The organism is Frondihabitans sp. 762G35, assembly GCF_002074055.1.
Lineage (GTDB): Bacteria > Actinomycetota > Actinomycetes > Actinomycetales > Microbacteriaceae > Frondihabitans.
The window spans coordinates 1-227432 of sequence record NZ_CP014619.1; the positions used below are offsets into that span (position 1 = coordinate 1).

General features: G+C 69.8%; 217 protein-coding genes, 7 tRNA genes and 1 pseudogene (1 of these 225 running past the window's edge). 118 read left to right on the forward strand and 107 right to left on the reverse strand.

Annotated elements, in window-relative coordinates; genetic code table 11:
• From dnaA to AS850_RS00050, 10 genes are all read left to right on the forward strand, one after another.
• The gene (dnaA, locus tag AS850_RS00005) at nt 1–1416 is read left to right on the forward strand and encodes a chromosomal replication initiator protein DnaA (RefSeq protein WP_119867268.1); all 1416 of its coding nucleotides are present in this window, start codon (nt 1–3) and stop codon (nt 1414–1416) included.
• 473 nt (nt 1417–1889) lie between these two features.
• Nucleotides 1890–3038, forward strand: coding sequence for a DNA polymerase III subunit beta (dnaN, locus tag AS850_RS00010; RefSeq protein WP_119867269.1), 1149 nt, complete (start codon nt 1890–1892; stop codon nt 3036–3038).
• 65 nt (nt 3039–3103) lie between these two features.
• On the forward strand, nt 3104–3994 hold the full coding sequence (gene gnd, locus AS850_RS00015; protein WP_119867270.1) for a phosphogluconate dehydrogenase (NAD(+)-dependent, decarboxylating): 891 nt from the start codon (nt 3104–3106) through the stop codon (nt 3992–3994).
• A 62-nt stretch (nt 3995–4056) separates the two neighbouring features.
• Nucleotides 4057–5232 (forward strand): DNA replication/repair protein RecF, encoded by a 1176-nt coding sequence (gene recF / locus AS850_RS00020; RefSeq protein WP_119867271.1) that lies wholly within the window; start codon nt 4057–4059, stop codon nt 5230–5232.
• On the forward strand, nt 5229–5738 hold the full coding sequence (locus AS850_RS00025; RefSeq protein WP_119867272.1) for a DUF721 domain-containing protein: 510 nt from the start codon (nt 5229–5231) through the stop codon (nt 5736–5738). The genes recF and AS850_RS00025 overlap by 4 nt, the downstream gene beginning before the upstream one ends.
• A gap of 190 nt (nt 5739–5928) precedes the next feature.
• A complete protein-coding gene (gene gyrB, locus AS850_RS00030; protein ID WP_119867273.1) occupies nt 5929–7896 on the forward strand; it encodes a DNA topoisomerase (ATP-hydrolyzing) subunit B in 1968 nt (655 codons plus the stop codon).
• Nucleotides 7897–7986: 90 nt separating this feature from the next.
• A complete protein-coding gene (gene gyrA, locus AS850_RS00035; RefSeq protein WP_119867274.1) occupies nt 7987–10686 on the forward strand; it encodes a DNA gyrase subunit A in 2700 nt (899 codons plus the stop codon).
• Complete coding sequence (locus AS850_RS00040; protein WP_119867275.1) at nt 10683–11090, forward strand: DUF3566 domain-containing protein; 408 nt, start codon at nt 10683–10685, stop codon at nt 11088–11090. Before gyrA ends, AS850_RS00040 begins: the two co-directional genes overlap by 4 nt.
• 174 nt (nt 11091–11264) lie before the next feature.
• Nucleotides 11265–11338 (forward strand) — tRNA-Ile (locus AS850_RS00045).
• Nucleotides 11339–11400: 62 nt separating this feature from the next.
• Nucleotides 11401–11473, forward strand: a tRNA-Ala gene (locus AS850_RS00050).
• 209 nt (nt 11474–11682) lie between these two features.
• On the opposite strand, the gene AS850_RS00055 is transcribed toward AS850_RS00050, so the two are convergent.
• The gene (locus AS850_RS00055) at nt 11683–12324 is read right to left on the reverse strand and encodes a hypothetical protein (RefSeq protein WP_119867276.1); all 642 of its coding nucleotides are present in this window, start codon (nt 12322–12324) and stop codon (nt 11683–11685) included.
• A 121-nt stretch (nt 12325–12445) separates the two neighbouring features.
• Here AS850_RS00055 and AS850_RS00060 point away from each other — a divergent pair, with 121 nt between their 5' ends.
• Complete coding sequence (locus AS850_RS00060; RefSeq protein ID WP_119867277.1) at nt 12446–12991, forward strand: peptidylprolyl isomerase; 546 nt, start codon at nt 12446–12448, stop codon at nt 12989–12991.
• A 7-nt stretch (nt 12992–12998) separates the two neighbouring features.
• Complete coding sequence (locus tag AS850_RS00065; RefSeq protein ID WP_119867278.1) at nt 12999–13856, forward strand: rhomboid family intramembrane serine protease; 858 nt, start codon at nt 12999–13001, stop codon at nt 13854–13856.
• Between the two features lie 217 nt (nt 13857–14073).
• Here AS850_RS00065 and AS850_RS00070 read toward each other — a convergent pair whose 3' ends face one another.
• Nucleotides 14074–14280: a cell division protein CrgA gene (locus AS850_RS00070; RefSeq protein ID WP_119867279.1), complete on the reverse strand. Its 207-nt coding sequence runs from the start codon at nt 14278–14280 to the stop codon at nt 14074–14076.
• A 72-nt stretch (nt 14281–14352) separates the two neighbouring features.
• On the opposite strand from AS850_RS00070, the gene AS850_RS00075 reads away from it, so the two are divergent.
• From AS850_RS00075 to AS850_RS00080, 3 genes are read left to right on the forward strand one after another with little or no spacing between them, the layout of a single operon-like run.
• A complete protein-coding gene (locus tag AS850_RS00075) occupies nt 14353–15111 on the forward strand; it encodes a class E sortase (protein ID WP_119867280.1) in 759 nt (252 codons plus the stop codon).
• Nucleotide 15112: 1 nt separating this feature from the next.
• Nucleotides 15113–15274 carry a DUF4175 domain-containing protein gene (locus tag AS850_RS16375; RefSeq protein ID WP_164088344.1) on the forward strand — a complete coding sequence of 54 codons (162 nt, stop codon included), beginning with the start codon at nt 15113–15115 and terminating at the stop codon, nt 15272–15274.
• Nucleotides 15271–15909 carry an anthranilate synthase component II gene (locus AS850_RS00080; RefSeq protein ID WP_119867281.1) on the forward strand — a complete coding sequence of 213 codons (639 nt, stop codon included), beginning with the start codon at nt 15271–15273 and terminating at the stop codon, nt 15907–15909. The genes AS850_RS16375 and AS850_RS00080 overlap by 4 nt, the downstream gene beginning before the upstream one ends.
• A gap of 74 nt (nt 15910–15983) precedes the next feature.
• Here the strand turns inward: AS850_RS00080 and pknB are convergent, their stop codons facing one another.
• The 7 genes from pknB to AS850_RS00115 form a co-directional block, all read right to left on the reverse strand.
• Nucleotides 15984–17687: a Stk1 family PASTA domain-containing Ser/Thr kinase gene (pknB, locus tag AS850_RS00085; protein ID WP_119867282.1), complete on the reverse strand. Its 1704-nt coding sequence runs from the start codon at nt 17685–17687 to the stop codon at nt 15984–15986.
• A 98-nt stretch (nt 17688–17785) separates the two neighbouring features.
• Entirely contained in the window at nt 17786–19552 is a 1767-nt protein-coding gene (locus tag AS850_RS00090) for a protein kinase domain-containing protein (protein WP_119867283.1), read from the reverse strand.
• The gene (locus AS850_RS00095; protein ID WP_119867284.1) at nt 19549–21003 is read right to left on the reverse strand and encodes a peptidoglycan D,D-transpeptidase FtsI family protein; all 1455 of its coding nucleotides are present in this window, start codon (nt 21001–21003) and stop codon (nt 19549–19551) included. Before AS850_RS00095 ends, AS850_RS00090 begins: the two co-directional genes overlap by 4 nt.
• On the reverse strand, nt 21003–22427 hold the full coding sequence (locus AS850_RS00100; protein ID WP_119867285.1) for an FtsW/RodA/SpoVE family cell cycle protein: 1425 nt from the start codon (nt 22425–22427) through the stop codon (nt 21003–21005). The genes AS850_RS00095 and AS850_RS00100 overlap by 1 nt, the downstream gene beginning before the upstream one ends.
• Nucleotides 22411–23658, reverse strand: coding sequence for a PP2C family protein-serine/threonine phosphatase (locus AS850_RS00105; protein WP_119867286.1), 1248 nt, complete (start codon nt 23656–23658; stop codon nt 22411–22413). Before AS850_RS00105 ends, AS850_RS00100 begins: the two co-directional genes overlap by 17 nt.
• Before the next feature lie 4 nt (nt 23659–23662).
• Complete coding sequence (locus AS850_RS00110) at nt 23663–24205, reverse strand: FHA domain-containing protein FhaB/FipA (RefSeq protein ID WP_119867287.1); 543 nt, start codon at nt 24203–24205, stop codon at nt 23663–23665.
• Nucleotides 24202–24948, reverse strand: coding sequence for an FhaA domain-containing protein (locus AS850_RS00115; protein WP_119867288.1), 747 nt, complete (start codon nt 24946–24948; stop codon nt 24202–24204). Before AS850_RS00115 ends, AS850_RS00110 begins: the two co-directional genes overlap by 4 nt.
• 143 nt (nt 24949–25091) lie before the next feature.
• Between AS850_RS00115 and AS850_RS00120 the strand changes: the two genes are divergently transcribed.
• Nucleotides 25092–25178, forward strand: a tRNA-Leu gene (locus AS850_RS00120).
• A 105-nt stretch (nt 25179–25283) separates the two neighbouring features.
• On the opposite strand, the gene AS850_RS00125 is transcribed toward AS850_RS00120, so the two are convergent.
• From AS850_RS00125 to AS850_RS00140, 4 genes are all read right to left on the reverse strand, one after another.
• A complete protein-coding gene (locus tag AS850_RS00125) occupies nt 25284–27068 on the reverse strand; it encodes a hypothetical protein (RefSeq protein ID WP_119867289.1) in 1785 nt (594 codons plus the stop codon).
• A 101-nt stretch (nt 27069–27169) separates the two neighbouring features.
• Complete coding sequence (locus AS850_RS00130) at nt 27170–27997, reverse strand: hypothetical protein (protein ID WP_216819802.1); 828 nt, start codon at nt 27995–27997, stop codon at nt 27170–27172.
• A gap of 631 nt (nt 27998–28628) precedes the next feature.
• Complete coding sequence (locus tag AS850_RS00135; protein WP_164088345.1) at nt 28629–28877, reverse strand: transposase; 249 nt, start codon at nt 28875–28877, stop codon at nt 28629–28631.
• Between the two features lie 531 nt (nt 28878–29408).
• On the reverse strand, nt 29409–30335 hold the full coding sequence (locus AS850_RS00140; protein ID WP_123955388.1) for a site-specific integrase: 927 nt from the start codon (nt 30333–30335) through the stop codon (nt 29409–29411).
• On the opposite strand from AS850_RS00140, the gene AS850_RS00145 reads away from it, so the two are divergent.
• Together AS850_RS00145 and AS850_RS16165 are read left to right on the forward strand one after the other, a co-directional pair.
• Entirely contained in the window at nt 30334–31032 is a 699-nt protein-coding gene (locus AS850_RS00145; protein WP_119867293.1) for an XRE family transcriptional regulator, read from the forward strand. The two genes, AS850_RS00140 and AS850_RS00145, sit on opposite strands and share 2 nt — an antisense overlap.
• A gap of 56 nt (nt 31033–31088) precedes the next feature.
• Complete coding sequence (locus AS850_RS16165; protein WP_123955389.1) at nt 31089–31547, forward strand: hypothetical protein; 459 nt, start codon at nt 31089–31091, stop codon at nt 31545–31547.
• Here AS850_RS16165 and AS850_RS16380 read toward each other — a convergent pair.
• The 10 genes and pseudogenes from AS850_RS16380 to AS850_RS00205 form a co-directional block, all read right to left on the reverse strand.
• Nucleotides 31505–31804 (reverse strand): helix-turn-helix domain-containing protein, encoded by a 300-nt coding sequence (locus tag AS850_RS16380; protein ID WP_164088346.1) that lies wholly within the window; start codon nt 31802–31804, stop codon nt 31505–31507. The two genes, AS850_RS16165 and AS850_RS16380, sit on opposite strands and share 43 nt — an antisense overlap.
• Nucleotides 31805–32283: 479 nt before the next feature.
• Entirely contained in the window at nt 32284–32682 is a 399-nt protein-coding gene (locus AS850_RS00155; RefSeq protein WP_236940778.1) for a recombinase family protein, read from the reverse strand.
• A gap of 128 nt (nt 32683–32810) precedes the next feature.
• Nucleotides 32811–36470: a YobI family P-loop NTPase gene (locus AS850_RS16170; RefSeq protein ID WP_123955390.1), complete on the reverse strand. Its 3660-nt coding sequence runs from the start codon at nt 36468–36470 to the stop codon at nt 32811–32813.
• Nucleotides 36471–36673: 203 nt separating this feature from the next.
• Nucleotides 36674–37183 carry a hypothetical protein gene (locus AS850_RS16175; protein ID WP_123955391.1) on the reverse strand — a complete coding sequence of 170 codons (510 nt, stop codon included), beginning with the start codon at nt 37181–37183 and terminating at the stop codon, nt 36674–36676.
• Nucleotides 37184–37792, reverse strand: a complete 609-nt coding sequence (locus AS850_RS00175; RefSeq protein WP_119867298.1) for a recombinase family protein — start codon at nt 37790–37792, stop codon at nt 37184–37186.
• Nucleotides 37793–38305: 513 nt separating this feature from the next.
• Nucleotides 38306–38527 carry a hypothetical protein gene (locus AS850_RS00180; RefSeq protein ID WP_123955392.1) on the reverse strand — a complete coding sequence of 74 codons (222 nt, stop codon included), beginning with the start codon at nt 38525–38527 and terminating at the stop codon, nt 38306–38308.
• A gap of 43 nt (nt 38528–38570) precedes the next feature.
• Complete coding sequence (locus tag AS850_RS00185; RefSeq protein WP_119867300.1) at nt 38571–39977, reverse strand: amidase; 1407 nt, start codon at nt 39975–39977, stop codon at nt 38571–38573.
• A gap of 70 nt (nt 39978–40047) precedes the next feature.
• Nucleotides 40048–40635 carry a TetR/AcrR family transcriptional regulator gene (locus AS850_RS00190; protein WP_119867301.1) on the reverse strand — a complete coding sequence of 196 codons (588 nt, stop codon included), beginning with the start codon at nt 40633–40635 and terminating at the stop codon, nt 40048–40050.
• A 956-nt stretch (nt 40636–41591) separates the two neighbouring features.
• Nucleotides 41592–42371, reverse strand: coding sequence for an oxidoreductase (locus AS850_RS00195; protein ID WP_119867302.1), 780 nt, complete (start codon nt 42369–42371; stop codon nt 41592–41594).
• A 6-nt stretch (nt 42372–42377) separates the two neighbouring features.
• Nucleotides 42378–42700, reverse strand: a pseudogene (locus AS850_RS00205) (DUF1330 domain-containing protein).
• 207 nt (nt 42701–42907) lie between these two features.
• Between AS850_RS00205 and AS850_RS00210 the strand changes: the two are divergent.
• From AS850_RS00210 to AS850_RS00220, 3 genes are all read left to right on the forward strand, one after another.
• Nucleotides 42908–43519, forward strand: coding sequence for a TetR/AcrR family transcriptional regulator (locus tag AS850_RS00210; RefSeq protein WP_119867305.1), 612 nt, complete (start codon nt 42908–42910; stop codon nt 43517–43519).
• A gap of 330 nt (nt 43520–43849) precedes the next feature.
• Nucleotides 43850–44281, forward strand: a complete 432-nt coding sequence (locus tag AS850_RS00215; RefSeq protein ID WP_119867306.1) for a Pycsar system effector family protein — start codon at nt 43850–43852, stop codon at nt 44279–44281.
• Between the two features lie 10 nt (nt 44282–44291).
• Nucleotides 44292–45026 (forward strand): adenylate/guanylate cyclase domain-containing protein, encoded by a 735-nt coding sequence (locus AS850_RS00220; protein WP_119867307.1) that lies wholly within the window; start codon nt 44292–44294, stop codon nt 45024–45026.
• A gap of 78 nt (nt 45027–45104) precedes the next feature.
• Here the strand turns inward: AS850_RS00220 and AS850_RS00225 are convergent, their stop codons facing one another.
• Genes AS850_RS00225 through AS850_RS00235 form a run of 3 tightly spaced genes read right to left on the reverse strand, consistent with a single transcriptional unit; the run spans nt 45105 to nt 47171 of the window.
• Nucleotides 45105–45719 carry a cation transporter gene (locus tag AS850_RS00225; RefSeq protein ID WP_236940779.1) on the reverse strand — a complete coding sequence of 205 codons (615 nt, stop codon included), beginning with the start codon at nt 45717–45719 and terminating at the stop codon, nt 45105–45107.
• A gap of 4 nt (nt 45720–45723) precedes the next feature.
• A complete protein-coding gene (locus AS850_RS00230; RefSeq protein WP_119867309.1) occupies nt 45724–46812 on the reverse strand; it encodes a cation diffusion facilitator family transporter in 1089 nt (362 codons plus the stop codon).
• Nucleotides 46809–47171 (reverse strand): ArsR/SmtB family transcription factor, encoded by a 363-nt coding sequence (locus AS850_RS00235; protein WP_216819874.1) that lies wholly within the window; start codon nt 47169–47171, stop codon nt 46809–46811. The genes AS850_RS00230 and AS850_RS00235 overlap by 4 nt, the downstream gene beginning before the upstream one ends.
• 188 nt (nt 47172–47359) lie before the next feature.
• On the opposite strand from AS850_RS00235, the gene AS850_RS00240 reads away from it, so the two are divergent.
• Genes AS850_RS00240 through AS850_RS00250 form a run of 3 tightly spaced genes read left to right on the forward strand, consistent with a single transcriptional unit; the run spans nt 47360 to nt 49364 of the window.
• Nucleotides 47360–47767, forward strand: a complete 408-nt coding sequence (locus AS850_RS00240; RefSeq protein WP_236940780.1) for an ArsR/SmtB family transcription factor — start codon at nt 47360–47362, stop codon at nt 47765–47767.
• A complete protein-coding gene (locus AS850_RS00245) occupies nt 47764–48696 on the forward strand; it encodes a cation diffusion facilitator family transporter (protein ID WP_119867311.1) in 933 nt (310 codons plus the stop codon). The genes AS850_RS00240 and AS850_RS00245 overlap by 4 nt, the downstream gene beginning before the upstream one ends.
• Nucleotides 48693–49364: a cation transporter gene (locus tag AS850_RS00250; RefSeq protein WP_119867312.1), complete on the forward strand. Its 672-nt coding sequence runs from the start codon at nt 48693–48695 to the stop codon at nt 49362–49364. The genes AS850_RS00245 and AS850_RS00250 overlap by 4 nt, the downstream gene beginning before the upstream one ends.
• Nucleotides 49365–49400: 36 nt before the next feature.
• On the opposite strand, the gene AS850_RS00255 is transcribed toward AS850_RS00250, so the two are convergent.
• From AS850_RS00255 to AS850_RS00270, 4 genes are read right to left on the reverse strand one after another with little or no spacing between them, the layout of a single operon-like run.
• The gene (locus tag AS850_RS00255; protein WP_119867313.1) at nt 49401–49745 is read right to left on the reverse strand and encodes a YnfA family protein; all 345 of its coding nucleotides are present in this window, start codon (nt 49743–49745) and stop codon (nt 49401–49403) included.
• 33 nt (nt 49746–49778) lie between these two features.
• On the reverse strand, nt 49779–50177 hold the full coding sequence (locus AS850_RS00260) for an arsenate-mycothiol transferase ArsC (RefSeq protein ID WP_119867314.1): 399 nt from the start codon (nt 50175–50177) through the stop codon (nt 49779–49781).
• Nucleotides 50174–51556, reverse strand: coding sequence for an FAD-dependent oxidoreductase (locus tag AS850_RS00265; protein WP_119867315.1), 1383 nt, complete (start codon nt 51554–51556; stop codon nt 50174–50176). Before AS850_RS00265 ends, AS850_RS00260 begins: the two co-directional genes overlap by 4 nt.
• A gap of 22 nt (nt 51557–51578) precedes the next feature.
• Complete coding sequence (locus tag AS850_RS00270; protein ID WP_119870046.1) at nt 51579–52328, reverse strand: aquaporin; 750 nt, start codon at nt 52326–52328, stop codon at nt 51579–51581.
• Between the two features lie 46 nt (nt 52329–52374).
• On the opposite strand from AS850_RS00270, the gene AS850_RS00275 reads away from it, so the two are divergent.
• On the forward strand, nt 52375–53049 hold the full coding sequence (locus tag AS850_RS00275; RefSeq protein WP_119867316.1) for an arsenate reductase/protein-tyrosine-phosphatase family protein: 675 nt from the start codon (nt 52375–52377) through the stop codon (nt 53047–53049).
• A gap of 13 nt (nt 53050–53062) precedes the next feature.
• On the opposite strand, the gene AS850_RS00280 is transcribed toward AS850_RS00275, so the two are convergent.
• Entirely contained in the window at nt 53063–54409 is a 1347-nt protein-coding gene (locus tag AS850_RS00280; RefSeq protein WP_119867317.1) for an NAD(P)-binding domain-containing protein, read from the reverse strand.
• A 56-nt stretch (nt 54410–54465) separates the two neighbouring features.
• On the opposite strand from AS850_RS00280, the gene AS850_RS00285 reads away from it, so the two are divergent.
• A complete protein-coding gene (locus AS850_RS00285; protein WP_173795162.1) occupies nt 54466–54816 on the forward strand; it encodes an ArsR/SmtB family transcription factor in 351 nt (116 codons plus the stop codon).
• Nucleotides 54813–55019 (forward strand): hypothetical protein, encoded by a 207-nt coding sequence (locus AS850_RS16180; protein WP_123955393.1) that lies wholly within the window; start codon nt 54813–54815, stop codon nt 55017–55019. Before AS850_RS00285 ends, AS850_RS16180 begins: the two co-directional genes overlap by 4 nt.
• On the opposite strand, the gene AS850_RS00290 is transcribed toward AS850_RS16180, so the two are convergent.
• From AS850_RS00290 to AS850_RS00320, 7 genes are all read right to left on the reverse strand, one after another.
• Entirely contained in the window at nt 55006–55320 is a 315-nt protein-coding gene (locus AS850_RS00290; RefSeq protein ID WP_119867318.1) for a hypothetical protein, read from the reverse strand. The two genes, AS850_RS16180 and AS850_RS00290, sit on opposite strands and share 14 nt — an antisense overlap.
• On the reverse strand, nt 55317–55727 hold the full coding sequence (locus AS850_RS00295) for a hypothetical protein (protein WP_216819804.1): 411 nt from the start codon (nt 55725–55727) through the stop codon (nt 55317–55319). Before AS850_RS00295 ends, AS850_RS00290 begins: the two co-directional genes overlap by 4 nt.
• Nucleotides 55728–55980: 253 nt before the next feature.
• A complete protein-coding gene (locus tag AS850_RS00300; RefSeq protein ID WP_123955394.1) occupies nt 55981–56502 on the reverse strand; it encodes a hypothetical protein in 522 nt (173 codons plus the stop codon).
• Complete coding sequence (locus tag AS850_RS00305) at nt 56495–57103, reverse strand: hypothetical protein (protein WP_119867321.1); 609 nt, start codon at nt 57101–57103, stop codon at nt 56495–56497. Before AS850_RS00305 ends, AS850_RS00300 begins: the two co-directional genes overlap by 8 nt.
• A 64-nt stretch (nt 57104–57167) precedes the next feature.
• Nucleotides 57168–58103, reverse strand: coding sequence for a hypothetical protein (locus AS850_RS00310; RefSeq protein ID WP_123955395.1), 936 nt, complete (start codon nt 58101–58103; stop codon nt 57168–57170).
• Between the two features lie 79 nt (nt 58104–58182).
• Nucleotides 58183–58464 (reverse strand): hypothetical protein, encoded by a 282-nt coding sequence (locus AS850_RS00315; RefSeq protein ID WP_123955396.1) that lies wholly within the window; start codon nt 58462–58464, stop codon nt 58183–58185.
• Between the two features lie 106 nt (nt 58465–58570).
• Nucleotides 58571–59053: a hypothetical protein gene (locus AS850_RS00320; protein ID WP_119867324.1), complete on the reverse strand. Its 483-nt coding sequence runs from the start codon at nt 59051–59053 to the stop codon at nt 58571–58573.
• Nucleotides 59054–60147: 1094 nt separating this feature from the next.
• Between AS850_RS00320 and AS850_RS00325 the strand changes: the two genes are divergently transcribed.
• The 4 genes from AS850_RS00325 to AS850_RS00340 all read left to right on the forward strand — a co-directional run bounded on the left by AS850_RS00325 (nt 60148) and on the right by AS850_RS00340 (nt 64155).
• Complete coding sequence (locus tag AS850_RS00325; RefSeq protein WP_119867325.1) at nt 60148–62493, forward strand: AAA family ATPase; 2346 nt, start codon at nt 60148–60150, stop codon at nt 62491–62493.
• A 108-nt stretch (nt 62494–62601) separates the two neighbouring features.
• Nucleotides 62602–63021: a hypothetical protein gene (locus AS850_RS00330; RefSeq protein WP_123955397.1), complete on the forward strand. Its 420-nt coding sequence runs from the start codon at nt 62602–62604 to the stop codon at nt 63019–63021.
• Nucleotides 63022–63024: 3 nt separating this feature from the next.
• Complete coding sequence (locus AS850_RS16185; protein WP_123955398.1) at nt 63025–63690, forward strand: hypothetical protein; 666 nt, start codon at nt 63025–63027, stop codon at nt 63688–63690.
• Nucleotides 63691–63789: 99 nt separating this feature from the next.
• Complete coding sequence (locus tag AS850_RS00340; protein ID WP_119867328.1) at nt 63790–64155, forward strand: hypothetical protein; 366 nt, start codon at nt 63790–63792, stop codon at nt 64153–64155.
• A gap of 1520 nt (nt 64156–65675) precedes the next feature.
• On the opposite strand, the gene AS850_RS00345 is transcribed toward AS850_RS00340, so the two are convergent.
• From AS850_RS00345 to AS850_RS16730, 5 genes are all read right to left on the reverse strand, one after another.
• On the reverse strand, nt 65676–66074 hold the full coding sequence (locus tag AS850_RS00345) for a hypothetical protein (RefSeq protein ID WP_216819806.1): 399 nt from the start codon (nt 66072–66074) through the stop codon (nt 65676–65678).
• A gap of 108 nt (nt 66075–66182) precedes the next feature.
• A complete protein-coding gene (locus AS850_RS00350; protein ID WP_119867330.1) occupies nt 66183–66761 on the reverse strand; it encodes a tetratricopeptide repeat protein in 579 nt (192 codons plus the stop codon).
• 8 nt (nt 66762–66769) lie between these two features.
• Nucleotides 66770–66958 (reverse strand): hypothetical protein, encoded by a 189-nt coding sequence (locus AS850_RS16720; RefSeq protein ID WP_236940781.1) that lies wholly within the window; start codon nt 66956–66958, stop codon nt 66770–66772.
• 45 nt (nt 66959–67003) lie between these two features.
• Nucleotides 67004–67600, reverse strand: a complete 597-nt coding sequence (locus AS850_RS16725; RefSeq protein ID WP_236940782.1) for an ATP-binding protein — start codon at nt 67598–67600, stop codon at nt 67004–67006.
• A 60-nt stretch (nt 67601–67660) separates the two neighbouring features.
• Nucleotides 67661–67984, reverse strand: a complete 324-nt coding sequence (locus AS850_RS16730) for a tetratricopeptide repeat protein (protein ID WP_442856914.1) — start codon at nt 67982–67984, stop codon at nt 67661–67663.
• A 916-nt stretch (nt 67985–68900) separates the two neighbouring features.
• Here AS850_RS16730 and AS850_RS00360 point away from each other — a divergent pair.
• Nucleotides 68901–69446 (forward strand): hypothetical protein, encoded by a 546-nt coding sequence (locus AS850_RS00360; RefSeq protein WP_123955399.1) that lies wholly within the window; start codon nt 68901–68903, stop codon nt 69444–69446.
• A gap of 84 nt (nt 69447–69530) precedes the next feature.
• Here AS850_RS00360 and AS850_RS00365 read toward each other — a convergent pair whose 3' ends face one another.
• The 4 genes from AS850_RS00365 to AS850_RS00380 form a co-directional block, all read right to left on the reverse strand.
• Nucleotides 69531–71420 carry a hypothetical protein gene (locus AS850_RS00365; RefSeq protein ID WP_119867332.1) on the reverse strand — a complete coding sequence of 630 codons (1890 nt, stop codon included), beginning with the start codon at nt 71418–71420 and terminating at the stop codon, nt 69531–69533.
• Between the two features lie 67 nt (nt 71421–71487).
• A complete protein-coding gene (locus AS850_RS00370; RefSeq protein ID WP_216819808.1) occupies nt 71488–72954 on the reverse strand; it encodes an MFS transporter in 1467 nt (488 codons plus the stop codon).
• 174 nt (nt 72955–73128) lie between these two features.
• A complete protein-coding gene (locus tag AS850_RS00375) occupies nt 73129–73410 on the reverse strand; it encodes a DUF4190 domain-containing protein (RefSeq protein WP_119867333.1) in 282 nt (93 codons plus the stop codon).
• Between the two features lie 127 nt (nt 73411–73537).
• Complete coding sequence (locus AS850_RS00380; protein ID WP_119867334.1) at nt 73538–74749, reverse strand: hypothetical protein; 1212 nt, start codon at nt 74747–74749, stop codon at nt 73538–73540.
• Nucleotides 74750–74925: 176 nt separating this feature from the next.
• On the opposite strand from AS850_RS00380, the gene AS850_RS00385 reads away from it, so the two are divergent.
• Nucleotides 74926–75801: an oxidoreductase gene (locus AS850_RS00385; protein WP_119867335.1), complete on the forward strand. Its 876-nt coding sequence runs from the start codon at nt 74926–74928 to the stop codon at nt 75799–75801.
• Between the two features lie 28 nt (nt 75802–75829).
• Here the strand turns inward: AS850_RS00385 and AS850_RS00390 are convergent, their stop codons facing one another.
• A complete protein-coding gene (locus tag AS850_RS00390; RefSeq protein WP_123955400.1) occupies nt 75830–78196 on the reverse strand; it encodes a prolyl oligopeptidase family serine peptidase in 2367 nt (788 codons plus the stop codon).
• Nucleotides 78197–78334: 138 nt separating this feature from the next.
• On the opposite strand from AS850_RS00390, the gene AS850_RS00395 reads away from it, so the two are divergent.
• Together AS850_RS00395 and AS850_RS00400 are read left to right on the forward strand one after the other, a co-directional pair.
• On the forward strand, nt 78335–79546 hold the full coding sequence (locus tag AS850_RS00395; protein ID WP_119867337.1) for an MFS transporter: 1212 nt from the start codon (nt 78335–78337) through the stop codon (nt 79544–79546).
• A 324-nt stretch (nt 79547–79870) separates the two neighbouring features.
• Nucleotides 79871–81247: a reverse transcriptase family protein gene (locus AS850_RS00400; protein WP_119867338.1), complete on the forward strand. Its 1377-nt coding sequence runs from the start codon at nt 79871–79873 to the stop codon at nt 81245–81247.
• 25 nt (nt 81248–81272) lie between these two features.
• On the opposite strand, the gene AS850_RS00405 is transcribed toward AS850_RS00400, so the two are convergent.
• From AS850_RS00405 to AS850_RS00415, 3 genes are all read right to left on the reverse strand, one after another.
• A complete protein-coding gene (locus AS850_RS00405) occupies nt 81273–81956 on the reverse strand; it encodes an SOS response-associated peptidase (RefSeq protein WP_119870049.1) in 684 nt (227 codons plus the stop codon).
• A gap of 222 nt (nt 81957–82178) precedes the next feature.
• Nucleotides 82179–82859 (reverse strand): SDR family NAD(P)-dependent oxidoreductase, encoded by a 681-nt coding sequence (locus AS850_RS00410; protein ID WP_119867339.1) that lies wholly within the window; start codon nt 82857–82859, stop codon nt 82179–82181.
• A 114-nt stretch (nt 82860–82973) separates the two neighbouring features.
• Nucleotides 82974–83897 (reverse strand): acetamidase/formamidase family protein, encoded by a 924-nt coding sequence (locus AS850_RS00415; protein WP_119867340.1) that lies wholly within the window; start codon nt 83895–83897, stop codon nt 82974–82976.
• 66 nt (nt 83898–83963) lie between these two features.
• On the opposite strand from AS850_RS00415, the gene AS850_RS00420 reads away from it, so the two are divergent.
• Complete coding sequence (locus tag AS850_RS00420; protein ID WP_119867341.1) at nt 83964–84803, forward strand: NmrA family NAD(P)-binding protein; 840 nt, start codon at nt 83964–83966, stop codon at nt 84801–84803.
• 93 nt (nt 84804–84896) lie between these two features.
• Here AS850_RS00420 and AS850_RS00425 read toward each other — a convergent pair whose 3' ends face one another.
• From AS850_RS00425 to AS850_RS00445, 5 genes are all read right to left on the reverse strand, one after another.
• The gene (locus AS850_RS00425) at nt 84897–86150 is read right to left on the reverse strand and encodes an MFS transporter (RefSeq protein WP_119867342.1); all 1254 of its coding nucleotides are present in this window, start codon (nt 86148–86150) and stop codon (nt 84897–84899) included.
• Nucleotides 86147–86848 (reverse strand): HAD hydrolase-like protein, encoded by a 702-nt coding sequence (locus AS850_RS00430; RefSeq protein ID WP_119867343.1) that lies wholly within the window; start codon nt 86846–86848, stop codon nt 86147–86149. Before AS850_RS00430 ends, AS850_RS00425 begins: the two co-directional genes overlap by 4 nt.
• A 42-nt stretch (nt 86849–86890) precedes the next feature.
• Nucleotides 86891–87364: a hypothetical protein gene (locus AS850_RS00435; RefSeq protein WP_123955401.1), complete on the reverse strand. Its 474-nt coding sequence runs from the start codon at nt 87362–87364 to the stop codon at nt 86891–86893.
• A gap of 76 nt (nt 87365–87440) precedes the next feature.
• Nucleotides 87441–88136: an endonuclease NucS gene (gene nucS, locus AS850_RS00440; RefSeq protein ID WP_119867345.1), complete on the reverse strand. Its 696-nt coding sequence runs from the start codon at nt 88134–88136 to the stop codon at nt 87441–87443.
• A gap of 451 nt (nt 88137–88587) precedes the next feature.
• Nucleotides 88588–89823: an MFS transporter gene (locus AS850_RS00445; protein WP_119867346.1), complete on the reverse strand. Its 1236-nt coding sequence runs from the start codon at nt 89821–89823 to the stop codon at nt 88588–88590.
• 144 nt (nt 89824–89967) lie between these two features.
• Between AS850_RS00445 and AS850_RS00450 the strand changes: the two genes are divergently transcribed.
• Nucleotides 89968–91032, forward strand: coding sequence for a LacI family DNA-binding transcriptional regulator (locus AS850_RS00450; RefSeq protein ID WP_119867347.1), 1065 nt, complete (start codon nt 89968–89970; stop codon nt 91030–91032).
• A 21-nt stretch (nt 91033–91053) separates the two neighbouring features.
• On the opposite strand, the gene AS850_RS00455 is transcribed toward AS850_RS00450, so the two are convergent.
• Entirely contained in the window at nt 91054–92601 is a 1548-nt protein-coding gene (locus AS850_RS00455) for a GMC family oxidoreductase (protein WP_119867348.1), read from the reverse strand.
• The gene (locus tag AS850_RS00460; protein ID WP_216819810.1) at nt 92598–93959 is read right to left on the reverse strand and encodes an alpha/beta hydrolase; all 1362 of its coding nucleotides are present in this window, start codon (nt 93957–93959) and stop codon (nt 92598–92600) included. Before AS850_RS00460 ends, AS850_RS00455 begins: the two co-directional genes overlap by 4 nt.
• Before the next feature lie 181 nt (nt 93960–94140).
• Between AS850_RS00460 and AS850_RS00465 the strand changes: the two genes are divergently transcribed.
• Complete coding sequence (locus tag AS850_RS00465; protein ID WP_119867349.1) at nt 94141–95355, forward strand: ATP-binding protein; 1215 nt, start codon at nt 94141–94143, stop codon at nt 95353–95355.
• Here AS850_RS00465 and AS850_RS00470 read toward each other — a convergent pair.
• Both AS850_RS00470 and AS850_RS00475 read right to left on the reverse strand, forming a co-directional pair.
• Nucleotides 95352–96671, reverse strand: coding sequence for an MATE family efflux transporter (locus AS850_RS00470; protein WP_119870051.1), 1320 nt, complete (start codon nt 96669–96671; stop codon nt 95352–95354). The two genes, AS850_RS00465 and AS850_RS00470, sit on opposite strands and share 4 nt — an antisense overlap.
• Complete coding sequence (locus AS850_RS00475) at nt 96668–97933, reverse strand: uracil-xanthine permease family protein (protein WP_119867350.1); 1266 nt, start codon at nt 97931–97933, stop codon at nt 96668–96670. Before AS850_RS00475 ends, AS850_RS00470 begins: the two co-directional genes overlap by 4 nt.
• 38 nt (nt 97934–97971) lie before the next feature.
• On the opposite strand from AS850_RS00475, the gene AS850_RS00480 reads away from it, so the two are divergent.
• Together AS850_RS00480 and AS850_RS00485 are read left to right on the forward strand one after the other, a co-directional pair.
• A complete protein-coding gene (locus AS850_RS00480) occupies nt 97972–99936 on the forward strand; it encodes a M13 family metallopeptidase (RefSeq protein ID WP_119867351.1) in 1965 nt (654 codons plus the stop codon).
• Between the two features lie 35 nt (nt 99937–99971).
• A complete protein-coding gene (locus tag AS850_RS00485) occupies nt 99972–100856 on the forward strand; it encodes a serine hydrolase (protein WP_119867352.1) in 885 nt (294 codons plus the stop codon).
• Between the two features lie 252 nt (nt 100857–101108).
• Here the strand turns inward: AS850_RS00485 and AS850_RS00490 are convergent, their stop codons facing one another.
• Nucleotides 101109–101687, reverse strand: coding sequence for a TetR/AcrR family transcriptional regulator (locus tag AS850_RS00490; RefSeq protein ID WP_119867353.1), 579 nt, complete (start codon nt 101685–101687; stop codon nt 101109–101111).
• 98 nt (nt 101688–101785) lie between these two features.
• Between AS850_RS00490 and AS850_RS00495 the strand changes: the two genes are divergently transcribed.
• Nucleotides 101786–102667: an NAD-dependent epimerase/dehydratase family protein gene (locus AS850_RS00495; RefSeq protein WP_119867354.1), complete on the forward strand. Its 882-nt coding sequence runs from the start codon at nt 101786–101788 to the stop codon at nt 102665–102667.
• 3 nt (nt 102668–102670) lie between these two features.
• Here the strand turns inward: AS850_RS00495 and AS850_RS00500 are convergent, their stop codons facing one another.
• Both AS850_RS00500 and AS850_RS00505 read right to left on the reverse strand, forming a co-directional pair.
• Entirely contained in the window at nt 102671–103306 is a 636-nt protein-coding gene (locus tag AS850_RS00500) for a DUF4232 domain-containing protein (RefSeq protein ID WP_119867355.1), read from the reverse strand.
• Between the two features lie 34 nt (nt 103307–103340).
• Nucleotides 103341–103739 (reverse strand): NUDIX hydrolase, encoded by a 399-nt coding sequence (locus AS850_RS00505; RefSeq protein ID WP_119867356.1) that lies wholly within the window; start codon nt 103737–103739, stop codon nt 103341–103343.
• A 118-nt stretch (nt 103740–103857) separates the two neighbouring features.
• Between AS850_RS00505 and AS850_RS16385 the strand changes: the two genes are divergently transcribed.
• On the forward strand, nt 103858–104505 hold the full coding sequence (locus tag AS850_RS16385; RefSeq protein ID WP_164088347.1) for a hypothetical protein: 648 nt from the start codon (nt 103858–103860) through the stop codon (nt 104503–104505).
• Here the strand turns inward: AS850_RS16385 and AS850_RS00515 are convergent.
• Together AS850_RS00515 and AS850_RS00520 are read right to left on the reverse strand one after the other, a co-directional pair.
• On the reverse strand, nt 104478–105089 hold the full coding sequence (locus AS850_RS00515) for a GNAT family N-acetyltransferase (protein WP_236940783.1): 612 nt from the start codon (nt 105087–105089) through the stop codon (nt 104478–104480). The two genes, AS850_RS16385 and AS850_RS00515, sit on opposite strands and share 28 nt — an antisense overlap.
• The gene (locus tag AS850_RS00520) at nt 105089–106375 is read right to left on the reverse strand and encodes a glutamyl-tRNA reductase (protein ID WP_119867357.1); all 1287 of its coding nucleotides are present in this window, start codon (nt 106373–106375) and stop codon (nt 105089–105091) included. Before AS850_RS00520 ends, AS850_RS00515 begins: the two co-directional genes overlap by 1 nt.
• Nucleotides 106376–106492: 117 nt before the next feature.
• Here AS850_RS00520 and AS850_RS00525 point away from each other — a divergent pair, with 117 nt between their 5' ends.
• From AS850_RS00525 to hemL, 14 genes are all read left to right on the forward strand, one after another.
• Nucleotides 106493–107014 carry a GNAT family N-acetyltransferase gene (locus AS850_RS00525; protein ID WP_236940784.1) on the forward strand — a complete coding sequence of 174 codons (522 nt, stop codon included), beginning with the start codon at nt 106493–106495 and terminating at the stop codon, nt 107012–107014.
• Nucleotides 107015–107048: 34 nt separating this feature from the next.
• On the forward strand, nt 107049–108062 hold the full coding sequence (locus AS850_RS00530; protein WP_119867359.1) for an NADP-dependent oxidoreductase: 1014 nt from the start codon (nt 107049–107051) through the stop codon (nt 108060–108062).
• Between the two features lie 67 nt (nt 108063–108129).
• Nucleotides 108130–109212 (forward strand): uroporphyrinogen decarboxylase, encoded by a 1083-nt coding sequence (gene hemE, locus AS850_RS00535; RefSeq protein WP_119867360.1) that lies wholly within the window; start codon nt 108130–108132, stop codon nt 109210–109212.
• Nucleotides 109209–110549 carry a protoporphyrinogen/coproporphyrinogen oxidase gene (locus AS850_RS00540; RefSeq protein WP_236940785.1) on the forward strand — a complete coding sequence of 447 codons (1341 nt, stop codon included), beginning with the start codon at nt 109209–109211 and terminating at the stop codon, nt 110547–110549. The genes hemE and AS850_RS00540 overlap by 4 nt, the downstream gene beginning before the upstream one ends.
• Before the next feature lie 83 nt (nt 110550–110632).
• Nucleotides 110633–110908 carry a hypothetical protein gene (locus tag AS850_RS00545; protein WP_119867361.1) on the forward strand — a complete coding sequence of 92 codons (276 nt, stop codon included), beginning with the start codon at nt 110633–110635 and terminating at the stop codon, nt 110906–110908.
• A 94-nt stretch (nt 110909–111002) separates the two neighbouring features.
• Nucleotides 111003–111455, forward strand: coding sequence for a phage holin family protein (locus AS850_RS00550; RefSeq protein WP_119867362.1), 453 nt, complete (start codon nt 111003–111005; stop codon nt 111453–111455).
• Nucleotides 111455–111682 (forward strand): DUF3618 domain-containing protein, encoded by a 228-nt coding sequence (locus AS850_RS00555; protein ID WP_119867363.1) that lies wholly within the window; start codon nt 111455–111457, stop codon nt 111680–111682. Before AS850_RS00550 ends, AS850_RS00555 begins: the two co-directional genes overlap by 1 nt.
• A gap of 87 nt (nt 111683–111769) precedes the next feature.
• Entirely contained in the window at nt 111770–112339 is a 570-nt protein-coding gene (locus tag AS850_RS00560) for a YbhB/YbcL family Raf kinase inhibitor-like protein (protein ID WP_216819811.1), read from the forward strand.
• Between the two features lie 110 nt (nt 112340–112449).
• Nucleotides 112450–113190 (forward strand): hydrogen peroxide-dependent heme synthase, encoded by a 741-nt coding sequence (hemQ, locus tag AS850_RS00565; protein ID WP_119867364.1) that lies wholly within the window; start codon nt 112450–112452, stop codon nt 113188–113190.
• Nucleotides 113187–114389 (forward strand): ferrochelatase, encoded by a 1203-nt coding sequence (locus AS850_RS00570; protein WP_119867365.1) that lies wholly within the window; start codon nt 113187–113189, stop codon nt 114387–114389. The genes hemQ and AS850_RS00570 overlap by 4 nt, the downstream gene beginning before the upstream one ends.
• Nucleotides 114390–114396: 7 nt before the next feature.
• Complete coding sequence (gene hemC, locus AS850_RS00575; RefSeq protein WP_119867366.1) at nt 114397–115344, forward strand: hydroxymethylbilane synthase; 948 nt, start codon at nt 114397–114399, stop codon at nt 115342–115344.
• On the forward strand, nt 115341–116171 hold the full coding sequence (locus AS850_RS00580) for a uroporphyrinogen-III synthase (protein ID WP_119867367.1): 831 nt from the start codon (nt 115341–115343) through the stop codon (nt 116169–116171). The genes hemC and AS850_RS00580 overlap by 4 nt, the downstream gene beginning before the upstream one ends.
• A complete protein-coding gene (gene hemB / locus AS850_RS00585; RefSeq protein WP_119867368.1) occupies nt 116171–117184 on the forward strand; it encodes a porphobilinogen synthase in 1014 nt (337 codons plus the stop codon). The genes AS850_RS00580 and hemB overlap by 1 nt, the downstream gene beginning before the upstream one ends.
• A gap of 9 nt (nt 117185–117193) precedes the next feature.
• Nucleotides 117194–118540 carry a glutamate-1-semialdehyde 2,1-aminomutase gene (gene hemL, locus AS850_RS00590; protein WP_119867369.1) on the forward strand — a complete coding sequence of 449 codons (1347 nt, stop codon included), beginning with the start codon at nt 117194–117196 and terminating at the stop codon, nt 118538–118540.
• Between the two features lie 371 nt (nt 118541–118911).
• On the opposite strand, the gene AS850_RS00595 is transcribed toward hemL, so the two are convergent.
• The 3 genes from AS850_RS00595 to AS850_RS00605 all read right to left on the reverse strand — a co-directional run bounded on the left by AS850_RS00595 (nt 118912) and on the right by AS850_RS00605 (nt 121848).
• Complete coding sequence (locus AS850_RS00595; RefSeq protein WP_119867370.1) at nt 118912–119604, reverse strand: GntR family transcriptional regulator; 693 nt, start codon at nt 119602–119604, stop codon at nt 118912–118914.
• Nucleotides 119605–119795: 191 nt separating this feature from the next.
• Nucleotides 119796–120776 carry an MDR family oxidoreductase gene (locus AS850_RS00600; protein ID WP_119867371.1) on the reverse strand — a complete coding sequence of 327 codons (981 nt, stop codon included), beginning with the start codon at nt 120774–120776 and terminating at the stop codon, nt 119796–119798.
• Between the two features lie 46 nt (nt 120777–120822).
• Nucleotides 120823–121848, reverse strand: a complete 1026-nt coding sequence (locus AS850_RS00605) for a 6-phosphofructokinase (RefSeq protein WP_119870055.1) — start codon at nt 121846–121848, stop codon at nt 120823–120825.
• Between the two features lie 104 nt (nt 121849–121952).
• On the opposite strand from AS850_RS00605, the gene AS850_RS00610 reads away from it, so the two are divergent.
• A complete protein-coding gene (locus tag AS850_RS00610; protein WP_123955402.1) occupies nt 121953–122555 on the forward strand; it encodes a hypothetical protein in 603 nt (200 codons plus the stop codon).
• Between the two features lie 26 nt (nt 122556–122581).
• Here the strand turns inward: AS850_RS00610 and AS850_RS00615 are convergent, their stop codons facing one another.
• Nucleotides 122582–123070 (reverse strand): pyridoxamine 5'-phosphate oxidase family protein, encoded by a 489-nt coding sequence (locus AS850_RS00615; protein ID WP_119867373.1) that lies wholly within the window; start codon nt 123068–123070, stop codon nt 122582–122584.
• A gap of 10 nt (nt 123071–123080) precedes the next feature.
• Nucleotides 123081–123956 carry an oxygen-dependent tRNA uridine(34) hydroxylase TrhO gene (trhO, locus tag AS850_RS00620; protein WP_119867374.1) on the reverse strand — a complete coding sequence of 292 codons (876 nt, stop codon included), beginning with the start codon at nt 123954–123956 and terminating at the stop codon, nt 123081–123083.
• A 79-nt stretch (nt 123957–124035) separates the two neighbouring features.
• Here trhO and AS850_RS00625 point away from each other — a divergent pair, with 79 nt between their 5' ends.
• Genes AS850_RS00625 through AS850_RS00635 form a run of 3 tightly spaced genes read left to right on the forward strand, consistent with a single transcriptional unit; the run spans nt 124036 to nt 126386 of the window.
• Entirely contained in the window at nt 124036–124710 is a 675-nt protein-coding gene (locus AS850_RS00625) for a GntR family transcriptional regulator (RefSeq protein WP_119867375.1), read from the forward strand.
• Entirely contained in the window at nt 124707–125411 is a 705-nt protein-coding gene (locus AS850_RS16645; protein ID WP_216819812.1) for a GntR family transcriptional regulator, read from the forward strand. The genes AS850_RS00625 and AS850_RS16645 overlap by 4 nt, the downstream gene beginning before the upstream one ends.
• Nucleotides 125412–125420: 9 nt before the next feature.
• Nucleotides 125421–126386, forward strand: a complete 966-nt coding sequence (locus AS850_RS00635) for a DNA-3-methyladenine glycosylase family protein (RefSeq protein ID WP_119867376.1) — start codon at nt 125421–125423, stop codon at nt 126384–126386.
• A gap of 30 nt (nt 126387–126416) precedes the next feature.
• Here AS850_RS00635 and AS850_RS00640 read toward each other — a convergent pair whose 3' ends face one another.
• The gene (locus tag AS850_RS00640) at nt 126417–126908 is read right to left on the reverse strand and encodes a MarR family winged helix-turn-helix transcriptional regulator (protein WP_119867377.1); all 492 of its coding nucleotides are present in this window, start codon (nt 126906–126908) and stop codon (nt 126417–126419) included.
• Nucleotides 126909–126949: 41 nt separating this feature from the next.
• Between AS850_RS00640 and AS850_RS00645 the strand changes: the two genes are divergently transcribed.
• The gene (locus tag AS850_RS00645; protein WP_119867378.1) at nt 126950–130576 is read left to right on the forward strand and encodes a bifunctional proline dehydrogenase/L-glutamate gamma-semialdehyde dehydrogenase; all 3627 of its coding nucleotides are present in this window, start codon (nt 126950–126952) and stop codon (nt 130574–130576) included.
• A 55-nt stretch (nt 130577–130631) separates the two neighbouring features.
• Here AS850_RS00645 and AS850_RS00650 read toward each other — a convergent pair whose 3' ends face one another.
• Nucleotides 130632–131069, reverse strand: coding sequence for an Lrp/AsnC family transcriptional regulator (locus tag AS850_RS00650; protein WP_119867379.1), 438 nt, complete (start codon nt 131067–131069; stop codon nt 130632–130634).
• A 170-nt stretch (nt 131070–131239) separates the two neighbouring features.
• Between AS850_RS00650 and ddaH the strand changes: the two genes are divergently transcribed.
• Together ddaH and rocD are read left to right on the forward strand one after the other, a co-directional pair.
• Nucleotides 131240–132031 (forward strand): dimethylargininase, encoded by a 792-nt coding sequence (ddaH, locus tag AS850_RS00655; RefSeq protein WP_236940943.1) that lies wholly within the window; start codon nt 131240–131242, stop codon nt 132029–132031.
• A complete protein-coding gene (gene rocD, locus AS850_RS00660; protein WP_119867381.1) occupies nt 132028–133260 on the forward strand; it encodes an ornithine--oxo-acid transaminase in 1233 nt (410 codons plus the stop codon). Before ddaH ends, rocD begins: the two co-directional genes overlap by 4 nt.
• Nucleotides 133261–133505: 245 nt before the next feature.
• Here rocD and AS850_RS00665 read toward each other — a convergent pair.
• From AS850_RS00665 to AS850_RS00675, 3 genes are all read right to left on the reverse strand, one after another.
• Nucleotides 133506–133581, reverse strand: a tRNA-Phe gene (locus AS850_RS00665).
• Between the two features lies 1 nt (nt 133582).
• Nucleotides 133583–133659, reverse strand: a tRNA-Asp gene (locus AS850_RS00670).
• Nucleotides 133660–133691: 32 nt separating this feature from the next.
• Nucleotides 133692–133767 (reverse strand) — tRNA-Glu (locus AS850_RS00675).
• A 359-nt stretch (nt 133768–134126) separates the two neighbouring features.
• Between AS850_RS00675 and AS850_RS00680 the strand changes: the two genes are divergently transcribed.
• The gene (locus AS850_RS00680) at nt 134127–135440 is read left to right on the forward strand and encodes a M23 family metallopeptidase (protein ID WP_164088348.1); all 1314 of its coding nucleotides are present in this window, start codon (nt 134127–134129) and stop codon (nt 135438–135440) included.
• A 58-nt stretch (nt 135441–135498) separates the two neighbouring features.
• A complete protein-coding gene (locus AS850_RS00685) occupies nt 135499–136920 on the forward strand; it encodes a C40 family peptidase (RefSeq protein ID WP_119867383.1) in 1422 nt (473 codons plus the stop codon).
• 66 nt (nt 136921–136986) lie between these two features.
• Here AS850_RS00685 and AS850_RS00690 read toward each other — a convergent pair whose 3' ends face one another.
• The gene (locus AS850_RS00690) at nt 136987–137478 is read right to left on the reverse strand and encodes an inorganic diphosphatase (RefSeq protein ID WP_119867384.1); all 492 of its coding nucleotides are present in this window, start codon (nt 137476–137478) and stop codon (nt 136987–136989) included.
• A gap of 61 nt (nt 137479–137539) precedes the next feature.
• Between AS850_RS00690 and tilS the strand changes: the two genes are divergently transcribed.
• The 13 genes from tilS to AS850_RS00755 all read left to right on the forward strand — a co-directional run bounded on the left by tilS (nt 137540) and on the right by AS850_RS00755 (nt 150703).
• Nucleotides 137540–138586: a tRNA lysidine(34) synthetase TilS gene (tilS, locus tag AS850_RS00695; protein ID WP_119867385.1), complete on the forward strand. Its 1047-nt coding sequence runs from the start codon at nt 137540–137542 to the stop codon at nt 138584–138586.
• Nucleotides 138587–138619: 33 nt separating this feature from the next.
• Nucleotides 138620–139171: a hypoxanthine phosphoribosyltransferase gene (gene hpt, locus AS850_RS00700; RefSeq protein WP_119867386.1), complete on the forward strand. Its 552-nt coding sequence runs from the start codon at nt 138620–138622 to the stop codon at nt 139169–139171.
• 143 nt (nt 139172–139314) lie between these two features.
• Nucleotides 139315–141321 (forward strand): ATP-dependent zinc metalloprotease FtsH, encoded by a 2007-nt coding sequence (gene ftsH, locus AS850_RS00705; protein WP_119867387.1) that lies wholly within the window; start codon nt 139315–139317, stop codon nt 141319–141321.
• Nucleotides 141322–142050: 729 nt separating this feature from the next.
• Nucleotides 142051–142842, forward strand: a complete 792-nt coding sequence (folP, locus tag AS850_RS17015) for a dihydropteroate synthase (RefSeq protein WP_119870056.1) — start codon at nt 142051–142053, stop codon at nt 142840–142842.
• Nucleotides 142835–143197 (forward strand): dihydroneopterin aldolase, encoded by a 363-nt coding sequence (gene folB / locus AS850_RS00715; protein WP_119867388.1) that lies wholly within the window; start codon nt 142835–142837, stop codon nt 143195–143197. Before folP ends, folB begins: the two co-directional genes overlap by 8 nt.
• Nucleotides 143194–143751, forward strand: a complete 558-nt coding sequence (gene folK / locus AS850_RS00720) for a 2-amino-4-hydroxy-6-hydroxymethyldihydropteridine diphosphokinase (RefSeq protein ID WP_119867389.1) — start codon at nt 143194–143196, stop codon at nt 143749–143751. The genes folB and folK overlap by 4 nt, the downstream gene beginning before the upstream one ends.
• A complete protein-coding gene (locus tag AS850_RS00725; protein ID WP_164088349.1) occupies nt 143748–144224 on the forward strand; it encodes a DUF3180 family protein in 477 nt (158 codons plus the stop codon). Before folK ends, AS850_RS00725 begins: the two co-directional genes overlap by 4 nt.
• A gap of 115 nt (nt 144225–144339) precedes the next feature.
• Complete coding sequence (locus AS850_RS00730) at nt 144340–144822, forward strand: PH domain-containing protein (protein ID WP_236940786.1); 483 nt, start codon at nt 144340–144342, stop codon at nt 144820–144822.
• On the forward strand, nt 144819–146606 hold the full coding sequence (locus tag AS850_RS00735; RefSeq protein ID WP_119867391.1) for a PH domain-containing protein: 1788 nt from the start codon (nt 144819–144821) through the stop codon (nt 146604–146606). The genes AS850_RS00730 and AS850_RS00735 overlap by 4 nt, the downstream gene beginning before the upstream one ends.
• Nucleotides 146603–147352 (forward strand): Rossmann-like and DUF2520 domain-containing protein, encoded by a 750-nt coding sequence (locus AS850_RS00740; protein ID WP_119867392.1) that lies wholly within the window; start codon nt 146603–146605, stop codon nt 147350–147352. Before AS850_RS00735 ends, AS850_RS00740 begins: the two co-directional genes overlap by 4 nt.
• Nucleotides 147353–147364: 12 nt before the next feature.
• Nucleotides 147365–148873, forward strand: a complete 1509-nt coding sequence (lysS, locus tag AS850_RS00745; RefSeq protein WP_119867393.1) for a lysine--tRNA ligase — start codon at nt 147365–147367, stop codon at nt 148871–148873.
• A 120-nt stretch (nt 148874–148993) separates the two neighbouring features.
• The gene (locus AS850_RS00750; protein WP_119867394.1) at nt 148994–149230 is read left to right on the forward strand and encodes a hypothetical protein; all 237 of its coding nucleotides are present in this window, start codon (nt 148994–148996) and stop codon (nt 149228–149230) included.
• Nucleotides 149231–149665: 435 nt separating this feature from the next.
• Nucleotides 149666–150703 (forward strand): sigma-70 family RNA polymerase sigma factor, encoded by a 1038-nt coding sequence (locus tag AS850_RS00755; protein ID WP_119867395.1) that lies wholly within the window; start codon nt 149666–149668, stop codon nt 150701–150703.
• 1328 nt (nt 150704–152031) lie between these two features.
• On the opposite strand, the gene AS850_RS00760 is transcribed toward AS850_RS00755, so the two are convergent.
• Nucleotides 152032–152958, reverse strand: coding sequence for an NAD(+)/NADH kinase (locus tag AS850_RS00760; protein WP_119867396.1), 927 nt, complete (start codon nt 152956–152958; stop codon nt 152032–152034).
• A gap of 181 nt (nt 152959–153139) precedes the next feature.
• Between AS850_RS00760 and AS850_RS00765 the strand changes: the two genes are divergently transcribed.
• Together AS850_RS00765 and AS850_RS00770 are read left to right on the forward strand one after the other, a co-directional pair.
• The gene (locus tag AS850_RS00765; RefSeq protein ID WP_119867397.1) at nt 153140–155629 is read left to right on the forward strand and encodes an ATP-dependent Clp protease ATP-binding subunit; all 2490 of its coding nucleotides are present in this window, start codon (nt 153140–153142) and stop codon (nt 155627–155629) included.
• Nucleotides 155630–155718: 89 nt separating this feature from the next.
• The gene (locus tag AS850_RS00770; protein WP_119867398.1) at nt 155719–156264 is read left to right on the forward strand and encodes an amino-acid N-acetyltransferase; all 546 of its coding nucleotides are present in this window, start codon (nt 155719–155721) and stop codon (nt 156262–156264) included.
• A 210-nt stretch (nt 156265–156474) separates the two neighbouring features.
• Here the strand turns inward: AS850_RS00770 and AS850_RS00775 are convergent, their stop codons facing one another.
• The gene (locus AS850_RS00775) at nt 156475–156669 is read right to left on the reverse strand and encodes a hypothetical protein (protein WP_123955404.1); all 195 of its coding nucleotides are present in this window, start codon (nt 156667–156669) and stop codon (nt 156475–156477) included.
• Nucleotides 156670–156727: 58 nt separating this feature from the next.
• Here AS850_RS00775 and AS850_RS00780 point away from each other — a divergent pair, with 58 nt between their 5' ends.
• Both AS850_RS00780 and AS850_RS00785 read left to right on the forward strand, forming a co-directional pair.
• A complete protein-coding gene (locus tag AS850_RS00780) occupies nt 156728–157045 on the forward strand; it encodes a hypothetical protein (protein WP_119867400.1) in 318 nt (105 codons plus the stop codon).
• Nucleotides 157045–157428 carry a dehydrogenase gene (locus tag AS850_RS00785; RefSeq protein ID WP_119867401.1) on the forward strand — a complete coding sequence of 128 codons (384 nt, stop codon included), beginning with the start codon at nt 157045–157047 and terminating at the stop codon, nt 157426–157428. Before AS850_RS00780 ends, AS850_RS00785 begins: the two co-directional genes overlap by 1 nt.
• Before the next feature lie 111 nt (nt 157429–157539).
• On the opposite strand, the gene radA is transcribed toward AS850_RS00785, so the two are convergent.
• Both radA and AS850_RS16970 read right to left on the reverse strand, forming a co-directional pair.
• Complete coding sequence (gene radA / locus AS850_RS00790; RefSeq protein WP_119867402.1) at nt 157540–158901, reverse strand: DNA repair protein RadA; 1362 nt, start codon at nt 158899–158901, stop codon at nt 157540–157542.
• A gap of 81 nt (nt 158902–158982) precedes the next feature.
• Nucleotides 158983–159870, reverse strand: a complete 888-nt coding sequence (locus AS850_RS16970) for an SGNH/GDSL hydrolase family protein (protein WP_119867403.1) — start codon at nt 159868–159870, stop codon at nt 158983–158985.
• 103 nt (nt 159871–159973) lie between these two features.
• Between AS850_RS16970 and AS850_RS00800 the strand changes: the two genes are divergently transcribed.
• A tRNA-Ser gene (locus AS850_RS00800) sits at nt 159974–160063 on the forward strand.
• Nucleotides 160064–160132: 69 nt separating this feature from the next.
• On the opposite strand, the gene katG is transcribed toward AS850_RS00800, so the two are convergent.
• On the reverse strand, nt 160133–162454 hold the full coding sequence (katG, locus tag AS850_RS00805; protein ID WP_119867404.1) for a catalase/peroxidase HPI: 2322 nt from the start codon (nt 162452–162454) through the stop codon (nt 160133–160135).
• A gap of 264 nt (nt 162455–162718) precedes the next feature.
• On the opposite strand from katG, the gene AS850_RS00810 reads away from it, so the two are divergent.
• On the forward strand, nt 162719–162904 hold the full coding sequence (locus AS850_RS00810; protein WP_119867405.1) for a hypothetical protein: 186 nt from the start codon (nt 162719–162721) through the stop codon (nt 162902–162904).
• Between the two features lie 101 nt (nt 162905–163005).
• The gene (locus AS850_RS00815) at nt 163006–163182 is read left to right on the forward strand and encodes a CsbD family protein (protein ID WP_119867406.1); all 177 of its coding nucleotides are present in this window, start codon (nt 163006–163008) and stop codon (nt 163180–163182) included.
• A gap of 134 nt (nt 163183–163316) precedes the next feature.
• Here AS850_RS00815 and AS850_RS00820 read toward each other — a convergent pair whose 3' ends face one another.
• Nucleotides 163317–164435 carry a Fic family protein gene (locus AS850_RS00820; protein ID WP_119867407.1) on the reverse strand — a complete coding sequence of 373 codons (1119 nt, stop codon included), beginning with the start codon at nt 164433–164435 and terminating at the stop codon, nt 163317–163319.
• A gap of 231 nt (nt 164436–164666) precedes the next feature.
• On the opposite strand from AS850_RS00820, the gene AS850_RS00825 reads away from it, so the two are divergent.
• Nucleotides 164667–165044 (forward strand): hypothetical protein, encoded by a 378-nt coding sequence (locus AS850_RS00825; protein WP_123955405.1) that lies wholly within the window; start codon nt 164667–164669, stop codon nt 165042–165044.
• Nucleotides 165045–165113: 69 nt separating this feature from the next.
• Here AS850_RS00825 and AS850_RS16190 read toward each other — a convergent pair whose 3' ends face one another.
• The 6 genes from AS850_RS16190 to AS850_RS00850 all read right to left on the reverse strand — a co-directional run bounded on the left by AS850_RS16190 (nt 165114) and on the right by AS850_RS00850 (nt 169581).
• Nucleotides 165114–165350, reverse strand: coding sequence for a hypothetical protein (locus AS850_RS16190; protein WP_123955406.1), 237 nt, complete (start codon nt 165348–165350; stop codon nt 165114–165116).
• Nucleotides 165351–165425: 75 nt separating this feature from the next.
• Complete coding sequence (locus tag AS850_RS00830) at nt 165426–166013, reverse strand: hypothetical protein (protein WP_119867409.1); 588 nt, start codon at nt 166011–166013, stop codon at nt 165426–165428.
• A gap of 33 nt (nt 166014–166046) precedes the next feature.
• On the reverse strand, nt 166047–166313 hold the full coding sequence (locus AS850_RS00835) for a CBU_0592 family membrane protein (RefSeq protein WP_119867410.1): 267 nt from the start codon (nt 166311–166313) through the stop codon (nt 166047–166049).
• 76 nt (nt 166314–166389) lie between these two features.
• Entirely contained in the window at nt 166390–167505 is a 1116-nt protein-coding gene (locus AS850_RS00840; protein WP_119867411.1) for a Brp/Blh family beta-carotene 15,15'-dioxygenase, read from the reverse strand.
• Nucleotides 167489–168604, reverse strand: coding sequence for a lycopene cyclase family protein (locus AS850_RS00845; protein WP_236940787.1), 1116 nt, complete (start codon nt 168602–168604; stop codon nt 167489–167491). The genes AS850_RS00840 and AS850_RS00845 overlap by 17 nt, the downstream gene beginning before the upstream one ends.
• A 134-nt stretch (nt 168605–168738) precedes the next feature.
• Complete coding sequence (locus AS850_RS00850; RefSeq protein ID WP_216819817.1) at nt 168739–169581, reverse strand: bacteriorhodopsin; 843 nt, start codon at nt 169579–169581, stop codon at nt 168739–168741.
• Nucleotides 169582–169754: 173 nt separating this feature from the next.
• Here AS850_RS00850 and AS850_RS00855 point away from each other — a divergent pair, with 173 nt between their 5' ends.
• Entirely contained in the window at nt 169755–170204 is a 450-nt protein-coding gene (locus AS850_RS00855) for a MarR family winged helix-turn-helix transcriptional regulator (protein ID WP_119867413.1), read from the forward strand.
• A 40-nt stretch (nt 170205–170244) separates the two neighbouring features.
• Here AS850_RS00855 and AS850_RS00860 read toward each other — a convergent pair whose 3' ends face one another.
• From AS850_RS00860 to speB, 3 genes are all read right to left on the reverse strand, one after another.
• Nucleotides 170245–171690: a purine-cytosine permease family protein gene (locus AS850_RS00860; protein WP_119867414.1), complete on the reverse strand. Its 1446-nt coding sequence runs from the start codon at nt 171688–171690 to the stop codon at nt 170245–170247.
• Nucleotides 171691–171763: 73 nt separating this feature from the next.
• A complete protein-coding gene (locus AS850_RS00865) occupies nt 171764–173179 on the reverse strand; it encodes an amidase (protein WP_164088350.1) in 1416 nt (471 codons plus the stop codon).
• A gap of 13 nt (nt 173180–173192) precedes the next feature.
• Nucleotides 173193–174128 carry an agmatinase gene (speB, locus tag AS850_RS00870; protein WP_119867416.1) on the reverse strand — a complete coding sequence of 312 codons (936 nt, stop codon included), beginning with the start codon at nt 174126–174128 and terminating at the stop codon, nt 173193–173195.
• 123 nt (nt 174129–174251) lie between these two features.
• On the opposite strand from speB, the gene AS850_RS00875 reads away from it, so the two are divergent.
• Entirely contained in the window at nt 174252–174836 is a 585-nt protein-coding gene (locus AS850_RS00875) for a helix-turn-helix domain-containing protein (RefSeq protein WP_119867417.1), read from the forward strand.
• A gap of 22 nt (nt 174837–174858) precedes the next feature.
• Here AS850_RS00875 and AS850_RS00880 read toward each other — a convergent pair whose 3' ends face one another.
• Both AS850_RS00880 and AS850_RS00885 read right to left on the reverse strand, forming a co-directional pair.
• Nucleotides 174859–180627, reverse strand: a complete 5769-nt coding sequence (locus tag AS850_RS00880) for an Ig-like domain-containing protein (protein ID WP_119867418.1) — start codon at nt 180625–180627, stop codon at nt 174859–174861.
• 185 nt (nt 180628–180812) lie between these two features.
• Complete coding sequence (locus AS850_RS00885; RefSeq protein WP_119867419.1) at nt 180813–181043, reverse strand: hypothetical protein; 231 nt, start codon at nt 181041–181043, stop codon at nt 180813–180815.
• A gap of 143 nt (nt 181044–181186) precedes the next feature.
• Here AS850_RS00885 and AS850_RS00890 point away from each other — a divergent pair, with 143 nt between their 5' ends.
• Nucleotides 181187–181423: a hypothetical protein gene (locus tag AS850_RS00890; RefSeq protein WP_123955407.1), complete on the forward strand. Its 237-nt coding sequence runs from the start codon at nt 181187–181189 to the stop codon at nt 181421–181423.
• A 176-nt stretch (nt 181424–181599) separates the two neighbouring features.
• On the opposite strand, the gene AS850_RS00895 is transcribed toward AS850_RS00890, so the two are convergent.
• The 5 genes from AS850_RS00895 to AS850_RS00915 all read right to left on the reverse strand — a co-directional run bounded on the left by AS850_RS00895 (nt 181600) and on the right by AS850_RS00915 (nt 186446).
• A complete protein-coding gene (locus AS850_RS00895) occupies nt 181600–182175 on the reverse strand; it encodes a TetR/AcrR family transcriptional regulator (protein ID WP_119867421.1) in 576 nt (191 codons plus the stop codon).
• Nucleotides 182168–183007, reverse strand: coding sequence for an alpha/beta fold hydrolase (locus AS850_RS00900; RefSeq protein ID WP_119867422.1), 840 nt, complete (start codon nt 183005–183007; stop codon nt 182168–182170). Before AS850_RS00900 ends, AS850_RS00895 begins: the two co-directional genes overlap by 8 nt.
• Nucleotides 183008–183088: 81 nt before the next feature.
• Nucleotides 183089–184039 carry an aldo/keto reductase gene (locus AS850_RS00905; RefSeq protein WP_119867423.1) on the reverse strand — a complete coding sequence of 317 codons (951 nt, stop codon included), beginning with the start codon at nt 184037–184039 and terminating at the stop codon, nt 183089–183091.
• 35 nt (nt 184040–184074) lie between these two features.
• Nucleotides 184075–184935 (reverse strand): alpha/beta fold hydrolase, encoded by an 861-nt coding sequence (locus AS850_RS00910; protein WP_216819823.1) that lies wholly within the window; start codon nt 184933–184935, stop codon nt 184075–184077.
• Nucleotides 184932–186446: a flavin-containing monooxygenase gene (locus AS850_RS00915; protein ID WP_119867424.1), complete on the reverse strand. Its 1515-nt coding sequence runs from the start codon at nt 186444–186446 to the stop codon at nt 184932–184934. Before AS850_RS00915 ends, AS850_RS00910 begins: the two co-directional genes overlap by 4 nt.
• Nucleotides 186447–186541: 95 nt before the next feature.
• Between AS850_RS00915 and AS850_RS00920 the strand changes: the two genes are divergently transcribed.
• The 3 genes from AS850_RS00920 to AS850_RS00930 are packed head-to-tail and all read left to right on the forward strand — an operon-like array spanning nt 186542 to nt 188297.
• Nucleotides 186542–187321: a TetR/AcrR family transcriptional regulator gene (locus AS850_RS00920; RefSeq protein ID WP_119867425.1), complete on the forward strand. Its 780-nt coding sequence runs from the start codon at nt 186542–186544 to the stop codon at nt 187319–187321.
• Nucleotides 187279–187404 carry a PspC domain-containing protein gene (locus AS850_RS16740; protein WP_236940944.1) on the forward strand — a complete coding sequence of 42 codons (126 nt, stop codon included), beginning with the start codon at nt 187279–187281 and terminating at the stop codon, nt 187402–187404. Before AS850_RS00920 ends, AS850_RS16740 begins: the two co-directional genes overlap by 43 nt.
• A gap of 5 nt (nt 187405–187409) precedes the next feature.
• Nucleotides 187410–188297, forward strand: a complete 888-nt coding sequence (locus tag AS850_RS00930) for a GH25 family lysozyme (RefSeq protein WP_119867427.1) — start codon at nt 187410–187412, stop codon at nt 188295–188297.
• A 7-nt stretch (nt 188298–188304) separates the two neighbouring features.
• Here AS850_RS00930 and AS850_RS00935 read toward each other — a convergent pair whose 3' ends face one another.
• A complete protein-coding gene (locus tag AS850_RS00935; RefSeq protein WP_119867428.1) occupies nt 188305–188772 on the reverse strand; it encodes an SUKH-4 family immunity protein in 468 nt (155 codons plus the stop codon).
• A gap of 122 nt (nt 188773–188894) precedes the next feature.
• Between AS850_RS00935 and AS850_RS00940 the strand changes: the two genes are divergently transcribed.
• From AS850_RS00940 to AS850_RS00950, 3 genes are all read left to right on the forward strand, one after another.
• Nucleotides 188895–189251: a PRC-barrel domain-containing protein gene (locus AS850_RS00940; protein ID WP_119867429.1), complete on the forward strand. Its 357-nt coding sequence runs from the start codon at nt 188895–188897 to the stop codon at nt 189249–189251.
• A 139-nt stretch (nt 189252–189390) separates the two neighbouring features.
• Complete coding sequence (locus AS850_RS00945) at nt 189391–190476, forward strand: alkene reductase (RefSeq protein WP_119867430.1); 1086 nt, start codon at nt 189391–189393, stop codon at nt 190474–190476.
• 164 nt (nt 190477–190640) lie between these two features.
• Entirely contained in the window at nt 190641–191369 is a 729-nt protein-coding gene (locus AS850_RS00950) for a ScbR family autoregulator-binding transcription factor (protein WP_123955408.1), read from the forward strand.
• A 354-nt stretch (nt 191370–191723) separates the two neighbouring features.
• Here the strand turns inward: AS850_RS00950 and AS850_RS00955 are convergent, their stop codons facing one another.
• Nucleotides 191724–192014 carry a hypothetical protein gene (locus AS850_RS00955; RefSeq protein ID WP_123955409.1) on the reverse strand — a complete coding sequence of 97 codons (291 nt, stop codon included), beginning with the start codon at nt 192012–192014 and terminating at the stop codon, nt 191724–191726.
• Between the two features lie 86 nt (nt 192015–192100).
• A complete protein-coding gene (locus tag AS850_RS00960; RefSeq protein WP_119867433.1) occupies nt 192101–193132 on the reverse strand; it encodes a glycosyl hydrolase family 18 protein in 1032 nt (343 codons plus the stop codon).
• A gap of 903 nt (nt 193133–194035) precedes the next feature.
• On the opposite strand from AS850_RS00960, the gene AS850_RS00965 reads away from it, so the two are divergent.
• From AS850_RS00965 to AS850_RS01015, 11 genes are all read left to right on the forward strand, one after another.
• Nucleotides 194036–194878 (forward strand): glycosyltransferase family 2 protein, encoded by an 843-nt coding sequence (locus AS850_RS00965; protein WP_119867434.1) that lies wholly within the window; start codon nt 194036–194038, stop codon nt 194876–194878.
• Nucleotides 194875–195852 carry a glycosyltransferase gene (locus AS850_RS00970; protein WP_119867435.1) on the forward strand — a complete coding sequence of 326 codons (978 nt, stop codon included), beginning with the start codon at nt 194875–194877 and terminating at the stop codon, nt 195850–195852. Before AS850_RS00965 ends, AS850_RS00970 begins: the two co-directional genes overlap by 4 nt.
• Nucleotides 195849–197192 carry a glycosyltransferase family 2 protein gene (locus AS850_RS00975; protein ID WP_236940788.1) on the forward strand — a complete coding sequence of 448 codons (1344 nt, stop codon included), beginning with the start codon at nt 195849–195851 and terminating at the stop codon, nt 197190–197192. Before AS850_RS00970 ends, AS850_RS00975 begins: the two co-directional genes overlap by 4 nt.
• A 290-nt stretch (nt 197193–197482) precedes the next feature.
• Entirely contained in the window at nt 197483–198481 is a 999-nt protein-coding gene (locus AS850_RS16650; protein WP_216819824.1) for a DUF2510 domain-containing protein, read from the forward strand.
• 62 nt (nt 198482–198543) lie between these two features.
• On the forward strand, nt 198544–198867 hold the full coding sequence (locus AS850_RS00985; protein WP_119867436.1) for a hypothetical protein: 324 nt from the start codon (nt 198544–198546) through the stop codon (nt 198865–198867).
• 124 nt (nt 198868–198991) lie between these two features.
• Entirely contained in the window at nt 198992–199279 is a 288-nt protein-coding gene (locus tag AS850_RS00990; RefSeq protein ID WP_216819825.1) for a hypothetical protein, read from the forward strand.
• A 102-nt stretch (nt 199280–199381) separates the two neighbouring features.
• Nucleotides 199382–200557: an alcohol dehydrogenase catalytic domain-containing protein gene (locus AS850_RS00995; RefSeq protein ID WP_119867438.1), complete on the forward strand. Its 1176-nt coding sequence runs from the start codon at nt 199382–199384 to the stop codon at nt 200555–200557.
• Nucleotides 200558–200607: 50 nt separating this feature from the next.
• On the forward strand, nt 200608–201498 hold the full coding sequence (locus AS850_RS01000) for a hypothetical protein (protein ID WP_119867439.1): 891 nt from the start codon (nt 200608–200610) through the stop codon (nt 201496–201498).
• 377 nt (nt 201499–201875) lie between these two features.
• Nucleotides 201876–203801, forward strand: coding sequence for a glycosyltransferase family 2 protein (locus AS850_RS01005; protein WP_236940789.1), 1926 nt, complete (start codon nt 201876–201878; stop codon nt 203799–203801).
• The gene (locus AS850_RS01010) at nt 203798–204529 is read left to right on the forward strand and encodes an HlyD family efflux transporter periplasmic adaptor subunit (RefSeq protein WP_119867440.1); all 732 of its coding nucleotides are present in this window, start codon (nt 203798–203800) and stop codon (nt 204527–204529) included. Before AS850_RS01005 ends, AS850_RS01010 begins: the two co-directional genes overlap by 4 nt.
• 110 nt (nt 204530–204639) lie before the next feature.
• The gene (locus AS850_RS01015) at nt 204640–206619 is read left to right on the forward strand and encodes a glycosyl hydrolase (protein ID WP_119867441.1); all 1980 of its coding nucleotides are present in this window, start codon (nt 204640–204642) and stop codon (nt 206617–206619) included.
• A gap of 28 nt (nt 206620–206647) precedes the next feature.
• Here AS850_RS01015 and AS850_RS01020 read toward each other — a convergent pair whose 3' ends face one another.
• From AS850_RS01020 to AS850_RS01030, 3 genes are all read right to left on the reverse strand, one after another.
• Entirely contained in the window at nt 206648–207310 is a 663-nt protein-coding gene (locus tag AS850_RS01020; RefSeq protein ID WP_119867442.1) for a peroxiredoxin-like family protein, read from the reverse strand.
• A gap of 99 nt (nt 207311–207409) precedes the next feature.
• The gene (locus tag AS850_RS01025; protein WP_119867443.1) at nt 207410–208186 is read right to left on the reverse strand and encodes a DNA-formamidopyrimidine glycosylase family protein; all 777 of its coding nucleotides are present in this window, start codon (nt 208184–208186) and stop codon (nt 207410–207412) included.
• 547 nt (nt 208187–208733) lie between these two features.
• The gene (locus AS850_RS01030) at nt 208734–213497 is read right to left on the reverse strand and encodes an Lhr family ATP-dependent helicase (RefSeq protein ID WP_119867444.1); all 4764 of its coding nucleotides are present in this window, start codon (nt 213495–213497) and stop codon (nt 208734–208736) included.
• Nucleotides 213498–213551: 54 nt separating this feature from the next.
• Between AS850_RS01030 and AS850_RS01035 the strand changes: the two genes are divergently transcribed.
• From AS850_RS01035 to AS850_RS01045, 3 genes are all read left to right on the forward strand, one after another.
• On the forward strand, nt 213552–214196 hold the full coding sequence (locus AS850_RS01035; protein ID WP_119867445.1) for an FMN-dependent NADH-azoreductase: 645 nt from the start codon (nt 213552–213554) through the stop codon (nt 214194–214196).
• A gap of 80 nt (nt 214197–214276) precedes the next feature.
• Nucleotides 214277–215260 carry an aldo/keto reductase gene (locus tag AS850_RS01040; protein ID WP_119867446.1) on the forward strand — a complete coding sequence of 328 codons (984 nt, stop codon included), beginning with the start codon at nt 214277–214279 and terminating at the stop codon, nt 215258–215260.
• A gap of 56 nt (nt 215261–215316) precedes the next feature.
• Complete coding sequence (locus AS850_RS01045; RefSeq protein WP_119867447.1) at nt 215317–216210, forward strand: SDR family oxidoreductase; 894 nt, start codon at nt 215317–215319, stop codon at nt 216208–216210.
• A gap of 15 nt (nt 216211–216225) precedes the next feature.
• Here AS850_RS01045 and AS850_RS01050 read toward each other — a convergent pair whose 3' ends face one another.
• Entirely contained in the window at nt 216226–216900 is a 675-nt protein-coding gene (locus AS850_RS01050; protein WP_164088351.1) for a FadR/GntR family transcriptional regulator, read from the reverse strand.
• A 244-nt stretch (nt 216901–217144) separates the two neighbouring features.
• Here AS850_RS01050 and AS850_RS01055 point away from each other — a divergent pair, with 244 nt between their 5' ends.
• The 3 genes from AS850_RS01055 (at nt 217145) to AS850_RS01065 (ending at nt 220427) form a co-directional block, all read left to right on the forward strand.
• Entirely contained in the window at nt 217145–218572 is a 1428-nt protein-coding gene (locus AS850_RS01055; protein ID WP_119870062.1) for a GntP family permease, read from the forward strand.
• 25 nt (nt 218573–218597) lie between these two features.
• On the forward strand, nt 218598–219080 hold the full coding sequence (locus tag AS850_RS01060; RefSeq protein ID WP_119870063.1) for a gluconokinase: 483 nt from the start codon (nt 218598–218600) through the stop codon (nt 219078–219080).
• Nucleotides 219081–219203: 123 nt separating this feature from the next.
• Complete coding sequence (locus AS850_RS01065; protein WP_164088352.1) at nt 219204–220427, forward strand: MFS transporter; 1224 nt, start codon at nt 219204–219206, stop codon at nt 220425–220427.
• A 509-nt stretch (nt 220428–220936) separates the two neighbouring features.
• Here the strand turns inward: AS850_RS01065 and AS850_RS01070 are convergent.
• Nucleotides 220937–221593, reverse strand: a complete 657-nt coding sequence (locus tag AS850_RS01070; protein ID WP_119867450.1) for an SIMPL domain-containing protein — start codon at nt 221591–221593, stop codon at nt 220937–220939.
• Between the two features lie 109 nt (nt 221594–221702).
• On the reverse strand, nt 221703–222338 hold the full coding sequence (locus AS850_RS01075) for an alpha/beta hydrolase (protein WP_236940790.1): 636 nt from the start codon (nt 222336–222338) through the stop codon (nt 221703–221705).
• An 82-nt stretch (nt 222339–222420) separates the two neighbouring features.
• Between AS850_RS01075 and AS850_RS01080 the strand changes: the two genes are divergently transcribed.
• From AS850_RS01080 to AS850_RS01105, 6 genes are all read left to right on the forward strand, one after another.
• Nucleotides 222421–222963 (forward strand): NUDIX hydrolase family protein, encoded by a 543-nt coding sequence (locus tag AS850_RS01080; protein ID WP_119867451.1) that lies wholly within the window; start codon nt 222421–222423, stop codon nt 222961–222963.
• An 88-nt stretch (nt 222964–223051) separates the two neighbouring features.
• Nucleotides 223052–224083, forward strand: coding sequence for a LacI family DNA-binding transcriptional regulator (locus tag AS850_RS01085; protein WP_119867452.1), 1032 nt, complete (start codon nt 223052–223054; stop codon nt 224081–224083).
• Between the two features lie 128 nt (nt 224084–224211).
• The gene (locus AS850_RS01090; protein ID WP_335589178.1) at nt 224212–225495 is read left to right on the forward strand and encodes an extracellular solute-binding protein; all 1284 of its coding nucleotides are present in this window, start codon (nt 224212–224214) and stop codon (nt 225493–225495) included.
• A gap of 2 nt (nt 225496–225497) precedes the next feature.
• Nucleotides 225498–226448, forward strand: a complete 951-nt coding sequence (locus AS850_RS01095; protein ID WP_119867453.1) for a carbohydrate ABC transporter permease — start codon at nt 225498–225500, stop codon at nt 226446–226448.
• Complete coding sequence (locus AS850_RS01100; RefSeq protein ID WP_216819826.1) at nt 226448–227281, forward strand: carbohydrate ABC transporter permease; 834 nt, start codon at nt 226448–226450, stop codon at nt 227279–227281. Before AS850_RS01095 ends, AS850_RS01100 begins: the two co-directional genes overlap by 1 nt.
• A gap of 69 nt (nt 227282–227350) precedes the next feature.
• Nucleotides 227351–227432, forward strand: partial view of a glycoside hydrolase family 130 protein gene (locus AS850_RS01105; RefSeq protein ID WP_119867454.1) — the beginning only. Its footprint extends 977 nt past the window's final position; only the first 82 of its 1059 coding nucleotides appear in the window; its start codon is at nt 227351–227353; the stop codon falls past the right edge of the window.

Consider the following 227432-nt stretch of genomic DNA (forward strand, 5'->3'; position numbering starts at 1 on the left):
GTGACGACAACGACCGATCCCATCCAGGGGCTCTGGCGGTCCGTCCTGGCCAGTCTCACCACCGACGACCGCATCACCCCGCAGCTGCACGGCTTCGTCAGCCTGGTCGAGCCGAAGGGCGTCCTCGGCGGCACCCTCTACCTCGAGGTGCCGAACGAGCTGACGCGCGGGATGCTGGAGCAGCGCATCCGGGAGCCCCTCCTCGAAGCGATCTCCCGTCTCGGCGACAGCACGGTCACGAGCTTCGCCATCACGGTCAACCCCGACATCACGCCGGACACCCTGAGCCAGCCCCAGGAGCCGGCCGAGTCGAACCAGTACGTCGAGGCGCCTTTCGTGCCGGCTCCGACCGAGCCCGCCCCGGGTGCCAAGCGCAACGACTCCCGCCTGAACCCCAAGTACAGCTTCGACAACTTCGTGATCGGAGCCTCGAACCGGTTCGCGCACGCCGCGGCGGTCGCCGTCTCCGAGGCTCCGGCGAAGGCGTACAACCCGCTCTTCATCTACGGGGAATCCGGCCTCGGCAAGACGCACCTCCTGCACGCGATCGGGCACTACGCGGAGAGCATGTATCCGGGCATCCGGGTCCGCTACGTCTCCAGCGAGGAGTTCACGAACGACTTCATCAACTCGATCGCGAACAACCGCTCGAACCAGTTCCAGCAGCGCTACCGCGACATCGACATCCTCCTGATCGACGACATCCAGTTCCTGCAGGGCAAGGACAGCACGCAGGAGGCGTTCTTCCACACCTTCAACACCCTCCACGACCACGACAAGCAGCTGGTCATCACGAGCGATCTCCCGCCGAAGCACCTCACCGGCTTCGAGGACAGGATGCGCTCGCGCTTCGAGTGGGGCCTCATCACCGACGTCCAGGCCCCCGACCTCGAGACGCGCATCGCGATCCTCCGGAAGAAGGCGCAGAGCGAGAAGCTCCTCGTCCGCGACGAGATCCTCGAGTACATGGCCACGAAGGTGTCGAGCAACATCCGCGAGCTGGAGGGGACGCTCATCCGCGTCACCGCCTTCGCGAGCCTGAACCGCACCGCCGTCGACCTCAGCCTCGTGCAGACCGTCCTGAAAGACCTGATCACCCTCGACGAGGACAACGTGATCGCGCCGGTCGACATCATCAACCACACGGCCGACTACTTCAAGCTCTCCGTCGACGACCTCTACGGCTCGTCCCGCTCGCAGGCGATCGCCACGGCCCGGCAGATCGCGATGTACCTCTGCCGCGAGCTGACGAACCTCTCCCTGCCCAAGATCGGCCAGCTCTTCGGCAACCGCGACCACACGACGGTGATGTACGCGAACAAGAAGATCTCGGAGCTCATGAAGGAGCGCCGCTCGATCTACAACCAGGTCACCGAGCTCACGAGCCGCATCAAGCAGGATCACCGCTACAAGTGATTCGACGCGCCTCGGCGCCTCCCCGGCTCTCCACGACGCCTTTCCGCGGCTCCGAGAGCCCTTCGGCGATCGCAGTGGGCCTTAATGCCGACAGGTTTCCCCCAGTGTGGATAACCTGTGGAAAGTCGTGGATAACCATGGGTCGGATTGTTCACTCTTCGAGGCACCCTGTGAGTGACAGGTTTCCGGAGCCGGACCGAGACCACAGGTCGACCCCCCGGATTCCACAATCCATCAACAACTCACACGCGTGTAGTTCCCAGTGCCTGAGCGGTTATTAACACGTTATCCACACTGTGCACAACGGTTAAGACTGTTAAGACCTCTTAGAAAGAATGATTGGGAGAGACAACCTTGTGGATGGCGGAGGACGTCTCGGAGCCCCGGGTCCACCTGGAGAATTGCTGTGCCAGTATTAACCGGCCGGGCTCGATCGAGCCGTCCACGGGTGTGTTTCCGATAGGGGTCAAAGCGTGAAGTTCCAGGTCAACCGCGATGTCTTCAGCGATGCCGTGTCCTTCGCCGTCAAGCTCCTGCCCCAGCGGACGACTCTCCCGATCCTGAGCGGCGTCCTCATCGAGGCCCACGAGGGCGGGCTCACGCTCTCGTCCTTCGACTACGAGGTCTCGTCGCAGACGAACATCGTGGCCGAGGTCGACGAACCGGGCACGGTCCTCGTCTCCGGCCGGCTCCTGGCCGACATCGCGAACCGCCTGCCGAACGCCCCCGTGACCTTCACCACGGAGCAGACTCGGATCAGCGTCTCCTGCGGGTCGGCCAACTTCTCGCTCCTGAGCATGCCCGTCGAGGAGTACCCGACGCTGCCCGTCGTCGGCGAGCAGTCGGGCGTCGTCCCCGGCGACGCCTTCTCGCTCGCGGTCTCGCAGGTGGCGGTCGCCGCCTCGCGCGACGACGTCACCCCCGTCATCACCGGCGTGCAGCTCGAGATCACCGAGAACGCGCTCTCGCTCGTGGCCACCGACCGCTACCGCGTCGCCGTCCGCGGCATCGACTGGGATCCCGGCACCGCCGCGAGCACCGAGACGCTCACCGCGCTCGTCCCGGCCCGCACCCTCCAGGAGGTCGGCAAGACCTTCGGCTCGGCGTCGACCCTGTCGGTCGCCATCACCGGATCGGAGGATCGCGAGCTCATCGCGTTCCAGGCCGACAACAAGATCGTGACCTCGCTGCTCATCAAGGGCAACTTCCCGCCCGTGAAGCGCCTCTTCCCGGAGTCGGTGGAGAACTACGCGGTCATGAACACCGCCGACCTCGTCGAGGCGACGAGGCGCGTGTCGCTCGTGCTCGAGCGCGAGGCGGCACTGAGATTCACGTTCACGATCGACGGCCTCACCCTCGAGGCCATCGGAAGCGAACAGGCGCAGGCGTCAGAGTCGATCGACGCGCTCTTGACCGGAGAGGACACCGTGGTCTCGCTGAAGCCGCAGTTCCTCCTGGACGGACTGGGAGCCGTGCACTCGGAGTTCGTCCGCATCTCGTTCACCAAGACCGAGAACCCCAACAAGCCGGGGCCGGTGCTGATCACGAGCCAATCCTCGAAAGACCAGCCCGGGGCGGACAGCTACAAGTACCTCCTCCAGCCCAACCTCCTCCTGCGCTGACCGCGCACCCCGGCGAACGAGCGCCTCACCCTGACGACGCACGCTCACACGAACAAAGGATCCACATGCACATCGGCCTCATCGGTCTCGGCAAAATGGGCAACAACATGCGTGCTCGCCTTCGTGCGCACGACATCGAGGTGACCGGCTACGACAACAACCCGGCCGTCTCCGACGTCGCGAGTCTCAAAGACCTCGCCGCGGCCCTCCCGGCACCCCGCATCGTCTGGGCCATGGTCCCGTCCGGTCCCATCACCGCCGGCGTGATCAAGGAGCTCTCCGAGGTCCTGTCCGAGGGCGACATGGTCATCGACGGGGGCAACTCGAAGTTCACCAGCGACTTCGACAACGAGAAGCTCCTCTCCACCAAGGGCATCAACTACGTCGACGCCGGTGTCTCCGGCGGCGTCTGGGGCCTCGAGAACGGCTACGGCCTGATGGTCGGCGGCAGCGACGAGAACATCGCGACCGCGATGCCGATCTTCGACGCGCTCCGCCCCGAGGGCCCGCAGGCCGAGGGCTTCGTGCACGTCGGCCCGACCGGCGCCGGCCACTACGCCAAGATGGTCCACAACGGCATCGAGTACGCCATCATGCAGGCGTACGGCGAGGGCTTCGAGCTCCTCGAGACCAAGAAAGACCTGATCAAAGACGTCACGGGCACCTTCAAGGCCTGGCAGCGCGGCACGGTCGTCCGCTCCTGGCTGCTCGAGCTGCTCGTGCTCGGCCTCGAACAGGACCCGTCGTTCGAAGACATCTCGGGCTACGTCGAGGACTCCGGCGAGGGTCGCTGGACCCTCGAGGAGGCCATCGACAACGCCGTGCCGATGCCGGCCATCAGCGCCTCGATCTTCGCGCGCTTCGTCTCCCGCCAGGGCGACGGGTCGCCGACGATGAAGGCCGTCGCCGCGCTCCGCAACCAGTTCGGCGGCCACGCGGTCAAGAAGGCCGACTAGCCACAGCGCCAGGGCCCACGGCTGGCAGCCATCGGGTTGCCAGCCAGGCCGGAGGGGCCCGCGTGCGAGTACTGCATCTCAGTCTGACCGACTTCCGGAACTACGCGTCCGCGGAGGTCGCGTTCGCGCGCGGGCCCAATCTTTTCGTCGGCCGGAACGGCCAGGGCAAGACCAACCTCGTCGAGTCGCTCGGCTACCTGGCCACCCTCGGGTCGCACCGGGTCTCGAGCGACGCGGCCCTCATCCGGCAGGGTGCCGACTCGGCGATCGTCCGGGCGCGGCTGGAGAGCGCCGAGCGCGATCTGCTGGCCGAGGTGCAGATCAACCGGTCGTCGCCGAACCGCGCACAGATCAACCGGGGCGCGATCAAGCCGCGCGAGCTTCCGCGCTACTTCTCCAGCGTGCTCTTCGCTCCCGAGGACCTCGCGCTCGTCCGCGGCGAGCCCGGCGGCCGACGCCGGTTCCTCGACGAACTGCTCGTGGCGCGGAACCCGAGACTCAGCGGAGTCCTCGCGGACTACGAGCGGGTCCTGCGCCAGCGCAACACGCTCCTCAAGTCGGCCCGCGCCTCCCGGGTCCCCGCCGACAAACTCTCGACCCTCGACATCTGGGACGACCGCCTCGTCGCGCTCGGCAGCGAGATCATCGCCTCGCGCGACGCCCTGGTCGCGGCGCTCGGCCCCCGGGTCGCGGAGAGCTACGCCTCGGTCGCCGGCGACGACCACCGCGCGACCCTGTCGACCGTGGTGAGCATCCGCGGCGGCCGCGACGGCGGAGTCCGCGACGACGACGACCAGATCGACGAGGGGCAGGAGCCGCTGGCCGTCCCCGAGATCGCCCCGCTCTTCCGCGAGGCCCTGGCCCGGGTGCGTCCCTCGGAGCTCGACCGCGGAGTGACGCTCGTCGGCCCGCACCGCGACGACCTGTTCCTCTCCCTCAACGGCCTGCCGGCGCGCGGCTACGCGAGCCACGGCGAATCGTGGTCGTTCGCGCTCGCCCTCAAGCTCGGATCGGCCGCCGTCCTGCGAACCGACTCCGTCACCGGGGATCCCGTGATCGTCCTCGACGACGTGTTCGCCGAGCTCGACCGATCGAGGCGCGAGCGCCTCGCCGACGCCGTGGCCGACTACGAGCAGGTGCTCATCACGGCGGCGGTCGAGGAGGACGTCCCCGAGCGCCTGGCCGCGCACACCGTGCGGATCTCCAAGGGGACCATCGTCGAGGAGCCGAACCCGTGACTCCTGCCCGCCCCCGCAACGACGACGACAACGAAGCCCAGCGCGTCTACCTCCGGTTCCGTCGCGTCTTCGGCGACGCGACGTCGCGATCGCGCGACGGCCGGCGCCGGATCGCCCGCGCAGGAGCCCCGAGCCAACCCTTCGGCAACGGCCGCGATCCCAAGGGCATCGCCGACGTGATCCTCGGGGTGACGACGGAACTCGGCTGGAACTCCACCCTCGCCCAGTCCGACCTGATGACCGCGTGGCCCGAGATGGTCGGCCAGGAGCTCGCCGAGCACTCGATCCCGGTCGGCATCGAAGACGGCACGCTCACTGTCCAGTGCGACTCGACGGCGTGGGCGACGCAGCTCCGCTTGATGCGCGCGCAGGTGACGACGAGCATCATGGCGACCTACCCCGAGGCGGGCATCCAGTCGATGCGTTTTCTGGGGCCCAACGCCCCGACCTGGAAACGCGGCCCCAGATCGGTCCCAGGGCGCGGTCCGCGCGATACTTACGGTTGACAAGGGTGATTCGGTCACTGGGGCCGGGAAAATCCCTCTGAGGGCGTATTTCGCCCCGTCGCCGAGCCTCCTGCGGTAGACTCGTAAGGTCGTCCAGGGGCTCGGAACCGCCTGCTTCGCATCATCGGCAGCGCGGTCGGCGGAGCCGTGTTCGACGTCACGAGAAGAACCGGCAGGAGCCACACAACTGATGTCACCGAATTCGCCAGACGGTACCGACCACTCCTACGAAGCAAGCGACATCCAGGTCCTCGAGGGTCTCGAAGCCGTTCGCAAGCGACCGGGCATGTACATCGGCTCCACCGGGCCCCGCGGTCTGCACCACCTCGTCCAGGAGATCGTCGACAACTCGGTCGACGAGGCGCTGGCCGGCTACTGCGACACGATCCACGTGACCATGCGCGCCGACGGCGGCATCCGCGTCACCGACAACGGCCGTGGTATCCCGGTCGACATCCACCCGATCGAGAAGAAGTCGACGGTCGAGGTCGTCATGACGGTCCTCCACGCCGGTGGCAAGTTCGGCGGCGGCGGCTACGCCGTCTCCGGCGGTCTCCACGGCGTCGGCTCGTCCGTGGTCAACGCCCTCTCGACCGAGCTCGACGTCGAGGTCCACCGTCAGGGCGCCGTCTGGCGGCAGAGCTTCACCGACGGTGTCCCGGTCGCGCCGCTCGCCAAGGGCGAGGACGCCTCCGACACCGGCACGACGACGACCTTCTGGCCCAACGCCGAGATCTTCGAGACCGTCGAGTTCGACTACGAGACCCTGCGATCGCGGTTCCAGCAGATGGCGTTCCTCAACAAGGGGCTGCGCATCACGCTCACCGACGAGCGCCCGGTCGAGGAGGGCGAGCCGCCGCACGCCGACTACCTCTACGAGAAGGGCCTCGTCGACTACGTCGAGTACCTCAACGCGTCGAAGAAGAACGAGGTCGTCCACGAGGACGTCATCGCGTTCGAGGCCGAAGACCTCGAGCGCCACATGGCCCTCGAGGTCGCGATGCAGTGGAACACCTCCTACACCGAGAGCGTCCACACTTACGCGAACGTCATCAACACGCACGAGGGCGGCACCCACGAAGAGGGCTTCCGTGCGGCGCTGACGACGGTGGTCAACAAGTACGGCCGCGACAAGGGCCTCATCAAGGAGAAAGACGACAACCTCTCCGGCGAGGACGTCCGCGAGGGCCTCACGGCGGTCATCTCGATCAAGCTCAGCGAGCCGCAGTTCGAGGGCCAGACGAAGACGAAGCTCGGCAACACCGAGGCGAAGTCGTTCACGCAGCGCGTGGCTTTCGAGCAGCTCAACGACTGGTTCGACCGCAACCCCAAGCAGGCCCAGTCGGTCATCAAGAAGGGGCTGTCCGCGCAGGCGGCCCGCCTCGCCGCCCGCAAGGCCCGCGACCAGACCCGCCGCAAGGGCGTCCTCGAGTCGAACGGCATGCCGGGCAAGCTGAAGGACTGCCAGTCCAAAGACCCCGCGCTGAGCGAGATCTTCCTCGTCGAGGGCGACTCGGCCGGCGGCTCCGCGGTCCAGGGTCGCAACCCCGAGACGCAGGCGATCCTCCCGCTCCGCGGCAAGATCCTCAACGTCGAGAAGGCGCGGCTCGACCGGGCCCTCGGCAACAACGAGGTCCAGGCGATGATCAAGGCGTTCGGCGCCGACATCGGCGACGACTTCGACCCCGACAAGGCCAGGTACCACAAGATCGTCCTGATGGCCGACGCCGACGTCGACGGCCAGCACATCACGACGCTCCTGCTGACCCTGCTGTTCCGCTACATGCGTCCGCTCATCGACCTCGGCTACGTCTACCTTGCCATGCCGCCGCTGTTCAAGCTCAAGTGGTCGAACGCGCCCCATGAGTACGTCTACAGCGACCTCGAGCGCGACGCACTGGCCGCGGCCGGCCGCGCCGAGGGCAAGCGCCTGCCGAAAGACAACGGGATCCAGCGCTACAAGGGTCTCGGCGAGATGGACTACAAGGAGCTCTGGGAGACCACGATGGACCCCGAGACCCGCACCCTCCGTCAGGTCACACTCGACGACGCGGTTGCGGCCGACGCCATCTTCAACACGCTCATGGGCGAGGACGTCGAATTGCGACGCAACTTCATCCAGCAGAACGCGAAAGACGTTCGCTTCCTCGACATCTGATCCGCGGCCCGGTCTCCTCCTGACGAGGCGGACCGGCCGCCCAGGCCGTGAGCAGGACGCTCGGGGCCGGCTACAGAAAGAACACACACGATGGCAGACGACACCGACGACACCACCGACGGCCTTCCCGAGGGTGTCGAGCCCCGAGCCGGTGCTGGCGACAAGAACTGGGCGGCGGCGCTGAAGCGCGACAGCATCGAGGCGGTCGACCTCCAGCTCGAGATGCAGCGCTCCTACCTCGACTACGCGATGAGCGTCATCGTCGGGCGCGCGCTCCCCGAGGTGCGGGATGGCCTCAAGCCGGTGCACCGCCGCGTGATCTACGCGATGTACGACGGCGGCTACCGCCCCGACCGCGCCTTCTCGAAGTGCGCGCGCGTCGTCGGCGAGGTGATGGGTAACTTCCACCCCCACGGCGACTCGGCCATCTACGACGCTCTCGTCCGGCTGGTCCAGCCCTGGAGCCTGCGCTACCCGCTCGCGCTCGGCCAGGGCAACTTCGGCTCGCCCGGCAACGACGGCGCGGCCGCCCCCCGGTACACCGAGACGAAGATGGCGCCGCTCGCCCTCGAGATGGTCCGCGACATCGACGAAGACACCGTCGACTTCCAGGACAACTACGACGGGCGCACGCAGGAGCCCGCGATCCTGCCGGCCCGCTTCCCGAACCTCCTGGTCAACGGGTCCGTCGGCATCGCCGTCGGCATGGCCACGAACATCCCGCCGCACAACCTCCGCGAGGTCGCGTCGGGTGCCCAGTGGTACCTGGAGAACCCCGAGGCGAACCGCGAGGAGCTCCTCGAGGCGCTCATGCAGCGGATCAAGGGCCCGGACTTCCCGACCGGGGCCCAGATCCTCGGCGTCCGCGGGATCCACGACGCTTACCGCACCGGCCGCGGCTCCATCACGATGCGCGCCGTCGTCAACGTCGAGGAGATCCAGGGTCGCACCTGCCTCGTCGTCACCGAGCTGCCGTACCAGGTCAACCCCGACAACCTCGCGATCAAGATCGCCGACCTCGTCAAGGAGGGGCGCGTCGCCGGCATCGCCGACATCCGCGACGAGACCTCCGGCCGCACCGGCCAGCGCCTCGTCATCGTGCTCAAGCGCGACGCCGTCGCGAAGGTCGTCCTGAACAACCTCTACAAGCACACCTCCCTCCAGGAGAATTTCGGCGCCAACATGCTGGCGATCGTGGACGGCGTGCCCCGCACCCTCCCGCTCGACGGATTCATCACCGCCTGGGTCGACCACCAGATCGAGGTCATCGTCCGCCGGACGCAGTTCCGGCTGCGGAAGGCGGAGGCGGACGCTCACATCCTGCGCGGCTACATCAAGGCCCTCGACGCCCTCGACGAGGTGATCGCCCTCATCCGTCGGTCGCCCACCGTCGACGAGGCCCGCACCGGCCTCATCGAGCTGCTCGACATCGATGAGCTCCAGGCCAACGCGGTGCTCGCGATGCAGCTGCGTCGCCTCGCGGCCCTGGAACGCCAGAAGATCCAGGACGACCACGACGAGCTCGAGCGCAAGATCCTCGACTTCCAGGACATCCTCGCCAAGCCCGAGCGTCAGCGGACCATCGTCAGCACCGAGCTCCAGGAGATCACCGACAAGTTCGGAGACGAGCGCCGCACCGAGATCATGTTCGGCTTCGACGGCGACATGAGCGTCGAAGACCTCATCCCCGAGGAGGAGATGGTCGTCACGCTCACGCGCGGCGGCTACATCAAGCGCACCCGCAGCGACAACTACCGCTCGCAGCACCGCGGCGGCAAGGGTGTCAAGGGAGCTCAGCTCCGAGCCGACGACGTGGTCGAGCACTTCTTCGTCACGACGACGCACCACTGGCTGCTCTTCCTCACCACGAAGGGCCGGGTCTACCGCGCCAAGGCCTACGAGCTGCAGGAGGCGGGCCGCGACGCCAAGGGACAGCACGTCGCGAACCTCCTCGCCATGCAGCCCGACGAGGAGATCTCGCAGGTCCTCGACATCCGCGACTACGAGGTGGCCGACTACCTCGTGCTCGCGACGCGCGGTGGCCTGATCAAGAAGACCGCTCTCACGGAGTACGACACGAACCGCACCGGCGGCATCATCGCGATCAACCTCCGCGACGACGACGAGCTCGTCTCCGCGCTCCTCGTCGACGAGCACGACGATCTCCTGCTCGTCTCGCGTCACGGCATGTCCCTGCGATTCACCGCCGACAACGAGTCGCTGCGTCCGATGGGTCGCTCGACCTCCGGCGTCAAGGGCATGAACTTCCGCGGCGACGACACCCTCCTCTCGGCCTCGGTCGTCGGCGACGAGGGCTACGTCTTCGTCGTCACGGAGGGCGGCTACGCCAAGCGCACGGCCGCGGACCAGTACCGCGTGCAGAACCGCGGCGGCCTCGGCATCAAGGTCGCCAAGCTGGCCGAAGCGCGCGGCGACCTGGCCGGCGCGATGATCGTCACGGAAGACGATGAGGTCCTGGTCGTCCTCTCGTCGGGCAAGGTTGTCCGCTCCGCGGTCGCCGAGGTCCCCGCCAAGGGTCGCGACACGATGGGCGTCGTCTTCGCCCGGTTCGCCAACGACGACCGCATCATCGCGGTCGCACGCAACAGCGAGCGCAACCTCGAGGTCGCCGACGCCGATAGTGTCTCTGAAGACACGGTCTCCGTCACCGCCGAAGATGCTTCTCCAGAGGGAAGCGCAACCACTCCCGCGGATGAGATCGTTGAGGGCACCGAGCCCGACAACGGCACCACGGGGGAGCCGGCCGGAGAGGACGAGACCGAAGAATGACAACCGTCGCGGAGAAACTGCAGAGCAAGGCCAAGAAATCGGTCGGGACGAAACAGGTCCGTCTGAAGCTCGTCTACGTCGACTTCTGGTCGGCCGTGAAGCTGTCGTTCCTGATCGCGCTCGCCATCGGCATCGTGACGGTCGTGGCGACGTTCCTGGTCTACGTGATCCTGGCCCGGCTCCAGATCTTCTCGACGGTCGACACCCTCCTGCAGGAGGTCCTCGGCGACAGCCGGTTCACCCTGCAGGACACCCTGTCGATCGGCCAGGTCATGCTCTTCGCGATGATCGTCGCCATCCTCAACGTGGTCATCGGCACGGTGCTCGGTGCCATCGCCGCGGTGCTCTACAACCTGAGCGTCCGTATCACGGGCGGCCTGCTCGTCGGCTTCACGAACAACTAGCGCGCGCGTCGCGCTCTCGCCACGCGCGCGCCACGCGCGCCTCGCCGAATGGACAGGTGTCGTCGCTTTTCGGCCGGAAAGCGTCGGCGCCCGTCCACTCGGCGAGGGCACAGGGCAGGAGCCGCGGCCGATTGGGTAGATCAGGCCGGATACGGTACTGTCTTATTCGGTCCCGGGGCTATAGCTCAGGCGGTTAGAGCGCTTCGCTGATAACGAAGAGGTCATAGGTTCAAGTCCTATTAGCCCCACTCCCGGAACACGTCGCACGCCTCTCGAGGCACACGAGAACACTGTCGGCAGACCGACGCACGGGGCCTTAGCTCAGTTGGTAGAGCGCCTGCTTTGCAAGCAGGATGTCAGGAGTTCGATTCTCCTAGGCTCCACGTGTTCGAAGGCCCCCGCGGGGGCCTTCTTTCCGTTGGGGGACGGCCTCTTCAGCGTGACGCCGACGGCGTCACGCGTGGCTCCACCGATGCGTGCGGGCTGATGCCGTGATACTCCGCGCCGTGAGGTCGGCGCGTGAGCGCGGGGGCAAGCGCAACGGCCCGCCTGCTCGGGGGAGCGGACGGGCCGTGAGCGCCGAAGGGGGGTGCTACTTCGCGGTGGTGGACTCGTCGTCGTCGGCCACCCAGAGCTCGTCGTCGGCCCGGAGCGTCTGGACGGCGGCGAAGACCAGCGCGCCGAGGCCCACGACACCGAGGACGATGAGGAAGACGCCGCCGGGACCGATGCCCGAGCGACGGCTCTTCTTGTAGGCGTGGACGGTCTTGGCGACCTTCGCCGTTGCACGGGGGTGCTTCGCAGCGGTCCGGGCGGCCTTCTTGAGCGCCTTGCGCTTGGCCTTCTTGCTGAGCTTCTTGCCGTCCTTGACGAGACCCTGGCCCTGGCTCACCAGGTTCTTGACGCGGGGGTCGTCGGCGAGATCGCCGAGGGCACTGCCGGCGATCGCCGAGCTGACGGCGGGAGCGACGTCGTTGACGAGGCGGTCCTTGGCGTGGGTCGCGGCGACGCTGGCGTTGGCGACACCGGTGGAGACGGCGGGCTTGACCTGCTTCTCGTAGGCGGCGCGCACGCGGGGGGCAACGTCGTTGACGGCGATGGAGGCCGCCTCGGATCCGGCGTTCTGCCAGAAGTCCTTGGAGTGGCTGAGGAGCTCGCGCTGCTCGCTCCAGATCCCGGCGGCTTCGCCTCGAAGCTTCTTCAACTCGCGTGTGCGCTTGCGTGACGTGCCCATGTGCTCTCCTTCGTGGATTCTGCGACGATGCACCCATCCTGGCACGGGCTCCCCTGGCAGGTCACAGGATGTCGACTGGGGGACGACTGAATCCCGGATGCGCTGTGAAAGAATCGAACACATGTCTACGCACACCGCTGTCGCTACGATCACCACGAACCTCGGCACCATCAAGGTCGATCTCTACGGCAACCACGCCCCCAAGACCGTCGCCAACTTCACCGGTCTCGCGACCGGCACCATCGAGTGGACCCACCCCGCGACGGGCAAGGTCTCCACCGACAAGCTCTACGACGGAATCGTCTTCCACCGCATCATCCCCGACTTCATGATCCAGGGCGGCGACCCGCTCGGCCAGGGCGTCGGCGGCCCCGGCTACAACTTCGACGACGAGATCCACCCGGAGCTCACCTTCCAGGAGCCCTACGTCCTCGCCATGGCGAACGCCGGCACCCGCGGCGGCAAGGGCACCAACGGCTCGCAGTTCTTCATCACGACCGTGCCCACCCCCTGGCTGCAGGGCAAGCACACCATCTTCGGCACCGTCTCCGACGCCGAGTCGAAGAAGGTCGTCGACGCGATCCAGGCCGTCCCCACCGACGGCCGCGACAAGCCCCTCGACGACGTCGTCATCGAGACCGTCGTCATCGACGAGGTCGGTGCCTGACCCTCACGTGACGACTCCACCCGTCTCCACCGATAACTACTGCTACCGCCACCCCGACCGGCAGAGCTTCGTGCTCTGCCAGCGGTGCGGGCGCACCATCTGCGGACAGTGCCAGACCCCGGCCCCGGTCGGGGTCCACTGCCCGGAGTGCGTGCGCGAGGCCCGGGGCAACGCCCCGCGCATCCGGCCGCAGTCGGTGACGGCCGTCCGCTCGATGGTCTCGTCGGGCGGGCCGGTCGTGACGTACGCGATCATCGCCGTCACGGTGGTGATCTGGCTCGCGCAGCTCTTCTCGCGCGGGTTCGTCACCAACGCGCTGCTCTTCTACACGCCGGCGGCCCTCGTGGAGCCGTGGCGGATCGTCACGGCGCTCTTCGTGCACAATACGTCGCTGCCGTCGGGCGTTCTCCACATCGGCTTCAACATGTACTCGCTGTTCATCTTCGGATCGATCCTCGAGCAGCAGTTGGGCCGGGCCCGCTTCGCCGCGCTCTACTTCCTGAGCGGGATCGGCGGCTCGCTGGCCGTGGCGCTCCTCGCCCCGGGTACGGCGGTGATCGGGGCATCCGGCGCGATCTTCGGTCTGCTCGGTGCGTTCTTCGTGATCCAGAGGCACCTGGGCGGCCAGTCCGTCCAGATCCTCGTCCTGGTGGCGCTCAACCTCGCCATCGGCTTCTTCGTCCCCGGCATCGCGTGGCAGGCGCACGTCGGCGGTGTCGTCGTGGGCGCGCTGGTCGCCCTGCTCCTCATGCGCACTCGGCACCGGTCCAAGACACCGCTCCAGGCGGCAGGCCTCGTCGGAGCCGCGGTCGTGCTCGTCGCGGCCATCCTGCTCCGGTCGGCGTCGCTCCTCGGGGTTCTCTGAGACCTCGAGCGCAGGAGCCCCGGGCCGGTCGTCGCACGACGACCGGCCTTCGTCGTCCCGCAGAAGCCCCCGATCGGCGGCCCGCCGCGACCTGACCACCGGCTTAAAAGGGTACGGAGTTATCCACAGGTGAGTCCACATTGGGGATAGTTACACCCGTGTAAGACACCCCGTTATGGGTGAGTGACACCCGGGTCTCGAGGCGCTAAGGCCTCGTTCAGCGCCACCGGGTGGTCATGATGAAACCGATGAACATGATGCCGAAGCCGATGGCGATGTTCCACGCGCCGAGGCCGGGAACGGGAAGGGCGCTCTGGCTCACGTAGTAGACGATGATCCAGGCGAGGCCCAGGAGCATCAGACCGAACATGATCGGCTTGAACCAGACGGGATTGGGCGCTGTCGTCTTCTTCTCGGTGGCCATGCCCAGAAGTGTAGCGGCTGGGGCCCTGTGGACAACCTGCTCGACCCCGCCCGACGCCCGTACAATCGACCCATGACCGACGATCCTCCCCTTCGTCCGCGCCGTCGCGGGCGCCGCACGTCGGTGGTCGGGGTCCTCGGCGAGATCCTCATCACCCTCGGCGTGATCGTGATGCTGTTCATCGGGTGGCAGCAGTGGTTCAACGACATCGTGGTCTCCGGCCAGAACCGCGACGAGGCGTCGAAGATCAGCGAGTCGTTCCACGCGTCGGCCGCTCCCACGACGAAGCCGAGCTCGAACGGCGACTACGGCACCCCGGCTGTCCTCGCCGCCCCCAAAGAAGACGAAGCGTTCGGAGTCCTCTACGTCCCGCGCTTCGGAGCCGACTACAAGGTCCCCATCGCCGAGGGCACCACGACGAGCGGCGTTCTCGATACGGGTGACGCCGGCCACTACGACACCACTCAGATGCCCGGAGCCGTCGGCAACTTCGCCATCGCGGGTCACCGCACGACGCACGGTGCCCCGTTCGGCTCCATCGCCGACCTGCGGGTCGGCGACCACCTCTACGTGCAGACCAAGGACGGCTACTACACGTACACGTTCCGCAACCTGCAGTACGTCAAGCCGACGCAGGTGCAGGTGCTCCAGCAGGTGCCCGACGCCCCCGACGTCGCGGCGTCCTCGACCGATCGCCTGATCACCCTGACGAGCTGCAACCCGAAGTTCTCGGCAGCCGAGCGCATCATCGCCTTCGGGGTCTACACCTCGTGGCAGCCGCTCTCGGCGGGCGCCCCCGCGGAGATCGCCAAGACGGTGGGGAAGGCCTGACGTGTACGCAGCCCTCTGGCGCATCCTGCCCGGCCCCTGGTGGGTGCGGGTCCTCCTTCTCGTGATCCTCGCAGCGGCGGTCCTCTACGCTCTCGTGACCTGGGTCTTTCCTCTCGCGGATTCGTTCATCAATTCGCCCAACGTGACGGTGGGTTCCTCATGACGCGCATTCTCGTCATCGACAACTACGACAGCTTCGTCTACACGCTGAACGGCTACCTGCAGCAGCTGGGCGCCGAGACCGAGGTCGTCCGCAACGACTCGTTCGACGGCCGAGACGCTGCGGCGCGGATCGCCGACTACGACGGCGTCCTTCTGTCACCCGGCCCGGGCACGCCCGCCGCGGCGGGTGTCTCCGTCGAGGTCGTGCACGCCGCCCTCGAGAACGACACGCCCCTGCTCGGAGTGTGTCTCGGGCACCAGGCGATCGCGGAGGCGCTCGGGGCGACCGTCACGCACGCGGAGGAGCTCATGCACGGCAAGACCTCGCGCATCACCCACGACGACAGCGCCTTCTACGCCGGCGTCCCTCAGCCCTTCCTCGCCACGCGCTACCACTCGCTCGCGGTCGTCACCGACACGGTTCCCGACGAGCTCGAGGTCACGTCGCAGACCGAGGGCGGCGTCATCATGGGGCTCCGCCACCGCGAGGCTCCGGTCTACGGGGTCCAGTTCCACCCCGAGTCGGTTCTGACCGAGGGCGGCTACACGATGATCGGCAACTGGCTCGGCGTCGCAGGGCTTCCCGAGGCCGCGGTGACGGCCCGAGGGTTGAGCCCGCTGCTCAACCTCGGCTGAGCGCGACCCGCGAGCCGCGACCAGCGAACCGCGACCAGCGCCCGGTGACTCGGGCCCCGCGGTCGACGTGAACCCTACGGGGCGCTGCAGACGCCGAGCGTGATCGCCGAGTGCTGCGACGTCTCGCCGACGGGGAGAGACTGCGACGACACGACGCCGCCCTGGCAGGAGAGATCCTGCGTGGCGTTGACCAGGAGCCCCAGGGTCGACAGCGTCTGCGTGGCCTCGCTGATCGACTTCGTGGTGACGTCGGGGACGTAGACCTGGCCCGTCGAGACGACCAGGTTGACCGTCGAGCCGACGGGTGCCGTGGCTCCTGACGCGGGCGACGACGAGAGGACGACTCCCGCCGGGGCGTCCTTGTCGTCGGTCTGGGTGACGGAGCCCTCCTTCAGCCCGAGGGCCCGGATCTGACTCCAGGCGGTCGCCGTGTCTTTGCCGGCGACGTCGGGCATGCTCACGGTCGGCGGCCCGCTGGAGACGTAGACGGTGATGCTGTCGTTGGGCGACACGCTCGTGCCCGCCGCCGGACTCGTCTTGACGATGGAACCCTCGCGCACGGTGGTGTTCGCCTGATCGGTCCGCTCCGGCACGAGCTTGAGGTCGGTCAGCTTCTTCTGGCCGGCAGACCACGTCTGGCTGGTCAGATCGGGCACGGCGATGCCCTGGGTCGGCAGCTTGATCGGAGTCAGATGACCGACCCAGAAGACGACCGCCACGATCACGATCGCCACGAGGACGATGCCGGCCCAGATCCACGCCACGGGGGGACGGGTCTGGGTGCGGTTCGGACGGCTGGCGGCCGTCGTGGTCAGCTCCTTGACGGTGCCCTCGGACCCGGCGGCGGCGCGCGGATCGACCCCGAAGAGCGTCGACTCGGAGACGTCGCGGTGGATCTTGCGCGCGGGGAGGTGGCCGGCTCCTGCGTCGACGACGTCGTTGCGGAACTCGGCGGCGCTCTGGAACCGATCGAAGCGGGTCTTCGCGAGGGCGTGCAGCGTGACCGCGTCGAGGGCGGGCGAGACGGCAGGATGCAGGACGCTCGGCGGCACCGGCGGCTCGCTCACGTGCTGGTACGCCACGGCCACGGGCGACTCGCCCCGGAAGGGCGGGCGCCCCGTCAGCAGCTCGAACAGCACGACGCCCGTCGAGTAGAGGTCGGAGCGCGCGTCGACGGTCTCGCCGCGGGCCTGCTCTGGGCTGAAGTACTGCGCGGTGCCGAGGATCGCCGTCGTCTGAGCGACGGTCGCGGCGGAGTCGGAGACGGCACGCGCGATCCCGAAGTCCATCACCTTCACCTGGCCCGAGTGGGTCAGCATGACGTTGCCGGGCTTGATGTCGCGGTGGACCACGCCCGCTCGATGTGAGTATTCGAGTGCGGTGAGGATGCCCTCGGTGATGCGGACCGCCTCTTTCGAGTCGACGGGGCCCTCCGCGATGATGTCCTTCAGCATCCGGCCCTCGACGTACTCCATGACGATGTAGGGCACGAGGACGGTGTTGCCGCCGGCGTCGCGGGTGGACTCCTCGCCGGCGTCGAAGACGCGGACGATGGTCGGGTGGGCCATGCGCGCAGCGGCCTGCGCCTCCTGCCGGAAGCGGGTGCGGAACGCGGGATCGGTCGCCAGCTGCGACTTCATCAGCTTGATGGCCACCTGGCGGCCCAGCCGCGAGTCGGTGCCCATGTAGACGTTGGCCATGCCGCCGTGACCGATCAGATGCCCGATCTGGTATCGGTTGGCGAGGAGGCTGATCCCCTCGGTCACGCCTTCAGCCACGAATGTCTCCCAAAATGCCACGGTCCCGCCCAGTGTACCGGGACGGGACCTGAGGGTCCCGGAGCACGCTCCGGGACCCGGCGACACGGGGTGGGTGCCTAGGGGGTGGGCGGTGGGCTGCTGGGGACTCCCACGTTCTGGACCGTCACCGTCACCGTGGGCGACGACTCCGAGGTCAGCGACCCGCACGACGCCTTGTAGGAGAAGTTGAGGTTGCCGGCGCGGCTCGACTTGACCAGGACCTGCGTGGTGTTGGCCCCCACCGAGCCCGACGTCTTGCCGCTCGTGTCCGTTCCACCCGAGACCGAGTAGTTGTACCCGGAGAGGTTGTAGCCCACGGGGCATCCGGAGTACTGCGGGAGGGAGATCGTCGCCGTGGTGGCGTCGTCGGCGGGGATCGTCGGCGGCGTGGCCGTGGGCGCTCCCGGCTGAGCGGCGCTGGGCTGGGCCGCGTAGACGAACAGCTGCACGGTCGAGCCGACGTTGACGGTGCCGGTCGGGTTCACGTTGTAGACGAGGCCGACCTGGCCCGGCGTGGGGGCCGTGCGCGGGTTGGGGGCGTCGGTGACGGTGAAGCCCTTCGGCCCGAGGAGGGCCCGCGCGTCGGCCTCGCTCTTGCCGATGTAGTCGGCGGCGTTGATCACGTAGGACGTGGGAGCCGCGGTCGAGGGCGGCGGCTGGCTCGCCGGCGTGCTGGCCGCGGGGGATGACGAGGAGGACGGCGGGGGCGACGTCGTGTTCGACTTCGGGGCCGACAGCAGCGCGATGGCGGCGATGGCCCCGCCGACCACGATCAGGATCGCGAGGACGATGACGGGCCAGAACCAGGCGCCGCGCTTCTTCGGCTCCTCGTCGGCGGCGGTCTCCGGCAGGATGCCCGTCGGCGTCCCCGCACCGAGGCGCGACGTGGCGGCGGTGGCGGCAGGTGCGGCGTCCGCGGCGGACATGAGGCGGGTCGTGGCATCCTGCGCGGCGAAGACCTGCGTGGCGGCGTCTCCGGCACCGGCCAGCCCCAGGGCGGGGACGGCGGCGGTGGCGGCGGCGACGTCACCACGGCGCAGGGCACGCGACGCCTGGGCGAGGGCCGAGGTGGTCGCGGGGCGCTCGGCGGGCTTCTTCGCGATGCAGGAGTAGACCAGCTTGCGCACGGGCTCCGGGATCGTCGACGGAAGGTCGGGCGGCGTCTCGTTGATCTGCGCCATCGCGATCGCGACCTGCGACTCGCCCGTGAAGGGCCGGCGGCCGGCGAGGGCCTCGTAGGCGACGATGCCGAGCGAGTAGATGTCGGTCGAGGGCGACGCAGGATGCCCGGAGGCCTGCTCCGGCGACAGGTACTGGACCGTGCCCATCACCTGGCCGGTCGCCGTCAGCGGCACCTGGTCGGCGATGCGTGCGATGCCGAAGTCGGTGATCTTGACGCGGCCGTCCGGCGTGATCAGCAGGTTGCCCGGCTTGATGTCGCGGTGGACGAGTCCCGCCGCGTGCGCGGCCTGGAGGGCGGACGCCGTCTGCGCGACGATGTCGAGGACCTTGTCGGTGGGCAGGACGCGGTCGCGCTCGAGGATGGTCGACAGGGCCTCGCCGGGGACGAGTTCCATGACCAGGTAGGCGCTGCCCTCCTCCTCGCCGTAGTCGAAGACGTTGGCGATGCCCTCGTGGTTCACGAGAGCGGCGTGGCGCGCCTCCGCGCGGAAACGCTCGAGGAACCCGGGGTCGCCGAGGTACTCGTCTTTCAGGATCTTGATGGCGACGGTCCGGCCGATGACGAGGTCGGTGGCCTGCCACACCTCGCCCATCCCGCCGATCGCGACGCGGGACGAGAGTTCGTATCGTCCGCCGAAGGTGAGCCCGCTGTAAGGTCTCATTTGCTCAGCACCGCCTCCATTACCTGCTTTGCTATTGGCGCGGCGACGCTGTTGCCGACCAGCTGTTGCCCGCGGCCTCCACCGTCGCCCACGACGACCGCCACGGCGACCTTGGGATCTTTCGCCGGTGCGAATCCGGTGAACCACAGCGTGTAGGGCTCACCGGTGCCGTTCTCGGCGGTCCCCGTCTTGCCCGCCACGTCGACGCCACTAATTCTTGCATTGGTTCCGGTGCCCTTGGCGACGACCTGGGTCATCAGCTCGGTCAGCTCGGAGGCCACGCCGGCGCTGATCGGGGTGCCCAGCGTCTCGGCCTTGAACGACTGCAGGGGCGAGAGATCGGGGTTGACGATGTCGTCGACGAGCGTGGGGGTCATCTCTTTGCCTCCGTTGGCGATCGCTGCGGTGATCATGGCGACCTGGAGCGGCGTCACGCGGACGCTGCCCTGGCCGAAGGACTGGAGCATGAGGGTGGCGGTGCCGTCCGTCTGCGGGAAGACGCTCGGCGCGGTCTTCTGCGGGATCGCGAGGGCGGACTCGAATCCGAACGCCTTGGCCATCTCGTTGATCGCGTCGTAGCCCAGCTTGGCGCCGAGCTCGGCGAAGGGGATGTTGCACGAATCGATCAGAGCGGTCTCGATCGTGACGGTCGAGCCGCCGCCGCACGCCCCGCCCTCGGCGTTGTTGATCCGCGAGGACGATCCGGGGAGCGTCAGGGTCGCCGGGTTGGGGAGCGTGGAGTTCTTGTTGTACTTGCCGCTCTGGAAGGCCGCGGCCGCGACGACGAGCTTGAACGTCGAGCCGGGGAAATAGAGGTCGCCCTGGATCGCCCGGTTGATGAGCGGCTGCGACGAGTCGCCGATGAGGGTGTCGTAGGCCTTCAGCACCGAGGCGCGGTCGTGGCTGGCCAGCTTGTTGGGATCGTAGGAGCCCTTGGAGACCATCGCGAGGATCTTGCCGGTCGACGGTTCGATCGCGACGACGGCGCCGGTGTTGTCGCCGAGCGCGTCGGAGGCGGCCTTCTGCACGGTCGCGTCGATCGTCGTGTTGACGGAGGCACCCTCGGGATCCTTGCCGGTGATCAACGAGTTGAGACGGTCGAGGAACTGCTCGTTGGACTTGCCGGAGAGCTGCTTGTTGAGCGCGTTCTCGATCCCGGTCGATCCCTCGCCGAGCGTGTAGTACCCGGTCACGGGGGCGTAGAGCTCGCCCTCCGAGTAGGTCCGGAGGAACTTGTACTGGTCGTCCACGGGCTTCGACTCCGCCACGGCCTTGCCGTCGACGAGGATCGCGCCGCGCTGCGCCGAGTAGCTCTGCAGGATGGCTCGGGAGTTGCGCGGGTCCGCGCGCAGCGAGTCGGCCTGCACGGCCGTGATGTACGTGCTCGACGCGAGCAGCGCCACGAACATGGCGAGCACCACGACGCTCACGCGCTTGAGCTCCTTGTTCATCAGCCGACCACCGTCCTCGGTTGATTCCTGACCCCGTCGGACAACCGCAGGATGAGCGCCACGATGATCCAGTTCGACACCAGCGACGATCCTCCCGCCGCCAGGAAGGGCATCGTGAGGCCGGTCAGCGGGATCACGCGCGTGACGCCGCCCATGACCACGAAGACCTGGAGCGCGACGGCGAAGGCGAGGCCGACCCCGAGCATCCTGCCGAAGTCGTCCTGGCCGACGAAGGCGATTCGGAACCCGCGCGACACGAGCAGCAGGTAGAGGCCGAGGATGGCCACCAGCCCGGCCAGCCCGAGCTCCTCGCCGAGCGACGCGATGATGTAGTCGCTCTGCGCCAGCGGGGTCGTCTGGGGGCTGCCCTGCCCGAGGCCGGTGCCGATCAGGCCTCCGTTGGCGAAACCGAACAGCCCGGTCACGAGCTGGTAGCTCCCGCCGTCGGCGTTGTAGGTCGACGACGCCAGCGGGTCGAGCCAGGCCTGGAAGCGCCCGTGGACGTACGAGAGGGAGAGGGCCGCGACGATCGCGCCGCCGACGAAGAGGACGAGGCCGATGATGATCCAGCTCGCCTTCCCGGTCGAGATGTAGATCATGACGAGGAAGAGACCGAAGTAGAGCAGCGAGGTGCCGAGATCGCGCTCGAAGATCAGCACGAGCATGGCGACGGCCCAGATGACCAGGATGGGGCCGAGGTCGCGCGGACGCGGGAAGCGCATCCCGAGGATCTTCGGACCCATCAGCGAGAGGCTGTCGCGGGCCTGCACGAGATACCCGGCGAAGAACACGGCGAGCGTGATCTTCGCGATCTCTCCGGGCTGGAAGGACAGCGGACCCACGTCGATCCAGACCCGCGCGTTCAGCCCGCTGCGGCCGAGGCCGGGGACGAGCGGCAGGAGCAGCAGCACGATCGACGTGAACATGAAGATGTAGCGGTAGCGGGCGAGCACCCGGTAGTTGCGGATCACGAACAGCACCGCGATCGCGATCACCATGGCGGCGATCGTCCAGACGATCTGTCGGACACCCGCTCCGCTCGACACCGCGACGCCCCGGGCCAGGTCGATCCGATAGATCTCGGCGATGCCCAGCCCGTTGAGGGTCAGGGCGATGGGCAGGACGAACGGATCGGCCTCCCGGGCGACGACGCGGAGGACGACGTGCGCCACGAGCGCGAGCCCGAGGATGCTGGCGCCGCCCCAGAGGACGGAGGGCTCGATCGTCCCGAGGGCGCCGAGCTGCACGAGGACCATCGCCATGGCGCAGATCCCGCAGGCGAGCACCAGGAGGGGCAGCTCGATGTTGCGGAGGCGCGCCGGCTGGCGCAGCCGGATGGTGATCGTCTGCGTCAGGGCCTGCGCTCGGGCCGAGGGGTTGCTCGGTCTGCCGATCGCCTCGGTCGCGTCAGTTGCCGGTGGCATCGCCGAGCCTCTCCACGATCGCGCGCGCCTGCTTCAGGCTGCCCGCGTTGATGGTGTCCTCGACGCTCTGCCGGTTGTAGTTGGAGAGGTCGTCGACGGTGACCTGGGTCTTCTCGTAGACGCTCGAGAGCCCGATCGGCCCGAGGGACTGCTGGACGCCCTTGTAGATGACCACCGTGCCGTCCTGCTCGCCGACGTAGTAATGATCCTGCGTGTACCGATAGCCGGCGAAGGCCGCGGCCGCCACGAGGAGGGCTGCGACGACGAGCGCCACCAGCCAGGTGATCCGTCGGCGCCGCGCCCGGCGGCGGTCCTCCGCGATGAGCTCCTTGAGGTACTCGTCGGACTCGGGCTCGAAGTGGCTGTCCTCCGGCGTCGTAGCGACCTTGAGGGGGTGCAGGAGGATCGTGGGGAGTCGAAGCGGACGTCGCCCCGTCTCGCCCTCGAACGTGAGGGGCACGGAGGCCGACCCGACCGTCGTCGGCACCTCGGCGGCGGACGTGGCGCTGTCGTCCACGTCGACGACGACGACCGTGACGTTGTCGGGCGCACCGTGGTCGAGCGTCTCCTTGACGAGGCGACGCCCCACGGCGTCGGCGTCGAGGCCGGACGCGAGGGCCTTCCGGATGCGGTCCTCCGCGAGGTAGCTGGAGAGACCGTCGGAGCAGATGAGCCAGCGGTCGCCCGGCTGCGTGCCGATGATCGCGGTGTCGATCTCGGGGGCGGCGTCGACGTCGCCGAGCACCCGCATCAGGACGGAGCGTCGCGGGTGGACCGCCGCCTCCTCGGGCGTGATCCGGCCGGAGTCGACGAGGCGCTGGACGAACGTGTGGTCGGCCGTGATCTGGCTGAGCTCGCCGTCGCGGTAGAGGTAGATGCGCGAGTCGCCGATGTGGGCGATCGCCATGCTGTCGTCGACGCGCACCATCGCGCTGACGGTGGTGCCCATGCCGGTGAGCTCCTGGTGCTCGAACACCGTCTCGGCCAGCAGCTGGTTGGCGGCGATCAGCGACGACTGGAGCGCGAACTCCGCGTCACCGGGCGACGGGTACGGCTTGTCGACCTCCCGGATCCTGCGGATCGCGATCGCCGAGGCGACGTCGCCGCCGGCGTGGCCACCCATGCCGTCGGCCACGACGAAGAGCTGGTTGCCCGCGTAGCCCGAGTCCTGGTTGTTGGCACGGATCTTCCCGACGTGGGACAGGGCGGCACTCTTTATCGACGACGCCATCCAGTTACCGCCGCAGCTCGAAGCTCGTCGTGCCGATGGTGACCGTGGCGTTCAGCGGGAGCGGGGTCGGGACGGAGACGCGCTCCCCGTTCACGAACGTGCCGTTCGTCGAATCGAGATCCTGGATCACCCAGCGGCCGTTCCACAGCATGAGTCGGGCGTGGTGGGTCGAGGTGTAGTCGTCGCGGATGATCAGGTTGCTCTCGTTCGAGCGGCCGATCGTGAGCGGTCCGTCGCCGAGCGGCATCTCGAGGCCGTTCTTGGCGCCCTTCGTGATGACGAGGCGCGTGGGGGGAGCGCCGTCGCTGCCGGGGACGGGGGTTCGGGGGGCCGCGGCCTGAGGGCGCTGGACCGGTGCCGCCTGCTGGCTCTGCTGACCCTGCGGCGGGGTCGGGGGGTTCTGCTGCCCGTTCTGCTGTTCGGGGAGCCGCTTCGCCCGCTGGCCGAAGAGGTCGCTGCGGAGCGCGTAGACGATGAAGAAGATGAACAGCCAGAGGATGATGATGAAGGCGAGGCGGAGGACGAGGAGCGTCAGTTCACTGGTCATCGGATCGCACCTCCCGCTCTCCCCGGCCCGTTCCGGCGGGGGTCGCCGAGAGGGTTTTCGGACGCGTTCGAGGACGCTGCGACAGGGAGCACTCGGAACACGATACGCGTACGACCGATCTCGATCACGGAGTCGGAGCCGATCACGGCCTTCGAGAGGGGCGCTCCGTCGAGTTTCGACCCGTTGGTCGAGCCGAGGTCGGTGGCCTGGGCGCGGGTGCCGTCCCAGAGGATCTCGAAGTGCTTCCGGGACGTCCCGGTGTCCTGGACGGTGATGTCCGCCTCGCTGCCGCGACCGATGACCGTGCGCCCCTTCGGCAGCGTGTGGCGCTTCCCGTCGACCTCGACGACGGCCGTCCAGGTGACGTCGTCCTCTCGCACGTTCGACGACTCGATCCGCAGGATGCCCACCGAGAGTTCGTCGTCGGGGACCAGCGCGATCCGGACCGGCCCCGCGAACGAGTAGTTCTGCGCGGCGGCGTGGTTCTTGACCAGCTGGGTCAGCTCGTCGGTGAGAGCGCCGCCCATCGCGGCCATCCTCTGGTGATCCTGCGGGGAGAGGAGGACGCGGAAGTCGTTCGGCGCGAGGATCCGCTCGCGGGAGACCACGGCCGACCGGACGTCGAGCTCGTGGCGCAGCGCGCTCGTGATCTCCAGCGGCTGCACGCCCGAACGGAACGTCTTGGAGAAGGCGCCGTTGACGGCGCGCTCCAAGCGCTGTTCGAAGTTGTCGAGCAGTCCCATTGAGGTCTCCACCGGTGTGGTCGGTCGGGCCGCGGTGCGGCGGGCGGGGCCGCGGTGCGGCGATTCTTTGGACGAGGTCGCAGGTTCGTCGATGCTAGCCGGTGCAAACCACACGGCCGCTGCATGCTATCGTTTTCAGGTTGGCGCGAGTGGCGGAATAGGCAGACGCGCACGGTTCAGGTCCGTGTGCCCGAAAGGGCGTGGGGGTTCAACTCCCCCCTCGCGCACCAGGGGTTCTTACCCGAAAACAGCTGGAATATTACCTGAAAGCAGCTGAAAAGAAGGCCGCAGCCAATTGGCTGCGGCCTTCTTTTGTTGGAGCGGAGTTGAGGCGGTCAGTCGCTCAGGTCATTGAGCTCCGTGATGAATTCCTCGTTGGTCTCGTAGCCGTCGTAGACGCCTGTCGGTTTCTTTCCTCTACCGGTGGCGGGGTCGTACCGATACGCGTTCGTCGTCTCCCGCCGACGGTCGGTCGGGTGTTTTGCCGGCTGGCCTTCTCGGTGGATGAACTGGTCCACACGGTTGAGGTTTGCGGCGCAGATGATGAGAGTGGCTAAGAGGTATTGCTTCGAGAAGCCGCGGGCACGGCGGCGCCCAGGAGTGTCGAGAGCGTGGTGGCGCTCGTCCTTTATGTAGGCGTTCACCGATTCGATGTAGTTCCGAGCGATGGGGTAGAGCCTCAACCAGATCTTGGAGCCCCAGTAGATGTCTTGGCCGAGTTTGAGGCCGGCCGTCTTGGGGAACTGAACTGTCTGCTGCTTGCAGATGCGGTCGGGGAACTGGGGGATGTTGGTTGGGACGATGCGCATGAGGATCCGGTCGCGATTTTGTTCCGCGTCACGGGCCTTGAGCGGGCATTTGACAGTCGCGCGCGTCCCAACGGCTGGACAGGAGTACCTCGTTTCGCCATGTTCATTCGGCTTGGCTTTGCGGAGCAATTGGTATGGAGCCCGGGAGTTGACTCGGGCGGCGAACGTAGCCGCGTCGATGGTCCGCTTTTTCCCCCGGAAGTCTGACGACGCGGTGATCACGTCTTCGGGCATCGCGGGGCAGTACCAGCTGCCGTCGACCTGGATGGCGCCTTCGTGCTGGGATTGCAGACCGAGCTGTGCGTCCTGGTAGTCGGTCACGATTCCCATACCCAGGCTGCGAACGGGGCCGGCGAGGTCCTCGGGTTTCGATGTGGCGAAGTACCCGCGATCTGCGACAACAAGGCCGTCCTTCATGTACCGGCCGAAGCGGTCCATCGCTTGTGTCAAGGCCTTGAGTCCGTTGCCAGCGGGGTCGAAGCTCGGCTTGCACTGGGAGATACCGATCACCGGTTTGCAGAAGGCCTGGTCGTGGCTCTCCTTCGTGTTGATGGTGGGCGCCACCAGGTGCAGTTCGTAGGCCCATTTGGCGATCCTTGCGTTCTTGGGGTCAGACGGCTCACGGTGTTTAGAATCGCGCCGGTACCACCCGGCGTCGTGCTCGATGCTGGCGAAGAGCCCATTCACTGATTGGCCGCGCTTGCTGTAGACGGCGAACGCAGTTGCGTCGATGGTGACGTTGCCTTCCCATCCGTCGAACACTTCGGGGCTGCTGGCCGCGGTGACGAAAAGCAGTTCGTTTGCGAGCCAGTCGAGGTTGGTCATCGCTTCCTCGCAGACTTCGGGGTCTCGTCCTGCCTCATTGGCCGCTCGGTCTTCCATGAGCATCTTCTTGTTGAGGGGTCCGGGCTTGGGGTCCTGGATTGCGACGAGGCGGGTGAAGCTCTTGTGGATGAGGGAGTACCAGGCCTGCTCGGACCTCTGTGCCGGAAGGTGGATCAGGGACCTGGACTCGTCGCTCAGTCGGTGGTGGAGCATGGCTGCCGCGGCCCGGAACGTGAGGGGGCTGCCTTCGATGGCGAGGATGAGGAAGATGATCAGGGTGGCGCTGAAGTCAAGGAGGCTTTCTCCTCCCTGGGGCCCCTTTCTCGCGCGATGCGCGAGGAGTAGGAGCCGGTCTGGGATGTCCGACTCGGTGATAACCCGGTAGGCGAGGACGACACGTTTGTCGACAACGATGTCGTTGCGGTCGAGGACCCCCTTTCCGTGTTCGGGGATGGGATTTGGGCGGGCCGGGTTGCGTTGGAACATGCTCAGTTTCCTTTCGTCGTGTCGCTCGGTGGTGTTCGGGTCGATCTCGAAGGGCGTACTGCTTTACTGGGCGGAGGGTGGAGCTCGGTTAGGCAGCGGCTTCATGGCAGCTCTCCCGTGCGAAGGACGCGACGGACCTCGGCGTCGCTGGGTAGTGGGAGCTGTTCGACGATGGTCTGCAGCGTGCTGGCGTGCTGGATCTTGTAGGCGTCCATCACGGCGCGAAGAGCACTGAAGTGACTGGCGCGTCGAAGGAACCAGGTGACCCGCAGCCGATTCAGCTCGGGCACGAACGAGTCGATAGGTCGAAGGGCTCGTCGCGCCGTATGCAGGAAATCGTGGATGCTTTGGTTTGAAGCCAATTGAATGAGCAGCGCGCCTGGCGACGCGGACGCGAGGACCTCCCGCACGGACGGCTCGTGGAGTTGGTCGCACCACACGGACCGGTCAGCCAAAGTCAGTAGCACGCCGGATGCTCCCCGGTCGCTGAGGTCGTCTGCTCGCACCGTCATCATGTCCGCGCCGTTGAGCCCGAAGCCCAGGCCGAGAGCGAGGATCGCGTAGGCGTTTCGCTTCACACGTCCAACACGTCGGGTCCGTGCCCACGCATGAAGCTTCGCGAGGTCGGAGACCGTGTACGCATCACTTGGATGCGAACGGTAACTGCGGGGGGACACAACCTCCGATGACCGTTCCTCGACGATGCGGCGGATGAGGTCACTCAGGTGACCACTCGCCAACGCGCGGCTTCGCGGCGCGAGTCGTGCGGTCATGTCCGCACTGTGGACGTATGCCTCGGCCAGTCCAAGGCTGAACAGGTCATCACTGAGGCGCAGCCCTTGCGCTGTCACGCACCAGTCGATGTAGCGGGCAGCCGCCATCATGTACTCCCGTGCTTTTCGGACGTTGTAGGGGTGCACGCTTTTCACGGACGTGCGGACGAAAGCGGCAATGGGGACCCACGCGCGAACATCCCGGAGAGGCTCATATGTGTCGATAGCCCGACCGACCTCGTCGGCATCGGTGCTATTAGGGTCCACAGTCACCACCCGCCCCGACTGCGGGTCCAGCGGGCGGTGAGGATGAAGGGCGAGCCGAGCCACCACCCACCAGACTCACGTCCACCGATGCGCGAGGCATCGGTAAGGGCCGTCCGAACGCAAGGATTTGCGTCAACGAGGTTTTGCGAGGGCGCCGGTTGATGGGTCCCCGGCCCCAGCGTTGTGGACCGAGATCCTCGTCAGCGGAAGGCACCCGCCGCTGGCGGCTCTCGTCACGAGCACGGGTCTTTCGGTCCCCCGATGCCAGAAGAGGGAAGCGCAGAGTAAATGCCTGGATTGATGGTCCGGTCACCCGTGAAATCGAGCCGCATTCGACGCGCCTCCGCGGGCCCGACGCTTGGTGTCTGGTCATAGGCAGAACGCTAAGAACAAGCACCGAGGCATGCCTACGACACGCCGAGAACGGATCAGAAATGGCTCGCACATTGGGGCAAAAGTCAACGGAAGTGGCGCAGGTTCAGTCAGCTGACGCTGGCGACCGAGCCGAATGTGACCGGCCCTAGTGGCTGTAAGGCAACCGATCCGCGTTGGGTCGGTTGGGGTCGCCGTCGCGTTCTTGACGCGCTAGACGGATCCAGTGGCCGAGGGTGCCGTGTGTCATGCCGAGCCGGCGGGCGATGTCGCGGCGGCTGTATCCGGCGTCGACTTGCTTCAGGACCATCTCTCGGATGCGGCGTGCCTCGTCGTAGTTGCGCCGAATGGAGTATCGGATGTCGAGGAAGGGGTCGTCGTAGTCAATGTCGGTCATGGCAGTGTCCATCTGTTCACGTCGTCAGGTGAGCGCCCCGTATCGCCGTGACCGCGGTCATGGCATCCTGGAACGGACATCCCGAGATGGGTGTGACGACAAGCTGCGGATCTCCCGGTCACCGGGGCGCAACGAACAGCGAGGCAGTCGGCCATGAGCGGACTGCGTAGGTAGCCGACCCTCAGCAGGTCACTACCGACTGTGATGGACCGGTCGAATGCCCGAATCCGTTTGGCGACGGAAAGGGTTCTGGGAACCGGTGTTTGTGTTGCCACCGCGAGTGTATCCATCTCCAGTCTGATGCCTGCCGTTCTCGGGCGGGAGCGCATGACGTGTACTCGATGACTCGATTCGCTCACGACACGCCCTCCTTCTCCACTCCGGGACTGCCCACCGCGCTCCCAAGTAGGAGACCAGCCACCGTCTTTGCCCGTATCGTGGACATTTCTCTCTAAAACGACCACGCTGATACCTGAAAAGGGGATTCTGGTCGCGCCATGGTGACAGGCACTGCGACTGAATCGATGGAGGCTAACGGTGCGTTGCGGACAGGTTCTGGTCGGCATAACGCAGAGCCCGGATGGCCGTGTCGGCGGGTATGTCGGTGATGAAGCGTTCGAACCGGGCGAGGGCATCGAGGGACTCGAGGCCGGCCGCCTTGGTGAGGACCCGGAGGGGTGTGCCGGCATCGAGATGTCGGACGATCCAGGTGGCGCGCATGCGTTGCGATTGGGGATGCAATCCCAACGTGCGGCTTCGGGCGACGAAGTTGGAGATGGCATTGACGTACGCGAGCCTTCGTCCTGGGCGGAAGGCGAAGGCGTCTGGGGTGGCCGGGTTCAGATCGGGCACGATGTCAGCGAACTCGCGAAGCATGGGGACCATGCGCTCTCGGCCCTGCCGGATGAACACATCAATGTCCCGGCCATCGCGACGGACGTCCGACGTCCGCAACTCAATGATCTCCTGAGCCGACAGGCCCGCCCCGAGGCCGAGTGCGACGAGGAGATGCGCGTTGGCCCTGCGGTCCTGTGTGGATTGCCCTCGGGCCCAGCTGACGACGGACACGAGCTGCTTCCGGTCGTAGGGCTCAGAGGGGTCGCTCGGAGGCAAGGGGGGAAGGCGCCCCGGTCCCGTGCGAACGATGACCTCCGACACGCGAAGCAGGAGGCTGCGCCGGTTGCCGCGCGCTGCCGCGGTGAGGCTGCCGCACCCGACCTGCGCGTAGTACGCGATCACCTCCCGGGTGAAGATGGCCGGCGCATCCAAGGGCAAGCCTGCGGACTGCCAACACCACAGCGCGAACCCGGCGACGGCTTTACTGATGGCGGGGACCGGGTAGGGGATGATGCCGTCCACGGTGCGGACGACCTCCTCCACGAGATCCCGGATGGCTTCCCAATGTGCTGGATCGATGAAAGGACGAAACGCGTGAGACTTCTTAGGCTCATCACTCATGACGCTGATAATAATCAGCAAGCCATCTGCCGATGGGACCGGCAGCGGCGTGTCACTAAGGCACCGTGCAGGCGTGGTCGCGATGTCTGACGAGTCAAACAGCCGCGAGAGTCGGCACGCGATCATTCATGCAGCGGTCATGGACATTGGACGCCACCTGGCCGAGTTCCGTGAAGGAGGTAGAACCGCTGCCAGCCTTGCGCGCTATGCCGGTGTCGCCGAGAAAACGGTGCGACGAATCGAGGCGGGAGAACAGACCCCGACCTTGGAGCAGGCGCTTCGTTTGTGTGATGCCATGGGGATCTCGATCACCGCTCTACTCGGTCCCATGCGTGTAACGCGTGCCAGCCGTGTGGCCGACCGTGAACCGGGCGTGAACTCAGGCGCAGTTCGACTGGATGCACTCTCATCGTCCTTCGAGCACATGGCCGAGGAGATTCTGCCTCCGGATCGTCAAGAATCGTTCATTCGGCACTCTGGTCTGGAACTGCTCTATGTCGTGCGCGGCGCTGTTCGCCTGCAACTGCATCACGACGAGGAGGGCGAAGTCCTCCCCGAACGGGACGCGGTCCAGTTTGACGCCGGGCTGACCCACCGGCTCATCAACGAAGGCGACGAGGATGCCATCATTTTGCGCATGATGAGCAGCGACGGCCTGCGGGTCCACGAGGCGAGAACGACCCATCCGGTCTGGTAGCTCGTTCACCCCGGCGCGTCGACAGCGCCGCAGTCGAAGTGCTTATACTAATCAGCATGGGGAAAGAAGGGCCTGCCGTGATTAGGGTGACCGCCGTAGGTGGTCATCCAGTACATCTGGGGTGGACGTCGAGCATCTTGGTGCCCGCGGATGTCGAGATCGAGTTCGTTGATTTCGGCTCGCGTGTGGAATGTGTGGTCACGCGTCGTGATGAGCAGGTCGGCGTGGTGTGCAATTTGGACACCGGTGAACGTGCCTTCCAGACGAACGGCCACCCGGCGTCGCTCGTCGCGCGTCTGGCCCTTGCCTGTGTCGACGCACGGCAGGCCTACGGATCGACCTCTCCTGACCGGAAACAGCAGCCATCCCCGTTCCTGCCGATAGCGGCTATCGCCGAGCTCGGAGGTGCCGAGTACGTCCAGCCAGCTTCGGCACGCTATCCCTTGCCATCCGAGCTGCGGACCCCACCTGCTCAGGTTTCTGGGGCGCCATCACGACCGGAAGACGACGAGTAGAGGTCGGCATTGAGCCCGATCTCCAGACGGGAAATCGTCGCAAGGTCAGGCCATGACTCACCATGGAGGATCCTGACGAGCGTCGCGTTATGAAGGCCTGTCTGCTCCGCGACGGAGCGGATAGAGCGGCCCGCCATCGCTACGCGAAGGTTCACGACGAACAGGCGAGCTACTTCACCGAACGGGTCCGGTGACGGAACGTCCGGCCAGGGAGCCGGCGCGAGTTCCGCCGGCGTCTGCCGGGCCGTGCGTGCCATGCGTCCAGGGTAGAGGCACCGGGTCGGTGCGTGATGTACGAGAGGCGAGTTGATGCCCGCGATCATGCCCGGACCATGACGCAACAGGTCGTAACCCTGCTGCGACCTACCAGGCGAAAGCATGCGAGCATCTTCGCCTTCTCTCGCCGGCATCAGTTCGAGCACGCCAGGCAGGTACGCCAGCTTAAAGCGCTATCGTCTGCGATCGATCACATCAGCTTGTGTGACCGCGGAGGTAGCGCGTCTACATCTGCAGAGCGCGTGTCGTCGCTATCAATTCAGGTCGGCGTCTCGAGCAAATCAGGGACGGTTCACGAGGAGGATTGGCAGCAGGCCAAGGCCGCCGGCGGTGACGACGATCGTGACCATAAAAAGCAGTCCGCCTTGGCTATGTCAAGGTACTTGGGACCCACCAGGGCAATCTAGGCCGGACCCACTTGTGGCCCTCACGGACGGTCGTGAGCTGGGAGAATCCCCGGCTAGCTGGAGCTGACGCCTTCTTTGAGGTGACGGTAGATGGTGCCGCGTGAGACGCCGAAGGTGTCGGCGATCTGCTGCACCGTGTAGGTCTTCTCGTCGCACATCGCTCGGGCCCGCTTGGCCTTCGTGGCGGTCATCTTGGAACGCCCTCCGCCGTTTCGACCGCGGGCTCGGGCGGCGGCGAGTCCGTCCTTCGTGCGTTCGACGATGAGGTCGTGCTCGAACTCGGCAATGGCAGCGAGCATGTGGAAGAACAGGCGGCCGCCGGGGGTGGTCGTATCGATGCCCTGCGATAGGGCTCTGAGGCCAACGCCGCGGCGGTCGAGTCCGTCGGCGATCTCTTTGAGGTTTCGGACGGAGCGGCCATTGGCGAGTGCGGTCGATAAGCGGAACCGCATTGCGCATGGAGAGAACGAAGGCGCTAACAGGGAACAGGCACTTCGCCTCAGTGACGCCGTCGAAGAGATAGCCAACTGGTGGTCGTCGCGCTTTAGACCTTTCTAGCTGCTCCGACGGGTCCGATCGCCTAGCCGTGGTGCAGAGTAATCCGCAGCGTTTGGCCCTTGTCAGGCTTAGACATAGAGATAATCCCGGCGCTCTTGAGTCGTTTAACAATGGTCCGATTTTCGGATGTATCGGTGATCTTCGGCCGCTGCCTGCCGGCATCTGCGATGGTTCGGTAGGGGCCGCCAATCTGCCGGAGAAGCTGACGCAACTCGTCTATAGAAATTCGATCTCCGGCGCTTGCGAGTAGGCGAAGAACGGTTTCCTTCCGGGCACCCCCTGCTTGGACCATTGAGATCGCGCTTGCACCGAGAGTAAGACGCTCCTCGAGGCCGCTCTCGGCGATGGCCTCGTAGGCGTCTGCGGGAACGTTGGCGAATGCGTTCAGGTTGTTGACGAGCCTCGCCTGGATTGTCGCCTTGATGTTCCGACTTCGGATGAGGGGGGCGATGTGCTCAACCTTGACCGTGGTGGGGAGAACCATGTCGATGAACGCGGTGGATTTTGTGATGGCGTATTCCTGGGTGGCCCAGTCGACCATAAGGCGAGCCGCGAATGCCTCTGGGTCGTCGACGAGGAGATCCTCGGCAATGAGCCGACCCATGAGCTCTCCCGCCTCTGGTTTCAGAGAAGATGCGGGCAGGACTCCCGGATCAAGATCTAGTGCCAGGTCTACTCGGTGCTCTGTAGCTAATGCGTCCGGGCCGGCATTCACGATGGCTAGGGCTACAGCCGAGCGCCGCTGTTGCTCGACTTCGCCTACGTCGGTGATGGCTGGGACGCGTGCAAGAAGAGCGCTGATGCTGCTGTCGACCTCGCCTGCCCAGTCGATGTAGGAGGCGACGTTCTGGAATGTGGGTGAGGTTCGAGGCTCGCGGACGAGGGCGGGCCATGCGGCGGAGGGAACTTCGCTTAGCTGCTCGACCGTGCAGTCGGGTGCAGCCGTCGGAATGAGGCGGTCGTAATGCGTTCTTCCCCATTGCTGCGACGCAGTGAGAATCGGGACAAATTGGTCAGGGTGTTCGATTGTGAATGCCGTTGTTGGGGAGTTCTCGAAAGCCTGGAGGTAATCGTCGAGGCTGTCCACGGCGTAGCTATACAGTTCCGGGTGACTGGTCCTCAATGCATCGAGGGCGATGTTTTCTGATCGGGATAGCTGTTGAAGGTTGGACGCCGTGATCGTGAACGCTCGGGTGCGGGCAAGCACGCGGCGGGCCGAAGAGGTGAGGGGAGTGACGTCGGGCAGGGTGCTCCCTGTGTCTACTAGGAGGGCAACTGTGGCTTCGGCAGTGAATTGTTCCTGCGTGAGGGATGGAAGGGCTTGGTAGTTGGCCTCTAGAACCGCTCGCACGGTGTCGGGGAGGTCGTAGTCCAGGTCGCCTCGGTGCTGAATTGCCGTGTCCAGCAGGCTGATCCGTTCTTCTGGGTCGAGGGGGGCTTGGTCGACAAGGTAGCTATAGATGCCCTTGGACAGGGGGGCCAGCTTCGCGATGAAGGGATCTTTAGCGGCGCCGGCGTTCATGTATAGGTCGATGAAGGCTTGATCGTCCGTGTTTCCGCTGGTGAGGCGACCGACAACGACTGTTGCGTCGCTTGGACGGTGGTGGAGGAGGTGGTCGAGGATCGAGACGTTGTGCATGCTGCGTTCGGTGAGGACGGAGCGGCCTTGGTCTCTGAGGATTGCGTCCACGTCGTCGCCATCGAGAGCGTATTCGGGGTCTGGGATGCCGCGATCAACGTTGCGCATGATGTAGGTCATGGCGTCAGGGCGGATAAGTTCGCCGTAGAAGGTCGACACGTGCAGGGCGAAGTAAGACGTCAGGTACCCGCTGATCACAAGGTCGACGACAAGGCGAGACGGTAATAGCGCCTCTGCCCATTGCTGGAAGGTCTTTTCGACCTCGCCATCGGCGGCGCTATAAGTAAAGTCGGCGCGGCCGGCTAGGCCCTGCCAATTATGCCGGCGGAGAAACTCACTGCGCGTGGCGTTTCTCCGGATTTTCTCGCGGTCGGCCTCAGCCATGTGGGCCGCTTCTGGACCGAAATCAACAGAGGCGCCAAGCAGCGTTTCGACGACATTCCGAGGGAGGGACATCTGCTGCGGTGACCCGTAGTAGCTCGCTGAATTGACCGTAACGGTGATCTCCCCTCGCCCCGCACGCAATTCGCGCCAAAAATGGGGTGTGCGTAGCGACGCGTCATCGACTGGTGAACCATCCAGTCGGATGGCCGCCTCTACGAATGGAGTACCTGAGGCCGTGGCTAGTGCGTCTATCTGAGAACGTAGTTTCTTTCCGAGTGCTTCGGCTCTTTCCGTGGCGGCATCTTCGCTGGCGATGCGCCTGCGCAGTCGAGTGCTGTCATCGCGAAGCTGTTCCAGGTTTGCTTGAACAAGGCTGCGCCATGTTCGGAAGAGCCGGTCCAGAGAGCTTTCGCCGTGGCGGACGGCTTCGAAGTCTGCCAGGTGGCTATTCTTGAAAAGGATCATGGCGAAGAGGCGGTCCGGATCGAGCTCTGGCACGGGCGTGGGCACATCGAGCAGTTGGCGTTTAAAGACCTCGTATTCGTTCACGATGTTGTGAATGAGACGCATGTCGGCGACGTGGCGGGCAGACAGGTCCACGAGATCTTTGGAGATCGCGTGACCGCGCGATGTGAGCAGCGAGAGCAAGAGATCTCGAGCGTTCTTGTGCGTGATGAACGGGACCATCGGCACGATCAATTCGAAAAATTTGGTGCGGTTCGCTCGGACGAGTTCGGCACGTGCCTCGTCGGTTGTGACAAGGGCCGCGTCCCTCCCGAGTTTCTCAAAAACACTGTCTCGGACTGCGTAGATGAACCGGACGTTTCGGGGTTCCAGCTGGGCTGCGGCATTGAGAAGGCCATTGAGGGATCGGAGGGATTCGAAAATGCCTGGGTCGTTGAAGCGATCGAGATCTTCGATGATGACGATGTCGCGTTTTGGGTTCGATTCGAAGAAGTAGATGATTTCGTCGAGGTATTCGTCAAAGTAGCTTGTCGACCGTGGTGGCAGGGTGATGGATGCTGGTCCGGCGGTGACTTTCTCAAGGCCGAAGTGGCCTTGAAGCAAGAGCCGAATTAGAAGCACGCCAGCGCCGCCTGCTACGAGCACGCCGACGGCGATGATCACCGCTCGAACAGACATAGGAAGAGTCGGCAGTGCGATGTGAAGTGCTGCAGCCAGGGGTGCCCCGGCTCCAATGGCAACCAAGATGGCGAGAACGAGGAGACCCCCAGCAACCGCGATCAGCGTCTCCCGTTTCCATCGTAGGCGCGAAATTCTGCGGAAACGAGATTGGGGCGTGTCTGAAGGGTGCTGCTGGTAGAGCAGCTGCTTGACGATCTCCTTTTGGATGCGGTTTGAGGTTGTTTGAGCCGCGGGGTTCCCTCCGGACGCGGTGTCGACGGACTCGGGCTCTACTCCCAAGGTCAGCAGGGACAGATTGATCACCCGGGCCGAATAGCTGGCCGCCAGTTGTCCAAGCACACTGCTTTTGCCCACACCGTATGAGCCCGCAAGAGCAATATTTCTAACGAGGGGTTGGTCATCAATTGCGCGTTTGAGCGCGGCCAAGTACGTCCCATGGACAGCTTGGTCGTACCGCGGAGCGAGACTCTCCAAAGCGAGAGCGGGATGAGTGTTATCGACGGGGTCAAGCATGTGGCGAACCTAACGGACTGTGCCAACATCGACGCGGAGGCCGCCGTCGGAGTCGTCGTCGTCGATGTTGACAAAGAATGGCGCATCACCGTAAGACGCCCTCGTGGCTCCGTTCTCACACGGAAAGCGGAGAGACAATGCCTACCGTTTTTGAAACTCCTCACCAAGCGCAAGCCGGACCTGCCTTGGCCTCGGACTTACCGTTACGAGAGATCCGATATCTCGACAACGCCCGCGTAGATGTGCCTTAGAAAACTGACGGCGGACACCATCGGGTACGTCACTGCGCCTCGCGGATGCCCGACCCATTTGTTCCGCAGACGCAGCATGTCTCGAAGGAACTCGTCGAGCTCGGGCCTCAAGGAGTAGCCCTTTCGAAGCGACTCGATGAGACGGCTCATGCCGGCCGTGGGCGATTGGTCAACCTTAAACCGCATGGCGAGCTCGAGGGCCTGGAGAGCTTTCTCGACCGCCAGAGCAGCGAACTCATAGTGAATGACCGAAGCCTCCAAAAGGTCTCCGCTCACGTCAAGGAGGGCGACAACATCGCTCGGTGTTGATGACGATGCCGGAAAGGTCGATATCAGTTCACGGATAGCTGGCGGTGTCGCCGGCACCGGGGGCTGCGACGAACTCGTGGGGACCAGCGACATTCGCGTGGTCCGCTCGTCTAGCTGGAATGTCCACGTCGTCGGATACCGGCTCTCGCTCAACTAGTTCCCTTCACGACTTGTGGCCCCTTCGGCAGCCGATTGCGCGAGAGCTCGGTACAGAGTCGCGCGGTTGATCCCGAGCTTTCGGGCGACGACGGTCTTGGGAATCCCGGCGTCGATCAGGCCGCAAGCTTTCCCGACCTGTTCGGGGGTCAGCTTGCGTGCGCGGCCGAGGTACCTACCAGCCTCTTTGGCGATCCGAATTCCCTCGCTTTGACGCTCACGTATTAGGGAACGTTCGAATTCAGCGAAGGCGCCGAGGAGGTTGAGCATGAGCTGACCGATCGCGTCGCCAGTATCGGCGCCGTAGGTCTGTTGCTCTTTGACGAACGTCACCGACGCCCCTTTGGCCGAGATCTCGTCGACGATGTCACGGAGGTCACGAAGAGACCGCGCGAGGCGGTCCATAGAAGAGACGCGGACGCTGTCGCCATCCCTGACGTACCGGATGCACTCGGCCAACGCCGTCCGGTCGGCGCGAGAACCACCAGAGACCTTCTCTTCGAAGACCCTATCGACGGGACCGATGGCCTCGAGCTGGCGGGCCAAGTTCTGGTCAGCGGTACTGACCCGCACGTAAGCAACGGACTGCCTCTTGTGCTGCGTCATTCCTAGACCCTTGCACAAATCTGTTGCAATGGTCGGTAATGGACCCTAAAGCGACGCCGATTTGCTCGGCAGAGCGTGTCGCGTTGGGCTGTACCTCAAAGCGACAAGGCTTGAATTGAGAATCGAACGCCTAAGACCGTCGGGCACGTCGGCCGTCCGAAAACGGTGCTCATGTGAGGCAGAAATCGGACACGAGATCCGAGAACGTCCCGTCGCGGCCTGCACGGCTCGCTGCTCGGTTATCCAAGGCGTCCGAAATAGATCGATTTTGAGAACGACGTCCGTCCCGATTAGGGCACTCCGGCCGGGCCGATTGGCGGGACAGATATCTGGGAATCAACGGCCCTGTATTTTCGCCCCTGACCGACAATGCCGTCCTTCTGCAAAGCAGTCCCGGTGACCGACCGTCTGACGGGCACGCAGAAACGATCGTTTCTGCCGGCTGTCGCTAACGCGGGCCCCGCCTTGAGTGGCGGCGAGTGGATGGTCGCCGCCACTCAAGGCGGTGAGTCGTTAGCGGACGAGGCCGTGTCCGTCGACGCGACCTGACGCGGGAGTGGGCTCGCGCAGCGAGCGGACGAACGCGACAGTCTGCTGTCGCAGGGTGCGTGTGGGCTGCTCGACGTCCACGAAGCTGCCGATGATGCGGTCGGGGGTCGTGACGCCGACGTAGCTTCCCACGTTTCGGGTGCGGTGCGGCGCGACGGTGGTGGGGATGGACTGTGTGGTGCTCATGATGTTCACGTGCTCTCTGCTGGTAGTGGGGCGGTGAGGTGTGTCAGATGTTGGGGTGGGCGTCGCGGACGGGGCTGACGGACTCGAGCAGCGATGCGACGTTGAAGACGGTGGATTCGGCGTGCCAGGGGCCGGCGATCTGGACGCCGATCGGGAGGCCGTCGGAGCTGGTGCCGAACCGCATCGACAGGGCGGGCATGCCGGTGATGTTGAACTGGACGGTGAAGGTCTGGATGTGGGTGGCGTCGACGGTCTGCCCGTCGATGACGAATTCGGTCTTGTCGTGCTCGTGTGCCGGGATCGGCAGCACGGGCAGCAGGACCGCGTCGTACTTCGTGAAGACCTCGGCGTAGGCGTCGCGGATGCGTTCGAAGCCCTGCTCCGCGGCGACGTAGTCCTCGACGGATGTGTCGGGGGTGGCGAGCATGGTCTTCGACATCGTGAACCGGAGGTCTTCGTGCCCCTTCGTGGCGTCGGCCATGGCGGGCTTGAGTTCCATGACGTGCTGCTTGTTGAACAGCGCCAGCGGGTTGTCGTGGTGCAGGGTCGGGATGTCGATCTCCTCGACGTGGACACTGGCGGCCTTGAGCGCTTCCGCTGCCTGACGAACGGTGTCGGCGACCTGCGGGTCGACCGGGCCGAGGCCGGAGTCGGTGAACCACGCCACGCGGAGATCCTGCGGGGCAGCGTCACGCTTGCCGGCGTCGACCGTGTTCGGGGTGATCGCGAAGCCGTCGTGGCCGTCCGGTCCTCGCATGATGGAGTAGCCGAGCTCGAGGTCCCGGATGGTGCGGGCCATCGGGCCGACGTGCCAGTCGCGGCGCGGCACTCGCGGCCAGACACCGGTCATGGGGATGCGGCCGTGGGTCGGCTTGATGGCGGCGATGCCGGTGTGCGATGCCGGCCCACGGACCGAGATCGCGAGGTCGGTGCCGAGACCGATCGGGCTGAGGCCCGCGGCGATCGCTGCGGACTCGCCACCGCTGGACCCGCCGGAGGTGCGGTCAAGGTTGTAGGGGTTGTTCGTGCGTCCGGTGAGCAGGTTGTTGCTCTCGGTCGAGTAGGAGAACTCCGGCAGGTTGGTCTTGGCGAGCACGATGCCGCCTGCGGCCTTCATCCGGGCCACGGCGACGGCGTCCTCGTCGGGCGTGCGGCCCTTGAAGATCGGAGAGCCACGCTGTGTGAGGATGCCGTCGGTGTCGATGGAGTCCTTGACGGTGAAGGGCACACCGTGCAGCGGCCCAACCTCCTTGCCTGCGGCGAGGGCGTCATCGGCGGCCTTCGCCTCGGTGAGGGCGTTGTCGTTGATCGTGACGATCGCGTTGATCTTCGGGTCGACCGCCCGGATGCGGTCCAGGTACGCCTGCACGACCTGCACCGAGGTCAGTTCGCCGGACTTGATCCGTGCAGCCAACTCGGTCGCGTCGAGGTAGATGATGTCGTCAGCCATGATGGCTCCTTCTGTATTAGACCAGTCGTCTATTAATGGTGGAAAGAAAACCGGGCCGGGGCCCGGTGGGTCAGATGTGCAGGCGTGTCTTCGTGAGAGCGAGGGCGCGCTGGAGGGATTCGGGGGTGCGCTGGATCTTGGCCATGGTGCTGGCTCCGAGCCAGGCGTCGTAGAGCTCGTAAGCGAGGGTGCGGGCCTCGTCGTCGGCGCCGAGGGAGCCGTCGTGCTGCCCGGTGGTGATCATGCGCTCGAGGTGGTCGATGATGCCGGCAGTACCGTCGACGAGCTGGAGCCGCATCGGCTCGGAGAGGTCCGAGACTTCCGTGGCGAGCTTGACCACCAAGCACTTGCCCTGGCAGTCGTCGTACGACTGCAGGTCGTAGAAGCGCTCCCAGTACTCCTCCAACTGCTCAGCACCCGTCTTGTCCGAGTTGCCCGCGATGCGGCTCATCGTGGCGAGGTAGTCGGAGAAGTAGAACTTCATCAGCTCCTCGCCGAAGTTCTCCTTCGAAGAGAAGTAGTAGTAGAACGACCCCTTCGGGACGCCGGCCTCCGACAGCACCTCGTTGAGACCGACCGCGGTGTAGCCCTTGCGGGCCATCAATGTCTGGGCGGTGTCGAGGATGTGCTGCCGAGTGTCGGTCTCCGTTGTGGGCATGACTCCACAATACACACCATTAGACCGGTCGTCTAGTGCCGTCGCGTTCGCATCGCTGAACAGCTACGGCGAAGGACGGCTATGTGTGATCTGGGCGGGGTGAGTCACGTTGGTTCATGACCTCAGCGTCAAGGTCGGCGTGTCCGTACGTGGCGATGGAATCCACGTTCCGTGTCGCCGAAGAGATCGTGTCTGATCGTCGGCCGAGGATAGCTCGACGGAGCCGGGATATCAGCGGGCGATGTTGCTCCGGTGAGTTCATGTGACGAACCTAATCACCATCGCGGCTTCATCACCAGGCGATTGATCGTGCTGCACGGTGACTGCACCCCCGGTCCCTCGGATCAGGTGAGGGTGGGGGGTGCAGCCGGCGCACGGTAACCAGCCGCGACGCTCGTCCACCCTAGAGAAAATTGGGCAACCCACTCCACAACCGACCCGTTCGGGTGTAGAATATCTATGTACCCCTGCACGATATGGTGCCTTTCGGCGACCGACTGGTCAAAGATCCGCCCCAATCACGATACGTACCCGCGTCATGGCCCATGCCCTCTGACGGAGGTACGAGACCCGGTCAAAGCCGGCGATGATCACATGTTCTGAGACCCCGCGGTTTCGAGCCGAAAAGATCCCGCCTGCTCGAGTCTCGTTGCATCAAAGCCGACCCATCTTCTGTTGGTGCCGTGTGCGCGGGAGCCGGTACCAGTAATGGAGATCTGGTGTCCCCGTGGCTTCTCTTCGTGACCTCGCTCTTGCAGGCGGCTCCCGCGTCAGTTCCGGTGCTCCTCTGGACGATCGCTGCGTGCGCAGCCGTTCGCACGCTCGTTTTCGTGGCGGCAAGCATCGTGGCTCTCACGTCGACGGGTGAGCGTGCTAAACGTGCGCTGGCGCTTGCGCGACTCGTAGCGTGGCGGCGGCCACGGCCGAAGTGACCCAAGGGCCGCGGGCGCCTGACGCTAGAAACTGGGCATCTCGCCGCCGTCGACGTACATGTTCACACCTGTGACCCATTGGGCGCGCGGCGAGGCGAGGTATGCCACCGCCTCGGCGACGTCACGGGGGTCGCCGAGGCGGCCGAGCGGGATCGTTGTTGTGGCGTCCTCGATGGGGGTCCCGAGTGCGTCGGCGAGATCCTGCCTCACAACGTCGGCGCCGGGCGAGACGACGTTGCCGGGGCTGATGGTTGCGACCCGGATGCCGGCCGGGGCCAGCTCTGCGGCAAGAGCTTTGCCGTAGGCGTTCAGTGCGGCCTTGGCGGCGCTGTAGTGCGCCATCGGCGGCGCCGGAACGATTGCAGCCCCGGAGGAGATGTTGACGACCGATCCTCCGGGGCCGGCCTCGTGCAGAGCGGCGAGGAAGGCGCTGGTGACTCGAACCGCCGACAGGTAGTTGAGGTTGAGCGAGTCGACCCACTCCTCGTCGGGGATCGAGGCGATGCCTTCGAGGTGGACGCGGGCGGCGCCGGCGTTGTTGATCAGGATGTCGACTCCGCCGAGGGCGTCAAGCGCAGCGGCGGCGAAGGCCTGGACCCCTTGCACCGAACTGACGTCGCCCGAGATGAAGGTGGCACCGTCGGGGGTCTCGTCTGTGCGGCTCCGCGCTGTGACGACGACGACGGCGCCGCCGTCGCGGAGCCGCTGAGCGATGGCGGCTCCGAGGCCTCGGGAGCCTCCTGTGACCACGACGCGCTTGCCGGCGAACTCGGTCGGGTCCGGTGGGTTGATGGCGGTGAACATCCGCGATCAGACCGTGGTGGGGACGCCGGGCAGGAAGATCAGGCGACGGCGCATGGCCGTCGCTGCGATCTCGCGGGACGGGGCGTAGTCGTCCGAGTTGTACCAGGCCTCGAGGGTTTCCATGTCGGGGACTCGACGACGGCGAGCACGAGGCCGGCGTCCCCTTCGGCGACGGTGGGCTGGGCGCCGAGGACGACGAAGCGCCCGCCGACCTTCTCGACCGACACCGGGGTGAGCTCGGAGTAGCGCTGGGCGCCAGCGGGGTCGATGACCTCGAGCACCTCGGTGATGCTGTAGGCGGGGGTGCGGGTGGCGGTGGTGTCGGACATGGTGTCTCCTCATGGATTTTCGGACTCGGCCGGAGCCGGTCTCGGTGGTGGTGCCGTTTGGCAACTCGTTAATGAGGTTACTCATAATTATTAGGTGTCAACCTCCTGGGAACTCTCCCAGCCAACTTTGATGTTGGGTAACATCGAAGAGTGCGAGCGAGTCCGCCCGCCCACCCGACGCGGGTACCGATCGCTCAAGGAGAACCAATGCCACGCATCACTCAGGCCCAGAAGGAGCTCAACCGCGAGAAGATCGTTCGCGCAGCGAGCGAGGGCTTCAAGCGTCGAGGCGTCGACGGTCTCGGCATCCAGGACCTGATGCACGCTGCTGGCATGACCAACGGGGGCTTCTACAACCACTTCGCATCAAAGGACGACCTGGCGCTCGAGGTCTATCAGCAGGGCTTCGCGCAGTCCCTGGCCGTCGTGTCCGAGCTTCGGGAAGCATCGCCGGACGCCCCGCAGGTCGCCCTGGACGCCATGATCGACACGTACGTCACGGCGGCACATCGCGACCACCCCGAAACGGGATGCCCCTCCGCCGCACTGCCCGTCGACGCCGGACGGCATGGTATTGACCCGCAGACTGCCTACCGCGACGGGCTTGAGGGGTACTTCCGGAACATCACGGATCTGCTTCTACAGCGCGCGCCCGACGCCGGCGCCCGGCTCACTTCTGTAGACGCGCGTGAGCAGGCCGTGGCGCTGTTCAGTCAGATGGTCGGCGCCCTGGTGGTCTCACGGGCAGTTGCCGAAGCCGACCCGTCGCTATCGGACGAGATCCTGGCGGCTAACAACCATCGGCTTCACCGCGAATAGGCCGCCTGCCTAAACTGCTAGCGGGTGCTGTACCCAGATGTTCGGCTCGATGTAGATCCCCTGGTTTGTATCGAAATCGACGCGTAGCGTCGAGAGCCCGCCGGGGATCGCCCTACGACCGACCCCGGGCACGAACGATCGTTTCTGCCGGCTGGCAGCATCTTTGACGCCCGCAGCCGATACGGTTCAGGGATGAGAAAGCGTCACAGTGCGGGCGTCCGAGGAGTCCGGCGGAGCGCGAGGGTGGCTCCCGCGCCAAATCCCGACCACGCTTGGAAGCTTCTCAGTCTGATCAACGAATGGATACGCCACTCGGACACAAAGGCCGCAGTGACTCTCGCATTCACCGGCGCCATGGCCACCCTGCTCTTCAATCTCGCCCGCGTGATTGAAAATCGGACAATCCCCGTTGACATCCTCGTCGTCGCCGCCTGCATCCTCGTCGCCACAACGGGCGCACTTTGCGGGCTCACGCTTACGCCGCGAATTAACGACAAGGATGCAGACCCCCAGGCCATCAATCGTATTTTTTACGTGAGTATCGCTGCCAACTTCCGGGGACGGCGGCCCGAATACAAGGACGTTGTGCACACGCTCTCGGCCGATCCAGCGGAACTCATACGGGATCTGGCCGATCAGATTCATGCAAACGCGACGATTGCTACGACTAAGGCTCGCTTTGCAAAGTGGGCGATACGGGCAGGGCTTGCGGCGGGTGTGGCCATAGCCGCGGCCGCCGCTGTCATCGAACTCTCAAACTGATAGGAAGTTTATGGACGGCGATTTCAAGCCATACGACGTTGCAAAGAGCGCCGATCGAATCAAAGAAATACTTGGTCGCCCATCGACGTCTTTCGAGGAGGTTGACTCGCTTCCAGACCGGGATGACCTGACCTTCACCAACGGTTTCTACGGCAAAGCATCAGCGATCTTCGTAGACATACGTGACTCGTCTGGCATGACGGACAAATACAAGCGGCCTAAGCTGGCAAAGATATACCGGACCTTCATATCTGAAATGGTCGCCGTGCTCAACTCAGTGGCGGTGGTCCGGGAAGTCAATATCGTTGGCGACTGCGTATGGGCCGTCTACAACACCCCATACAAGAGCGATGTGGATGCGGTGTTCGACGCCGCCACCCGTGCGAACACCTTGATCAAGCTGCTCAATCACTACTTCGAACTTAATTCGATCGATCCCGTGTCGGTCGGCATTGGCATGGAGTTCGGCCGAGCGCTCATGATCAAGGCGGGTTACAGCGGAAGTGGAATCAACGAGGTCGTCTACATGGGCGACGTAGTCAATCGCGCGGCCCACTTAGCCCACGAGGCAGGACGAGGGTGGTGGACGCCGCCGATGTACATCGGATCCGATTTTCACACCAACTTGAAGCCGTCAAACGCTGCTTTCTGCACTTTGGGCTCAATCGCGGGTATTGGCTCGATCTACACCGCGAACGTGGTCAACGTCTCGATGAACGACTACGTGGAAGCCTTGAAAAGCTGAGCTAGGCGAGGAGCTGCAAAGCGACACGAGTCTCTTACGTCGTTCGTGTCGCATTGGGCTGTACCTCAAAGCAACAGGCTACGAATGGTCGTCCGGCCTAAAAATGTCGGCGGCCTCTCGGATGGCGTAGTAGACGATGACCAACGCGGCGGCCGGGTCTGCCCACCACCACCCCAGGGTGAGATCGAATGCAAGCCCGAGCAGGACGGCGACGGCGAGAAGACCGTCGATGAAAGTCACGCGCCCCTCAGTCATCAGGACGGGATTCTCGAGAGCACGACCCGTCCTGGCCTTTCCGACGGCCAGGCTGAACATCACGATCGCGGTCACGGCCGTCCAGACGATCCCCTGGCCGCTCCGAGAAGCGTGATGACCGGCGAGCAGCGCCGTGGTCGACTGGATCAGGAGATAGAGAGCCAGAGCGACGAATGCTCCGCCGATGAGTGTGAGGGCACGTCTTCGGCGTTCTTCGCCGCTCCCGGACAACTCCCACAGCACGACGGTGCTCGCTCCTATCTCGATCAGGCTGTCGAGGCCGAATCCCGCCAGCGCGACCGAAGAGGTAGTGATCGCCAACAGTGCGAGAACGACCACGCCGACGACGTTCCAGCTCAGAGTGAGAATCTCCAAGGCCATGCCGCGGCGCAGCAGTGATCGTCGGCGCGAGTCGGAAAGCGGGGCTTGGTCGGACACAGCGTCAGTGCTCAGGGGTGGCGCTGCCGGTGGGCGTCACGGTGAACGAGTCGACATTTCGGAGGGCTTCGCGAACGTGCTCTGAGGCGTGCTCAGCGAGGTGCGTCGCTTCGTGCAGCTCGGCCGTGCCGACCACGACCGTCGCCGATCCGATGATGCGGTGACCAATCCACCGAAGGTGCAGGTCACGGACAGCCAGCACGCCTTCCGCGTGTTCGAGGGCGTGCTCGGCACGCTCGTAGAGGTCGGGGTCGATGGCGTCCATGAGGCGTGCGCCGATGGACTTCACGGTGCCCCACAGCAATAGCAGGATCGAGATTGCGATGAGTAGACCAATGATGGGGTCGGCGAGCGGAAAGCCGAGAAGTACGCCAACCGCACCGAGGATGACGGAAAGGGACGTGAAGCCGTCCAGACGTGCGTGGACCCCGTCTGCAACGAGTGCAGCGGAGCCGATCTTCTTTCCGACGCGGATCCTGTAGATCGCCACCAGCTCGTTGCCAGCAAAGCCGATGAGACCGGCCGCCACGAGCAGCCAGGGGTTCTCGATCGACCGGGGGTGGATGAACCTGCTGATCGCTTCCCAGCCGGCCACGACCGCGGAGAGCGCGACGACGAAGACGATGAACATGCCTGCGAGGTCTTCGGCTCGCCCGTATCCATAGGTGTAGCGGCCGGTGGCAATCCGCCGGCCGAGGACGAAAGCGATCCAGAGTGGGACTGCCGTCAGCGCGTCGGCAAAGTTGTGGATGGTGTCGGCTAAAAGGGCGACCGAGCCAGTCAGCGACACGAGCAGGGCCTGCAAGATGGTTGTGCCGAGCAGGACGAACATACTGATTTTCAGGGCCCGGACGCCGGCCGCGGAGGCCTCCATCGCGTCGTCGATCGAGTCGGCAGAGTCGTGCGTGTGTGGCACGAAGAGGTCATACAGGAACCCCTTGACCCCGCCGTGCGGGTGCGAGTGTCCGTGTCCGTGTCCGTGTCCGTGGTCATGGTCATGGCTATGGCCGTGGCCGTGCGAGTGCCCGTGATCGTCGTCATGGTCGTGGGCGTGCGTGTGGGTCGTGTCGCTGCCGCGGGTGCGCTCGCTCATGCGGTTACCTCCTCTTCACCATGATGTGGCGCGTAGCCGACGACGTGCTCGGCCTGCTTGATGGCGTCGATGACCAGCTCGGAGGCGTCCTCATCCGTCAGCCTGTAGAACACGGTCGTGCCCTCGCGGCGGGTCTGCACCATGCGAGACAGGCGCAGCTTCGCCAGATGCTGCGACACCGACGCAGCACTCTTGTCGACGACGTCGGCCAAGTGATTCACCGACATCTCCTCGGCGTTCTTCAACGCGAGAATGATGCGAATTCGAGTCGGGTCCGCGAGCATCGCGAAGACCTCCACGGCCAGTTCCACATACTCGGAATCAGGATCGAGGCCGCATACCTGCTTATTTAAGTGCACACGCAGATTATGTACCCGTGGGCGAGGATTGGAAAATTCCTCTGCGAGCGGCACCGCAGGAGCGTCATGTATCGGCGTAAGAAAACGGGCGCAAAGCGATCCTGTCCACAACCTCAAAGTGGCGCCTGGCATCCTCGTCTCATCCTTACTACCGTTTATCTGAACAGGTGATCAGATGAGGAGTCATCATGGCAAGCGACCTGGCCAGCATCGACAGTTGCGAGCTGAAGATGATCGACCCCGACAAGGTCGACCTGGTTCGGCGCAGCCTGCCCGGAGCGGAAGATGTCCTCGAGCTGGCGGACGTATTCTCTCTTCTCGGCGACCCGGGCCGGCTTCGCCTTCTGATGTCTCTTCTCGAAGGCGGTGAGATGTGTGTGTGCGATCTCGCCGCGACGACGTCGATGAGTGAAAGCTCCGTGAGTCACGCACTTCGGCTGCTTCGAGCGCACCGAGTGGTGTCGGTCGCGCGTCGTGGCCGGATGGCCTACTACCGCCTCGACGACGGCCACGTCCGAATGCTCCTCGACCTCGGCCTCACCCACACCGGTCACACGGTGGCGATCCACCCCGAGACCACCGGAGTCAACGAGTGACCGACACGCACCAGCATGACAAGGCACACAGTCATGGCGCCGCTCCCGACGCCAACTCTCGGCTGCTGAGCATCGCCTTGGCGTTGATCGTCGGGTTCCTTCTCGTGGAAGCCGTCGTCGCGATCATCTCCGGGTCTCTCGCTCTGTTGTCCGACGCAGGACACATGCTTACCGATGCCGCAGCCCTTGCCGGTTCTCTCGTCGCGATCCGCCTCGCCGCCCGCCCCAGTACCTCCAGATGGACATTCGGGCTGAAACGTGCCGAGATTCTCTCCGCCGCAGTCAACGGGGTCACCCTCGTGGTTATCAGTGCCATCGTCGCCATCGAAGCCATCCGGCGGCTTCTGGACCCGCCCAGGGTCGAAGGCGGACCGGTTCTCATCGTCGCGCTCCTCGGCGTTGCAGTGAACATCGTCGCCGTCTGGGTTCTCGCGAAAGCAAACCGGCAGAGCCTGAACGTCGAAGGGTCGTTCCAGCACATCCTCACCGACCTGTATGGGTTCATCGCCACCGTCATCGCCGGGATCGTCATCCTGGTCACCGGCTTCACGCGCGCCGACTCCATCGCCTCGCTAATCGTCGTTGTCTTGATGCTGCATGCGGCGTGGGGGCTGCTGAAAGACTCCGGCCGCATCCTCCTCGAGGGCACCCCAGAAGGTGTCGACCTCGACGCAATCCGCGGACACCTGCTCGAACCCGCCCATGTTCTCGCGGTCCACGACCTCCACGCGTGGACGGTCACCTCGGACCTCCCCGCCCTGTCAGCGCACGTGACCCTGACGGACGAGTGCTTCCAGGACGGCCACGCACCCCGCGTTCTCGACGAGCTGCAAGCGTGCCTGGTCGGGCACTTCGATGTCGAGCACAGCACCTTCCAACTCGAGCCCGCCGGCCACACCGCCCATGAACCCGGAACGGACCACGCATGACCAGCACCGAAGCGATCCCTGTCCCGCCTCGCACCAGGATCTTGCGCCGCCGGATTCGGCTGATCGTCGCAGCGACCATCACCTACAACGCCATCGAGGCGGTCGTCGCGATCACCGCCGGCACCATGGCATCCTCCGCAGCCCTCGTCGGCTTCGGCCTGGACTCCATCGTCGAGGTCCTCTCCGCCGTGGCGATCGCCTGGCAGTTCACCGCTCGCGATCCCGAGACACGGGAACGGACGGCCCTGCGCGTTATCGCGATCTCGTTCTTCGCTCTCGCGATCTACGTCACCATCGACGCCGCACTCTCGTTGACCGGCGTCCGTGAGGCCGAGCACAGCCCCGTCGGCATCGTTCTCACCGTATTCAGCTTGCTGATCATGCCCGCCCTCAGCCTCGCTGAACGGCGCACCGGCCGAGAACTCGGCTCCGCGTCCGCGATTGCCGATTCGAAGCAGACCCTCATTTGCGCCTACCTGTCGGCCGCGGTCCTCGTCGGGCTGCTACTCAACAGCCTGTTCGGGTGGACCTGGGCGGACCCGGTGGCAGCGCTTGTGGTGGTCGTGTTCGCCGTTAAAGAAGGCATCGAGGCGTGGCGAGGTGACAGTTGCACCGTCCCGGTCTCGGTCCTCACCGGGGAACGCGAACCAGAAGACGACGACCACTAATCGACGAACTCATCCAGCCGCGGGACGTGCCAGCTCTCACGATGTTGATCGCGCGTGGGGCGCAAACATGATCACGGCCACGCCGAGGAGGCAGATGATCGCCCCGGTGATGTCCCATCGGTCGGGATGGAACTTGTCGGCGACCATCGCCCAGACGAGCGAGCCGGCAACGAAGACGCCTCCGTATGCGGCCATAATCCGCCCGAACTCGGCACTGGGCTGCAGAGTGGCGATGAAGCCGTAGGCGCCGAGGGCGATGACGCCAAGCCCTGCCCACCACCACGCGCGCCCTTCGCGGACGGCTTGCCACACAAGCCATGCCCCGCCGATCTCTGCGATAGCGGCGAACACGAATAAGACGACGACTCGCGCGATGGTCATGCTCGATCATCCCAGGCCGGTTCCCTCGGAGATCTACGTGCGGTCCAGAAGGTCCGTCGCGATCTGTCGAGCGACAGCTTCCCGTAGCGGCCTCACCGACTCGACGTCCCAGTTCTGCGGGTTCGGGAACGACCACTTCAGCACACGCCCTGTTGGCGTGCTCGGCAGCACGAGGCCCGGCTTCATGAGAACCACGACGTCGGCCTGATCGAGGTCCGCACTCGTGACTGCTTGCGGTTGCCGCTGGCTGATGTCCATCCCCAGCTCCGCGATGCTCGCCGCGACCGCGGGGTTCACCTTCTCGTCGGGGGCGATTCCGGCGGAATTGACGGTGTAATCGTCTCCGGCCAGGTGCTCGAGGAGGGCCGCGCCGAGCTGGGAGCGGCCGGCATTGTGCTGGCAGATGAACAGCACGGTGGGCTTGTCGCTCATGCGGTGACCGCCTGACGGTGCTCGCGGGACCAGGACTGGGTGGCGACTTGCACGGCATCCCACGGGGAGCCGAGCGGGGGCGTGTAGGAGAGGTCGAGTTCGCTGACCTGCTCCACGGTGAGGCCGGCGTGCAGGGCGACGGCGTAGGTGTCGACGCGTTTGGCGGTCTCGGTGCCGAGGCGGCCGACGAGCTGAGCGCCGAGGAGTCGCCCGTCGCGGCTGTCGCCGGTGACACGGATCGAGATCGGTTGCGCGCCCGGGTAGTACCGCTTGTGATCGTCCGCGATCGCGGTTGTGCTGACGGGGGCGAATCCGGCAGCGAGTGCTTCGTGTTCGCGGAGGCCGGTGCGGGAGGCGACGAGGTCGAAGACCTTCACGACCTGGGTTCCGACGGACCCGGCGAACCGTGCGGTGCCGCCGAGGGCGTTTTCGCCGGCGACGCGGCCCTGCTTGTGCGCGGTCGTACCGAGGGGAAGGTACGTGGTGCCGAGGAGACGATGGTGGGTAGTGACTCCATCGCCGGCCGCGAACACATCGGGAAGACCTGTCCGCATGGTGTCGTCGACGACAACCGCGCGGCCGGCGCCGAGGGTCGCGCCGGCGCCCTCGAGGAGGTCGGTGTTCGGGCGGACGCCGACGACGACGAGGACGACGTCGGCAGTGTGAGTCACCGGTTCGCCGTGGTGGGTGGCGCTGACGGTGAGGCTGTCGCCGATCTTGTCGATTCGGTTGACGGTGGTGTCGGTGAGGACGGTGACGCCGTGGTCGGTGAGTTCCGTGTGCACGAGGGCGCCGAGTTCCGGGTCGAGGGTGGAGAGCACTTCCGGGCCGCGCTGGATCTGCGTGGTCCGGATGCCTCGGACGGTGAACGCTTCGGCCATTTCCAGGCCGACGTAGCCGGCGCCGACGATGATTGCGGTTGCGGGGTTGCGGGTTTCGAGGAACCGGTCGAGGGCGAAGGTGTCGCCCATGGAGTGGATGACGTGCACCCCGTCCTCGGGCCCCAACGCATCGAGGCCTTCGATGCCGGCATGGGAGGGGAGTGCACCGGTGCCGACCATGAGGGCGTCGTAGTCGATGGTGGACTCCGTGCCGTCGAGGGCGCGGACGGCGAGGCGGTGACCTGTCACGTCGATCGACGTCGCGAAGGTCTCCAGGCGGAGGTTCATGCCGGTGGCTTCGAGGTCGGCGTGGGTGCGGTGGGCGAGGGACTGCCAGGGCTGCACTTCGCGGGAGAAGAAGTACGGGATGCCGCAGATGGAGAAGTTCGGGTACGCGTCCGCGACGACGACGGTCACATCAACGGACGGGTCGAGTTCGCGGGCGCGGAGCGCGGCGGAGATTCCGGCGTCCGAACCGCCGATGGCAACGAGATGCATGAGAGAGCCTTTCCGGGGCGGGTCAGGCGGATGCCTGGTCGAGGTGCGGGACCACGACGTCGTCGGCGGACCGGGCGACGTCGGGATAAAGGACAAGCAGCAAAGCGCAGCCGACAGCTGCTCCGAGCAGCTGCATGCCGATGAATGCAGGGGTCGAGGTCGGGGCGATGCCGGCGAAGGTATCGGTGAAGATCCGGCCGATGGTCACGGCGGGGTTCGCGAACGAGGTGGAGCTGGTGAACCAGTACGCCGCCCCGATATACGCCCCGACCGCGGGAGCTGCCAGTGCCCCTCGATCGGTGGGGGCGAGGGCAAAGATCACCAGGATGAGCCCCGCCGTGGCGACGACCTCCCCGAGGAGGTGTCCGCTGGTGACGCGGTGCGTGGTGGAGACGGTGGTGGGGGTGTCGAACATGGTGTTCGCCAGGACCGCTCCGAGGATCGCCCCGACGACCTGCGCGACGACGTAGGGAAGGAGCAGTGCTGAGCGGAGCCCGTTTCGGGTTCGGCGGCCAAGAGCCCAGTCAGCCAGCGTGACCACCGGGTTGAAGTGTGCCCCGGAGATCGGGCCGAGCATCAGGATCAGGACCGTGAGTCCGAGGGCGGTGGTGAGGCTGTTCTCGAGCAGTTGCAGGCCGACGTCGTGCGGGCTGAGCTGCTGGGCCATGATCCCGGACCCGACGACGACCGTCACCAGCAGACCCGTCCCGAGCAGCTCCGCCAGCAGACGGCGCAGGAGATCGGCGCGTGGGATCGAGGTCGAGGAGGGCACGTCCACATCTTGACGGCAACCAGGTACCTCAGTCAAGATTGAGGTAATGAACGCTGAACTAACTGAGACGATCGAGGCTCGGGCCGCGAAGCATGCCGCCCTGGCCGATCCGGCACGCCTACGAATCGTCGACCTCCTGACCCTCGGTGACGTCTCCCCGACCGATATGGGCCAGCAGCTCGGGATGCCCTCGAATCTCGTGGCGCATCACCTCAAGGTGCTGGAAGGCGTGGGCATTCTCGTTCGGGTCCGGTCCGAGGGTGACCGCCGGCGCAGCTACCTCCACCTCGCCCCCGGCGCCCTGGCCGGGCTCACCCCGACGGCGACCATGGCTGCACACCGTGTCGTGTTCGTCTGCACCGGGAACTCCGCCCGGTCCCAGCTCGCCGCAGCCCTGTGGTCGAGTGCGAGCAGCATCCCTGCCACATCGGGGGGAACTCACCCCGCTGAGCGGGTCGAACCGGGCGCTATTCGGGCAGCGAAGCGGCACCACCTGGACGTGCATGAAGCCACCCCGCAGCTGCTCGCTGACGTTCTTGGGCCGGATGATTTCGTGGTCACGGTCTGCGACAACGCTCACGAAGAACTGACCGTCCCCTCCGGGCTGCACTGGTCGATCCCCGACCCCGTCCAGACCGGCACGGATGCGGCGTTCGAGGCCGCTTTCACGGACCTCGAACACCGCATCCAGGAACTCGCGCCCCGCCTCACCAAGGCCTAGGCTGCCCTGAGGCTCAGGCGTTGACGGGTGCGCGGCCGATCTGCAAAAGGGCCGGGGCGGGGGCGCAGCAGGCGCCGCCCTTGGCGCCGGTCGGGTCATCGAACAGCCCCGCCCCGCCACACACGCCCGTGTCCGGGAGGACGAGGTCAATGCGGGTAGCGGCCTCGTGGTCGCCGGCCAGTTCCGCGACGACGCTGCGGACCTGCTCGTACCCGGTCATGGCCAGGAACGTCGGGGCGCGTCCGTAGGACTTCGCACCGACGAGGTAGAAGTCTTCTTCCGGCTGCGCGAGATCCGCAGCTCCTGTGGCACGGACGGACCCACAGCTGTGCACGTTCGGGTCCACCTCCACCGCGATCCGCACAGGCGCCTGCAACGTGGCGTCCAGCTCGAGGCGCACCTCGGACAGGAACGACAAATCCGGGCGGAACCCCGTGAGCGCTACCACCAGGTCTGCCTCGGGCAGGGCACGCCCGTCCTCGGAGATGAGGACGGCGCCGGTGTCGGTGGTGTCGATTCGTTCCACCCGGAACCCGGTGACGAGATCCACGATCCCCGCCTCGACGGACTTCTGCGCACGCGCACCGAGAGCGCCGCGCTCGGGTAGCTCGTCGGCCGTGCCGCCGCCGAATGTGTTTCCCACGTTCCCTCGACGAAGCACCCACGTGATGCGTGTGTCCGGGTGCTGTTTGGCGACGCGGGTCAGCTCGTTGACCGAGGTCGCAGCGGAGTGCCCGCTCCCGACGACGACGGTGTGCTTCCCGGCGAACCGGGCAGCGTCGTGGAAGTCGGGGATGCGGTACGACACGAAGCCCGCCGCCGCTTTCTCGCCGAGCGCGGGAATGCCGTCGGCGCCCAGCGGGTTCGGCGTCGACCAGGTATCGGAAGCGTCGATGACGGCGCGTGCGTCGATGCGCTGCTCGGTCCCGTCGATGTCGACATGGACGGTGAACGGCTGCTCGCCGCGGCCCGCGTCCACGAGGCGGTCGCGGCCCTTCCGGCCCACCCCGGTCACGGTCGTCCTGTACTGCACCCGGCCACCAAGGGCTTCGGCGAGAGGTGCGAGGTAGCGGCTGATCCACTGCGACCCGATCGGATACCCACTCGCCGGGGCAACCCACCCCGTCCCGGCCAGGAGACGGCTGGCCGCCGCATCCACCAGCTCCGGCCAGGCGGAGAACAACCGGACGTGACCCCAACCCGCGACTGCTGCCGCCGGACCGGCGCCCGCCTCGAGGGCGAGCGGCTCGATCCCACGCTCGAGAAGGTGGGCGGCAGCGGCAAGGCCCTGGGGGCCGGCACCGATGACAACGACAGGAAGATCAGACACGGGAAAGCTCCTCGGATCGAGAACGGTCATACATCGACTGTGCTCGATACATCGACAGATGTCAATGCGACTGGCAGACTGGACCCATGACCACCAGCGCCACACTCCTTCTCCAGCCCGCCGATGCCTGCTGCGCACCAGCCGGCGACGACGCGCTCGACGCTTCCGCGGCCGAGGACGTGGCGAAGGTCTTCAAGGCCCTGGGCGACCCGACCCGGGTCCGGCTCCTGTCGCTGATTGCGGCAAGCCCCACCGGGGAGGCGTGTATCTGCGACCTCACCGCACCGGTCGGATTGTCGCAGCCGACCGTGTCCCATCACATGAAGCAACTCGTCGACGCCGGCCTCGCCACCCGCGAACAGCGCGGCAAGTGGGCGTACTACCGCGCCGACTTCGCCGCCCTCACCGTCAGCAGTCGGGCCCTCAACCCGGCATGACCGAGGTGACCATCCGCGTCATGAAGGCGGGCGACTGGCCTGCCGTCGAGTGGATCTATGCCGAGGGCATTGCGACGGGTAACGCGACCTTTCAGGACAAAGCCCCGTCCTGGAAGGAGTTCGGTGGCGGAAGAATCCGAGATCTCCAGATCATCTGCCGGTCGGCCAGGCGTCGTTTCCCTTCGACTTTCATGTTGCGGTGAGGCGTTCGATCCTGATGACAGGGGTGGTCCATCGACGAGTGGGTACCGCGTCGCCCCTGACGTCGAGGATGAGGATCATGTCGCTGCCGATGGCAATTTCGCTGATGCCGAGGAGGGGTCGTTCTTCGCCGTCTTTGCGGAGATTTTTCTCCTGGTCCTCGTCGTAGGGGTTGGGGTTGCGCGTGGCGGTCATCTTCTGGAAGTTGATGACGTAGGCCGACCCGGTGAGCGTGGTGACGAGGTAGACGCCGTCGCGTTCCGTGACGGCGAGTACGCCAAGGTCGGGGCTGTCGGTCGTCATAGGTACCAGTTCTTTCCATCGTCGTCGACGCCGTCGGGTGACGGGTCATTGGTGCTGACGGGCAGGTCGGGCCCTGCTCGTGTGAGTGCTTCGGTTTCGAGTTCGATGGCGCTGGCGTCACCGCGGACGTACCGCCACCGCACCCGTTGCCAGCCCTCATCGCCTGCGGGGTCGGGGATGCGGAACATGTCCTCGAACCGGCTGACGTGCCGGTCCCGGTCAGATGCTTCACGGGTTGTGACCGTGAGGAGGGTGTGGATGATGCGTTCCGCTTCTCGTTTGTAGTCGTCGAAGTCGTCGCGGATGGTGTCGCCGATGGGCGGTCGGACCACGAATCCGGGAGCCCTGTCGATGGGGTGGATGACGATGGGGACGATGGTGTGGGTCTCGTCGTCGTGGAGCAGCATGGTGCCGCTAATAGGCGGCTGGTCCAGGTGGACGTTCACGTCGGCAGCGCGAATTGTCACGGCGTTTCCTCTTCTTCGCTCTCGGGTCCTTGGGGCGGATCTTCGGTGTCGGCCGCTGGCCCTCCGGCTGAGTCCCTGGCTCCGTCGAGGATGCGCAGCCAGACGGTGCAGTCGGTGGTGTCATCGTGGTGAGTGGTGGTGCTGACCGTGGTGCCGGGTCGGGCGTGCGCGTTGATGGGGTAAGGGCGGAGGGTCATGTCAGTCGCTGGCTGGGTCCAATGCCGATGGCATCCAGCATCACGAGTTGCACGTCCGGGGCTGTCGCTCCTGCCCCGACCAGGGTGAGCAGGTCCAGATAGCGTTCCGCCCGACGGAGGACCGTCTCCTCGATGCGCCGCATGTCGCTGTCCAGATCCTTCTCGAGGGGCTCGCCGGTGTCGGGCTCTCCCGTTATCGCCGTAAGGCGGTTCCAGTCGGGTAACCATGGGACCCAGACGGCGACGACCCGGGTGTCGGCGTCGCGGCGGAAGAGGAACCGGCCGTTCAGACGGGTCAGCCGGGGCGCATTCATCCCGGCGGCAAGGAACGTCCACCCGGCCGGCAACGCGTCGCTCCTCGAGCATGGGAAAACGAACGTGTCCTCGAGTGCGGGAACGGGCAGCAGCATCTGGTCCGGGCGAAGAGTCGGTGTCGGCTGGCCGGGAGGACGGTCGAGCCAGCCCGGTGTGCTGCCGTCGTCGTACAGTCCGAAATCGACCTGCTCCCGGTCAGCCATCGTGGCGACCATCCCCATCGGCGCCGTCGGCTTCCTCGGCAGTGGTCCAGTTGTCCGGGTGGGGGAGGCGTGTCAGGCCGAGTCCTGCGGATTGGAGGATGACGTCCTGAGAGGCGGGGTTCGCGACGACGGAGCCGATGAAGGAGTTCAGTTCCACGAGGCGTTGCGCCCGGCGGAGGGTGGACATTTCCAAGGCGTCGGTGTCGATGCCGTCCGTGTCCTCCAACGGGAGTGCCGGGCCTCCGGTGAGTTCGGTGGAGTCGAGGCATTGCGCTTCGAGGCCGAACTGCTGTGGGTTCCACCGCACCCCCACCCGCACCCGCCGACCATCCGTTTCGCGCGTATAGAGGAGCTGCCCCCAGAGGAGGCTCTGGTGGTGCATGTCGATTTCCGCCCCGGTGAGTGTCCAGCCGGGGACTTCGCCGGTGGTGTCCCACTTCGGGACGACGAGAGCGCCGGGGTGGACCGGGATGGGCAGCAGGAGTTGGTCGTTGCGGATGACCTTAAAGACCTTCCGCGCCTGGCCGTTGCCGGGAGTGCCGCTGAATGAGGTCTCGGCCGGCTGGTCGGTCGTGTTGTCGGGGGTGGTGTTGTACGTCATTCGTGTCCTTTCGTCCTAGACGGGTGTGCGCGGACGGCTTGGGGTTTCGGGTGTTCCGGTGGCATCAGTCGCGCATGTTCCAGCGCAGGTCCTCATCGATCTCGATCTGCCACAGGATGTGGGTTCGCATCGCCTCGAACGCCGCGTTGCGTTCCGGCTGCGAGAGCCGCGGGTCTTGTGCGAGGAGGTGGGCGGTGAGGAACTCGTCCGTGCATCCCGTCGGCCCGAAGTAGTCGGCCAGGCCGAAGATGGTGCGGTCTTCCGGGATGACGAGGGTGACGGTGGCGTCATGCCAGGTCGCGGGCCGGAACCCGAGCGGGTCAAGGTCAAGCCCGGTGCAGGAGAACACGGTCACCGACACCGGTTCGATGTGGCGCAGCACCTCGCGGGCAGCCCAGGTGCCGGAGAGGTGCACGTCGGCGTAGGCGCGGATCCGTTCGGCCTGCACCTCGAGAGGAAGGTTCGCCTTCCAGAACGTCGACGCACCGCCGGGGCCCGGATAGGCCGCGAGGATCCAGTCCAGGAGGTCTGCGGAACGTTTCGCTTCCCACCGGGTCCCGGACGGGCGCAGCATGCTCTCGAGGACCTTGAAGGAGTCTTCCGCCTGCAGGCGGGTGAGGCCGGCCATATGCATGACCCGTTCGATGTCGCCGCCCTGGCGGACGAGGACTTTCGCTGCCGCAAACACCGCGTACCGGTACCGGGACGCACTCCGCCGCGGCGTCGTCCCGTTGACAAGGTCGCCGTCGTCCCACACGAGGCCGCGGCGGAGATCGACCAGCAGGATACCCTTCCGGATCGTGCGGGCCAGCTGGATGACGGGAGTGGGGATAGAAGTGTCGGCGATGAGGACCAGGTCGTGGCGAGGCGGAATCTCATCGATGGCGACCACCGGCCAGAACGGGCTGAAGGTCGTCAACAACACCACCCGGCCGTCGCCGAGAGTCAGCTGGTTGAACGAGGACACTTCCGCACCGGGCATGCCCGCCGCCGCGAGCACCCTGATGACAGCGGTCATGTCGGTCGTGCGCCCGAATCCGGGCGGGAGGTCGAGGAGATTCTGGGTTCGGCGGACCTCGTCACCCCAGCTCATGGGCAGCTCCGATCCCGTTCGGGCCGTCACACTCGGCATCGTCACGCTCTTCTAGGGCTGTGAGTAGGGCCCGTAAGAGCCGGTCCGCCTCGTCCACGTAGGCGCCGGTGTTGGGCAGGTGTGCCTGCCTGCCGGCGGGCGTCACCTCATACCCGGATTCAGTGTCGGCGTCGTCGACGTTGACCCGCCGCAGCTGGCCGCCGTCGGGATCCGCGAAAATGAATGCCCCAAGCATGTGAAGGCTGTCCCGGCCCAGATGCATCGACACGAGCCGAGGCCTCACGAGGCTTCCCCCACGTGAACTGTCCCAGCGCAGCTGTCGGCCGGGTGCCGGTTCGCAGCGGAGGTGCTTGCAGGACCGGACACCATCCTGGTCACAGTGTCCAGTCGAAGTCGGTGAGCGCTTCGATGACAGGCGCAGGGTCTCTCCCGCCGGCGAGCCACTCGACAGCAGACACGGGCTCGCAGTCCACGAGAGTTTCGTCGTGGGGTGTGGTCATCCACCCGTGCATCATCGCCCCCGAGCCACCGCTAAGTGTTGCCGGCATGGCCTTAAGCACCTCGGTCAGGTGCGGGAGACGACGATATGGCGCACTCCCGCCACTGTTCCCGGTCTTGACGAGCTGCCAGCGTGGTACTCGCTCTTCTCCGCTCTGGCTCAGCGTCCAGAGTCGCCCGGCGGCGATATCGGCCTTGACCTGATGGGCGCCGGTCCCGAGCAGGGTGGCAGCCTCGGCCACTGGGACGGTCTCCTCGAGGTGTCGCCTCCGGCCCTCTTCCTTCCACTTGGCAGCGAGTTGCGCCGCTTCCTCGTCCGACAGTTCCGGGATGTCAAACGGATCGACGTAGCTGTTCATACCGTCACCTCTCTCGGGGACAATTGGCCGCCCTCTGGTGTCGCTCGCGTCCGCTGAGCGCGATTTAGCGGCTGGGCAAGCCGTCATTCCGAAGGCGCAGGGGTGGCCACGGACACCGCCGACAAGGTCCCACTCGACGTGCGCTGACACTAATCGGCACGATGAGAAAGTTGCGACGCCTGTGGGTGGGCTCGCGGCGCGACTTTCCTTACGTGACACGCTCAGAGGTGAGCCACATGTCGCGCACTTCGAGGAACAATCGCGTAACAAGTGATTGGAGTCGAAGTGGCCACCAAGAACATGACCCGGACAGAGCGAGCCGCTCAATTCGTGCAAAGCGCTACCGCGCGGTATGGCGCCCGCTACGACTACGCGTCGGTGCCGGAGACCTACACGAATCAGAAGGCCGAAGTGCCAATCGTTTGCGGCGCCCACGGTGTCACGTTTTGGCAAAAGCCACAGGATCATCTCCGGGGCACGGGTTGCCTGTCGTGCCGAACCCGCAGAGGCTCAACCGTACGCGGCCGCGCCGAGGCCTTCGTTCGGAAAGCGCAGGCAGTTCATGGAACCGCCTACGAGTACGACTCCGACACTTTCGAAGACGCCCACGCCGACGTGAGCATCCGATGCCTTATCCCAGGCCACGGATGGTTCCGGCAGCGAGCGACAAATCATCTTCAGGGAGAGGGGTGCCCGTCCTGCGGTGAATCGAGTCGGCGTCTGACATGGAAGAGCAACCGCCTGGAGCGCGCCTAAGGCATCGAACGCTTGGTCGCCGGCGGCGAATTGCTCATGGCGTGCCGAGTGCAGTCGCACTTCAGGCGCGACGCCAGGTGCACACTACGTCTAAAACGCGTCACGAGAGAACTCTGTCCGCTCACGCCCACGTTCTGACGGCGATCTGCGAACCGGACGCCGACCAGGTCGAAATCGAAGCGCGGCTCATCGCCGAATGCGCCCACTTGGACACCGGCAGGTCGAGACAGTTTGGAGCGTAGGGACGGTCCCTCCGCTCCGCTACCCTGACATGTGTTCATGAGCATCTGTCGGAATGCCGACAAGCGGCTCACCGCCCTTAACTCCGCGACAGGCCCATGCTCACCTCTCTGCACCTTCACGGGACGCCAATTTTCGGGACCTCTCCCGGGACAGATATTGGCCCGCTGACTTCCACCACGGTCATCTTCGGTCCCAACGGATCCGGTAAATCGACAATCAGTCGCGCCCTCGCCGACCCCAGCCGCTACACGGGTACAACTCTCCAGTGGATGAATCCCGACGCTCCTCTGAATGTGCGGGTCTACAACCGCGATTCCGTCGATGCCACCCTGCGGCAGGCGGACAGCCTTCCAGGCGTGTTCCTACTCGGCACCCAAAGCGTCGAGATCGAACGAGAGCTGGCCGAACACGACGGACCCGACGGGTGCATCGCGAAAGCCAACGAAGTCCTCGCGAGACAACGGAGGAACATCGAGGCCGCTCAAGCTGAAGCCGCCGCCGCCTTCGACGTCTTGAAGAACACTGCATGGCTTGCCCGCGGTAACGTACCGGCGGTCCTCAAGCCGATGTTCGCCGGCTACAACGGAAGCGCCGAAAAACTCGCCAAGAGGCTCCTGGAAGCCCACACTGCACGCGGCGACGAGAACTCCGTCACTCTGTCCGCCCTCACGACGGAGGCAGCGGCGGTTCTGGACGATTCGGCTCAGACGATTGACCCCCTACCCACGTTTGATGTCGCCCGGACCGATGACTTCTCGGACCTCGAGCTCTTTCGAGTCGCCATCGTCGGAAGCAGTGACGTTCGCCTTGCACCATTCATCGAGAAGCACGGCAATGCCGACTGGGTCCACCAGGGGCGCCACTTCCTCCAGCCAGACGCGAAAACGTGTCCGTTCTGCCAGCAGGAGGCGCCGCAAGACCTGGTCGAGCAACTCAACGCATACTTCGACGAGACCTACACCAAGCAGCTCGCCACCCTCGCAGACATCGACAAGGAAGTTGCCATGTGGGCGCAAGAGTGGGGCGACTATCTCGAGACCCTCGCAGAGCACGCCTCCTTTTCGGCGAACGTCGACGCGGCCAAATGGGAACTAGCTAGCGTCCACCTCGTTACGGCGATAGGCGAAGTGCGTCGCGCCGCTGAGCAGAAACTCGCGACCCCATCGACCATCCTCCAGGTCACCATTCCCGAAGACGCGCAGCAACAGATAGTGGACCTCATCGACGACGCGAACCAGGCCATCGCGACACACAATGAGCTGATCCGCACGCGGGGTGGGCGACGAACGATTTTCATCGCCAACTGTTGGGCCGCATACGCCGCCCACGACATGAAGGCCGCGCTGGACGCCTACGACATGACCACAAACCCTCTGGAGAAACGTATCGACGGCGTTACGGACTCCGTTGCCATCAGTGTCGCCACCGTCAAGAAGCACGAAGATCGACGCCGGGAACTCACTGCGCAAACGAAGTCCAGCCGGCTCGTCATAGACAGGATCAACAACCTGTTGGCCGGCGCTGGATTCCATACCTTCACCGTCGAGGAATCCCCGTTGCGACAAGACGGCTACATGATCCGTCGAGAAAACGGCGAGGTGGCCGACGAGACCCTCAGTGAAGGGGAACGCACGTTCATCACCTTCCTTTACTACGCCCAGTCGCTCGAGGGCGTGGCGGCCGAAGGTGAGACGCATGACATCCTCGCCGTCATCGATGACCCCATCTCAAGCCTCGACAGCGACATCCTCTACGCCGTGTCCACCATCCTCCGGTCGACGATGGCCAAGATCGGCGAGGGGACCGGCCGTGTCCGCCAACTCATCCTGCTCACCCACAACGTCCATTTCCATAAGGAGGTCAACTACGACCCTCCTCGCGGACCGAGATACCCCCGTCAGTACGGAGTCATCCGCAAGAGGCCGCACGCACCCAGCACCATCACCTTCAGTGACAAAAACCCCGTCAAGACCGTCTATGCGTCCCTCTGGGCCGAAGTGCGCCTCATCAGCGAAGACCCCACCGCGTCCACCGTCGGACTCCAGAACGTTCTGCGGCGCATCATCGAGTCGTACTTCCAGATTCTCGGTGGTGTCGACACGGCAGACATCGTTGCCCAGTTCAGCGGACATGAGAAAGTGCTATGTCGCAGCCTTGTCTCCTGGGTCAACGCCGGTTCGCATTCAGTCTTCGACGACTTGCACTACAGCGAAACCGCCAGCACCGTCGACGCCAATCTCGCAGTCTTCGAGCAGATTTTCCGCATCATGCACCAGCACGGCCATTACCAAATGATGATGGGCGAGTCGTTCGTAGACGACCCCGTTGATCCAGAAGCAACGGCCGAGGAACGGGGCGACTCGATGGCCAACTCCAGCGGCGCCCCTGCGGCGCAGCCAACCGTACAGACCAGCCCGTCTTCGCAATCGTCCACGGGCTGAGTCCGGCGCAACCTGCGGGAGTGCCCAGCAGGAAGCCGTGAAGCAGGCCTCCAAGCACATCGCCGACGCTGCTCTCCAAGTCGGCCGCGGCAAAATCACACTCCGTCAATGGGCAAGACGAAAGGTCACAACCCGGTGAATAAAAGCGACTACCCCGAGGTCATCGAACTGGTTCGCGACTTGGCACGCGAACACGGAGGCATCGACTTCGATGACGTGCTCGAGGACATCTCAGTCGGCGGTAAAGGAGAACTCCTCGACCTTCTACGACGGCTCCGCCAAGAAGTGTTCCTCCATTCGCGGGGCGCCGTGGCCCTGGTGACCGGGAGATACGCTCGCGTTCTCGACATGCCGGTTCCTCCATACATCGACATTGTTCGAGACTCCGATCCACGAATTGCGCCCACCGGCCCAAATGGGGCGGCCGTGGAAGGTAGCGCAGCCGCCGACGTGGCCGTCGCCGAACTCGACGACCTCATTCACGCGCTCGACAACGACACCGGCGACAGTGCGGAGATGACGGTCTAGCCCATGCCAACGCCACAGAAAGCCAACGTCATCGTCACCATCCGCAAAGCGTTCGCCGCGATGGGGGCTGCGTCCGATCCTTTAAAAAAGACCGGACCGGGGAAGATCTACGAGGCGTGGACCCTCGTTAACATCCTGGAGAACCTAAAGACGCAGGAAGGTGTGACGGTTGCCGTCCACGGGGGTTCAACAATGCGCTTCAGAGCGGGTCATGGCCCCATCGACAAGCGTTTCACCTGGCTCGAATGCCAGAGCCGAACCCAGTCCTTCGAGATCTGGACAGACATCGAAGTCCTCTCACTTAGCCACAACCGACGACCAGGAGCACCGACAAGCCCTGTCGATGGTGACATGCACGAACTCGACATCGTCGCCGTCGCCTCGGGCACCACTGGACATCCCCGCCACGACCAGATCCTCTGGGGAATCGAGTGCAAGCACACGACTTTCAGCAAGGCATTTCACCGGTCGATGCTCGGCATGCGACGGGAACTGAGCTTGTTCCGGGGCAACCCCCAGCGGACCGCGTTCACCAGATACCCGGCGGCGGACGTCGAATCAGACCCGCCGTCCGTCCTCACCGCATTTTCGACCGACCGCACCGTCACTCGATTCCAACCGGCCGGCGACGCCTGGGACATCATCTACACGCACCTGCCTATGCCCTAGGTTGCTGGCGTCAAGGCCACGGACAGTTACGCAGCGCCTCGTCGACGAGGTGCGACAATCGGTACCGTTCAGGTCGCTGTCGGAGAAAGGGACTGGGGAATGTTGGAGACACAAAACGACGAGTTCGACCGTCCAGTCGGAGGGCACGGAGCCACAATTCCCGTCCCCATCGCCCTGACGGAAGGGGCGGCGAACTATCTCCGGCACACCGCCTGTCGAAACTTCTTCCGCGAGCAAAGGGACCGGTTCGACATTCTGGGCGCCGGGACTGCAGCGGACGACCCAGTTTTCGACCAAGGCACGATGATGTTCTGCGACAGCAATGCCGACGCCATCCTCCTGCACGCTTTCGAGGTCGGCAGCGGCCACACCGCGCGACTCATCTATGACAACGCGGAGGGCGACATGGGTGTCCTTAGCTCCCGGTGCTTCCTCTATAACGACCTCGACCACCTCAGGAAATAGAGACCGAAGTCCTCCTGAGCCGGGCTGGGGGGCCCGTCATCCGGCCCGTAGCGACAAGGGAAGCCGCGCTGGTACGAGGTCGACGTCGGCGAGCAGCCGAGCGTGGCGTCGGACGTTCTCGAGTAAAACCGTCGACCGAAGCGAATGATGAGCAGTTGAAGCGGTCTAACGAGATATTGAAGTCCGCCCGCGTGTTTCTCACGGACGAGCCGGGCCGTCCTGCGACAAGTGATCCGCTTCATCGATCAGCTGAGACGGTCCTCGGGTGAAGGACGTTTGTCGGGTACGACGCCCGGCATTTCGCGGGCTCCTCCCGCCCGCTACTGCTCGGCGGCGAAAGAACGCCCGGCATCAGCCTGGCGACTACGGGCTGGCCACTCCAGAAGTCGCCAGGCTTCGCATTGATGACTATGGCGTCAAAGGATGAAGAACATGCACGCTCTCGTCTGCCGTCCGGGCGGGACGGTCAGCTAGGGACCAGACCGGACAATAACCGACAGACCCCTACCAAGTGTCGTCAGCACATTGCCTGGCTCCATTTACCCGCGGGATAGCCGTTACCGGAGTGGTGTACGTGACTAATGGGGAAGGAGTGGCAACGGTTAGCCGAAAAAATCCCACGGAATAGCCTCAAAAGTAGGTTCACAAGTGCACTGTGCCGGCATGAGCCGCAAACAGGGTGGATGGGAAGTCTCACAAGCCACTCCTCAGAGACATGAAATCCGCGTGACTGTAGGGATGGGAAATCTCAGGCAAGATCGTGGGATTTGCCTCTGACACGGCTCGGCGAGATCCCAGCAATTCATTGGCCTGCCGGTCTTTCTGCCAACAACCCACCAGCTTCGAAGAGCCCCGACCTCGCGGTCGGGGCTCTTCTGTGTCTGTGCTCTCCTGTGTCTGTGCTCTTCTGTGTCTGTGCCGCTGTCGCTGCCCGCTTCGCTCCGCGCCGCGCTCCGCGAGACTCCACGACTCGCCACTCACTTTCGCCAGAACGCGCCAAACGTGGAGTCCGGCGGCGGAACGTCGCCCGCCCGCCCGGTGAGACTCCACGACTCGCCACTCACTTTCGCGAGAACGCGCAAAACGTGGAGTCATAGGCCACTTCAGCTGCCAGGGGCGATCGATCATGCCCACGTGCGCCGGGCTCCTGCTCTCGGCGTGGTGCACGGCAACCAGCAAGGATCTGTGCCTCGCGGCGCCCGCGTCGCCCTCGAATCCGGAGGTGGCCGTAGGGCTGAGGCGCCTCGTTCCGTGGACCGATAGCCTGCATGATGGCCTGCCCAACCCGACGCACCTCGTGCGATCGGGCGCTCCGACTGAAGGTGACCTCCTCTTGGTCGACTATCAGGATCGAGGTTTCGTCAACCGTGCCTGCCGGGGAAAGCGCGATGCCTCGTGGTAGATCGAGAAAACCAGACATCTTCGGCCGGAGGAGAGCAGGGGGTGCACTCGGCGACCTCGACTGAGTCGTCGGATGCTCCCGGGAACCGCGCCGGTCCGCGCGAAAGATCGGCAACGCGTCACGAGCGCGCGGCCAGAATGGTGCTCCACTCGTACCAGTGCTTCTCGGCCCTCTTCTGGAGACTCGTCAGGACGGCGACGGTGAGGAGAAGGCCCCAGATGAAGTCCAGGTGCGGACCGATGAAGGCTGAGGCCGCGATGACGACGACACTCCCGATCATGAGCCCGACGATCGTTCGGAATCCTGGAGCGTCGCGGAAGGCACCTCGGAGATACGCCCGGGCGCTCGGCCCGGCCGCTTTCCCGAAGAGAATGACATAGCCGACCAGGAGGGCGAGCGAGACGCCGCTTCCGATCGCCGACGTCAAAAAGAGGGCATTAGAGCCGATGACCGCCCCGGACAGGGCGAGGAGATTGGTGACGACGGCGACCAAGGTCCGGAGGAGCGTGGTCGCCATGGATATCTTGCGGAACGTCGTCAGAGCGCCGAGAACGCTGATGAGCAGGTTCTGCCGAAGACGCGCGGAGTTCGGAACCTCCCGGAGTAGCGCAGTGAAGGCCCGCACCTACGGAACCGCTCTTCTCCGACCGAGATCGAGCGAGGCGAGGTTGGTCCTCGCGACGATCGATTGCGGGTCGATCCGGAGGGCCTCGCCGTACGCGGCACGAGCCTCGTCGGGTCTCCCGTCGCGCCAGAGGAAGTTCCCGAGCGTGATGTGCGTGGACGGGGAGAACGGAGCCAGAGTCACCGCCATCGTCGCGGACTTGCTGACGCGAGGACCCGTGTCGCCGGCGGCCAAGCCGACGACGACTCGGGTGATGTGGGCGTCCGGATTCTGCGGCGCCCTCTCGAGAGCCAGATCGGCCGCGACGATCGCCTCGTCGTGGTCGTCGATGGCGCTGTGCGCCTTCGCTGCGAGTTGGAGCGCCGACACGTCGTCAGGGTTCACGGCAAGAAGCCGGTACGCGGCACGAAGCGCCTCAGAGGAGTCGCCGTCCCGAAGGTGCGTCGCCGCGAACAGCCGCAGGGCGTCGACATCGTCGGGCTCCATCGCGAGGACCTTCGACAGAAGGCTGAGTGCCTCGACGGGACGATTGGCGTCGATCAGAAGTCGGGCGCGGGCGAGGTCAGTATTTTCAGGCATGGGGCGACCTAGAGGCGCTTGACTTTCTTCAGGTACGCGCGCAGCTCGGCGTGCGTGCCGTCGTCCTCGCCGAACGTGACGACGTTCCGGGCGCTGTCCCGCCAGGGCCCTGTCGATGGCCGCACGTGAGACAGTGCCGAGTCGAGATCCTGCATTCCGATCATGCGGACGGTGCCGGTTCGGACGCTGTCGGTCATGGCGCTCTCCGCCGCCAGTTCGCACACGTAGGCGATGTCCGCGCCCTATAGTCCTGCGGAGTTCTTGGCGAGCCGTTCCGCGTTGATCCCCTCGATCGGACGAGCCGCGAGATGCGTGCGGAAGATCGCGGCGCGGGCTTCGACGTCGGGTGGCAGGACGAGGAGGGTCCGGTCGAAGCGCCCCGGACGTCGGAGCGCAGGCTCGACGTCCCAGGGCTGGTTCGTGGCCGCGAGGACGAAGACGTCGTCGTTGGTGGTGCTGACGCCGTCGAGTTCCGTGAGCAACTGATTCACGGTGCCGCGGAGGGCCGAACTGCGAGTCTGGCTCCGTCGCTGCCCGGGAGCGTCGATCTCGTCGATGAACAGGACGCAGGGCGACTGCCTCCGGGCGAGCTGGAAGGCCTCGTGGACGTTCTTCTCGCTATTGCCGATGTAGGCGTCGAGGATGTCGGAGAGTCCGACGGAGAGAAAAGACGCGCCCAGTTCTCCGGCGAGAGCCTTCGCGATGTACGTCTTGCCGCATCCGAGCGGTCCGTACAGCAGGAGGCCACCCCGGAGGCTCTTCCCGTGGAGCCGGCGGAGCTCCGGGTTCTTCAGTGGCTCGAGGAACGACGCCCGGAGACGCTCCTTCACCGTCGCCATTCCGCCGACGTCGTCGAGCGTGACGCTCGGTCTTTCGGTGAGGACGAGGGGCGATTCCGGTTAGGACGTATCGTCGGTCTCGACGAAGGCCGGCTGAAAAAGATTGGCGACCTGGTCTTCCGCGCTGCCCCAGTCGAACGGCGACTCCTCGATCGGAGTTTCGGGCACCGGATCGGGATCCGCCGAGGGAGCGCTCGGACGGCTCGATGGCGGGGAGAGGAGCCGGAGCATGACGGACCGCGCTCGGACGTTCTCGGGCTCGGTCGCCACCACCGCGGCGATGACGCTCACGGCCTCGTCCCGTTCGCCGGCGGCCTCGAGCAGCTCGGCGAGGTGCACTCGGAGAGCGATGTCCGCGGGCGAGGCGGCGACGGCACGCCTCAGCGCGTCGAGGAGAGGATCAGTCTTTTCCGAATGCTAACCGCGCGGTCGGGCCGCTTCACGTTCCTGTGGCTCGTGTGTCGTGTCGCGCGGTTGTCGGTCATCCGGTGCCGTCGCCCGCCAGCACCGCGAGACTCCACGACTCGCCGCTCACTTCCGCGAAAACGCCCCAAACGTGGAGTCTCGCCACACCCGCCAGCATTCGCCGTAGGCGCGTTCGCGCCGCCGCGCTTAGACGGAACGGTCGACCAGCGGCCAGCGAATTCCCTCCCGGACCGGGACCCCTCCATAACCTGTGACGTTGGACCCAGGGCCTCACGCTCGGGCGAGCGGGGAGCCGATCCGGTTTCCCCGGAGGGTGCGTGCATCCTGCCGGCCATCCCTGCCCGGCACCACGAAAGCTCGCCAACTGACCCCGGTCTCGACGACGCAGTGGTCCTTCTCTCTCGAGGAGCCCTCATCCCGATCCGCCCGACTAACGGCCGGTGACTCGGCTTCTGCTCGGCAAGCAGCTGATGCCACCAGGTTTCCAGCACTCGACGCCAACTCACGTCTGTTCCCACCAATACGCCACAGTGACATACCATGTATCCATGTTCGGAAACCTCAATGTCGTCATCGCCCTGGTCATCGTCATAGCCGTTGTGGCGCTGATCTCGTGGGGCTTGCAGTCTTTTCGAGCTCGCCGCCGCCGCTGATTTGATACCTCCCGCGGGCGGATGGCAGGCTCCCTGAATCGTCACTGGAATTTCTCCTTTGACATTTCATGAGAGGGATTGCAATGACGCATCATTCACGCGCTTCGCGCACGATCACCGCTGCCCTGGTCGGCTGCGGCCTCGTAGGGACCGCTCTACTTGGAGCTGTACCCGCTGGCGCCGCCGAGGTCCACGTGCTCAGTGCGAGCGAGGAAGCGGCCGTGCGCACCACGATGAACGACGTGAACATCACCGCGGATGTGCAGGACCGGCTCATCGCCAAGCTGAACGCGGGCCAGCCGCTCGACTCGCAGACCGATGCGGCGCCGGTCAGCACGTCCACAGACGTCGACCGTGACGGCCTCACGCGGACCGTCGAAACGTTCGCGGACGGATCCCAGCGGTGGATCGAGACGAATATATCGGCCGCCGAAGACACGCGCGGTCTCAACCCGTCGAAGACAGGCTGCAAGAGTGCCAGCGGCTGGTACACCGGCTGCAAGATCGGTATCGCCGATCTGGTGAGCAACGCTGGTTTCTCCGTGGACTACACGGCCAACAAGGTGCGCGACGTCCGCGGCAGGTACTGCAACAACTCGGTGGGCGGGGCCTCGTGCAGCGCCTCCGTCAAGCGCGCAACGGCCTCGTCTGCCGGACCTGCGTGGGCTGAGCTCACGTTCACCGCCGGTATCGGCCCGATCGGTAACGTCGCCTCCGGCGCGTTCGGGATCCGAGTGAGCGGCACCAGCGCCTCCCTGTACGGGTAAGCCACCCACTTGGCTAGAACAGCGTCGGCACACCGCACCGGGGCGCAGGAGCCGCGGACCGACGCGGGCCCGGGGCTCCTGCGCTCAGCGGCAGGAGTTGTCGTAGTCGAATCCGCCGGAGACGTACTGCGTCATCACGATGCTCCCGCGCGTCAGCGGGGCACCCGAGCAGGCCTTCTGGGCGGCGGCGAGCGTCGCCGGGCCGATCGGGATCCAGTTGGGGAGGGGGCTGAGGCTGCTCGTGGTCGGGACGGAGCCGACGATGGCCTGCCAGTCGCTCCGGAGCGCGTAGATGCCCACCCCGGCTCCGGCCTTCGTGAACGCCGCCGTCATGCCCTCGAGGTCGGCCCGGTTGGCCGCGGTGCTCGACTGCCAGGTGTTGATCGCCTCGACGTCGAGCCACCAGGTGAAGCTCGCCGGCGACGCCACGCCGCGGCTGTTGAGGTCGTCGTAGGCCCGGGCGTAGCCGTACATCCACGCGCAGGGGGTGGAGTTGGTGCCGGTGCAGGTGCCGTACGGGTTCGTGACGGGGGTACCGGACGGGTACTGGTTGCTCGTGGGCCAGCCGGAACTCGCGGGCCCGGGGTTGGCCGTGTTGACGTAGAGGGCGGCCTGGGGCTGGGCCGTGCCTCCTGCGGACCCCATCGCCCAGGCGATCTGGTCGGCGAGGCACGGGTTGGTGTTGTTGGCGAGGCCGTTGTTGACGCCGACGATGCCGAAGGCCTGGTCGGTCGGGTAGGCCTTGCCGCACTGGGGCCAGGAGATGTCGTTGCCGATCCCCGAGCCGGAGCTGCCGTCGAGGAAGTACCCCGACACGTCGAGGTAGAGCGTCGCGGATCCCGCGGAGACCCTCGCCTGAACCCCCTTGTTCGCGACCTTGGCGATCTGCAGGTTGGAGATGGTCTGGCGGGCCGAGAAGACCTGCGTGGCGACGCTCGCGTCGGTGCCGGCCGGGGTGATCCGGACGTAGCCGGCGGCCGTCGGGTTCTCGACCTCGGCGTTCGCCATCACGGCCGTGGCCGTGCCGGGGACGCCCGCGGTGCCGGCGAGGGGGATGACGCGCGACGACGTCGTGACCGCGCCGGCGTAGGAGCGGGTGGTGTCGATCGGGACGAAGACCGACCCGGTGGAGGACGGCGAGTAGTAGCCGGCGACGTCGAGGAAGACCGTGGCGGATCCGGCGGAGAGCTTCACCTGGACGGCCCCGCCGCTAAGCTTGGAGACGACCAGGTTGGAGATGGTCTGGCCGCGTCCGAACACCTGGGCGGCGACGGCCGGATCCTGACCGGCGGGCGTCACGCGGACGTAGCCGACCGACGTCGGCTTCGACACCTCGGCGTTGACGGCGACCGCCGTCGCATCGGACGGGATGCCGCCCACGCCGGCCACCGGGACGCGCACCGGCGCGGTGCCGACGGTGCTGCCGAAGAGGCGGAAGTTCGCCAGCGGCGAGTAGGTGGAGGCCGACGCGTCGTCGGAGTAGAAGCCCGCGACGTCGAGGAACACCGTGCCCGTTCCGGCGGAGAGCTTGACCTGGATCCTGCCGTTCACGAGCTTGACGGTCGCGAGGTTCGAGATCGTGCCGCCGCGGGTGAACTCCTGCGTCGCGACGGAGGCGTCGCGGCCGGCCGGAGTCACGCGGACGTAGCCGGTCGCGGTCGGCTTCGAGACCTCGACGTTGACGACCACGGCGGTCGCCTGCGCGGGGACCCCGGCCTTGCCGGCGATCGCGACGGTGACCGGCGACGTGCCGACGGTCGCGCCGAACACGCGGGCCGTGTCGACGGGGGTGTAGCGGCCGGTGGACGGCGCCACGGCGGCCGACGCCGCCGGTGCCGCGGCGGCGGCGGACGGAGGGGCAGGAGACGCGGAAGCGGCGAGAGCGGGAGCCGCCCCGACCAGGAGAGCGGCGGCCAGGGCTCCTGCGAGAGCCCGCCCGATGGTTGTCGCCCTGCGGTGCGTGAGTCGTGACATCGTCCCCCGATTCGTCTTCGGCGGTGGTGAGCGCCGACGGACGCCCCATCGCGTCGTGTTCAGCAGTCTAGGTCGACGGCGTCAACGTCCGCGAGGCCTCGGCGTCGTTCAGGGCTCTCTCGGCGTCGGCCTTGTGGGCCGCGACCTGGCTGACGGTGGGCAGCAGGAACGTGGCCAACGCGGCGAGGATCAGCGCCGCGATGGGCACCCAGATGCCCGCGAGGAAGGCGTCGCGGAGCACGGTCGGGGTGAACGCGACCCCGACGATCCCGAAGAACACGACCCCGACGACGGCGACCCCGAGGGCCGAGCCGACCTGCTGGAAGGTGCCCAGGACACCGGACGCGGCCCCCGCGTTGGCGATCGAGGTCTGGGCGAGCGCCACGTCGGTCAGGGGGACGACGAGGAGTGTCAGGCCGAGCCCCGCCAGAGTCATCGGCACGATCATGTCGGCCCCGACGAGGTCGTTCCCGCGCGCCGCGACGATCTCGCGGATCCAGAGGTAGCCGGCGACCTGGGCGAGCGCCCCGACCAGGATCAGGCTCTTCCCGAGTCGCGGGCCGAGGGGCACGGCGACACCGCTCCCGACCAGTGCGCCGATGCTGAACGGGAGCGTGGCGAGGGCCGCGTCGATGGCGGAGAACCCGAGGCCGATCTGCAGGTAGAGGACCAGGATCAGGAAGAAACCGCCGATGGAGGCGCTGAAGGAGAACTGCGTGATCACGCCGGCCGAGTAGCCCCGGCTCCGGAACAGCGACGGCGGCACGAGCGCCGAGCCCGATTTCTCGTCGCGGGCCCTCTGATAGACCGTGAAGATCACGAGGAGGATCGGACTGGCCACGATCATGATCCAGATTCCGACGGGCCAGTCGAGCGCCCGCCCCTCGATCAGGCCGTAGACGAGCAGGAACAGCGCCGCCGTGACGAGGGCGACCCCCGGGACGTCCAGCCGGACGCGCTTCTCGGCCTTCGACTCCGGGATGCACAGGCACGAGGCGACGAAGAGCAGGATGCCCACCGGAACGTTGATGATGAAGACGCTCCGCCAGCCGAGGTCGAACGCGTTCTGCGTCACGAGGACGCCTCCGATCAGGGGTCCCGCGACAGCGGCCATTCCGGAGATGCCTCCCAGCGCACCGAAGACGCCCGCCCGCTCCTTCGGAGCGAAGAGCACCTGGATGATCGAGAGCACCTGAGGGATCATGATCGCCCCGAAGCCGCCCTGGACGAGCCGCGAGACGACGAGCATGTCGCCGCTCGTCGCCGCCGCGCAGGACGCGGACGCGAGCGTGAAGCCGGCGACCCCGATGAGGAAGAGGCGCTTGCGGCCGAAGATGTCGCCGAGGCGACCGCCGGTGATCAGGACGACGGCGAACGACAGCACGTAGCCCGACACGATCCACTCGAGCTGCGCCGGCGTGGCTTCGAGGCTCTTCTCGATCGACGGCAGCGCGACGTTGACGATCGTCGTGTCGAGGAGGTCCATGAAGGAGGCGAACAGGAGGACGACGACGGCGAGCCAGCGAAGACGCACGGGGGGATCATTTCTCTCAGCGCGGCGATGGCCGGTGGCCGGATTCTACGGGGTGCGTGTTTCGGCTGCGTGTCGCGGATGCCAGGGCTGCCCGGGTGGCCCGGCGAGACTCCACGACTCGCCGCTCATGTTCACGCGGAGCAGGAAATCGTGGAGTCTCGCGTCCGACGACGGTCAGTAGGTGGTCGTCGTGCTCAACTGCGCGGCGAGGCCCACGAAGACGATCACGATGACGATGCTGAGCACGATCGAGACCGCCCCGATGATGATGCCGGCGAGGGCGAGACCGCGGCCCCGCTCCCCCGTCCGCTTGATCTGGGACAGGGCCACGATGCTCACGACGAGGCCGGCGATGTTGATGACGAACGCCAGGACGAATCCGACAATGGCCAGCGTGTTGTACTTCGACGTCGAGTAGCCGGTGCCGCCGTAGGGCTGAGGGGTGGGAGATGCCATGGTCGGATCCTTCGGGTCGTGTGATCGATGTGCGGCCACACGTTAGCGCGCGCGGAACACCGCGCGACAGCCCCCGGTCGGGGCCACCGGCGACCCGATGCGACCCCGTGCCGCGGGGCACGACGCCCTAGAAGACCACCGCGGCGCGGCCGAGGACGCGACCCGCCTGCTCCTGCGTGAGGACGACCGTGCGGCCGGAGACGAGACGCGGATCGAGGGTGCGAGTGAACAGCCCCGAGCGGCCCAGTTCGACGGTGATCGTGTTGCCGTCCGCGTCACGGAGCGGGGAGCCGGCGGAGTCGCGGAATCGCACGGTGGCACCGGGCTCGCCGCGACCCGTCAGCACGAGCTTCTTCGGCTTCGACGACTCGACGGAGGCGGTGAGCGGAACGGGGATGACGGCCTGGGTGGCGGTCGTCCCGCCCACGGCGCCCGCGAGGAGCGTGACGACGCCGATGCGGTAGAGGCGGGTGTCGCCGGCGGGGAACGGCACGACGGCCTCCCACGAGCCGGAGCCCGCGTCGACCTCGCTGGAGCCCGTCGTCGTCTCGATCGGGACGCCGTGTGCGTCGCGCAGCGCGACCCGGGTGCCGACGGGGGCTCCGCCGCGCAGCGTGATCGTCGCGGAGTCGACGTCGACCGTCGTCGAGTCGACGCGCGCCGAGCCGTCGAGCAGGTAGACCTCGTCGACGCCGCCGTTGAAGGACCCGTCGAAGTGCTGCTCGACCTCGACGTGATGCTGTCCGAACGACAGGCCCGTGAGGCGGTACGACCAGGAGGCGTCGGCGCCGGCCGTCGTCCGCCCGATCTCGTGCCCGTCGACGGAGACGATCATGCGGGCGCAGGCCCGGTTGGCGAGGCCCTCCAGTTCGATCGAGCGGCCCCAGCCGTCGACCCGCGCGAACATCGAGATGGTGGGGTAGATGAGCAGTTCGGGGGCGAGGGTGAGAGGAGCGGCGGCACCCGCAGGAGTCACGGTGACGGCGTTCACGCCCGCTCGCCCCGACACGACGGCCCGCCAGGAGCCGTCGGCCCGGACGACGACGGAGGTGGGCGCCGCGAGGGTCTCGCCGGACACGGTGACGATCGTGCCCGCGCGACCGGTGCCCGCGAGCGTGATCCGGCCGAGGGCGTGCTGCAGGGCGGCGACGCGCGCGGTGAACGGCGCCCGGACTCCGGGTGCAGCGTCCGACGCGGACTCCGCGGCCGAGGCGCTCGATGCGGGAGTCGAAGCGGTGACCGTGGCCGCCGCCGCCGAGGCGGGAGGTGTCACCAGAAGGACGGACGAGGTCAGCGTGGACAGTGCTGCGAGGGCGGTGAGGGTGGTCAGGGGACGCATGGGGCTCCGGGGGACGAGGGACGGCGGTGTCGGTCACCTCACCCTACAAACGACCAGGATGTTAAACAAGATGTGTGAAACATCTGCAGAGACGGATCGGACACGCGGGCGTTCTCGGGCGCGCCGTCGCAGAGTGGAGGGAGCGGAGCGCCTCCCCGCTCCCCGAAAGGACACCCATGGCCACCACGACCCTCCCGGGCGGCGTCTTCACGCCGACTCCGGCCCCCGACCTCCACCTCACGCGCGTCGGCTACGGCGCGATGCAGCTCGCCGGCCCCCACGTGTTCGGGCCGCCCGCCGACCGCGACGAGGCGATCGCCGTCCTCCGCGAGGTCGTCGACCTCGGGATCACGCACATCGACACGTCCGATTTCTACGGGCCGTTCGTGACGAACGAGATCATCCGCGAGGCGCTCCACCCCTACGGAGCCGACCTGCGCCTGGTCACGAAGGTCGGCTCCCTCCGCGATTCGGAGGGGAACTGGATCCCCTCGCTCGGACGCGACCAGCTGCGCAAGGCCGTCGATGACAACCTCGCCCGCCTGGGCGTCGACCGTCTCGACGGTGTGAACCTCCGTGTCGGCGGGATGGACCGTCCGACGCCCGGCTCGCTCGCCGAGCCGTTCACGGTCCTGGCCGAGCTGCAGCAGGAGGGCCTGATCGCGCACCTCGGCGTCAGCACCGTCGACGCCGCGCAGATCGCGGAGGCGCAGGCGATCGCGCCGGTCGCGTTCGTGCAGAACTTCTACAACATCGCGAACCGCGAGGACGACGCTCTCGTGGAGTCCCTCGCCGAGCAGGGCATCGCCTACGTGCCGTACTTCCCGCTCGGCGGCTTCTCCCCGCTGCAGTCGGACGTGCTGGGCTCGGTGGCCGAGCGCCTCGGGGCGTCGCCGATGTCGGTCGCGCTGGCGTGGCTCCTGCAGCGCTCGCCGAACATCCTGCTCATCCCCGGCACCTCGTCGCGCGCCCACCTCCGCGAGAACGTCGCCGGGGCCGGCCTGGAACTGCCGGCCGACGCGGTCGCCGAGCTCGACGCGATCGCCGGCTGACGGCCCGCGCCGCTCAGCCCGAGCGGCACTACCCCCGCGCCAGCGCCCGCCAGGCGAAGTCGTACATCAACGCGAACAGGCGGGCGCTGTGCGCGTTGTCGACCGCTCCGCCGTGACCGCCGTCGTCGTTCTCGTAGTAGAGGACGCCGGGGATCCCGAGCGTCTGCATCCTGGCCGCCATCTTGCGCCCCTGAACGGGCCCGACGCGATCGTCGCTCGTGGCGGCGTAGATGAGGGTGGCGGGGTAGTCGACGCCCTCCCGGAGCAGGTGGTACGGCGAGAACGTGCGGATGAACTCCCAGTCGGCGGGCACGTCGGGGTCGCCGTACTCGGCGATCCACGAGGCCCCGGCCGAGAGGTGCGTGTACCGCTGCATGTCGAGGAGGGGGACGCCGCAGACGACGGCCCCGAACAGCTCCGGATAGGTCGTGAGCATGTTGCCGACGAGGAGGCCCCCGTTGCTCCGCCCCTCGCAGGCCAGGCGCGCCGGGACGGTCACCCCGCGGGTCACGAGGTCGCGGGCGATGGCGGCGAAGTCCTCGTAGGCGCGGTGGCGGTTCTCGCGGAGCGCCGAGGTGTGCCACGCCGGTCCGAACTCGCCGCCGCCCCGGATGTTCGCCAGCACGAAGACGCCGCCGCGCTCGAGCCAGGCTCGGCCGATGACGCCGCTGTAGTCGGGGAGGCGCGACGCCTGGAATCCGCCGTAGCCGGAGAGGAGCGTCGGATGCGAGCCGTCCTCGACGAGATCGCCGCGGGCGACCTGGAAGTAGGGCACGCGCGTGCCATCGTCCGAGACCGCCCAGTGCTGCGAGACCTCGATGCCGGAGGCGTCGAAGAAGGCCGGCGACGTCTTCACGACCTCGAGCGGTTCGCTCCCGATCACCCCCCGCAGCACGGTCGCCGGGGTGGTGAACGAGGTCGCGTGCAGCCAGAGCTCGTTCGACTCGTCGGGGTCGGTGTCGAGCACGCGCACCGTGCTGAGGGGCGGGACCCCGTCGAGGGCGACCTCGTCCCAGCCGGCTTCGCCGAGGGGGAGGGCGAGCACCCGGATGCTCGACGCGACGTCCTCGAGGACGCTCAGGACGAGGTGGTCGCGGGTGAAGCTCCAGGACTCGAGGGCGCTCCGGGAGTCCGGGTGGAACAGGATGTCGTGGCTCCTGCCCCCCGCGACGAAGTCGTCGAAGCGAAAGGCGACGAGCGCACCGGTCGGGAGGGTCTCGCCGTCGACGGCCCAGTCCGAGCGGGGCTGGACGAGGAGCCACTCGCGGTGGAGGGTGACGTCGGCGTCCTCGGGGACGTCGACCCGCCGGAACGCGCCGTCGACGAGGACGAGGGTGCGACTGCGGTAGAAGTCGACGGCCTCGACGACGACGTCGCGCTCGAAGCCCTCGGTGTGGTCGTGCCAGGCGACCGCCTGCAGGTCGTCGGCCGACACCTCGTGGACGAGCTGCGACTCCTGCAGGGTCTCACCGCGCCGCAGGCGGCGCACCGTGCGCGGATAGCTGGACGAGGTCATGCTGCCGGGGCCGGTGTCGGTGCCGACGTAGAGGGTGTCCAGGTCGATCCAGGAGGCGTTGGACTTCGCGGTGGGGATCACGAAGCCGCCCTCGACGAAGGCCCGGCGGGTGACGTCGAACTCGCGGATCGTCGTGGCGTCGCCGCCGTCGGGGGAGAGGGACAGCAGCGCGCGCGTGTGGTCGTGGGGCAGGAGCCGCGCCCCGGCGAAGACCCACTCCGTGCTCTCGTCGCGGCCGAGCGCGTCGACGTCGAGCAGGATCTCCCACTCGGGTCGCTCGTTGCGGTAACCGTCCAGAGTGGTTCGGCGCCACAGCCCACGGGGATGTTCGCGGTCCCGCCAGAGGTTGTAGTAGTGATCGCCGTGCTTCGAGACGAGCGGGATGCGGTCGTCGGAATCGAGGACCTCCCGGAGCCGCCCCGCCAGCTCGTCGAACGCGGGCGACTCGAAAGCGGCCAGTGTGGCTCGCGACTGCTCGGCGGCCCAGGCGAGGGGGGCCTCGCCGTGGATGTCCTCGAGCCAGAGGTGCTCGTCGGGGGTGGCGGCAGGCTCCGTGCCGGTCGCGGTGTCGCCCGCCGACTCCGGCAGGATGCCCAGCTCCGCCGCCGCAGCCGAGACGGCGCGCGCCAGCCTCACGTCGCGGTCGCTCAGGCCGCCGACGTCGTGCGACGTGAGCCGCACGGTCACGCTCGGGTAGCGGAGATCGATGTCGGGGTGGTGGTCGGCCTCGTCGGCGAGACGGCCGATCTCGACCGCGAGCTCCACGCCCCGGGCGAAGGACCCGGTGGCGAAGGTCGCCGTCGCCGTGCCCCCCGCCGCACTCCACGCCCCGACACCGTCCGCCGCGAGGAACTCGTCCGCGCTGATCGTTCCGCTCATGTCCCCAGTCTGCCCCGCGAGCCGGGAGACGTCCCGCACGGCCGGGGAGACGTCCCGCACGGCGCGCTCCGGCCCGCTGGGTGCGGCGGGCACCCGTCGACCGCCTACCGTGGAGGGAGGCGCGACCACGGGAGAAGCATGACGACGCAGGAGGCACAGGCCACGACTCCGACCAGGGCGTGGGCGATGCTCGCGCTCGGCGTCCTCGCGCAGTCGTCCGGCACCGTCTTCGTCAGCGCGCCGGCGTTCCTCATCCCCCTCCTGCACGTGCAGCGCGGCCTTCCCCTCGCGCAGGCCGGCCTGCTCGCCGCCGCGCCGAGTGTCGGGATGGTGCTCACCCTCGTCGCCTGGGGCGCCCTGGCCGATCGGTTCGGGGAGCGGTGGGTCATCGCCGCGGGGCTCGCGCTGACGGGCGGCTTCGCGATCGCGGCGGCGCTCTCCCCGGGCTACGTCTGGCTCGCGGTCTTCCTCGTCCTCGGCGGCGCCTCGGCGGCGAGCACGAACGCGGCGAGCGGCCGCGTCGTCGTCGGCTGGTTCCCTCGTCACCGGCGGGGCCTCGCCATGGGGATCCGGCAGATGTCGCAACCGCTCGGGGTCGCCGTCGCCGCGATCGCGATCCCGCCGCTGGCATCGGGGTCGGGCATCGCCGCCGCGCTCGTCCTCCCGATCGTGCTGAATCTCGCGCTCGCCGTGCTCTGCGCCGCGTTCATCGTCAATCCGCCGCGTCCCGCCGCGACCCCGGCGACGCAGGCCGCGCTGGGCGAGAACCCCTATCGGGCGGGGTCGTTCCTCTGGCGCGTCCACGGCGTCTCGATCCTGCTCGTGCTCCCGCAGTTCACCCTCTCGACGTTCGGCCTCGTCTGGTTGATCAGCGAGTACCACTGGAACGAGGCCGCCGCCGGCCTCGTCATCGCGGCGTCCCAGTTCGTGGGTGCCCTGGGGCGCATCGTGATCGGGTCGCTCAGCGATCGCTTCGACAGCAGGATGGGGCTCCTGCGGATCGTCGGGATCGCCGGAGCCGTCGCGATGGGCCTCCTCGCAGCGCTCGCCCTCACCCCGTGGGGTGCGGCGGCCGCGGCGGTGTTCGTCGTCGCGACCACGATCAGCGTCGCCGACAACGGACTCGCGTTCACGTCGGTGGCCGAGGCCGCCGGGAACCGCTGGTCGGGCCGCGCCCTCGGGGTCCAGAACACGGGCCAGTTCGTCGCTGCGGCGGTGGTGGGCCCCGGTGTCGGCGCCCTCATCGCCCTCGTCGGCTATCCCGCGGCGTTCGCACTCGTCGCGCTGGCGCCGCTCGTCTCCGTGCCCGTGGTGCCCCCGCGCGACGTGACCCACGCCAGCGCGGCCTGACGGGCGCTGCGCCCGCCCTCGGCTCCGCCTCGCTCCGCCTCGCTCCGCCTCGCTCCGCCGAGACTCCACGACTCGCCACTCACTTTTCGCGCGAGGCGTCATTCGTGGAGTCTCGCGGCGCCTGCGCGCAGGATGCCCGACCGATGTGGCCTGTCGCGCAGCACGTGCGTGGGCTACCGTGGCGACGTGCGACGACTTCCGGACGAGGCGGACGGCGCAGGCTCTGCGCCGTCCTCTCCGGGGCTACCCCGGGGCACGGAGAACGACCAGGAACACGCACCGCAGGAGCCAGACCGCGCGGAGCGCGGTCCAGCACCCGCACCGATGGACGAGTCGTCCGGAAGTCGTCGCTCGCACCTCGTGACCCGGCCGGGTCCGCCACCGGCCCCGGACGTCGCCACCGCGCTCGCCGGAGCATTCCTCGCGGCGGAGGAGTGGTCGGCGCCGAGTCTCCGTGAGGCGGCCGCGGCGTGTCTCGGATCGCGACGACGTTTCGTCGGACCGGTGGTCACGGCGGTTCTCACGGCGCATCTTCGGGCTCCCCGCGACGCGCCCCGGGAGCTGGCCGCCCTCATCCTGCGCGTCGACGGCTTCGAGGACACCGTCCGGCGGGCGTCGCGCCGACGCCCTGTGCGGATCGCGCAGCTCTCGCCGACGACCACCGTCTCCCGCGTCGCGGACGAGCGCCGACCCCGCGTCGACACGGTGGCCGACCTCGCCCGGCTCCTGGGGACCGACGTCGGTCACCTCGACTGGTTCGCCGATACGAAGCTGTGGAATCGTCGTGCACCCGCCGGTCCGCTCCACCACTACCGCTACGAGTGGCGGCAGCGGCCGGGCCGTGTTCCCCGGCTCCTGGAGGTGCCGGGACTCCGGCTTCGTGAGATCCAGCGGACGGTCCTCGACGAGCTGCTCGCGCCCCTCCCGCTGCACGACGCCGCGCACGGGTTCGTCGCCGGGCGGGGCGCCCGCAGCGGAGCGGCCCTCCACACCGGCCGGGAGGTCGTGATCGCCCTCGACCTCGTGTCGTTCTTCGCCCGAGTGGACGGTCGTCGGATCTACTCCGTGCTGCGCCAGGCGGGCCTGCCGGAGCCGGTCGCGCACTCGGCGACGGGCCTCGTGACGCACGCCGTGCCTCCTGCTGTCCTCTCCGCGATGCCCCCGGGGGGCACGTCGGACGAGCGGTTCGCGCTTCGGCGGGCGCTGGCCGTCCCGCATCTGCCCCAGGGCGCCCCGACGTCGCCGATGCTCGCGAACCTGGCCGTCCGGAGGCTCGACTCCCGGCTCGGCGGATACGCGCGGGCCGCCGGAGCGACCTACACGCGCTACGCGGACGACCTCGCCTTCAGCGGCGACGCGGCTCTCGCCGGCCGGGTCGACGCGTTCGTGCGCGGGGTCGGTCGGATCGTCTCGGACGAGGGGCACCGGCTGAATCACGCGAAGACGCGGGTTCGTCGGCGAGGGGTCCGGCAGACCGTCACCGGCATCGTCGTCAACGAGTCGACGACCATCGGACGGCGGGAGTACGACCGGCTGCGGGCGATCCTGCACAACTGCGCGGCGTACGGACCGTCGTCGCAGAACCGGGCCGGGCACGCGGACTTCCGGGCTCACCTGCTCGGCCGCATCGGCTGGGTGGAGAGCCTCGACCCGGATCGAGGGCGGCGGCTGAGAGCGGAGTTCGCGCGGATCGCCTGGTGACGGTCGCGCGCCGAGACTCGAGCCGCTAGGGCAGCGGGTCGATCAGCTGCGGGCCGCGGTTGCGGACGCTGTTGACATCCTTCGACACCTCGAAGTGCGCCAGGCCGTGGGCCACCTCGAGCGACTCCTCGTCGAGGAGCGCGAGCGCGTCGTCGGGCACGAGGTCGCCGTCGAGCCAGGCGTCGTAGCCGGCGGGCGTCAGGCACGCGGGCATCCGGTCGTGGACCTCGCCCGGGGCGACGTGCGCGTCGCGGGTGATGATCGCGGTCGAGAGGATCCAGCGGTCGGGGTCGTCCTCCTCCTTCGCAGGATCGGGCCACGCCGTCACGATCCCGGCCATCGCCAGGGCGCCTCCGGGTTCGTGGATGAAGTGCGGCTGCTTCCCGTTCTCCGTCTCCGACCACTCGTAGTACCCCAGCGCGGGGATGACGCAGCGGCCGGAGGCGAACGCCTTCCGGAACATGCCGCTCGTCGCCACCGTCTCGATCCGGGCGTTGATGGGCTGCGGTCGTTTCTTCAGGTCGGGGTACCAGGGCGGGACGAAACCCCACCGGGGGGTGGCCAGCTCGCGCTCGCCGTGGCGCTCGCGGACGGCGGGGACGGGCGTCGTCGGGGCGACGTTGAAGTTGTCCGCGAGTTCCGGGAAGCCCTCGAGCAGGCTCGGCAGGAGATCGGACGTGGCCCGGGCAACGACGAAGCGACCGCACATGTCCCCATTGTGCTCGTCGGGCCGGGTGCGCGCGAGCGCCAGCACGGCTCGCGCGAGACTCCACGACTCGCCACTCACTTTCGTCCGGAGGCGTCATTCGTGGAGTCTCGCGCGTCGAAGGCCGCGCGGCTCGACGCGAGACTCCACGAAATGCAGGATGCCCGGAAGATGAGCGGCGTGTTGTGGAGTCTCGCCGGGGCGGGGCGGGCCGGCTACAGAGGCTCAGAGAGTTGTCGCGCCGCGGAGGCGGTGGCCCACGGCGATGGACTCGCCGGACGTCGACGCCAGCGGCGACACGAGGAACGCGACCAGGTCGGCGATCTGCGCGGGGCTCGACTCGCCGGGACGCCCGGCCGGGACCTCGACGGCCGGAGCCTCGCGGACGATCCCGGGGTTGACGGCGTTCACCGTGACTCCTGACCCCGCCAGCTCGTCGGCGAGGTTCTTCGCGATCAGGATGAGCGCCGCGTTGCGCACCGAGCCGGTGATGTTCCCCGTGATCAGCGCGTTCTGGCCGCTGATGCCGACGACGCGGCCGAAGCCGGCCTCGCGCATCGGCGCGATCGCGGCGAGAGCGACGCGCAGGAACGACAGCGCCTTCGCGTCGAACGCCTCCGCGATCTGCTCGGGGTCGGAGTTCTTCGCGGGGTCGAGCGTCTGCGCGCTGGGGGCCGCCGTCACGACGAGGCCGTCGATCCGGCCGTGCTCGTCGAGGATCCGGGCGATGCCGGCCGCGACGGACGCGTCGTCGCGCGCGTCGAGCACGAGGCCGTCGCCCTCGGCGTGGCGGGAGGCGACGATCACCGTCGCGCCCTCGTCGCGGAGGCGCGTCACGACCGCGTCGCCGATGAAGCCCGTCCCGCCGACGACGAGGACGACTCGGGTGTCGAGCTGAAGATCCATGGTGCGCCCTGGGTGTGGGGTCGAAGCGGGGTCCCGTTCGACTGTAGCGACGCCGGGTCGGACCGGTCCGGCATCCTGCAGGACCCCGCATCCTGCCCCGGCCCCGCATCCGTCTCAGAGCAGGATGCCCTCGGGCAGCACCGCGTGGACGCCCCAGGTCCGATTGGCCACCTGCGTGACGCGCAGGTCGACCACGGTCGAGGCCAGCGCCAGGGCAGTGGCCTTGTCGAGGTCGAAGAGCACCGTCATCCAGCGGACCATGGCGTCGAGAGCGTCGCCCATCGCCACGTCGAGGTCGGGGTCGAAGCCGAAGGTGATCCTGCCGGCCGGGGTCTCCGCGTGGATGGTGTCGAGCGGCCGATCGCGGACGACGTCGAGCCTGGCGGTGGTCCGCATCGGGCACTCGATCGCCGTCCCGCCGACCTCGCCGTCGCCCTGCGCCGCGTGCCCGTCACCGAGGTAGAGGAGCGCGCCCGGCACCGCGACCGGAAGGTAGAGGGTCGACCCGGCGACGAGCTCGCGGCAGTCGATGTTGCCGCCGACGCTCGCGCGCGGCGGGATCGTGGAGTGCTCGCCCTCTTCCGCAGGCGCCAGGCCCATGACGCCGAGGAACGGGGCGAGTCGCCGCGCGAAGCCACGGCTCTCGGTGGCCCGGCCGGAGTCGGTGTCGAGCTCCCAGAGGAGCCAGGAGCGCTCGCCGTCCGCGACGCCGAGCCGGGTGTTGACGTGGGTCTCGAGTCCGCCCGCGACGGTCCAGCCCCACTCGCCCGGCGTCACGTCGACGAGGTGCAGGGCCAGCATGTCGCCGACCTCCGCCCCCTCGACCCGGATCGGGCCGGTCAGCGCGTGCCCGCGCGGCTCGGCGAAGAGGGTGGGCTTCGTCTCGCCCGGCACCGTCTGGCGCTCCAGGTGCCCGGAGGCGTCGAGCGACGAGACGACGACCGTGTCGCCCGGCGCGACGACGAGCCGCGGCGGGTGCGACCGGTCGTAGACGTCGGCGGTGGTGTCGGGCGAGGGGTCGAGACGGTGGAGGGCCATGCGTTTCACGCTACCCCGGCCGCGCGGGCCCTCGCGGAGACGGCCCGCGCGTGCTTGGCTTGCCGCATGAGCGAATCACCGACCCTCGCGGTCACCGGAGCCACGGGGTACGTCGGCGGGGCGGTGGCGGCGGCGCTCGCCGAGGCCGGTCTGCCTCAGCGGCTGGTGGTGCGGTCGGCGAAGCGCGCGCCGCGTCTGCCCGGGGCCGAGGTGGCCGAGGCGTCGTACGGGGAGCGCTCGGCGTCCGTCGACGCGCTGACGGGCATCCGGACCCTCTTCATGGTCTCCGCCGCGGAGGCCCCCGACCGCCTCCGTCAGCACCTCGACTTCGTGGACGCCGCCGTCGAGGCCGGGGTCGAGCACATCGTCTACACGTCGTTCATCGGGGCCGCGCCCGACGCGATCTTCACCCTCGCGCGCGACCACCACGCCACCGAGCAGCGGATCCGCGATGCGGGCGTGCGCTTCACGCTGCTCCGCGACAGCTTCTACCTCGACTTCGTGGCCGAGCTCGTCGGGGAGGACGGCGTCATCCGCGGGCCGGCGGGCGACGGCCGGATGGCGGCGGTCGCGCGAGCGGACGTGGCCGCGGTCGCGGCGGCGGTCCTGCAGGATCCGGCGGCTCACGTCGGCGAGACCTACGAGCTCACCGGGCCCCGCGCCTTCACCCTCGCGGAGGCCGCCGCGACCGTCCAGGCGGCGACCGGCCGCACCGTGACGTTCCACGACGAGACCCTCGAGGAGGCGTACGCCTCGCGCCGGAGGTGGAACCCGGAGCCGTGGCAGGCCGACGCGTGGGTCTCCACCTACACGTCGATCGCGGCCGGGGCGCTCTCGCGCGTCTCCGACGACGTCCGCCGGGTCACGGGGCGTCAGCCGCTGTCGCTCGCCGAACTGCTGGGCTGAGCCCGGGCATCCTGCGGGGCGTCGCTGCACCGGCTCCGGCCGAGAGGCGTCGGCGCACCCGACTCAGGCGCACCGCCGCCGGCCGACCGGGCCTCAGTGCACCCGACGGGCCGACAGCACGCCGCTGATCCCGAGGGTCAGCACCGACACCAGCACGACGGCCATCGGGAGGGTCCAGGCGCCGGTGGCGTCGTGGACCGCACCGACGACGAGCGGCCCGAGCGAGGCGATCGCGTAGCCGCCGCCCTGCACGAGGGCCGACAGACGCCGGGCGTCGACGTCGCTCGTGACCATGCGGACGATCACGATGAAGATGATCGTGATGCCGCCGCCCTGCGCCGCCCCGCCGATGATCGACCAGACGAGCCAGAGCTGCGGGGCGACGAGGAGCCCGAGGGGCATCGCGATCCAGAGCAGCCCGACGAGCGCCACGATGTACACCGGTCGGAAGCGCAGCGCGAGGAATGGAACACCGAGCGCCCCCACGACCGCGAGGATCTGGAACACCGACGAACTGGCTCCCGCCCCCTCGCGGCTGAGCCCGACCTCGTCGTGCAGCAGCGTCGGCATCCACGCCGTGAGGCCGTAGTAGGCGAAGGCCTGGCCGGCGAACGCCAGCGTCAGGCCCCAGGTCGAGAGCCGGCGGAACAGCGACGGCGCAGGATGCCCGACCGGGTCCCCGCCGTGCGTCGGGATGCTCGCCGTGATGACCTCCACCGGCCCGGTCACGAGCTCCCCGAAGCCGGTGCTGTCGTCCGCGACGAACGCCTTGCGGAGGCCGACCGCGAGGATCCAGACCGCGCCGGCGATCACGGCGAACGCGCTCCAGGCGATGAGCGCGAGCGGCCACCCCGTGGCGGACGCGATCGGGGCGGTTCCGAGCGAGGTGATCATCGACCCGACGTTGAGCGCTGACGTGTAGATGCCGGTGACGAACGGGGTCCGCTGGGCCGAGAAGTCGCGGCGGATGACGACCGGCACGACGACGTTGCCGATCGTGATGGACACGCCGATGATGACGGTCCCGACGATGAGCAGGGCCTGCGTCCCGCCGGAGCGGACGAGCGTGCCGGTGAGGACGCCCAGCAGGCTGAGGGTCACGGCGCGCTCGGGCCCGAGGCGGCCGATGAGGCCGGACGCGAGAGGGCTGGCGACCGCGAAGCAGAGCACCGGGATGCTCGTGAGGAGCCCCGCCAGGACGGCGCCGATCCCCAGGTCGGACTTCACGATGTCGAGGACCGGAGCCGTGGCGACGATCGGCCCGCGGAGATTCAGCGCGACGAGGACGATGGCGACGGTCAGGAGCCACGCGGCGGGGGAGCGCGCGATGGTTGCGGCGCGGTTCATGTGGTCGCCGCGCGGGCGCCGCTCTCGGCGGGGAGGCCGAGCAGGTCGAGGAGGCCGTCGGTGTCGCGCGCGACAGCCACTGCTCCGGCCTGCTCCTCGACGCCGCCGTAGCCCCACTCGACGAAGATCGTCGGGACCCCGTGCGCCGTGGCGCCGTCGACGTCGTGGTGGCGATCGCCGACGAGGACCGGACGGGAGAGGTCCACCCCGCGGGCCGCGAGGCGGATCAGCGCCTCCTCCACGACGTCCTTCTTCGCACTCCGCACCTCGTCGTCGCTGGCGCCGGTGATGACGTCGAGATAGCGGGACAGTCCGAAGTGGTCGAGCATGTAGGTCGCCGGTCGCTCCGGCTTGGAGGTGGCGAGCGACGTCGGGATGCCCGCCTCGTGCACCAGGCGGAGCACCTCCTCCATCCCCGGGAAGACGCGGCTGTCGAGAGCTCCCCGCTCGAGGTAGCGGGCGCGATACACCTGCATCGCCTCGTCGAGGGCGGGCCCCGTGAGGCCGAGTTTCTCGGTGAAGCTCTCGGGGAGCGGCGGCCCGACCCATTCGAGGAGCCTCGCCGGTGCGGGCACCGGCAGGCCGAGCGTCTCGAGCGTGTAGGCGAGCGTCGACGTGATGCCCGGCGCGGAATCCGCGATCGTGCCGTCGAGGTCGAACAGAACGGCCGAGTAGGGGAGGGGGGCGTCGGAAATCATCGCCTCCAGACTATCGACGCGGCGCTGTGGCGCGGTCGCGCCCTAGCGACGCGACGCGGCCCTGCCGTCGTCGTCGAGCATCTGCAGGATGAGGCGGGCCACCGTGCCGCCCATCTCGGCGACGATCTCGCGCTCGCTGTCGGTGAGACCGTCGGTGGACAGAGGGTTGCCGACGAGGCGCTCGATCGAGATCGCCTCGGTGGGCGGCTTGACGGGGGCAGGAGCCGGGGCGGCCGGGACGGGACGGGCCGTCGAGGCGCCCGGACGGTCGCGCCGCCCACCCGGCGGGGTGCTCACGGACGGAGCCGTGGCACGGGACGGGGTCGACGTGCGGGACGTGGTCGACGTGCGGGACGTGGCGGTGGCGCGGTCGATCCAGCGGGTGGCGGTGGTGATCGGGGTGAGCGGACGACCGGTCGACGGACGGATGGCGGCCACGAGCTGGTCGAAGAGGGGGTTGGCCGATCGGGCGTGCTGCGACTGGATCGGCATGGACGGGACGGGTCGTGTGTTCACGGGAGAACCTTTCGGATTGGTTATTTCACATCCTACGGAGATTCTCGGTCGAATCAATATGTATTTCAGATTGGATCTAGAAGAGGCGGGAGTGCCCGTCGTCCATCCCGCGCATCGCGTCGTAGTCGAGGACGACGCAGCGGATCCCGCGATCCTCGGCCAGCGTGCGGGCCTGCGGCTTGATCTCCTGCGCGGCGAAGACCCCGGCCACCGGTTTGAGGTGCGGGTCGCGGTTCATGAGCTCGAGGTAGCGGGTGAGCTGCTCGACCCCGTCGATGTCGCCGCGCCTCTTGATCTCGACCGCCACCGCGGCTCCTGCGGAATCCCGGGCCAGGATGTCGACGGGACCGATCGCCGTCATGTACTCGCGTCGGACCAGGGTGTGACCCTCGCCGAGCACCTCGATCTGCTCCGCCATGAGCTTCTGCAGGTGGGCCTCCACGCCGTCTTTCACGAGCCCCGGATCGACACCCAGCTCGTGGGCGGAATCGTGCAGGATCTCGTGGATCGACACCACGAGGATGTCGGCCGTCTTCGCCTGGGTCACCTTCCAGAGCTCCACCACGCCGGCCTCGCGCTGGTCGTCGTCCGGCTCGAGGGTCGAGAGGGTGCACGGGGGGCTCATCCAGTTGAGCGGCTTGTAGCTGCCGCCGTCGGAGTGGACGAGGAGGCTGCCGTCGCTCTTGACCATCAGCAGACGGGTCGCGAGCGGGAGGTGGGCGGAGAGGCGGCCGGCGTAGTCCACCGAACAGCGAGCAATGACGAGACGCACCCCCCAACGGTACCCGGCGGGTGGCTCGACCCGGGCGCGCCGGCTGCGGCGTTGTCGTCGTCGGCGATGGCGCCGCCATCGCTCTCCTCCTCCGCCTTGCATCCGACGTCCCCGGGCCGCGCCTTCCCCGGCCCTGCCCGGGCGCGCCGGCTGCGGCGTTGTCGTCGTCGGCGATGGCGCCGCCATCGCTCTCCTCCTCCGCCTTGCATCCGACGTCCCCGTGCCGCGCCTTCCTCTCTGACCGAGACTCCACGTGTGGCCACGTTCGGGGAAAGTGAGCGGCGTGTTGTGGAGTCTGGCGGGGTGGGAGTGCGGCGGGGCGGGGGTCGGCTGGGTGAGACTCCACGTTTGGCCACGTTCGGGGAAAGTGAGCGGCGAGTTGTGGAGTCTCGGCGAAGCCGAGGCGGGGGGAGTGCGGCGGGGGAGCGGGCGGGAGCGGGGGCGGGGCGTGCTAGCGCCGCGACGGCTCGCGCGCGGCACCGGAGGCGAGGCCCGCGGCCACGATGAGCACGAACACGGCGAAGAGCGCGTTGAGCAGGCCGAAGCGCTCGCCGAGGAAGCCGATCAGCGGCGGGATCGCGAGGAACGCGACGTAGCCGATCGTGGCCACGGCGCTGACGCGGGCCGCGGCGTTGCGGGAGTCGTCCGCCGCCGCCGAGAGTCCGACGGGGAAGCCCAGCGCGGCACCGAAGCCCCAGAAGACGACGCCGACGACGGCGAGCCAGACGACCGGTGACAGGATCACGAGCAGCAGGCCCACGATCGCGGCGACGGCCGAGGCGCGGAGCATGAACACGCGGCCGTAACGGTCGATGAGCGGGGTCCCGGCGACGCGGGCGATGGTCATCGCGGTGACGAAGACGAAGAAGATCGAGGTGCCGGCGGCGTTCGAGACGCCGTGCCCGTCGACCATGGCCAGGGCGAGCCAGTCGTTGGCCGAGCCCTCGGTGGTCGCCATGCCGAGCACGACGAGGCCGATCAGCAGGGTGCCGGGCGTGGTCCAGATCGCGAGACGCGAGCGCCAGGAGCTCTCGCGGGGAGCCTCGTCGTCCGTGGCTCCGGCGTGTCCGAGCTCCTCCGACTGGAAGCGTCGCGTGAAGACGACGGCGGACACGGCGACGATGACGGCGAGCAGGGCGACGTGGGTCGCGACGGGGACGCGCAGGAGCTCGGCTCCTGCGCTGACGAGGGCCCCCACCATGGTGCCGAGGCTGAACGACGCATGGAACAGCGGCATGACCGTCCGCCCGAGAACCCGCTCGGCAGCCGCCCCGGAGACGTTCATCGCGACGTCGAGCGTGCCGTTGCCGAAGCCGAAGACGGCCATGCCGATGAGGATCGCCCAGAATCCGGCGCCCAGCGAGGCGCTCAGGCCGGCGACGACGAGGCCCACCGAGAGGACGCCGAGCATCGTCAGAGCCGTGCGGCGCGCGCCGACCGAGGCGATGATGTGGCTCGACAGGGTGATGCCGATGATCGAGCCCACGCTTATCCCGCCCGCGAGGAATCCCATCTCGAGCGTCGTGGCGTGCAGGATGTCGCGGATCGACGGCAGCCGGCCGAGCCACGTCGAGACGGCGAGCCCCGAGAGGCCGAAGACCACGAAGAGGGCGTTGCGCCACCGGACCACGTCTCGTCGGGTGAGCCCGCCGTCGTAGGTGCGGGTGTCGAGAGAGGAGGTCGCCATCGGTCTTCTTCTGCTGGGAGTGCGGGAGGGGAGTCGGCGAAGCAGGATCGAATCGATTCGACCGGCGCCGTCCGACCACCGTAGCAAGCCCTCCGGCACCCGGACAAGGGCATCGTCGAATCGATTCGACTAGGCTCCGGTGGCATGGCAGGATCCGAGCAGACGACGCCCGTGCGTCCGACCCTCGCCGCGGTGGCGCGCCTGGCCGGCGTCTCCCCGTCCACGGCGTCGCTGGCCCTCAACGACTCCGGCCCCGTGGCCGACGCCACGCGCGAGCGGGTCCTGCGGGCGGCGGCCGACCTCGGCTACGCCGGCCCCGACCCGCGGGCCCGGTCGCTGCGTCGCGGCCGCTCCGGCATCGTCGGCGTCGTGCTCGAGGACACTCTCCGCGACGCCTTCCGCGACCCGATGAACGTGCTCATGCTCGACGGGATCGCCGACGTGACGGGGGCGGCCGGATCCTCGCTCCTGCTGCTCACCGAGACGCTCGGCCGGCCGTCCGCCCTCGTCGACGCGCCCGTCGACGCCGTGGTGCTCTTCGGCTGCAGCACGCGCGTCGACGAGTCGGTCGCGATCGTGCGGCGGCGCGGGATCCCCGTGGTGGCGATCGAGGGACGCCCCGTGCCCGGCGTGCTCGACATCGCCCTCGACAACCGGGAGGCGACCGCCACCCTGGCGAGGCACCTGCGCGACCTGGGGCACTCCCGGGTGGCGCTCGTGACGCTCGAGCTCGACCGGGAGCCCGTCGCCGGACCGCTGACCGAGGCCCGGATCGAGGCGGCCGCGTCGTTCACGGCCCTGGAGCGGATCCGCGGCGCGCAGGACGTCTTCCCCGGGGTCGGCGGCCGCTCGACCCTCGGCAGCAGCATCGAGGAGGGGCGCCTCGCGGGGCTCGAGCTCCTCGCCGACCCCGAAGGCAGGCCGACCGCCGTCATCGCGCAGAGCGACCTCCTCGCGGCGGGCGTCGTCCGGGCCGCGACCGAACTCGGGCTCGGCGTTCCGGGTGATCTCAGCGTGGTCGGCTTCGACGGCGTCCGCATCGACGACCCGGTGGCCGACGATCTCACGACGATGGTCCAGCCCGCCATCGCCAAGGGCCAGGCGGCAGGCCGCGGCGTCCTCGCTCTGCTCACAGGAGCCGCGCCCGAGCGGGTCGCATTCGTCTCGCAGTTCCGGCGCGGCTCCACGACGGCGCCCCCGCCGGCCTGACCGGACGGGGGCCGCGGTCTCTCAGGCGCTCGCGGCGATCCGCTCGGCGGTGCGCAGCGAAAGCGCCATGATCGTGAGCGCCGGGTTCGCGATGACGGAGCTCGGGAACGTCGAGTTGTCGCTGACCCAGAGGTTCGGCACGTCGTGGCTCCGACCGTCGGGGTCGACGACGGCCCGGGCGGGGTCCGTCCCCATGCGGGCGGTGCCGATGGTGTGAGCGGTGCGGTTGAGGACCATCGTCTCCGTGGCTCCTGCCGCTTCGACGATGCCGGTCATCGTGCGGATGGCGTGCTGCTCCAGCCGCTGCTCGTTCTCACCGGCCGTGTACGCGATGTGCGCCTTGGGCATCCCGTGGGCGTCGAGCTCGTCGGAGAGCGTGAGCCGGTTCCGTTCGTCGGGCAGGCACTCGGCGTTGATGCCGACGCCGGCGAGGTGGCGGTACGACAGCAGGGCGGACACGAGCTCCTGCCCCCAGAGGCCGGCGCTCCGCGCCATCGTCGTCGCGAGGGTGAGCGGCATCGCCCCGAGGCTCTGGATGAGGTAGCCGCCCACGAAGTCGGCGTCGTCGGGGCGGACGAAATCCTCCGTGATGATCGACGACGGGTAGCCGCGGTAGCTCCGCATCTCCTCCTCGAAGCGACCCCAGACCTGCGTCGCGCCGTGGACCATGAAGTTCCGGCCGACCTGGTCGCTGCTGTTGGCGATCCCGGCGTGCAGCAGGAGTCGGGGCGTCTCGATGCCGCCCGCGGACAGGACGACGGTCCGGCAGCGCTGACGTCGCTCGACCCCGTCGCGGAGGTAGAGGACCGCGGTGACGCGACCCGACGCGTCCTGCTCGAAGCCGTGCACGCGCGAGCCGGGGCGGATCTCCGCACCCGAGGCGATGGCCAGGGGCAGGTAGGTGGTGTCCATGCTGACCTTGGCGCCGCTCCGGCAGCCCTGGTGGCAGCTGCCGCAGTTGGCGCAGGCGGGGCGGGTGCCGACGTGGTCCTGGTGCCGGTCGCGCGTGAGCACCGCGGCTGGTGCGTCGGTCGCGCGGATGCCCCGGGCTTCGCAGCCGCGGATCATCATGTCGGACGACGCGTTGCGGGCGGGCGGAGGCATCTCGTAGGAGCGCGCGGGATCCCAGGGGTAGTCGGCCGGCCCCGAGACCCCGACGAACCGCTCGACGCGCTCGAGGTAGCGGGTCAGCTCGTCGTGCTCGATCGGCCAGTCCTCGCCCGCGCCCTGCGTGGAGCGGAGGCGGAGGTCACGCGGATCGGGCCTCGGGGTGAAGGCGCCCCAGTGCAGCATCGAGCCGCCGACGCCCTGCCCGCTGTTGTTCGCACCGAACGCCGTCGGGTCGGCGCCGTCGCTGAGGCGCTCCTCCAGCCAGATGATCTCGGTGGCTTCGGTCTCGTCCTGCGTGAACGCCTGGGGATCGAAGTTCCGGCCCGCCTCCAGCGCCACGACGCGGAAGCCGCGCCCGGCGAGGTCGGCCAGGAGCGGTGCGCCACCGGCTCCGGTGCCGATCACGACGACGTCGACGACGTCGTCGTCTCCGAAGGACCGCATCGAGTCGAGGTTCATCGTGTGCTTCCCATCCGCGGTTCCCAGCTCTCTTTCTCGTCGGCGCCCAGCCTCAGGAAGCCCTGGATCCGCACGAGGTCCCCGCCGTTCGCGAAGCCGTCGAAGCCGATCAGGGCCTGGGTCGCAGGATGCGCGAGCCAGAGCCGCACGAGATCGACCCGGCAGTCCTCGAACCACAGGGCGAGCTGGGCCGCGGTGAGCGTGGCGGTCGGCGGCTCGAACGTCTCGTCGACGACGGCCGCGAGCCGGGCATCCTGCGCGTCGGGGTCGAGGCTCGGGAAGTCGGCGAGGGCGTCGAGGGCGAGTCGGTAGGCCTCGACGTCGGTCGGCAGGGCTACGTTCCGCCAGCCGTCGGTCGCGCCGTCGGCCAGTCCGGTGTCGAGGCGGGCGGCGAGATCGATCGATTCGCCCGGCTGAGGCACGGTGCGGTCGGCGACGGCGCGGAGCGTCGCGAGCTGAACGTCGTCGAGGACGCGCGGCCGGTACGCCGGGTCGTCGGCGAGAGCTCGTCCGGCCAGGATGCCGCGGGTCCGCGAGGAGGTGCGGCCGGAGGCCATCGTGCGCGCGACGTCGGCGGGGACGACCGGGCCGGTGCCCGCGGTGTCGTGCCAGAACCGGCGGATGGCCTCGGCGACCTCGTCGGTCCGTTCCAGCATGAGGAGGTGCCCCGCTCCGTCGAGGGTGAGGAACTCCGCCCGCGGATAGACCGGGCCGTTGAGCGAGCGCTGCGCCTCCAGGCCGAGGTCGCCGTCGGAGCCGCCCGCGACGATCAACGCGGGCACGGGCAGGATGCCGACGTCACCGGAGCGGTCCTCGCGGCTGCCGCGCTCGAGCCACGCGGTCCAGGCCTCGGGGGAGGAGCGGCGGACGTCGGCGACGACGAGCGCGTCGGCCTCGGCGTCGAGGGGAGCGCCGACGTTGCCGTCGACGAACGTCCGAGCGGCCTCTGCGTCGAGCGGCCCGTCGGCGGCCCAGGAGATCATCTCGGCGCGGCGGTCGTCGTCCATGGGCTCGGGGGTCGGAGGCGATCCCGCGAGCAGGACGACGCCCGCGAGGCCGAACACGCCGCGCTCGCCGGCCAGCGCACGCGCCGCCACGAGGGTGGCCATCTTCCCGCCCATGCTGTGCCCGACGAGGATCCAGTGGGTCGGAGCGTGGCGACGGATGGCCCGGATCACGTGCCCGACCATGTCGTCGACGGAGGTGCCCGACGATGCCGGGGCGTCGCCGAAGCCGGGCAGGTCGAGCGCGACCGTGTCGAAGGTGTCGCCGAGGGCGTCTCCGAGTCGGTCGAAGGCCCGGGCGCTCAGGCCGAGGCCGGGCAGGAGGAACACCGCGGGGCGTTCGGAATCGGTCACCAGGGTGTTCACACAGCTCCTCCGTCGCGGGACCTCCCCGACAGTACGCGTGCATCCTCCGGGGGGAAACGCTCGGCCGACCAGCGATGTACCCCGTCGAAGGTTCTGACGTATCGTCTGCGATCGACCATTCGGGATTCACGAGTAAATAAAAGAAATACCGATCCGCTGCTCTCGGATCATGACGACGCGAGCCCTCACCGAACCTAGTCCGTTCAGCCCCGGCTACGGTCGACGGCCGCTCGTCTTCGGAGGTCACGACGACGAGTTGTCGGAGCTGTCGGAGGTCTTCGCGTCGCTCGATTTCGGCGAGAGCCAGTCGGTTCTCATCTCGGGACTCCGTGGCTCGGGCAAGACCTCGATGCTCGCGCGTCTCCAGGACGCCGCGCGAGACGAAGGCTGGCTCGTGATCAGCGACGATGCGAGTGCGGGCCTGATGGAGCGCGTGATGGAGACGACGATTCCGGCTCTGCTCGGCGGGCTCTCGCCGGACTCGCGGGCGCGCCTGACGGGTCTCGGCATCTGGAAACTCGATGCACAGTGGGAGTACGTCGACCGCCATCGGGAGATCAGGCCGCTCCTGCGTAGAGATCTCGTCGCGCTGTCCGAGATCCTGGCCGAGGAACGTCGACCCGCGGGAATCCTGATCACCATCGACGAGGTGTCCTCGGGCAAGGTCCGCCTCCGCGAGCTGTCTCGATTCGCCCTCGAGATCTCACACGCGATCGGCGAAGGAGCGAACATCATGGTGGCCTTCGCCGGTATCAAGATCGACCTCGACGCCCTGGTCGAGCAGGAGCACACCACGTTCCTCCGGCGCTCGCGCGAGCTGGACTTCCGTCGGCTCAGCCCGACCCAGACCCGGCACGTCCTGTCGGAGTCGATCCGGATCGGGGGCAAGACCATCGACGAGGCCGCCCTCGATCTTCTCGTCTCGGTGTCGCAGGGTTATCCGTATCTCGTCCAGCTCGCCGGCGACTATGCCTGGCGCAGCAGCGGGACCAATGCGGTGATCTCCGTCCACGATGCGGAGAGCGCGCACATCCGAGCCGTCGCCGCCGTCGAGCGGAGAGTCATCAGTCGCGTCTACCAGGATCTTTCGGAGAAGGATCAGGAATTCGTCGCCGCGATGGCCGTCGACGAGGGCCGGAGTCGGATCGCCGACATCGTGGATCGAATGGGCGTGTCTGCGCAGTACGTCCAGGTCTACAAGAAGCGCCTGATCGGAAGCGGATACGTCCAGTCGGACGGTCACGGTCACGTGATCTTCTCCCTGCCTTATCTCCGCGACTACATCCGATCGATGTCTCGCGAACGTGTCGACAGCCCCGTTTCCGACGACTTGGAGAACTACCCCCCGCGCCCTGTCACTGCCGACGACGGTCGCGAGGCCTAGCGCGCGCCCGTCACGACCCAGCGCGATCCCGCGGCCCGCAGACCGAGCGTCACCGCCCGCGCGCCGATGTAGCCCAGGCCGAAGGCGAACCAGAGTGCGACCGGGGCGCCGTCGCCCCTCGCGCCGAGCGACCACGCGAGCAGCGGCAGGTAGACCGCCACGTTGACGAGGCCGGTGAGCCCGAGATACCGGGCATCCCCGGCCCCGAGCAGCACCCCGTCGAGCACGAACACGAAGCCGGCCACGGGGATCCCGGCGCTCATCGCCAGGAGCAGCCCGGGCAGGAGCCGCGCCACCTCGGCGTCGGTCGTGAAGACGGGCGCGAGCACCCCCGAGACGGCGGCCAGCAGGAGGCCCAGCACCGCGCCTCCCGCGACCCCCCAGAGCAGCAGCCGGCGTGTCACGCGCCGCACGCGCTCGCGGTCGCCCGCCCCCAGCGCGTGCCCGACGAGCGCCTGACCCGCGATGGCCAGGGCGTCCAGGGCGAAGGCGAGCGCCGAGAAGAGCGTCAACGCGATCTGCACGGCGGCGAGGCCGCGGACGCCGAGGGTCGCCGCGGCCGAGACGGTCGCGAGCATGGCCGCCCGGAGGCAGGCGTTCCGCAGCAGGAGCCACGCGCCCGACGAGGCCGTGCGTCCGACGCCGTCGAGCCCCGGCCGGAGGGGGACGCCCGCCGCCCGGGCGGCGCGCACCGCGATGACCGCGTAGACCGCGGCCATGCCGGCCTGCGCGGTGACGGTGCCCCACGCGGATCCTGCGATGCCCCAGCCGAAGCCGTAGAGGAACACCGCGTTGAGCAGCGCGTTCGCCGCGAAGCCGACGGTCGCGACGACGAGCGGCGTCCGGGTGTCCTGGAGGCCGCGCAGGAGCCCCGTCGCCGCGATGACGACGAGCATGGCGGGAAGGCCGAGCACCGAGATCGTCAGGTACGTCGTGGCGGCGTCGGCGACTCTTCGGGACGTGTCGAAGGCGTCGACGAGCGGCCGCGCCGTCGCGAGGCCGACGCCCGCCAGGACGACGCCGACGCCGAGCGCGAACCAGAGGCCGTCGATGCCGGCCCGCAGCGCGCCCGGCCGGTCGCCCGCTCCGAGCCGCCGCGCGACCGTCGGTGTCGTCGCGTAGGCCAGGAAGATCAGGAGCCCCACGGCCGTCTGCAGGATGACGCTCGCCACGCCCAGCCCCGCGAGGGGAGCGGCCCCGAGGTGGCCGACGAGGGCGGTGTCGGTGAGGAGGAAGAGCGGCTCGGCGATCAGCGCGCCGAGCGCCGGTACGGCGAGGCGAGCGATGTCGCGATCGAGCGCTCGCGTGGCGCTCAGGCGGTTCCCCGGGCGCGGCCGATGACGTTCATCGCGTGGTAGACGACGATGGCGGCCACCGTGCCGAGGATGATGCCGCTGAAGGTCGCCCCGCCCAGCACGACGGTGAAGTTCGCGATGCCGAAGACGAGCGCGACCGCGGCCGTGAGCTGGTTCTTGGGCTTGGAGAAGTCGACGCGGTTCTCGACCCAGATCCGGACCCCGATGATGCCGATCAGGCCGTAGAGCGCCGTCGTCACGCCGCCGAGCACGCCCGGCGGGACGGTGAAGATGATCGCCCCGATCTTGGGCGACAGGCCCAGCAGGATCGCCAGGATCCCCGCGACCCAGTACGCAGCGGTCGAGAAGACCCGGGTGGCCGCCATCACGCCGATGTTCTCGCCGTACGTCGTCGTCGCGGAGCCGCCGCCGAGGCCCGCGAGGAGGGTGCTGAGCCCGTCGGCCAGGAGCGCGCGACCCGTCAGCGGGTCGAGGTTGCGGTCGGTGAGCTGGCCGACGCCCTTGACGTGGCCGACGTTCTCCGCGATCAGGGCGAGGACGACCGGGAGGAAGCCCAGGTAGATCGCCAGGTACGAGGCATCGAAGGCCGGGGCCGTGAAGGTCGGCCAGCCCAGCCACGAGGCCTTCCCCACCGCTGCGAAGTCGACCTGGCCGAACAGGACCGCCGCCACGTAGCCGACGACGACGCCGACGAAGATCGACAGGCGCCCGAGCATCCCGCGGAAGACCACCGCGCTCAGGATCACGGCGGCCAGCGTGATCAGGGCGACCACGGGCCCCTTCGCGAAGTTGTCGCGGGCCGACGGCGCGAGGTTGAAGCCGATCAGCGCGACGATCGCGCCGCTGACGACGGGCGGTAGCAGGGCGTCGATCCACCGGGTGCCGACCACGATCACGAGCAGCCCGACCAGGGCGAGCATCGCGCCGACGACGATGATGCCGCTGAGCGCGAGCGGGATGCCGCCGACCTTCGTGGCCGCCCCGATCGGCGCCAGGAAGGCGAACGACGAACCCAGGTAGCTGGGCAGGCGGTTCCTCGTGATCAGGAGGAAGAGGAGAGTGCCGACGCCGGAGAAGAACAGCGTGGTCGACGGCGGGAATCCGGTGATGAGCGGCACGAGGAACGTCGCGCCGAACATCGCGACGACGTGCTGAGCGCCGAAGCCGATCGTGCGGAGCCACGAGAGCCGCTCCTCCGGCAGGACGATCGAGGAGGCGTCGACCGAGCGTCCGTCGCCGTGAAGCTTCCAGGGGAGGGCCATGCGTCGACTCTACTGAGAGGCGCGCCTAGGCTTGATCCATGACCGACACTGCCGCTGACTCCGGAATCCTCACCGACGAGCTCGACGAGGCGGTGCGACCGCAGGACGACCTCTTCCGCCACGTCAACGGTTCGTGGATGGCCCGCACCGAGATCCCCGATGACAAGGCCCGCTGGGGCTCCTTCTACGTGCTGGCCGAGGCCGCCGAGACCGCCGTCCGGGAGATCATCGACGAGTCGCGGGAGGCCGAAGAGGGCACCGAGGCCCGCAAGGTCGGCGACCTCTTCGCCAGCTTCCTCGACGAGGAGCGCGTCGAGGAGCTCGGCGCCGAGCCGATCCGCGAACTGCTCGGCACCGTCGACGACGTCTCCGACGTCGACGCCCTCCTCCGGGCCGTGGGCCGGTTCGAGCTCCAGGGCGTCTCCGGGTTCCTGCAGCTCTTCGTCGACAACGACCCGGGCCAGCCCGAGCGCTACGTCGTCTTCGTCGAGCAGGCCGGCCTCGGCCTCCCCGACGAGTCGTACTACCGCGACGAGAAGTTCGCCCCCGTCAAGGCCGCCTACGAGACCTTCGTCGGCACCATGCTGGGCCTCGCAGGAGCCGACGACGCGGCCGGGCGTGCCGCTCGCGTCGTGGCCCTCGAGACCGCGATCGCCGCCCAGCACTGGGACAACGTGGCGACGCGCGAGAGCGAGAAGACCTACAACCTCCTGCCCTGGGCCGAGGCGAAGGCGCTCGCGGAGGGCGTCGATCTCGACGTGTGGCGCGACGCCGTCGGAGCTCCGGCCGGAGTCTTCGACGAGGTCGTCGTGCGCCAGCCCTCCTTCGTCTCCGGCCTCGCGACGCTCCTCGTCGACGACCGCCTCGACGCCTGGCGCGACTGGCTGCGCTGGCAGATCGTCCGCTCGTTCGCGGCCTACCTCTCGAGCGACTTCGTGAAGGCGAACTTCGACTTCTACGGCAAGACCCTCACCGGGACCCCGGTCCAGCGCGCCCGGTGGAAGCGCGGCGTCTCCCTCGTCGAGGGCGCAATGGGCGAGGCCGTCGGCCGCATCTACGTCGAGCGCCACTTCGCCCCCGAGGCGAAGGAGACGATGGACGTCCTCGTCGCGAACCTCGTCGAGGCCTACCGCCAGAGCATCACCGCCCTCGACTGGATGACCGACGCCACGCGCGGCCGCGCCCTCGAGAAGCTCGACAGGTTCACCCCGAAGATCGGCTACCCGGTGAAGTGGCGCGACTACTCCCCGCTCCGGATCGACGCGGGCGACCTCGTCGGCAACGTCCGGGCCACCGCGGTCTTCGGCTTCGACCGCGAACTCGGCAAGATCGGCAAGCCGATCGATCGCGACGAGTGGTTCATGACCCCGCAGACGATCAACGCGTACTACAACCCCGGTTTCAACGAGATCGTCTTCCCCGCCGCCATCCTGCAGTTCCCGTTCTTCGACGCCTCCCGCGACGCCGCCGCCAACTACGGCGCCATCGGGGCGGTCATCGGCCACGAGATCGGCCACGGCTTCGACGACCAGGGCTCGAAGTACGACGGCGACGGCCGCCTCACCGACTGGTGGACCGCCGCCGACAGGGAGGCGTTCGAGAAGCTCACCTCGTCGCTCATCGCCCAGTACGACGCCCTCGAGCCCGCGCAGACGCCGGGTCACCACGTCAACGGCGCCCTCACGATCGGCGAGAACATCGGCGACCTCGGCGGGCTCTCCATCGCCTGGAAGGCCTACCTGATCTCGCTCGACGGCGCCGAGCCCCCGGTGATCGACGGCCTCACGGGCGTGCAGCGCTTCTTCCTCAGCTGGGCGCAGGCGTGGCAGATGAAGCTGCGCGACGAGGAGGCCGTCCGCCTCCTCTCCATCGACCCGCACTCGCCGAACGAGTTCCGCTGCAACCAGATCGTGCGCAACATCGACGAGTTCTACGCCGCCTTCGGCGTGACACCCGACGACGCCCTGTGGCTTCCCGAGGAGGAGCGCGTCACGATTTGGTAGCGGAACCGGCGGCGGAGACACGACGCGAGCGCAGGATGCGCGACCACGGTCGCCACCTGGGCCCGCGCGTCGACGAGCCGTTCGAGCGCAGCTTCCGGGCGCTCGGCTCCCTCGCCTACGAGAACGCGCGCGTCTCGGCCTCGGCCGCCGACCTCGACACCGGCGACGTCGTCCTCGCCATCGACGAGAGCGTGTCGCTCCCCACCGCCGAGGTCGGATCCCTGCTGCTCCTCATCGAGGTGGCGGTGCGGCTCGGCGACGGACGCCTGTCGCCCGTCGCCGACGTCGCGCGCGAGGCGCCCGACGACGACGGCACGCGGGTGGACGACCCGCGCGTCGGAGGGCTGTGGCCGTCGCTCCTGCTGCCCAAGCTCTGCGTGCTCGACGCCGCCACCCTCGTCGGTGCCGTCCGCGACCCCGTCGCGACCAACGCGCTCGCCCGGACGGTCGGGCTCGACGCCATCCACGCCCGCGGGGAGTCCCTCGGCCTGACCCGCACGGCGCTGCTCGACTTCGCCCGCGCCAGCCGCGGCCCGGACGACGCCCCGCAGGTCTCCGTGGGGTCCGCCCTCGAACTGCAGCGACTCCTCGGCGACCTCGTCGCCGGACGCACCCTCGACACGCCGGTGAGCAACCGGGTCCTGGGTTGGCTGTCGACCGGAACCGACCTCTCGCTGGTCGCGTCCGCCTTCGGCCTCGACCCGGTGGCCCACCGGGCCCGCGACCACGACCTCCAACTCGTCAACCTCACCGGGGCGACGGCCGGGGTGCGGTCCGAGGTGGGAGCGCTCCGCGGTCCGCGCCGCGGAATCGCCTACGCGGTCACCGTCGCATTCGACGACGTCGACCTGGCGGCGCGGTTGCGGGTGCTCGACGTGATGCACACCGTAGGCCTAGACCTCCTCGAATTCTGCTCCTGAGCGCGGCTCGGACGGGGCGCCTGCGGCGTTGTCGCCCGACCCGATAGCTCCCGCCATCGGGACGGCCTCCGCCTTGCATCCGCCCTGCCCGAGCCGCGCTCCGCGGCGGTCGGACGGGGCGGCTGCGGCGTTGTCGTCGTCGGCGATAGCGCCGCTATCGCTCTCCTCCGCCTTGCATCCGCCCTGCCCGACCGCCGCTCCGCGCCGCTAGCAGCGAGTGGCTGCGGCGTCGTCGTGACGGAGTCCGCCGGGTCAGCCGAGCGTGGCCGCCGCGCGACGGAGTTCTTCGAGCGTCGCCACCGCGTGCGGAGCCAGTCCGTCGTCGTCGGATCGATCGCCCTCGGACCATCTCGCGTAGCCCTGTTTGAACGCGAGCACGCCCATCTCGCTGGCGAGACGCGCCCCGATCGCGGGGACCCCGCGCGCCTCGAGCGCGGCGGTCATCGCCGCCGCCATCCCGACGCTCTTCAGGGCGTCCCGCTCCTGGAGCTCGTTGCTGGCGGCCACGGCGGCGCGGATCCGGGGGCCCAGGTCGCGATTGCGGGGACCCATCGCGGACGACGCGCGCTCGAGCCCGGCGGCGACCGCCTCGAGCGGCGAGGCTCCGGCAGGAGCAGACGCGATCCCCTCCGCGAGAAGAGAGCTGAGGGTCTCCTGGCCGGCCACCAGCAGCTCGCGCTTGTCGGGGAAGTGCCGGAAGAAGGTGCTCTTCGTGACTCCGGCACGCTCGCTGATCTGGGCCACGGTGGTGTCGTCGTAGCCCTGGTCGACGAAGAGATCGACGGCGGCGACGACGAGCCGCTCGCGTGCCCCGGGTTCCCATCTCGCCATGGGGCCATCCTAGCGACGGGACAAGTGTCCCATCGCGGTGATACGGTGATGGGACAGTGGTCCCATCAGTGGACCACCCCCAGATCAGAGGAGTACTCATGCACGTCTTCGTCACGGGAGGGACAGGAACCATCGGCGGTCCCGTCATCGCGGAGCTCTTGGCCCACGGCCACACCGTCCTCGGGCTGGCCCGCTCGGCCGGGTCGGCGTCGTCCCTGCGTGACGCGGGGGCGACCGTCATCGAGGGTGGGCTCGCCGACCTCGACATCCTCCGCGCGGGGTCCGAGCAGGCCGACGGCGTGATCAGCCTGGCCTTCGGCAGCGACTACAGCACGGCCGAGGCGCTGACCGCCAGCATCGCGGAGGAGAGCGCCGCCATGAGGACCCTCGGTGAGACCCTCGTCGGGACCGGCAAGCCGTTCGTCGTCGTCTCGGGCACACCGTGGACGGCCGGCCGACCGTCCACGGAATCGGACCCTCTCCCGAAGGACGGCCCGGTCGCCGGCCGGGCGCTCTCGGTCGAGGCCGCGCTCGCGCTGTCGTCTCGAGGCGTGCGTGCCTCAGCGGTGCGGATGCCCCGCACGGTCCATGAGAACGGCGACGGCGGGTTCGCGGGTCTCCTCGCCCAGGCGGCTCGTCGGTCAGGCGTCGCCGGCTATCCGGGGGACGGTACTCAGCGCTGGCCGGCCGTCCACGCGCGCGACGCCGCCTCGCTGTTCCGGCTGGCACTCGAGAAGGCACCCGCCGGGAGCGCGTGGCACGCCGTCGCCGACGAGGGCGACGCGGTGATCGACATCGCCGCGGTCGTGGGCCGTCGCCTGGGGCTGCCGGTGGCGTCCGTTCCCGACGTCACCTTCGGACCGTTCGGGCCGATCTTCGCGACCGACCAGCCATCGTCGAGCGCGTTCACGCGCAAGACGTTGGGATGGGAGCCCCGGCACCCGAGCCTGCTCGCCGACCTCGAGAACATCCGCCCCTGAGGGCTACTGGAGGGCGCCGACGGTCAGAAGGGAAACCGACGATGAAGCGCAGGCGGCGACGCCGGCGTCCTTGACGAAGAGGGACGCCGTCTGCCCGGGGGGATACACCCGGAAGCCGTCGGCCGTGGTCGGCTTGCACTCGGTGGCGTCGTAGACGCCGGCCTGGACGATGCGGAGCTGAGCGCTCGCCGTCTTGCCCGGTGCGAGCGTGACGGTGGGGTGGGCGGACGTCCGGTCGAACGCCGCCGCCTTGCCGATCTGCGACCCGTTGCCGTTGCCGACGAAGGAGACGCCCGGCCAGCCCTGGAGCGTGCAGGAGGCGCTCCCGGCGTTCGTGAGGACGATCTTGACGTACACGCTTCCGGCCGCGCCGTCGTTGGGGCCGGCCGTCGCCCGGAGGTTCGTCGTGGTGCAGGCGGCGGTGGAACCGCTCGTCCCCGTGCCGGTTCCCGTCCCCGTGCTCGTGGTCGGCATCGGGGAGGTTCCGTCCGTCGCCGGCGTGCTGGGCGCCGTGGAGGCGGGCGCGCTGGCGGTGACGGGCGTCTCCGCCGGCGCGGTGGAGGTGCCCGAGCATCCTGCGAGCCCGAGACCCGCGAGGGAGACGAGCGCGACGACGGCGAAGCGGGTGCGTGTACTCATGTGTCCACCCTGCCACGCGGGCGGGGGAGCGGGGTCAATCGATGAGATCGCGCGCGTACATCTCTCGGAGGGTTTTCACGCCGGCCGGCGGGCAGCGGTGGGCGTCGCGCGTCGTCACCCAGGTCAGGGATCCGACCTCGGCGGCCGGCTGCGGCTCGTCGGGAGAGCTCGCGGCGAAGAGCGTCATGGCGACCAGGCGTCCCTCGGGTTCACCGTGGGCCTGCTCGGTCACGGTGAAGAGCTCGTGGACGCTCCCCGGATCGAGGCGCAGCGACACCTCCTCCAGGGCCTCGCGGACCATGGCGTCGCGCGCCGACTCCCCGGGCTCCACCTTGCCGCCCGGCAGGTAGAGGACGTCTCGGCCGCGCGCCGTGACCATCAGCAGACACCGGTCGCGGACGAGGGCGAGAGCGCTGACGACGATCGGGTCCATGCCTCCATGCTCGCGCATCCGGAGCGTCGAGTCCGCCTCTTGACACGAACATATCTCTGTGAAATATTCAATCTCAGATGCGCGACGACCCGGTCGCCCCGACAGATTGCAGGATCCCATGCTCGCCGAGACCAGCGCTCCCCTCCGCACCACCCTCGTCGTCGACCCGGTCGACTACCTCCTCGCCGACGTCGCCCTCGGTCGGCACCTGCCCGGCGAACCCGTCCACGCCGCCCAACTGGCCGAGGAGCACGGGATCACCGGGGCCGAGGCCGTCGAGGCCGTCGAGACGGCGTGGTTCCTCGGGGTGCTCACCCGGGGCCACTCGATCGCCGAGGGCCGTGTCGCCTGGACTCCCGCGGGCACCGAGGCGCAGGTGCACCGCCTGGCGCGCGCCATGGTGGCGATGGTCCGCCGTCCGGTCTCGACGCGCGAGACGGCGTGTTCCGTCATCGACGGCGAAGACCTCCGCCAGGGCGCCGCGGAGCTGTTCGACCTGCGGACCCCGGCCGACCTCGTCGTCTTCCTGGAGCTGGCCCGCGCCCTCCTCGGCCGCTCGGACCGCCTGCTGGTCGACGACCTCGTCGCTCCGGTCGCCATCCTCTTCTCCGAGGTCTCGCAGGAGACGCACGGCATCGAGTTCGCCGCCCCGGCCGCCGTGCGCGACGACCTGGTCCGCGCGCTGGTGCGCGCCCTCATCGACGGACGCGTCGACGACTTCGCCGACCTGGTCGACGACTACCTGCTGGCGCTGTCCGTGGGCTGACCGGCGGCTCCGTGCGCGTCGCCGAGGCGGGCCCGCCATTCCGCCTCGAGGATCGCGTACACGCCCGTGTCGGCCCACTCCCCCTTGAAGAAGAGGTCCTCCACGAAGTGCGCCTCCTCGCGCATCCCGAGCCGGCGGCAGAGCGCCACCGACGCGGCGTTGCGAGGATCGAGCCGCGCGTGGACCCGGTGGCTCCCCAGGTCCTCGAAGCAGAGCTGCAGGATCCGGGAGGCCGCCTCGAAGGCGTAGCCACGGCCCTGGAACTCGGGCGCGACGATCCAGCCCACCTCCGCCTGCCTGTCGGCGACGCTCGTCAGGCTCACGTTGACCTCGCCGATGACGCAACCCGGCGACTCCTGCGTCTCGACGGCCAGGACGAGCCCGTCGCCGTCGTGCGCCAGGCGCACCAGGTCGACGCGCCGCTCCAGGTGCTCGCGCGCCGCCGCGCGATCGCGGGCGGGCCAGAGCATGTAGCGCAGAACCTCGGGGTCGGACTGGTAGACGAGGACGTCGTCGAGGTCGTCGATCGTCAGCGGGCGCAGCAGGAGGCGCTCCGTAAGGATCGCGGACGCCTCGACGAGCATCAGACGGCTTCGGCCTCGTCGCCGCGTGCGGCGGGACGGAGCGGCGTCGCAGCCCGGGCGGCGCGCGTGTCGGTCAGGCCGAAGAGCGCCTCGAGGCCGTCGCGGAACTCCTCGCCGCGGCCCTCGCGAGCGAGCTCGCGGGCCCGGACCGAGGGGGTGTGGAGGAGGACTCCGGCGAGGTGCCGGAGCGCCTGCTCCGTCTTCTCGGAGGAGTCGCCGCGCGAGCGGGCGCGTTCGATCTCCGCGTCGAGGAGATCGAAGACGTGTCGGCGCAGCGCGACGACGGCGGGCGTGAGCGACTGCTCCGCGGCGACGGCGTGGAACTCCGCGGCGGCCTCGCCCACCAGGGCCCGGGCGTCGTCGGCGGCGTTCAGCTCGGAGAGCGGCGCGTGGAGGCTGATGGTCTCGAGGTCGAGGAGTTCGACACCGTCGACGTCGACGACGAGCGGGTCGACGTTGCGCGGGAGACCGAGGTCGATGATGAGGCGGCGCTGGCCGCTTGTCACGGTCGCCGGGGTGACGACGGGTGTCGGAGACGACGTGCAGGTGATGACGACGTCGCTCCAGGCGACGGCCTCGGCGAGGTCGCTCCAGGCGGTGAGCTCGTGCTTGCCGGCGAAGCGCTCGGCGCGGCCCGAGCCCGAGTAGACGCCGATGTCGGCGGCCCCGCGGTCGCGGAGCGCGACGACGGTGGTGGCCGCGTACTGGCCGGTGCCGACGAGCAGGATGCGGGCCTGACCCCAGTCGGTCACGCGGCTCTGGGCCAGCTCGAGGGCGAGGCGCACGAGCGAGCGGCCCGCGCCGCCGAGGGCGGTGCGGTTCTTGACGCCGCGCGAGGTGTGCGAGGCCTTCTGGAAGAGGCGCTCGAGGTCGGAGGACGTGGTGCCGTCGGTGCGGGCCCGCTCGAGCGCGCGCCGGACCTGCCCGGAGATCTCGTCCTCGCCGACGACGACCGACTCGAGGCCGGCGCTGACGGCGAAGAGGTGCTCGACGACACCGTCGCCCGTGATCACGGTGACGCTGTCGCGGAGGTCGTCCGCGTCGACGTGGCTCGCCTCGCTCATCGTGGCGATGGTCGCCTCGACGGCGACGGCACCCGCCGCGGTCAGGGGCTCCTCGATGTCGAGGTACGCCTCGAACCGGTTGCACGTCGCGAGCACGACGGCTCCCGACACGAAATCGCTGGATTCGATGAGGGTGGTGGCTGCCGTGGGTGCGCCGACGCTCAACTTCTCGAGGAGGTCGAAACTGGCGTTCTGATGAGACGCCGTCAGGCAGATAAGCACGTCCAGTATGGTAACCCCGCCCACCTGGAGCCGCTCCGAGTGTTCTCGACACCGAGAGAGTGCTTTCGCGTGAGTCCTCGATCATCCCGACGATCATCCCGTCGCTATCGTCGGAGCGTGCTCTTCTTCCGACCCGCCGGCCTGTCCGACTCCGACGCGATCGTGGCGCTCGTCACCTCGGCCTATCGGGGCGACGCCAGCCGCGCCGGCTGGACGACCGAGGCGGACCTGCTCGACGGGCCGCGGATCGACGCGGGCCTCCTCGCCGACGACCTCGCGAATCCTGCGGGCCGGGTCGTCGTGGGGCTCGACGGCGACGAGATCGTCGCCTGCTGCAACGTGGTGCGGCGGGCCGACGGCCTCGCCTACTTCGGCATGTTCGCCGTCTCGCCGTCGCGTCAGGGGGCGGGGCTCGGCAAGGAGGTGCTGGCCGAGGCGGAGCGCATCGCCGCCGAGGAGTGGGAGCTCCCCGCGATCGAGATGACGGTGCTGGAGCAACGGCCGGAACTCCTGGCCTTTTACGAGCGGCGCGGCTACGAGCGGACCGGTGCTTTCGCTCCGTTCCCCTACGGCGAGGAGCGCTTCGGGCTGCCGCGCCGGGACGACCTCCGGATGGTCGTGCTGCGCAAGCGGTTCTGAGGGTCCGCTCACCGGGCGGCCCTAGGGTCGGAGGATGAGCACCGACAGCACCAGCATCCAGTGGCACCTCGTGAAGCGCCCCCACGGAGAGCCCACGACCGACGACGTGGCGCGCCGTGAGGTCGCCCTCCCCGACCTGGCCGCGGGCGAGGTCCGCGTCCGCAACGAGTTCCTCTCCGTCGACCCGTACATGCGCGGTCGGATGAACGACGTCCCCTCCTACATCCCGCCGTTCGGGCTCGACGAGGCGATGACCGGCGGCGCCGTCGGCCGTGTCGTCGAGTCCCGCGCGGACGACCTCCCCGTGGGTTCCGCGGTCACGCACAACTTCGGCTGGCGTGACGTCGCGCAGGGCCCCGCCGCGCAGTTCCAGCGCATCGACGAGACACCCGGCGTCTCGCTCGCGTCGCACCTCGGCGCCCTGGGCCTCACCGGCCTGACCGCCTACACGGGCCTCGTCCGCATCGCCGCGATGAAGGAGGGCGACACGGTCTTCGTGTCGGCCGCCGCCGGAGCGGTGGGCTCGATGGTCGGTCAGATCGCCCGCCTCAAGGGTGCCGCGCGAGTCATCGGCAGCGCAGGATCCGACGAGAAGGTCACGCTCCTCACCGAGAAGTACGGCTTCGACGCGGCGTTCAACTACAAGGACGGCGACGTCCTCACCCAGCTGCGCGGTGCTGCCCCCGACGGCATCGACGTCTACTTCGACAACGTCGGCGGCGACCACCTCTCCGCCGCGCTCGCCACGCTGAACCGCTTCGGCCGGGTCGCCGTCTGCGGCGCGATCGGTGCCTACAACACCACGGGCGCCGACCGCGGCGTCACCGGCATGACCAACATCGTGACCCGCAGCCTCCGGCTCGAGGGCTTCACCATGGGCGATCACTGGGACCTCGCCGGCCCGTTCCGCGAGGAGCTCACCCCGTGGCTGGCCGCCGGCGAGATCGTCTTCGACGAGACCGTGGTGGACGGCGTCGACGCGACCTTCGACGCCTTCCTGGGGCTCCTGCGCGGCGAGAACGTCGGCAAGATGGTCGTCCGCGTCTAGCGCCCTCGGCCGGCCGCCGTCCTTCCGACGGGGCCGGCCGGGGCACCCCCAGGCGCGGAGTGCGAGAATGCCCGACGTGAACACGCCGACCGCGACCGCCCTGCCCCCCGCGCACCCTCTCGCCTCGGGCCTCACCTCGGGGTCGCCGCTGGTGCGCGCGCTGCGCGGCGACCGGCCCGAGCGCCTGCCGGTCTGGTTCATGCGCCAGGCCGGGCGCTCGCTCCCGGAGTACCGCGAGCTCCGCGTGGGCACGAAGATGCTCGACGCCTGCCTCACCCCCGAGCTGTCGAGCGAGATCACGCTCCAGCCGGTGCGCCGGCACGGCGTGGACGCCGGAATCTTCTTCAGCGACATCGTCGTTCCGATCAAGCTGGCGGGGGTCGCCGTCGACATCGTGCCCGGCCGTGGTCCGGTGCTCGAGTCGCCCATCCGCACGGCCGACGACGTCGCTCGGCTCGAGCCCCTCGATCCTGCGAGCCTCGCCCCCATCTCCGAGGGGGTGGCGCGCACGGTCGCCGAACTGGGTGAGACGCCCCTGATCGGTTTCGCCGGCGCGCCGTTCACGCTCGCGGCGTATCTCGTCGAGGGCGGCCCGTCGAAGGACCACATCCGCGCCCGCACGCTGATGCACTCGGACCCCGAGACGTGGGAGGCGCTGCTCACCTGGGCGGCCGACGTCACGGGGGCGTTCCTGCGCGCGCAGGTGCTCGCCGGCGCGAGTGCCGCACAGCTGTTCGACTCCTGGGTCGGCTCCCTCTCCCTCGCCGACTACACGTCGCGCGTCGCCCCGTTCTCGGCGCGGGCGCTGGCCCACGTGGCCGATCTCGGCGTCCCGCGCATCCACTTCGGAGTCGGATCCGGCGAGGTCCTCGCCGCCATGCGCGACGTCGGGACCGACGCCGTGGGCGTCGACTGGCGCATCCCGCTCGACGAGGCGTCGCGGCGGCTCGGCGGGGCCACGCCGGTGCAAGGCAACATCGATCCTGCGCTCCTGCAGGCGCCCTGGCCCGTCCTCGAGGCGCACGTCCGCGACGTCGCTCGGCGCGGTCGGACCGCACCGGCCCACGTCCTGAACCTGGGCCACGGCGTCAACCCCGACACCGACCCGGCCGTTCTGACCCGCATCGTCGACCTGGCGCACTCGCTGTGACCACGTCGCCCGCACCCGCCTTCGACGCCGTCGTGATCGGCGGCGGGATCGCCGGTCTCGTCGTGGCGCGCGACCTCGGCAGGGCGGGGAGGCGCGTCGTCCTCCTGGAAGCGGGCGACCGTCTCGGCGGCGAGGTCAGCCGCCACACCGTCGCGGGCGTCGACCTGGACGCCGGAGCCGAGAGCTTCGCCACCCGCGGCGACATCGTCGCGACGCTCGCGACGCAGCTCGGCCTCGGCAACGAGCTCGTGGCACCCGATCCGCGCGGGGCGTGGGTGATCGAATCCGACGGCGGGGCGTTCCCGCTCCCGGCCACGGGCATCCTGGGCATCCCCGGCACCGCGATGGCGCGGGACGTCATCGACGTCATCGGCACCAGGGCCGCCCTCCGCGCCGAGATGGACAGCCTCCTGCCCGGGCCCGTCGGCGCCAAGGAGCAGAAGCTCGGGCCCCTCGTGCGGCGCCGGATGGGCAGCGCCGTCCTCGACCGACTCGTCACCCCGGTCGTCATGGGTGTCCACTCGGCACACCCCGACGACCTCGACGTCGACCGCGTGGCGCCGGGGCTCCGCCAGCAGCTCCTGCACCAGAACTCCCTCGCCCGCGCCGTGCGCGAGCTCCGCTCGCTCTCGAAGGCAGGATCCGCGGTGGGCGGGATCCGCGGCGGCATCGTCCGCCTCGTCGACGAGCTCGCCGCCGACCTCGAGACCTTCGGGGTCGACGTCCGGCTCGGCTCGCGCGCCCGCTCCTACGACTCGTCGTCCGTGACGACCGACTCGGGGGAGCGCCTGACGGCGTCGCACGTCGTGGTGGCGCTCGGCGCCCGCGACGCGGCGGCTCTCGACGGCCGGGCGGCTCCGGCGACCGGCCTCATCACGCTCGCGACGCTCGTGGTCCGCGCCCCCGAGCTCGACGCGGCGCCGCGCGGGACGGGCGTCCTCGTCGCTCCCGGGCAGCCGAGCATCCGAGCCAAGGCGCTCACCCACGCCAGCGTGAAATGGGCCTGGGTCGCCGAGCGCGCCGAGGGCCGGCACGTGCTCCGCCTCAGCTACGACGCGCCCGTCGTCACCCGAGCGACCGCGGACGTCGAGCTGCGGGCCCTGGCGCTCGCCGACGCGCAGGCCATCCTCGGGACCCCCCTCGACGACTCCCGGGTCGACGGCGTCGGCCGGATCGAGTGGACCCCGCCGCTCCGGGCCCCGTCGGGCGGCTCGGTCGTCGAAGAACGGGGCGACGTCCTCCGCGTGGGCGGTGCGGTCGCGGGTCGGGGCCTCGCGGGCGTGATCGCCGGTGCGCGCACGGCCGCCGCCGGGATCGTCGACGAGCCCGTCGACTGAGGCGGTTGGGAAAAGGGGGCCGCGACCGGACTACCCTGGGTGAGACCGGCCGTTCGGTCGAGTGAAACGTCTGTGGAGGCTTCATGCAGGGCAAACTGATCTTCGTCGCGGGAGCAGCCATCGGGTACGTGCTCGGGTCGCGCGCCGGCCACCAGCGCTACAAGCAGATCTCGGCCGGAGCCTCGAAGTTCTGGCACTCGCGCCCGATCCAGAAGCAGGTCGACAAGGCCTCGGCCGCCGCGGGCGACATCGTCCCCGGCATCGTCGTCGGGCTCTTCAACCTCACGGTCTGGCTCGTCAAGAAGATCCTCGGCATCCAGACGAAGCCGCGCTCGACGACGGCTCGCGCCGGTCGCTGACCGCGCGACGTACCCCGACCCATCCCGCCCACCGCGAGCCCGGCATCGCCCGCCCACCTCGTTCGTCCACCACGTTCGCCCTGAGAGGGAGTCCATGACCCAGTCGACACAAGCCGACAGCATCCACCACGCGCGGAAACCGCGCTCGCTCTTCGGGCTGCTCGGCGACATCCCCACGCTGGTCACCGACCTCGTCAAGGGCGAGATCGCACTCCTCAAGCAGGAGCTGCTGGCCAAGGCGAAGGTGTTCGGCATCGGGGCGGGTCTCGTCGTCGGTGCGCTGCTGTTCCTGTTCCTCATGCTGCTGTGCCTCATCGGCGCCGGCATCGCGGCCCTGTCGCTCGTGATGCCGCTGTGGCTCGCGGCGCTCCTCGTCGCGGCCCTGTTCCTCGTGATCGCGGCGCTGCTCGGGTTCGTGGGCTACCTGCAGATCAAGAAGGGTCTGCCGCCGCTGCCGAAGAAGACCATCGACAGCGTCAAGAACGACATCAAGGCGGTCAAGGGCGTGGGCCGGATCCCGCGCTCCGACGTGGGAGGACGATTCTGATGAGCAGCGCCGACGAGATCCAGGCACGGGTCGACCGCACGAGGGCCGACCTCGCCGCGACGCTGAACGAGCTGGAGGACAAGCTCAACATCCCCAAGCAGCTCGGCATCCAGGGCCACCGCGCCAAGGCGTCTTTCGACCGCGACCCGAAGCCGTGGCTGGTCGCCGCCGTCTCGGTGGCCGCCGTCGTCGGCGGCATCGCGCTGGTGGCGCTGCGTCGTCGCTGAGCCATCTCGAATGGACCGGGGCGGCCCGGCCCGTCCCGCCCGATCGGTCCGCGGCTCCTGCCAGGGCCGACTCACTAGTCTGACCCCATGGCCTCGACCCTCCCGCTGACCCTCCTCGGCGGCGCCCTGCGCTGGCGCCGCGCCGGGGAGCGCTGGAGCGTCGCCAACACCCGTCAGCTCCAGGCGCCCGAGACCCTCCGCGTGACGAGTCCCTCGTTCGGCCCGGGCGACACCATCCCCCTGGCGCACGCGGGCGACGGCGTGGGCGCGAACACCTCCCCGGCCCTCGAGGTGACGGGGCTCCCCGCGGCGACGGCGCAGCTCCTGCTGGTCGTCGAGGACATCGACGTGCCGCTGCCGCGTCCCCTGATCCACACGATCGCCCTGCTCGACACGGCGTTGGCGATCCTCGGCGAGGGCAAGCTGGACGCCCGCACGCCCGGTGTCCGCTTCGTCCCCGCCGCTTTCGGGCGGAGCGGCTATCAGGGTCCGCGCGCTCTCCCCGGCCACGGCGCCCACCGCTACGGGTTCCACGTGTACGCGCTCGACCGGGCCATCCCGCGCGACGCCGCGCTGACGGACTTCGTCGGGCTGCTGCCCTGGGTCGACGGCCAGATCCTCGCCCGGGGCGTCCTCGTCGGGACGCAGCGCCGGTAGCCGACCCCGCGGTCCACCCCGTCGGGGCCGGACGAGGGATTCGTTCGAGATGAAGCGAACCTGGAAGCACCCGACGGACGCACTCAGCCGGACAAGGGATGATAGGGGCTATGAATTCCAGCGCCGATGCGCACCCGCACGCCACTGACGCCCCCGCATCCGCCCCGCACGACTTCTCGCCGGAGGGGGAGACCCTCGGGTACACCCTCTGGGCGGTCCTCCGCCGCGACCCGGGTCGGCCCTACGTCGCCGAGGCCCTCGACGTCGACGAGATCGACGGGGTGGTCGAAGCGGCCGCCGAGGCAGGAGTCACGGTGCGCGGCTTCTACGACGTGAGCGGTCTCAAGGCCGACAGCGACCTGATGATCTGGCTGCACGGCACCGCGCCGGAAGGCCTCCAGTCGGTGTACCGCAAGCTCCTCCGAAGCAACCTCCTGCGCGGGCTCCTGCCCACCTGGAACGCCATGGGGATGCACCGCGAGGCGGAGTTCTCGAAAGACCACAGCCCCGCCTTCATGCGCGGCAAGGAGCCGGAGACCTGGCTGACCGTCTACCCCTTCGTCCGCAGCTACGAGTGGTACCTCCTGCCCGACGCCGAGCGTCGCGAGATGCTGCGCGACCACGGCATCAAGGGGTCGGTGCACCGCGAGGTGCTCACCAACACGGTGGCGAGCTTCAGCCTGGGCGACTACGAATGGATCCTGGCGCTCGAGGCCCCCGAGCTGGTCCAGCTCGTCGACCTCATGCGCGACCTGCGCTACACCGAGGCACGGCGGCACGTCCGCGAAGAGGTCCCGTTCTACACGGGCCGGAGAATTCCCACGAACGAGATCGGCGAGGTCCTCTCATGAGCAACATCACCAACGGTCAGCTCGTCCGCAACGCCACCCCGGCCGCGGCTCAGGGTCCCGAGTGGGTCAGCGAGCCCACCGATTACGACGCCATCCTCCTCGCGGGCTTCGGCGGGCCGGAGGGGCAGGACGACGTCATCCCCTTCCTCCGCAACGTCACGCGCGGGCGCGGCATCCCCGAGGAGCGCCTCGAAGAGGTCGCCCACCACTACCGCCACTTCGGCGGCGTCAGCCCGATCAACCAGCACAACCGCGAGCTCAAGGCCGCGCTCGAGGAGGAGCTCGCCCGGCGCGAGATCGACCTCCCCGTGCTCTGGGGCAACCGCAACTGGGACCCCTACCTCACCGACGCCGTCCGCGAGGCCGCCGACCGCGGTTTCACGAAGCTGATCGCCATCGCGACCAGCGCCTACAGCTCGTACTCCTCGTGCCGCCAGTACCGCGAGGACTTCGCGATGGCCCTCGACGACACCGAGCTCGCCGACCGCGTCCAGATCGACAAGGTCCGGCAGTTCTTCGACCACCCCGGCTTCGTGCAGCCGTTCATCGACGGCGTGCGCGACGGGCTCCTCAAGGCCCGCGCCGAGATCGACTCGCTCGACCTCGGTACCGAGGTCCAGGTGCTCTTCTCGACGCACTCGATCCCGTCCTCCGACGCCTCGAAGAGCGGCCCGGAGGCCCGCGGCTTCGACGACGAGGGCGCCTACGCGGCACAGCACCGCGCCGTCGCCGAGGTCGTCATGGCCGCCGCCGAGGCCGCGCTCGAACTGGACTCCGAGACGAGCGTCCCTTGGCAGCTCGTCTTCCAGTCGCGCTCCGGCCCGCCGTCCATGCCGTGGCTCGAACCCGACATCAACGACGCGATCCACGCCCTGGCCGGAACACCGACCAAGGCCGTCGTCATCGTGCCGCTCGGCTTCGTGAGCGACCACATGGAGGTCATGTGGGATCTCGACAACGAGGCCCTCGAGTCCGCGGCGGAGGAGGGCTTCTGGGCGACGCGCACGCCGACCCCCGGCATCGACCCCGTCTACGTGACCGGTCTCGTCGACCTGGTCCTGGAGCGCCGCGACGGCGTCCCGGCCGCCGACCGCCCGCACCTGACCGACCTCGGCCCCTGGTACGACGTGTGTCGCCCCGGGTGCTGCGAGAATGTCCGTCTCGGCTTCAAAACGGCCGTCTCCGGCTTGATCCCCTAAGGCATCTGTGACAGCACTTCGCATCGGAACCCGCGGCTCCGCCCTGGCGGTCGCTCAGTCGACCCTCGTGAAGGATCGCCTCGCCCAGGCCACCGGCCAGGAGGTCGAGCTGGTGACGGTCACGAGCGAGGGCGATCGCTCGACCGAGTCGTTGGCGACCCTCGGGGGCACGGGCGTCTTCGCCAGTGCGCTCCGCGAGGCGCTGCTCCGCGACGAGTGCGACCTCCTCGTCCACTCGCTGAAAGACCTTCCGACCGCCGCCCACCCGGGGTTGGAGCTCGGGGCGATCCCCGCCCGAGCCGACGCCCGCGACGCGATCTGCGCGCGTGACGGCCTGACTCTCGACCAGCTCCCCGACGGGGCGCGAGTGGGCACGGGATCACCGCGACGTGTCGCGCAGCTCCGGGCCCGACGGCAGGATCTCGACGTGGTCGACATCCGAGGCAACGTCGACACGCGGCTCCGGCGCGTCGGAGACGACCTCGACGCGGTCCTGCTCTCGGCCGCCGGTCTCGGCCGCCTGGGTCGCCTCGACGCGGCCACCGAACTCCTCGGCCTCGGCTTCTGGCCGAGCGCGCCGGGCCAGGGCGCCCTCGCTCTCGAGACGCGGGAGGACGCCTCCGACCCCGCTCTCCTCAGGGGCCTGCGCGCCCTCGACCACCGCGAGACGCGCCTCGTCGTGACGGCCGAGCGCGAGGTCCTCGCCGGCCTCGAGGCAGGATGCGCGGCTCCCATCGGTGCCACCGCCGTCGTCGACGCGGGCCTCCTGCTCCTCAGCGCGACCGTCTACAGCCCCGACGGCACGGCGCGGCTCACGGCCTCGCACGGTGTCACCCTCGAGCAGGGTTCCCTCGCCTCCCAGCTCTCCGACGTCCACGACGTCGCGTCGCGCGTCGTCGCCGAGCTCCTGGCCACCGGGGCGGCCGAGTTGGCGCCGCTGGGCGGCACGGAGTGAGCGACGTCCGCGCGACCTCGGAGAAGCCGCTCAAGGGCGTCGGCGTCCTCGTGCCGCGCGGCGGCAAGTGGGGCGACTCGGTCGCGGCCACCCTTCGCGGCTACGGCGCGCAGCCGGTCATCGCTCCGCTCATCAACTTCGCGCCGAGCGAGAACGCCCACGACCTCATGGTGGCGCTGCTCCGTCTCGAGGCGGGCGACTACGACTGGCTCGTCGTGACGAGCGCCACGACCGTCGACGTCCTCATGGGCAACAGCATCCGGCCCGCCCCCACGACGCGCGTCGCGGCCGTCGGCGAGACCACGGCGGCGGCCCTCGGCCTGGCCGGGATCCGCGTCGACTTCGTCCCCGAGAACGACAACTCGGCGAGGGGTCTGCTCAAGGAGTGGCCGCTCGACCAGGTGCAGGGCCGCATCCTGGTGCCCCAGTCCGACATCGCCGAGCCGACCCTCGTAGCGGGGCTCGCCGAGCGCGGACTCGACGCCGAGTTCGTCGCCGCCTACCGGACCGTGGGCGTCGCCGTCGACGACCGGGTCAGGAGCGACCTCCAGGACGGCTCCATCGGCGTCGTCCTGATCACCTCCGGCAGCGTCGCACGGCAGATCGCCGCGCAGCTCGCCCCCCTGCCCGACGGCGTCGTCGTCGCCTGCATCGGTCCGCGAACCGCCTTCGACGCCCGCGCGGCCGGACTCCCCGTCCACCTGATCGCCGAGACGCGGTCCGCGGCCGGCCTGGTCGCCGCCGTGGTCGAGCACGCCTCGAGCATCGGATCCCCCCTGACAGACCCGACGCGCGACGCCGGGTCGACGTCCCCCGAGAGCCTGTGATGTCCTCCTTCCCCGCCGTCCGCGGCCGGCGCCTGCGCGCCACCCCCGCCCTCCGCCGCCTCGTGGCCGAGACCCGTCTGCATCCGGCCGACCTCATCCTGCCGATGTTCGTGCGCGAGGGGATCACCGAGCCCCAGGCCATCTCCTCGATGCCCGGGGTCGTCCACCACTCGCTCGAGAGCCTCCGACCGGCCCTCGCCGAGGCGGCCGAGGCCGGCATCGGCGGCGTCATGCTCTTCGGAGTGCCCCTCGACGAGAAGAAGGACGCGGAGGGCTCGGGCGCGACCGACCCCGACGGCATCCTCAACGTGGCGACGCGCGTGGCAGCGCAGGAGGCGGGCGACGCCCTCGTCGTCCAGACGGACCTCTGCCTCGACGAGTTCACCGACCACGGCCACTGCGGGGTCCTCGACGCCGACGGCGTGGTCGACAACGACGCGACGCTCGAGCGGTACCGCGACATGGCCGTGATGCAGGCCGAGGCCGGCTCCCGCATCATCGCCCCGAGCGGCATGATGGACGGCCAGGTCGCCGCCATCCGCGACGCGCTCGACAGCCACGGCTACGCCGACCGGGCGATCCTCGCCTACGCCGCGAAGTACGCCAGCGCGTTCTACGGCCCGTTCCGCGAGGCCGTCCAGTCGTCGCTCTCCGGCGACCGCCGCACCTACCAGATGGACAACGGCAACCGTCGCGAGGGCGCCCGCGAGGTCGGTCTCGACCTCGACGAGGGTGCCGACATCGTGATGGTGAAGCCGGCCATGAGCTACCTCGACGTCCTCGCGGACACCGCCGCAACCAGCGACGTCCCCGTCTGGGCGTACCAGATCTCGGGCGAGTACTCGATGATGCAGGCCGCCGCCGAGCGCGGTTGGATCGACCTCGACGCCGCCAGCTACGAGAGCGTCCTCGGCATCAAGCGCGCCGGAGCCGACGCGATCCTCACCTACTGGGCCGTCGACCTGGCCCAGCGACTTCGAGGCCTGGGCGATCCCGCCCGGGCGATCCGCTAGGAGCGACACGTGACCGTCACCCAGACCGCGAACGACCGGGCCTTCGCGCGCGCGAAGGTCTCCATCCCCGGCGGCGTGAACTCGCCCGTCCGCGCCTACGGATCCGTCGGGGGCACTCCCCGCTTCCTCGTGGGGGCCAAGGGCGCCTACGTGACCGATGCCGAGGGGCGCGAGTACGTCGACCTGGTGGCGTCGTGGGGGCCCGCGATCCTCGGGCACGCGCATCCTGCGGTCGTCCAGGCCGTTCAGGAGGCGGCGGCGCGCGGGCTGACGTTCGGCGCGTCGACCCCCGGCGAGACCGAGCTGGCCGAGCTCGTGCGCGAGCGCGTCAGCCACGGAGACCAGCGCCCGCTCGGCAAGATCCGTATGGTGTCGACGGGCACCGAGGCGACCATGACCGCGATCCGCCTGGCACGCGGGTACACCGGGCGCGACCTGCTCGTGAAGTTCGCCGGGCACTACCACGGGCACTCCGACTCCCTGCTCGCCGAGGCCGGGTCAGGTCTCGCGACGCTCTCGCTGCCCGGCTCGGCCGGCATCACCGCGGAGACCGCCGCGCAGACCATCGTCCTGCCCTACAACGACCTCGAGGCGGTCCGCCGTGTCTTCGACGAGAACTCCGAGCGCATCGCCGCCGTGATCGTCGAGGCGGCGGCCGCGAACATGGGCGTCCTCGCGCCGTCGCGGGGCTTCAACCGCTCGCTGTCCGAGATCACGCGCCGCAACGGAGCCCTGCTCATCGTCGACGAGGTGCTCACGGGGTTCCGCGTCGGCCGCGCCGGCTGGTGGGGCCTCGAGGCGTCGCGGGTCGTGCCCGACGGTGCGGGCTGGGAGCCCGACCTCATCACGTTCGGCAAGGTCATCGGCGGGGGCATGCCCCTGGCCGCCCTCGGCGGGCGGGCCGAGGTCATGGACTACCTCGCGCCCCTCGGCCCCGTCTACCAGGCCGGAACGCTCAGCGGCAACCCCGTCGCCGTGGCCGCGGGGATCGCGACCCTCCGCCTCGCGGAGCCGTGGGTCTACGAGAAGATCGACGAGGTCGCCGACCTCGTCGCGCGGGAGACGAGCGCCGCCCTCTCCCGCGAGGGTGTCGCCCACACCGTCCAGCGCGCCGGATCGCTCTTCTCGTTCGCGTTCCTCGACACGCCGCCCACGAACTACGACGACGTCCGGGCGCAGGAGGCGTGGCGATACCCGCCGTTCTTCCACGCGATGCTCGACGCGGGCGTGAACCTGCCGCCGTCGGTGTTCGAGGCGTGGTTCCTGACGGCCGCGCACGACGACCGCGCGCTGTCGCGCATCGTGGAGGCGCTGCCCCGGGCGGCCAAGGCCGCTGCGGCTGCGGTCGCGCCCTAGGCGCTCGCGCGCGGCGCGTTCGCCCCCCGTGCGGCGCGGCGCCGCGCACGACTCCACGTTTGGCCACGTTTCCCGAAGGTGAGCGGCGTGTCGTGGAGTCTCGGCGGAGCCGGAGCCGGAGCCCGAGCCGGGGTGGACCGGGCGTCCTCGGGCGCGCGAGACTCCACGTTTGGCCACGTTTTCCGAAGGTGAGCGGCGTGTTGTGGAGTCTCGGCGGAGCCGGAGCCGGAGCCGGAGCCGGGGCGGACCGGGCGATCGCGCGCGCGAGACTCCGCGTTTGGCCACGTTTCCCGAAGGTGAGCGGCGTGTTGTGGAGTCTCGGCGGCGGCGGCGGCGGACGGACGGACGGACGCGCAGCGGCGGCGACGGACCTACTGCGGCGGGTAGATGCCCAGCGCGCGGACCTCGTCGTAGTAGGCGTCGAAGCGGTCGGGCTGCGTGTCGACGAGGCGCCACGCCTCGTCGGCGTCGTTCTTCTTGACGGCCTCGGCCAGCTTGGCCGAGAACTCCGCGCCCGGTTCGTACGGGAAGACGCCGTTGGCGCCGGCGCGCCGAAAGACGAACAGCGTCATCGGCCCGGTGGAGCCCCAGATCCGGGTGAGGGTCGGGCTGGCCGCGGCCTCGAGGAGGCGGTCGTTCACGGCGACGAGATTCGCCAGGTCCTCCGGGCGCTTGGCCGCGAAGTCGGCGGCGCGCTTCTCGAGCCCCTTGACGACGAAGGCTCGGTCGGAGTCGGAGAGGAGGGGCACGCCGCGCTTCACGAAGAGGGCCCAGACTGAGTAACCGCTCCGGACGGTGTCGAGGAAGTTCTCGAACGACGGCTTGACGATGCGGGTGTACCGGTTCGCCTCGATGTCGACGAGACCCTGCTCGCCGAGCTTGGCGATGGCTTCGCGCACGGGGGTCCGGGAGACGCCGAGCCAGCGGACGAGTTCGTCGTCGTTGAGGCGTTCGCCGAGCTCGAGAGTCCCGTCGAGGATGGCCTCGTACATCTTGTCGTAGACGACGTCGCGCAGGAGCCGCCGGGGTGCGGGGGCTTCGTCGGAGGGGCGGGGTACTGGCATGGGAACTCCCTGTGTTCTGTGCCTATCGGGCGGGAAGCCGGGCGACTTCCGCGTCTCCCTCGGATGCTGACGGCGGAGGAACCGACGCGGCACGCCCTACGACGGGGCCGCGAATGCCTCACCTTCCATGCGGGAGAATGTATCGGGTATGCAGACTTTAGAATACCTCGACCCGGTTTGTCGAGGCCGAGTCACGCGCTGACGTCGACGACCGTCCGCCCGCGGATCCTGCCCGCCAGGATCTCGTCGCCGAGCCCGATCACGTCGGTGAGCGTCGTCTCCGTGGTCAGCGAGTCGAGCAGCTCGAGGTCGAGGTCGGTGGCCAGCCGCGCCCAGGCCTCCTCACGGAGGGCGAGCGGCGCGTCGACCGAGTTCACCCCGGCCAGGGTGACGTTCCGCAGGATGAACGGCAGCACCGTCGTGGGGAGATCGCTGCCCTGCGCCAGACCGCACGCCGTGACGGTTCCGCCCCAGCGGGTCTGCGCGAGGACGTTCGCCAGGGTGTGGCTGCCGACGGAGTCGACGGCTCCTGCCCACCGCGTCTTCTGCATCGGGCGCCCGGCCTCCGAGAGCGTCGCGCGATCGATCACGTCGGCCGCGCCGAGCGAGCGCAGGTAGTCGGTCTGCTCGGGCCGACCGGTCGAGGCCGTGACCTCGTAGCCGAGACCCGCGAGGAGGGCGATGGCGATGGATCCGACGCCGCCCGCCGAGCCGGTGACGAGCACGGGTCCGTCGCCGGGGGCGACGTCGCGCTCGAGGCGCAGGATGCTCAGCATCGCGGTGAACCCGGCGGTCCCGATCGCGGCCGCCCGCCTCGCGTCGATGCCGGCCGGGAGCGCGACGAGGCTGCCCTCCGGCACGAAGGCGCGCTCGGCGAAACCGCCGTGGCGCGTCTCGCCGATGCCCGATCCGTTCAGGACGACGGCGGTGCCGGGCGCGAAGCGCGATCCCGTCGCCACGGTGCCGACGAGGTCGATGCCGGGGACGAGCGGGCTGACGCGCGCGACGCCGGGGTCGTGCGCCAGCGCCATGCCGTCCTTGAAGTTCAGCCCGGAGTGCGTGACCTCGACCCGCACGTCGGCGGCGTCGGGGGACGCGCCCCGGAGGAACTCGTCGTCGACCTCCCGGAGAGCGGCGGGCGTGTTCTCGGTGACGACGATGGCGCGAGGCATGCCCCGACGCTACGCCCGACCACCGAGCGTCGCGTCCACCGTCGTCTCAGCCGAACAGGATCGCGGCCTCGTCGTAGCGATCCTGGGGGACCACCTTGAGCGACCCGAGGGCCTCCTCGAACGAGACGTGGACGATGTCGGTCCCGCGCAGCGCGACCATCCGGCCCCAGCGCCCCTCGTCCACGGCATCGCTCGCCGCCATGCCGAGGCGCGTCGCGAGCACGCGGTCGTAGGCGGACGGGGTCCCGCCGCGCTGGATGTGACCGAGGGTCGTGGCGCGCGTCTCGATGCCGGTCATCTCCTCGATCATCGGGGCGAGCCGCTCGCCGATCCCGCCGAGGCGGGGTCGGCCGAAGGCGTCGAGGCCGCGCTCCGAGTGCGCGTCGTTCTCGTGGTCGGGTACGAAGCCCTCCGCCACGACGACGAGCGGGGCACGCCCGCGGTCGTAGGCGGACTGCACCCACTCGGCGAGCTGCTCGACGCTCGTCTTCTGCTCGGGGATCAGGATCGCGTGCGCCCCCGCGGCCATGCCGGAGTGGAGGGCGATCCAGCCGACGTGGCGCCCCATGACCTCGGCGACCATGCAGCGGCTGTGCGAGTCGCCGGTCGTGCGGAGGCGGTCCATCGCGTCGACGGCGATCTGGACGGCCGTGTCGAAACCGAAGGTGTAGTCGGTCGCGCCGAGGTCGTTGTCGACCGTCTTGGGCACGCCGACGATCTTCAGACCCGCGTCGGTCAGGCGCTTGGCGGCGGCCAGCGTGCCCTCGCCGCCGATCGCGATGATGGCGTCGATGCCGCGGCGCGCGAGGTTCTCGCTGATGCGGTCGACACCGCCGTTGCCCTCGAACGGGTTCGTGCGGCTCGTGCCGAGGATCGTGCCGCCCTGCTTCGAGATGCCCTGGATGTCTTTCCGGGCGAGCGTGACGACGTCGTCCTCGACGACACCGCGCCAGCCGTCGCGGAACCCGACGAACTCCTGCCCGTGGATCTGGATGCCCTTCAGCACCGCTCCGCGGATGACCGCGTTCAGGCCGGGGCAGTCGCCGCCACTGGTGAGGATTCCGATTCGCATGCTGAGGTTCTCCAAGGGGTACTTCGTCGTAGCGCAGGGGAGACCGCTCGGGACGGGGCGGCCATTCGACCATCATGGCTCACGGACGTATTAGGGTCGAGTCGATGTCGAGCCCTGTGGAGAACGATCCGACGCTCGCCCGCTTCCGGCGCGGCGCGCGGCCTCCCGCGGGTCCGCCCGGCCCGCCGCCCGTGGTGCCGGAGTACGCCGCCGCCGCTCCGGAGCCGCTTCCTTCCGCACCGCTTCCGCCCGCACCGCTCCCGCTGGCCGGCGAGCCGTCGCCCTGGGCGCCGCGCGACGTCGGCGTGGCCGGAACGCCGGTCGAGGGGCGCGGCTGGGCCGAGGATCCTGCGCGCCCGCTTTTCGGCGAACTCGTCGCCGACCGCGACGACGAGTTCGATCCGCCCTGGACCGCCGTCGACGACGATCCGGGGCGCTCCCTCGGCATCACGGCCGTGGCCATCGGCCTCTTCGTCGGCGTGGTCGGCGTCTTCGTCGGCATCGCCTCGGTGCGTCGCTCCCGCCTCGCCGGGCTCGCAGGAGTCACGGGGTACGTCGGGATCGCCGTCTCCGTGCTCAGCATCGTCGTCTTCTCGGCGATCGGGCTCTCGTGGCTCCGCTACGAGATCTCCCTGGCGCAGCAGTGCAGCCTCGTCGGCCCGGGGCAGTACCTCACCCAGGCGGGCCAGCAGGTCAGCTGCGGCTGACCCGCCGGCGCCGCCGGGGAGTGGTGTCAGAGCGAGATCGTCTGGTTGTCGCCGACGTTCGTCGGGTGACCGCCGGTCACGGCGGCCTTGGCGTACTTCAGGAGCGTCACGGCCTTCGGCTCGGTGCTCGTCCACGACTCGATCGAGTGCGCGTCGACCTCGAGCAGGGCGACGGCCGGGTCGTCTCTGCCCTGGTCGAACCAGGCCTCGGCACCGGTGTTCCAGAGCGCGTCGATCTTCGCCGCGTCCGTCGTGATCGAGGCGGTCCCGGAGATCGACAGCCAGCCCTTGCCGGTGTCGACCCCGACGTTGACCTCGGGGTTGGCGTCGATGTCGTGCACCTTGTGGCTGTCCTTGTCCACGAAGAAGTAGACGGAGCCGTCGAAGTCGCGGTCGACGAGGGCGAGCGGGCGGCAGACCAGGCGTCCGTGCTCGTCGAGGGTGGTCAGGAGGCCGATGCGCGCCTTGTCGAGCACGTCGGCGACGGTGGAGATCTCTTCTGCTGTCGCGTTCATGCCCGGGACGCTACGCCGCGGCGCGGTGCTCCGCGCACAGGGGAGCCGCAGGGGCGCACTCCGGGCAGACCACGAGCTGCTCGCGGCACTGGACGTCCGCGCAGTTCCGCATGGCGCTCGTGGCCGCGGAGCAGCGCACGCAGGAGCCGAGGACGGCTGCGTGATCGCTGAAGGTCACCGAGCCGCGCCGGTCGAAGACGTAGAGCGATCCGTCCCAGAGGCCGTCGTCGCCGAAGCGCTCGCCGTAGCGGACGATGCCGCCGTCGAGCTGGTACACCTCCTGGAACCCGCGGTCGATCATCAGCGAGGTGAGGACCTCGCAGCGGATCCCGCCCGTGCAGTACGTCACGACCGGCTGGTCCTTGAGATGGTCGTAGCGCCCGGAGTCGAGCTCGGCGACGAAGTCGCGCGTGGTGGCGACGTCGGGGACGACGGCGTCGCGGAAGCGGCCGATGCGGGCCTCGAACTCGTTCCGACCGTCGAAAAAGGTGAGGTCGCGCTCCGCCGCGAGGGCGTGCAGCTGATCGGGGTCGAGCTTCGTGCCCCCACCCACGACGCCGGATCCGTCGACCCGGAGCTCGCCGGGCGCACCGAAGCTCACGAGTTCGTCCCGCACCTTCACGCTCCACCGCGGGAAGTCGTCGCCCGTGCCGTCGCTCCACTTCACGTCGAGGTCGTGGAACGGCGCGTACTCGCGCGTCTTGCGGAGGTAGCGCTTCACGTCGTCCAGCTCGCCCCCGACGGTGGCGTTGATCCCCTGGTGCGACAGCCGGATGCGACCCCGCAGCCCGAGCGACTCGCCGAGGTCGCGCTGCCACAGCCGCAGCGCCTCGGGGTCGGCGAGCGGTGTGAAGACGTAGAACAGCAGGATCTTGGGGACGGCCACCCGCAGATTCTAAGCGGCGCCTTGTCATTCTCACGATATGCGATATGTTTATATTCGACAACGACGACGAGGGGGAGAGATGCCGATTCCGGTAGCGAGAGAGTCCGGCCTGAGACGTCGTCTCCGCAAGGAGGAGGTGTTCGAGCGGATGCTGGAGGCCATCCTCGACGGCACCCTCGCCCCGGGCGAGCGGCTCCGCGACACCGACCTGCAGGAGTGGCTGGGCGTGTCCCGCACGCCGATCCGGCTCGCCATCGTCCGGCTCGAGCAGATGAGGCTCATCGAGTCCTCGCCGAACCGGTTCACCCGGGTGTCCCGCTCGACGCCGGAGCGGATCCCGCAGCTCCTCGACGTCCTCTCGGCCATCTGGGCGCTCGCCGCCCGGGAGGCCGCGGTGCGCATGAGCGCCTCCGAGCACGTCGAGCTCCTCGGTCGCCTCGCCGTCGCGGCGTCGGCCTGTCGCCGCGCAGACGGGGGCGCGTCGTCGGCTGCGGCGATCGAGGCGACGCGCGTCGCCCTCTTCCACCTGAGTCGGCTCTCGGGCAACACCCTCCTGGCCGATCTCGTGGTCGCCTTCGGCACGTCGCTCGGCTACCAGCTGACGCTGCAGGGAGCGCGAGTCGACCTCGTCCTCCTGGCGCGGCTCCTGACGGCCCTCGAGGTCGCCCTGCACGGCCGCGACGGCGAGGCGGCGGCCGAGGTCCTCGACCGGCTCCGCGGGTGCTCCCTCGTGCGCGCCGAGGTCGCGGCGTGAGCCCTGTCCCCCGCGGGGCCCGGACGACTCAGGACCGCGGTCTGCTCAGCGAGAGCGTCCGGCGGCACCTCCTCGAGTCGATCCTTGACGGCACCCTCGTGGCGGGGGAGCGGCTCCACGACGACCAGCTGACCGAGTGGCTCGGAGTCTCGCGCACCCCGATCCGCACGGCCCTGGAGAGGCTCGCCGACGCGGGCCTCGTCGAGATGGAGCCGAATCGCTTCACCCGCGTCGTCCGGCCCGACCCGTCGCTCCTGCGGGAGGCGCTCGCCGTCTACGGCGCGCTCCACGCGGCGGCGGCGGAGGCCGTCGTCCCCGACCTCGACGACGCCGAGGTCGACGAGCTCCGGTGCGTCGCCGCGACCGCCCTCGACGGGGTCGCCCGCGCGGCCGAGACCCGCGACCATGCCGCGGCCCTCGAGGCGCTCGGCCCCGTCTTCGACTTCGTCGTCGGCCGAACGCGCAATCCCGTGCTCGTCGCGGCCCTCGGCGGGCTGGAGACCCGGCTGCTCTTCTTCGTCCGGAGTCTCCGCGTGGTCGTCACGGAGGCGGAGGCGGCGGCGTTCGCCGGAGAGGTCGTGCGGGCCGCGGAGGCCCGCGACGGCCGCGCCGCCGCCGCCGCGATGGCGGCGTTCCTCGCCCGGCAGGCGGGAGGCGCCCGAGGCGGCCGCTCAGGCGGCGGGGTCGGAGGCGCGGCTTAGCATGGCTGCATGTCTCCGGGTCCGGTCGTCGCCTCCGCGCACGACGGCGCTGCGCCGGAGGCGCCTCCCCTCACGACGGTCTACCGGCCGAGCGAGCCGGTCGACCTGCGACAGACGCTCCGTCCCCTGCAGCGCGGCGGCGGGGATCCTGCGTTCCGCTCCGTCGGGAGCGAGATCTGGCGCGCCGTCCGCACGCCCCTCGGCCCGGGCACCCTGCGGCTCCGGCCGGTCGCGGGCGGCGTCGATGCCACCGCGTGGGGCGCGGGAGCCGAGTGGCTCATCGAGGGCGTGCCGGAGCTCCTGGGCCGCGGCGACGACTGGTCGACCCTCGACGTCTCGGGCAACGCCTTCCTCAGCGACGCACGTCGCCGTCAGCCGGGGCTCCGCCTGACCCGCACCAACGAGGTCGTCCAGATGCTCGTCCCCGCCGTGCTCGAGCAGAAGGTCACCAGCGTCGAGGCCTGGCGCGGCTTCCGCCAACTGGTGCGCGCGCACGGCGAGAAGGCTCCGGGTCCGGCCCCCGAGGGGCTCACCGTGCCGCCCGACGCATCGACCTGGAAGCGGATCCCCAGCTGGGAGTGGCACCGCGCCGGCGTCGGGCCGCAGCGGTCCGCGACCGTGATGCGCGTCTGCGCCGTCGCGGCGGGCCTCGAGCGCACGCTGGACCTCGGGCGCGGCGGTGACGAGATCCAGCGGCGCCTGCGGTCGGTCGTGGGCGTCGGCGTCTGGACCGCCGCCGAGACGAGCCAGCGCGCGCACGGCGATGCGGACTCCCCGAGCGTCGGCGACTACCACCTGCCCGCGCTCGTCGGGTGGGCGCTCATCGGCAAGCCGGTCGACGACGACGGGATGCTCGAGCTCCTCGAACCGTGGCGGGGGAACCGCGAGCGGGTCATGCGCCTGATCGGCGGGAGTGGATTCTCGAAGCCCCGGTTCGGCCCGCGGATGACGATCCAGGATCACCGGTCGCACTGAGCCGGCCGGTCGGCAGGAGCCGCGACCCGGTCAGGCCTCGGGCGTCTCCGGCGGCTCGGCACGGGCCCCGCGGCCGTCGTTCCGGATGGCGTCGAGCACCCGCAGCGAGAAGTCGTGCAGGGCGGGTGCCTGGTCGCCCAGCGCGTCCACGAAATAGCGCTTGATCGCCTCGTTGTGGCCGCGACTCGACTCGAGCATCGCCCGGCGGCCCGCCGGGGTCAGCTCGACCCAGGTGCCGCGGGCGTCGAGGTCGCAGTCGGTGCGCCGCACCAGGCCGCGCTTCTCCATCCGGGTCACCTGGTGGCTGACGCGGCTCTTCTCCCAGCCGATCTGCTCGGCGATGTCGCGCACGCGGAGGCGCCGGTCGGAGACGCGGCCGAGCCCGACGAGGATCTCGTACTCGGGAGCGGACACGCCCGAGTTCTCGTGGAGCTGCAGCTCGAGAGCCCGGTCGAGACGCCGGCGCATGGCGTAGAAGGCGTCCCAGACGGCCCAGTCCTGATCGGTGAGCTGCTCGGCCATTCGCCCAGTGTAGAGACGGGGGTGCGCCGTATCCTCGAAGCATGTCCGACGTGCTGCCCTCCGATCTCGCCCAGGAGACCGTCGAGACGGTCAGGCGCTGGCTCCGGGCGTCGTCGGAGACGCGGGTCGACCCGTCGGCGCAGCGCCTCGCGGGCGTGCTCCGCGACCCGGAGGGGCTCGACTTCACCCTCGGCTTCGTCGACCGTGTCGTGCGTCCCGAAGACCTGCGCGTCGCCGCCCGCAGCCTGGAGGAGCTGAGCCGCTCCATCCCGAAGTTCCTGCCCTGGTACCTCCGCGCGGCGATCGCCACCGGGGGCGGCCTCGCGACCGGGGCGCCCTGGCCGACCGTGCCGGTGGCCCGCCGGGCGCTGCGCTCGATGGTCGACCACCTGGTCGTCGACGCGACGCCCGCGAAGCTGGGGCCCACCCTGGCGAAGCTCCGGGGCCCGGGCATCCGGCTCAACCTCAACCTCCTCGGCGAGGCCGTCCTCGGCGACTCCGAGTCCGATCGTCGGCTGGAGGGCACGAGGGCCCTCCTCGAGCGCGACGACGTCGACTACGTCTCGATCAAGGTCAGCGCGGTCGCCAGCCAGCTCTCGATGTGGGCCTTCGAGGAGACGAGCGACCGGATCGTCGAGCGGCTCCTGCCCCTCTTTGAGCTCGCCCTCGCCTCGGCCAGGCCGACCTTCATCAACCTCGACATGGAGGAGTACCGCGACCTCGACCTGACGATCGACGTCTTCACGCGCCTCCTCGACCGCGACGAGCTCCTCGGCCTCGAGGCGGGGATCGTGCTCCAGGCCTACCTGCCCGACTCCCTCGGCGCCCTGCAGCTCCTCACCGACTGGTCGCGCTCACGGGTCTCCCGGGGCGGTGCCCCCATCAAGGTGCGAATCGTCAAGGGCGCCAACCTCGCCCAGGAGCGCGTCGACGCGGCCATCCACGGCTGGCCGCTCGCGACCTGGTCGACGAAGCAGGAGACCGACACCCACTACAAGCGGCTCCTCCGCTGGGCGCTCACGCAGGACAACGCGTCGGTCGTGAAGGTGGGCGTGGCCGGGCACAACCTGTTCGACCTCGCCTACGCGTGGAACCTGGCGAAGAAGAACATGGTCACCAGCCGGATGGACGTCGAGATGCTCCTCGGCATGGCCAGCGCGCAGGCGCAGGCGGTCCGGGCCGACGTGGGCGATCTGCTCCTGTACACGCCGGTCGTGCATCCCTCGGAGTTCGACTCGGCCATCGGCTACCTCGTGCGCCGCCTGGAGGAGGGCGCGAGCCCGGAGAACTTCCTGTCGTCGGCGTTCGACCTCGAAAGCGACCCCGAGGCGTTCGATCGCGAGGAGGCGCGCTTCCTGGCGTCCCTCCGCGAGCTCGACGACGACGTCCCGCGCCCGCGGCGGACGCAGGATCGCACCGCGCCCGTCGACCTGACGAGCCCGACGGGCGACTTCGCCAACGAACCCGACACCGATCCCGCGCTCGAGGTCAACCGGACCTGGGCCCGCCGCATCCTGCGCCGATCCGCGGTCTCCGAGCTCGGCGTCGCCGGGATCGAGAGCGCCTGGGTCGACGACGACGCCCGCCTCGAGGAGATCGTGGCGGGTGTCGCCGAGGCCGGTGTCCGCTGGGGTCAGCAGGAGGCGTCGACCCGCGCCGAGCTCCTCGACCTCGTCGGTCGCTCGCTCGCCGCCCGCCGCGCCGACCTGCTGGAGGTCATGGCGAGCGAGACGGGCAAGACCATCGCCGAGGGCGACCCGGAGGTCAGCGAGGCGATCGACTTCGCGCACTACTACGCCGAGCTGGCCCGCGAGCTCGACCGGGTCGAGGGGGCCGTCGCCGTCCCGCCCCGGCTCACCGTCGTCGCCCCGCCGTGGAACTTCCCCGTGTCGATCGCCGTCGGCGGGGTGCTCGCCGCGCTCGCGGTCGGGAGCGGCGTCATCCTCAAGCCCGCGCCGCAGGCCCACCGCACCGCCGCCGTCGTGGCCGAGGTGCTCTGGGAGGCGGGCGTGCCCCGGTCGCTGCTGGCGCTCGTCGACCTCGACGAGGAGGTGCTGGGCCGGAGCCTCGTGACGCACCCCGCCGTCGACCGCGTCCTCCTGACCGGGTCGTTCGAGACGGCCGCCCTCTTCCGCTCCTGGCGTCCCGACCTCGCCCTGCACGCCGAGACGAGCGGCAAGAACGCGATCGTCGTGACCCCGTCGGCCGACTTCGACCTGGCCGTGGCCGATGTCGTCGCCAGCGCCTTCGGGCACGCGGGGCAGAAGTGCTCCGCGGCCTCGCTCGTGATCCTCGTGGGGTCGGCGGGCGAGAGCGAGCGGTTCCGCCGCCAGCTCGTCGACGCGGTCCGGAGCATCCGGGTCGGCTACCCCGACGTCGCGACCACGCGCATGGGGCCGCTGATCGACCCCCCGGGCGGCACGCTGGAGCGCGGCCTGCGCACGCTGGCCGAGGGAGAGTCCTGGCTGGTCAAGCCCGCCCCGCTCGACGAGACCGACGTGCTCTGGAGCCCGGGCGTCCGCGACGGCGTCCGACCGGGCAGCGAATTCCACCGCACCGAGTTCTTCGGGCCGGTCCTCGGCATCATGCACGCCGACACGCTGGAGCAGGCGATCGCCTGGCAGAACGACGTCGACTACGGGCTCACGGCCGGCCTCCACTCGCTCGACGAGTCGGAGATCGCGCTCTGGTCGTCCACCGTCACGGCGGGCAACCTCTACGTCAACCGCTCGACGACCGGCGCGATCGTCCGGCGGCAGCCGTTCGGCGGCTGGAAGCGGTCGAGGGTCGGGACGGGTGCCAAGGCCGGCGGCCCCGACCACCTCGCCGCCCTCACGTCCTGGCGCCGCGTCGAGCACGAGCCGGCGTCGTCGCTCCAGCTCGACGGCGTGCCGGAGCTCGCCGTGCGCATCATCGAGGCCACGCGCTCGGTGCTCACCTTCGGCGAGTTCGACTTCGTCCGCTCGGGCAGCCGGAGCGATCAGCGCGCCTGGGAGGAGCGCTTCGGGTCGTCGCGCGACGAGTCGGGGCTGGGGGTCGAACGGAACGTCCTGCGCCACCGCCCGCATCCTGCCGTCGTCCGTCTGGCGACGGGCGGCCGCATGGCCGACCTCGTGCGCGTCGTCGCCGCGGCCGCGCGGGCCGGTGCGCCCCTCACCATCAGCAGCGCCGAGCCGCTGCCCGCGCAGCTCGTGCAGCTGGTGCGCTCCTCGACGAGCCCGGTGCGCGTCGACGACATCACCGTCGAGAACGAGGGCCTCTGGCTCGCGCGGGCGGAGGCCGGCCTCCTCCAGGGGCAGGTCGCCGTGCCCGCGCAGGATCCCCTGTCCCTGCTCGAGCGCGCCACTCAAGATTCCGGCGTCCTCCAGCTCGGTCTCCAGAACACCGTCGCCCTCGACCGCGCGGCGCTGCTCGCGGCCGACCCGGAGACGCGCCTCGACGGCCCGGGGGCCGCGACGTACCGCGACCTGCGGATCCGGCTCATCGGAGGCGACGCGTCGGCACTCGCCCGGGCCGTCGGCGGGAGCCCCGACGTGGCCGTGTATGCCGACGAGGTCACCGAGGCGGGGCGCATCGAGCTCCTGCCGTTCCTCTTGGAGCAGGCCGTGTCGCTGACGGCGCACCGATTCGGGAACCCCGTTCCCGAGCTCGTCCGGCTGCCGCTCTGACGCCGCGGAGGCCCCGAGGCAGGAGAGCCGTGTCGCAGGAGCCGCCTCGCAACGGCTAGGCGGGCTGCCGGTTGATGAGCTTCGAGAGGACGATCGCGCTGCGCGTGTGGTCGACGTTGGGGGCGTTCCGAACCCGCTCGAGCGCGCCCTCGAGCGAGGGGATGTCGCGGGAGCGCATGTGGACGATCGCGTCCGCGCTGCCGGTCACCGTCCCGGCGTCGACGACCTCGGGCACGGTGCTGAGGATCCGCTGCAGCTCGGCCGGCGACACGGTGCCGCGGCAGAAGAGCTCCACGTACGCCTCCGTCGCCAGTCCGTCGACGGCCGGGTCGACCTGGACGGTGAAGCCGCGGATCACGCCGTCGGCCACCATGCGGTCGACGCGGCGCTTCACGGCGGAGGCGCTGAGACCCACCACGGAGCCGATGTCGCCGTAGCCGGCACGGGCGTTCTGGCGGAGGAGGTCGATGATGCTGAAGTCCAGATTGTCCACGCCAGCACTGTATGGCATAAATGTGCGCGAGATCGGGTTCTCTGCACGGAAAATGCGTTCGGAGCAGTCGAGATGCGGCTTTTTCGTGTGAAACTGATCGGGTGAGCATCTCGACCGAAACCACGACCGCCGCCTCGATCACGCGTCAGGCCACCCACCGCACGATCCTGATGTGCCGCCCGGAGCATTTCACGGTGAGCTACCGGATCAACCCGTGGATGCACCCCGAGGACCCCACCGACACCTCGCGCGCCGTCGCCCAGTGGCAGACCCTCTACGACACCTACGTCGGCCTCGGCTTCGACGTGCACCTGATCGACCCGATCCCCGGCCTGCCCGACATGGTCTACTCGGCGAACGGCGGCTTCGTCCTCGACGGCAAGGCCTACGGTGCGAGCTTCACCTACCCCGAGCGTCAGCCCGAGGGCCCGGCCTACATGGACTGGTTCCGCGACAACGGCTTCGACGTCAGGGTCCCCGAGCAGATCAACGAGGGCGAGGGCGACTTCCTCCTCGTCGGCGACGTCATCCTCGCCGGCACGGGCTTCCGCAGCGACTCCACCTCGCACGAAGAGCTCGCGAGCATCTTCGGCCGCCCGGTCATCACCCTCAACCTCGTCAACCCGAGCTTCTACCACCTCGACACCGCCATCGCCGTCCTCGACCCGGAGCCGGTCGACGGGCACTCCAACATCGCCTACCTCGAGAGCGCCTTCGACGAGCCGAGCCTCCGCATCCTGCGCGAGCGCTACCCCGACGCGATCATCGTGAGCGAGGAGGACGCCGCCATCCTGGGCCTCAACTCCTACTCCGACGGCTACAACGTCGTGATCGCCGCGCGGGCGACCGGCTTCGAGCGCCAGCTGCGCGAGCGCGGCTACAACCCCATCGGCGTCGACCTGTCCGAGCTGCTGCTCGGCGGCGGCGGAGTGAAGTGCTGCACCCTCGAGCTGCGACGATGACCACCTCCACGGACACCTCGACCGACCGCGCCATCGCGGTCGAGGACGCCTCGCTCGCGCACAACTACCACCCGCTCCCGATCGTCGTGGCGACGGCGGAGGGCGCGTGGGTGACCGACGTCGAGGGGCACCGCTACCTCGACTGCCTCGCGGCGTACTCGGCCGTCAACTTCGGCCACGGCCACCCGCGTCTCGTCGAGGCTGCCAAGGCGCAGCTGGACCGCGTCACGCTGACCAGCCGGGCGTTCCACAACGACCAGCTCGGGCCCTTCGCGCAGGAGCTCGCGGCCCTCCTCGGCAAGCAGATGGTCCTCCCGATGAACACGGGTGCCGAGGCCGTCGAGTCCGCCATCAAGGTGGCGCGCGCCTGGGGCTACCGCGTCAAGGGCGTCGCCCAGAACGCCGCGAAGATCATCGTCATGGACGGCAACTTCCACGGCCGCACCACCACGATCATCAGCTTCTCGAACGATCCCGAGGCGCGGGCCGACTTCGGGCCGTACACCCCCGGCTTCGTCTCCGTGCCCTACGGCGACGTCGACGCTCTCGCCCGCGCCATCGACGACGACACCGTCGCGGTCCTGCTGGAGCCCATCCAGGGCGAGGCCGGAGTCGTCGTGCCCGACCCGTCGTTCCTCCCCGCGGTCCGCGCCCTGACGACCGAGCGCACCGTGCTCATGATCGCCGACGAGATCCAGGCCGGCCTCGGCCGGACGGGCGCCACCGTGTCGTCCGACCTCGTCGGGGTCGTGCCCGACCTCTATCTGCTCGGCAAGGCACTCGGCGGCGGGATCGTCCCCGTGAGCGCCGTCGTGGGCGACCGCGACGTCCTGGGCGTCCTGCGCCCCGGCGAGCACGGCTCGACGTTCGGCGGCAACCCGCTGGCGGCAGCGGTCGGCCTCGAGGTGGTCAGGATGCTCGCCACGGGCGAGTTCCAGAAGCGCGCCTCGGTCCTCGGCGCCCGACTCCGCTCGGGCCTCGACGCCCTGGAGGCCGAGGCGATCGGCGTCGTCGCCGTCCGGGGTGCCGGGCTCTGGGTCGGGATCGACATCGACCCGGCGCTCGCCAGCGGCCGGGAGGTCTGCGAGCGCCTCATGCGGCGCGGGATCCTCGCCAAGGACACCCACGGGTCGACCATCCGCCTCGCGCCGCCGCTCGTGGTGACCGAGGACGAGCTGGACTGGGTCGTGAGCGAGCTCCGGGCGGTCCTGCAGGAGCTGCGCGGCTGAGGCTGCCGCTGACGTTGCTGCGGCGGAGGACCGGCCGTACCCGGCCCTCCGCCTGACCCGGCGAACCCTCGACCGAGCCGCGCATCCTGCTGCGCTCATCCAGTATATCTATGCACGAGGTATAAAACACCCCACGATCGCCGAATGTCTGGACAACGAAGAAGGGCACCGACTGAGTCGGTGCCCTTAATACTGTGTCGCCCGTGTCGCTGAAGCTGTTCTGAAGCTCCTGCGCGACATGATTCTGGTGGCTGGACGCGGCATCGATCCGCGGACCTTTCGATTTTCAGTCGAACGCTCTACCAACTGAGCTACCCAGCCATGGCGACCCTGACCGGACTTGAACCGGCGACCTCCGCCGTGACAGGGCGGCGCGCTAACCAACTGCGCTACAGGGCCATACGTTGTTGCAGTACTTCTCAAACTATATCTGGTGACCCCAACGGGATTCGAACCCGTGCTGCCGCCGTGAAAGGGCGGTGTCCTAGGCCACTAAACGATGGGGCCGTGAACGCTTGAGGGGCATCACAGCAACCGAGGGACAAGCATACGGATCGGCGGCCGAAAGTCAAAACCGGGCTCTCGGGGCGGGCATCCTGCGGTTCCCCGGGGCCACCACTCCTCCCCAGTTGGAGGGTCAGGCGCGTTGTCCACAGTCCGGTCTCGCGGCGAGGCTTCCCGGAGGAATCCCCTGTCAGAGTTAGTTTCAAGCTGTTCTTGAGACTTTCCTCCGGGGGTCTCGGGCCGGAGCCGTGTCCCTCCGGGGGTCGATGCCCCTTGGAGAGACCCGGGCGCGTTGCTACTGTGACCTGAGTTATCAGTGTGACCAGCCATCCGGCCGCACCGTGACGACGATTCGGGATCGAATGACACTCCACCTCCGCACCGGCCTGGCCACGCCCTCGACTGACGGCGCCGTCGCCCCCTCGTCGCGCCCGCGGGCCGGCAGGAGCCGCCGGGCCACGATCGCGCTCGTCGTCGCCGTCGCCGTGGTCGCCTCCGGCTTCGCCCTCGGGTCTCCGCGCAGCGCGAGCGCCGCGACGAGCTACCCGTCGTGGTCGGACGTCCAGAAGGCCACCGACAACCAGCAGCGCAAGCAGTCGGAGATCGCGAAGATCCAGAAGCTGCTGAAGCAGCTCAACGCCGACGTCGTCACGAAGCAGGCCGTCGCCGTGAAGCGCGGCGAGGAGCTCCAGCAGGCCCAGACGGCCTACGACGAGCAGGAGGCGACGAAGCAGAAGCTGCAGGCCAAGGCCGATGCCGCCGATCGCGTGTCCAAGGCCAGCGAGGTGCGGGCGGGGCAGCTCGCGGCGCAGCTCGGCCGCACGGGCACCAACAACCTCAGCACCGACCTCATCGCCAATCCGGGCAAGGCCAGCAACCTGCTCTACAAGCTCGGCGCGATGAGCAAGCTCACCGAGCAGGCCAACGGCATCTATGCCCAGGCCGTCCAGGACCGCAACACCGCCCAGTCGCTGACCGACCAGGCGCGCGTCGCGGCGCAGGCCCTCAGCGACCTCGCGGCGAAGGCGCAGGTCGCCCTGGTCGCCGCCAACACCGCCGCAGCCGAGGCGCAGACCGCCGTCGAGGCTCAGAAGTCGAACGCCGACCGTCTCAAGTACCAGCTCGCGGCCCTCACGCAGAAGCGCACCGCGACGCAGGAGGCCTACAACGCCGGCGTCGTCGTCCGGCGCGTGGCGGCCGCCAAGGCCGAGGCCAAGGCCAGAGCCGAGGCCGCGCGGCTCAGCGGTGCGACCGGCATCCCCAACTCCCAGGGCTGGACAAAGCCGGCGGGCGGCTACATCACGAGCGGCTTCGGCTACCGGCTCGACCCGGCCACGCACGTGTACCAGCTCCACGCGGGCACCGACCTCGGCGCATCCTGCGGGTCGAACATCTACGCCGCCGCCGCCGGCACGGTCATCTACGCCGGGCCCTTCGGCGGCTACGGCAACTTCGTGCTCATCGACAACGGCAACGGGATCAACACCGGGTACGGCCACGTCGTCGACGGCGGCATCCACGTCGCCACCGGCCAGCACGTGAACGCCGGTCAGGTCATCGCCCAGGTCGGCTCCACCGGCTGGTCGACCGGTTGCCACCTCCACTTCGAGACCCGCGTCGGCGGCGTCGCCACCGACGCCGTGCCCTTCATGTCCGCCCGAGGAGTGACCCTGTAGTGAACGTCCGCACACCCCGCGAGTCCTCTCTGTGACGCCCCGGCGTCGCACACTGGGTGTGCTCCTCGTTCTCGCGACCGGTGTCTCGGTCGTCGCCTCGTCGACCGTCGGCCTGGCGTCGGCCAGCGCCTCGCCGTATCCCTCGTGGTCCGACGTGCAGGCCGCCAAGACCGATCAGGCGAAGGCGCAGCGCGAGATCGACGCGCTCGACCGCGCCATCACGACCCTGCAGAACCGCGCCTCCTCGTCGGCCGACGCCGCCTCCGGAGCCGGCGAGCGGTACCAGATCGCCGTCATCGCCGAGCAGCAGGCGAAGAGCGACCTCGACGTCCTGACGTCGCGTCAGAGGGCGGCCGAGAAGACGGCGGCCGACTCGCGCCGCCGCGTCGGCCAGCTGGTGGCGCAGCTCGCCCACACGGGCGGCGGGCAGCTCACCGTGACCCTGCTCACGGAGTCCGACAGGGCCTCCGACCTGCTCTACCAGCTCGGCACGATGGCCAACCTCACCGACCGGACCACCAGCTTCCTGCAGGAGGCCCGGCGCGACGCCACCCTCGCCTCCTCCCTCACGGCTCAGGCCCGGGGGGCCGACGTGGCCCTGGCCGCTCGCACGACCGCCGCGGCCGCCGCCCTGCAGCACGCCCACGACGTCGCGGGGTCGGCGCGGACCGCGCTCCAGGCCCAGCAGGCGAACGAGTCGAAGCTGATCTCGCAGGTCGCCTACCTCCGCGGCACGACCGCGGCCGTCGAGCAGCGCTACTACGCCGGCCTCGCCGCGGGGACGGCCGCCGACACCATCCCGGCACCGCCGGCGACGTCCGACGGCGGCTCGGGAGGCGGCTCCGGCGCGGGCTCGACGGGCGGTGGCGGCGGCAGCGGTGGCGGCTCCGGGTCGACGAGCGGCTCCGGCAGCAGCGCGGGCGGCAGCGGCAGCACGGGCGGCTCGGGCTCCGGCGGCGGCACCACGACGCCGGTGACGAAGCCGAACCCCGCACCGGCTCCCGCACCTGCTCCCGCCCCGGCACCGGCCCCCAAGCCGAGCCCGACGCCCGTCACCCCGCGCCCGCCGACCCCCACCCCGCCGTCCTCGGGGACGCCCGCGGCCGTGTCGACCGCGATCGCCTACGCGCGCGCCCAGGTCGGCAAGCCCTACGTCTTCGGCGCCGCCGGGCCCAACGCGTTCGACTGCTCCGGCCTCATGATGGCCTCCTACGGCGCTGCCGGAGTCGGCATCGGCGGCCACTCGGTCCGCTGGCAGTACAACTACCTGGCCGGCCAGGGTCGCCTGGTCTCGCAGGGCTCCTGGCGCCCCGGCGACATCATCTTCTACCTCGACAGGTCGGCGAACAACATGTACCACGACGCCATGTACCTCGGCGGCGGGATGATGGTCGAGGCGCCCAACCCCAACGCCCCTGTGCGCATCGTGGGGGTCCGCTACTTCCAGATGCTCGACGTCGTCGGCCGCCCCGTCGGCTGACGCTCACGAACGCCGAAGGGCGGGCGCCTCTCGGCACCCGCCCTCCGGCGTTCGTGAGCAGGGGGGTCAGTGACCCTCCTCCTCCAGCTTCTTGAAGCCGGCCTCGACGATGGCCGTGGCCTCCGCCGCGTCGCCCCAGCCGTCGGCCTTGACCCACTTGTTGGGCTCGAGGTCTTTGTAGCGCTCGAAGAAGTGGGCGATCTCGGCCTTGGTCTGCTCCGGGACGTCGTCGATGTCCTGGATGTGGGCCCAGCGGGGGTCCTTCGCGGGGACGACGAGGACCTTGGCGTCGGAGCCGGCCTCGTCGCTCATGTTGAAGACGCCGACGGGGCGGACGGAGACGCCCACGCCGGGGAACACGGGGTACTCGAGGAGCACGAGCGCGTCGACGGGGTCGCCGTCGAGGCCGAGCGTGTTCTCGAAGTAGCCGTAGTCGGTCGGGTAGACGAACGACGTGAAGAGCACTCGGTCGAGGTAGACGCGGCCCGTCTCGTGGTCGACCTCGTACTTGTTGCGGCTTCCCTTGGGGATTTCGACGACGACGTCGTACGCGGGCATGTGTGCTCCTTGATCGATGGGTGACGCAGGATCCGCGCCACGGCTGGATTAACGTTACAAGATGCCGTCCCGACCCCGCCTGACCCCCGCCATCGCCGACGTGCGCCGAGCCGTCCGGGGGGTGCTCGCCGAGGTCGAGGCGGGCGGTGCCCGGGACGGCGGGACGCAGGATCCTGCCGGTCACCCGGTCGCGGACCTCCTGGTCGCCCTCAGCGGCGGCGCCGACTCGCTCGCGCTCGCGGCCGCCGTGGCGTTCGAGGCGCCGCGCGCCGCGCGAGGTCTCCGCGCGGGGGCGGTCGTCGTCGATCACGGCCTGCAGCCCGGGTCGGACGTCGTCGCGCGCCGCGCCGCAGAGCAGGCCGAGTCGCTCGGCCTCGCCCCCGTGCTCGTGAAGCGCGTCGAGGTCGGCGCGGACGGCGGCCCCGAGGCAGCGGCGCGCACGGCCCGCTACGCGGCGCTCGCGGCGGCGGCGCAGGAGACGGGGGCGAGCGCGGTCCTCCTCGCCCACACGATGGACGACCAGGCGGAGACGGTGCTGCTCGGCCTGGCCCGCGGCAGCGGACCGACGAGCCTCCAGGGGATGGAGGTGCGGGCGGGGCTGTTCGTGCGGCCGCTGCTGGGCATCCGGCGGTCCACCACCCGGGCGAGCTGCACCGACCAGGGTCTCGAGCCCTGGGACGATCCGCAAAACGACGATCCGGCGTTCACCCGCGTGCGCGTGCGGCACACCGTGCTGCCCGTTCTGGAGCGGGAGCTCGGCCCCGGCGTCGTGGAGGCGCTGGCCCGGACGGCGGAGCAGCTCCGGGAGGACACGAGCGCCCTCGACCACTTCGCCGAGGAGCAGGCCGAGGAGCTCGCCGATCACGCGGAGGCCGGCATCTCGCTCGACGTGCGCGGGCTCGCCGCCAACCCGCCGGCGCTGCGGCAGCGCCTGATCCGGCTCGCCGTCGCCAGCGAGTTCGCCGTGACGCTCTCGCGCGCTCAGACCTTGGAGGTCTCGCGCCTCGTCGACGACTGGCACGGCCAGGGTCCCGTCTCGCTGCCGGGCGTTACAGTGGTCAGGCGCGGGGGAGTGCTCCATTTCGAGGCCGCCCTGCGCGCCGACTGACGACCGACGCGACCGCGAGGAGCCTTCCCGCCCATGGACACCAGCGACATCGAGGGCGACCTCGCCTCCGTCCTCTATACGGAGGAGCAGATCCACCAGAAGATCGCGGAGGTCGCCCGCCAGGTCGAGATCGACTACGCCGACGAGCCGCCGCTGCTGGTCGGGGTGCTCAAGGGGGCCGTCATGGTCATGGCCGACTTCGCCCGGGAGCTCCGGATCCAGGCGCCGATGGACTGGATGGCCGTTTCGTCGTACGGCTCGGGGACGAAATCATCCGGCGTCGTGCGCATCCTGAAGGACCTCGACAGCGACCTGCACGGTCGCCACGTCCTCATCGTCGAGGACATCATCGATTCCGGGCTCACGCTCTCCTGGTTGCTCGCCAACCTCAAGGGCCGCGGAGCCGCGTCCGTCGAGATCTTCGCCCTGCTCCGCAAGCCGGAGGCCGCGACGGTCGTCGTCGACGTCAAATACGCCGGTTTCGAGATCCCCAACGAGTTCGTCGTCGGCTACGGTCTCGACTTCGACGAGCGGTACCGGAACCTCCGCGCGATCGGCGTCCTGGCGCCGCACGTCTACTCCTAGACGGGCCCCGTCGCTCGGTTCCGAGACACCCAGGAAGCCGCGGTTCTTCCCACGGCGAACACCCACTTGCCTGCAAGGCGCGGGGAGGTAACCTTCAACTCACGTTCTTCCTGCAGAAAGGTGTCGGGCGTCGCCCGGATCCCATGGACTTCAAGCGCATTCTCCGCGGCCCCTGGCTGTACGTGCTCCTCGCCGTGATCGGCATCGGCCTCGCCTTCTCGCTGATCTCGGGCTCGGGCACCAACAAGGTCACCACCCAGGAGGGGCTCCAGGCCCTGAAGGACGGCAAGGTCGCCTCCGCCAAGATCTACAGTAACGAGCAGCGCGTCGACCTCGTCCTGAGCGACGGCGGCAAGCAGGAGCAGTTCTACTACTCCACTCCGCGCGGCGAGGAGGTCGTGACCGCGGTCTCGAACGCCAACCTCGCGACGTCCGCGAACGGCGGCTACGACGACGTGGTCAGCCAGACGAACCCGCTCTGGTCGATCCTCGGTCTGCTCCTGCCCTTCATCGTCATCGCGGCGCTGTTCTGGTTCCTCATGTCGAGCATGCAGGGCGGCGGCAGCAAGGTCATGCAGTTCGGCAAATCGCGCGCCAAGCTCAACAACAAGGAGACCCCGCAGGTCTCGTTCTCCGACGTGGCCGGTGCCGACGAGGCGATCGAGGAGCTCGAGGAGATCAAGGACTTCCTCAAGGAGCCCGCGAAGTTCCAGGCCGTCGGCGCCCGGATCCCGAAGGGCGTGCTGCTCTACGGCCCTCCCGGAACCGGCAAGACCCTTCTCGCGCGCGCCGTCGCCGGTGAGGCCGGAGTGCCCTTCTTCTCCATCTCGGGCTCCGACTTCGTCGAGATGTTCGTCGGCGTCGGTGCGAGCCGCGTCCGCGACCTCTTCGAGCAGGCCAAGCAGAACAGCCCCGCCATCATCTTCATCGACGAGATCGACGCCGTCGGTCGCCACCGCGGAGCCGGCATCGGCGGCGGCAACGACGAGCGCGAGCAGACCCTCAACCAGCTCCTGGTCGAGATGGACGGCTTCGACGTCAAGACGAACGTCATCCTGATCGCCGCGACCAACCGTCCCGACGTCCTCGACCCGGCGCTCCTCCGTCCCGGCCGCTTCGACCGCCAGATCGGCGTCGACGCACCGGGGCTCGAGGGCCGCAAGCAGATCCTCGAGGTGCACGGCAAGGGCAAGCCGCTCTCGGCGAACGTCAACCTCGAGGTCCTCGCCCGCAAGACGCCCGGCTTCACCGGCGCCGACCTGGCGAACGTCCTCAACGAGGCGGCGCTCCTCACCGCCCGCAGCAACGCGCAGCTGATCGACAACCGCGCCCTCGACGAGGCCGTCGACCGCGTCATGGCCGGTCCGCAGCGTCGGAGCCGCGTCATGAAGGACAGCGAGAAGATCATCACCGCCTACCACGAGGGTGGACACGCCCTCGCCGCCGCCGCGATGCGCCACACCGACCCGGTCACGAAGATCACGATCCTCCCGCGCGGACGGGCCCTCGGCTACACGATGGTCCTGCCCCTGGAGGACAAGTACTCCGTCACCCGCAACGAGCTGCTCGACCAGCTCGCCTACGCCATGGGCGGCCGCGTCGCCGAGGAGATCGTCTTCCACGACCCGACCACCGGTGCGTCGAACGACATCGAGAAGGCCACGTCCACGGCCCGCAAGATGGTGACCGAGTACGGCATGTCGTCGAAGGTCGGCTCCGTCAAGCTCGGCCAGGGCTCGGGCGAGCCCTTCATGGGCCGCGACATGGGCGAGCGCGACTACTCGGAGAAGATCGCCGAGACGGTCGACGGCGAGGTGCGCGTCCTGCTGGAGCAGGCGCACGACGAGGCGTGGCAGGTCATCAACGACAACCGCGACATCCTCGACCGACTCGCGAGCCTCCTCCTCGAGAAGGAGACGCTCGACCACGACGAGCTGGCCGACATCTTCAAGGACGTCAAGAAGCTCCCCGAGCGCCCCGAGTGGCTGTCCAGCTCCAAGCGCCCCTCGTCCGACCTGCCGGCGGTCCAGATCCCCACGCGGATCCCCGTCGACGCGGGTTCGACCGACGGCGGAGTCGACTCCGAGCCGACCGCGAAGCCCTCGCGCAAGCGTCCTCCGCGCACCACCCCCGGCATCGCTCCCGCCTGAGGCATGCCCGCGATTTTCCGATCGACCGTCCCGAGATAGGCTCCGGGCATGAGCGACGAGACCCGAGGCGAGACGGCCCGCGGCGCGCATCGCGCGACCGCGGGTTCCGTCGTGCCCGGCCTCGACCCCGAGGTGGAGCAGACGTGGCTGCGACCCCGGGGTCGCGACCGCTACCCGCGGGTCGAGCGCTCCGTCGAGCACCGTGACGGACAGCCGGAGGGTCAGCCCGTCGGCGAGGTCCCCGGGGCCCCGACCCCCCGCCCCAGCGGACGCCGGGCGAGCTCCGTGCTGCACCCCGAGGCGGCGGCGGCCGAGCGCCTCGCCGCCGACCGGGCCGCCGTCGCCGCCCAGGGCGAGGCCCTGCGGCAGGCCGCCCAGCGCCGTCGCGACGCCGACGCCGTGCGCCCCCGCCCGTCGGTCGAGGGCGGGCTCCGGCAGTCCGTCCCGCCGCGTCATCAGCCGCGGGCCGACCCCGCCGAGCGCCGGCTGATCGCCGGGGGAGTGTTCGACGCGGTGAAGGGCGCGACCCCGCACACGGTCGTCCCCGACGAGACGGCCGCCGAGGCCGCGTCGCGACCCGCCCCGACCACCGGCGCGCAGGATCCTGCGGCTCGCCCCTCCGAACTCGTCGACGTCGCGACCCGGGCCATCGCCGTCGTGCGGCAGGCCGGCCCCGGCCCGGCCGCCACCCTCGCCGCGACCCCCTACCGACCCCGCCGGACGCTCGTGATGGGCATCCTCAACGTCACGCTCGACTCGTTCAGCGACGGCGGTCGTTTCGCCCGCTTCGACGACGCGATCGCCCACGCGCGGGCGCTCGTCGCGGAGGGCGCCGACATCATCGACGTCGGCGGCGAGTCGACCCGGCCCGGTGCGCCGCGCGTCGAGGTGCACGAGGAGCAGCGCCGCGTCGTCCCGATCATCCGCGAGCTCGTCGCCCTCGGCCTCCGCGTGAGCATCGACACCATGAACGCGGCCACCGCGTTCGCCGCCGTCGAGGCGGGCGCGAGCATCATCAACGACGTCTCGGGCGGGCTGGCCGACGACAACATGGCGCAGGTCGTCGCCGACACCGACAGCACCTACATCGCGATGCACTGGCGCGGTCACAGCGCGACCATGGCCGAGAAGGCGACGTACACGGACACCGTCGCGGAGGTCAAGGCGGAGCTGTTCCAGCGCGTCGCGGAGCTCGTCGTCCAGGGTGTCGACCCCGACCGGATCGTGATCGACCCGGGCCTCGGCTTCGCGAAGCTCACCGAGCACAACTGGCAGCTGCTGGGCCACCTCCACGAGCTCGGCGAGATCGGTCTGCCGATCCTCGTGGCCGCGTCGCGGAAGCGCTTCCTGGGTGCTCTCCTCCCCGACGAGGCGGGCGTGCGCGAGCGCGATCCCGCCACCGCCGTCATCAGCGCCCTCGGCGCACAGGTGGGTGCGTGGGCCGTCCGGGTCCACGACGTCGCCTCCACCCGCGCCGCCCTCGACGTCTGGGAAGCGTGGCAGAAAGGATCCCGTGGTTGATCAGCTGAGACTCATCGGAGTGCGCGCGACGGGGAACCACGGGGTCTTCGACTTCGAACGCGAGCAGGGGCAGGAGTTCGTCGTCGACGTCGTCGTCGACATCGACGCCCGCGCGTCCGCGTCGTCGAGCGACCTCGACCAGACCGTGCACTACGGCGTCCTCGCCGAGGAGATCGTCCGCGACATCGAGAACGATCCCGTCGACCTGATCGAGACGCTGGCGGAGCGGATCGCGGCGACGGTGCTCTCGCACCCTGCGGCCCTCCGCACCAGCGTCACGGTGCACAAGCCGCAGGCGCCCATCACCGTGCCGTTCGCCGACGTGTCGATCACGATCGACCGGGGGCGCTCGTGAGCCCGACCGTCCGCGCCGTGATCGCTCTGGGCTCGAACCTCGGCGACCGCGACGCCACCCTCCGCGGGGCCGTCGCCGACATCGCGGCGATCGAGGGCGTCGTGGTCGTCGGAGCGTCCGTGCCCATCGAGTCGGTCGCCGTGACCCTCGCGGGGCTCGACGACTCCAAGCCGAACTACCTCAACGGAGTCGTCGTCGTCGACACGACCCTCGAGCCGGAGCCGCTGCTCCGGGAGCTCAACCGCATCGAGTCGGAGCACGGCCGTGTCCGCCTCGAACGCTGGGGCGACCGCACCCTCGATCTGGATCTGATCGTGCACGGCGACGACGTCCGAGACACGGGGGTCCTGACCCTCCCGCACCCGCGCGCCGCCGAGCGCTCGTTCGTTCTCGAGCCGTGGCTCCAGGTGGAGCCCGACGCGTCGCTGCCCGGCGGGGAGCGCGTGGCCGACCTGCTCGGCGCGCTGGGCGACCCCGTGGCGCACGTCCCGGGGGCGGAACCGCTCGACGTGGCTCCTGCGGGCCGCCGCGCGACGACCGGGGGCGCCGCGTGACACGCACCCGCCCGTCCACCATCGTGGCGCTGCTGATCGTCGCCGTCGTGGCCGGCTTCGCCTTCGACGCCGTGCTCGCGGCGACGCTCCGACCGGTCGCCGTGCCCCCGCTGTCCCTCGGGCTCGTCCTCCTGGCCATCGCCGCCATCGTCGTCTCGCTCGCGGTGCCGGTGTTCCGCGTGGCCCGCGGTCGCACCAGGGAGCCCATCGACGCCTACTACGCGACGCGCGTCGTGCTGATGGCCAAGGCGTCGAGCCTCTCCGGGTCGCTCTTCGGCGGGTTCGTGGGAGGGATGCTGATCTACATGCTGACCCGCGGGGTCCCGGTCGCGGCCTCCTCCGCCCTCCCGACGATCGTCTCGGTCGTGGGCGGCCTCGTGCTGCTCGCGGGAGGCCTCGTGGCCGAGTTCATGTGCACCGTCCCGCCGAGCGACGACGACGACGGCGACGGCGGCAAGCCCCAGCGGATCTGACCCGCTCGTCGCGGCGTGCCGCGCGAACCCGGACGCGCGTCCACGGCGGCAGGGCATACTGCCAGGCAGACCACGACGGCCCGCGCCGTCCGCGCAGCGACCAAGGAGCATCCCCGTGACCGACCGACTCGATCTGCCGGAGGCCACCTGGACCCGTGTCTCCCCGCTCTACAAGTGGCCGCAGATGGGCAGCTACGCCCTGTCGGGTCTCGTCGTCGCCGCCCTCAGCGCCTTCACCTGGTTCAGCGGCGCGTGGTGGGCCTACGCCCTGACGGCCGTCATCCTCGTGATCACGATCGTCGTGGTCGCCTTCGTGCCCCGGCGGGTGCGCGCGATCGGCTACCAGCTCCGGGAGGACGACCTCCTCGTCCGCCGCGGCATCCTCTTCCTCCGCTTCGTCGCCGTCCCCTACGGCAGGATGCAGCTCATCGACGTCAACCGCGGCCCCGTCGTCCGCGCTCTCGGCCTCAGCGACCTGAAGTTCGTCACCGCCGCGGCCTCGTCCGCCGTCACCATCCCCGGCGTCCCGGCCGAGGAGGCCGAGCGCCTGCGCGACCGCCTCGTCGAACTGGCCGAGACCCGGCGGGCGGGGCTGTGAGTCAGGAGCCGCAGCCCGGCCCGGCTCGTCACGGCGGCTGGCAGCCCGGCGCCCCCGACGAGCGACCGGCCCCGGCCGGTCCGCCTCCCGCCGTCGCTCAGCTCACCGACGGCGAGTGGCACCGGCTGCACCCGGCCACGCCCCTCCTCAAGGGCGGCATCGTCTTCGTCGTCATCGTCGGCTACCTCGTCAACAGCTTCCGAGACCGCATCCTGCAGGTCTTCGTGCCCGACCCGGGCGGAGCCTCGTCGGCCGACGGCGACCCCGTGCAGTACGTGGTCGGCCACGGCCTGGTCGGGATCGTCGTGCTCTCGATCATCGCCCTCCTCCTCGTCATCATCGGCATCTTCTACCTGTCGTGGCGCATGAGCACCTTCCGGGTGACCGAGGAGTTCGTCGAGGTCCGCAGCGGCATCGTCTTCCGGACGAACCGTCGCGCGCGCCTCGACCGCATCCAGGGCATCAACATCGAGCGGAAGCTCCTGCCCCGACTCGTCGGCGCCGCGAAGCTCGAGATCGACCAGGCGGGTCACGACGCGAACGTGCCGCTCGCCTACCTGCGGAGCGCCTCCGCGGACGACCTGCGCCGCGAGATCCTGCGGCGCGCCAGCGGTACCAAGGCCTCCGAGGCGCAGGATGCCCGGCGCGGCCCCTCCGGCGAGGGCGTCATCGAGCAGCGGCTCAACGAGTTCCTGGCGGCACCGCTGGGCGAGGACGGCGCCGCGCCCCACTCCGTCGTGACCATGCGCCTCGGCCGACTGGTCGGCTCGGCCGTGCTCAGCGGCTTCACGCTGTTCATCCTCGCGATCGTGGCCGCGGTCGTCGTGAGCATCGCGACGACGGGCCAGTACTTCCTGCTCTTCGCGTTCTTCCCGACGCTGCTCGGCTCGTTCTCGTACTACTCGCGGCGGATCGTGAAGTCGCTCCGCTACTCGATCGCCTCGACCCGCGACGGCATCCGCATCGGCTGGGGCCTGATCTCGACCACCAACGAGACGCTCCCGCCCGGGCGCATCCACTCCATCCGCCTGAGCCAGCCGCTGCTGTGGCGCCCGTTCGGCTGGTGGGAGGTCAAGATCAACCGCGCCTCGCACTCGCGCACCCGAGGTGCCGACAACCAGGCCAACACGACGATCCTGCCGGTCGGCAGCAAGGACGACGTCTCCCGCGTGCTGCAGCTGATCCTGCCGCAGCTCGTCGGGCTGACGGCGGCCGATCTCGACGCCGCCGACGACGTGCGCGACGGAGCTCTCGACCCCGCGGACGCCGCGGCCGTCGCCGCGAGGCAGCCGGAGCTCGCCGTCGAGCAATCCGGCCGGGCCCTGTCGCTCATCGAGGCGGGCATGACCTCGACGGGAGCCGAGGGCGGGTTCACCACGTCGCCGCCCCGTGGCCGGATACTGCGCTGGTTCTCCTGGCGTCGGAACGGGTTCCGCACGGCACCGGGCGCGCTTCTGCTCCGCAAGGGCGCGATCTGGCGCGAGCTCGTGGTCGTGCCGCTGCCGCGCCTGCAGAGCGTCGGCCTCCGGCAGGGGCCGCTCCTGCGTCGGCTCCGCCTGGCCGAGGTCGACCTGCACACCGTCCACGGGCCGATCGTGGCGTCCATCGGGGCCCTCGACGAGCAGGATGCGCGGGCCTTCTTCGCGACCGCCTCCCGCGACGCCGTGGTCGCGGCGCGCGCCGACCGGACGCATCGCTGGCTCGAGGGGGCCGCCGGTCACGCGGCGGCTCCGACCTGGGCACCCCCGAGCGCCGAGGAGCGCCGGCCGGGAGGCGACGCGTGACCGCGTCGCGCCCGAGCGGGCGGCTCGGCGTGGGCATCGTCGGCGCCGGCCACGTCGGCCCGGTCCTCGGTGCCGCCCTGGCCGCCGCCGGACACGCGATCGTCGGCATCTCGGCCGTCTCCGAGCGGAGCCGAGACCGGGCGGACGCGATCCTGCCCGGCGTCCCCGTCCTGACCGTCCAGCAGGTCGTCGAACGGAGCGAGCTCGTGCTCCTGGCCGTGCCGGACGACCAGCTCGAGGCGCTGGTCGAGGGGCTCGCGGCGACACGGGCCTGGCAGGCGGGGCAGCTGGTCGTGCACACGTCGCCCGTCCACGGACTCGCGGTCCTGGCTCCTGCCCGCGCCGCGGGGGCGATCCCGCTCGCCATCCACCCCGCCCTCCAGTTCACCGGCACGACCGTCGACCTCGTGCGCCTGCGCGACGCCTACTGCGCGGTCACGGCACCCGGGCCCGTGCTGCCGATCGGGCAGGCGCTCGTCGTCGAGATGGGCGCGGAGCCGGTGGTCGTCGAGGAGGAGGACCGCCCGAAGTACGCGGAGGCCGTCGAGACGGCGACGACCTTCTCCGCCGCGATCGTGTCGCAGTCGGTGGGGCTCCTGCGCGAACTCGGGATGCCCGAGCCGGGGCGCGTCATCGCCCCCCTCGTGCGGTCGGCGATGGACCGCGCGCTGGGCGTCGCGGACACCTCCGTCGGCCCCGGTACCATCGAGATGGCCTCGTTCGACGACGACGCCACCGCCACCTGATCTGGAGTTCCCGTGACTGACGCCTCTGCCGTAGCCTCCGACCTCGGTCCCAGCGAAGCCGAGGTCTCCGAGCAGAAGGCCGTCCGCCTCGCCAAGCGGGAGCGGCTCATCGAGTCGGGCGTCGGAGCGTACCCGGTCGGCGTCCCGATCACCACGACGATCCCCGAGGTGCGCGAGCGCTTCGCCGAGCTCGAGACCGACACCGCCACCGGCGAGATCGTCGGCCTCGCCGGCCGCGTCGTCCACGCCCGCAACACGGGCAAGCTCTGCTTCGCGGCTCTGCAGTCGGGCGACGGCGCGCGGATCCAGGCGATGGTGTCTCTGGCTGAGGTGGGCGACGAGTCGCTCGCCCTCTGGAAGGAGCTCGTCGACCTCGGAGACCACGTCTTCGTCTCCGGCGAGGTCATCTCGTCGAGGCGGGGCGAGCTGAGCGTCCTCGTGAAGGAGTGGGCGATCGCGTCGAAGGCGATCCTGCCGCTGCCGAACCTCCACACCGAGCTGAGCGAGGAGAGCCGCGTCCGCACGCGCTACCTCGACCTGATCGTCCGCGAGCAGGCGCGCACGACGGTCCGCACCCGGGCCCGGGTCATGCAGTCGCTCCGGAGCACTTTCGACTCGCACGGCTACCTCGAGGTCGAGACGCCGATGCTGCAGACCATCCACGGAGGGGCCGCCGCCCGCCCCTTCTCGACGCACTCGAACGCGTTCGACACCGAGCTCTTCCTCCGCATCGCGCCGGAGCTGTTCCTCAAGCGGGCCGTCGTCGGAGGAATCGACCGCGTCTTCGAGATCAACCGCAACTTCCGCAACGAGGGCGCCGACTCGACGCACTCGCCCGAGTTCGCGATGGTCGAGGCGTACCAGGCCTACGGCGACTACAACCAGATGGCCGATCTCACGCAGGAGATGATCCAGAAGGCGGCGATCGCCGTCTCCGGGTCCACCACCGTCACGTGGGCCGACGGCACGCTCTACGACCTCGGCGGCGACTGGGACCGCCTGCCGATGTACGAGTCGCTGTCCGAGGCGAGCGGCACGCGCATCACGCCCGACTCCGAGCTGCCGGTCCTCCAGGCGATGGCCTCCGACCTCGGCATCACGGTCGCGCAGGAGACCCACGGCAAGCTCGTCGAGGAGCTCTGGGAGCACTTCGTCAAGGGCGGTCTCACCCGGCCGACCTTCGTCACCGACTTCCCCGTCGACACCTCGCCGCTCGTCCGGGCGCACCGCTCCAAGCCCGGCGTCGTCGAGAAGTGGGACCTCTACGTCCGCGGGTTCGAGCTCGCCACGGCCTATTCGGAGCTCGTCGACCCCGTCGTCCAGCGCGAGCGCTTCGTGGAGCAGGCCACCCTGGCCGCCCGCGGCGACGTCGAGGCGATGCGTCTCGACGAGGACTTCCTCCGCGCGCTCGAGCACGGTATGCCGCCGTCGGGGGGCATGGGCATGGGGATCGACCGCCTGCTCATGGCGCTCACCGGGCTCGGCATCCGCGAGACGATCCTCTTCCCGCTCGTCAAGTAGGCTCCCCGCTCGTCGAGGAGGGCGCAGGCTCGGTCGGGCAGGGGTGGGATCGCGCCGTCCACCTGTCGACGCCGAAAGACCCGGGTTCCGAAGCGCGCAGGATGCCCGTACCCTTGTGCCGTGCCTCAATCCGTCCTCGGCGGCCTCGTCTACGCCGTCACCCCGACCATCCTCGTCGGCCTGATCTTCTGGTTCGCCATGCGCGCCATCGTCCGCGCCGACCGGACCGAGCGCACCGCCTACGCCGCCATCGAGGCGGAGGAGCGGGCGAAGGCCGAGGCCGAGGAGCGCGCTGCGGCGCCGGTCGGACAGACCACGGGGCCCTCGGCGACCGGGCCGGCGTCGGGCGCCGCCTGACCGCATCCTGCGTCGTCACCACCCTCGAGCCCCCGGGCTCGGGGGTTTTTCTTCGCCCGCCGATGTCCCCCGAAACGACGACTCGGGGTCGCTTTCGGAAAGGTGCCGGAAACCTGCCGTTCACGCAGGTCGTCCCCCTCCGGGTGACAGGTCATGGGAAAAGCCCTGCAAATATCAGTGTTTCGGTCGAGAATCCGTACCCCTTCGGGCCGGGGGGATGCATACACCCGAATGCAACCGCTGTCAAAGAATCGGTCTCGTCGTACCCCAACGGGGGACTTTTCCTGTGAGCGGTCTCCGAGAATACTTGCGAATGACCTGAACGGTTTGAGTGCACCTTGTAACCCCCGCTTGACTCGTACTGCGGCGAAAGACCCCCGAGACCATCTGGGGTCGTCGCCGGAGAACTCGCTCGCGAGGGACAGGGAGAAGAAGATGTCGATCGCAGTTGATCATCACGTCCGCGAGAACACCACCGGTGCCACGAGCACCCCGCAGTCCGCTGTCAGCGCCGACGAAGAGGTCGAAGTCGAGGTCCTCGGCGCGGTCCGCGGTGCGAGCACCGACCAGGTCGGCGACTACCTCCGCCACATCGGCCGCATGCCGCTGCTCGACGCCGCCGAGGAGACCGAGATCGCCCGCCGGATCGAGGTGGGCCTGTTCGCCGAGGAGAAGCTCGCCTCGCTCGAGGCCGCCGGCACCGTCTCGGCCGACGACCGCCGCGACTACAAGTGGCTCATCCACGACGGCGAGCGTGCCAAGGACCGCATGATCACCGCGAACCTCCGCCTCGTCGTGTCGATCGCCAAGCGCTACACGCAGCGCGGGCTCCCCTTCATGGACGTCATCCAGGAGGGCAACCTCGGTCTCGTCCGCGCCGTCGAGAAGTTCGACTACACGCAGGGCTACAAGTTCTCGACCTACGCCACCTGGTGGATCCGTCAGGCCATCGCCCGCGGCCTCGCCGACAAGGCGCGCGCCATCCGCATCCCGGTGCACACCGTCGAGCGCATCAACCGCATCTCGCGCGCCGAGCGCGACCTCACCGTCGACCTGGGCCGTGCGCCGACCGTCGACGAGGTGGCCGCCGAGGTCGCCATGGAGGTCTCCGACCTCGTCGATCTCAAGTCGCGCTCGCACGAGCCGGTCTCGATCCACACGGTCGTCGGCGATGCCGAGGACAGCGAGCTCGGGGACTTCATCGAGGACGAGGAGACCCCGTCGCCCGGCGAGGCCACCGAGTCGTCGATGCTCAACCGCGACATCCACCAGCTCGTCGAGGCGCTGCCGGAGGACGAGGCGCGTGTGATCCGCATGCGCTTCGGCCTGGACGACGACCAGCCGATGACCCTCGACGAGATCTCGAAGCGCGTCCACTCGTCGCGCCAGGCCGTGTCGCGCGTCGAGAGCCGTGCCCGCCTCCGCATGTTCGCCAAGGCCGTGTCGCAGGATCTCCACCTCTACCTCCAGTAGCCCGCCCCGCTACCGTCGGCGCTGAGCCCCGTACCCGTTCCGGGTGCGGGGCTCTCTGCGTCGCCCCTGCCTGGTGCCCCGCTCCTGCTGCCCCATCTTCCCCGTCCCTCCCCGAGTGGACAGGTGCCGACGCTTTCCCGCCCGAAAACGTCGACACCCGTCCACTCGCGGGAGGTACGCGCGTCATTCCCCGTTCCGCGTGCCCTCGAGTGGACAGGTGCCGACGCTTTTCTGCCCCGGGGCGTCGGGCGCCGTCCACTCGCGACGGGGGACGGGAGGCGGGGGGGCGGGGGACGGGAGAAACACGGGCACCTGCTGCGGCGGGGGTGTGGATAAGTGGGGCGGGCGAACGGAGGCTGTGGACAACGGGGATCGCGGGGCTGCCGGGCGCCACGATTGCAGGCATGACATCCGATCTCCCACCGCACCTCCGAGGCGCACCGTTCCACGTGGCCGACGCCCGGGCTGCCGGCGTCTCCGAGCGGCGGCTGCAGCACCGCGATCTGGCACGTCCGCACCGGGGCGTCCGGAGCCCCCGCGACGCGTCCGACCTGCACGACCGGTGCGCGCGGCTCCTGCCGGTGCTCCCCGACGGGGTGCTCTTCAGCCACGCCACAGCCGCAGGCCTCTGGGGCCTGCCGGTGCCGTTCCCCGTGCTGCGCGGCCCCCTGCACGTGGCCAGCGGCGCCGGGCACCATCCCCGGCGACCGGGAGTCGTCGCGCACCGCGTCGGCGGCTGCGCGGCAGCGACCGTGCGGGGGCTCCCGGTCGTGGAACCGACACGGGCGTGGGGGCAGTGCTCGGAGCTGCTCCAGCTCGACGAGCTCGTCGCGCTGGGCGACGCGCTCGCCGGGCGGTGGTCCGGGGAGCCGGCGGCGCGGGGCAGGAGCCTCGGCGAACTCGACCACGAGGTCGGGGAGCGGGGGAGCCGACGCGGCGCCCGACGCCTGAGGGAGGCGCGCGGCCTCGTGCGACCGAACGTGTGGTCGCCCAAGGAGACCGAGCTGCGGCTCCTGCTGGTCCGCGCCGGGCTGCCGGAGCCGCCCGCCCTGAACGTGGAGTTCCGCACGGCCGGAGGCGCGTGGCTCGGCACGGTCGATCTCGCCTATCCCGAGGCGCTTCTCGCCCTCGAGTACGAGGGCGACCACCACCGCACCGACCGTGCGCAGTGGCGACGAGACATCGTCCGCCGGGAGCGGTTCGCCGACGCCGGGTGGCGCACGGTCCGTGTCACCGACGACGACCTCGACGACCGCAGGAGCCTCGTGGCCAGGGTCACCCGCCACCTCGGCCGTGCCCCGCCGGCCCCGATGCGCGCGCAGCACCGCTCAGTGCTGCCGGGCGAAGCGCGCCCGCACCTCCGGCGGAACGAGCTCGAGCAGCTGGTCGTTGCGGAGCGGGAGGTCCATCAGGCTGAGCTTGAGTCGGCCCTTGCGGCCGTGCCGGCCGGCATCGAGCCGCACGACGGAGCCGGCGTCCTTCCGCAGGCGGACGCTCACGACGCTGCCCTCGCCGATGTCGGAGACGACGCGTCCGTCGAGCTCCAGCGCCGCCGACCGGGTGCCCTCGCCGATCGTGAAGCGGAGGCGCTCCTTCGGGCCGAGCACGACGGAGCGGTCGATACCCGCCATCGGCGCGACGGCGGTCACGATGACGGCGGCGACGGCCGGGCTGACGATCGGGCCGCCGGCGGCGTAGTTGTAGGCCGTGGATCCGGCCGGGGTGGAGGCGACGACCGAGTCGGCCTTGAAGTAGCCGTAGGGGGTGCCGTCGACGGAGAGGTCGGCCGTCACGACGCCCTGGCCGGGGCGACGCGTCATGGCGAGGTCGTTGAACGCGAGGAAGGAGCTCTCGAAGCCGGTCGAGGCGACGGTGACCTCGATGGCGTGATGCGGCTCCAGCGAGAACTCGCCCGTGGTCAGGCTGCCGAGCGCCTCGGCCAGCTCCGACGGCTCGATCTCGACCAGGAAGCCGACGTTGCCGTAGTTGACGCCGAGCACAGGCACCGGTCGAGGCGCCACGAGTCGCATCGCCCCGAGCATGGTGCCGTCGCCGCCGAGCGAGACGACGGCGTCGACCCGGCGGACGAACGCGGCCTCGTCGACCAGCTCCACGCCCGGTCCGACGCGGGTGGCGTCGTCGGCGAGGGCCACGAGCTGGGCGTCGGCGCCCTTCCTCCACGACAGCAGGACCTCGACGGACGAGAGGACCGGTTTGGTGGGGTGCGGCACGAGACCGACGGTGAACTTCGCCATGGTCGCGAGGCTACCGGGCGGTGCCGGGAGAGCCCGGGGATCCTGCGTCACGCCGTAGGCGAACAGGGGCAGACGGATGCCCGGGCCGTGGTTAGTCTCTGTGTAAACCGACGCCGCGGCCCTGCCAAGCGTCGTCAGTCACAGCGGTGACGTTCCAGCCCGTCACCTAGGGAGTTAGAAGATGTTCGAGAGATTCACCGACCGTGCCCGTCGCGTTGTCGTCCTCGCTCAAGAAGAAGCGAAGATGCTCAACCACAACTACATCGGTACCGAGCACATCCTGCTCGGTCTCATCCACGAGGGCGAGGGCGTCGCCGCCAAGGCGCTCGAGTCTCTGGGCATCTCGCTCGACGCCGTGCGCGAGCAGGTCCAGGACATCATCGGACAGGGTCAGCAGCAGCCGACCGGTCACATCCCCTTCACGCCGCGGGCGAAGAAGGTTCTCGAGCTGTCCCTGCGCGAGGCGCTGCAGCTCGGCCACAACTACATCGGTACCGAGCACATCCTGCTCGGCCTCATTCGCGAAGGCGAAGGTGTGGCCGCCCAGGTCCTCGTCAAGCTCGGCGCAGACCTCAACCGAGTGCGTCAGCAGGTCATCCAGCTGCTCTCGGGCTACCAGGGCAAGGAGGCGGTTGCAGTGGGCGGTGAACAGCAGGCAGGCCCGCAGGGTGGGTCGCAGGTGCTCGACCAGTTCGGTCGGAACCTCACCCAGGCTGCGCGCGACAACAAGCTCGACCCGGTGATCGGGCGCGAGAAGGAGATGGAGCGCGTCATGCAGATCCTCTCCCGCCGCTCCAAGAACAACCCCGTCCTGATCGGTGAGCCCGGCGTCGGCAAGACCGCCGTCGTCGAGGGCCTCGCCCAGGCGATCGTGAAGGGCGACGTCCCCGAGACGCTGAAAGACAAGCAGCTCTACTCGCTCGACCTCGGCTCGCTCATCGCCGGGAGCCGCTACCGCGGTGACTTCGAGGAGCGCCTCAAGAAGGTCACCAAGGAGATCCGCACCCGCGGCGACATCATCGTCTTCATCGACGAGATCCACACCCTCGTCGGTGCGGGTGCCGCCGAGGGCGCGATCGACGCCGCGAGCATCCTGAAGCCGCTGCTGGCCCGCGGCGAGCTCCAGACCATCGGCGCCACGACGCTCGACGAGTACCGCAAGCACTTCGAGAAGGACGCCGCTCTCGAGCGCCGCTTCCAGCCCGTCCAGGTGCACGAGCCCTCGCTGCCCCACGCGATCAACATCCTCAAGGGCCTCCGCGACAAGTACGAGGCCTTCCACAAGGTCTCGATCACCGACGGCGCCATCGTCGCGGCGGCGAACCTGGCCGACCGCTACGTGGCCGACCGCTTCCTCCCCGACAAGGCCATCGACCTGATCGACGAGGCCGGAGCCCGCCTCCGCCTCTCGATCCTCTCGGCCCCGCCGGAGCTGCGCGAGTTCGACGAGAAGATCGCCGTCGTCCGGGGGCAGAAGGAGGCCGCGATCGAGGATCAGGACTTCGAGAAGGCCGCCTCGCTCCGCGACGAGGAGAAGAAGCTCCTCGGCGAGCGTCTGCGCCTCGAGAAGCAGTGGCGCTCGGGCGACGTCGGAGCCTCGGGCACCGTCGACGAGGGCGTCATCGCCGAGGTCCTGGCTCAGGCCACGGGCATCCCGGTGTTCAAGCTCACCGAGGAGGAGACCTCGCGTCTCGTCTTCATGGAGAAGGCCCTGCACCAGCGCGTCATCGGGCAGGAGCAGGCCATCTCGGCCCTGTCGAAGACCATCCGTCGTACGCGCGCCGGTCTGAAGGACCCCAAGCGTCCCTCGGGCTCGTTCATCTTCGCCGGCCCCACGGGTGTCGGCAAGACCGAGCTGGCCAAGGCGCTCGCCGAGTTCCTCTTCGACGACGAGAACGCGCTGATCAGCCTCGACATGTCGGAGTACGGCGAGAAGCACACCGTCTCCCGCCTCTTCGGCGCCCCTCCCGGGTTCGTCGGGTTCGAGGAGGGCGGCCAGCTGACCGAGAAGGTCCGCCGCAAGCCGTTCTCCGTGGTCCTCTTCGACGAGATCGAGAAGGCTCACCCCGACATCTTCAACTCGCTGCTGCAGGTGCTGGAGGAGGGTCGTCTGACCGACGGTCAGGGTCGCGTCGTCGACTTCAAGAACACCGTCATCATCATGACCACCAACCTCGGCACGAAGGACATCACGGGCGGCCCGGTCGGATTCCAGATCGAGGGCGACACCGCCACCTCCTACGACCGCATGCGGTCCAAGGTGACGGAGGAGCTCAAGAAGCACTTCAAGCCGGAGTTCCTCAACCGCGTCGACGAGACCATCGTCTTCCCGCAGCTGAACCAGGAGGAGCTGCTGCAGATCGTCGATCTGTTCATCAAGCGCCTCTCCGACCGCCTGCTCGACCGCGACATGACCGCGGAGCTCTCGCTCCCGGCCAAGGAGCAGCTCATCAAGATCGGCTTCGACCCGTCGCTCGGTGCCCGGCCCCTGCGCCGCGCCGTGCAGCACGAGATCGAAGACAAGCTGTCGGAGCACATCCTGCAGGGCGAACTCAACGCCGGCGACCACGTGAAGGTCGACTACGTCGACGGCGAATTCACCTTCGAGACCGGGCGTCAGCCGGGTCGCGAAGAGGTCCTGGTCGGCGAAGCGCCCGAGCTGGAGGCCTAAGGCTTCACCGCACCACCGCCACGGGCGGCTCTCCTCGGAGGGCCGCCCGTCGGCGTTTCCCCCAGCCGCGCCTCGCTAGGCTTGACGCCATGACTTCCCGGGCCGACGACTCCTCCGGCCGCAGCGACGGCTCCGGCATCAGCGTCCGCAAGGCGCTCGCGTCCGACGTGCCGCACATCCAGCGCCTGATCGAGCCCTACGTCGGCCGTCGCATCCTGCTCGGCAAAGACAACGTCACGCTCTACGGCAGCATCCAGCAGTTCCAGATCGCCACGGGCCCCGACGGCACGCCGATCGGCTGCGGCGCCCTCAATGTCTTCTGGGACGACCTGGCCGAGGTCCGCACCCTCGCGCTCGATCCGACCTGGATCCGCCACGGCGTCGGCCACCGGCTCCTCGAGGGGCTCGAGAACGACGCCAGGAGCCTCGGCATCGGCCGCATCTTCTGCCTCACCTTCGAGGTCGACTTCTTCACGAAGCACGGCTACCTCGAGATCGGCGAGTCCGTCGTGTCGCCGGAGGTCTACGCCGAGCTCGTCCGCTCCAGCGACGAGGGCGTAGCCGAGTTCCTCGACCTGGCGCGCGTCAAGCCGAACACGCTCGGCAACACACGGATGCTCAAGGTCCTGCCCTGACGGGTGGCATCGGGCCGGGCATCCTGCGAGCAGGCCCCCGTCTCGTCTGACGCGCCGCGGGCAAGCCGCTGATCTTCGCCGGCGCCGCTTAGCCTGGGCGCATGTCGTCGCTCAAGCACCCCGTCGGCCCGCAGCCGTCGCGCGTGTACTGGCGCCGCCGAGTGGTGGCGCTGGTGGCTCTGCTCGTCATCGTTCTGGTCATCGTGCTGATCACGACCGGGCGGGGCGCAGGATCCGCGGCTCCCGCCCCCGGCTCGTCGACCTCCCGGGCCGCCGCCCCGCGGCCTCCGCCGCCGCACCCGCTCCCGTCGTCTCGCCCTCGTCGACGCCGCGCGCCACCACGCCGGCTTCCACGGCTCCGTCGGCGTCGGCCGCGGACGGATCCTGCCCGGCCGACGCCATCACCCTGAAGCCCCGCGCCGACAAGAACAGCTACACCTCGCTCCAGCAGCCCCAGATCTCGATGTCGATCACGAACACCTCGACCTCGGACTGCACCATCGACCTCGGCTCGAGTCAGCAGGTGCTGACCATCACGAGCGGGGCCGAGACCTACTGGTCGTCGAAGGACTGCCAGGTGAACGGAACCCACCAGAACGTGAAGATCGCCGCCGGTCAGACCCTGACCACCCCCGCCATCGCCTGGGACCGCACCCGCTCGTCGGCCGCCACCTGCGACAAGACGCGCAGCTCGGTGCCGGCCGGCGGAGCGAGCTACCACCTGGAGGTCTCGGTCGGGTCGATCACCTCGTCCACGAGCGCGTTGATGGTGCTGAACTGATGGCCGCGTCGCAGCCGGTCTTCCGCTCCGAGCAGCTCGAAGAGGCCCTGGCCAAGCAGGACGTCGCGGCCGTCGCGTTCGCGCTCCGGCACGACGTCGTCGTGGTGCCTCGTCTCGTCACGGGCAAGAAGGACGACGAGCAGGTGCGGGTCTTCGGGCGGGAGAACACCGAGAAGCGCATCCTGCTGCTGTTCTCGTCGGCGGACGCCTACGCGCTCATGGTGCCGAACGAGAAGACGCGGCTCGTGATGCTCTACGACTCCTACAAGCTGCGCACGTTCATCGAGGCGCACCTGGACGTACTCGAGCAGGTGTTCTTCGATATCGCGGGGCCGCACACCATGGCCGCGAACCCGGAGGACCTGCTCAAGGCGCTGCGGTAGCTGCGGGGGCCCGGGGCTGCGTGGGCGTGGGAAACCGCGGTCTTCTGGGCATGCCCGGGCCGCTCCGCCCCCGATCCGACCGGAACGATCGCGTTCTCCGACGCGTCCCGCTCAGAACGCGGCGTCGAGCTCGCGGTCGCGGTCGGAGGTCGACGCGGCGAAGGCCCGCCGCAGGGCTTCGCGCAGGTGGCCGGACTCGGCGTCGACGAGCTGCGTGAACCCGAGCCTCCGGGCCTCCGACACGCGCTGCTTCGCGGAGGCGACGGGCCGGATCTCGCCCGCGAGGCTGATCTCGCCGACGGCCGCGAACGTGTGCGGGAACGACTTCTCGCGGCTGGCGGACGCGAGTGCGAGTGCGATGGCGAGGTCGGCGCCCGGCTCGGTGATCTTGATGCCGCCGACGGTGGAGACGTAGACGTCGGCGTCGCCGAGCCGGATGCCCGCCCGACGTTCGAGGACGGCGAGCAGCATCGCGACCCGGGAGGAGTCGACCCCGTTGACGACCCGCCGCGGCTGCGGTGCCGAGCTGGCCACGATGAGCGCCTGGATCTCGACCGGGAGCGCGCGGCGGCCCTCCATGGCGATCGTGATGCAGGTGCCGCTAACGGGCGCGCCCGAGCGGGACATGAAGAGGCCGGAGGGGTCGCTGACCTCGGCGATGCCGTCGCCCGTCATCTCGAAGCAGCCCACCTCGTCGGTCGGTCCGAAGCGGTTCTTGTGCGCGCGGACGAACCGGAGGGCGGTCTGCCGGTCGCCTTCGAACTGGCACACCACGTCGACCAGGTGCTCGAGCAGGCGCGGCCCGGCGATGCTGCCGTCTTTCGTCACGTGGCCGACGAGCAGGATGGGGAGGTTGCGGTTCTTGGACACGCGCACCAGGGTGGACGCCACCTCGCGCACCTGCGATGGCCCGCCTGCCATGCCGTCGCTGAGCGACGAGGAGACGGTCTGGACCGAGTCGACGATGACGAGCTGGGGGTTCGTCTGCTCGATCTGGCCGAGGATGACGGCGAGGTCGACCTCGGCCGCGAGGTAGAGGTTGGAGTGCATGGCGCCGGTGCGCTGGGCGCGGAGGCGCACCTGCGACGCGGACTCCTCGGCGGTGACGTAGAGCACTCGGGCGCCGGACTTCGCCGCCCGCGAGGCCACCTCGAGCAGCAGTGTCGACTTGCCGACGCCGGGCTCGCCGGAGAGCAGGATCGCGGCCCCCGGCACGATGCCGCCACCGAGCACGCGGTCGAATTCGTCGATACCGCTCGGCCAGTGCGCGACGCTGTCGGCCTCGATCTCGGTGATGGGCCGAGCGGCCCGGTCAGCGCTGACGGCGATCGGAGCCACGCCCCGCCCGCTCGCGGTGACCTCGGCGGCGTCGACGACGGTGCCCCAGCTCTGGCATTCCGCGCAGCGGCCGACCCACTTGATGGAGGTCCAGCCGCACTCGGTGCAGCGGTAGGAGGAGGTGACGCGTGCCATGGGCTCAGCCTAGGCGGGGCCACCGACAGAGGGCCTCGGCCGGGGGTCAGCGCCGACGGTTCCGCGGGGAAGCGCCGGCGGTCAGCGCCGGCGGTCGGGCAGTGGGATGGAGTCGGTGTCCTGGCGGGACAGGGCGGAGGCGGCGGTGTGGGCGCGATCCGCGACTCCTGCGGCCACCGAGGTCTCCCGCCGCGAGGCGGTGACGTCGGAGGCGGCACGCTCGGCCGCGATGCGGGCGAGTCGGGCCTCGACGGCCGGGTAGAAGGCCGACGCCCAGACCCGGTAACCGCGGTCGTTGGGGTGGAAGAGGTCTTTGGCGGTGTTCCGGTAGGTGCCGATGTAGCCCTGCCGCCGCGTCGTCGCGTAGAGCGGGGCGACGGCGAGGCCGAGCTCGTCGGCGACCCGGCGCACGATGGCGTTGGCCGAGGCGACCTTCTTCTCGGACTCCGGCAGCAGCATGAACGGCAGGTCCGCCACGATGGCGTGCTTCGGCAGGGCCCCGTAGATGGAGCGGATGTTCTTCTCGAAGCCGACGGGGTCGAAGTCGCCGATGTCGTTGGCGCCGATGGCGACGGTCATCACGTCGGCCTCGTGGCTTCCGAGCTTCGGGACCTGGTCTACCTTGCACCGGTACGTCGTGGAGCCGCTGATGCTCAGGTTGACGGTGCCGACCGTGCCGTGGGTGGAGCGCCGGATGTGGGCGGCGATCCGCCCCACGTAGCTGCCACCCGGGCTGCTGGCGCCGATGCCCTGCGCGGCCGAGTCGCCGAGGGCGACGTAGGTGAGGGAGCCGTCCTGGCCGAACCGGTCGCGCCACCACTTCGAATGCACCGGCAGGAGGCTGTTCAGCGCGTCGGCCGCCGCCTCCCGCTTCGCCATGAAGCGCCGCCAGAAGGCGTAGCCGCCCGCTGCGGCGGCGGCGGTCCCGCCCAGCCCGGCGAGGATCCCGAAGGCCGATCTCGTACTCATCCCCGCACGATACGCCGGCTGTTTTCGATTTCGATGAGCGCAGGATCGGGTCCCGCCGTGAGCGCGTTCCGTCGCGGCTCCGAGATGTACTAAACTCTCTCCCGGTACCGTGTCCGAGCGGCCGAAGGATCATGTCTCGAAAACATGTGTGGGGGAGACTCCACCGTGGGTTCAAATCCCACCGGTACCGCCACAGAAAACCCCCGCCGAAGCGGGGGTTTTCTTCATTGCGTGGTCGGTCGCCCAAGGCGCGACCTCCGGGTCAGGCGGCCATCGCTCCGTAGCGCTTGTGGCCCTTGACGTCGTAGCGGTCGAGCATCATGACCTTCGACCAGACCTGGATGAAGTCACGCACGAACCGCTCCTGCCCGTCGCTGCCCGCGTAGGCGTCCGCGATCGATCGGAGTTGTGCGTTCGAGCCGAAGACGAGGTCGTTGCGGGAGGCGTGCCAGCGCGCCTCGCCGGTGGCCTGGATCCTGCCGGTGAAGGTCGACGCGGTCTCGTCGTCCTTCGTCCACACCAGGTCGGTGTCGGTCAGGTTCACGAAGAAGTCCGTCGTCAGGACCCCGACGCGATCCGTGAGCACGCCCACGTCGGACCCGTCCCAGTTGGCGCCGAGCACGCGCAGCCCGGCGGTCAGCACGGTCCACTCCGGGGCGGTGAGCGTGAACAGGTTGGCCTTGTCGAGGAACGCCGCCTCGGGCGCGACGCCCGGAGCGAACTGGTCGAAGCGCTCGGACACGAAGTTGCGGAAGCCGTCGGCGACGGGGCGCAGCCACTCGAACATCTCGATGTCGGTGAGTTCCTGCGTGGTGTCGACGCGGCCCGGCGTGAACGGGACGTCGGCGTCGGATCCTGCAGCCTGCGCCGCCTGCGCCGCCTGCTCCACCGCGGCGGTGCCGGCGAGGACGATCAGGTCGGCGAGAGAGACCTGTCGCCCGCCCGACGACGCCGCGAAAGTCGCCTGCACGTTCCGCAGCGCGTCGATCACCGGGACCGTGCGTCGGTTGACGGCCCAGTCCTTCTGTGGCGACAGGGCGAGGCGGCCACCGTTCGCGCCGCCGCGCTTGTCGCTGTCACGGTAGGTGGACGCGGCCGAGAACGCCGTGAACACGAGGTCGGAGACGGACAGCCCTGTCTCGAGGACGGCCTTCTTGAGGCTCGCGACGTCGGCCTCGTCGAGCGTGGCTCCTGCGGACTCCGGGAGCGGATCCTGCCAGAGCAGGTCGTCGGCGATGGTGACCTCCGGGCCGAGGTACCGGTGCTTCGGCCCCATGTCGCGGTGCGTGAGCTTGTACCAGGCCTTCGAGAACGCGAGGGTGAACAGGTCGAAGTCGGCCAGGAACCGCTCGCACACGGCCCGGTACTCCGGGTCGACCTTGAGGGCGATGTCCGAGGTCATCATCATGAGCGGGTTCATCTGACCGGGCACGTGGGCGTCCGGGGTCTTCGGCGCGTTCGGGTCGGTGGGGGTCCACTGGAGAGCGCCGGCCGGGCTTTTCGTCTGCTCGTAGTCGTAGGCGAACAGGTTCTCGAGGTAGGTGTTGTCCCACTGCGTCGGGTTCGGCGTCCAGCTGCCCTCGATGCCGTTCGTCGAGGTGTTCTCTGCGTTGCCGCTGCCGACGGGGTTGTGCCAGCCGAGGCCCATCGATTCGATCGGGGCCAGCTCGGGCGAGGGTCCGATGTCGGAGGCGGGCACCTGGCCGTGGCTCTTGCCGAACGCGTGGCCACCGGCGATCAGCGCCACCGTCTCCTCGTCGTTCATCGCCATCCGCGTGAACGTGATGCGGATGTCGCGGGCCGAACCCATCGGGTCGCCGTTGGCGTAGGGCCCCTCGGGGTTGACGTAGATGAGTGCCTGGTGCGAGGCGGCCAGCGGGCTCTGCAGGTCGTAGTCCGCGTCGCCGTTCTGGCCGTGCCAGCGCTCGTCGCGGCTCACCATCTCGTCGGGGCTCTCGACGGCGTGGGGGTTCCAGACCTCGGGGCCCCACCACGTGCCGTCGTCGGGCTCCCACGCGTCGAGTCGTCCGCCGCCGAAGCCGTACGTCGGCAGGCCCATCAGTTCGAGGGAGCAGTTGCCGGTGAGGACCATCAGGTCGGCCCAGGACAGCGCGTTGCCGTACTTGTGCTTGATCGGCTGCAGGAGCCGGCGTGACTTGTCGGTGTTGCCGTTGTCCCACCAGCTGCCGATCGGTGCGAACCGCTGCATCGCGGTCCCCGCTCCACCGCGGCCGTCGGCGATGCGGTACGTGCCGGCCGCGTGCCAGGCCATACGGATCATCTGCGGGCCGTAGTTGCCGTAGTCGGCCGGCCACCAGTCGACGGAGGTGGTCAGCAGGGCCTTGATGTCTGCCTTGAGGGCTTCGAGGTCGATCGTGGCGAAGGCCGCCGCGTAGTCGAAGTCCGCGCCGAGCGGATCGGCGCCGACGCCGTTCCGGTGCAGGAGCTCGACCTTCAGCCGCTGCGGGTACCAGCTGTCGAGGCTCGGCGCCTGACCGAAGGTTCCGCCGAGGTGGTCACCACCGGCCGGCAGGTCGCCGGCCATGTGGAAGCTGCAGGTGTTCGTCTGGTCGTCCGTGCTCATCGATGCTCCTTGCGTGGTCGAGCTGGAAGGAAAAGCGACGGCGGAGTCCGACGGTGGTGTGGTGTGGTGCGGTTCGGCTCCGGCGCTCCCCTTAAGTACTACGCCCCAGCATCGTCGGGTCGACGGGGAGCAACATAGGAAGACCGTGATGAAGCGGGGAGAACGGGGGACGGCGTTCCCAGGATCGGCGTCACCGTCGCGACGGATCATGCTGCTTCGGCGTCGGACGCCCACCGGGCCGAGGAAGCGCGTACGCTCCGCGGCATGACCTACAGCCAGCCCGACCCAGCCGAAGAGACCACCGCCGACATCGAGCCTCAGCAGCCCGACACCGACCCGAACGAGAACGCCTCGAAGGGCGATGCCGAGACCCAGACCGACGTCCAGAGCGAGGACGTGCCCACCGGTCGCGACACGACCGACGACACCGAGGGCGGCGGAACGGCGTAGTCGACTTCTCCCTCGTTCCTGGCAGGGCGCCCATCCGCCCGCGCCTACCATCGTCCGAAAGCCGGGAGCAGTCGGCATCCGCTTTCGAGAAAGGAGCGACCATGTCGCTTGGAGACAAGGCAAAGGACGTCACCCAGAAGGTCGCCGGAAAGGCCGAGGAGTTCGTCGGGAAGAAGACCGACGACGCCGAGCTCACCGAGCAGGGCCGGTTCGACCAGGCCAAGAGCGAGGACCGTCTCGCGACGGAGCACGCCAAGGACGCCGCCGAGGGCAAGTAGCCTCGGCGCCCCCAGGATCACGGAAGGCCCCCTTCACCCGCGCGGGTGGCGGGGGTCTTCTCGTTCGATCGGCCCCGCGCCCGACGGCGCGGTTCGCGGCGCATCCGCTCCGGGCAAGGGGTTCGTGGCGAGGCTCAGGCTTCGCGGAGCCTCGTGATGCGCTCTCGGATCCTGCCGTCGAGATCCTCGAACTCATCGAGGATGTCCATCGCCGCGTAGGTCCGGCCCCGGACACGCTCGGTGACTGCCTCGACCACGTGATGCTCGGTGAGCGTCTCGACGGCACGGTAGGCGCTGCGCTCCGCGATGCCCGTCGCCGCGGCGAGCTGCTCGACCGTGAACACGGGCAGTGCCAGCAGCGCCGGCAGGATCCGGTCGGCCGCGCTCTCGGCGCGAGGTCTCAGCTGGTGGCGCCAGGCGTCCTCGTAGGCGCCGAAGGCGCGGGCGGTGCCTCGTGCCTCACGGGCGGCGACTTCGACGCTGAGAGCGAGGTCGGTGATGATGGGCAGAGCATCGCCCGAGCGGTACGAGGTCAGCAGGGAGAAGTAGTGCCCGGTGTCTGCGGCCAGGGCGCTGGCGACCGGAAGCACGGTGTGCGGCGTCACGCCTCGACGCCGGAGGATCGCACCGATCAGAGCGCGTCCGATGCGACCGTTGCCGTCCGTGAAAGGGTGGATGCTCTCGAAGTGAGCGTGCGCGATCGCCGCCTGCGTGATCGGCTCGACATCGTCACGGTTCGCGAAGGTGATGAGGTCGTCGAGGGAGCCGGCGACCGTCTCCGGCGGTGGCGGAACGTAGATCGCGTTCCTCGGCGAATGCGCGGAGCCGCCGATCCAGTTCTGCATGTCGCGCAGCCGGCCGGCGTAGCGCCGCTCCGCAGGATCGGGGTCGGTCCGCATCAGCGCCTCGTGCGCGGCCAGGATCTCCTCCATCCTGATCGAGTCGCTCGACGCGTCGATCAGCCGCGTGATCGCTGCTCCGGCTGCCACCATCGACGTGGCGGAGGTGTTCTCCTTCAGACCGCCGATCGCCCGGGCGAATGCGAGGGGTGTCGCCTCGACATGTTCGATCCGGCTCGACGCGACCGACTCCATCCTGATCAGGAATCCCGCCAGCGGGCTCAGGACACCGTCGGCCACACTCTCGAGATCGGTCGCCTCGAAGCGCGCTCGGGCGAGGTCGCGTTCCGATGCGGTGGGAGGAATGAGGGTCGCGATCATCGGCGGCAGGGACACCCGGACCTGGGTCAGCATCCGATCATCTCGGTTACCGCGACGCCCTGTGCTGACCCAGGGCACGATTCGCGTGTCGTGGGGTGGCCAGGTCAGCACGTCGTCTCCTCATGTCACTAGTGATGCCAATGTTGACACTTGGTGTCGATAAGTGTCAACACACGAACCATTTTCGCCATCGCCCACGCGGACGGCGGGAAGTCGTAGAGTTCGACCATGATCACGCGGGGGCGAAAATCGAGGCTGGCGAGGGTGGCAGTGGCCGCAGCCGCTCTGGCCGCAGCGCTGAGCGGCTGCACCGGCGACCAGAATCCGGGACTCCCGTCGGGCTTCCCCGCGACCGTGCCGTTGCACGAGGGCGCCGTCTCGAACGCGAAGACCCAGGGGGCCGGTGCGCAGCGGACGTGGTCGTTCGACGTGAAGGTGCCCGGGACGGCCCTCCAGGACATCGAGCACCAGCTCGACCAGGACCACTGGGAGTTCGAGATTACGCAGGCCGACGGTCTGGTCGACGCTCACCTGACCGCCGACGACGGCACCTACGTGATGGACCTCGCTGTCTCCGGCTCCGCCGGGCGTGCCCACTACGACGTCCGACGCGGCACGCAGCGGCTGGCGCCGCCCAAGTAGGCGTCGTCGGTCGTCGCTCTCCCGGCTGAGAGTATTCGGATCCAGGGTGTCGCCCGCGGTGCCCGACGGCTACATCGGCTCGGCCTCACGCAGGATCGAGACCGGCACCACCTCCGAGCACGGGTCCGCCTGCCGCTCTTCGTGCTCGATCTCGAAGAGGCATTCGCCGCAGGAGGCAGGGTCCGGACTCTCCGCCCAGCCCGGATGCTCGAGCCAGGGATGGTTGCAGGCGTCGCAGCCCCGCCGGAGAACCGCGCGTTGCCGCCGTCCCTCGGATCGAGTTCGTCCCACGACGTGCCTGTTCATCCAGTGGAGTGTACGTCGCGACACTCCTGCGGCGACTCTAGTCGCCGCTTCCACGGCCGTTTCCGGGAAGAATAGTCAGCTCCGTCGCCATGGCGAGATCGCCTCGAACGCCGTCGCGACGAACGTGGCCCGCAAGTCGTCTGCGTTTTCCGCCTCCAGGGTGATCGGAAGCGGGATTAAACCCGCGGTGTCGAGTTCCACAGGAAGGGCCACCTGCTCCGCATCGGCCGCGGCCGGTCCGGTCCCCGGCCGGTCGCTCCACCGCACGACGGTCTCCGCCCAGGACCGCTCGAGGAACGGCGCGGCCGCCGCCATCACCTGCGCCAGCGTGCAGAGGTAGAACTCCATGTCCTGCTCGAGGTTGAGAATGTCGTCCGGCGACCAGTCCCCCGTCGTGGCCGAAGAACGGCGCACGGAGCCCTCGAATCGAGAGCGGGTCTTCTCCGGATCGTCGTCGCCCTCGCTCAGCGGCCGGGCAGGATCGACGACCTCGGCCCACGCGCGGGCAGCCCCGTCGACGCTGCTGAGTTCGAGGCGTCCCGTGAAGGTGCCGTCGTGACGGAAGACCATCCGCTCGCGCACCCGGTCCAGCTGGTGATACGTCTCGAGCGAGACGAGCGGCGGCCACGGGAGGACGAAGACGTACGACTCGACGGCGGCCATGCCCCAGTGTGACGGATCGCACCGGCCGCGCGGTCAGCGCTCGCCGGGCATCCTGCCCCGAGCCGCAGCGCGCCGCCGCAGCACCGCGACCAGCCCGATCGCCGAGACGATCGCCCACACACCCTCGAGGAGCAGGAATCCCCACTGCTGCTCGAACACGGCATCGACCGCCAGGATGCCCGACCCCACCGTGTTCAGCACGAGGTACTTCACCGACCTGAGGTCGAGGACGCCCCACTGGGCCAGCGCGAAGCCGGCGAGAACGAGAAGCGAACCGATGATCTGCACGGCGATGCCCATGACGAACCTCCTGAAGCACCGTCGTCGCACCGGGTACGCTGCCGCTCGTCCGGAGGCCACCGGGTCCGCTGGCCGCTCACGACGTTAGCGATCCGGACTGCGCGGACTCTGTGCACGGCCCGGCACCGGGGGCGGCGGACGGGACGACGCCCGGCACCCGCCGCCAGACGCCCTGACGCCGGTCCATCACCGCCACCACGACCACGTGCGGCAGGGTCAGCGCGGAGATGAGCACGAGGTAGAGCCCGAGCAGCGAGCCCGCACTGGTGCCCGAGCGCGGCAGGACGACGAACAGGCCGATGAGCAGGGCCAGCGCTCCGAGGGTCAGGGGTGCCGCCTCGCGCGAGAAGCCGACGACGACCCGGCCGAACCGCCCGGCCTCGGCGGCGGGCCGGAGAGCGGGGTCGAGGAGCGCCAGGCGGACGACGTGCCGCAGCGAGTGCCACAGGGCGAAGTAGAGGCCGATCGCGAGCACCGGCGGCACGACGGCGAAGAACGCGGCGAGGAGCACCACCTCGCAGACCTCGCCGCGCACGAGGCGTCGGCCCTCGGCCGTGCCGCGGCTCAGGTGCGCCAGTGCTCCGAGGGCGATCACGCCGAGGAGCACCAGTGCTCCTGCGAGCCCGATGCGGAAGCCCGGCGAAAGCAGGATCGACGCCGCCGGCGCCCCCTGCCGACCGCCGACCGCGGTCGTGTCGCCTCTCACGCCGAGGTAGACGCTCGGGAACGCGACGAGCGGCACGAGCATCGGAAGGGCCCCGCGGAGCAGCAGGATGCCCCACCGGATGCCGCGCGAGATGGCGGGTCCGCCCCGCGCGAGCAGCACGAAGAGGTCGCCCTGGCCCCAGTGCAGCAGGGTGGTGGCGATGAACACGGCGAAGGCGACAGCGGGGGCGACGGCCCAGAGGGCGGCGACGGCGGCGCCGAGCACGAAGTAGAGCAGGACGACGAGGCCGATCGAGCGGGCGTCGGGGCGTCGGCCCGCGAGCCGCGCGGGCACGAGGTGGTCGAGGGCGCCGTGGGGCAGGCCGAGGATCACGAGTCCGAGGGCGAAGGGGGCGTACTGGAGGAGGGGCGAAATGCGCACTCCGGCGAGGCAGACGACGGTGACCACCAGGAGGACGGCGTCGACGGGCAGGAAGAGCCTCCTCCTGGCCGCGCGCCAGACGCCGGCGTCAGCGTCGGTGCCCACGACGACTCCTCGCGGCCAGCTCGCGGAACGCCGTCGCGAGGAACCAGCCCTTGGGCAGCGCCACGACGAGACGGAGGTGGTCGAGCACCGTGCTCTGTTCGGACAGGAAGCGGATCAGGGCGTCCGGCCGCACCCGCGCGAACATCAGGTGGAAGACGCGGGGACCGCGCTCGGGGTGCTCGGCGAGGAAGCGCAGGAAGATCGAGTCGAGCAGGGGGCGACGGGCGACGGTGTCCGCGGGGCCGTCGGAGCCGGCCGCGAGGGCTCGGGCCAGATCGCGACTGCTCCGCTGGATGCGCAGGAACGTGTAGCCGGTGCTCGGCCGGGTCGCTCCTGCGAGCGTCCCCAGCGTCGTGACGCCCGGTCGGGGTCGGCGCGCGAAGAGGTGGTCCGTCATCGGGATGCAGCCGCGCTCCTCGGAGACGATCTCGTACTCGTCGGGTCCGAGGCCGAAACGCTCTCGCAGGTGGTCGCTCAGGTTCCGGCGGTGGTCGTCGTCGGTCAGCGCAGGATCCGAGAGGGAGACGTCCTCCACCAGCGCCTCGAACGGCGACAGCGGCAGGACGTAGACGAAGCGGAGCCCCGCCGACTGGTCGACGTCGAAGTCCATCAGGGTGCACTCGCTCGGGTCGAACACGGGCCGCGAGGCGCGCAGGTGGAGGCCGACGAAGTGCTGAGGGAGCCACGTCGAGGTCTGGCGGGCCGCCTCGAGCTCCGCCGAGCCCGGGCGGAGACCCCGGCTGTCGACGACGCGCCGCGCCTCGATCGACCCGTCGCCGACGGAGATCGCGAGGTGGTCGCCCACCGTGGTGATGTCACCGGCGGCCGCCCCGAGCAAGATCTCGACCCGCCCCGACGCCGCCAGGGAGTCGAGGGCGAAGCGGTAGAAGTCGTTGGCCGACAGGCAGCGGTAGGGCGTCGCGCTCGCCGTGGCCCGCGCGGTTCCGTCCGTGCTCCTGACCGACCAGGTCTCCCACGTCGCCCGGGCCAGGTGCGTGAAGGGCGTCGGCTCGACGTCCCAGAAGCACCAGGTCCGGTCGTCCTCGTAGTCGGTGCGCGCGTCGACCAGCAGGATGCGGCCGGCGACTCCCTCGGACACGAGCGCGAGTCCGAGGGAGAGGCCGGCGCATCCGGCGCCGAGGATGACGACGTCGTAGACGCTGGCCGAGGCCGCGTCGATCCGGAGCGAGTCGGGGACGTCGACGACGGCCCCGCGGGGGAGCGGCGTGGGGATCAGGACCGCTCGGCGACGGGTCGGCGCTCCGCGAGGTGCTCCCGCTCCGCGAGCGAGGTCTCCGTCTCGGCGAACGTCCGGTCGTCGTCGTACGACTTGATCTTCGCGACCTGGAAGATGATCAGCGCGTAGACGGCCTTCGCGACGATGTCGGCGATCGAGTAGCCGACCTGCTTGTAGACCCAGGCGTCGGATCCTGCGATGTTGAGCAGCGGCAGGAGGTACGCGATCGGGTAGACGCCCCAGCTCAGCAGCAGGAGGAAGCGGAGTCGACCGAGCGTGCCGCGGACGCCCGCGGGCTGGTTCTCGAGCGACTTGCTGAGCTGCGTGAAGAGGACGAACAGGATGTAGGCGAACGGGATGGTCGACAGGATGCCGAAGATGCCGCGGATGCCGTTGTCGCCGCTGATCTCACCCGGGTAGCCGAGGGCGATCATGAGACCGGCCGCGGGGACGAGGCGGATGAGGAGCTTCGACTGCACCTTGCGGGCGAGGGCGAGCACGGCGACGAGCTCGACGAGAAGCAGCGGGACGGTGAGCAGCCAGTCGACGTAGCGGTAGCCCTCGTTGAACGAGGCCCCGACCGCCTGCGAGTAGGTGCCGGTGCCTCCGACGGACTTCGTCACGAACGCCGCCTTGAACGAGTCGAAGATGCGGAAGTAGTGGTAGGCCGCGATCCCGCAGACGATGATCGCCACCGTGATCGCCTGGCGGTAGCGAGCCAGGATGCGAGGAAGCGAGATCAGCAGGAACACCGCCGTGAAGAGCTGCGAGGCGATGACCAGCGACAGGAAGTTGTAGACGGTGTCGTATTGACCGTGGGAAAGCGATTCCGGAATCACGATGTCCTCCAGTGGACGGCGGATCGAGGCGGGATGTCTCGAAGACGGCGATAGTTGTTGAGAGGCTAAACCGTTCACGAAGTGAATGACAAGGTGGTCGTTGAAAAGTTGTCCGTGTACTATCTCGGCGTGAAGCAATCTGGGGTGGCTCCGACGACACGACGAGGCCCCCGATGACGCCCACAGACCCCGACCGGCACGTCCTGAACGGCTTCCCCGAGAAGGCCCTGGGCTTCTTCCGGGCGGTGGAGCGGAGTCGGCGCCGGGTCGCATCCGACCACGGCCTCTCGGAGATCGAACTCCGCGCGCTCTTCCGCATCGGCGCCGAGGGCACGATCACCCCCAAGGAGCTGGCCGACGACCTCGGTCTCACGAAGGGCGCCATCACCGGCGTCTCCACGCGACTCGTCGAGGCCGGTCACGTGAGGCGCGTCGACCACCCCCACGATCGGCGCCGCCTCCACCTGGCGCTCACGGAGGCAGGTCACGTGACGGTCGGGGCGATGCACGTGGAGTTCCGGGAGATGCTCTCGACGGCGGGCACAGAGCTCACGGATGCCGAGCTGGAGAGCGCCGGCGCGGTCCTGTCCGCGCTGAGCGCGCGCATCCTCGCGAATCCCTGAGCGCCGCCGGCGGTCGGCGGGTCGCCCCGCGTTCAGCGGGTCAGTCGTCGACCGCGCCCTCGAGCTCGAGCTGGCTCGACCGCCTCGCGGCCTCCTCCTCGGTGTGGTCGATGCCGCGGGAGAACACGAAGTAGAGGAGGCCCGCGACGACGAGTCCGACGACGAAGGAGAAGTCGGCCCCGCCGAGAGCCTCGGCGATCGGCCCCGTGAACAGGCCCGGGAGCGAGAAGAAGGGGATCATCGCGACGAAACCGACCCCGTAGGCGACGAGGCCGCGCCACGACCAGCGCCGGTAGATCCCGTGCGGGTTGAAGATCTCGGTGATGGCGTAGTGTCCGTGGCGCACGGCGTAGAAGTCGACGAGGTTGACGCTGGTCCACGGGATGAGGAAGTAGAGCATCAGCAGGACGAAGTTGTTGAAGCTGCCGAGGTAGTCGGCCGGGATGAGCAGGGCGACGACGACGGTCACGATCCCGACGACGGTCAGTCCGACGACGCGCGTGCGGACGGTCGCCTTCACGCTGCGGAACGCGTCGAGACCGCTCACGCTCGTCAGCATGGCGCCGTACGCGTTGACGCCCATGATCGAGATGAGGGCGAGCGTGGAGATGAGGATCACGATCGTGCCGAAGCCGGGGAACAGGTTGTCGCCCACCTGCTTGAGCGATCCGATCGCGTCGACCTTCGGGATGCGGGTGGCGAGGAGCGAGCCGAGCCCCATGAGCCAGACCGCGGATCCGGCCGCCCCCAGGTAGGTGAAGAAGATCAGCTTCGGAGCGGACGACTTCGGGGGGAGGTAGCGGGAGTAGTCGGAGACGTAGACGGCGTAGCTGATGTTGTAGCCGGCGGCGAGAGAGAACTGGACGAGGAAGGCCGTGAGATCGAAGCCCCCCGCGTGCCCCGCGGCGGGTGCCGGCAGGGTGGTGAACGCCAGGACGGTCGTGATCGCGAAGGCCGCGACGAGAAGGTAGGTCAGCCAGCGCTGGACGAAGTGGAGGAGGTCGTGTCCGACGACGGCGATGACGATCGACAGGGCCGTCAGCAGGGGGTACCAGATCCAGGTGACCCCGGGGAGCACGAGGCCGAGGCCCTGGGTCGCGAGGATCACGTCGAAGACCATGAAGCCGATGTAGACGAACACCGTCGCGAGGAAAGGCACGATCACCCCGCGACTGCCGAACTGGGCGCGCGACTGGATCATCTGGGGCAGGCCCATCCGCGGACCCTGGTTCGCGTGGAAGGCCATGAAGAAGGTTCCGAACAGGGCCCCGAGGACGATCGCGAGGAACGAGGATCCGGCCGAGAGCCCGAGCTCCGGGCCCAGGAAGCCGATCACCATCGTCGGCAGGACGAAGTTGCCCGTGAACCAGAACGGCGCCTGGTGCCAGACCTTGCCGCGGCGCTCCGACCACGGGACGTAGTCGATCGAGTGCTGCTCGATGACGGATCCGGCGGCGCTGCCGGAGGCGGGGGTGGAGGGGGACATCGACTTCTCCTCGTTCGCTTCGAGTGATCTTCTGGGAGTGGTCTGCTGGAAGGGGTCTGCTGGGGCGGCCGGATCAGCCGAACGCCGGGTAGCCGGGGGCGCTCGCGGGCCACGGCCGGGCGCTCTCCCACCGGGCCGCAACGTCGAGGAGGGCCAGGTCGGCCCACCGGGGAGCCGTCACCTGGAGGCCGAAGGGCATCCCGTCGTCGAGGGGACCGGCGGGGAGCGACACGGCGGGGAGGCCGGTGAGGTTCTGGACGGCGGTCGAGTACACCTCGGGGACGAGGAGACCTCCGGCATCGTCGCCGAGGCGGCCGTCCGCGGTGAGGCCGGTCACGGCGAGCGTGGGTGTCACGAGGACGGCGTCGTCCGCGAGCAGGGCGTCGAGCCGCGCCACGGTGTCGAACCGGCGGCGGCGCGCGGCGAGGTAGGCGTCGATGCCGATGCCGAGGCCGTACTCGAGGAACTCCCGCGCGCTCGGGTGGAGCGAGGCGGCGTCGCGTTCGATGCGCTCGCGACCGAGAGCTGCGACGTGCTCGGCGGCCGCGAGCACGAACCAGTCCTCGTCGGGACTCGCTCCGGGGAAGAAGTCTCCGGCGGCACGCTCCTCGATCGGGATCCCGAGTGTCGACGCCAGACGCTCCGCTCCCTCGTGGAAGGCCTCCGCCACGGCGGGGTCGAGCGGCCCGAGGTCATCGGTCCGCTCGGCCACGATCAGGCGGGACGGTGCGGGACGAGGTCGCAGGCGCTCGGGCGACGCGGTCGGATCGCCCGCGACCGGGCCGGCGACGACGTCGAGCAGGAGCCGCAGGTCGTCGACCGAGGTCGCCATCAGCCCGTCGGTCGACAGGTCGATCCAGTCGGGGACCGTGCGCCGTCCGATGACGCCGTTCGTCGGCTTGAAGCCGAGGAGCCCGGTCAGGCCGGCGGGGATCCGCACGGACCCTCCGCCGTCGGTCCCGGTGGCGATCGGGACGAGCCCCGCGGCGAGGGCCGCCGCCGACCCGCCGCTCGAGCCGCCGGGCGAGCGCTCCGGATTCCACGGGTTGCGCGTCGCCCCGGAGAGGAGGTTGTCGGTGAAGCCCTCGATGCAGAACTCGGGGACGTTCGTCTTGCCGATCGGGACGGCGCCGGCCCCGCGGATCCTGCCCGCCACGAGCCCGTCGCCCGTCGCGGGCGGGGCGCCCTCGAACCAGCGGGAGCCGTGCCGGGTCGGGAGGCCGCGGAGGTCGTCGTTGTCCTTGACGAGGAAGGGAAGACCCAGGAGCGGCCCGGAGGTCTCGCCGTGCGCGATCGCGTCGTCGAGGGCGTCGGCCTCGCGGCGGGCCTCCTCGGCGCGCAGGGCGACGACCGCTCCGAGAGCGGCGTGCTCCTCGATCCGGTCCAGGGCGCGCTCGACCAGGTCGCGGGCCGTGACCCGTCCGGCGCGCACATCGGAGGAGAGCCGTCGGAGGAGGCCGGGCGGGGCTGCGGGGGACGTCGTCGTCACGGGGCGGTGCCTCTCAGCTCCGGGGCACCATCGAGGTGAGCAGCTCGTACGCGACGTGGGACGCCGCGATGCCGGTGAGCTGCGCGTGGTCGTAGGCCGGGGCGACCTCGACGACGTCGGCACCGACGATCCGGTGCTCGCGGAGGGCGCGCAGGAACTCGAGGAGTTCGCGGCTCGTCAATCCGCCGGCCTCGGGCGTACCGGTGCCGGGAGCGTGCGCCGGGTCGAGGACGTCGATGTCGACGGACACGTACACGGGGCGGTCGCCGAGGCGGGCGTGCAGGCGGTCGATCGCGGCCGCGAGCCCCGTGCGTTCGATCTCGTGGGACGCGATGATCGAGAAGCCGAGTCGCGAGTCGTCCTCGAGGTCGCCGCGGTCGTAGAGCGGCCCGCGGATGCCGACGTGCAGGCTCGCCGTGAGGTCGATCAGCCCCTCCTCGGAGGCGCGTCGGAACGGCGTGCCGTGGGTGACGGGAGCGTCGAAGTAGGTGTCCCACGTGTCGAGGTGCGCGTCGAAGTGAACGACGGCCACCGGCCCGTGGTGCTTGGCCACGCTGCGGAGCAGGGGGAGCGCGATCGTGTGGTCGCCGCCGATCGTGAGGAGCCTCGTGCCCCCGGCGGTCAGCTCGTCGGCGCGCGCCTCGATCTCGGCGACGGCCTCGTCGATGCTGAACGGGTTCACGGCGATGTCGCCCGCGTCGGCGACCTGGAGCTCGGCGAAGGGCGAGACGTCCTGCACGGGGTTGTAGGGGCGCAGGAGCCGCGACGACTCCCGCACGTGCGCCGGCCCGAACCGCGCGCCCGGCCGGTAGCTCACGCCGCTGTCGAACGGGATGCCCACGACCGCGATGTCGGCCCGCTCGACCTGGTCGAGCCGGGGCAACAGGGCGAAGGTCGCGATCCCTGCGTACCGCGGACTCGTGCTGGAGTCTCTCGGGCCCACCGTCATCGCGTCCTCCTTCGGCTGCGTCCTCGATCGGAGACGTTACCGTGTTGTTGTTTCTCAGGCAACAAATGTTTTCTGACCGGGACCGACGCGGCGCCACGGCCACGCCGCCTAGACTCGGGCGTCATGCGAGCCGTGCCTCCCTCCCCGCAGACCGGACCCATCTCGCTCGGCCCGAAACTCCGAGCCACGCGGCTCGCCCAGGGGCTGACGATGGCGCAGCTCGCCGAGGCGACGGGGCTCACGAAGGGCTTCATCAGCAGGATCGAGCGCGACGAGACCTCGCCCAGCGTCGCGACGCTCGTCACCCTCTGCCAGGTCCTCTCCCTGCCGGTCGGCTCCCTGTTCGAGCCTCCGGAGCACGAGGTCGTCCGGCTGGAGGACGCCCCCCGCATCAACTTCGGCGGCACGCTCGCGGACGAGCGGCTCCTGACGCCGCGGTCGGAGTCGGGCATCCAGCTCCTGCGATCCGTCCTCTCGGCGGGCGCGAGCGGCGGTGCCGATTTCTACACGATCACCTGCGAGGTGGAGGTGCTCCACGTTCTCGACGGGGGCATCACCGTGAAGTTCCCGCATCACGACGTCGAGCTCGGGGCGGGCGACTCGCTGACGATCGGCGGCCGGGAGCCGCACACCTGGGTGAACGCGACCGGCGCTCGCAGCGAGGTCCTCTGGGCGATCGTGCCCGCGGCGTGGAGCGGTTCGGCCTGAGTCGCCGCCCCGCGGCGCGACCTCAGGCGCCGGTGCGCCGCGGTCCCGGTGCGTGACGCTCGGCCCGCTGCCGAGTGAGGTGCATCAGCACGAGGCCGAGCCCGACCAGCAGGATCAGCGCCCCGCCGAGCAGGATCGCGCCCGTCCCGGTGCTGCCGGTGAAGGCCAGCGCTCCGATGACGGGGGCCGCGGCCGAGGCCACGATCGCCGCGACGACGGACGGGTAGATCACGGTGACGAGTGCCCGGACGGTGACGGCGTCGGTATCGGTGACGCGGTAGCCGATGGACGCGGTGCCGTGGAAGTTGTGCTCCGGCGTGAAGGTCACCGAGCCTGCGCGGGCGGCGAACGTGCCCTTGCCCGGCAGGGCGAACGACTCGACCGAGGCGCCCGTCCTCGGGTCGATCAGGCGGACCGTCGCCTGCTCGAAGCGGGCTCCCGGAGTCACGCGGTCGTTGGCCAGGATGCGGACCGTCGCGACCTCGTTCGGGGCCGCGGTCACCGAGTCGTCGGCCGCAGCCGCTCCGGCCTGGACCGTGATGGTCGCCGTCGCCACCGTGATCTGGCCGCTCGCGTCGGTGGCCGTGTAGGTGAACGAGTCGACGCCCGAGAAGCCCTCGCGCGGGACGTAGCGGTAGGAGCCGTCGCGGTTCACCGTCACGGTGCCGTGCGCCGGCCTGGCGCGCAACGCGGCCGTCAGCCCGGAGCCGCTGTCGTCGGCCAGGAGACCCGAGGCCGCCCCGACGACGAGCGCGCGGCCCGCCGTCGTCCGGCCGCTGTCGGGTGCCGCCACCGGCGTGACCCGCACCGTGACGGTGGTCGTCGCGTCCTGGCCGTCGGAGTCGCGGACCGTGTAGTCGAACGTCTCGACGCCGGAGAACCCGGCGGCCGGCGTGTACGTCAGCACACCCGCTCCGCTCACGTCCGCCGTGCCGCCCGCCGTCGGGACCGTCGCGGCCGTCACGATCAGGCCGGTGCCGGAGTCGTTGCCGAGGAGTCCGGGTGCGCCGACGACGATCCGGTGGCCCGCGGTGGTCCTCTCGGTGTCCGCGGTGGCGCGGGGGGTGACGACGATCGTCACCGTGCCGGTGCGCACCTGGCCCGAGCTGTCCGTCGCCGTGTAGGTGAACGAGTCGGCTCCCGAGAATCCGGCGGTGGGCGTGTACGCGTAGGAGCCGTCGGGGTCGACGGTCACGGTGCCGTGCGCCGGCGCCGCGTCGAGACGCGCGACCTGGCCCGTGCCGGAGCTCTGCGACAGCAGACCGTTCGCGGCCGTCACGTCGAGGGGCGAGCCGGCCGCCGTCTTCGTCGCGTACGGGGCGGCGAGGTTGCCGACGAGCACGCGCACGGTCGCCGTGGCCGCCTGCCCGTCCGCGTCGACGACGGTGTACGAGAACGTGTCCGTGCCCGAGAACCCGGCGTCGGGCGTGTAGGCGAGATCGCCCGTGGAGGAGCGGTCGACGCGGCCGTGAGCGGGAGCCGCCCGCCCGGTCCCGGACGCGGGGGCGACGGTCAGACCGGTGCCGCGGTCGTTCCCCGTCAGCGTGGCGACGGGGATGTCGAGCGCCGTGTTCGCGGGCGTCGTGAGGGAGTCGTCGACGGCGCGCGGGGTCACAGTGATCGCGACGGTGGCGGTGGCCGGGGCTCCTGCGCCGTCCGCGATCGCGTAGGAAACGGTGTCGGTTCCGGAGAAGCCGGCGGCGGGGACGTAGTCGACGGTGCCGTCGGTGGCGATCACGAGCGATCCGCCCTTCGGCGTCGTCACCGCGGTGCCGGGTGCGCCCGAGCCGACGGCGGTGACGGTCAGCCCCGTGCCGCGATCGTTCCCGAGCACGCCGGGAGCGTCGCGGTGCAGGGTCACGCCCGCGACCGTGGTCAGCGTGTCGGACACGGCGAGAGGCGCGACGTGGATCGTCACCGAGCCGGCCGCGACGGATCCCGAGGAGTCGGTCGCCGTGTAGCCGAAGGTGTCCGTGCCGGAGAAGCCGGCGGCGGGCGTGTACGCGTAGGAGCCGTCGCGCGCCACCGTGGCCGAGCCGTGCGCGGGCGACGTGGCGAGGGCGGCCGCGAGGTCGCTGCCCGCGTCGTTCCGCAGGAGCCCCGAGGAGACCGGGACCGAGAGGGCGGTGCCGACCGTGGTCGATCCGGTGTCGGCGGCGGCGACGGGTGCGACGTGCACGGTCACCGTGGTGGTGCTGGTGCCGCCCGAGGTGTCCTGGACGACGTAGGTGAATGTCGTGTCCCCGGAGAAGGTCGGGGCGATGGCGAAGGCCAGACCGCCGTCGCCGGCCAGGGTGACGGTGCCGCCCTCGGGCTGCGTCACGGAGGAGATCACCAGGGCCGTGCCGCGGTCGTTGCCGAGCAGGGTCGCTGCGGGGATCGCCAGCGTCGTGCCGGACGACGCCGAGACGACGTCGGGGTTCGCCTTCGGGGCGACGGTCACCGTGACGGTCGACGTGGTGCTCGTGCCGGAGCCGTCGGTGACCGTGTACGCGAACGAGTCCGTCCCCGAGAAGCCCGTGGCGGGCGCGTAGTCGAAGGCACCGCCGAAGGAGACCGTGACGGTTCCGTTCGCGGGCTGCTCGGCCGTCGCGGTGAGGTCGGACCCCGACGCGTTCGAGAGGAGCCCGTGCGCCGCGTCGACGTGGTCGACGACGCCGGCGATCGCCTGGATCGCGATCGGCCCGGCGGCGGGCGCCACTGTGATCGTCGCGACCGCGGTGGCCTGCTGGCCGGAGCCGTCGGTCACCGTGTAGTCGAACCGGTGGGTCCCCGAGAAGCCCGGCGTCGACGCGTAGGTCACGCTGCCGTCGCCGTTCAACGTCGCCGAGCCCATCGATGCGGAGCCGACGGAGGTGACGCGCAGGTCGGTGCCGCGATCGTTCGCGACGAACACGGAGGGGTCGAGGCGCTCGGCTGCTCCTGCGGTGGTGCCGGGCACGGTGTCGTCGACGGCGACCGGGGTGACGTTCACGGAGATCGTCGCGGGGGCCGACACCGTCTGGCCGTCGGTTACGGAGTACGTGAAGGAGTCGGGGCCGGAGAAGCCGGCGGCCGGGCGGTAGACGACGGAACCGCTCCTCAGGAGCGTGGTGCCGTGACCGGGGCGGCCCACCGACGCGATCGACAGGGGCGCTGCGCCGGCGTCGTTGGCGAGGAGGACGGTCCCGTCGACGACCTCGGGGGAGCCCGCCTTCGTGGCGGGGATCGTGTCGTCGACGGCCGCGGGGACGACGGTGATCGTCACGGTCCCGGGCGTGCTGGTGCCGCTCGAGTCGGTCGCCGTGTACGTGAAGGTGTCGGTGCCCGAGAAGGTCGCCGCGGGCGTGTAGTCGTAGGAGCCGTCGGGCCGGAGGTCGAGGGTGCCGTGCTGCGGTGCCGTGTCGACGTCGGCGCGGAGGCCCGAGCCCGACGAGTCGGAGAGCACGCCGTGGGCGGCGTCGACCGAGTCGGTGACGCCGGAGACGGCCGTCGTCGCCGTGGCCGAGACCGCAGGAGTCACGGTGAGGGAGGCCGTGGCCGTCGCCGTGCCGCCCGACGCGTCGGTCACCGTGTAGTCGAACTGCGCCGGGCCGGAGTAGCCGGCGGCCGGCGCGAACGTGATCGACGAGCCGTCGGAAGCGACGGTGGCCTGGCCGTTCGCGGCCGCCGAGACGCCCGTGATCGTGAGACCGGTGCCACGGTCGTTGCCGAGCAGGGTGGAGGCGGGGACGGTCTCCGACGTTCCGGCCGGGGTGGACGGCAGGGCGTCGGCGCCCGCGGTGGGCGTGACGCGGATCGTCTCGGTGGCGGTGCTCGTCGCACCGTTCGCATCGGTGACGGTGTACGTGAACGTGTCGAGACCGGAGGTCCCACGGGCCGGCGTGTACGTGATCGAGGAGCCGTCGGAGGAGAGCGCGACGGTGCCGGTCGAGGGGGTCCCCGTGGCGGTGACCGCGAGACCCGCGCCCTGGTCGTTGGCGAGGAGCGTCGTCGTCGTGATCGTCGCCGGCGTGTTGTACGGCGTCGACGGGAGGGTGTCCGCCACGGCCACGGGGACGACCGTGAGCGTCACGGTGCCGGTGCTCGTCTGGCCGGCGGAGTCGGTCGCCGTGTAGGTGAAGGAGTCCTGGCCGGAGAAGTGCGCCTCGGGCGTGTACGTGTACGAGCCGTCGGGGCGGAGGTCGAGGGTGCCGTGTGCGGGGTCGGAGCCGGGGGAGGCGGTCAGCTGGGAGCCGCCGTCGTTCGCGAGGACGCCGTGCTGGGCATCCTGCGTGAACGGCGCCCCGGCGGGGAGGGTCGCGACGTCGGCGTTGGCCGTCGGGCCGACGACGATCGTGACGGTGGCGGTCGCCTGCTGGCCGGAGGAGTCCTGGTCGGTGTAGGTGAACGAGTCGGTGCCGGCGAAGCCCGAGTCGGGCTGGTACGTGAACGCGCCGCTCGCCGTGTCGAGGGTCGCCGTGCCGTGCGCGGCCGAGGTCGAGGAGACGATGGCGGTGCCGGTCCCGGAGTCGTTTCCGAGCACGCCGGGAGCGGAGACCGAGAGCTGCGTGTCGGTCCTGGTGTGGAAGCTGTCGTCCCGGGCCGCGACGTGCACGGAGAGGAGGGTGTTCGTGAAGACGCAGGAGACGTCGGCGTCGTCCGGCGCGGACGACTTCGGCGGCGTGATCGACGCGATCCTGCCACTCCCCGTCGCGACGACGCTGCCGGTCGTCTGGTTCGTGCACCGGTAGCTCGTCGCGTAGTCGGCGAAGTCGGTGGTCCCGGCGGCCTTCTCCGACACCGTGTACGTGCTGCCGCCGACGACGAGCGAGGCGCCCGCGACGGCGCTCTGCAGGCCGGTGTCGGTGCCGCTGGTGGTGGCGGTGTTGCCGTACTGGAGGCCGTCGCCCGCGACCTCGAGGGCGAACTGGTCGGTGCCGCGCCAGCGCTGGTCGACGCTCGCGCGACCGGAGATGCTGTCGGCGTAGTTGCAGGAGGCGAGGTCGGTCGGCTGCAGGCCGCCCGCGATCGCGACGGTCCCGACCTGAGTTCCGGAGCTGGGGTCGATGCGGAGGAGGTTGGTGCCGCTGGCGACGTAGAGGTAGCCGCTCGTGGAGAAGGCGATGCCGGGGCTGTTGGTGCCCGACGGGAGCGCGGTGACCTGGCTGGTCGTCAGCGCGACGTTCCCGGTCGTCGAGGGCACGACGGTGTCGACGCGGAGGACCTGCGCGCCGGCGGCGACGTAGAGGATGCCGCTCGTAGAGAACGCGAAGTCGCCGTTGCCGGAGGCGACACCGGGGAGGTGCCCGACCTTGCCGATCGAGGCGCCGGTCGCGGGGTCGTAAGCGTAGACGGCGGGATCGGTGACCCCACCCTGAGCGAAGTAGTAGATGCCCGTCGCCGGGTTCACGGCGCCGCGGATGGTCCTCGCGGGGATGTCGATGCCGGTGATCGCCGTCACGGTGCCCGAGGCGGCGTCGTAGCGGGTGATCGACCCGGCGGTGTTCTCGGCCGTCTGGTTGACCGTGGCGTAGGCGGCCGTCCCGTTGGGGGCGAGCGCCAGAGCGTTGTTCGCCGTGTTGCCCGTGGTCGTGAAAGCGGGGAGAGCCGCCGTCGCTCCGGAGGTCGCGTCGATCGACTGGACGGTGCCGTTCGCGCCCGCGATGGCGTAGATCGTGTTCTGGTCGCAGGAGAGGTTGGCTGCGGCGCGAGCCGGGCTGACACCGCTGCCCTCCGTCATGCCGAGGGCGGCGAGGAGGACGACGGTCGCGACGGCGACCGGCTTGAGGGCCCTCCGGGGCAGGGAGAGGCGGGCGGCGTGTTCGGGCATGGCGGGGATCCTCGGGTGGCGGGGCAGAGCGCGGCGGGGTGGACCGCTTCAGCCCGTCTCCGGAGGGGATCGCAGGAGCGACGGGGCCGATGACGCAATCCTCCGGGTCGCCCGCGCTCGGCGGGAGTCCCTAAACCGAGTGCCCCCTGAACGGGACGTCGCCCCGCTGCGCCCGTCGGCCGCCGTCAGTCGCCGCGCTCCTCATCCGGATACCGCTCCTCCGACGGGTCGTAACCGGCGCCGCGACCGACCTCCTCGTCGGCGGTCGGGGTGTGCTTCTCCCCGGAGACGCCGCCCGCGTTCACGGCGACGTAGTCGCGCTCGCCCGAGGTGGCCCCACCGAGGGGCTCGGTCTCGTCGCCGGGCAGGGCGGCCGCGGCCACCGCGTCCTCGGTGCTGTCGCTCTTGTCGGTCACGGGGGATCCTTCCGATCGGGAGACTCCGACGGTAGGCGCTCATCGGGGGACACGCACGGGCTATCACGCGCGTCTCTCTGTGACAATCCCCTGGGATTCCCAAGGAAAGAGGGGCATGATCATCGTGGGAAGGGGAATTGACGATGGGGTACAGTCCGCAGGTCGCCGCGCTCATCCAGGAGCGCCTCGACATCATGAAAGTCCTCGACGATCGCGTCGAGCTGTCCTTCCTCGAACGCGCCCGGTTCCGCATGGAGCTGCTCAGCGTTCTCGACTGCTACAACAGCGGCCGTCTCGACGCCGCCTCCGCGCACGGCTCGCTCGTCGCCCTGCGCGTGCGGATCCTCGAGACGGTCGACCAGAGCTCCTACGCTTCCTGATCGTTTCGCCCCTCACGTTGTGACGCACGGGCTGGGCCGATAGCGTTAAGAGGCCTCGGATGCGGTTCAGGTATCCGCAGGTGGTAGGGACGCCATTCGGGTGCGTTCCCACCGCGGGGCCCGCTCATTCGGGTGAGCGGGCCCCGCTTTCTCGTCTCCCGTCCGTGCTCGCGACGTCAGGGCGCAGGAGCCGCGGCCCGGTCCAACCCGGAGGCCAGCGCCCGCACGAACCACTCGAAGCTCGCGTCGACGTCCGTCGGAAGACCGAAGCCCCCGGACGCCTCCAGGCTGACGAAGCCGTGCAGCGCCGACCGGAAGGCGCGTGTCGCGTGCACGGCGTCGTCACCCTCGAGGCCGTAGGCGCGGAGCACGTCGAACACGACACGGGCGGCGGAGTCCGCCGCAGCCGTCTCGGCGGTGTCGCCGTCGCGCGGGGCCCGCACGGTCGCGGCGTAGCGGCCGGGGTGCTGCCGGGCCCACCCGCGGACGGCGTGCGCGAGGGCGAGGAGGGCGTCGTCTCCTGCGCGCCCGACGGTCGCCGCGGCCATCTCGGCCGCCAGCTCCGTCTTCGCGCGCTCGCCGACCGCGACGCGGAGCCCCTCCAGGCTCTCGATGTGCTTGTAGAGACTCGGCATGCGGACCCCGAGCCGCTCGGCCACGGCCGCCAGGGTGACCCGCTCGAGGCCGACCTCGTCGGCGACGACCTCGGCCTCCTCGGCGATCCGGTCGCGGGTGAGACCGGCCCTAGGCACGGTCCTCGCCCCGGTCGAGAGCGCGCAGGAACCCGAGGGTCGCCTCCGCGGACACCGTCGGCTGCTGGAACTGCGGGTAGTGCCCCGCGTCGTCGACCAGCACGACCGCAGCGCCCGAGCGCTCCGCGATCCAGGCGGCCTCGGCGGCAGGATCCGGGAAGTCCGGGTCGAGGGCCCCCATCAGCACGAGGGCGGGCACCCCGATCGTCGGCAGCAGTCGCTCCGCCTCGGCGTGACTCGTGCGCGCCGTGAGTGAGAAGGCCCGCCCGCGGCCGGGACGCCGGAACGACGCCCTGATCTCGGCGAGGTGCTCGCCGAAGCCCTCGGGGCGGTGGCCCGCGTGGAGCGTCGGGAGGTAGCGGCCCCAGACCGGACCGGCCCAGAGCGGAGCGGTGATGACGCGGAACGCCAGGCGCGCGACGGCGTTCACGGCAGGGTCGCGCACGAAGGGGCCGACGAGCACGAGGCCGCGGACGAGGTCGGGCCGCCGGGCAGCGACGAGGACTGCGGCTCCTGCGCTCATCGAGTTGCCGACGAGGACCGCCTTCTCTCCGGTGCCCCGGAGGAGGTGGTCGAGAAGGGCTACGAGATCGGTCGCCGTCGCCTCGTCGCCGTATGTCGAGAACGAGGCGTCGCTGTCGCCGTGGCCACGGAGGTCGAGGTCGGCGACGCGGTACCCGGCGGCCACGAGGAGCGACGAGTACTCGCGGAAGGAGGACCGCAGGTCGCCCATTCCGGGCGACGTGACCACGAGGGGCCCCTCGCCGCGGAGATCGTAGGCGAGGCGCCCCTCGGGGCGGTCGAGATGGTGCGTTCCGGTGGTGGCGATCATGGCTGCTCCTCGGGTTGACGACGTGAAGCTATTGTGACTAGCCGATTGGCTAGTGTCAATAGCTTTCCGAGGAGAGCCCCGTCAGTAGCGGGCGCCGACCACCTTGTCGCCGAGCGCGTCGAGCTCCGCGAGTGACTCGGCATCGAGGCGGACGTCGAGCGCGGCGACGTTCTGCTCCAGCCACTTCACGCGCTTCGTGCCGGGGATGGGAGCGACGGGGATCCCGAGACGCTCGCTCTGGGCGCTGACCCAGGCGAGGGCGACCTGCGCCGGCTCGGCGGAGACGCGCTCGGCGACCCGGCGGACGGCGTCGACGATGGCCTGGTTGGCCTCCGCCGCCTCGCCGACGAAGCGCGGGCTGCGCTTGCGGAAGTCCTTGTCGCCGAACGACTCGGGCGTCACCGTGCCGGTCAGGAAGCCCCGCCCGAGCGGCGAGTAGGGCACGAGGCCCGTGCCGAGCTCCTTCATGACGGGAGCGAGCTCCTCCGGGTCGCGGGTCCAGAGCGAGTACTCGCTCTGGACGGCGGCGATCGGGTGGACGGCGCTGGCTCGGCGGAGGAGCGACTCGTCGACCTCGCTGAGACCGAGGTAGCGGACCTTGCCCTCCTGGACGAGCTCGGCCATCGCTCCGACGGTCTCCTCGATCTCGGCCGTCGTGGCGGGGCGGTGCAGGTAGTAGAGGTCGATCGTGTCGATGCCGAGGCGAAGGAGCGACGACTCCGCCTGCTGCTTGACGTAGTTGCGCTCGCCACGGATGACGCGGTTCCCGTCGCCCGCGGTGCGGTCGATGCCGAACTTGGTGGCGAGCTGGACGCGGTCGCGTCGGTCGTGGATGGCACGCCCGACGAGGACCTCGTTGTGGCCGTCGCCGTAGACGTTGGCGGTGTCGAGGAACGTCACGCCGAGGTCGATGGCGCGGTGGATGGTGCGGATGGATTCGTCCCAGTCGCCCTGGCCGTACCACTCGCTCATGCCCATGCAGCCGAGGCCCTGGGCCGAGACGGTGAGTCCTCCGAGATTTACAGTGTTCATGCCGGCGAGGCTACGCCGGGCCCGCCGGTCGGCGTTCAGCGATCTCCGGCCCGGTCGGCGAGGAACGGCAGGATCAGGGCGGCCACCTCGTCGGCCCGCTCCAGGTGCGGCATGTGGCCTGTCTCCGCGAAGAGGTGGGTCGTGGCGTCCGGCAGGAGCCGCTGCGCTTCGCGCAGGTGCTCCGCCGGCAGGATCAGGTCGCGATCGCCCCAGAGGACGAGCACGGGTGTGCGCGACGCGGCGACGGCCGAGGTGAGGCGGGCCCGCCAGGCGGGACGGATGCCGCGGATCGTCCCGAGGTCGTGCGCCACCTCGCGGAAGGCGCGCATCGCCCCGCGGCGGGAGCCGCGCCGGAGGCTCCGCGCGATGCGCTCCTCCGAGACGAACGACCGGTCGCGGAACAGCGCCCGCTCGGTCTGCCGGGCGGTCTTCTCGCTCGGGCGCAGCAGCACGCGGCCCACCACCGGCACCGCGATCGCCCGGAGCGCGCTCGTGACCGTGGACCCGAATCCTGCGCTGTTGATCAGCACGAGGTGGCGGACGCGACCCGGGTCGCGGACGGCGAGCGCCATGGCGACGGCGCCGCCGAGCGAGTTGCCGACGACGTCGACGCTGTCGATGCCGAGGGCGTCGAGGAAGGCGGAGCAGAACGCGGCGAGGGAGTCGAGCGTGTGCGTGCGCGGGAGGGGGTCGGAGTCACCGAACCCGGCGAGGTCGAGGCTGATGACGCGGTGCTCGGACGAGAGGAGCCGGTGCTGGTCGTCCCAGTCGTGGAGGCTGCGCCCGATGCCGTGCAGCAGGAGGACGGGGCTGCCGGATCCGGTCTCCCGGTAGTTGGCGCGTCGGCCCCCGACCGTCGCGGTCGCCTCGGTCGGCAGCGGTGCCGGGGCGGTCACTCGGCCATCACCCACTCGGGCGCCTCGACGCGACCGGAGAACCGCAGGCCGTCGCCGCGGAGCCGGCCGAGCCGGAACAGCTTCACGTCGAGCGGGTAGTTCTGGTGCAGGCGCCAGGGTGCCTCGGCGCCCTGCTTCGGCATGAGGTGGATGCCGCGGCGGATGTAGCCGGACGACAGGTCGATCAGCGGCGTGCGCTCGCCGACGTCCCGCGGCGGCACCGGCACGACGGTGGTCTGCTTCGTGCGGTCGAGGTGGCGCAGCAGGCGTTCGACGTAGTGGACCACGAGGTCGATCTTCAGGGTCCAGGAGGCGTTGGTGTAGCCGATCGCGAAGGCGAGGTTCGGCACGCCCTCGAGCATCATGCCCTTGTAGGTCACGCGCTCGGCGGGGTCGATCGCCGTTCCGTCCACGCTGAGCGCCATGCCGCCGAAGAGGAGCAGGTTGAGCCCCGTGGCCGTGACGATCACGTCGGCGTCGAGCTCCTCGCCCGAGGTGAGCCGGATGCCGCGCTCGGTGAAGGTGTCGATCGTGTCGGTGGCGACGTCGGCGCGCCCGTCGCGGATCGCGGTGAACAGATCGCCGTTCGGGACGATGCAGAGCCGTTCGTCCCACGGGTCGTACTTCGGCTGGAAGTGCTTCGCGATGTCGAAGTCGTCGGGGAGGCGCTTCCGCGCCTGGGACCGCAGGATGCCCTTCATCCGCTCCGGGGACCGCCGACTGATCCGGTAGCTCACCAGAGACTGCGTGATGCCCTTCCAGCGGGAGACCGCGGCGGCGGCGCGCTTCGGCACGTGGCGGGCCAGGAGGCGGTCGAATCCGTCGTCGACGGACGGCAGCACGGCGATGTAGCCGGGGGAGCGCTGGAGCATCGTGACCCGCTCCGCCTTCTCGGCGAGCGTCGGCACGAGGGTCACGGCCGTGGCGCCGCTCCCGATCACGACGACCCGCTTGCCCGCGTAGTCGAGATCGGCCGGCCAGTGCTGCGGGTGCACGACGCGCCCCTCGAAGCGCTCCTCGCCGGGGAACGACGGGGTGAAGCCCTCGTCGTAGCGGTAGTAGCCGGTGCCGAGGAACAGGAACGAGCAGGTGTAGGTCGCCGCGCCCTCGGGACCGCGGTCGACCGTGACCGTCCAGCGGGCGTCCGCGGTCGACCAGTCGGCCGCGACGACGCGCTGCCGATAGCGGATCAGGCGGTCGACGCCGTACTGGCGGGCCGTCTCCCGCACGTAGTCGAGGATCGACGCGCCGGGGGCGATCGTGGTCGAGGAGTCCCACGGCCGGAACGAGTAGCCGAGCGTGAACATGTCGCTGTCGGACCGGACGCCGGGGTACCGGAAGAGATCCCAGGTGCCGCCGCTCGCCTCGCGCGACTCCAGGACCGCGACGGTCTTCCGGGGGAAGTCCTTGACGAGGCGACAGGCCGCTCCGATCCCGGAGAGGCCGGCTCCGACGATGAGGACGTCGACGTGTTCGGTCCGTTCGGCGACGGACGGGGCTCCTGCGCTCATGAGTGCTCCTTTGCAGTCGGAAGGAGTCTATCGACACCGTGTCGAGTGGATCAACACCCTGTTGAGCAAAGCACCCGGCCCGCTAGGATCGCCGCATGACCGACGCCGCCGCCCCGCAGCGCGGGAGACGCGCCGCCCGCGTCACCGGCGACGACCGGCAGCTCGCGATCCTCGCGACGGCGGAGCGGCTGCTCGACGACCGCGAGTTCCGCGACATCACCATCGACGACCTCGCTCGCGGCGCCGGGATCTCCCGGCCCACCTTCTACTTCTACTTCGCCTCCAAGGAGGCGGTGCTGCTCACCCTCCTCGACCGGGTCGCCCGCGAGGCCGGCACGCGCACCGCCCACGTCTTCGACCGCCTCGGCGACGAACCCGGTGCCTCGTGGCGCCGCGGGATCGAGGCGTTCGCCGAGACGTTCAGCGCCCACCGCGGCGTGACGGTCGCCGCCGTCGCGGCCCGCGCGGAGGCCCCCGAGCTCGCGACGCAGTGGTCGCGGCTGCTCGGTCGCTGGATCGACGCGACGGCCCGCGGGATCGAGGCCGAGCGCGTCCGCGGCGCCTCCCCGAGCGGCCCGGACGCCCCCGCGCCGCACCGCCTCGCGACGAGCCTCAACCTGCTCAACGAGCGCGTGATCCTGCTGGCCCTCACCGAACCGGAGGCCACAGGTCCGCTGTCGGAAGCCGTCGACACCCTGCTGCACGTCTGGCTGACGAGCATCTACGGTCGCGTGGCTGTGGACGGCGCTCAGGAGGGTGCGCCACACTCGGGGGCATGTCGAGAATCGTCCGCCCCAAGAGAGGCCGCGTCATCGCCGGCGTCTGCGCCGCCATCGCCGACCGACTCGGCTGGAAGCGGTTCATCGTCCGACTGATCTTCCTGCTGTCGATCGTGCTGCCGGGGCCGCAGGTGCTCCTCTACATCGTGCTGTGGATCGTCTTCCCGAAGCAGCGCTAGCGGCGGTGCCGCCGAGACGACGACCTCGACGCCGGGCCGCGGCCGTGGCGGTGCTGGTGCTGGCGGGGGTCGCGGGCTCGACTCTCCTCGCTCATCCGGCCTCGGCGCCGAGCCCGGCGCCCGCGGCCGCGGCTCGACCCGCCCCGACCGGGGAGTCGCTCCTCGGGCTCGACGTCAGCGCCTACCAGCACGGGGTCGACTGGCACCGGGTGAAGGCGCTGGGCGCTCGCTTCGCCTACGTCAAGGCGACGGAGGGGACGACCTACACGAGCGCCCGCTTCCGGTCGCAGTACTCCCAGGCCGCCCGGGTCGGCGTGCCCCGCGGCGCCTTCCACTTCGCCAAGCCGAACGAGTCCGGAGGCGAGAAGCAGGCCGCGTACTTCGTGAAGGCCCTCGAGGGGCTCGGCGGCGGCCGGGTCGACGGCACGGCGACGTTGCCGCCGCTGCTCGACCTCGAGTACGACCCGTACGTGAGGACCGACGGCACCGACTCCTGCTGGGGTCTGACGCCTGAGGAGATGACCGCGTGGGTGTCGCGGTTCAGCGACACGGTCGTCGCGCTGACCGGCCGGGTGCCCCTCCTCTACACGACCGCCGACTGGTGGAAGCGGTGCACCGGCGACAGCGACGACTTCCCCCAGAACCCGCTCTTCCTGGCCCGGTACGTCGACGACCCGACCGAGGGTCCGGGAGGTCTGCCGGCGTCGTGGAGCCGATACACGATCTGGCAGTACACGAACGCGGGGCGCCGCTTCGAGAGCGTCACGGACGGCAGCCCCGGCGACACCGTCGCCGCCGACCAGGACCTCTTCGCCGGATCTCCCGCCGACCTCCGCGCCCTCGCCCGGAGCCGCTTCGAACCGCTGCCCCGTCTCGCCCCGCTCACCGGCTGAGGAGGGCTCAGCGCCTCGCCGCGACCTCGTCGAGGACGCGCGACCACCACGAGCCGGCCGCGAGGGCCTTCTCGTCGGCGGCCGCCAGCTCGGCGCGCAGGGCGGCCAGCCGCGTCTCGCGCGGCACCGGCGTCGGGGCGGGGACCGCAGGAGCCGCGTCCCCGCGCTGCAGGGCCGCCAGCCGCTCCCGGGCCTCCGCCTTCGTCATCGGGGCGGGTGCCGCGGGCCGGTCGCCGGCGTAGTAGCGGCCGAACGCCGCGAGGAACTCCCGGAGCGCCGGCAGGTCGCGGTTCAGCTCGAGCGGGTTGCGGCCGCCCGGATCGACCAGCACGACGCGGCCGTCGTCGCGGACCGCGAGGCGCTCGGCATCGAGGCTCCACACGTGCCCCACGAGCGTGCCCGTCGCGTCGCCGATGCGCTGCGGACCGGCGGGTGCGTCGTAGAGCTCGATGCCGAATCGCGGGTCGCTGGTCACACCAGAGGCTAGCGCGACGACGACGTGCCCCGGAACGCCCCGTCGTCAGCCGCTCGGAGGCCGCGTCGGACTAGCGTCGACCCTGACACGCGGCCCTGCCCCCGTGCGAGAGAGGACACCCCATGTTCGAGCCCGAGAACATCCGCGACTGGCTGGGCCTGCCCGTGGTCGACGTCGACGGAGACAAGGTCGGCACTCTGGAGAGCATCTACTTCGACACCGCGACCGAGACGCCCGCCTTCGCGACGGTCACCCAGGGCATCCTGGGCCGGAGCCGCCTCACCTTCGTCCCGCTGCAGGGTGCCACGGTCGCCCCCAAGCACCTCAAGGTCGCCGTCGGCAAGAAGCTCGTCAAGGACGCCCCGTCGATCGACACCGACGGCGAGCTCGAGGCGTCGCGCGAGCCCGCGATCTTCGAGCACTACGGCCTGACCTACACCCCCGGTGCGACCGGAGAGCGTCGCCTCGGTCGCCGCTGACGTCCCGGCCCCGCGGATCCTGCGGTGGCGACGCCCGGCGGACACCCAGCGCACCTGGAATACCGTCGGGCGTCGTCCGGTTGCATCGGGCGATCAGGAACGCCACCGCGTTCACGACCGCCACGAAAGGCACCGCTTCATGGATCTCTTCTCGCCCGTCACCTTCGGGGACCTCCACCTCGCCAACCGCATCACGATGGCGCCGCTGACGCGCATGCGCTCCAGCGAGACCGGCGTCCCCGGCGACCTCGTCGCGGAGTACTACACGCAGCGCGCCGGCCTCGGTCTGATCGTGACGGAGGGCGTCTGGCCGGTCCAGGAGTCACGGGCGTACGCCGGTCAGCCCGGCATCGAGACCGACGAGCAGGTCGAGGCCTGGCAGCGGGTCACCGACTCGGTCCACGCGGCCGGCGGCGTGATCGTCCTCCAGCTCATGCACGGCGGGCGCGTCTCGCACCCCGACATCACCGGGACCGACCGCATCGTCGCCCCGAGCGCCGTCGCCATCGACGGCGAGGTCCACACGCCCAAGGGCAAGGCGGCCTTCCCCGTGCCGCACGCGCTCACCCTCGACGAGCTCGAGACCGTCAAGCAGGAGTTCGTCGTGGGCGCGCGCAACGCCATCCGCGCCGGCTTCGACGGCGTCGAGATCCACTCCGCCAACGGCTACCTGCTCCACGAGTTCCTCTCGCCGGTCTCCAACGTCCGCGACGACCAGTACGGCGGCAGCCCGGAGAACCGCGCCCGCTTCGTCATCGAGGTCACCAAGGCCGTCCGCGAGGCCATCGGCGCCGGGCGCACCGGGATCCGCATCTCGCCGGCCCACAACATCCAGGACGTCTTCGAGCGCGACGCCGACGACGTCCGCGCGACCTACGACGCCCTCGTCGACGGAATCGCGCCGCTCGGCCTCGCCTACGTCAGCATCCTGCAGCAGGATCTCGAGGGCGCCCTCGTCCAGGATCTCCGCACCCGCTTCGGCGGCCCCTTCATCGTCAACTCCGGCTTCTCGTCGGTGACGACGCGCGAGGAGGCGCTGACCCTCCTCGACGGCGCGCACGCCGACGCCGTCGCCGTGGGACGCCTCGCGATCTCCAACCCCGACCTCGCCGACCGCTGGCGCCTCGAGGCCCCGGTGAACGAGCCCGACCCGTCGACGTTCTACTCGCCCGGCGCCGCCGGCTACACCGACTACCCGACGCTGGCCGTCGCCGCGCAGGCGTAGTCGCGAAGGCGTAGTCGATCGAGGGGCGGGATGCCGGGCATCCCGCCCCTCGTCCGTTCCATCTCCGTCGGTGCCGGCGCGGCCGATCGCGGGTAGCCTGAGCGTGCGCGGGACGGAACCGCCCGCGGGGGTGGATCAGAACCGAACACGACGGAATCCGAACTGTGGCAGCACTCGAGCGCCCTGACCAGGCGCATGGGCACGACGAAGACGACCCCGGCGGATCAGCGCCGCAGGAGGCGTCGGTCGCGCCCGGCAGGCCCCGCCAGGAGCGCGCGCAGGCGACGATGGCGGCGATCGTCCGGGCCGCCGCCACGATGTTCGCGGAGCGTGGCTACGCCCGTACGACCCTCGACCTCGTCTCCGTCGAGGCCGGCGTCACGAAGGGCGCCCTCTACTTCCACTTCGCCTCCAAGCACGACCTCGCGAACGCGGTGATCGCGGCGGAGCTCGACACGCTGCGGGCGGACGCCGCAGCCGTGCTCGAGCTGGGCAGGCCTGCGCTCGAGGCGGGCATCCTGCTCAGCGGCGTCTTCACGCGGAAGCTGACGACCGACGTCGTCGTCCGGGCCGGGGTCAAGCTCACGACCGAGGAGCTCTACTCGCACCTCGACATCGGGGCGGCCTACGAGGCGTGGTCGGTACTCTACGACGACCTGTTCGCCCGCGCCGTCGAGGAGGGCGACGTCGTGGCGGATCTCGATCCCGCCATGCTGTCGCGGTTCCTGGTCGCCGCGTTCACGGGCGTGCACGTCGTCGCGAACGCCGTCGGCGGCGACGCCGACGTCTACGCGCGGGTGCGGGAGATGTGGACGGTCGTGCTCCGGGCCGTCGTCGTCCCGGAGCGGCTGCCTCTCTACAAGGACCTCCCGGCGACCATCCGACCCGCGTGATCGGGCCGCGGCCGCTGCGGATTCCGGCTGCCCTCGTTCCGGGGGCTGGATAAGAACCATCCGGTATGGTTCGATCGGGGAAGCGGCACCGAGGAGCCGCGCATCACCGGGGCGAGCTGCCGGTGCGAGGGTCCAGGGGGACTTCGCCCGGCACCTCTCCGGTGGCCTCCCTGGGAGGCCCACACAGGCCGACGCGTACGTTAGACGGGCCGCCGCGGCATTCGCCCGAATCGAAGCCGTTCTTCCCGAAGTGCAGACGCCGAACCCTAGCGGCGTTCTCTGCGGAGGTGGTCGTACGCCCTCCCGCCCGCGCCGACAGCACGGTCGCCGGAGGGCGTACTCGCGGGGCGGCTCCTACTCGTAGGTGCGGAGGAGCCGCCACCGCTCGCCCCAGGGGTCGCGGCTCACGTCGAACACGAGCGACTCGCCGCCCTCGCCGGTGCCCTGGAAGCGCCACGACTCACGCGGCTCCGGTGGATGCGTGATCGCCGGATCGAACACGGCGTCGGTCTGCCACCCGGGGTACGTCGGGCTGAGGCGCGTCGGCACGTCGCTCACCCGGTAGCGGCGGGCCCGCCAGACCAGCCGCTGGGGCACGCCCTCGGCGGAGACCCACACCATCACGGACTCGTCGACCCTCGTCATCGTCTCCACCGTGCTCCCTTCGATCGAACATACGTTCGAATGAGGAGACTCTACGTCGAAGGACGCCGACGCGCCAACCCCGTTCGTCAGCTCGCGCGTTTCACCGGATCGGCCGTCGCGAGCTGCCAGAACGCCAGCCCGTGCAGCTTCTTCGAGACGGCGAGGTTCGCCCGGACGGAGAGCGACCGGGCGTCCGACCACCAGAGCACCGTGCCGTCCTGGAGCTTGGCGGTCCACTCGCCCTGCGCGGCCACCCATCGTGCGCGATCGCCGGCGGTCTTCCGGGCCTCGGCCGGGGTGACGACGCTCCCGGAGCCGTCCGCCTTCCAGCTGTAGCCGTAGCCGGCGACCCCGAGGTCGATCTTCGCGGGGCGGACGAGCGAGGTCATCGCCCCGAGCGCCTGCGTCGCCCACGGCAGGCCGCCGACCGGCCCGGCCGCGCTGAAGCCCACGCCGTGCTCGTCGTACGCCATCAGGACGAAGCGGTCGATCGACGCGTCCAGCTTCGCGAGGTCGTACCCCGCCGCCTCGTAGCCGTCGGCGGTGTCGGAGGCGGAGACGGCCATCGAGATGGTCGCGGTCCGCGGGAGGGTGGAGCGGAGCTCGGAGGCGAACGAGACGAGATCGGCGGCGTTCGCCGACGTCAGGCTCTCCAGGTCGAGCTGAACGCCGTCGTAGCCGCCGTGCTCGACCTCCCCGGCGAGCCCCGCGATCACGAACTGCCGGTTCGCCTCGCTCGACAGCATGGCCGTGGCGATGTCCGGGCTGAAGTCGCCCTTGGCGGCGTCGACGTTCGTGACGAGCAGCTCGCCCTTCGCGCCGCCGTCGTGCGCGGCCTTCAGGAGGTCCAGGTCCCCCGCCGTCGAGGCGGCGACCCCCTCGCCCTGGGCCGTGAGGTTCACGCCGGAGATGCCGACCGTGTCGATCGCCCGGGCGTCGCGCGCGAGGGCCCGGGTCGAGGCGGCTCCCTCCACCCCGTACGCCTCCACGTGGAGGGAGGAGGGGATCGAGGCGACGTTCGAGGCGGTTCCCTGGGCCCCCGTGCATCCTGCGGTGAGCGCCACGACGGCGAGGGCCGCCCCGGCGACGGCGGCTCGAACGAGGTGCTGACGGGTCATGCGACGAGGTTATCGGCCGCGCGAGGGCCCCGGCTGGACCCCCACTTCGGGTGTGGTCGGTGTCGTCCGGGTGAATTCTTCGGACGGGCGCGGGGGCATCCCCGGCGGCCCTTCCGGCGCGACCGGGTGACACCGCGGGGCCTCCGGCCGACGGGCGCAGGATGCCCGTGCCCGGCGTTCTCACAAAGTCCGGGGTACACCCGGCACTTCTGTCGGCCAAAAGGAGGACACGATTCCCCCTCGTGTCGGCACAAAGGAGGACACGGCGCGGTCCTGTCCGCCCGAGGCCCCGGCGATGCGCAGGAGCCGCGGTCGAGCCTCCCCGGAGGGGCCGTCAGCGAGCCGGGCGGAAGCGGCGGCAGTCGCACAGACTGCAGTCCGTCCCGCGCCGATAGTGCTCGTGGGCCTCGTCCACGTGTCCGCAGAGGCAGACCGGAGCGGTCGGGTTCGGGTCGGACGGCATGGTTCCCGTTTCGTACGGCGGGCGGGCTGGGGACGGTTCTCGGGCGCGTTTCGGGGCCGCCCGTGTCCCCACCTTAACCCGGGAGGCCGCTCGGACCGCCGCCCGCGGGGTCGGGGTACGTCGCGGCCGGAGGCCCTTCGCGGGGTCCGCCGTCCCCCGGGTGCGGGTCGGGTGACAGGGCGACGGTCCGCCCTCGGAGGGCCGGGGTCGGGGGTTGGTCGTGACCCCCGCACGAGGGGGTGTCAGGCGCTCTCGGCACCGCGCTAGGTTGGCCACACCCGACGACGAGACGGTGCCGACCCGAAAACGGCATCACCTCGTCGGCAGGAGCCGACACCCCCGAATCCCGGCTCCGATCGCCGGCACGACGACCCGAAGAACTCGTCCGGCGATCTCCGCACCACCGCCCCCGAATCAGCCCTTACCCGAACGGCTCACCCATGTCTCTCCGTGCTTCGCTGCGCCCTGCCGACCCCACCATCTCGATCATCGTCCCGACCCGCAACGAGGCGAAGAACCTCGAGGTCATCCTCCCGCTGCTCCCCGCGGTCCACGAGGTCATCCTCGTCGACGGCAACTCGGTCGACGGCACCGTCGAGACCGCCCTGCGCGTCCTGCCCGGCATCAAGGTCGTCCACCAGACCCGCAAGGGCAAGGGCAACGCCCTGGCCTGCGGCTTCGAGGCGGCCACCGGCGACATCATCGTCATGTTCGACGCCGACGGCTCCGCCGACCCCGCCGAGATCCCCGCCTTCGTCGACGCGCTCCTGAAGGGCGCCGACGTCGCCAAGGGCAGCCGCTTCCGCAAGGGCGGCGGCTCGGAGGACCTCACGCTCTTCCGCTCCACCGGCAACCTCGGCCTCAACCTGATCTGCAACGTGCTGCTCGGGACGAAGTACACGGACCTCTGCTACGGCTACAACGCCTTCTGGCGCGACGTCCTCCCCGCCATCGACCTGCTCCCGTCGACCCTGGCCGCGCCGGCCGGCGGCGGCATGCTGTGGGGCGACGGCTTCGAGATCGAGACGATCCTCACCTGCCGCATGGCCGCCGCCGAGCTCCGTGTCACGGAGGTCCCCAGCTTCGAGAAGAACCGCATCCACGGCGAGTCGAACCTCAACGCCATCAGCGACGGCATCCGCGTCCTCAAGACGATCATCGACGAGAAGCGCCGCGAGAACGCGAGCGCCGCCCGCGTCCGTCGCGAGCCCGCCCTCGACGCCGCCGACGCGACCGACGTCACCGCCCCCATCCGCATCCCGGCCGAGCAGGAAGTCGCGTGACCGCCTCGACCCCCACGGTCTCCGTGATCGTCTGCGCGTACACGCAGCGTCGCTGGCAGGACCTCCAGGACTCCGTCGAGTCCGCCCGCGCGCAGGCCGAGGCGACCGAGGTGATCGTCGTCATCGACCACGAGCCCGCGCTCCTGGCGATGGCCCAGGACCGCTGGCCCACGCTCACCGTGATCGCCAACGAGCAGACGCAGGGCCTCTCCGGAGCCCGCAACACCGGCGTCGGCCACGCGACCTCCGAGATCGTCGCCTTCCTCGACGACGACGCCACGGCCGACGCCGACTGGCTCACCTGGATGCTCGACTCGTTCAGCGACCCGAACGTCGCCGGCGTCGGTGGCCACGCCGAGCCCGTCTGGCCCGACGCCAAGGGCCCCGCGCTCTACGCGGACGAGCTGCTCTGGATCGTCGGCTGCAGCTACCGCGGCCTCCCCACCGAGCACGCCGACGTCCGCAACGTCATCGGCTGCACCATGGCGTTCCGCCGCGCCGCGATCGTCACCGCCGGCGGGTTCTCGACGGCCGTGGGTCGCGTGGGCAACATCCCCCTGGGCGGCGAGGAGACCGAACTCTGCATCACGATCCGCCAGGCGGATCCTGCCGCCCGGATCTGCTACGAACCGATGTCGCTCGTCAACCACCGCGTCTCCGCCGACCGCGCCACCTGGCGCTACCTCAGCCGTCGGAGCTTCTACGAGGGCGTCTCCAAGGCCGTGCTCAGCCGGACCCTCGGCCGCGGCGACTCCCTCTCCAGCGAGTCGTCGTACCTGACCCGCGTGCTGCCCGGAGCCTTCCTCCGCGAGCTGTCGCGCACGGGTCGCGGCGGCGGCAAGCGCGCCGCGGCGATCGCCCTCACGGTCCTCGCGACCGTGGCCGGCTACGCTCTCGGCGCGGTCTCCGGGGCGAAGGCCTCGGACTCGGGCTCCGTCGTCAAGCAGCTCGAGAGGGCGGCGGTCGCACGATGATCGCCCTCCGCCTCGAGCGGCCGATGTCGAGCCCCTCGGCCCCGACCTGGTCGGGAGCCGTCTGGGTCGGGACGGTCGACGTCAACGACCTGAACGACCTCACGGGCGACGCGATCGCGCTCGGCGACAGCACGGGCTACGGGCGGGCACGGCTCCTGATCCGTCGCGCCCGCGCGGTCCTCGGCTTCGTCGAGCTGCCCATCGCCCCGCTCGGCGCCCTCGGAGGCACCGTCTCGGTCGACGACCTCCGCACCGCCGTGGGGAAGCTCCCGCGCGTCCCCGCCGCCATCGAGCCGCTGCACCTGCCCACGGTCACGGTGATCATCTGCACGCGGGACCGGCCGGAGCAGCTCCGCGGCGCCCTGACGTCGGTCCTGGCCCTCGACTACCCGGCGTTCGACGTCGTCGTGGTCGACAACGCCGGTGCGACCGACGAGACCGCCGAGCTCGTCCGGACCGAGTTCGCGGACCCGCGCGTCCGGCTCGTCCGCGAGCCCCTGGCGGGCCTCTCCCGAGCCCGGAACACGGGCCTCCTGGCCGCCGCGGGCGAGATCGTCGCCTACACGGACGACGACGTGGTCGTCGACCGCGACTGGCTGCGCGGCCTCGTGAGCGGCTTCGCCCGCGGCGAGGACGTCTCCTGCGTCACCGGCCTCGTGCCGAGCGGCGAGCTCCGCACGCCCGTGCAGCGCTTCTTCGACGACCGGGTGAGCTGGTCGCGCAACCTGGTGTCGCGCGAGTTCCGCCTCGCGGACCCGCCGCTCGATCTCGCCATGTTCCCGTTCTCGGTGGGCGAGTTCGGCACCGGTGCGAACTTCGCCCTCCGTCGGTCGTCGGCCATCTCCCTCGGGGGATTCGACACGGCGTTCGGCGTCGGGACCCGCACCGGTGGCGGCGAGGACCTCGACGTCTTCACCCGCGTTCTCTTCGCCGGAGACGCGCTGGTGGTCGAGCCCTCGGCTCTCGTCTGGCACCGCCACCGCTCCGACCTCGGGGCGCTGCGGGCGCAGGCCGTCGGTTACGGGGTCGGCCTCGGGGCCTGGCTCACCAAGGTGGCCCTCACGCCGGCGATGCTGCGCGTGGCCGTCCGCCGTGCCCCCGACGCCGCCCGGCGACTCGTCGCCAAGGGCGGCGGGACCCTGGAGTCGGGCGACGTCCCGGCGCAGCCCGCGACCGGACTCGACGGAGGGACCGACTGGGCCCGCGCCGTGTCGAAGGTGGGCTGGATCGAACTCCTCAGCGTGGCCAAGGGACCGTTGCGTTACCTGCGTCAGCGCTGGGACGGCACGGGCCTGATCGACCCGGGCGCGAGGGCCGCCGCACTCGCCCGTCGGGCGTAGGGGCTCGACGGTCTGGACAAGCGGCCGGGGGAGGATCATGATTCCTCCAGCACGGATCATCCGCGCGGCGGCTCCGGCGCGCGGCAACTCCTCGACGCGAGGCGAACTGGCAAGGGTGCCGGGGGCCGTCTCCGTCCGAGGTCACCGATGTCGGGACACAGCGGTGGCGCCGAGTTGCCGCGTACCCGGGTCGCCGCGCGTCGTGCTGTCCCCGGGTCTCCCGGGTCGCTGCAAGGCGCCCGCCCGTAGGCTGGACACTCCCCGACACCGACACTCCTGAAGGACGACACGTGAGCGACTCGACCGGAAACGCAGCGCCGCAGCCCGGCTGGTACCCCAACCCCTCGGGCGACCCCGGCTACCGCTGGTGGGACGGCCGCGGCTGGACCGAGCACGTCCGCGCCCCCGAGCCGACCGCCGGCCTCCACCAGCACGACGCCGTGCCCGAGGCCGCGGCGACGCCCGAGCCCAGCGCCGGCCCCGCCCCGGTGCCCGCGCCCAGCTCCGTCACCGAGCCCGAGACCGTCGTGCCGGAGGCCACCGCGCGCGGAGGGCAGGAGCCGCGGGACGACGACCGCCCGGCCTACGGCGAGCGCCTTCCCGGCCACGGCGCCTCGGGGGCGCAGACGCCTGCGGCCTCCGCGCAGCCGCAGCAGCCCGTCTACGGGCAGCAGCAGGGCTACGGACAGCAGTACGGCTACGGGCAGCAGCAGGGTTACGGCCAGCAATACGGCCAGCAGGGTTACGGCCAGCAGCAGTACGGCCAGCAGCCCGCCTACGGGCAGCAGTACGGTGCCCGCACGTTCCCCAAGGCGCCCGAGGGGGCGAAGACGAACACGTGGCAGATCATCGTGATCCTCGTCCTGCCGATCGTGTCGCTGATCCTGAGCGCAGTGTCGGTCACAGCTCTCATCCCGACCTTCACCAGCTACCTCGCCGAGATCCAGCGGACGAACGGCCAGGGCGTCCCCAGGATCAGCTATCCGCCGATCTACTACGTCACGTCGGTGCTCAGCTTCGTCCTCTACTTCGTCTCCGTGCTCCTGGCCTTCCTCGACTGGCGCGCACTCGGACGCGTCGGGATCGCCCGCCCGTTCTTCTGGGCCTGGGCCTTCCTCGGCTGGATCGTCTACGCCATCGGTCGCGCAGTCGTCGTGCACCGCCGCTCCGGCAAGGGCCTCTGGCCGATCTGGGTCGCGATCGGGATCGTCGCGCTCGGCCTCATCATCAACATCGCCCTCGCCGCGGGCGTCGTGTCCGGCATCAGCGGGTCGATCCCGACCCGCTGACACCGATCGCACCTGACCGTAGCCTCCGATCACCGGGCCGCGGCCGGGGTACCGTCCACCGCATGGATCAGCTCACCGAGAAAGAGGCGGTCTCCCTGGCGCTCGCGCTCGTGGGAGTGGCCACCGCGGCGGTCGACGGCGGAACGGATGCGCGCGACGCCAGCGACCGGGGCTTCGTCGAGCTCGTCGACCGGCTCTGCGACGTGCCCCTGACGGAGCGACAGGCGAGCGTCATCGAGACCATCGGGACGGCCAGCGCGGCCCTCACCGCGGGACTGGGAAGCGCCGTCGCCGTCGAGCACGGCTGCGACGTCCAGCACGTGCTCGGTCTCGCGGCCCAGGCGGTTCTCGACCAATCGCCGAACGGTGGCTCCCCGGCCCGCTGAGCGGGCCTCATACTCGATTCATCGGTCCCTGAGACCCGGTTCACACGGGCGAGGATCACTCTCGGGGAGGATGCCGAATCGGCCCGGGTGCTGTGGAGTGGATCCTGACGGGATGGGGGCGAGGGTGAACGCGTACGGCGAACTGGCACGCGATCTCTGGCGGGCCGCCGACGAGCGCCGATTCCTCGCCATGGAGGGTCGCGACGAGTTCTTCGCCGAGCTGGGCACCCGGGTCGAGATCCGCGTCTCGGAGCTGGTCCCGGTCTTCGCGGGCGACGCCCCGGCGAACGAGACGAGCCGCTTCCGCGAGCGCCGACTCCGCAGCGCCAAGAAGCAGGCCGAGGAGGTCGCCTACCAGGAGCTCATCTTCTCGCAGTCGGTGGTTCCCGCCGCGGAGTACGCCGACGCCTGAGCCCTGAGCCCTGAGCCCTGAGCCCTGAGCTGCGAGCGGCGAGGCGATCTCGTCGTGTACCCCGATGCATGTCGCGGATCGGCGACGGCGTAGACGGGACGGATGCGAGCACTCACGTATCAGGCCCCCACCCACGTCAGCGTCGAGGACGTCCCCGCCCCCACCATCGTGGAGCCGGGCGACGCGATCATCAAGGTCACGTCCGCGGCGATCTGCGGCAGCGACCTGCACCTCTACGACGTCTTCGGCCCGTACCTCGACAGGGGCGACGTCCTCGGTCACGAGACGATGGGCATCATCACCGAGATCGGACCCGGGGTCACGCGGTTCGCGGTCGGCGACCGCGTCGTCGTGCCCTTCGTCATCGCCTGCGGCGACTGCTTCATGTGCGACCGCGGCCTGTTCTCCCAGTGCGAGACGACGCAGGTCACCGCCTACGACTCTGGAGCGACCCTTTACGGGTACACCAAGCTCTACGGGCAGGTCCCCGGTGGCCAGGCCGAGTTCCTCGGGATCAAGCGCGCCGACGCGAACCTCATCAAGGTCGGGACCGAGCTCCCGGACGACCGGTACCTCTTCCTCAGCGACATCCTCCCCACCGCCTGGCAGGGCGTCGAGTACGCCGACGTTCCCGAGAACGGGACCCTCGTCGTGCTCGGCCTCGGCCCCGTCGGCCAGTTCGCGGCCCGCATCGGGGTCCACCGCGGCTACCGGGTGATCGCCGTCGACCCCGTTCCCGAGCGACGCGCCCTCGCTGCCCGCCACGGCGTCGAGGTGCTCGACCTGACGCAGGACGTCGCGACTCGGATCAAGGACCTCACCGACGGGCGCGGCCCGGACTCCGTCGTCGACGCGGTCGGGATGGAAGCCCACGACCACGGTGCGGTCAGCCTCTTCCAGAAGGCGGCCACCCTGCTCCCCGATAAGGTCGCGCAGCCCCTCCTGCAGAAGGCGGGCGTCGACAGCCTCGGTGCGATGCACCTGGCGTTCGAGATCGTGCGGCGCGGCGGGACGGTGTCGCTCAGCGGCGTCTACGGCGGCACCGCCGACCCGACGCCCTTCCTCACGCTGTTCGACAAGCAGGTGGCCATCCGCATGGGCCAGTGCAACGTCCACGCCTGGACCGAGACCCTCCTCCCCCTGGTGGAGGACCCCTCGGACCCGCTCGGCACGGAGGACCTCGTCACGCACCGCGTGCCGCTCGACCGGGCGCCCGAGATGTACGACACCTTCAAGAAGAAGCAGGACGGCTGCATCAAGGTCGTCCTCGAGCCGTAGGGGGTGGGCCGCGGGGCGAGGACGAGCGCCACGTCGGGGAGAATGGTCCGGTGACCTCGACTCCAGCCCCCGCCCTCGGTCTCCTCCTCGACGTCGACGGCCCGGTGGCCAGTCCCGTCACGAGGAGCATCAACATCCCCGCGATCACGCGCGACCTCGTCACCCTGGCCGGCCGGGGGATCCCCGTGGTGTTCAACACGGGCCGCTCCGACGCGTTCATCCGCGAGGAGGTCGTCGGGCCCATGATCGCGGCCGGCCTGCCCGCGGGGGCTCGCGTTCACGGGATCTGCGAGAAGGGCGCCGTCTGGTTCTCGATCGGTCCTCAGTTCGGAGCCTCCGGCATCGGCGAGGTCTCCGTCGATCGCAGCCTCTCCGTCCCGGCCGACTACAAGGTCGAGATGGAGCAGCTCGTCACGGAGCGCTTCGCGGACGTCGTGTTCTTCGACCGCACGAAGCACGCGATGGTCTCCGTCGAGCAGCTCACCAGCATCGACGGCGACCGGTACCTCCGAGACGTCCAGCCCGCCTTCGACGAGCTCGCCATGGCGGCCTTCACGCGGCGGGGCCTCGGTGTCCGCCGCCGCGACGACGAGCGGCCGGATGCCCGGGGCGACGTCCAGTGGCGGGTCGACCCGACCATCATCTCCACCGACGTCGAGTCGGTCCTCCTCGGGAAGGACCTCGGCGCGCGCCGCGCGCTCGAGCTGCTGCGCGCCGACGGCGAGCTCCCGCTCTCGTGGCGGACGGTCGGCGACTCGCGGAGCGACTACGCGATGGCCGACTGGCTGGACGAGCAGGGCCACGACGTCGCCCACGTCGACGTGCGCCCCGACGAGGGTGTCCCCGACAGGCCGTATCCCGTCCTCACGAGCGAGACGGGCGCCATCCACGACGAGGCCGGGGCCGAGTTCTTCGCGCGCTGGGTGCGCGAAACGGCTTAAGCCCCGGCTCACCTGCGGGTGGATAGCCGCCGCCCGAGGGTGAACCCTCGGGGGTGATCGGCGGGGCTCCCCGGTAAACAGTGTGTTTCCATCCGCTTTGAACCCCGAACGGGGGGCCTCCTTTTGGGGGACATGCCGCTAACGTGGCACCCACACCCCGACCGAACGGTTCGGGGACACGACGGAAGCACCACCGACCCGAATCGGGTGTGCTGCTCCGACGCAGAGGGGTCGACCACCCCTCCTCCCGATCGCACCTCGATCCGTCGAGGTGCTCCATCGTCGCCGCCGTAGCCGACACCGGCCTCATCGAGGGTCCGCTCACCCGGCGGCTCCCGCGAGGCCTTCTCCCTGCCCGAACGAGGAGAGAGCTCCGCATGTCCCGAACCATGCCCAGCGAACGCACGCGACCCGTGCGCCCCGCACCCCCGTCCCCCGTGCCGACCGCCCGCTCCCGCGCCGACCTCCGGCTCGAGCTCGAGCGCGCGCGCCTCGACGAGGAGGCGACCCGCCGTCCCGTGCGGGCGCCGAAGGTGCGCACCACGGAGCACCACACGATCTCCACCCGCTCCGAGTCGCGGACGCACTCGCCGGTGATGGTGCTGCTCGTGCTGATCTCGACCCTGGGCATCCTGCTGTACGCGCAGTTCCTGCTCAACCCGGCGAACCGCGGCGACCTGCTGCCGTACATCATGGTGATCGTCGCCGAGGCGGTCGTCATCGTCCAGGCGCTGCTGTCGATGTGGACGATCCTCTCCGGGGGCATCGACCCGCGCGACTTCGCCTTCCACCAGGCGCAGGAGCTCCTCTACGACGAGGACGAGATCGACCGCCTCGGGGTCCGCGACCAGCCGCACCTCTGGCCGATCGTCATCGACGGCGAGACGAAGACCGTCGACGTCTTCATCACGGCCTACGGCGAGGAGATCACGAAGATCGAGGCGACGCTGATCGCCGCGCTGGCGCTCCAGGGTCTCCACCGGACCTGGATCCTCGACGACGGGGCCAGCGACGAGGTCCGCGACCTCGCGGCCCGCCACAACGCGCGCTACGTCCGCCGCCTCACCAACCACGGGGCCAAGGCCGGGAACGTCAACCACGCCCTCGCGATCGCCAAGGGCGACTTCTTCGCGATCTTCGACGCCGACTTCGTGCCGCGGAGCCTCTTCCTGCACGAGACGGTGCCGTTCTTCGTGGACGACAAGGTCGCCTTCGTCCAGACCCCGCAGGTCTACGGCAACCTCGTCTCGCTCGTCTCGCGCGGCGCCGGCTACATGCAGTCGGTGTTCTACCGCTTCATCCAGCCGGGTCGGAACCGCTTCAACGCGGCCTTCTGCGTGGGGACGAACGTCATCTTCCGCCGCAGCGCCATCGACGAGATCGGCGGCATGGTCACCGACTCGAAGTCGGAGGACGTCTGGACGTCGCTCCACCTCCACGAGCGCGGCTGGCGTTCCATCTACATCCCGCTCACCCTCGCCATCGGGGACGCCCCGGAGACCATCGAGGCCTACTCGAAGCAGCAGCTCCGCTGGGCCACGGGCGGGTTCGAGATCCTGTTCCAGCACAACCCGTTCTCGCCGAAGCGCCGGCTCTCGATGGACCAGCGGCTCCAGTACATGGTCACGGCGACGAACTACCTCACGGGTATCGCTCCGCTCCTGCTCCTGCTGGTGCCGCCGATGGAGATCTTCTTCGATCTGCGCCCGATGAACCTGCACATCTCGGTGCTGCAGTGGCTGCTCTTCTACGCCGGCTTCTACCTGATGCAGATCCTGCTGGCGTTCTACACGCTCGGGTCGTTCCGGTACGAGGTGCTGATGCTCGCGACGGTGTCGTTCCCGATCTACGTGAAGGCCCTCTGGAACGTCATCTGCGGCAAGGACGAGGGCTGGAGCGTCACGGGCCGCAAGGGCCTGGCGAAGTCGCCGTTCAACTTCATCATCCCGCAGATGCTGTTCTGCCTCTTCCTGACGCTGACGAGCGTCGTGGCGGTCTACCGCGACGTGCAGAACGGCGTGCTCACGCTGGCGACCGTCTGGAACCTCCTGAACACGGGCATCCTGCTGTCGTTCATGGTGGCCGCCGGCCGCGAGGCCAAGACGCTGCGCGCGCAGAACCGCGAGGTCCTGCTCGGCAACGGCCAGGCTCCCGTCGTCCTGCCGGCCGCGAGCGCCCCCGCCGAGATCGAGTACCGCACGCGCATCGCGCGACCCGCCCCGCGCGTGGTCGCCCCCGTCCCAACCCCCTCCCACGCAGCCGCGCCCTCGCACGCTGCCACCGACGAAAGGGTCGCCTCATGACCTGGGCCAGTCGCCTCAAGCTCTTCGGCGGCTCGCTCGTCGTCCTCCTGATCGTCGCCGCCTCCACGGTCGTCTTCACGCAGCGCCAGTCGCAGGTCGTCTCGACCAGCGCCGCCATCGCCGCCGAGGAGTACGCCGTCGGCACCGACTACTCCGGCAACATCACGAAGCAGTACGTGACCGTCGGCGACACCGTCAAGAAGGGCGACAAGCTCTTCGACCTCAAGAGCCTCTCGGTCAAGCAGGACGTCTCGTCGCAGCTCCTCAGCTACGACTCGACGAGCTACTCGGTGCGACCCGACGGCACCATGACGTTCCTCGCGACCGTCTCCGGCCGCGTGTCGAAGATCGACACCAAGGAGGGCGGCTTCGTCACGGCCGGCGCCGACCTCGCCACCATCGACCGCTCCGGGAGCCTCTACGTGCTCGGCGACTACGCCCTCACCCCGCGCGACTACGAGCGGATCCGCCAGGGGGCCACCGTCGACCTGATGCTCCCGAACCAGACCGTCATCCCGGGGACCGTCAAGCAGATCAGCGTCACGACGACCGACGGCACGGCCCAGACCGAGATCCACGTCGCCAGCTCCGGCCTCACGCAGGGCTCCTACTCCGGCCTCGTGAACCCGGGCACCCCCGTCACGGCGACGCTCCACCTCCGCCAGGACGGCGTCTTCGCCGGAGCGCAGGATGCCCTGCTGCAGTTCGTCCAGAAGATCGGCCTGTAGCGATCCGCGCCCGCACCCGCGCCCCGCGCCGCCGCCTCGCCGCCCTCGCCCTCGCCCTGGGCGCAGCCCTGGTGCTGACCGCCTGCACCTCGGAAGGGTCGACCAGCACCGTGAGCCCCACCCAGCCGACCGCCGGGAAGCCAGTCTTCACGACCTCGGAGGTGGCTCCGCTCGTCGCGAAGCTGCCGCAGCGCTCCATCGCGCCCGCCCCGACCATGCGGCTCGCGAACGGCCTCAAGCCGCCGACCAACAAGTGGTTCTCCGGTCTCGTCTTCGGGGCGGCCCCGAGCGCCGTGTTCCCGTTCCCGCTGTCGTTCCAGCAGACCGCCTCCGGATTCTCGGCCGGGCTCCCCGCGGCGACGTCGACGACGAACACGGTGTTCGGCGCCGCGGTCGCCCAGGTGTCCGTCGACCTCGGCGCCACCAGCGCCCTCGTCAGCCGCTACGACACGGTGTCGGTGACGATCGAGTACCGCCGCGGATCCACCGTCCTCGGCCACGTCACGATCGCCGAGGGCTCGCCGCAGGTCTCCTTCTCCGCCGCGACCGCCGGGACCGCCGAGCTCGACTCGGCGATCACGTCCACGGGCACCGGGCGGGGCACCGTCACCGCGGCCGGCCGCACCTGGGGCGTCGTCACGACCCAGGCCGACGTCAGCGGGTCGTCCGTGTCCCTCCGGGCCGGTGGCACGCTCGTGCTCTTCCCCGTCCCGGACGGCGCGAGCGCCGCGCAGACCACCGCCCTGATGTCGTCGGCGGCGCCGCTCGAGCAGGTCTCCACGAGCTACGGCTCGACCTCGTCCGGCCAGCAGACGACCCTCGCCTACCGGTCGACGGGCGGCGGGAAGACGCTGGTCGTCCCGCTGCCGCACCAGGGCGGCTCCGCGGCGACCGCAGGATGCACGGACCTCTCCTACGTCACCCTCTACGGCACCGTCCCCGTGTGCGCCTCCACGAAGATCGTCTTCACGACGCCGACGGTGCCCGCCCGCGCCGCACTCGACCTGTCGACCCTCACCGCGGCCGACCGGGCCGAGGTCGGTAAGCAGCTGACCGCCGACGTCGCGGCGGCACCCCCGTTCGCCGCCGACACGTACTTCGGCGGCAAGACGCTCTACCGGTCGGCGATGCTCCTCTCCCTCGCCCGCGAGCTCGGCGACAAGGCCGCCGTCGCGACCCTCACGTCGCGGCTCACGGCTCAGCTCGACAAGTGGACGGAGCCGGGCGGCTGCACCACGCGCGGCCAGGAGTGCTTCGTCTACGACCCGCGGCTCAAGTCCGTCGTGGGTCTGGCGAACTCCTTCGGGTCGGAGGTCGACAACGACCACCACTTCCACTACGGCTACTTCCTCTACGCGGCCGGCGTCGTCGCGCAGGACTCCCCGAAGCTCGCCGCGCGGTGGGCACCCGTCATGAACCTGCTCGCCGCCGACATCGCCACGCACACGGGCGACGAGTCGAGCAGCGCCTTCCTCGACAACCGCGCCTACGACCCGTACTTCTCGCACAGCTGGGCCTCGGGATACTCCGAGTTCGCCGACGGCAACAACCAGGAGTCCTCGTCGGAGGCCGTGAACGCCTGGGCCGGTCTCGAGCTGTGGGCCGGAGCATCCGGCGATCGCGCCCTCGCCGGCGAAGCCGCGTGGCTCCTCAGCAACGAGACGGCGTCGGCGCTGGCGTACTACGTCAACCCCGACCTGTCGGGGGCGCAGTTCGACGGTTTCTCGCACTCGCTGGTCTCGCTGAACTGGGGGGCGAAGCGCGACTTCGCGACCTGGTTCTCGGCCGCTCCGAGCGCGATCGTGGGGATCCAGCTGATCCCGATGAGCCCGACCTCGAGCTACCTGGCGTCGAAGGCCGGCGGCGGGTCGGCGCACATCGCGGCCCTGTCGAAGACGGCGCTCGCGGAGGGCGCGGACCAGACGCTCGTCGACTACGTGCTCATGTACCAGTCGCTCGCGGGTCCCGACCAGGCGAAGGCCGCGTTGGCCGTCGCCCGGAAGCTACCGGCGAAGGACATCGACAACGGCGACTCGCGCGCCTACCTGCTGGCGTACATCCTGGCGAACGCGGCCGGGGCGTCGAAGTAGCGGCCCGGCGGCTCAGGGGCCCGGCGGCTCAGGACTCCGGCAGCGCCGCGACGATGTCGGACACCTCGGTGCGGGTCGTGTAGTCGACGTGGACGTCGGCGAACGTGACGGCACCCGACCCGTCGACGACGAGGACGGTCGGGAACGGGATGTCGCCCGTCGCGTCCGCGTTGCTGTCCGCCACGTCGAAGCCGAGATCCGTGTGCGCGGCGCGCGCGGCGGCGGCGGGCTCCGTCAGGATGCCCAGCTCGCGCACGAGCCGGTTGCCCGGGTCGGTGAGGACCGTGAAATCCAGCCCGCCGTTCACGACGGCCAGGTCGGAGGCCTCCGGCGTCTGGGGGCTGATCGCCACGAGGCCGAGGCCGCGGTCGCGCAGGATCGGGAGCAGCTGCTCCTGGTAGGTCTTCAGCGTCAGGTTGCAGTAGGGGCACCAGGAGCCGCGGTAGAAGACGACCACGCCGCCCCGCTCGCCGAGGGCGTCCTCGAGCAGGACGCTCTCGCCGCGCGAGTCGAGGAGGGTCGCCTCGGGCAGTCGGTCGCCTGCCGCGACGGCCTTCTCCGGCACACCGGCGGCGACGAGGTCGGCCTGCTCGGTGGCGAAGACGTCGCTCAGGCGCGGCCCGATCTGGGCGGTGAAGCCGCCGTTGAACTCGGCGACCCGGTCGCGGATGGGGGTTGCGGTCTCGGCCACGGTGGTTCCTCTCGAAGGGCGTCGGGGGTGCGGTTGCTCGAGAGTAGATCGCCGCTCCCCGACGGGGCCGGAGACGCGTAACCGGGCGTCACGGAGAGGCTAGGTCTGACACCTCGGGCACCAGTAGGTGTCGCGGAGTTCGAGGTCGGAATCGCCGAGCGTACCGCGCCGGATCTTCGTCCCGCAGCGGAGGCAGGGCTTGCCCGCCCGGCCGTAGACCCAGTCGGTGGCGCCGCGGAGGGTGCCCGTGGTGGTGCGCTCGACGCGGTCCTTGTTCGCCACGATGAGGCGGTGCGCGAGATCGACCATCCTCGGCAGGTCGTCGACCTCGCCGACCGGCCTGGTCGGGAGGACGCCGCGGAGGAAGCAGAGCTCGTTGCGGTACACGTTGCCGAGGCCGGCGAGGAGCCGCTGATCCAGGAGGGCCAGACCCACCGGGCGGGCCGGATCCTGCGCGAGATTCTCGACCGCGAGGCGGGCGTCCCAGTCGGGGCCGAGGAGGTCGGGACCGAGGTAGGCCACGACGGTGTCGTCGTCGTCGCGCGGGACGAGCTCGACCACGCCCAGGTCGAACCCCACCGCGACCCACTCGTCGGTCTCGAGGACCACCCGCGCCTGGTACGCGGGGCGCCGCCACGCGGTGCCGTGGCGGTAGAGGTGCCACGACCCCTCCATCTTGAGGTGCGTGTGCAGGGTGAGGTCGCCGATGTGGTGCAGGAGGTGCTTGCCGCGGCTGATGACGTCCTCGACGACCTCGCCGCGGAGGTCGACCGTGGCGAATGCCGGGACGCGGAAGTCGGAGCGGGTGAGGGTCTGCCCGTGCAGGGCCATGTCGAGGTTCTTCGCGGCGCGGTAGACGGTGTCACCTTCGGGCATCCGTGCAGTGTAGGCGCGGCCGCTGTGCGCGGCTCGCCCGCGCTCCCGCGCGCCCTCGCCCGCGCCCGCGCCCGCGAGACTCCACGACTCGCCACTCACTTTCGGGAAAACGCCCCAATCGTGGAGTCTCGCCCCCGCTTGTGCGGCGGCGCTCCGCACCGGCTCCGGCGAGACTCCACGACTCGCCGTACGCGGGGAAAGGTGAGCAGCGTGTTGTGGAGTCTCGCCCGGCCGGCGGCGCCCGGCGGCCGCCGGCTCCCGTGAGACTCCACGACTCGCCACTCACTTTCGGGAAAACGCCCCAATCGTGGAGTCTCGCCCCCGCTTGTGCGGCGGCGCTCCGCACCGGCTCCGGCGAGACTCCACGACTCGCCGTGCGCGGGGAAAGGTGAGCAGCGTGTTGTGGAGTCTGGCCCGGCTTGTGCGGCAGCGTTCCGTTCCGGCTCCGGCGAGACTCCACGACTCGCCGTGCGCGGGGAAAGGTGAGCAGCGTGTTGTGGAGTCTCGCGGGGCGCGGGCGGGCGAGCGCCCGCACGACGCGCAGGAGCTAAGCCCGCAGCCGCACCCCACCGGGCGTCGGCGCGAAGCCCGCCGCGAGGAGCGCATCGCCCAGAGGCGTGCCGAGCACGAACTCGCCGTCGACGCGCTCGATCGCGAGCCGACCGATCCGCGACCGGACGACTCCTGCGAGCGATCCGGCGACGGCGGCCAGGTCGCGCTCGCTCGGCTCGTCGAACGTGAGCGTCGTCTTGCCGCCGCGCTCGACGTAGACCACGAGTCGCCCGTCGACGAGCACGACGAGCGCCCCCGCCTTGCGGCCCGGCCGGTGGCCGCGCGGGGCGTCCTCGGGCAGGCTCGGCCAGGGCAGCGCGGCACCGTACGGGTTCGCAGGATCGGTCGCCGCAAGGGTCACGACCGGGATCTCCCGACCCCGCCCGGCCCCCTGCAGCACCTCGTCGCCCTCGCGATCGTCGTCGCGCACGAAGGAGCGGAGTCGGTCGACGGTCGCACCCGTGGCGAACTGCGCCGCGCCGAGACCCTCGACGAAGTAGCCGCGGCGGGCGCGGCCGGTCTCCTCGAAGGACGACAGGACCTTGTAGACCGTCGAGAATCCGCCCCGGACGCCCTCGTTGACGACCGCGCCGCGCGTGACGACGCCGTGCCGCTCGAGGAGGAGCTCCGCCTGGGCGGCGGCGCGGACGGTCGCATCGGGTTCGGCGAGAGGCAGGAGCGACCAGCGCCCGCCCACGGTCGGTGGCCCGGACTGCCGCGGAAGAGACGCGCGCGCGCGACCGCGGTACGACGAGCGGGCCCTCGTGGCGGTCGGCCGGGGTCGCGGCGGGCGACCGCTCACCTGTGTCCGCAGGGGGGCGAAGGTGTCGTTGGTGATCTGGCCCTGCCAGACGAGATCCCAGATGGCGGTGACGAGTCCCGAGTCGTCGGTCGAGCCGACGGCGTCCGAGAGCTGGCGGAAGAAGTAGGCGCCCCCGCCGGCGAGGGCGGCGAGCACCTCGCGCTGGAGCTCGGTCGTCTCGTCGCCCGACGGCTCCGCGAGGGTCACCTGGGCGCCGTCGGCGAGGTGGAGGCTGACCCAGCCGTCGTTGCCCGGCAGTGATCCTGCGCCCGACCAGATGATCTCGCCGGTGGCGGTCAGCTCGTCGAGCATCCCCGTCGAGTAGTCGGTGATGCGGGCGGGCAGGATCAGCGACTCCCACGCCGAGGCGGGAAGCGCCACGCCGCTCAGCTGGTCGACGACCTGGACGACCCCGTCGATCCCGCGCAGCCCCGAGCCCTTCGTCCCGGTGGCGACGTGCTGCCACGCGGGCAGGAACCGCCCGAGAATGTCGTGGGACACGGGCTCGACCTCGTGTCGCAGCGCCGCGAGAGAGCGGCTCCGGAGGCGCCGCAGAACCTCGACGTCGCACCACTCGCTGCCCTGGCGGTCGGGCCGGAACTCGCCCTCCACGACTCGCCGCTCGACCGCGAGGCGGCGCAGCGTCTCGAGCACGACGGCCGTCCCGAGCCCGAGCCGCTGCGCCATCTCGATCGGGGAGAACGGGGCGTGGGTGCGCGCGTATCGCCCGACGAGGTCGCCGAGCGGGTCGTCGACCGGTTCGACGAAGGCGGAGGGCACACCGATCGGGAGGTTGACGCCGAGGGCGTCGCGGAGGCGGCTGGCGTCCTCGATCCCGGCCCAGCGCTCGGTGCCGGCGTGCGTGAAGCGCAGGACGCGGTTGGCGCGGGCCAACCCGGTGAGCGCCTCGTCGAGCGACGCGCGCGCGGATTCGGGCGCCGCGGCTCCTGCGGTCGCGTCGACGGCGAGCCACGAGCGCTCGACGATCTCGTCGGTCGTGAGCGGACCGAGGAGCCGCAGCAGGTCGACGACGCCCTCGATGTCGCGCGCGCGGCGGTCGGGTAGGAGTCGCTGCAGCTCGAGCGCGTGCTGCTCGATGACTCCCGGGTCGAGGAGCTCGCGCAGCTCGGCCCGGCCGAGGAGCTCGGCGAGGAGCGTCGGGTCGAGCGACAGGGCGGCGGCGCGGCGTTCGGCGAGGGGGGAATCGCCCTCGTACATGAACGCGGCGACGTAGCCGAACAGGAGCGAGCGCGCGAACGGCGACGGGACCTCGGTCTCGGTCTCGACGATGCGGATGCTGCGGCGGGCGAGCTCGTCGGTGAGGCTCATCAGGGCGGGGAGGTCGTAGACGTCTTGGAGGACCTCGCGGACCGCCTCGAGCACGATCGGGAAGCTGGGGTACTTCCGTGCCACGTCGAGGAGCTGTGAGGCCCGCTGCCGCTGCTGCCAGAGCGGGGAGCGCTTGCCCGGGTTGTAGCGGGGCAGGAGCAGCGCTCTCGCCGCGCACTCCCGGAACCGCGCCGAGAAGAGGGCCGACCCGCCGACCTCCTCGGTGACGATCGCGTCGAGGTCGTCGCGCTCGAAGGTGAAGAGCGCGGCGCCGGGAGGCTCGGCGTCGGTGTCGGGGATCCGCACGACGATGCCGTCGTCGGCCGCCATGGCGGAGCCGTCGACTCCGAGCTGGTCGCGGATGCGCGCGCTCACCGCGAGGGCCCAGGGGGCGTGCACCTGCATTCCGTAGGGGGAGTGCAGGATGAGGCGCCAGTCGCCCAGTTCGTCGCGGAAGCGCTCCACCACGAGAGTGGTGTCGGTGGGGACGTGCCCCGCCACCTCCCGCTGCTCGGTGACGAAGGCGAGGAGGTTACGGGCCGCGCGGTCGTCGAGCCCGCCGGCGAGGACGCGGGTGGTCGCCTCCTCGACGCTCGAGTTGGCGAGCTCGCGGGTGTACGCGCCGATCGCGCGCCCGAGCTCGGCGGGACGGCCGATGCCGTCGCCCTTCCAGAACGGGACCCGGCCCGGCTGGCCGTAGGCGGGGGAGACGAGGACGCGGTCGTGCGTGATGTCCTCGATCCGCCAGCTCGTCGCCCCGAGCGCGAAGACGTCGCCGACGCGGGACTCGTAGACCATCTCCTCGTCGAGTTCGCCGACCCGCGCGGCCTTCTCGCCGACCATGAAGACGCCGAAGAGACCGCGGTCGGGGATCGTGCCCCCGCTGGTCACGGCGAGCCGCTGCGCACCGGGACGGCCGGTGAGGGTGCCGTGCACGCGGTCCCAGACGATCCGGGGACGGAGCTCGGCGAACTCGTCGGACGGGTACTTCCCGCTGAGGAGATCGAGCGTCGCCTCGTAGGCCGATCGCGGCAGGGTGGCGAAGGGCGCGCTCCGGCGGACGAGCTCGAACCACTTGTCGACGTCGACGGAGTCGAGCGCTACCGCGGCGACCGTCTGCTGGGCGAGGACGTCGAGCGGGTTGGCGGGGACGCGGAGCTCCTCGATGAGGCCCGCGACCATCCGCTCGGCCGCGACCGAGGAGTGGATGAGGTCGGCCCGGTGCTTCGGGAAGAAGATGCCCCGGGAGACCTCGCCGACCTGGTGGCCGGCGCGCCCGACCCGCTGCAGGCCGCTGGCGACGGACGGCGGGGACTCCACCTGCACGACCAGGTCGACCGCGCCCATGTCGATGCCCAGCTCGAGCGAGCTCGTGGCGACGACGCACCGGAGTCGGCCGCTCTTGAGGTCGTCCTCGATGAGGGCCCGCTGGTCTTTGCTGACGGAGCCGTGATGAGCACGGGCAAGCAGGGGATCGGTGCCCTGCGTCTGGCCCGAGCTCATCATCTCGGCCGGGGGCCGGCCGACGACGCCGACGGCCCGCCCGGAGGTGTCGTTGCCGCCGGGGCGACGCGTGGCGGCGATGTCGGCGTCGTCACCGCGGTCGGGATCGCCCGCGCGGGCGCCGTCGAACGCCCCCACCGTGACGAGAGCACCCTCCGCCTGGTCGGCCGCTTCGAACGCCTCGGCGTCGGGCCCCGCGGTGCGCTCGGCGTAGATGTCGTTGAGTCGCGCCGTCAGCCGCTCGGCGAGGCGGCGCGAGTTGGCGAAGACGATCGTGGAGCGGTGCTCGAGGATGAGGTCGACGATGCCCTCCTCGACGTGAGGCCAGATGGAGCCCTGCGGCGCCGTGCCCGCGGCCGATCCCTCGAGCGGCGCGGCGGTGCCGAGCTCCGTCATGTCGTCGACGGGCACGACCACGCGCAGGTCGAACGTCTTCTCGGACGGCGGCGCCACGATCTCGACCGGTGCGCGGCCCGCGAGGAAGCGGGCCACCTCCTCCGGCGGCCGGACGGTCGCGGACAGCCCGATGCGCTGCGCCGGCTTCGGCAGGAGCTCGTCGAGCCGCTCGAGAGACAGCGCCAGGTGGGCGCCGCGCTTGGTGGAGGCGACGGCGTGCACCTCGTCGACGATCACCGTCTCGACGCCGCGGAGGGTCTCGCGCGCCTGCGAGGTCAGCATCAGGTAGAGCGACTCGGGCGTGGTGATCAGGATGTCGGGCGGCGTGCGGGCGAGGAGCCGGCGGTCGGCGGACGTGGTGTCGCCGGACCGGACGCCCACGCTGATCTCGGGGGCCGCGGTGCCGAGGCGCCGCGCCGTCTGCGTCACGCCGACGAGCGGAGAGCGGAGGTTGCGCTCCACGTCGACGCCGAGGGCCTTGAGCGGCGAGATGTAGAGGACGCGCGTTCGGTGCAGTTTCTCCTCGGGCGGGGGCGACGACGCGAGCCGATCGATCGACCAGAGGAAGGACGCGAGCGTCTTGCCGGAGCCGGTCGGCGCGATGACGAGCGCGTTCGAGCCCTTCGAGATCGCCTCCCAGGCGCCCTCCTGCGCGTGCGTCGGCCGCGGGAAGGCGCCGCGGAACCACTCGCGGGTGGCGGGGGAGAAGCGGTCGAGGACGTCGGTCATGGTCGCTCCATCCTCCCCCGACCCCCTGTCATTCCGCCCGCTAGCGTGGTGCCCATGCCCACCCTCCTGCAGCTCGACTCCTCCGCCGACCTCGAGACCTCGCGGTCGCGCGCCCTCACCGCCGCTTTCGCCGACGCCTGGCGCGCGCTCTCCGACGAGCACGTCGTCGTCCACCGCGACCTCCACCGCGACGCCCTGCCCCACCTCTCCGACGCCGCGCTCCACTTCCCCGCGGAGCTCCGGCCGGCCGGAGCGCACCCGGACCCCTCGCAGGAGGCCCTGCAGAACGACCTCATCGCCGAGCTCGTGTCGGCGGACGTCCTGCTCGTCGGCGTCCCCCTGTACAACTACTCGCTGCCGTCGACCCTGAAGGCCTGGGTCGACTACATCCACGTCCCCGCCGTGACCGCCCCGTTCGGCGCGATCGCGACGCAGCCGATGGCCGGGAAGCACGCCGTCCTGGTGTCGACCCGCGGGGGCACCTACGACGCCGGGTCGGCGACCGAGTTCGACGACCACGCGATCCCGGCCCTCAAGCTCATCCTCGCCGGAGCCCTCGGCATGGCGGTCGAGACCGTCGTCGCCACGCGCACCCTCACCGAGCGTTTCGGCGGTCCCGACCTCGAGGTGACGAGGCAGCACGCCGAGTTCGAGGCCGCGCAGGATGCCCTGGCCGAGGCCGCCCGCCGCCTCGGCTAGCCCGCCGGGGCGGGGCACGGGTCGCGTCGCACGTCGGGGAGGCCCGGACCCCGGGCATCCTGCGCGCCTAGGCTGAGGGCATGGAACAGCGCACCCTCGGACGGACCGGCAGAGACGTCTCGGTCATCGGACTCGGCACCTGGCAGCTCGGCGGCGACTGGGGTGACGTCTCGGAGAAGGACGCCTTCGCGGTGCTCGACGCCAGCAGCGAGGCGGGGGTCACCTTCTTCGACACGGCCGACGTGTACGGCGGAGGCCGCAGCGAGAAGACGATCGGCGCGTGGCGGCGCAGCAACCCGGAGGCGACGCTCACGGTCGCGACGAAGATGGGGCGGGCGCTCGAGCAGGTCCCGGAGAACTACTCCCGGGCCAACTTCATCGCCTGGGTCGACCAGTCGAGGCGCAACCTCGGCACCGACACGCTCGACCTCGTCCAGCTCCACTGCCCGCCGACCCCGGTCTTCGGCGACGACCGCGTCTACGACGCTCTCGACGAGCTCGTGCAGCGCGAGGCCATCGCCGCCTACGGCGTGAGCGTCGAGGAGGCCGCGCAGGCGCTGACCGCGATCGAGCACCCGAACCTCGCGACGGTGCAGATCATCCTGAACGCGTTCCGCCTGAAGCCCCTCGACGAGGTCCTCCCGGCCGCGCAGGAGGCGGGCGTCGGCATCATCGCCCGCGTCCCGCTGGCGAGCGGGCTCCTGTCGGGCAAGTACACCGTCGAGACGGAGTTCGCGCCGAACGACCACCGCACCTTCAACCGCCACGGCGAGGCCTTCGACCAGGGCGAGACGTTCAGCGGCGTCGACTTCGAGCAGGGCGTGGAGGCGGCCAGGCAGTTCTCCGACCTGGCTCCCGAGGGAGTGTCGACCGCCCAGGCCGCGCTCAAGTGGATCGTCGAGCAGCCCGGTGTCTCGACCGTGATCCCCGGCGCCCGCAACGTCCAGCAGGCCCGCGCCAACGCCGAGGCCGGCGACGTGCCCGATCTGGGCGAGGAGTTCCACGACCGCGCCGAGCGCCTCTACGACCGCTACTTCCGCCGAGCGATCCACTCCCGCTGGTAGCGGGACGGGCGTACCCCGTTCCGCTGCGTCCAGTGCTCCCGGCGTAGACCGGAGGCATGGCAGACACGATGTACACCCCGCAGAACCCGATCGATCAGTACCCCCGCCCGCCGTTCCCCGCGCAGCAGCAGACGGGTCCCGGCGACATCCACGAGATGAACCCCGCGCCCGACCACGGCGAGACCAGCTACGTCGGCGGCGGTCGCCTCGCCGGTCGCCGCGCCCTCGTGACCGGCGCCGACTCGGGCATCGGCCGCGCCGTGGCCATCGCCTTCGCCCGCGAGGGCGCCGACGTCGCGCTCGCCTACCTCCCCGAGGAGCAGAAGCAGGCCGACGAGGTCGCGGAGCTGGTCCGCGAGGCCGGCCGCACCGTCGTCCTCCTCCCCGGCGACCTGCAGGACGAGGCGTACAACGTCGACATGGTCGAGAAGGCCGTCTCGGGCCTCGGCGGCCTCGACGTCGTGGCCATGATCGCCGGCGTCATGCCGACCGTGGACAGCATCGACGACTTCGAGACGGAGACGCTCGACCACGTCCTCAAGGCCAACATCTACCCGCTGTTCTGGACCACGAAGGCCGCGATGAAGCACCTGAAGCCGGGGGCGTCGATCATCACGACGTCCTCCATCCAGGGCTTCCAGCCGTCGCCGTCGCTGGCCGAGTACGCCGTCTCCAAGGCGGGCATCGCCAACTGGACGCGCGCGATGGCGCAGCAGCTCGCCGAGCGCGGCATCCGCGTCAACGGCGTCGCGCCCGGCCCCGTCTGGACGCCGCTCCAGCCCGCGTTCGTCCCGACCGAGAAGATCGAGTCGTTCGGCGAGGAGGCCGCCTACGGCCGTCCCGGTCAGCCCGTCGAGCTCGCCCCGCCGTTCGTCTTCCTGGCCTCGCAGGAGTCCAGCTACGTCAGCGGCGAGACGATCGGCGTGTCCGGCGGGACGCCGATGCACTGACCTCCGGGCATCCTGCTATCGAGGCGGCGCCTCGCTGACGAACTCGGCGAGCGTCGCCTCGATCAGTTCGTACGACCAGCGGTAGGCGGCGTCCGGATCGCGCTCGACGAGGGCGCGGGCCAGCTCGTTGTGGCGGTGCGCCGACGCGGGCGTGTACTCCGTGATCGTGAAGCGCCGCTCTTCCGTGCGCGTCCGGAGCAGCGCGTCGACCGTCGAGGCGAAGTGCGCGACGACGGCGTTGCCGGAGCCCCGGAGGATCGCCGTGTGGAACGCGATGTCCGCCTCGAGATAGGCCCGACCGTCGCCCGCGGCACTCGACGTCACCATCGTCTCGGCCGCCCGCCGCACCGCCTCCGCCCCGGCGGGATCCAGTTTCGTCGCGCTCAGCCTCGCCGCCACCGGCTCCAGGCCGAGCCGCAGCTCGAGGAGCTCGCGCATCTGGACGAAGTACTCCGCGCCGTGCCCGCGCCACGCGATGAGCTGGGGGCTCATGAGGTCCCACTCCTCGCGGGGGCGCACCTGGGTCCCGACGCGCTGCCGGGGCTCGACCATGCCGAGGGACTGCAGGACGCGGAGCGCCTCCCGCAGGACCGACCGGGAGACCGCGAACCGCGCGCTCAGCTCCTCCAGGTTGAGGATCGACCCCATGGCGACCTCGCCCTCGACGATCTGCCGGCCGAGGCGGTTCACGACGCGTCCGTGAAGTCCCCGCTCGAGCGGTCCGTCCGCCTCCAGATCCCTCACCACTTGACCACCTCGTCGACTCGTGCAACACTCCATAAATCTGATTAATCGGATTAATCAGATTTCCACTGGTTCCAGTGTGCCCCACGTCGACGCCCGAGAGGGCGGACCCGCGACGGACGGCGCACGGGCGGAACCGACGACGAGGTGGCAGGGAAGCGTCCTCCCGAGCAGCGAACTGGACGACGACGTGCACTTCTCCCCCTCCACCCCCAGCCTGGCCACCGCGGCGGTCCAGCCGTCCGGCGGTGACGCGCAGCTGATCATCGCCGCCCTCGCGGGCATCGCGGTGATCATCGTGCTGATCACCTGGCTCAAGGTCCATCCGTTCCTCGCCCTGACGATCGGCTCGCTCGGCGTCGGGATCGGGGCGGGCCTCGCCCCGGGCGACGCCGTCACGAGCTTCGGTGCCGGCTTCGGCGCGACGATGACCAGCGTGGGCATCCTGGTCGGTCTCGGTGCCATGTTCGGCAAGCTGCTGGTCGACTCCGGCGGGGCCGACCGCATCGTCGACAACCTCGTCGCGCGCTCCTCGCCCCGGTCGCTGCCCTGGACGATGGCGCTGATCGGCGCCCTCATCGGTCTCCCCATGTTCTTCGAGGTCGGCGTCGTGCTGCTCGTGCCGGTCGTGATCCTCGTCGCCCGACGCACGAAGACCCCGATCATGCGGATCGCGATCCCGGCGCTCGCGGGCCTGTCCGTCATGCACGGCCTCGTGCCGCCCCACCCCGGGCCCCTCGTCGCGGTCACCACCCTCGGCGCGAACCTCGGCCTGACGATCGCCCTCGGCGTCGCCCTGGCCATCCCCACGGTCATCATCGCCGGCCCGCTCTTCGGCAGGATCGCCGCCAGGTGGGTCCCGATCCCGGCACCGGCGCTCTTCGACGCTCCCCGGGACGACTCCTCCCAGGCCCTGACCGGATCCGCGGCCGTGGCGGCCCCCGGCAGGCGCCCGTCGTTCGCCGTCGCCGTCGCCGGGGTGCTGCTGCCGGTGGCGCTGATGCTCCTGCGCGCCGTCTGGGACGCCGTCGAGCCCGAGGCCACCGGCGGGATCAAGGGGTTCTTCGACTTCCTGGGCACCCCGATGATCGCCCTCGGCATCGCCGTGGTCTACGGCATGGTCTTCTTCGCCCGGAGCGCCGGGATGAGCCGCGACGACGTCCAGTCGTCGGTGTCGAGCGCGCTCCCCGCGATCGCGGGCATCCTGCTGATCGTCGGCGCCGGTGGAGGTTTCAAGCAGGTGCTGATCGACACCGGCATCGGGACCCTCATCGCGAACGCGATCTCCGACAGCGGCGTGTCCGTGATCCTGGTGGCGTGGTTCGTGGCAGCCCTGGTGCGTGTCGCGACGGGGTCGGCGACGGTCGCGACCGTGACGGCGGCCGGGATCCTGGCGCCCGTCACCGCCCATCTCGCGAGCGGCGAGGTCTCCCTCGTGGTGCTCGCCATCGGGGCGGGATCCCTGTTCCTCTCGCACGTGAACGACGCCGGTTTCTGGCTGATCAAGGAGTACCTGGGTCTCTCGGTGGGCCAGACTCTGAAGTCGTGGACAGTGATGGAATGCCTCATCTCCGTGGTCGGACTCGCCGGTGCGCTCCTGCTCGGGCTGGTGATCTGACGTGACCCCGCTCGTGCTGGTGGTGATGGGCGTGTCCGGATCGGGCAAGTCGACCGTTGCGGGCCTCCTCGCCGGACGACTGGGCTGGGACTTCGAGGAGGGAGACAGCCTGCACCCGGCGTCGAACGTGGCCAAGATGGAGCGGGGCGTCCCCCTCGACGACGACGATCGACGGCCGTGGCTCCTGACCGTCGCCTCGTGGATCGACGAGCACCTCGACCGCGGCGACTCCGGCGTGATCACCTGCTCGGCCCTCAAGCGCAGCTACCGCGACCTGCTCCGCCGCGACGACGTCGTCTTCGTGCACCTCGCGGGCCCCGACGAGCTGATCGGGGACCGCATGTCCAAGCGCTCCGGCCACTTCATGCCGCCGTCGCTCCTGGCGTCGCAGCTCGCCACGCTGGAGCCGCCGGCCGCCGACGAGCGGCACCTCACGATCGACGCGGGGCGGTCGCCGGAGGCGGAGGTCGACGAGGTCGTCGAGCGGCTGGGGCTCGCGCGGGACTGACGCCGGGCGCCCGTCGGGGTCGTCCGTGCGCGTCGGGGGCTGCCCTTCGCGGCCCGCGAGCGTCGGGGGCCTGCCCTAGAGTTCAGAGGGCGCCCCGCAGGCGCCATCGACCGAGGGAGGCCCGTGACGACGCAGTCCACCGCCGGGCCGCGCGGCTACACGGCCCTGCTCCGGCCCGCCGACCACCGGGTCCTCGTCACCGCCGGGCTGCTCGCGCGCGTGCCGCTCGCCATCGTCGGCTTCAGCGTGCTCTTCTTCGTGCAGGCCACCACGGGCTCGTTCGCGAGCGCAGGAGTCGCCTCCGGGGTCGTCATCGCGGCCAACGCCGCCAGTGCGCCGCTCTACGGGCGGCTGGCCGACCGCCGCGGCCAGCGGGCGCTGCTCCTGACCGCCGCGATCGGGCACCCGGTGGCGATCGCCGCGCTGATCGTGGTCGGGACGACGGGTGGCGGACTCCTCGCCGTCTGCGGCTGCGTGCTGGCCGTCGGGGCGACCATCGTGCCCGTCGGCGCGTTCCTGCGGGCGCGCTGGACGAGCATCCTGCCGTCGGACGACCAGCTGCACGTCGCGTACTCGCTCGAAGCCATCTCCGACGAGCTCGTCTGGGTCTTCGGTCCCGCCGTCGCGGCCCTCGTGGCCGGGACGATCAGCCCCTCCGCGGGGCTCGTGCTCTCGGGCGTCGTCGGCACGGTCGGCTGCCTCTGGCTGCGCGCCGGCCGCGACGCACCGCTCGCCGCGGCACCCGCCGAGGGGGAGCGCCGCCACGTCTTCGCGCCCTGGCGCTCGCGCCGCGTCGTCGCCCTTCTCGTGTCGGGCGCGTTCGTCGGCTTCGTCTTCGGGGTCAACGACGTCACGGTCGTCGCCTGGGCGACCGACGCCGGGGTGCCGCAGATCGCGGGCCTCGTGCTGACCGCCTACTCGATCGGGAGCGTCACCGGAGGGTTCCTGATGGGGACGATCCCGGCGCGGATCCCGCCCTACCGGCTGCTGATCGGGGCCTCCGCTCTGCTCGGGATCTTCTGGTCGGTGCTCGCGCTGGCGCCCGACGTGGCGTGGCTCTTCCCGCTCGGACTCTTCGCCGGGGCGACGATCACGCCGTTCACGATCTCGACCAACCGGGTGCTCCAGGCCGAGGTCGCGCCCTCGGTGCTGACCGAGGGGCTGGCGTGGGTCAGCGCGTTCGTCGTGGGGAGCATGGCCGTCGGGTCGCTCGTCGGCGGCGTCGTCAACGACGGGTCGGCGGTGCTGTCGGGCTTCCAGGTGGTGGCGCTGGCGGCGCCGCTGCCGTTCGTGGTGGTCGGGCTCGTGGCGGTTCTGCCGCGCGCGCGGGCGCGGCGCGTCGCGTAGCGCGCGTCGCTTCGCGCGGGGCGCGGGGTGACGTCTCGCCGAGACTCCACGACTCGCCGCTCATGTTCGGCGGGGTGCGGCGTGTTGTGGAGTCTTGCGGGGTGGGTGTGCCGGGGTGGCTGGGGCGCGGGCATCCTGCGGGCGTGAGACTCCACGTTTTACGTCTTGTCGCGAAAGTGAGTGGCGTGTTGTGGAGTCTCGCGCGGGGCGCGGGGTGACGCTGCGCCGAGACTCCACGACTTGCCGCTCATGTTCGGCGGGGTGCGGCGTGTTGTGGAGTCTCGCGGGGTGGGTGCGCCGGGGTGCTGGGGGCCGGGCATCCTGCGGGGGTGAGACTCCACGTTTTACGTGTTTTCGCGAAAGTGAGTGGCGTGTTGTGGAGTCTTGCGGGGGGCGCGGGGCGACGTCTCGCCGAGACTCCACGACTTGCCGCTCATGTTCGGTTGGGTGCGGCGTGTTGTGGAGTCTCGGGGGCGGCGGCGGCGGGGGCGGGGCAGAGCGCCCGCGCGCTAGGCGCGGAAGTCCGCGCTGATCGACGCGCGCACCTCGATGGGGCGCGGCCGCAGCTCGAAGACGGTCCCGTCGAAGGCCGCGGCCTTGAGTGCGACGGCGTCCCGCGCGAAGCCCCCGCCCCCGCCGCCGCCGACGCCGGGGCGCAGGCCGTCCTCGAAGACGGCCTCCAGCGTGGGGAGGGGGAGGCCGAGGGCGGCCGCGTAGTCCTTCGACTTCGTCAGGGCATCCTGCACGGCCGCTATCCGCACCTCGCGCTCGAGCCGCGCGGACACCTCGGGCGTGAGCCCCCAGTCGAGCCCGGCGATCTCGATGCCCTCGCGCGTCGACAGCGAGCCGACCCACTCCGCGAGGCGCTCGAAGTCGGCGAAGACGGCGTCGATCCCGGCCCGCGCCCGGAACCGCTCCGGCGCGACCTCCCCGCTCGGGGTGTACTCCCGCAGGATGCCCGTGCTCACGCTCTCCGCACTCCACTCGGTCACGGCTCCCGCCGCCTCGTGCGCCCGGACCTCCGTGATCGCCGCCGCGTGCGCCGACGCCGCCGCCCGACCCGCGTCGGCCCGATCGGTGGACGTGACCGCCACCGTCACGCGCAGCGTCGCGCGCTCGGCGGGGTGACTGGTCGTCGCGTTTCCCGCGACCGCGAATGTCGTCATGGACGCGAGCCTAGCGAGCGAGCCCCCGACCGGCACCGCGGTAGGAGCGGCACCCGCGCACGCCGGTACCCGCGCGCGCCGGTACCCGCGCACGCGACACGGCGTCGCCCTAAGCCGGGTGCACCTTCGCCAGGAACGCGTTCACGTCGTCGAGCTCCTCCTGCGCGATGCCGTGGGTGAGCCCCGGGTAGACGGTCAGCTCGGCGTCGGTGTGCTCGGTGAGCCAGGCCCCCGTGCGCTCGACCGCGTCGGCGGGGATGACGGTGTCGGCGTCGCCGCGGCCGTAGAGGACCGGAGGCCGGACCGCCGCGACTCCGGCGTCGACCCCATCGGGGGCGCCGGGCACGACGAAGCCGGCGAGCACGACGGCGAAGGCGAAGCCGGCCGGGCGCTTCCGCAGCAGCTGCAGGGAGAGCGAGCCGCCCTGCGAGAAGCCGAGCAGGCCGACGGTCGGATGCTCGTCGCCCAGCCCGTCGACGAACCGGAGGACCGCGTCGGCGGCCTCGTCGACCGGGGCGTAGGCGGGCGACCCCGGCTGCGACAGCGGGTACCACGACCAGCCGCCCCCATGAGTCAGCGGGGCCCGCAGGGAGGCGTAGACGAACGCGGGCGAGAGGTGCGGGAGGAGGCCCGTCGGGTCGCCCTCGTGCGACCCGACCCCGTGCAGGAGCAGGACGAGCGGGCGCCCCCGGCGCTCGGACTCGGGGTGGGACCAGCGGACGGCCTCGGCATCGATCTCGATCACACCCCGAGCCTAGGGCCGACCGCCGACGCCCGTCGCGAGTGTCCGTCACACGATCGTCATGCGCGGCGGGTAAGAATGGGGCATGAGTTCCGTCCAGACCCCCGATCCCAACTCCGGCTGGCTCTCCGAGGAGGAGCTCTTCCAGATCCGCCAGCGGCTGCCGATCCTCTACGTGGAGGCCGTGCCGGTCCGCACCGACGGCCAGGGCGTCGTCACGGAGGTCGGCGTGCTCCTGCGGGCCGACAGCGAGGGCTCGATGACCAGGATGCTCGTCTCCGGCCGCGTCATGTACGGCGAGTCGCTCCGCACCGCCCTGTTCCGCCACCTCGAGAAGGACCTCGGGCCGATGGCGTTCCCGCAGCTCCCACCCTCGCCGGTGCCGTTCTCGGTGGCGGAGTACTTCCCCTTCCCGGGCGCCTCGGTCTACACGGACGAGCGACAGCACGCCGTCTCGCTCGCCTACGTCGTGCCCGTGACGGGCACCTGCGAACCGCGCCAGGACGCCCTCGAGATCACCTGGATGAGCCCCCTCGTCGCCGCGAGCCCGGAGGTCGCGTCCGAGATGGAGGGCGGTCGCGGCGCCCTCCTCCGCACGGCGCTCGCCTCCGTCGGGGCGCTCACCTAGGCCCTCCGCGAAGCGGGTCGCAGGAGCCCGGGCGACTAAGGTTCTCGCGGACGGCCGAGCCGCGCGCCGCCCGGGAAGGACGGTTCGCATGGCCCGCCGAGTGACGATCGTCGATGTCGCGGCGAAGGCCGGCGTCGCGATCAGCTCGGTGTCGAGCGCGCTGAACAACCGGCCCGGTGTCTCCGAGGAGACCCGCCGACGCATCGTCGAGGCGGCCACCGAGCTCGGTTTCGTCCCGTCGCTCCGGGGCCGGAGCCTGTCCGCCAAGCGCGCGTTCACGGTCGGCCTCGTCGTCCACCGTGATCCGTCGGTGCTGGAGTCCGACCCGTTCTTCGGCAGTTTCATCGGGGGCATCGAGACGGTGCTCGACCCGCGCGGCTACGCCCTCATCCTGCAGATGGGGTCGGAGCCGGGGGAGACCCTCGAGCGGTACCGGAGCCTCGCCGCCAATCGCCGGGTCGACGGGGTGTTCCTGTCGGAGCTCGGCGTCGACGACCCCCGGGTCCCGCTCGTGCAGGAGCTCGGCCTCGCCGCCGTCGGCGTCAACGCCGAACCCGACTTCCCCCTCCCGGCCGTGCGTCAGGGGCACCTCGCGGGCATCCGGCAGCTCGTCGACCACCTCGTGGCCCTCGGTCACACCCGGTTCGCGCACGTCACCGGCCCGGAGGGCTTCATCCACGCCGGACAGCGTCGGCGGGCGTGGACCGAGGCGCTCCGCGACGCGGGGCTGCCGACCGGCGAGGTCGTCCCGGGGGACTTCACGTACGAGGGCGGGATCGCGGCGGCCACGCGGCTCCTGCAGGGTCGGGAGCCCGCCGACCGACCGACCGCCGTCCTCTGCGCCAACGACCTCTCGGCGATCGGATTCCTCGCCCGGGCGGGGGAGCTCGGGCTGCACGCCCCGACCGACCTGTCGGTCGCCGGTTTCGACGGCATCGAGCTCGGCACCTACGTCCGCCCGACGCTGACGACGGTCGCGACGAACCCGCGGCTCCTCGGGGCCGAGGCGGCGCGGCTCCTGCTGGAGGTCGTCGACGGCGCCGACGCGCGGGACGTCGAGGTCGACGCGGCGCACCTCGTCGTCCGCTCCTCGACGGGCACGGCGCCGGCCCGCGACTGACCCCCGGGGCGACCTCCCGGCGGCCCACGCGCCGCGAGCACCCCCTGGCGGCCCTGTCGGCATCCACGCCCGTGTGCTACGGTCGGAACTACCGAAACGTTTCGGTATCCGTTGACAAGGGAGACACCGTGCAAAGACGCACCCAGATCCTCGGCGCTGCGCTCATCGCAGCCGGGATGATCGGCATCACCGCCTGCTCCGGGGGAGCCGGTGCAGGCAGCACCACGGCCAAGGGCCCCATCACCGTCTGGTACTCGAACAACGAGCAGGAGGTGGCCTGGGGCAAGCAGATGGTCGCCGCCTGGAACGCGGCCCACCCCGACGAGAAGGTCACCGGCCAGGAGATCCCCGCGGGCAAGACCAGCGAGGAGGTCATCGGCGCCTCGATCACGGCCGGCAACTCGCCGTGCCTCGTCTACAACACGGCTCCCTCGGCGGTCGGGCAGTGGGTCAAGCAGGGCGGCATGGTCGACCTGTCGAAGTTCTCCGGCGGTGCCGGCTACATCGAGTCCCGCAGCGGCGCCCAGGCCGACCAGTACAAGGACGCCGACGGCGGGTACTACCAGCTGCCCTGGAAGTCCAACCCGGTGATGATCTTCTACAACAAGGACCTCTTCAAGAAGGCCGGCCTCGACCCCGAGAACCCGAAGCTGTCGACCTACGCCGACTTCCTGGCCACGTCGAAGACGCTCGTCGACAAGGGTGTCGCACCCAATGCGATCCTGCCCGCCCCCACCAGCGAGTTCTTCCAGATGTCGTTCGACTTCTACCCGCTCTACGCGGCGGAGTCCGGCGGCAAGCAGCTCGTCGTCGACGGAAAGTCCACCTTCGACGACCAGGCCGGGCTCGACGCCGCGACGTTCTGGCGCACCCTCTACCAGGACAAGCTCGCCGGGCAGGAGAAGTACCAGGGCGACGCCTTCGCCGACGGCAAGGCCGCGATGGCCATCGTCGGCCCGTGGGCCGTGTCGGTCTACAAGAAGGTCAACTGGGGCTCCGTGCCGGTGCCCACCAAGGAGGGCATCCCGGCGAACAAGACCTACACGTTCTCCGACGCCAAGAACGTGGGCATGTTCTCCGCGTGCAAGAACCAGGGCACCGCGTGGGACGTCCTCAAGTTCTCCACCAGCCAGGCGCAGGACCAGAAGTTCCTCGAGATGACCGGACAGATGCCGATGCGCACCGACCTCTCGACGACCTACGCCGACTACTTCGCGAAGAACCCGTCGTACAAGCTCTTCGGCGACCAGGCGAGCCGCACCGTCGAGGTCCCGTCCGGAGCCAACACGGTCGCCGAGATGCAGGCCTTCCGCGACGCGTGGTCGAGTTCCGTCATCTTCGGCAAGGGTGACGTGAAGTCGTCTCTGTCGGACGCCGCGAAGAAGATCGACACGCTCGCGGCTCAGAAGTAGCCGTGTCCTCCTCCCTCGACACGTCGCGCGCGGACGGCCTCGCGGCCGCTCCGCGCGCGGCAGGGCCGAAGCGACCCTTCCGCCTCCTGGGGCGAAACCCGCTCGGTCTGCTGTTCAGCGCGCCGTACCTCGTCTTCGTCCTGGCCGTGTTCGCGTACCCGCTCGGCTACGCCGTCTACATCGCCTTCCACGACTACTTCTTCACCGCGCCCGGTGCCGTCGTGAGCCGTCCGTTCGTCGGCCTGCAGAACTTCGTCACCGCCTTCACCGACCCGGACGTGATCCGGTCCTTCGGCAACGTGGGGATCTTCCTGGTCATCAACGTCCCGCTCACGGTCGTCCTCAGCCTCGTGCTGGCGAGCGCCCTCAACCGGGTCGTGCACCTGCGGGCCTTCTACCGCGTGGCCTACTACATCCCCTACCTCACGGCGAGCGTCGCGATCGTCGCGGTGTGGCTCTTCCTCTTCAACGGGTCGGGCCTCGTCAACCAACTGCTCGGCCCGCTGGCGCCCAGCCCGTCGTGGCTCATCAACTCGCAGTGGGCCATGCCGTCGATCGCCCTGTTCGTGACCTGGAAGCAGATGGGGTTCTACATCCTGCTCTACCTGGCCGCGCTCCAGAACGTGCCCGACGAGCTCTACGAGGCGGCGTCCACGGACGGGGCCGGCGCCGTCCGGAAGTTCTTCAGCGTGACCGTGCCCGGGGTCCGGCCCGCGACGGTCCTCGTGCTGCTCGTGTCGACGGTCACCGGCGCCAACCTCTTCACGGAGCCGTACCTCCTGACCAACGGCGGCGGCCCGGACGGGGCGTCCACCTCGCCCGTGCTCCTGATGTACCAGAAGGGCATCGAGCAGGGGCATCCCGACGAAGCGTCCGCCATCGGTGTCGTGCTCGTGGTCGTCGTGCTCGTGATCGCCCTGCTCCAGAACCGATTCGCCGGAGGCCGAGACTGATGTCCAGATTCCAAGCGACGCTGCGGAGCGCCGTGCTCGCCCTCGGCGCGCTCGTGTTCCTCTTCCCGTTCTATTACATGATCATCGGCTCGCTGCAGACGAAGCAGGACGCCAGCCTGGGCGGGGCGTTCCCCAACCCCGCGAACCTCACCGGTGCGAACTACACGGCGATCAACGACCGGATCAACCTCTTCTCGGGGCTGCTCAACTCCGGCATCTTCACCGCCGGCGTCCTGGTGTGCACGCTCGTGTTCGGGGTCCTGGTCGGCTACGCGCTGGCGATCCTCCAGTGGCGGGGCCGCGGCGTGACGTTCGCCCTGGCGCTGCTCGTGCAGGTCGTGCCGTTCCAGCTGCTGATCATCCCCCTCTACGTCCTCATCGCCCGCAACTACGGCCTCAGCGACAACTACGTGGGCATGATCCTGCCGTTCGCCATCAACTCGACGGCGGTGATCATCTTCCGGCAGTACTTCCTGCAGCTGCCGAAGGAGCTCTTCGAGGCGGCCCGGATCGACGGCGCCGGCGAGTTCAAGCTCCTCTGGCGGATCGCGCTCCCGCTGGTGCGCCCGGCCCTCGTGACGGCGGCGCTGCTGACCTTCATCGGTCCCTGGAACGAGTTCCTCTGGCCGTTCCTCATCACGAAGCAGGCGTCGATGCAGCCCCTCGCCGTGTCGCTCGCCAACTACATCAGCAACGTCGCGGCGACGGCCTCCAACCCGTTCGGAGCGACGCTCGCAGGAGCCGTGGTCCTGGCCGCTCCGGTCGTCCTGCTGTTCATCGTCTTCCAGCGCTACTTCATCTCGACGGACGTCGGCTCCAGCGTCAAGGGCTGAGCCGCCGCCACCCATCCGCGTCCGGTGCTCCCGCCGCGCCACCGTCCCCCACACGATCCGGAGATCTCCATGACCGCATCCTTCCCCTACCGTCTCACCCGCGTCGGCGTCGTCATGACGCCCGAGGACGGCAACGCCCTGGAGGCCGAGG

Excerpts from the sequence above, each read along its gene's own strand:
- gnd (WP_119867270.1), top strand. The coding sequence starts at position 3,104 with ATGCACATCGGCCTCATCGGTCTCGGCAAAATGGGCAACAACATGCGT.
- gyrB (WP_119867273.1), top strand. The coding sequence starts at position 5,929 with ATGTCACCGAATTCGCCAGACGGTACCGACCACTCCTACGAAGCAAGC.
- gyrA (WP_119867274.1), top strand. The coding sequence starts at position 7,987 with ATGGCAGACGACACCGACGACACCACCGACGGCCTTCCCGAGGGTGTC.
- AS850_RS00040 (WP_119867275.1), top strand. The coding sequence starts at position 10,683 with ATGACAACCGTCGCGGAGAAACTGCAGAGCAAGGCCAAGAAATCGGTC.
- AS850_RS00055 (WP_119867276.1), bottom strand. The coding sequence starts at position 12,324 with ATGGGCACGTCACGCAAGCGCACACGCGAGTTGAAGAAGCTTCGAGGC.
- AS850_RS00060 (WP_119867277.1), top strand. The coding sequence starts at position 12,446 with ATGTCTACGCACACCGCTGTCGCTACGATCACCACGAACCTCGGCACC.
- AS850_RS00070 (WP_119867279.1), bottom strand. The coding sequence starts at position 14,280 with ATGGCCACCGAGAAGAAGACGACAGCGCCCAATCCCGTCTGGTTCAAG.
- AS850_RS00075 (WP_119867280.1), top strand. The coding sequence starts at position 14,353 with ATGACCGACGATCCTCCCCTTCGTCCGCGCCGTCGCGGGCGCCGCACG.
- AS850_RS00080 (WP_119867281.1), top strand. The coding sequence starts at position 15,271 with ATGACGCGCATTCTCGTCATCGACAACTACGACAGCTTCGTCTACACG.
- AS850_RS00090 (WP_119867283.1), bottom strand. The coding sequence starts at position 19,552 with ATGAGACCTTACAGCGGGCTCACCTTCGGCGGACGATACGAACTCTCG.
- AS850_RS00095 (WP_119867284.1), bottom strand. The coding sequence starts at position 21,003 with ATGAACAAGGAGCTCAAGCGCGTGAGCGTCGTGGTGCTCGCCATGTTC.
- AS850_RS00100 (WP_119867285.1), bottom strand. The coding sequence starts at position 22,427 with ATGCCACCGGCAACTGACGCGACCGAGGCGATCGGCAGACCGAGCAAC.
- AS850_RS00105 (WP_119867286.1), bottom strand. The coding sequence starts at position 23,658 with ATGGCGTCGTCGATAAAGAGTGCCGCCCTGTCCCACGTCGGGAAGATC.
- AS850_RS00110 (WP_119867287.1), bottom strand. The coding sequence starts at position 24,205 with ATGACCAGTGAACTGACGCTCCTCGTCCTCCGCCTCGCCTTCATCATC.
- AS850_RS00115 (WP_119867288.1), bottom strand. The coding sequence starts at position 24,948 with ATGGGACTGCTCGACAACTTCGAACAGCGCTTGGAGCGCGCCGTCAAC.
- AS850_RS00125 (WP_119867289.1), bottom strand. The coding sequence starts at position 27,068 with ATGTTCCAACGCAACCCGGCCCGCCCAAATCCCATCCCCGAACACGGA.
- AS850_RS00135 (WP_164088345.1), bottom strand. The coding sequence starts at position 28,877 with ATGACCGACATTGACTACGACGACCCCTTCCTCGACATCCGATACTCC.
- AS850_RS00145 (WP_119867293.1), top strand. The coding sequence starts at position 30,334 with ATGACGCTGATAATAATCAGCAAGCCATCTGCCGATGGGACCGGCAGC.
- AS850_RS00140 (WP_123955388.1), bottom strand. The coding sequence starts at position 30,335 with ATGAGTGATGAGCCTAAGAAGTCTCACGCGTTTCGTCCTTTCATCGAT.
- AS850_RS16165 (WP_123955389.1), top strand. The coding sequence starts at position 31,089 with ATGGGGAAAGAAGGGCCTGCCGTGATTAGGGTGACCGCCGTAGGTGGT.
- AS850_RS16380 (WP_164088346.1), bottom strand. The coding sequence starts at position 31,804 with ATGGCACGCACGGCCCGGCAGACGCCGGCGGAACTCGCGCCGGCTCCC.
- AS850_RS00155 (WP_236940778.1), bottom strand. The coding sequence starts at position 32,682 with ATGCGGTTCCGCTTATCGACCGCACTCGCCAATGGCCGCTCCGTCCGA.
- AS850_RS16170 (WP_123955390.1), bottom strand. The coding sequence starts at position 36,470 with ATGCTTGACCCCGTCGATAACACTCATCCCGCTCTCGCTTTGGAGAGT.
- AS850_RS00175 (WP_119867298.1), bottom strand. The coding sequence starts at position 37,792 with ATGACGCAGCACAAGAGGCAGTCCGTTGCTTACGTGCGGGTCAGTACC.
- AS850_RS00180 (WP_123955392.1), bottom strand. The coding sequence starts at position 38,527 with ATGAGCACCACACAGTCCATCCCCACCACCGTCGCGCCGCACCGCACC.
- AS850_RS00185 (WP_119867300.1), bottom strand. The coding sequence starts at position 39,977 with ATGGCTGACGACATCATCTACCTCGACGCGACCGAGTTGGCTGCACGG.
- AS850_RS00190 (WP_119867301.1), bottom strand. The coding sequence starts at position 40,635 with ATGCCCACAACGGAGACCGACACTCGGCAGCACATCCTCGACACCGCC.
- AS850_RS00195 (WP_119867302.1), bottom strand. The coding sequence starts at position 42,371 with ATGTTCACCGCCATCAACCCACCGGACCCGACCGAGTTCGCCGGCAAG.
- AS850_RS00210 (WP_119867305.1), top strand. The coding sequence starts at position 42,908 with ATGCCACGCATCACTCAGGCCCAGAAGGAGCTCAACCGCGAGAAGATC.
- AS850_RS00220 (WP_119867307.1), top strand. The coding sequence starts at position 44,292 with ATGGACGGCGATTTCAAGCCATACGACGTTGCAAAGAGCGCCGATCGA.
- AS850_RS00230 (WP_119867309.1), bottom strand. The coding sequence starts at position 46,812 with ATGAGCGAGCGCACCCGCGGCAGCGACACGACCCACACGCACGCCCAC.
- AS850_RS00240 (WP_236940780.1), top strand. The coding sequence starts at position 47,360 with ATGGCAAGCGACCTGGCCAGCATCGACAGTTGCGAGCTGAAGATGATC.
- AS850_RS00250 (WP_119867312.1), top strand. The coding sequence starts at position 48,693 with ATGACCAGCACCGAAGCGATCCCTGTCCCGCCTCGCACCAGGATCTTG.
- AS850_RS00255 (WP_119867313.1), bottom strand. The coding sequence starts at position 49,745 with ATGACCATCGCGCGAGTCGTCGTCTTATTCGTGTTCGCCGCTATCGCA.
- AS850_RS00260 (WP_119867314.1), bottom strand. The coding sequence starts at position 50,177 with ATGAGCGACAAGCCCACCGTGCTGTTCATCTGCCAGCACAATGCCGGC.
- AS850_RS00265 (WP_119867315.1), bottom strand. The coding sequence starts at position 51,556 with ATGCATCTCGTTGCCATCGGCGGTTCGGACGCCGGAATCTCCGCCGCG.
- AS850_RS00275 (WP_119867316.1), top strand. The coding sequence starts at position 52,375 with ATGAACGCTGAACTAACTGAGACGATCGAGGCTCGGGCCGCGAAGCAT.
- AS850_RS00280 (WP_119867317.1), bottom strand. The coding sequence starts at position 54,409 with ATGACCGTTCTCGATCCGAGGAGCTTTCCCGTGTCTGATCTTCCTGTC.
- AS850_RS00285 (WP_173795162.1), top strand. The coding sequence starts at position 54,466 with ATGACCACCAGCGCCACACTCCTTCTCCAGCCCGCCGATGCCTGCTGC.
- AS850_RS16180 (WP_123955393.1), top strand. The coding sequence starts at position 54,813 with ATGACCGAGGTGACCATCCGCGTCATGAAGGCGGGCGACTGGCCTGCC.
- AS850_RS00290 (WP_119867318.1), bottom strand. The coding sequence starts at position 55,320 with ATGACGACCGACAGCCCCGACCTTGGCGTACTCGCCGTCACGGAACGC.
- AS850_RS00295 (WP_216819804.1), bottom strand. The coding sequence starts at position 55,727 with ATGCTGCTCCACGACGACGAGACCCACACCATCGTCCCCATCGTCATC.
- AS850_RS00300 (WP_123955394.1), bottom strand. The coding sequence starts at position 56,502 with ATGGCTGACCGGGAGCAGGTCGATTTCGGACTGTACGACGACGGCAGC.
- AS850_RS00305 (WP_119867321.1), bottom strand. The coding sequence starts at position 57,103 with ATGACGTACAACACCACCCCCGACAACACGACCGACCAGCCGGCCGAG.
- AS850_RS00320 (WP_119867324.1), bottom strand. The coding sequence starts at position 59,053 with ATGAACAGCTACGTCGATCCGTTTGACATCCCGGAACTGTCGGACGAG.
- AS850_RS00325 (WP_119867325.1), top strand. The coding sequence starts at position 60,148 with ATGCTCACCTCTCTGCACCTTCACGGGACGCCAATTTTCGGGACCTCT.
- AS850_RS00330 (WP_123955397.1), top strand. The coding sequence starts at position 62,602 with ATGGGCAAGACGAAAGGTCACAACCCGGTGAATAAAAGCGACTACCCC.
- AS850_RS16185 (WP_123955398.1), top strand. The coding sequence starts at position 63,025 with ATGCCAACGCCACAGAAAGCCAACGTCATCGTCACCATCCGCAAAGCG.
- AS850_RS00340 (WP_119867328.1), top strand. The coding sequence starts at position 63,790 with ATGTTGGAGACACAAAACGACGAGTTCGACCGTCCAGTCGGAGGGCAC.
- AS850_RS00345 (WP_216819806.1), bottom strand. The coding sequence starts at position 66,074 with ATGGCGACCACGCTCCTCCGGACCTTGGTCGCCGTCGTCACCAATCTC.
- AS850_RS00350 (WP_119867330.1), bottom strand. The coding sequence starts at position 66,761 with ATGCCTGAAAATACTGACCTCGCCCGCGCCCGACTTCTGATCGACGCC.
- AS850_RS16720 (WP_236940781.1), bottom strand. The coding sequence starts at position 66,958 with ATGACCGACAGCGTCCGAACCGGCACCGTCCGCATGATCGGAATGCAG.
- AS850_RS16725 (WP_236940782.1), bottom strand. The coding sequence starts at position 67,600 with ATGGCGACGGTGAAGGAGCGTCTCCGGGCGTCGTTCCTCGAGCCACTG.
- AS850_RS00365 (WP_119867332.1), bottom strand. The coding sequence starts at position 71,420 with ATGTCACGACTCACGCACCGCAGGGCGACAACCATCGGGCGGGCTCTC.
- AS850_RS00375 (WP_119867333.1), bottom strand. The coding sequence starts at position 73,410 with ATGGCATCTCCCACCCCTCAGCCCTACGGCGGCACCGGCTACTCGACG.
- AS850_RS00380 (WP_119867334.1), bottom strand. The coding sequence starts at position 74,749 with ATGCGTCCCCTGACCACCCTCACCGCCCTCGCAGCACTGTCCACGCTG.
- AS850_RS00385 (WP_119867335.1), top strand. The coding sequence starts at position 74,926 with ATGGCCACCACGACCCTCCCGGGCGGCGTCTTCACGCCGACTCCGGCC.
- AS850_RS00390 (WP_123955400.1), bottom strand. The coding sequence starts at position 78,196 with ATGAGCGGAACGATCAGCGCGGACGAGTTCCTCGCGGCGGACGGTGTC.
- AS850_RS00395 (WP_119867337.1), top strand. The coding sequence starts at position 78,335 with ATGACGACGCAGGAGGCACAGGCCACGACTCCGACCAGGGCGTGGGCG.
- AS850_RS00400 (WP_119867338.1), top strand. The coding sequence starts at position 79,871 with ATGGACGAGTCGTCCGGAAGTCGTCGCTCGCACCTCGTGACCCGGCCG.
- AS850_RS00405 (WP_119870049.1), bottom strand. The coding sequence starts at position 81,956 with ATGTGCGGTCGCTTCGTCGTTGCCCGGGCCACGTCCGATCTCCTGCCG.
- AS850_RS00410 (WP_119867339.1), bottom strand. The coding sequence starts at position 82,859 with ATGGATCTTCAGCTCGACACCCGAGTCGTCCTCGTCGTCGGCGGGACG.
- AS850_RS00415 (WP_119867340.1), bottom strand. The coding sequence starts at position 83,897 with ATGGCCCTCCACCGTCTCGACCCCTCGCCCGACACCACCGCCGACGTC.
- AS850_RS00420 (WP_119867341.1), top strand. The coding sequence starts at position 83,964 with ATGAGCGAATCACCGACCCTCGCGGTCACCGGAGCCACGGGGTACGTC.
- AS850_RS00425 (WP_119867342.1), bottom strand. The coding sequence starts at position 86,150 with ATGAACCGCGCCGCAACCATCGCGCGCTCCCCCGCCGCGTGGCTCCTG.
- AS850_RS00430 (WP_119867343.1), bottom strand. The coding sequence starts at position 86,848 with ATGATTTCCGACGCCCCCCTCCCCTACTCGGCCGTTCTGTTCGACCTC.
- AS850_RS00445 (WP_119867346.1), bottom strand. The coding sequence starts at position 89,823 with ATGGCGACCTCCTCTCTCGACACCCGCACCTACGACGGCGGGCTCACC.
- AS850_RS00450 (WP_119867347.1), top strand. The coding sequence starts at position 89,968 with ATGGCAGGATCCGAGCAGACGACGCCCGTGCGTCCGACCCTCGCCGCG.
- AS850_RS00455 (WP_119867348.1), bottom strand. The coding sequence starts at position 92,601 with ATGAACCTCGACTCGATGCGGTCCTTCGGAGACGACGACGTCGTCGAC.
- AS850_RS00465 (WP_119867349.1), top strand. The coding sequence starts at position 94,141 with ATGACGACGCGAGCCCTCACCGAACCTAGTCCGTTCAGCCCCGGCTAC.
- AS850_RS00475 (WP_119867350.1), bottom strand. The coding sequence starts at position 97,933 with ATGGCCCTCCCCTGGAAGCTTCACGGCGACGGACGCTCGGTCGACGCC.
- AS850_RS00480 (WP_119867351.1), top strand. The coding sequence starts at position 97,972 with ATGACCGACACTGCCGCTGACTCCGGAATCCTCACCGACGAGCTCGAC.
- AS850_RS00485 (WP_119867352.1), top strand. The coding sequence starts at position 99,972 with ATGCGCGACCACGGTCGCCACCTGGGCCCGCGCGTCGACGAGCCGTTC.
- AS850_RS00490 (WP_119867353.1), bottom strand. The coding sequence starts at position 101,687 with ATGGCGAGATGGGAACCCGGGGCACGCGAGCGGCTCGTCGTCGCCGCC.
- AS850_RS00495 (WP_119867354.1), top strand. The coding sequence starts at position 101,786 with ATGCACGTCTTCGTCACGGGAGGGACAGGAACCATCGGCGGTCCCGTC.
- AS850_RS00500 (WP_119867355.1), bottom strand. The coding sequence starts at position 103,306 with ATGAGTACACGCACCCGCTTCGCCGTCGTCGCGCTCGTCTCCCTCGCG.
- AS850_RS00505 (WP_119867356.1), bottom strand. The coding sequence starts at position 103,739 with ATGGACCCGATCGTCGTCAGCGCTCTCGCCCTCGTCCGCGACCGGTGT.
- AS850_RS16385 (WP_164088347.1), top strand. The coding sequence starts at position 103,858 with ATGCTCGCCGAGACCAGCGCTCCCCTCCGCACCACCCTCGTCGTCGAC.
- AS850_RS00515 (WP_236940783.1), bottom strand. The coding sequence starts at position 105,089 with ATGCTCGTCGAGGCGTCCGCGATCCTTACGGAGCGCCTCCTGCTGCGC.
- AS850_RS00530 (WP_119867359.1), top strand. The coding sequence starts at position 107,049 with ATGAGCACCGACAGCACCAGCATCCAGTGGCACCTCGTGAAGCGCCCC.
- hemE (WP_119867360.1), top strand. The coding sequence starts at position 108,130 with ATGCCCGACGTGAACACGCCGACCGCGACCGCCCTGCCCCCCGCGCAC.
- AS850_RS00545 (WP_119867361.1), top strand. The coding sequence starts at position 110,633 with ATGCAGGGCAAACTGATCTTCGTCGCGGGAGCAGCCATCGGGTACGTG.
- AS850_RS00550 (WP_119867362.1), top strand. The coding sequence starts at position 111,003 with ATGACCCAGTCGACACAAGCCGACAGCATCCACCACGCGCGGAAACCG.
- AS850_RS00555 (WP_119867363.1), top strand. The coding sequence starts at position 111,455 with ATGAGCAGCGCCGACGAGATCCAGGCACGGGTCGACCGCACGAGGGCC.
- AS850_RS00560 (WP_216819811.1), top strand. The coding sequence starts at position 111,770 with ATGGCCTCGACCCTCCCGCTGACCCTCCTCGGCGGCGCCCTGCGCTGG.
- hemQ (WP_119867364.1), top strand. The coding sequence starts at position 112,450 with ATGAATTCCAGCGCCGATGCGCACCCGCACGCCACTGACGCCCCCGCA.
- AS850_RS00570 (WP_119867365.1), top strand. The coding sequence starts at position 113,187 with ATGAGCAACATCACCAACGGTCAGCTCGTCCGCAACGCCACCCCGGCC.
- hemB (WP_119867368.1), top strand. The coding sequence starts at position 116,171 with ATGTCCTCCTTCCCCGCCGTCCGCGGCCGGCGCCTGCGCGCCACCCCC.
- AS850_RS00595 (WP_119867370.1), bottom strand. The coding sequence starts at position 119,604 with ATGCCAGTACCCCGCCCCTCCGACGAAGCCCCCGCACCCCGGCGGCTC.
- AS850_RS00600 (WP_119867371.1), bottom strand. The coding sequence starts at position 120,776 with ATGCCTCGCGCCATCGTCGTCACCGAGAACACGCCCGCCGCTCTCCGG.
- AS850_RS00605 (WP_119870055.1), bottom strand. The coding sequence starts at position 121,848 with ATGCGAATCGGAATCCTCACCAGTGGCGGCGACTGCCCCGGCCTGAAC.
- AS850_RS00610 (WP_123955402.1), top strand. The coding sequence starts at position 121,953 with ATGTCGAGCCCTGTGGAGAACGATCCGACGCTCGCCCGCTTCCGGCGC.
- AS850_RS00615 (WP_119867373.1), bottom strand. The coding sequence starts at position 123,070 with ATGAACGCGACAGCAGAAGAGATCTCCACCGTCGCCGACGTGCTCGAC.
- AS850_RS00625 (WP_119867375.1), top strand. The coding sequence starts at position 124,036 with ATGCCGATTCCGGTAGCGAGAGAGTCCGGCCTGAGACGTCGTCTCCGC.
- AS850_RS00635 (WP_119867376.1), top strand. The coding sequence starts at position 125,421 with ATGTCTCCGGGTCCGGTCGTCGCCTCCGCGCACGACGGCGCTGCGCCG.
- AS850_RS00640 (WP_119867377.1), bottom strand. The coding sequence starts at position 126,908 with ATGGCCGAGCAGCTCACCGATCAGGACTGGGCCGTCTGGGACGCCTTC.
- AS850_RS00645 (WP_119867378.1), top strand. The coding sequence starts at position 126,950 with ATGTCCGACGTGCTGCCCTCCGATCTCGCCCAGGAGACCGTCGAGACG.
- ddaH (WP_236940943.1), top strand. The coding sequence starts at position 131,240 with ATGTGCCGCCCGGAGCATTTCACGGTGAGCTACCGGATCAACCCGTGG.
- rocD (WP_119867381.1), top strand. The coding sequence starts at position 132,028 with ATGACCACCTCCACGGACACCTCGACCGACCGCGCCATCGCGGTCGAG.
- AS850_RS00680 (WP_164088348.1), top strand. The coding sequence starts at position 134,127 with ATGACACTCCACCTCCGCACCGGCCTGGCCACGCCCTCGACTGACGGC.
- AS850_RS00690 (WP_119867384.1), bottom strand. The coding sequence starts at position 137,478 with ATGCCCGCGTACGACGTCGTCGTCGAAATCCCCAAGGGAAGCCGCAAC.
- tilS (WP_119867385.1), top strand. The coding sequence starts at position 137,540 with ATGCCGTCCCGACCCCGCCTGACCCCCGCCATCGCCGACGTGCGCCGA.
- hpt (WP_119867386.1), top strand. The coding sequence starts at position 138,620 with ATGGACACCAGCGACATCGAGGGCGACCTCGCCTCCGTCCTCTATACG.
- ftsH (WP_119867387.1), top strand. The coding sequence starts at position 139,315 with ATGGACTTCAAGCGCATTCTCCGCGGCCCCTGGCTGTACGTGCTCCTC.
- folP (WP_119870056.1), top strand. The coding sequence starts at position 142,051 with ATGGGCATCCTCAACGTCACGCTCGACTCGTTCAGCGACGGCGGTCGT.
- AS850_RS00755 (WP_119867395.1), top strand. The coding sequence starts at position 149,666 with ATGTCGATCGCAGTTGATCATCACGTCCGCGAGAACACCACCGGTGCC.
- AS850_RS00760 (WP_119867396.1), bottom strand. The coding sequence starts at position 152,958 with ATGGCGAAGTTCACCGTCGGTCTCGTGCCGCACCCCACCAAACCGGTC.
- AS850_RS00765 (WP_119867397.1), top strand. The coding sequence starts at position 153,140 with ATGTTCGAGAGATTCACCGACCGTGCCCGTCGCGTTGTCGTCCTCGCT.
- AS850_RS00770 (WP_119867398.1), top strand. The coding sequence starts at position 155,719 with ATGACTTCCCGGGCCGACGACTCCTCCGGCCGCAGCGACGGCTCCGGC.
- AS850_RS00780 (WP_119867400.1), top strand. The coding sequence starts at position 156,728 with ATGTCGATCACGAACACCTCGACCTCGGACTGCACCATCGACCTCGGC.
- AS850_RS00785 (WP_119867401.1), top strand. The coding sequence starts at position 157,045 with ATGGCCGCGTCGCAGCCGGTCTTCCGCTCCGAGCAGCTCGAAGAGGCC.
- radA (WP_119867402.1), bottom strand. The coding sequence starts at position 158,901 with ATGGCACGCGTCACCTCCTCCTACCGCTGCACCGAGTGCGGCTGGACC.
- AS850_RS16970 (WP_119867403.1), bottom strand. The coding sequence starts at position 159,870 with ATGAGTACGAGATCGGCCTTCGGGATCCTCGCCGGGCTGGGCGGGACC.
- katG (WP_119867404.1), bottom strand. The coding sequence starts at position 162,454 with ATGAGCACGGACGACCAGACGAACACCTGCAGCTTCCACATGGCCGGC.
- AS850_RS00810 (WP_119867405.1), top strand. The coding sequence starts at position 162,719 with ATGACCTACAGCCAGCCCGACCCAGCCGAAGAGACCACCGCCGACATC.
- AS850_RS00815 (WP_119867406.1), top strand. The coding sequence starts at position 163,006 with ATGTCGCTTGGAGACAAGGCAAAGGACGTCACCCAGAAGGTCGCCGGA.
- AS850_RS00820 (WP_119867407.1), bottom strand. The coding sequence starts at position 164,435 with ATGCTGACCCAGGTCCGGGTGTCCCTGCCGCCGATGATCGCGACCCTC.
- AS850_RS16190 (WP_123955406.1), bottom strand. The coding sequence starts at position 165,350 with ATGAACAGGCACGTCGTGGGACGAACTCGATCCGAGGGACGGCGGCAA.
- AS850_RS00830 (WP_119867409.1), bottom strand. The coding sequence starts at position 166,013 with ATGGCCGCCGTCGAGTCGTACGTCTTCGTCCTCCCGTGGCCGCCGCTC.
- AS850_RS00835 (WP_119867410.1), bottom strand. The coding sequence starts at position 166,313 with ATGGGCATCGCCGTGCAGATCATCGGTTCGCTTCTCGTTCTCGCCGGC.
- AS850_RS00855 (WP_119867413.1), top strand. The coding sequence starts at position 169,755 with ATGACGCCCACAGACCCCGACCGGCACGTCCTGAACGGCTTCCCCGAG.
- AS850_RS00860 (WP_119867414.1), bottom strand. The coding sequence starts at position 171,690 with ATGTCCCCCTCCACCCCCGCCTCCGGCAGCGCCGCCGGATCCGTCATC.
- speB (WP_119867416.1), bottom strand. The coding sequence starts at position 174,128 with ATGACGGTGGGCCCGAGAGACTCCAGCACGAGTCCGCGGTACGCAGGG.
- AS850_RS00875 (WP_119867417.1), top strand. The coding sequence starts at position 174,252 with ATGCGAGCCGTGCCTCCCTCCCCGCAGACCGGACCCATCTCGCTCGGC.
- AS850_RS00880 (WP_119867418.1), bottom strand. The coding sequence starts at position 180,627 with ATGCCCGAACACGCCGCCCGCCTCTCCCTGCCCCGGAGGGCCCTCAAG.
- AS850_RS00890 (WP_123955407.1), top strand. The coding sequence starts at position 181,187 with ATGGGGTACAGTCCGCAGGTCGCCGCGCTCATCCAGGAGCGCCTCGAC.
- AS850_RS00900 (WP_119867422.1), bottom strand. The coding sequence starts at position 183,007 with ATGATCGCCACCACCGGAACGCACCATCTCGACCGCCCCGAGGGGCGC.
- AS850_RS00905 (WP_119867423.1), bottom strand. The coding sequence starts at position 184,039 with ATGAACACTGTAAATCTCGGAGGACTCACCGTCTCGGCCCAGGGCCTC.
- AS850_RS00915 (WP_119867424.1), bottom strand. The coding sequence starts at position 186,446 with ATGAGCGCAGGAGCCCCGTCCGTCGCCGAACGGACCGAACACGTCGAC.
- AS850_RS00920 (WP_119867425.1), top strand. The coding sequence starts at position 186,542 with ATGACCGACGCCGCCGCCCCGCAGCGCGGGAGACGCGCCGCCCGCGTC.
- AS850_RS00940 (WP_119867429.1), top strand. The coding sequence starts at position 188,895 with ATGTTCGAGCCCGAGAACATCCGCGACTGGCTGGGCCTGCCCGTGGTC.
- AS850_RS00945 (WP_119867430.1), top strand. The coding sequence starts at position 189,391 with ATGGATCTCTTCTCGCCCGTCACCTTCGGGGACCTCCACCTCGCCAAC.
- AS850_RS00955 (WP_123955409.1), bottom strand. The coding sequence starts at position 192,014 with ATGACGAGGGTCGACGAGTCCGTGATGGTGTGGGTCTCCGCCGAGGGC.
- AS850_RS00960 (WP_119867433.1), bottom strand. The coding sequence starts at position 193,132 with ATGACCCGTCAGCACCTCGTTCGAGCCGCCGTCGCCGGGGCGGCCCTC.
- AS850_RS00965 (WP_119867434.1), top strand. The coding sequence starts at position 194,036 with ATGTCTCTCCGTGCTTCGCTGCGCCCTGCCGACCCCACCATCTCGATC.
- AS850_RS00975 (WP_236940788.1), top strand. The coding sequence starts at position 195,849 with ATGATCGCCCTCCGCCTCGAGCGGCCGATGTCGAGCCCCTCGGCCCCG.
- AS850_RS00985 (WP_119867436.1), top strand. The coding sequence starts at position 198,544 with ATGGATCAGCTCACCGAGAAAGAGGCGGTCTCCCTGGCGCTCGCGCTC.
- AS850_RS00995 (WP_119867438.1), top strand. The coding sequence starts at position 199,382 with ATGCGAGCACTCACGTATCAGGCCCCCACCCACGTCAGCGTCGAGGAC.
- AS850_RS01005 (WP_236940789.1), top strand. The coding sequence starts at position 201,876 with ATGTCCCGAACCATGCCCAGCGAACGCACGCGACCCGTGCGCCCCGCA.
- AS850_RS01010 (WP_119867440.1), top strand. The coding sequence starts at position 203,798 with ATGACCTGGGCCAGTCGCCTCAAGCTCTTCGGCGGCTCGCTCGTCGTC.
- AS850_RS01025 (WP_119867443.1), bottom strand. The coding sequence starts at position 208,186 with ATGCCCGAAGGTGACACCGTCTACCGCGCCGCGAAGAACCTCGACATG.
- AS850_RS01030 (WP_119867444.1), bottom strand. The coding sequence starts at position 213,497 with ATGACCGACGTCCTCGACCGCTTCTCCCCCGCCACCCGCGAGTGGTTC.
- AS850_RS01035 (WP_119867445.1), top strand. The coding sequence starts at position 213,552 with ATGCCCACCCTCCTGCAGCTCGACTCCTCCGCCGACCTCGAGACCTCG.
- AS850_RS01040 (WP_119867446.1), top strand. The coding sequence starts at position 214,277 with ATGGAACAGCGCACCCTCGGACGGACCGGCAGAGACGTCTCGGTCATC.
- AS850_RS01045 (WP_119867447.1), top strand. The coding sequence starts at position 215,317 with ATGGCAGACACGATGTACACCCCGCAGAACCCGATCGATCAGTACCCC.
- AS850_RS01060 (WP_119870063.1), top strand. The coding sequence starts at position 218,598 with ATGGGCGTGTCCGGATCGGGCAAGTCGACCGTTGCGGGCCTCCTCGCC.
- AS850_RS01070 (WP_119867450.1), bottom strand. The coding sequence starts at position 221,593 with ATGACGACATTCGCGGTCGCGGGAAACGCGACGACCAGTCACCCCGCC.
- AS850_RS01080 (WP_119867451.1), top strand. The coding sequence starts at position 222,421 with ATGAGTTCCGTCCAGACCCCCGATCCCAACTCCGGCTGGCTCTCCGAG.
- AS850_RS01085 (WP_119867452.1), top strand. The coding sequence starts at position 223,052 with ATGGCCCGCCGAGTGACGATCGTCGATGTCGCGGCGAAGGCCGGCGTC.
- AS850_RS01100 (WP_216819826.1), top strand. The coding sequence starts at position 226,448 with ATGTCCAGATTCCAAGCGACGCTGCGGAGCGCCGTGCTCGCCCTCGGC.